Genomic DNA, 230,686 nt, shown 5'->3' with positions numbered 1-230,686 from the left:
TCTCAATCGCCTGAGTACCCTCCGCGCGGTGCTGGACGGGGAACTGACTGCCGAAAACCTACGCGCCGTTCGGGAAGCCTTCTGGATGTTGCTACCCACTCTGCCGCGTTCGGCCGGGAACCGGGAAAACGCCGGTCATAGCCTGCAGGATGCCTTTATTCAACAACTCAAAGCCCGGACGAATCGATGAGTTTCCAACCCTTATTCCCGATCTGGGTGATCATTATCGGCTTTGTGTTGATCCTCGCGCTATTATCCTGGCTGGAGATCCGTCGTCCGCTACGGTGGCGGAGTTTAAGACTCTCGGCTCTGGTACTCGCTCTGTTGGCACTAATGGGTATTTTGCTGCAACCCTCGCGGGAACAGATCCGCAGTGATGCCCCCGTACTTTTGCTGACTGCTGATTACGAGTCATCCGTGGTCGATAGCCTGCTTCTTGCCCATAGTGATTGGGAAATTTACCGAACTCCCGGTGCGGCTACCTATCTTCGTAGTAACAGCCTCGAAAAATTGGTTGGTTTATCGGACTTAAGCCATCGAATTGGTGCCCTGGCAGGCAACGGCTTGCCGGCCTATGCGTGGGAATATCTGCCCCAAAAGCAATTTCCCTTCTTCCCATCCGCACTCCAATCTGGGATGCAAAAGATCACTCAAAAGGTATACAGCGAAGGACAGGTAAATCAACTGGAGGGAAGTATTTACTTGATGGATGTCTCCCGGCAGTTATTGCTAAAAGATCCGGAAGGACCATTGGATTCCACTATAGTGGAACCTGATGGGCTCCAATCTTTTACCCTGAATTTCACACCCCAGGAAGCTGGTACCTGGGAATACCAACTGGTGCAAAAGGACACCAACGGGCAGCTGCTTAGCGAGCATATCCTGCCCATAAGGGTAGATCCGGAAAAACGGTTACGCGTATTGATCCTACAGGCTTTTCCTACTTTCGAAGTCCGTTATCTGAAAGATTTCCTGGCCGACCGGGGGCACGAGGTAGCCGTTCGTTCGCAGATCTCGCGCACTAACTTCCGCACCGAATTCGCCAATCTGCCCGATCGGAACCTAAATCGCCTCAGTACAGCGCTGCTGGATGACTTTGATCTACTGATCGCGGATGCAGCCGCTTTCGGCCAACTGGGCCGCAACGACCTGAACAACCTGTCTACAGCCGTTGAACAGGGGCTGGGTTTCCTGGGCATTGTCAATGGAGATGATGCTTCGTTTCGGCGCTGGTTAGGACTGATAAATGTTGGGGGGGAACCGGATTCTGTACGCCTGGGAAATAACCTGACCCTGGCCGCATATCCGGTCAACCGGCAGCAGGATCGGGAATGGTATGATCTGCAGCGCACTGCGAACGACCGCTCCGTGGCCGCTTATTTCTACCGGGGCCGGGGAAAGATTGGGTTTCAGACTACCCAGGAAAGTTACGCTCAATTGTTACGGGGCGATTCCCTGACTTATGCTTCACTGTGGATGCCGGTGCTGGAGGGTACTCTGCGGGAAACTTACAAGGATTATACCATAGAGCTGTTATCGGAATTTCCTAACTATACGGGCGAACCACTGGATTTCCGGATTACCGCCAACCAACCCCTGGAAACTGTGACCGTGGACGACCAGAAAATAGCGGTCCGGGAAGATCCATTCCTGGATAACGTTTGGTACGGACGGTTCTGGCCCAGATCTACCGGATGGCACCAGATTGCGGTAGGGGAGGAGTCATTGGATATTTACAGTTTTGCGGCAAATGCCTGGCCCGACTTGCGATTGGCCCAATTGCGGCGTCAATCCCTCATGCAGGTGCGAGCTGAAGGACTCCCTAAAGGAGAGGCGTTTCAGCAGACCCGTCTGGAACCGGTCTCCCGCCTGTGGTTCTACCTGCTTTTTCTCCTAAGTGCGGGATTTCTTTGGCTGGCGCCCAAATTATAGATCCGCCATTCGATCCGCAATTTCATTCCACCGCGCGCTAGCACATGCGCTGGGTGCTCCTTTTTTGCAAAAATCAAGTTTGCTCAAACGGTGATTGGTGTTTTCGATCACCATTTTCCCGTCGATCACTTTTTCGCGAAGTGACGTATAGGCCTCCTGGAAACGCCGGTCCGCACGGGCCCGCTCGTAGCAGGCGAGGGTATATACGTAGTAGAAGAGATTGTAACGGAGGAAAGGAAATTCCACCTGCATGAATAAACTGCCGATGCCGAAATGGCAGGGGCCAATGGGCCGTTTGATCTCCCAGTGACCCAGTAAAAAGTCGACTGCCGGATCCAGGCGATCTTGGTGGATTGAATCATCCGTGTGGCGGAAAGCGTCCAGTGCTTCCAGGGTAACTCCGGGATTCGAGCAGTCCGTTAATGGATCTTTGCCCATTTTTACGGTATTGCACCGCCAGCCTCCGTCGTCGTGTTGAATGTCGAATAGGTGCTGAAAAGTCACCGCTAATCTATCGTCGCGATGGTACCCCAGATAGCAGAGTACCCGCAGCATGGTGATGGTATGGCAGGGATAAATGGTGCCTTTGGGAGCGATGCGGAAGCGCCCGTCCGGTCGCCAGGCCTGGAAGATCCGCTCGGCAAGACCCTGCACGATGACGTCCTTTCGGGTGAATCCCAGTTCGTTCAGAAAGATCGCGACATCACGGGCCGAAAAGGGACTGCCTTTGCCGATCCGGTTATCTTCGGTCGTCCAAAAGTCGTCACCCAGATGGTTCCTCTGGGCTAGGATGTAGTCGATATCAGCCTGGTATTTATTCTGTGAGATCATGGCGTTCTGGTTGCCGGAATGGAGTGGTTCTTCGGTGGATTAAGATACAAAAAATCGCCGGTTTCACCCCCGGATTTGGCCGGGATACCCCCGCTCTCGTGCCCGCTAAACATCGGATATTTGTATAAATAATTCAAGTTGCGATACTTGAATTGTAGAGAGTAGATGGTAAAGCGTAGAGAGACTGCAACCGTTAAAATGAGCGATTTTGCTCCATTTTAACGATAGGTAATCCCTCTACCCGCTACTCTAGACCCTCTACCTAAGTTACATCGCAACTTAGATTAAATAAAAAATCAAAACGATGAGCAAATTAGCCACTTCCCAGAAGATCAAACCTTTTTTGTGGTTTGACGGACAGGCCGAAAAAGCAATGGAATTCTACACAGCTATCTTCCCGAATTCTCAGATCACTACCCTGAAACGCTGGGGAAAAGGATCGGATTTTCCCGCCGAATGGGTCATGAACGGCAGTATGATCCTGGATGGTCTGCAGATCCATGCGTTTGATGCCGGACCGCAGTTCAAGTTTACCGAAGCCATCTCCTTTTTCGTGAGCTGTGAGGATCAGGAAGAGGTCAATCACTACTGGAATGCACTAACTGCCGGTGGCAAGGAAGAACCCTGCGGATGGCTCAAGGACCAGTTTGGCCTTTCCTGGCAGATCGTACCCAAAATGTTAGGGGAAAGGCTCCAGAACGGAGACCCGGCCCGGGTAGGGAAAATGATGCAGGCGCTGATGCAGATGAAAAAGCTGGAAATTGCGGATTTGGAAGCAGCCTACGCGGGTTAGTAAAAGCCTGCCGGGAAACCGCCCGGCAAGGCTTGAATTGGGTTATGATCTTTTCGATTCCAGCGACGGACTCAGATCGCCCACCCGCAGCCAGCGATAACCGTAGGCGCCGAGTAGCAATTTATGGACGCCTTTTTTGCCGGCAACACTCTCTTTGATCTCCTGGAGATCAATGAGTTTATCTCCTTTTTTCTGGCCGATACCGATCTCGATCTCAAAGGGTTTATCGGCGAAATTATGAATGGTCAGCAGTTCCTGTCCGAGCCAGTTATAATGAATGGCGAGAATGTGCGGATTATCCACGTCGATGATCTCCCAGTCGCCGTTCCCGATCTCCGGACATTCTTTGCGGAGCCGGATCATGGCTGTCATCCAGTTAAGCAGGGAATCGGGTTCGCGGCGCTGCGCTTCCACATTTACCTTTTCGTAATTAAAAGGCCCCTTGTCGATGATGGGATGGATCAGTTCCTTGGCTTCCGCTCCGGAAAAACCGGCATTTTGATCGTCCGTCCACTGCATGGGCGTCCGCACGGCCTGCCGTTCTTTTAGTTTGAGATTATCCCCCATGCCGATCTCATCCCCGTAGCGCATGACCGGCGTGCCCGGTAGGGCGAACATCACGCTGTAGGCCAGCTCAATATGGGCCCGGTTGCCGAGCATTGGTGCCAGCCGGCGGCGGATGCCCCGGTCGTAAAGCTGCATGTTTTTGGTAGGGCCGAAGCGATCAAAGACCTTTTGCCGTTGTTTTTCGGTAAGGCGCCCGAGGTCCAGTTCATCGTGGTTACGCAGGAAGTGGGCCCACTGGGACGTGGGAAAGATGCCTTTGGTGGCCTCCAGTGATTTTTTCAAGGGTTTTACTTCTTCGGTAGCGAGCGCGTAGAACAGGTGCTGGTTGACGTAAAAGTTGAACATCAGATGAATGCCTTCGCCTTTTTCACCGAAGTATTTTTTGGAATCTTTGGGTTGTACATTGGCTTCGCCCAACAGGACGGCATCACCCTTGCGCCAGGTCAGAAAGCGACGCATTTCCTCCAGGTATTCAAAGCGGATCTTACGGCCCTTCTTTTTTCCCGGTTCCTGCGTCTCCAGGATAAAGGGGAGGGCATCCACCCGAAATCCGGCTACTCCCAAAGAGATCCAGTAATTCATGATGCGTTGGATCTCCTCCCGCACTTCCGGATTGCCGGTATTGAGGTCCGGCTGATGATCGTAGAAACGATGGAAATAATAAGCACCGGCTTTTTTGTCTTTGGTCCAGGTCTCTTCCTGAACACCCGGAAAAACCATGCCTTCATTCCAGTCCGAAGGTTTTTTCTTAGACCATACGTACCAGTCGTAATAGCGGGCATCTTCTCCCTGACGGGCATTTTGGAACCAGGGGTGCTGGTCACTGGTGTGGTTGACCACCAGATCAATGATCACTTTAATGCCCATGCCGTTGGCCAGGTGCATGAATTCGGCAAAGTCGCCACTGGAACCGTGCCGATGGTCCACGCCGTAATAATCCTTGATATCATAACCGTTGTCTTTGTTGGGAGTAGGCTGGAAAGGAGCCAGCCAGATCACGTCTACTCCGAGAGAGTGCAGGTATTCCAGTCGTCGGGTTAATCCTTTAAAATCTCCGACCCCGTTTTGGTCGGCATCCATAAACGTTTCCAGGTCCAGGCTGTAAATGATGGCATTTTTGTACCAGCGTTCTTCGATCATAATCAATTTGGGTTTATTAAAGGACAGGATTTTCGGGACAGATGTTCGGAATGCCGGAACGAACATATTTTCGGGTAGTCCCATTCTATAAGAAAAAAAATTCCCTCATGACCGCATTCGGCTATCAGATCTCCCACGAACAATTTCCCCCCAGTAAGCTCCTGGAATTCGCTAAAAAGGCCGAAGCGGCCGGCTTTGATGAACTGGCCTCCTCCGACCATTTATTTCCCTGGAGCAGCGATCAGGGCCACAGTGGTTTCGCCTGGAGCTGGATGGCCGCAGCGTTGGAAGCCACCAGTCTTTCCTGCGGCGTGGTGAATGCGCCGGTAGAGCGTTACCATCCGGTGATCATCGCTCAGGCCTGCGCCACTCTATCGGAAATGTACCCGGAGCGATTCTGGCCGACTTTCGGCAGCGGTGAATTCCTCAATGAACATATCACCGGCAACCACTGGCCGGAAAAAGCCGCCCGTAATGAGCAATTGGCCGAAGCAGTTTCGATTATCAAAAGGTGCTGGAAGGGGGAGCGCTTTACCCATCGGAGTAAATACTTTACCGCCGAAGAAGTACAGGTTTATTCCCTGCCCGAAAAATTGCCGCCGGCTATCGGTGCGGCCATCACCCCGGAAACGGCCGAATCTATCGGCGCCTGGGCGGATGGCATGTACACGGTCTGGCGTCCGCACAATGAATTGAAAGAAGTAATCGCAGCTTTCCGCCGGGGTGGCGGCGAAGGGAAACCGATCTTTCTGAAATGCGACTTAGCCTGTGCTCCCACGCACGAACAGGCAGTCGAAGAGGCCCATAAACAATGGCGAACGAATGTTGGCACGAGCGCCGTACACGGTGAATTGCGGACCCCCGAACAGTTTGAAGCGGCCTCCCAGTTTATCGGCCCGGAAGAAGTTGCCCAATCCCTCCGGATCTCTCAGGACCCCGAACAGCACGCCGAGTGGATCCGCCAGGATATGGAACTGGGCGTGGAGAAGATCGTTTTTCACAATGTGACGACCAGCCAGGAGTATTTTTTGGATTTTTATAGCAAGGAGGTGTTTCCTCGGGTGCGGTAGCTAGTGGTTCTGCCACTCGAGTGGCAGAACCACTAGCCTAGCTCAGCACCTCCCGCAACACCTTCCCCTCCCCATCCGGCGTCGTATAGAACGGCCGCTGCTCAATCTCATAGTTCGTTTCCGGGGCGATGCCTAAGGCATGGTAAACCGTCTGATGTATCTGATCGATCACCACCGGTTCCGTGATGGCCTTGTAGGGGCGTTCGTCGGCGGTGACTCCGTGGACGTATCCCTTTTTGATGCCGCCACCCCACATCAGCAGTGAACAGCCATCGGTAAAGTGGCGGTGCATACCGTAGTGCCTTGGATCTTCTACTTTGTCCGGTACCTCTACCTGATCTCTTACTTTTTGCCCTGGCCGACCTTCCACCAGCATATCCCGGCTGAATTCGCTGGCGAGGATGACGATGGTGCGGTCCAGCAGACCACGTTCATCCAGATCCCGGATGAGCTGGGCTACGGGGCGGTCGATCTGTTCCTTCATACCCACCAGGCGACTGTGGCCGTTCTCGTGGGTATCCCAACCCAGGAAGGGTTCATATTCCGTGGTCACACTAATGAAGCGGGCGCCGCGTTCGGTGAGGCGGCGGGCCAGCAGACAGCCCAGGCCAAAGCGACCGGTATTGTAGCGATCGTATACTTCCTGCGGTTCTTCGTGGAGATCGAAGGCCGCGGCGTCCGGTGATTTAAGAAGCCGGTAGGCGCGCTCCATGGATTGCATGAGCGATTCCTGCTGGTAGGAACTGCCGTAGGTTTCAAACGGGCTGTTCTTGACCAGTTCTTTATACAGTTTATTGCGGCTCTCAAAACGCCGAAGATCCATCCCTTTTGGCGGCTTCACGCTGTCCAGTCCGCGGGAGGGATCAGGGATGAAGAACGGACCGAATTCCGTGCCAAGAAAACCCGCGGAATGAAATGCCTTTAACTCTTCCCCTTCGCCCACCGTAAACCGCTGACCGATATCAATAAAAGGCGGGATCACCTCGTTCACGGGCCCCAGTTCTTTGGCGATCCAGGCACCGATATGGGGCGGCTGCACCGATTGGGGCGGCTCGTAGCAGGTATGCCAGTGGTACTGGTGCCGGGTATGCAAAATATGCCCCAGATCCGCCGCCCGGTAGGAGCGGATGATGGTTCCTTTGTCCATCACCTGGCCGATCTCACTGAGGCCTTCGGAAAAGGATAGGCCGTCCACAACCGTGGGGACGGATGGAAAGGTGCTGAATACCTGCTTGCTCTCCATGCCTTTTTCGAAGGGCGTATAGGTTTTGGGGTCAAAGGTTTCCGTATGGCACATGCCGCCGGCCATCCACAGCAGGATCACTGTGTCTGCAGTGGAGGGCAGGCTCGCCTCGCGATTGCAGGAAGATAGAAAGGGAACCGTAGGCAAACTGGCGGCCATGGCGGCCAATCCGGCCTGCTGCATTTTTTGCAGAAAATCGCGGCGGGTTAGTTCCTTCTGGGTCATATGCTTCTGATTGTCAATTTTAAAAAATGGATTTTTACCAGCCGATCAGATCAACTGGAATTCCGGCAGGAGGACCAACGTCCAGATAATATCCTGCAGGCCTTCTTCCGGGGGGCCGTCTTCCAGCTTTTTCAGCAGTAATTTTTGTTCCTTCCGGTTGGGAGCGCGCCCCAGGGCTGCCCGGTAGAGCTCGTCGAGCAGTTGCTCCGGCTGATCTCCGGATCGTTCCAGCCATTTGGAACTTCCCCGGGCAATATTCTCGTGAAAAAAGGCGCTGTTGGTCAGTAGTAGCGACTGCAGCAGCGTCGCTTCACCGCTGCGGGTGGTTGTGACGTTTTCCCGTACCGGTCGACCCAGCGTTTTCATAAAGTCATCCTGCATGACGAGTGAAGCCCGGGCGAAAGGAATGTCGATGGAATCCGGCTGGAAAGTGAAATCGAGCAGTGCACCCCAGTAGCTTCTTTCGAAAGATCCCGCCCGCCAGGCATTGGCCCAGTCGGAGTCATCATAAGTCCCGGTCGTCCAGTTATCGTGAAGTGTGTCCGCCGATCTCCACGAACGGTCCGAATGGATGTACTGGAAACTACTGTCCGCATATTGCAGTCGCAGGCTCATCAGCAAACCGGCCGGGTTGGGGATCACTCCGTCGTTCTCTCCGATCACGGCGATGGTATTCTCGGTTTCGAAACGATCGGCGGGGATCTCCAGCCGTTGTACTACCCGCCAGTCTTCCCCCGTGGTGATCTGGGTACCATTGAGGTAAAAGGTGAAAGCGTGGTCCGCTGTAATGAGCAATTCCGCCCGTTGCAGGGGCTGACCCCGATCCATGGAAAAGTTTTTGCGGAAATAGCGCTTGCCCGGTTTGGGCAGCACCCGCCGATCCAGTTCGATCTCCTCGTGCCAGATCCAGTCTGCATCCGAGTCTCTTCCTTCCGGATCGTAGGCCAATCCGTGGTATACCGGGGTCACGATCTGACTGAAGGCATCCACAAATTGCTCTGCGGTCAGTCGGCGAATGGCTGGTCCGTGAAAAACAAATTGATCCGAAGCCAGGTATTCCGGAGAAGGGTAGGGGACGGCCGGTAGCTGGTAGGCCCGGGAAGTCATGATCTGCGTCAGCAAATGGTGAAAATCGTAGCCATTCTCAATAAAATCAGAAGCCAGCCAGTCGAGCAGGTCCTGACTCCAGGGTAAATTGTCCATTTCATCCACGGGAGCGACGATGCCGCGCCCCAGCAGGCGATCCCAGAAGCGATTGACGATGGTGCGGTAAAGCCGTCCGTTCTCGGGTTGTACGATCACCCCGGCCAGTTCGCGCAGGCGACCTTTGAGGCTATCACTGACTACTTCGCCCAGTTGGGGGTAGAGAAAAGTGGTTTCCGCCATACGACCCGTCGGTTTGTCACAGCGGTAGATCTCCAGGGGCTGCTCGGCGAAGATGTTGGCAAAGCCGTAAGCCTGATCGAGGGTAAGATTATTGACGAAGCTATTGTGGCAGGAAGCACATTTCAGGTTCAGCCCCAACAGGGACTGGGCAATATTCTGGGCGGCCTGCAGTTCGGTGCGCTGACTGGCATTGACCTCGCCGCGCCACTGGATGCCCTTGATAAAACCTTCCGACTCGGGACCCGGATCGATGAGCTCGCGGGCCATCTGGTCGTAAGGTTTGCCGTTTTCCAGGGCATCGTACAGCCACTCGGTGATCTGCTTCCGGCCCCCGGTAATAAAACCCGTACCGGAGTAATCGTTGCGGAGCAGATCATTCCAAAAGCTCAGCCAGTGCTGGGCGTAGGCGGTCTTATCATGGAGCAGGGAACTGATCAGCTTAGCCCGTTTATCCGAGGCGCCATCCGCTGCAAAACTTTCGACGGCTTCGGCGGCGGGCAACAGCCCATTAATATCCAGATAAGCCCGGCGTATGAACTGCCGATCGTCGATCGGTTCGGGCCAGGAGAGTCCCTGTTCCGCAAAATATTCGTGTACAAATTTATCCACCGGATGGGAGATGTCGGCCGGCGTCTCCGGCAGGGCCGGTTTGCTTAGGGCCAGTTCAGCTTCCCGGAAGATCTTCAGTTCCTCGTCCGCCCAGTGTGCGCCCTGATCTATCCACAGCCGGATCAGATCGATTTCGGCCTGATCCAGACTTTTACCTTTGGGCGGCATCACATCATCGTGGGAACGGGGCAGTTCCAGCCGTCGGATGATATCGCTTTCATCGGCATTTCCCCGCACCAGGATCGCTCCGTTCTCACCACCGGCAAAAACACCCGCTTCGTGATCCAGGGCCAGTTCACCCTTCATTTTTTCCGTACTGTGGCATTTGTAGCAGTTGTGGGCAAAAATGGCGCGAACCTGCAGGTTGAGTTGATCGAGCTGATCCTGGGGAAAGGAATCCGATTGGGCGAAAGCCTGAAAAGATTCCAGCAGGGCCGTATTGTCCTCACCACCCCGGCTCCAGGGAAGTACTTCGGAAAGATAATCTTCCCCGTGCGTCAAGCTGGCCCCCAGATGCCCGGCAATACTCAGGCTAACACAACTGACCAGCAGACTGATGTATCCCGTCCGATCGGAAACGGCGGGCCGTCTCGCGTACAGAAAAGCGGTGAGTAGGGAAAGGCCGGCCGTGATGAAACCCGTAAGCTGATGCTGATCGACCAGGTTGCCACCGTAATCATCGGAACTCTGCAGCAACCAGCCAAAACCGGCCGAAAATACGGCCGTGAATGCGCCGATGTAGACCATGCCACTGTAATCCGCTTTCCGGCCCCGCATCCGGTTCCAGCTTTCGAGCAGGAAGGCCCCGACCAGTAAACCGATCGGAAAATGTACCATCAGCGGGTGCAGACGTCCCAGAAACTCAAGCGTCCAATGGGTGGAAAGTGGCAGCATGGATGTTGGTTTTAGTCGCCAGAGAAACCTGGCGCTTTTAATATAAAACGTTTTTTAGAAAGCGTACCCTTGCTGGGAGCTAGGAAAAAAAGACCATGTAGCCGGGTGGGAATTTAAGCGTTTTGCCCCTCCAGGGCCTGCAGCAGAAAATCCGGCGGCGGAATCGTCTTATTCGTATCCATATCCACAAAGCATAATTTGACGCTGCCGCCATTAACGAGTTTACCGGCTTCATTGAAGATCTCCATGTGAAAGGTAATGAATTGGGTCGGTAGATGGCGGAGGGTGGTCCGGATGGTGAGCAGGTCATCGTAGCGCGAAGGGCGTACGTAGCGGGTCTGCAGGGACATCACGGGCATCATCACCCGGTATTTTTCCTCCATTTCCTTATAGCTCAGACCCAGCGATCGCAGCATTTCCACCCGGCCGATCTCGTAGTAGGTAATATAGTGGCCGTGGTAGAGGTATCCCATCTGATCGGTTTCGTTGTAGCGGACGCGCTTCTGAAATTCGTGTGTATACATGTGGAAGATTTGTGATACTCGGTACGATCTGATCCGGGCCGGAAAACCTATCCGTTACGGAAGGAAAAAACAACCCGGACCGTTTGCGGACACATCCGGTTGGCCGTTTTCGGCAATCCGGGGCCATACAGCCCCGATCGCTTCCGCCGCGGATCGATATCTGAACCCGAAATACAGACGGTAAAAATCCGAAAATCGATCGTTTTATCCACACCGCTCAATAAATAAGTGTAAATCCTAGCAAGATTCCCTAGCCTTTTCTAGTTTTGGCCCCTGAAAGCGCCAGAGCGGTCAATTCCGTGGCTTTTTCCAACAACTAAAATCCGCTTATTTAGAACAGGTCTAAATAAGCGGATGCGGATTACTTTGTTAAAGTCTCGATTCGCTAGAACACAAAAGGTTTATATCTTTGTGGCGCTTTTTAAAAAGGCAATAAAACGTTATCGTAAAATCTTGTTTTTCCCCGGGTTTTAAATAACTGAAAGCAGTTTGGATCTATACCCATTATAATCGGGGGCATTACAAGGAATGAACACATAATCAATGAGAATCGGAACGATTAAAACCATCCTCTTAGCCGGAATGGTACTGTCGGCAAATGTGGCCTCTGCGCAAACTTCATCCGGAGGAAACAACTACTTTATCTATTCGATGGTCGCTATTGCGGTTTTTCTGTTCTTCTATCTCGTCGTTCAGGTCTCGGACAACCTGATGGCCATTGAGGCCAAACAGTCCGGAGCTGATAAAACGGGAGCCAATTTCTCTTTATTTCCCCGTATTCAGGAATTATTTGCACCGAGCCTGCCGGAGTACGCCAGCAACAAGAACGTACACCGCCTGAGCAAGGGGCACGATATTTTACTGCAGGGCGTTGCCGACAAGGTGATCGACGAAGGAGTACAGGCAACAACCTTTGCCGTACAGCCGGTCAACTACCGCGGTATTGCGCCCATTCCGAAGATGTTGGTGGAAGTAGGAGCAGAAGTACAGGCGGGAGATGCCCTGTTTTTTGATAAAAACGACCCGGATACGAAATACGTAGCTCCGGTGAGTGGTGAGGTGATCGCCATCAACCGCGGCGCCAAACGTTCCATTACGGAAGTAGTGATCCTGGCGGATAAAGATCAGACGTACCGTCAGGTCGATAAAGTGGACCCGGAAACGGCCAGCCGTGAGGAACTGGTGAGCTACCTGCGGGAAACCGGCCTGTGGCCGCTGATCAACCAGCGTCCGTTTGACGTGGTAGCCGATCCGAACGAAGTACCCCGGGATATTTTCATCTCTACCTTCGATACTGCACCTCTGGCTCCGGACCTGGAACTGGTGGTGGCCGGACGGGAAGCGAGTTTCCAGAAAGGTCTGGACGTACTGTCCAAACTGACTTCCGGTAAAGTACACCTCGGGCTGAACGCTAAAGGCGCGAATCCACCCGCTGCGGTTTTCTCCGATGCTTCCGGTGTGGAAAAACACTGGTTCCACGGTAAGCACCCGGCCGGTAACGTCGGTGTTCAGATCCACCACATCGCTCCGCTGGGTACGCAGGACAAAGTCTGGACCCTGGGCGTACAGGATGTGATCTCGATCGGCGAAATGTTCCTGGAAGGAAAGTACAACGTGGAGCGGATAGTGGCCCTGACGGGTTACGAACTGAACCAGCCCAAGTACGTGCGCACTTACCTCGGCGCCAAGATCAGTGACCTGATCAAGGATAACGTCAAGTCCGATAAAGTACGCCTGATCTCCGGCGATGTACTGTCCGGTGAGAAAAAGAACATTGATCAGTTCCTGAATGCTAAGGATGATCAACTGACGGTGATTGAAGAGGGCAACGATTACGAATTGTTCGGCTGGTTGCTCCCGATCGAGCCCCGTCCGAGTGTTTCCAATACTTTCCCCAACTTCCTGTATCCCGATTATGCTTTCAAGGCGGACACCAATACCCACGGTGAGAAGCGGGCGTTTGTGGTTACCGGTCAGTACGAAGCCGTACTGCCGATGGACATTTACCCGCAGCACCTGATGAAGGCGATCCTGACCAACGACTTCGAGCGTATGGAAGGCCTGGGTATCCACGAAGTGAGCGAAGAGGACATCGCACTGTGCGAATTTGTGTGTACCTCCAAGCAGCCGCTGCAGGACATTCTGCGCAAAGGGCAGAAGATGATGCTGGAGCAGGGATAATTCCCGGGAGAGCAGGAGTGGGGCGCGATCCCCGCTCAATATCAAAAATATTCAAGCAAAAGGTTTAATACCACCTAATATATTATGAAAAAGGCGCTACTGAATTTTTTCGAGCGAATAGAACCTAATAAGGAGAAATCTCCTTTATTGCATACTGCCTACGATGCCTTCTTCACCTTTGCGTTTGCGCCGAATACGGTGACCAAAGGAGGAGTTCACATTCGTGACGGTATGGACCTGAAGCGGACCATGATCCACGTGGTACTGGCTATGCAGCTTTGCTACCTGTTCGGTACGTACAATATTGGTGCGCAGCACTACGAGGCACTGGGCATGTACCCGGGCTTCTTTGAAGGTTTCCATCTGAAACTAGTTCACGGTCTGATCAAGATCCTGCCGATCTTTATCGTAGCCAACGTGGTGGGTCTGGGAATTGAATTCTACTATGCCGCCAAAAGAGGGCACGGCGTGGAGGAAGGCTTCCTGGTATCCGGGGCGCTGATCCCGCTGATCATGCCTCCCGATCTTCCGCTGTGGATGCTGGCTCTGTCTGTAGCCTTTGCGGTGATCATCGGTAAAGAGGCCTTCGGGGGAACGGGTATGAACATCTGGAACGTGGCTTTGTTGTCACGGGTGTTCATCTTCTTCGCTTATCCGACCTTTATTTCCGGTGACGAAGTATGGGTGTCCGATATTGTGAAAAACGCCGAGCTGGGTGCCGGTTACGTAAGTGATACCTACGGTTGGGCCCACGGTGTATTCGACTGGATCTTCCGCGGCTTCGGATGGAGCACATTCGGCGATGGGGGAATTCCGGTCGTCGACGGTTATACCGGGGCAACACCCCTGGCCCTGGCGGCGAAAGGCGGCTGGGAAGGTGTGACGGAAGTCTACACCGTCAGTGAGATGTGGTGGGGGAATATCCCCGGCTCCATCGGTGAAATGTCCAAACCGCTGATCATCTTCGGTGCGATCTTCCTGATCCTCACCAAAGTGGCCGACTGGCGCATCATGGTTTCCATGGTCCTGGGTGCTGCTGCAATGGGAATGATCATGAACGGTATGGTCGATCCGGCTCGCTTTACGGAAGATACGGCCGGTGTATTCAAGTTCATGGCAGTGCCCTGGTATTACCAGTTCTACATGGGTAGCTTCCTGTTTGCGATGGCCTTTATGGCTACGGATCCGGTGACGGCGGCCTCTACCAATACCGGTAAGTGGATCTACGGTGCCCTGATCGGAGCGATCGGCCTGATCGTGCGGGTCTGGAACCCGGCGTACCCCGAGGGCTGGATGTTGGCGATCCTGTTTATGAACACTTTTTCTGCTTTGATCGACAGCATGGTACTGCGCGGCAACATCAACCGCCGGATGAAGCGGGCCACGGCCGCTGCCTGATGCAAAATGTCCTGGTCTTAACAGAAAAATTGCATTAAAATAACATCCATTGATCCTTGTTTGCGTTTAGCTAATAACGATCAATAACTCAAAAATAGAATAACGTGAGTACCAGATATGTAATCACTTTTGTTACCATCATGACGGCGATCGTCGCCGTTCTGTTGACCGGTTTTCGCCAGGCTACCAAAGCCCAGGCGGAACTCAACGAGGATATCTTCAACAAGCGGGCCATCCTGTCGGCGGTAGAAGATTATCTGGGAGAGGGAGTTACCGTGGCGAGTTTGACCGATGATGCGGTGATGAACATCTTTCAAACGCAGGTTGAACAGGTGGTGGTAGACGCTTCCGGTCAGGTAGTAGACGGCATGATGGCCGACGATATCGATATGGCTAAGGAAAAGAAAAAGCCGGAACCACAACGTAAGTTCCCGCTTTACATCTACAGTGAGGGCGGTTCGAAATACTACATCCTCGCGGTGCGCGGAACGGGACTGTGGGATGCCATTTGGGGGAATATCGCCCTGAAGAGTGACCTGAATACCGTAGTCGGAGCTACTTTCGACCACGCCGGTGAAACGCCGGGTCTGGGGGCGGAGATCAAGGACAATCCGGCTTTCCCCGCCCAGTTCAAAGGCAAGGAGATCTACACCGATAACGGTCGTTATGTTTCCATTACCGTTCGCAAGGGCGGTGCCAGAGATCCCGAGCACGAAGTGGATGCGATCACCGGTGCTACCGTTACTTCCGACGGTGTCAGTGATATGCTTTACGATGGCATCAAGAATTACGAGCCTTATTTCGATAAGGTAAAACAATCGAGCCAACTGATTACCCAATAACAAGAAAAAATCATTACCATAATGGCTGAGACAGCAACAGTAAAAGAAGCCGGTAAGACTAAAGAACCTTTATTCGGCAAGAAGGAAAAGGCGCTGATCACCGATCCTTTAAATGACAATAACCCGATCACGGTACAGGTATTGGGGGTTTGTTCGGCGCTGGCGGTAACCTCTCTGGTCTATCCGTCCATCGTAATGGCGATCGCCGTGATCTTCGTAACCTCATTTTCGAGTCTTTTCACCTCTATGCTGAGAAATTATATTCCCAAGCAGGTGCGGATGATCGTCCAGTTGGTGATCATCGCTTCTCTGGTGACGCTGGTGGAATTGACCCTGAAATATCTGAACTATCCGATCTACAAGCAGTTATCTGTATATATCGGTCTGATCATTACCAACTGTATCGTAATGGGTCGCCTGGAGGCCTTCTCTATGGCCAACAAACCCTGGCGTTCCTTCCTGGACGGTATCGGTAACGGTCTGGGATACGGTGCCATTCTGATCATTGTCGGTCTGCTGCGGGAGATCTTCGGAAAGGGAAGCCTGTTCGCAGGTAGCGGCATCGCGATGAACATCATCGGCCCATCACCCGACTACTGGATCAATACCAACGAAAGTTTCCTGTTCGGCTGGTATACCAACAACAACCTGATGGTAATGTCCGCTGCGGCCATGTTCATCATCGGTGTGCTGATCTGGATCCAACGTAGCTGGAACAAAAAACTGGTAGACGTAAGCTAGAGGTTGAGTACCTCCAATGGTTTTTCGATCTTTCACTTATCAAAGTAAGCAAAATGGAATTTATCAACATATTTATAAAGTCTGCCTTCATCGAGAACATGGTTCTGGCCTACTTCCTGGGTATGTGTTCTTATCTGGCGGTATCCAAATCACTGAAAACGGCCTTCGGTCTTGGTCTGGCGGTTATTTTCGTACTGGGCTTCACGATGCCGATCAACTGGTTGATCCACGAATTTCTGTTGAGTGAGAACGGCCTGTTCGGTATGGACCTGACCTTCCTGAAGTTCATTCTGTTCATTGCGGTAATCGCCTCCATGGTACAGTTGGTGGAAATGGTGGTGGAAAAATTCTCTCCGGCACTCTACGCCGCGCTGGGTATTTTCCTTCCCCTGATCACGGTAAACTGCGCCATCCTTGGTGGTTCGCTGTTTATGATCACGCGGGAATACAACTTTTCGGAAACCATCGCTTTTGGTTTGGGTGGCGGATTCGGCTGGTTCCTGGCTATTGTGGCCATCGCCGCTATTCGCGAAAAGATCCAGTACTCCAACGTGCCGCCGGCACTGCGCGGACTGGGTATGGCCTTCATCCTGACCGGACTGATGGGCCTCGCTTTTATGAGCTTGATGGGTATTGATCCCGCACTGCTGGCCGGTGGTCAGTAAGCGGTAAGACGCTAAAGCAACGAAAAAAATATTCTTAAATTTTCGGTGCCGGTGCTAACGACCGGGCTCCGTAAAACAAGAATCCATGATAATATTATTTGCAGTAATTTGTTTCGTTTCGGTTATTCTCCTGCTGTCGCTGATGTTGATCTCAGCGAGAAAGCAACTGGTACCGCAGGGCGAAGTGAAAATCGTGATCAACGGAGACGAAGAAAATCCCTTAATGGTCAGCCCGGGCAGTTCCCTGCTTTCGGCACTGGGGGATAAGAATGTATTTCTGCCTTCTGCCTGTGGTGGCGGTGGTACCTGTGCCATGTGCGAATGCCACGTGGATGAAGGTGGCGGTGATGTGTTACCGACCGAGATGAACCACCTTACCCGGCGGGAAGTGGCGGACAACATGCGTCTGGCCTGTCAGGTAAAAGTTCGTCAGGACATGAAGATCCGCGTACCCGAGGAGATCTTTGGTATCAAGAAGTGGGAGTGCGAGGTGAAGTCCAACTACAACGTGGCGACCTTCATTAAGGAGTTTGTGGTGCAGTTGCCCGAAGGTGAAACGCTGGATTTTGAAAGTGGCGGTTACATCCAGATCGACGTACCGGAGATCGTATGTGACTTCAAAAATATCGATATCACGGCCCACCCACGGATGGGTAAAAAGCCGGATGAGTACAAACCGGAATGGGACCAGTACAAAATGTGGGACCTGTCCATGAAGAACGACGAGGAGCAATTCCGCGCCTACTCCATGGCCAACCACCCGGCGGAAGGTAACATCGTGATGTTGAATATCCGGATCGCTACGCCACCCTGGGATCGCAAAGCGAATACCTGGATGGATGTGAACCCGGGCGTATGTTCGTCTTACGTATTTACGCGTAACCCCGGTGATAAAGTTGTCGTTTCCGGTCCTTACGGTGAGTTCTTCATCAAGCCGACCAAAAAGGAAATGGTTTACATCGGTGGTGGTGCCGGTATGGCACCCCTGCGTTCTCACATCTTCCACCTGTTCCACACCCTGAAGACGAAAGACCGTAAAGTATCTTACTGGTACGGTGGTCGTTCGGTGCGGGAATTGTTCTACACGGAAGATTTCCGGGATATAGAGAAAGATTACGACAACTTCAATTACTACATCGCTCTGTCCAATGCGACGGAAGAAGATAACTGGAAAGTGAAGTCGGACATCAGCGATAAGAGTGGTGACGGTTTCACCGGCTTTATCCACCAGGTATTGTACGATGAGTACCTGAAAAATCATCCGGAGCCGGAAGAGATCGAGTACTACCTGTGCGGACCTCCGCTGATGTTGCAGGCTGCGCTGAAAATGCTCGATGAACTCGGTGTACCCGAAGAAAATATCGCATTTGACGACTTTGGTAGCTAGGCTAACCGAAGTGCAAAAGCTCAAAAAAATCCCCGATCGGAATCTTCCGGTCGGGGATTTTTTTTTATCCCCTTTTCAGATAAATTGATCGATAAAATACGTTAATAGTTCACTGGCAGCATTATTTAGCTGCCCTCAACAAAACCTATTGGATACATGAAAAAGTTATTCCCGTTATTTATTGCGCTACTGACCTTCAGTGCGCTTTCCGCTCAATCTGCAAAAGACATTGTTCAGAATTACCTGGAAACGATCGGAGGTGCGGACCAGTGGCAGAACATTAAGACCATGACCACCGAAGCCAGCATGAGTATGCAGGGTATGTCTTTCGATGCGATCATCTACGCTAAATATCCCGATAAACAGCGGGTGGAGGTGGACCTGAATGGCATGCAGCTGATCCAGGCCTACGATGGAACAACCGCCTGGTGGATTAACCCGATGATGGGTAGTGATAAGGCGCAAAAAATGCCCGAACCGATGGCCCAGTCCATGAGCAACCAGGAATTTGAAAGTCCGTTCATCAATTACGAAGAAAAGGGAAGCACCGTCGAATTGCTGGGTGAAAGTGAATTGGAAGGTACGGACGTCTACGAATTGAGATTGGGAAGATCGGACGGAAGGAGCGAGATCTATTATTTCGATAAAAAGACCAACCTGCCGATCAAGATGGCCACAAAATCTTCCGAAGGTCAAATGATCGAAACCCTTTTCAGCGATTACAAAGCTACCGACTCGGGCCTGGTATCTCCCCACAAGATGGAGGTGAAAGTGGGAGGCAGCACGCAGCAGGAGATCACTTTCCACAAGATCACCTTTGACAAAAGTCTGGAAGACGCATTTTTTGCTTTTCCCAACTGATCCTTTCGTAAAGCTTAAGGATTTCCTGAAAATAGGTATCTTCATCACTGTAAACATGAGCCACCCTGAATTTTTTCAGTACTCAAAAATGACCTAGTAGAGGTTAAACATTCGTAGAAAAATAGTCGAAATGCTGGTTTCGACCTCAGCGAGGTCGCACAGCATGGAGCATGTGGTAAATGTGCGACCTCGTTGAGGTCCGAAAAAGCTTATCCAGGCTAAATTCTACGAATATTCGACCTCTCTGAGGTCATACACCGCCTTTTATAAAATTCGGGGTGATTCATGTTATTCTTGAAACCAGGGGTACTCCTTTCCGGCCGGAAATGCAGTCGCCCCGTTTATACCTATTTTATGATGAGCAGAAACTTATGGTGTTTGCTCCTAATCGCGGGATTGCTGGCGTCCTGCGGGGAAGGACCGGACACGACAGAAACTAACGACGACGATCAAAACCTTCAGCCGGCAGCCACTGCAACGGATGCCACCTTCCCCGAGAAAATAGCCGCCGGTACCATCTACGAAGTTAATATCCGGCAGCATACCCCCGAAGGCACGATCAATGCTTTCGCCGAAGACCTTCCGCGCCTGCAGGAAATGGGGATCAAAATGCTCTGGATCATGCCGGTGCAGACCATCGGTACCAAAAATCGCAAGGGTTCCCTGGGAAGCTACTACTCCATCCGCGATTACCGGGAAGTAAATCCGGAATTTGGAAATCTGGACGATTTCAAATCACTGGTAGACAAAGCCCACGAACTGGGGATGTACGTCATTCTCGATTGGGTGCCCAACCACACCGCCTGGGATCATCCCTGGATCACCGAACACAAGGATTATTACGCACAGAACGAAGCCGGAGAGGTGATCTACGAAGCCGACTGGACGGATATTGCCCTGCTGGATCACACCAATCCGGCTACCCGTGCCGCCATGATCGACGACATGAAATACTGGGTGACCGAGGCTGATATCGACGGTTTCCGCTGCGATCACGCCGGACACGAGATCCCGCTGTATTTCTGGGAGGAAGCAACTTCGGTTATCGATCCACTCAAGGACCTGTTCTGGCTCGCCGAATGGGACGGGGCCCGCATGCACCTGGAGTTCGACGCTACCTACGCCTGGGAATTGCTGCACCTGACGGAAGATGTGGCCAAAGGCGAACACAATGCCGACGACTTGGACGAATGGATCCGCAAGGACCTCCAGGAGTACGGTCAGGCCCCGATCCGGCTGACGATGATCACCAATCACGACGAAAACTCCTGGGCGGGTACGCTCAACGAACGTTACGGTGAGAGCCAGAAAGCCTTTGCTACCTTCGTCTTTACGGCTTACGGCGTGCCGATGCTTTACAGCGGTCAGGAGGCCGGTCTGGACAAGCGTCTGAGATTCTTCGAAAAAGATACCATTGACTGGAGCGATCCCAACCAGCTACAGCCGTTCTACACCCAACTGGTACAATTCCGGCTGGATAACGAAGCCGTCTGGGGTGGTCTGTACGGCGGTATGCCGGTGCGGATCAACGATAATGCCAACGTGTATGCCTTCAAGCGCGAGAAGAACGGGAATACGGTGATCGGTATCCTGAACTTTTCGGCCACCAGCCAGTCAGCTGATCTGACGGACAGCAGCATTAACGGCACCTATACGGACTATTTTACCGGTGAGGAATATACTCTGGAGTCGGACGGTTCTCTCGAACTGGGCCCCTGGGAATATCTTTTATTTGCCCGGTAACCGCCGTGGAAAGTAACGGCTGGCCTTCGCTGTTTTCCGGACTTCCAGAGCGGAGGCCGTCCGGTTTATTTGACCTGTTTTTCCCTTCAACAAAAAACGACCAATGAGTAACGTATCAATAAGTTCCAAGAAGCCCCGGCTTTCCTTCCGGCAGATCTGGAATATGAGTTTTGGTTTTCTGGGGATCCAGTTCGGCTTTGCCCTGCAAAACGCCAATGTGAGCCGGATCTTTGAGACCCTGGGAGCCGATCAGGAAGCATTGCCGATCCTCTGGCTGGCGGCACCGGTAACAGGTCTGCTGGTGCAGCCCATCATCGGCTATTACAGCGACCGGACCTGGCACGCCAAGTGGGGGAGAAGGCGCCCGTTCTTCGCCATCGGCGCCATTCTCGCAACTATCGCCCTGTTCCTGATGCCCAATTCCACGGCCCTGTGGATGGCGGTACTGATGCTCTGGCTGATGGATGCGTCGATCAACATCACCATGGAACCCTTCCGGGCTTTCGTGGGGGATATGCTGCCCAACGAGCAGCGCACTTCCGGTTTTGCCATGCAGAGCTTTTTTATCGGCCTGGGAGCGGTCGTCGCATCGGCCCTGCCGTACATTTTTACCAACTGGTTCGGTATCAGCAACACTGCCGGTGAGGGCATGATCCCGGATTCGGTAAAATGGTCCTTCTACGCGGGAGGTTTCGCCTACATCACCGCCGTCATGTGGACGGTGTTCAACACGGAAGAATATCCGCCGGATGACCTGGCAAAACTGAAAGAAGAGAACGCCAAGCGGGGGATCTTCGAAGGGCTGAAGGAATCTTTCATGGGGATCTTCGAGATGCCCAAAACGATGGTCCAGCTGGCCTTCGTGCAGTTCTTTTCCTGGTTTGCGCTCTTTGCGATGTGGATCTATACCACTTCGGCGGTGACCAGCCATGTCTACCAGACCACCGATACGACCTCTGCCCTGTACAACGAGGGGGCGGACTGGGTCGGTATCTGTTTTGCCATCTACAACGGTGTGGCGGCCTTGGCGGCCTTTCTTTTGCCGGAACTGGCCAAAAAGACCAATCGCCGGGTGACCCACCTGGTGGCCTTGTGCCTCGGGGGCATCGGTCTGCTTTCGGTGTATTACATTTCCGATCCGAATTACCTGCTGGTATCGATGATCGGAGTGGGAATTGCCTGGGCGAGTATCCTGTCCGTTCCCTATGCCATCCTGTCGAGTACACTGCCGTCGGACCGCATGGGCTATTTTATGGGGGTATTCAATTTCTTTATTGTGATCCCCCAGATCGTGGCGGCCGGTATCCTCGGCTTTATTCTGAAGAGCTTTTTCGGTAACATCCCGATCTACGCCCTGATCATCGGCGGCGTGTCCATGATCCTGGCGGGGGTACTGACCTTATTCGTAAAAGACAACGAAGCGGAAGCGCAGGCGGTCTGAAATACCAGGTGAGTGTTGCCGGTGCACAGGAAGACCGGCATCACTCCCCACCAGGTCACTGAACATCGCCCGTAATAGTCGGTTACAAGTCAAAAGATCAGCTAACGATATATGGATTATGATACGATAATATTGCTGGCCACTTCGCTGGGGCTGGGTTTATTGGTGGGATTGCAGCGAGAGTATTCCGGACATCCCATTGCGGGGATCCGCACCTTTTCCCTGATCACACTTTTCGGGACCATACTGGGTCTGATCGCTCAGGCGAGCGAGAACTACTGGATCATTGGTGCGGGTGTGCTGGCGGTGGCGGCCATTATGTTAATGGGCAATTTCCTGAAATCCAAAACCGGAAATGTCGATATCGGGCAAACCACCGAAGTCGCCGGCTTACTCATGTTCGGCCTGGGAGCTTACCTGGTGGAGGGTAGCCTGGCCGTCGGCGTGATCATCGGCGGTATAACGGCAGTTCTGCTCCATTTGAAGGGCACCCTCGATGATTTCGTAAAAGGCCTGGAGAAGAAGGATATTAAAGCCATAATGCAGTTCGCTGCTATTTCTCTGGTGATCCTACCCGTGCTGCCCGACCGTGAGTACGGACCGTACGAAGTACTGAACCCCCAGGAGATCTGGTTGATGGTGGTACTGATCGTAGGACTGGGACTGGGCGGTTATTTTCTCTATAAAATGCTGGGAAAGGATGCCGGTACCATCACCAACGGTATCCTGGGCGGACTGATCTCCAGTACGGCAACGACTGTTACCTACTCCAATCGATCGAAAGATGTGCCGAGTATCAGTCGGCTGGCGGCCTTCATCCTCATCACTGCTTCTACGGTAGCGCTGATCCGGATCATCGTGGAAGTGGCCATCGTAAGCCCGGATAATCTGGGGCGGATCGCTCCGCCCTTACTGACCGTTCTGGGATTGATGATCGTACTGTGCGTGGCCATGTATTTCCTGAGTCGACGCAATGGCGATGATAATGAGGAAGTGGAAGAAATGCCGGAGCCGGACAATCCTGCCCAGCTGAAAACCGCTTTGATATTCGGTGCCCTGTACGCGCTGGTGTTGATCGGGGTAGCTGCGGCTAAAGATTATTTCGGCCAGGGCGGTTTACTGATCGTTTCCATTATCAGCGGTTTTACGGATGTGGACGCCATCACGCTTTCCCTGGCCAATACCCTGAATCGGGGCGGCATCGAAGTGGACAATGCGTGGAAATATATGCTGATCGCATCCTTTTCCAATCTGGCCTTTAAGGGAGGCATGGCCGCCGTGATCGGCTCCCGAAAACTGGCAAAATACGTACTGCCGGCCTTTGCGATCACTATCGTATTCGGCCTGCTGGTCATCTGGTGGTGGCCGACGGGCGGATAGACCTATATTCCAAATTGCACAGCAAGTTTGATTGAAAACATGATCTATCCTGAATTTTTTCAGGACTCAAAAATGATCTCGTAAAGGTTAAACATTCGTAGAAAAATAGTCGAAGTGCGGGTTTCGACCTCGGCGAGGTCGCACAATATGGAACAATGTGGTAAATATGCGACCTCCCTGAGGTAGGGTGTATAATATGGCACACTAATCATGCGGTATTTTTAAATTTCTCCGTACTTTTTTACGCCAAAAAAGTACCCAAAAGGCCGGGCAAAATTATCCCTCCCACGAAGCAGGCACCCACACCCACCATTTTGCCCGCTTCCCAACCCGCACCACGACATCTGATTGCACTAAGTCGAACGAAAAGTATTGATAAAAAATGCACGCAACTTTTACCCCGCAGATTGTACATCCTACCTGGTAGAGGTTAAACATTCGTAGAAAAATAGTCGAAATGCTGGTTTCGATCTCAGCGAGGTCGCACAGCATGGAGCAATGTGGTAAATGTGCGACCTCCCTGAGGTTGGGAAACGCTTATCCATGCTAAATGCTACGAATATCCGACCGCTCTGAGGTCATACACCGCCTTTTATAAAATTCGGGCTGATTCATGTTGGCGGCACATCCTGACGGATTTTTCTAATCCGTCAGGTCTAAAACGAGCAGTGCGTAAGTATAATTTATGCATTTTGAATAACCCTCCGGCAAATTGACACACCTCCCATATTACGGAAATAAACGTAATTTTGCATTCAGCAAAAAGAATATGTGATGTCCGTAGAAACACAAGGAGAACTATTGGGAATGCAGGCCGCCGGAGAAGCCGTTGCCGTAACCCTGCGCAAAATGCGGGAATACGCAAAAGCGGGAATGTCCACCAAAGAACTGGATGAGTACGGTTATGAGATCCTCCGGTCTTACGGTGCGAACCCCGCTCCGCAAAAAGATTACAATTTCCCGGGTTATACCTGTATCAGTGTGAATAATGAAGTTTGCCACGGCATTCCTTCCGAAAAAACCATACTGCAGGAAGGTGACCTCGTTAATATCGACGTTTCCGCCGAGCTGAACGGCTTCTACGGGGACAACGGCAGTTCTTTCATCCTCGGAGAAGACCGGCAGAACCTTCAGCCCCTGGTAGACGCTTCCCAGGAGATCCTCAATCTTGCTATCAGTAAGGTGCGCAGTCGCATGAAGATCGCCGATCTGGGCGGTTTCATCGAGCGGGAAGCCAAAAAGCGCGGCTTTAGGGTGGTCAAAAATATCTGTGGCCACGGGATCGGCCGGAAACTGCACGAAAACCCACGGGAGATCCCCTGTTACCGGGATCGGTTCAACCGGGAGCGTTTTCGGAAAAATACCGTCATCGCACTGGAAACCTTTATCTCTACCCGCGCCCGCTACGTATACGAAGCGGAAGACGGCTGGACGCTGAAAACGAATGACAACAGCTTTGTCGCTCAGCACGAACATACCCTCATTATAAAAGACGGAGAACCGGTGGTACTAACCAGTGCCAACGGTGTATGACCCAAATTTTAGCCTTCCCGGAACAACCTATCCGGGAAGGCTAAAGAGGAATGTTTGAATCAACAAAAGCAGACTGGAAGCAAAACATAAAGATCTAAAACAGCGTAGCTGAGGTATCCGGCAATCCAGTCCTTATTCTAAACCTCTACACTTTCACACCTTCATACTTTCGTACATTAGACTATTCAAACTTTCCCAGTACCTCACTGTCAATGATCTGTTCCAGGATCATCATCTGTTCGGCGTTTTTCTCGATAAAGTGCCAGTTATCCGTACCGGTATCCGCAATGGCGAAAAGGGTTTTATCCGCTTTTATCACGAAAGTTTTGTTGGGGCGATCTACAGTTACTTTATCCGCGCCGTAGGTGGTTTCAAAAGAGGTTTTCATAAAGTCAAGTGCCTGCTCGTTGAAGCTTTCGCCTTTCAGGATGATCTTTAACTGCATGGCGTAGTCCACCGCTGAAAAAGTTTCCCCTTCATAGTCTTCCTCCCCATAGATCTTCTTGATCTTCATATCGCTCATCTCGAAGGTCATTCCATCCGCTTCCATATTCTCGAAAATACCGAGCATTTGTTCGCGCGGCACCAGATCGAATAATTTGGGATAGGTCAGGTCCAGTACCTGGTTCCATTCCTTGTTCTGGGTAGCTTCGAAGAACTGGTCCAGTTTTTCGGTGATGCCGGCCTGGCGGGCGGCGGACTGAGCGGTGGTTACTAATGGCAGCAAGAAGAGCAGCATGGCGGATACGCCGATCGCGCGCAGATGGATGTGCATGATTGATTTCATTTTTATGGTTTTTTGCAGGGCAAACTTACGGCATTTATTTCAGGAATGGAGAAGGAGTGACTGCTTAGGAATAGGCTTTGATCGCCTCCGAAATATTCATGATGTGATCGCCGGTTTGTTCCAAGGAGGTAAAGAGGTTGTTGTAGATCAGGGAACTGTTCATGTTGTAGTTTGGATCTTCCTGACTTTCCTGGTTTTCTCTGCGCATCAGATCGCGCAGGGCATTGATCTTCTTTTCCGTGGCGATGGCCGGTTCCAGGTCGATCTGACTAAATTCCGGTACCGCAATATTTTTATTGAGAACATCGAAAGCATTGTCTACGAGCTGGAACATTTCCTTCAGTCGCTCGCGTTGTTGCTGGTTGAACCAGATCTTCTCCTCGATCTTGCGTTTGATGGTGCGGGACATCTGGTAAAAATTGTCCCCGATCTGTTCAAGATCACTGCAAATGCCGATAATACTGCGGATCTGTACCGAAGTGCGGGTGGAGATCTCTTCCGAAGAAAGTCGCTGTACGTAGTTGCCCAGTTCGAGTTCCACGCGGTCGTTGATCTCTTCGTATTTGGCGATGCGATCTAATAACTCCTCCTGTTCCTCCGCTTCGGTAGAAAACAGCAGCTCCCGGGTGAAAATGGACATCCGGCTGGTGATCACACTGTAACGGGCCAGTTCTTTCTGGGCTTCAATGATGGATAACTCCGGGGTCTTGAGCAAAGAATTGATGTAGGCGAGCCGGAAGTTCTCGTCGTGTACCCCTTTGGAGGGCACCGTTTTGATAGACAGTTTGATCAGCCAGGGCACAAAACCGATTAACAGCAAAGCATTGCTCAGGTTAAAGGTAGTGTGAAAGGCGGCCAGGGTGATCACATCGGCAGTTGATTGCGGCAGAATGGTCACAAAGTAATTGGTCACCACGTTCTCCAGAAAATCTACAAAGTAGGGGAGGAGAAACACCATCCAGGTGATCCCGAACAGATTGAACAGGGAATGGATCCGGGCGGAGCGTTTGGCGTGTACATTGCCCACCAGCGAAGCGATCTCCGCGGTTACGGTGGTACCCAGGTTTTCCCCGAGGATCATGGCGGCGGCAACATCCAGGGTGATCCAGCCCTTGGCGAGCATAACGATCGTCAGAGCCATGGCTGCACTCGAAGACTGAATGAGCCCGGCAATGATCGCACCGACGAACAGGAACAGGATGGTGGATAGGTAACCGTAGCTGGCGTAATTGGCCAGAAATTCCAACGCATCCGGATAATCGCTGAAATCGGGGAAAGACACTGATAAGAAATTGAGCCCCAGAAATAAAAGCGCAAAACCAATGAGAAATTCTCCCCAGTAGCCCCACCGGTATTTTTTGACGAAAAACAGGGGCAAACCGATCGCAATGAGCAGCAGGGAATAGTCCGCAAAGTTGAATTTACTCACATCCAGAGCGATCAACCAGCCGGTAATGGTCGTGCCGATATTGGCGCCCATCATAATCCCGGCGGATTCGGACAGGGAGATCAGTCCGGCGTTGACAAAACTAACGGTCATAACCGTCGTAGCCGAAGAAGACTGGATGATCCCCGTGATCAGGAACCCGGATAGCAGGCCGATGAAGCGATTACTGGTCATCCGGCGCATGATCACCCGCATCTGCGAGCCTGCAGCTTTCTGGATCCCTTCGCTCATCACCTTCATGCCGTAGATGAAGAGCGCCAGCGAACCCAGGATGTTAAAGATTGATACTGTGCCGGTTTCCATACAATTGCTTCAGCAAGGTTGTCCCTATCGTATTAACAGAGAAAGAAAGGCTGAAATTAATAAAAAAACCATTATCGCAGCGGAGCTGTTCCCTGGGCGGTATTCAAACTTGCAGAAACCATTACTCAGGGATATACCAGACGCGAAGCGGTTTGGTCCTGACGTGCTGGTCACCGTCAGGATTCCCAAACCTATTTTACGTCAATATAGGTGCAGCGCACCGTCCTGATCATGATCAGGTCGCTACGCTGTAGCTCTAGATATTTTCATCCCTTTGGTCTGAAAATAGTACGGTGCACCGCACCTATCTTGGCGATTTGGGATAGGCGTTTCCCCGGGCTTGCACCAAACTCGAAGATATAGACGCAAAGTGATTTGCTCCTGATGTGCCGGTAAGCATCAGGATTCCCAAACCCATTCTACGTCCATATAGGTGCAGCGCACCGTCATAGCTACAGACTAATACGTGACCGATGTTTTGAGGTGCAGCGCACCGTCCTGATGATGTCGCACGCTGTAGCTCTACGTATTTTCATCCCTTAGGTCTGAAAATAGTGCGGTGCGCCGCAACTGCCCGGGCAATTTGGGATAGGCGTTTCCCCACGCAAGGAATTTTCCTTTTGGAGGGACCGTTGCGGTCCTATCGTTCAACCAATTTTACTTTCACCATTTCCTTGGCGTTGGAATCGCCGCCGACATAGATCTCAAAGTCACCCGGTTCGGCCCGAAATTCCATTTTGGCATCGAAAAATTTGAAGGTCTCCGGTTCGAGTTCAAAACTGACGGTCTGACTTTCCCCCGCATCGAGCGCTACCTGCCGGAAGGCTTTCAGCTCGCGCAGCGGACGGGTGGTGCTGCCCACCAGGTCCCGGATATACAGTTGTACGGTTTCTTTGCCGGTCCGTTTGCCGGTATTGGCGAGTTGTACGCTGACCGTCAGCGATTCCCCGGCCCTGAATTCCGATTGATCCACCTTCAGATTCGAATAAGCGAAAGTCGTGTAGCTCAGGCCGTAGCCGAAGGGGTAGAGCGGCGTATTCGGTATATCCAGGTACTTACTGGTATACTTGTTGTTGGGATCCATCGGGCGGCCGGTATTTTTCGCGGCGTAAAAAATGGGGATCTGAGCTTCGTGCCGGGGGAAGGTGACCGGCAGTTTTCCGGAAGGATTATAGTCCCCGAACAGGACATCGGCAATGGCGGGGCCACCCCGGGTGCCGGCAAACCAGGTCTCCAGGATCGCGGGTGCATTTTCGGCAATCCAGGGTATGGCCAGCGGGCGGCCGTTCATAAGTACCACTACCACGGGTTTTCCGGTAGCGACAATGGCTTTGACCAAATCCGTTTGCACACCGGGCAGACCGATCATACCGCGGCTGGCGGCCTCACCGCTCATCCAGGAGCCTTCACCCACGGCCAGCACAACGGCATCGGCCTCCATGGCCGCCAGTTCTGCTGCTTTAAAGCCGCTGCGGTCTTCGCCTTCGATCTCCGCACCTTTTGCGTAAAGGATACGTACGCCTTCGCCGAGTTTTTCCTTAATGCCGCTAAGCAGACTGACTGCCTGATCGGCTTCTCCGGCTCCCCGCCAGGCGCCCAGCAGATCATCCTGGGAATCCGCCAGCGGGCCGATCACCGCGAGGGTACCCATATCTTTAGCCAGCGGCAGTACCTGGCCTTCGTTTTTCAGCAGTACGGTGGATTTACGGGCAATATCCTGCGCGTCGGCCAGTTGCCGTTCGGTCATGATGTTATTTTGCTCCCGGTCGGTATTACTGTAGCGATAGGGATCGTCGAACAGCCCGAGTTGAAACTTCACCCGCAGGATATCACCGACTGCCTCGCGGATGCGATCTTCGGATACATTTCCGTCCGCTACGAGTGCTTTCAGATGATCGTAGAAGGTAGCGCCCTGCATATCCATATCGACGCCGGCATTAACCGCCTGCATGGCGGCCTGCTGGTCATCGGCGGCGTAGCCGTGCGGCACCATCTCGTTGATGGACGTGTAATCCGTTACGACGAAACCGTCAAATCCCCATTCTTCCCGTAGTATCTCCCGCAACAGGTGGGCGTTGGCGGTGGCCGGTACGCCGTCCAGTTCGTTGAAGGAGGTCATAAAGGTGTAGACCCCGGCGTCTAATGCCGCTTTGAACGGCGGCAGATAAAGTTCCCGCAGGGTCCGCTCCGAGATATCCACCGTATGGTAATCGCGCCCGGCCTGGGCTGCACCGTAGGCGGCGAAGTGTTTGGCACAGGCGATCAGAGTATTGACGGCGGCAATATCATCCCCCTGAAATCCTTTGACCCGGGCCGCTGCGATTAATTCACCGAGGTAGGGATCCTCTCCGGCTCCTTCCATGATCCGGCCCCAGCGCGGGTCGCGGGCGATGTCCACCATCGGTGCGAAGGTCCAGTGGAGGCCGGCTGCCGTGGCTTCTTCGGCGGCAATGCGCGCGGCGCGCTCGATGGCCTCCAGGTCCCAACTGGCGGCTTCTCCCAGCGGTACGGGCGTGATGGTTTTATAGCCGTGGATCACATCGTAGCCGAAGATCAAAGGAATGCCCAGCCGGGTTTCTTCCACGGCCATGCGCTGCAATTCCCGGTTATATTCGGCGGTGTGCGCATTGAAGATAGCGCCTACTTTTCCGGCCTGGATATCGGCCTTATAGTTTTCCCGCAGGGTAGGTCCCGTTACCGCCCAGTCGCTGGTGAAGAGGTTCATCTGGCCGATCATTTCGTCCAGCGTCATTAGTGCCAGCACACTGTCTACCCGTTGATCAACGGTCTTTTGTTGGGCAATTGCGACCATCGGTAGGGCCAGCAGCCCGTAAAGGATCGCCATGCGGTTCATGTGCTTTTTCATACTTGAAAGGTTTTTATTGTTTGGTGCAAGGTTAAAAGCGTTGGCAATTTTGGGGGTCAGTAGGTGCCGCCGTACTTCCAGTCCGCTCCGGTGCGGGGCACGCCCACGCGTTTGAGCGGGATCTTCAGGCCTTCGGTGGATTCCAGCCAGTCGTACAGCGCATCGTTCATAGCTTTGATCTCCGACTGGTGTTCCGGGCTTCGGATCAGGTTGCGCGCTTCGTTGGGATCGTCCTGCAGATCGAAGAACTCATTGGTATCCCAGATACCGAGGTATTTGATGAATTTGTAGCGATCCGTCCGGACGGCGTAGGTCGTCGGCGTCTGCGGGAAGGGGCGCTCCCAGTAGTATTCGTAAAAGATCTGCTGCCGCCAGTCCGGGATATTTTCTCCCTGCAGGAAGGGAACGAAAGAGCGGCCGTTCATCTGTTCCGGCGTTTCGATACCGGCCAGGTCCAGTACCGTCGGACCGATATCAATATTCTGGATCATGCCTTCGTGGGTTTTCGGTTCGATCATGCCCGGCGCGTACACCAGCAGGGGCACCTTCATGGACTCCTCGTAGGCGTGGCGTTTATCGATCAGCCCGTGCTCCCCGAAGGAAAAACCGTTGTCGCCCATGTAGATCACCACGGTATTCTCCAGTTGGGAGGTTTCTTCCAGATAGTTCAGTACCTGACCGATGCTTTCGTCGATGCCCAGCACCGTCTCCAGATAGCGCCGGTAGAAATCGTTGAATTCGATCTGGCCGTTGTACATATAATCCACTCCGTGCCAGCTTCCCCGCTGGGCCTTTACCCAATTCGGTACGTTAGCGTAATCGTAGCCGACCTTTTGGGCCGCCTGGATCTCCTGCTGCGTCGGTTTCGGAGCGGTCACACTGGTATATTCCCAGGGATTGGTATCGGGCGGGTACATTGTCGGCGGGTAGGAGATGGGCTGATCCGCATAAGCGCCGCGGTGCCGGGGCGCGGGCAGGAATTCCGCGTGTACCGCCTTGTGGGACAGGTACAGAAAGAACGGCTGATCTTCTTCCAGGGACTTCATCCACTCCAGAGCGTAATCGGTCAGTACATCGCTCATATAGGAACTGTCGTTGTAAACGACCCGCTCCCCGTTCACATTGAGGTTCGGATCGTAGTAGGTGCCTTGCCCCTGAAAACTGACCCAGTGGTCAAAACCGGGGCGCGGATCATCGTTGTAATGACCCATATGCCATTTCCCGACAAAGGCGGTTTTGTAGCCGTTATCCTGAAGGTAGGACGGAAAGTAGATCAGTCCTTCTTTGGCCGGCGCCTGATTGTCGATCACCTCGTGTACGTGGGAAAACTGCCCGGTCAGGATAGAAGCCCGACTGGGGGAGCAAAGGGCGGTGGTCACAAAGGCATTGGGAAAATGGATGCCTTCTCTGGCCATGCGGTCCATATTCGGTGTACGCAGCCCGGGCACCTTTCCGGTAAATCCCATAAAGTCGTACCGGTGATCATCACTTAAGATAAAGATCACGTTCGGCTGATCGGCGGTAGCCGGGGAGGCGGGCGGTACCTCGCTTCGTTGGAGTGGTAAAAAGGCAAATAATGCCAATACGGGAATGAGAAAGGAAAACAATAGAACTTTTTTCATGGTGCTGTTAATTCGTTTTGTGGCAGCTTGGTCAAAAGCCGGAAAAAATAGCTCCGGGCGACTTCCGCATCATTAAAGTGGGAAACGCCGGGAGGGAAGAGCTGTCTGAAATAAATGGTGAAGCTCAAAACTGATTACTTCTACCTAAGATATCAAGTTTTTTCTACCCAAAACAGCTATGGTGTAATGCCGGTTATGAGAGGGTATTTGAGGTTGTAAGGTTATTTAATTTATTTTCAATTATTTATGTAAAGAATAATAAATAATAATTTAAAAATAAATGTTAAATGGCGTAGTAGTAATGAGGTGTTTTTGGAACGAGTTGCTATTCGGATTACGTAATTTAGTGTTGTCAAAAATAAAACTCCTGAAATAAAATTTGCATCAGATTATCCTTCGCAAGATTAAGGCCCCAAATTAAAAACGCAAGACCAGCCAATCACCAACCAGCATGTGAGAGGAGCGTGAAACTCCTCTTTGGATCGACTTTAGATGCCTGTTTAGCTTCTGCGGGAAGCTTTCGGGGTGTGGATCTATTGGTTAAAAGGAATTGAAAAAATGGGAAGAAACGCAACTTTACAAATGATCCGATTTTGCCCAAACCACCAATCCTTTCTCCATCCCATTCCGATGGCTTACCTCTTCTAAACCGGAATTTTTATACCGTTCAAAAGGTCAGTTACGGATCAGTTCCGGACCTGATCAATGCTCGAATACACTTTGTTATGAAACTATGAAGTTGACTAATGTTTTCTGCTGCCGGTGAAAAGCCTGCTTTTTGAGGTCAATTGAAGCCCAGTAAGGAAACTGTAGACAACTTCTAATTTAAATCCTATCACATCATGAGAATGAAAATTCTATTTACACTCACACTTTGTGTAATGTACACGCTTTCCTTTTCCCAGGGAAGAGAGATTACCGGAGTGGTTACCGATGCCGAAAGCAACGATCCGCTGATCGGGGTGACGGTACTGGTAGAAGATACGGGCACCGGTACGGTGACCGATTTCGACGGTAGATTTACCGTCACCGCTGAAACGGGAAACACCTTATTAATAAGTTACACAGGCTACTCCCCCGAAAGAGTAGTGGTAGGGACCGAAGATAACTACAACGTGCAGTTGAGCTTCGGCTCCGTTGCGCTGGAGGAAGTCGTAGTAGTCGGTTACGGTACCCAGCGTACCAAGGACCTGACTTCGTCCATTACCACTATCAAATCGGAAGACATCACCAAAACCCCCTCCAGCCAGGCCATGCAGGCCCTGCAGGGTAAGGTAGCCGGTATGCAGATCGTCAGCAGCGGTACGCCAGGTAGCGGTCCGACCGTCCGGATCCGCGGTATCGGATCTTTCCCCGGCAGCGGGGATGCAGCTCCGCTCTACGTGGTGGACGGTATGTTCTTCGATAACATCGACTTCCTGAACAACAACGATATTGCCAGTATCTCCGTACTGAAAGATGCCTCCGCGGCGGCCATTTACGGTGTGCGGGCGGCGAACGGCGTCGTTTTGGTAGAGACCAAATCCGGCTCCTACAACCAACCCGCGGAGATCGTTTACGACGGTTACTACGGTATCCAGGTGGCTCAGAACGTACTGAAGCTGGCCAATGCCGAGCAGTTCACGGATATGGCCCTGGAATCCGGTTCCGAAGCGGACATCAGTTTCATCCAGAACGCTATGCAGCGCTACGGCCGGAGCCGGATCAATCCGAATGTACCGGATGTAAATACGGACTGGTACGATCAGATCCTGCGGGAAGCGCCCATGCAGAACCACAGCTTATCCATCAGCGGTGGAGGCAGCAATGCTACTTACTCCATCGGCGGCAGTTACTTCTTACAGGACGGTATCCTGGATATGAAAAACGAATACGAGCGTTTTAACCTGCGTTCGAAGGTCGATTACAAAGCAACGGACTGGCTGACGATCGGCGGAAATATGCTGCTGAGCAATTCCACGCAGTACGCGCCCGCCCAGGATGCCTGGTTCCGCGCTTACTTCGCGGTGCCAATTATGCCGGTGTACGACGATATGAACGAGGATGCATTCCCGGTAAACCTGGCCAACGCGCAGGATCTTGGCTACCGGGGAGGTCAGAACCCGCTTTCTTCCACCCTGTTCAATAACAACCGTCTGAAAAGAAGGAACCTGGTGGCTAACTTTTACCTGCAGGTGGATCTGATCCCGGAAAAACTGACCTTCAAATCGAGCTATAATCACAACTACCTGTCCTACAACGCGCGGAATATCGACCTGCCGTACTTCATCGGCAACGGTTACCAGAATCCGAACTCTTCCATTTCCAGAACTTACGAGAACCGCTCCAACCAGATCTGGGACAACCTCCTGACCTTCACCGAGGATTTCAACCGCCACAATCTTCAGGTAATGGCCGGTACCTCTTACCGGGATGAAGCCTGGGATCAGCTCCGGGCGACCGGTCTGAATTTCCCCGTGGATCAGGAAGAGGCCTGGTATATCGATCAGGCGGAAACCATTCCCGTTGATAATGTAGGTGATAACGGTGCCCGCCAGTATGGTCTGTCTTACTTCGGCCGGGTAGCTTATAATTACGATCACAAATATTTGCTCTACGGTACCCTGCGGGCCGACGGTACTTCCAAGTACCAGGAAAAATGGGGCTATTTTCCAACGGTGGGGATCGGCTGGGTTGCTTCCCAGGAAGATTTCTTCAACGTGACGGGGATTGACTATCTGAAATTCCGCGCCAGCTGGGGAGAATTGGGTAACGACAACGTGCCGGCCAGTGACGGGGCGCGTACGACGGACATCATTACGACCGCCATCGACGATCAACTGGTGACCGGTACGACCTCGCTCAGCGTATTTTCCTACCTGTCCTGGGAAGTAGTGGAAGAACTGAACTTCGGTCTGACTTCCTACCTGTTTGACAATCGCCTGAGCCTGGATGCGGATTACTACATCCGTGATACCAAAAATGCGGTCATTCCGGTAGAGAACCCATCCATCGGCGGTACGGTACGGAAAAACGTTGGGGTAATCCGGAACTCCGGTTTCGAACTGGCCCTGAACTGGACGGACAATTTCTCCCAGGATTTCCGCTATTACATCGGCGGTAACATCTCTACGCTGAAAAACGAAGTGGTTGACCTCTTCGGACAGGCTTACGTTGACGGCGGAAGCGCCGAATTCAGACAACGTTCCATCGTGGGGCAGCCGCTGCTGGCTTTCTTCGGCCGCGAAGTAGTGGGCGTCTATCAGAACCAGGCCCAGATCGATGCCGATCCGGTAGCCGTGGCCAATAACCTGGAACCGGGTGACCTGATCTACCGGGACCAGAACGGAGACGGCGAGATCAACGACGACGACCGGGTGATCCTGGGATCTTACCTACCCAACCTGATGTTCGGCGGTAATTTCGGACTGGGTTTCAAAGGTTTTGACCTGTCGGTTAGCGTTTTCGGACAGTCCGGCAATAAGATCCTGAACCGGAAACGCGGTGAAGTCATCTTTACTTCGGATACCAATATGGATGCCGACCTGGCCATCAATCGCTGGCACGGGGAAGGGACGTCCAACAGCTACCCATCTTCCAAGGGGATTCGCAAGGGCTGGAACCAACGCCTGAGTACTTACTTCATCGAGGACGGTTCTTTCTTCCGCATTCAGAACGTACAGGTCGGTTATAACCTGAAAGGTGCTGACCTCGGAAGCGGCATGCCGGATATCCGGGTGTATTTCACCGCAGAACGCCCGCTTACTTTGTTTGACTACAACGGTTTCAACCCGGAAGTAGCCACCGGCATCGACCGGCAGACGTATCCGATCCCGGCCATTTATACAGCCGGCCTGAATGTACGCTTCTAAACGAGCGGGATAAAAAAGGGAGCGTACGGGAGCTGCGAAACGAAAGCTTTTTGATCTCCCCGTTCTCCGGACAGTACTTTATACTAAAAATTGATAGTCATGAATTTATATAAAACCTCTTTCAGATATTTATTTGCATTAATGGTCATCGGGTTCCTGGGGTCCTGCAGCGACCTGCTCAACGAGCCAGCCGAAAACCGTGCCTTCACGGACGAAACGGATTACACCCAGACCGAAAACATGATCCTGCCGCTCATCGGCGCTTACGGGGAATTCTACACCCGCGGCTGGGAAGGTATTCCGCTGATCTCCGTTCGGGGGGATGATGTGAATGCCGGTGGTCTGGGCGACCAGCAGGATTTTGCCGAGGCCGACAATTACAACTACAACAAAGATTACTGGATGTTCAACTCACTTTGGGAGGTGAATTTCCGGGATATCTTCCACATGGAATCAACGATCGAGCAGATCGAACTCTACGAACAACACGCACCAAACACCGCAACCGCCGAGCAATACAAAGCGGAAGCGCGTGTACTGCAGGCTTTCCTGCTGTTTCAAATGTCACGGGTATGGGGGGATATGTTTATTCCTCCATCTCCCGATCCTTCTGATCTGCTTGTGACCCCGATCTCTTCCAAAGCGGAAGTGATGACCTATATTTCCCAGCAAATGGATGCGGTAGCGGATGCTCTGCCGGCGGTCAACCCGAACAAACGCAGTGATATTCCCGGTGGCGTAACCAAATTCACCGCCCTGGCGATCAAAGCACTGGCCAACCTGGAACTGGAAAACTACCAGGCCGTTGCCGATGCGACCTCCCAGATAATCAATTCCGGAGAATTTGCGCTGGAACCGGATTTCTACGAGCTTTTCAAACTGAAAGGAAAACTGAACGATGAGATCCTGCTGGAACTGCAGTACTCTGATTTCGGCCAGCCTTCCGGTGATTCCAAAAACTACCTGATGGCGTTTTTCGGTCCGCAAAACTGGACTCCGAAAAGAGAAGGCGCTTCCGGTGGCTGGGGGTTCTTCGAGCCTAGCATGAAGTTCATCAAATTTATGCTGGATCGTGGAGAGAGAGTACGTCTGGAAACCAGCGTATTGTTTACCGATCGCGGTATTGCCGAGATCAAGTCGGATCCGGCTTATACGAATCTGCCCGACTGGATCTCCAACGTCACGCCGTCCGGTGACCGGATCAATGACTACGCCCGGGCGCTGTTTGCCAGTGGCAAGCACTACCTGCCTTCCGAGCAACTGACTACGGGACGGACTGCTTACGGCTCCAACAAAAATATGATCTGCATCCGCTACGCGGAGATCCTTTTGATGCACGCCGAAGCCCTTACCCGCGGCGCGACCAGCTCGGCTATGTCTGCCGACGAAGCGGTCAATCTCGTGCGGGCCCGTGCCGGTATGCCGGCGCTTTCCGGCGTAAGCAGCCAGGAAGTAATGGACGAGAAATTTGCCGAACTGGCCATGGAATGGGGCATCCGTTACTACGATATGGTACGTCTGGAAAATTACAGCGAGTTGAGCTACGGCGGCCGCACGTTCACCGCGGATAAGATCTTTTTGCCGTATCCGCAAAACCAGGTAGATCAGTTACCGGCCCTGCAATCGCGATAAGCGAAGGCATGCGGAGAGTAGGATAAAGTGACGACAGTCCCTTTTCTCCCACCTCCCGCACCTGCGCCATCGGAGAAAGTAGTAAGTACCACCACTTTAAAAATTAAAACAATGAAAAGTTATTTAATATATCTAAGCGCCCTGCTGATCGTCCTCTTTATGGGGTGTAACGAAGGTATTGATCCCATCACCCGGGTAGATCCGGGGCCGGATCAGTCGGCACCAATCATCAATATTCAGTACCCGACCGAAGGGACGGCCATCTCGGTTTACGAAACTGTAACGTCCATCAATATCAAGTTTGAAGTGACCGATGATATCGAGATCGCTACCGTCAAGGTGGATCTGGATGGCTCGGAACTAGCCAGTTACAGCTCCAGCGATTTTCCGGACTACCGCCGGTTTATCGAAGAGCTCACCTACGATAATCTGACCGACGGTCCCCACGTATTGATGATCACCGGTACCGACCTGGACGGTAAAACGACTACCTCGACGGTGAATTTCTCCAAAGAACCACCTTACGAAACCCGTTATGCCGGGGAAGTTTTCTATATGCCGTTCGACGATGATATGATCGATCTGGTCAGTGTGACCCGGCCTACGGTAGTGGGTAATCCCGGTTTTGCCGGAGAGAGTGTTGCCGGCTCCAATGCTTACGCCGGTGCGGAAAACGCCTACCTGACCTTCCCGACCGCCGGTTTGTTTGATAATGAATTCAGCGCCGTTTTCTGGATGAAGGTGAACGCCGTACCGGATCGTGCCGGTATCTTGGTGGCCGGTCCGGAAGATACCGCCAACCCGGATGCGCAGAATAATCGTACGAAAGGATTCCGCTTTTTCCGGGAGAATGCCGGGGGCATGCAGCGGTTCAAGCTCAATGTAGGCCGCGGCGAAGCCGACAGCTGGTTCGACGGCGGTGCGGCGGCGGATGTTGATCCGAACGCCGATGAATGGGTGCATTTCGCCTTTACCATTGGCCAGTCCGAAGCGGCGGTTTACATCAACGGTCAGCCCGTAAAACAAGGTCCGCTGGACGGCGGAATGAGCGTGGAAGGGATCGATGTATTGTCGATCATGTCGGGAGCGCCCCGTTTCACCGGTTGGAATCACTTGTCCGACCGGAGCTACATGGACGAACTGCGCTTGTTCAACCGGGCGCTGTCCCAGGGGGATATCCTCAGCATTATTGCCGATGAAGGCGGTGCGGTGGGTTACGTTCCCAAATACGACGGCGAAACCTTCTACATGCCGTTTGACGGCTCGAATAAAGACCTGATCAGTGGAAAATCGGCTACAATCATCGGTACGCCGACTTTCACCGAAGAGGCCAAGGAAGGAAGCGCTTACGAAGGCGCCGAAGAATCTTACCTGACCTTCCCCACGGCGGGATTACTCGGGGAAGAATTCAGTGCGGCCTTCTGGTACAAACCCAATGCCGATCCCACCCGTGCGGGTATCCTGGTGATCGGACCGCCGGATGCAGAAAATCCGGACGCTATGAACAAACGTACCAGCGGATTCCGCTTCTTCCGCGAAGGCGGCGAGACCAACCAGATCTTTAAACTGAATGTCGGCAGAGGGGACGGTGAAAGCTGGTTTGACGGCGGTGCGACGGCTACCGTAGATCCTACCGCTGTGGACTGGATCCACCTGGCCTTTACCATCTCCTCATCGGAAAGTGTCGTCTACATCAACGGTGAAGTCGTGAAGCAGGATGCCTTCACCGGAGTGGACTGGACCGACTGCGACATCCTGTCCATTATGTCGGGAGCGCCGCGTTTTGTGGGCTGGAACCACAAGGCCGACCTCAGCATCATGGATGAGCTGCGTTTGTTCAATAAGGCTTTGACCCAGGAAGAGGTAAAGACTATCATTGCGGACGAACAGTAATTATCTTTACCGATAGGTGGCAAAGCGGTCGCAGTGTTGCATTCGCTTTGCCGCCACGGTAATACTTCCATTGTGCATTAAAAACAGACATTTTGAGATTTTTCAAATGCGCCCTCTGGGCTATATTCACATTAGTGCTATCTGCCGGCTGTCAGGATAAAGGCGGGCAGGACGAGGACTTCTTTCTGGAATCCGCCTATGTCGGCAATGAGCTGATGATGACGGACGGTAGCGTGAATGAGATCCCGATAGACCGGCCGTTCGAACTGATCTTCTCGGCTCCCGTCGATGCGGGAACTGCGGAAACGGCCATCGCTTTACTGCGGGACAATTCGGCCCTGGAGTTACAATTCCAATATGCGAACGGGAACCGAAACGTTCGCATTACCCCCAAACAAAGACTGGACTACAACACCGCTTACACCCTGGCGATCTCCAATGAGTTGAAAAGCCAGGGTGGAGCGGGTTTCACCGCTCAGGACCTGCGATTCCGGACGCTTAACGGCACTTCGAGTCTGACGGGTTTCACCATTGATGGGAAGGCACAAAACGCCTTTACTTACCTGACGGGCATCAGCCTTCAACCCACGGTACAGCTTACGTTTTCACTGGCTGTCGACACCAGTTCCCTACGGAACAATGTCGATCTGACCGGTGGAACCGCAGGCACTCCGGAGATCAGTTTTTCCGCCGACCAGAAACAGGCGACGATCCGCTACCTTAGTCCATTGGAAGACTGGACCAGATACACTTTTCTGATCGGTGAGGGCCTGCAGGGGAAGAACGGCGAAATTATGGAAGCTTTCAGCCAGGAATTCTACACAGTCGTAGACGAAACCCCCAAATTTCCCATGATCTCGGATGAAGATCTCCTGACGCTCGTGCAGGAGCAGACCTTCCGGTATTTCTGGGATTTTGGGCATCCCGGGAGCGGCCTGGCCCGGGAGCGGAATACCAGCGGGGAAACGGTGACCTTCGGCGGCTCGGGTTTCGGCCTGATGGCGATGATCGTCGGGGTAGAGCGAGGTTTTATCACGTTGGATCAGGCACTGGAGCGCTGGCAACAGATCCTGAATTTTCTGGAGACGGCTGATCGTTTCCACGGTGCATTCCCCCACTGGATGGACGGCACCACCGGTAAAGTACGTCCCTTCAGCGAGCGGGATAATGGCGCGGATCTGGTAGAGACCGCCTTTTTTGTCCAGGGCCTACTGACGGTACGGCAGTACCTCCAGCAAAAAGCACCCATGCAAACCGCACTGATCGACCAGATCAATCGCTTCTGGCGCGAGGTGGAATGGGACTGGTTCGCCCGTGGAGAGCAGGAGGCCCTGTACTGGCACTGGTCACCGGATAACGAATGGGCCATTAACCTGCCGATACGCGGGCACAACGAAACCCAGATCGTTTACATCCTGGCGGCGGCTTCGCCCACGCATACGATCAGCAAGGAATTGTACGACAGCGGTTATGCGCGTTCGGGGCAGATGGTTAACGGTAACTCCTTCTACGGCATCGAACTGCCGTTGGGGATCAACTACGGAGGGCCGCTGTTCTTTGCGCACTACTCCTATCTGGGGCTCGACCCCCGGAATCTGCAGGATCAGTACGCCAATTACTGGACCCAGAATGTCAACCACAGCCGGATCAATCACGCCTACTGCGCGGATAATCCCAAAAACTACGTGGGTTATTCCGATAAATGCTGGGGCCTGACGGCGAGTGATAATCAAGAAGGCTATTCGGCCCATAGTCCGAACAACGATAAGGGAGTGATTACGCCGACCGCAGCGGTATCCTCTATTCCGTATACGCCGGAAGAAAGCATGGCGGCCATCCGGCATTTCTACTACACGCTGGGTGACCGGCTGTGGGGGCAGTATGGCTTCTATGACGCTTTTAATCCGACGGAGGACTGGGTAGCCGGTTCATTTCTGGCCATCGACCAGGGGCCGATGATCATTATGATCGAAAATTACCGGACCGGTTTGCTCTGGGACCTGTTCATGTCCAGCCCGGAAGTGAAAAATGGACTGACGAAACTCGGATTTACTTATTGAAACCAACTAAAGACGGGCCTGCCGGTAAATCCTTATTGGCGGGCCTTTATTTTTGATAATCCGCAACGCAAAGAAGACGGGGAAAATAAGCCGGGCCGGGAACGCTCGTCCGGCCGGATGTATTCGAAAGGAAATTTCACCGCTTAGGCGATTACCTTTCGGGCTGCCCCTCGTAGTCTTTACGCTGCCCTGCAGATCGACCGATCTGCTTTAAAAATAAATATCATGAGATTATCTTTTTTGCTGTTTGCCTGCTGCCTGCTGGTGTGGGCCTGTAAGACCTCGCCGGATGCCAAGCAGGAAGAGGGAGCTACCGGCACCGCTGAAACGGCCTGGTACGAAACGGCTTCCGACGAGGAATTGCTGGATTCGGTGCAGGCTCAGTCTTTTAGGTACTTCTGGGAATACGCGGAGCCCAATTCCGGTATGGCCCGGGAACGCTTTCATCCGGACGGGAATTACCCGCAAAATGATGCCCACATCGTGACTACCGGCGGTGCTGGTTTCGGAGTCATGGGGATCTTGGTGGGAATAAAACGCGAATTTATCACCCGCGAACAGGGGATCGATCGCCTGACCAAGATCGTTAACTTTCTGGAGACCGCCGATCGGTTCCACGGCGTCTGGCCCCACTGGCTGAACGGCGAAACGGGCGAAGTGAAACCTTTCAGTAAGAAGGACAATGGCGGCGATCTGGTCGAAAGCTCCTTCCTGATGCAGGGCCTGCTTTGCGTTCGTCAGTTCTGTGATCGCGGAAACGCGAAGGAAGCGGCTCTGGCCGAAAAGATCGATGTGCTCTGGGAAGATATGGAGTGGGACTGGTATACCAACGGCACCAATAACCTCTATTGGCACTGGTCTCCGGAGTATAATTTTGAAATGAACTTTGCGCTGCAGGGGTACAACGAAACCCTGATCACCCACGTGATGGCGGCCTCATCGCCAACCCATCCGACGGATCCGGCCGTATACCACGAGTGCTGGGCCAGAAACGGAGATATCAAAGCCGATGATGCTTATTTGGGTTACAAAAGAGTGCTGGATCACTATCCTAGCGGCGATTCTCCGGTAGGTCCTCTGTTCTGGGCGCATTATTCGCACCTGGGGCTCGATCCGCGCAATCTGGAAGATCAGTACGGCAACTACTGGGAGCTCAACCAGAACCACGCGCTGATCCACTACAAGCACTGCGTAGACAACCCCAATAATTTCAAGGGTTACGGTCCGGATTGCTGGGGGCTGACGTCCAGCTATTCGCCAAAAAACGGGGAGATCGGCTATGCTTCCCACCGGCCCGACGAAGACAATGGGGTGATCTCCCCGACGGCCGCGCTGAGTTCCATGCCTTATACGCCCGAACAGACGCTGGCCGCGATCCGAGGATTTTACCGGGATTACGGAGATATTCTGCTCGGTCCGGCCGGTTTTTACGATGCTTTCCGTCCGGATGACGGCTGGGTGGCCCCCCGCTATCTGGCGATTGACCAGGGACCCATTATCGGAATGATCGAGAATCATCGCTCCGGTATGCTGTGGGATCTGTTCATGTCCTGTCCGGAAGTGCAGGCGGGCCTGGATCGGTTGGGTTTTACAACCGGACCGGTGTCCAGTAATTAAAACATCGATTGGAAGTGATACTGTGGTGATCCAGGCCAGACTTAAACCGGATCACCACGGTATTTCCGATCAGTACTGCATCAGAAAATCCGCCAGATTCGTGTCCGTATCCAACTCCATTTTACGGCGCAGGCGGTAGCGTTTGTTCTCCACCCCGCGCAGGGAGATATTGAGTAGGGGAGCGATCTCTTTGGACGATAGATTCATTTTCAGGTAAGCCGCCAGGCGCAGATCTCCCGGCGTAAGATCCGGGTATTCGGATTTGAGTTTTTTGAAGAATACTTCGTGTACCTGGTTGAAATTCGTTTCGAAGATCTTCCAGTCTTCCTCGTCCGTAAGATGGCGGTCGATCAGACGGATCAGTTGTTTATTGCTTTTTGGGCTTTCCTTCCTTTGGCCGGTCGCCAGCGCTTCTTTCAGCTGGATCAGGATCTCATTTTTTCGGACGAGGTTGAAGGTCGAATTGGCCAGTTCCTGGCTTTTTCGCAGTACATCCTGCTGCAGGGTTTCGTTTCTGGCCTTGATCCGTTCTTCCTGTAATTGCTTTTCCTTTTTATCTTCCAATGCCTGCAGTTGCTTGCGCAATCGCACCTGGTGCCAGTTCCAGAGCAGGAAGGCGCCCAGCAGAGCGAGCAGGAAATAGACGGTTTTGGCAAAGGTTGTTTCGTACCAGTGGGGCAATACCCGGAAAGCCTGCTGGGTAATGCCGGTGCCCTGATCGGCCTGCAGTTCAAAGGTGTAATCGCCGGCCCGGAGCTTGGCAATTTCGATCAGCGCCAGTTGGGACCATTCCGACCACTCATCGTCGTAGTTCAGAATGCGGTACCGGTACTGGATCTGTTCGCCGTGGAAAGGCAGGGCAAAATAAAAGCGGATCTGCCGTTCCTGCGGGCTGAACTCCAACATTCGCTCCCCGTTCCGGTAAACGCTGCGGAAGGGAACGAGCTGCCGCTGTTGCGGCCGCAGTACTTCGATCCGGCTGATGATGGGCTCGGACAATTGGCGGGAACGAGCACCTACTACCGTTGTATCCAGCAGAGCAAAACCGTTGTCCATGCAAAAGAGATAGTTCGCCGAATCAATGGCAATGATCTCTTCAAAGTTAGGCACGAGTTTGATGGAAAATTCACTCAGCAGACTACTGTCCCGGTACCAGAGCAGCCGATCGGCCGTAGCAATGAACCATTCCCGCCCGTTGCCCGGCAACAGGCTGATCCGCTGCCGGGGCAGGCGCACGCCGTTGAAACGATCGAGGGGTTGTAGCGCTTCGGTCGCCGGATCCCAGCGAAACAGCGAAGTATCCGCCCGGATGATCAGTTGCTCATCGATCTCTACCAGATCAAGGCCGAAAGTAGTCGGCAAACCGTAGCTTTCATCAATGGTCTCGGTATAATTGATGGAATCCAGCGTTTCGTTGAGCCGTACCCGCCAGAGCCCCTGGGTACTGTGGAGCGCCCAGATGTAGCCTGACTCGTCGAAGTAGAATTTTTTGATGGGGAGTTGCAGCCCGTTGATCCGCCGCCGGAAAGCCCAGCCCCGCTCATCTTTGCCCAAAATGACCAAACCGGTATAGGTACTTTGCAGCAAAAGGTCGTCACGTCCGGGGAAAGCTTCAAAGTGCCAGCCGCCGCTGATGGGGGAGATCCGACGTGCCTGTCGGCCTTCGATCTGGAAGGTACCGTTGTTGTGCCCGCACAGCAACTGGCCGTCTTTTACAAACAGATCCCAGACCTGCAGTTGCGTGCCTTCCACGAGCTGAAACTCTTCATCGGCATCGAACCGGCGCACGTACAGACCGTGGTTGGTCCCCACGTAGAGCAGTCCCTCGTAGACCAGTGCGGTGTAAACCGTGCCCAGCTTGCCGGTCACGTCGGGATAAAAATTCAGCGCCTGACTGAGCATCACCAGGTCGATCCCTTTGTCGAGCGCCAGCCAGAGGTTGCCGTTGTGGTCTTCCCACAGCCCCAGCACGGTATTGTTCTGTAAACCGCTTTCCTTATTGATGTGGTAGATCAGCCGCCCCCGTTGATCCAGCACGTAGAGGCCGTTCAGGATGGTGCCGATGGCCAGATGACCGGACCGGAGCAATTCCATACGGTTGATCTGAAAATCCCTCAGTTCCTGATCCACTTCCGTCGGCCAGGAGTTGAATTCATTATCTTCGTCAAAGTAGAAAATGCCGGCCCTTTCCGTGCCGACCCAGAAGCCGCCTTCCGGTTTGGTGACCAGACCTTTAACCCGCAGAGACGAAAGTGAAGCCCCGGTAGAGAGGATCTGAAAGCCCTGCTCCGGCGTCCAGGTTCGCAGTTCATCCTGGATCAGCGGGAAGATCCAATGATCCCGGATCTTTTTAACGAACAGCAGCAGTCCCGGATCGTCGATCCGGTAGACTTGCTCGTAATCGTAGGCATATACTTCGGAAAAGGAATGAAAAAGGACCAGCTGACTGTCCACTACAATATTCCAGATCTCTTCGGATGCGGATTGGGGATGTTCCAGTTCTTCCTGCAGGGAATAGTATTGCAGAGAGCCGTTCTCGTCGGCTTCCCAGTACCCAAATTCGCCGTAGCCGCCGCTGAAGATCTTGCCCTTACCGTCCGAGGCCACCGAACGCAGGATCTGTTTGTCGGGTAGTGGATAGGTGCGCCAATACTGCCCGTCGTATTCCAGTAGACCGGCCGAATTGGCAAAATACATCAGGCCTTCCGGGGTCTGGGTGATGCCCCAGTTCTGGTTGTAGGCTTTGTATTCTTCTTTATCGTAGGAAATAACGCGGGGTACCTCCTGCGCAAACACCAGTTTGGCAGAAAAAAGAAGCATACAAATCGCAAGGCCGGTTAAGTCTCTGTACATCTTGGTTTCAATACGCCTGCCGGTGCAGGTTCAACTGCTTATTTTAGAACCATGCAAATTAGAGGTTAACGGTCCGGTCCCGTAGGGACAAAATATAGGTAGCCCGCCCAATAATTCGGTAGGTTCAGCGTGCCGTAGGTATGCAATATGGTTTTACCTACGGTACGCTCAGCCGGGAAATGATCATTTTGCTACCCAGATTTTGTGCCAAATGGCACATTTCCTCCAAGTTTAACCCCTGATTCACCTACATCATTTACGGAAGTGGTCAGTAGTAACCATCTTCATCGCCTGGGGGCTATAGTTTCAACACGCCGGAACCCAAATTTCCCTAAGTTCTTTTACAAAATTTAAAAAAAATCACAACTTCGGTGTAACCTTTTCCCAAAGTCCGGGTATTCCGGGCAAATTAACGCTTTAGCTCACTTATGCCAAGCTACTCATTTGGAAAAAAGAATAAGCAAGATCGTTCCCTGCGGCCGGTAAGCAATGCGCTGGAGGAGTGGAGCGACGAACAGTTGATGCAGGGGCTCAGTGGAGGACGCCTGGCCTGTGGGGCCGCTTTGTTCGAGCGCTACCACCGGCCCTTGATCAATTATTTCTACCGCCTGTGTAGCCGGGTGGACTGGAGCGAGGATCTCGGACAGATCACTTTCGAACGCATAATCCGGTACCGCCACACCTATCGGGTGGATCTGCCCTTCCGGGCCTGGATGTACCAGATCGCGCGCAGCCAGCTGGCCGATTATTACAAAAGACACGGACGGGAAATGACCGGAATTTACGGAGAAGATCACCGCTTTGGCCAGGAGGCTCCGGTAAGCCGGCAAATGGAATCCCGCGAGCAGGAAGATACGCTTCAGAAGGCCCTGGCCGCCCTGCCGTCCGAATATCGCGAAGTGCTGATCCTGACCCGCTACCAGGGTATGAAATATCAGGAAGCCGGACAGACGCTGGGGATCAGCGAAGGAGCGGTGAAAGTAAAAGTACACCGCGCGATCCAACAATTAAAAGTACTCTATTTCAAATTCGATCAGGAATGAAAGAGACGGAAAATAATAAGCTGGTCGCCTATGTATTAGGAGACCTGTCGGAAAAGGAACAGCAGGAAATGGACCGCCTGGTGCGGGAGTCGCCGGCTTTGCAACAGGAGGTAGCGGACCTCAAAATGGTCCTGGGCGAGATCGACCAGGAACCGGAGATCCAACCCTCCCGCTACAGTCGCGACCAGTTTTTCCAGTACCTGGAAATGGAAGCAAAAAATGATCACCGGGCGGTCAACGAAAAGAACCACCGCCTGAGCTGGTGGGCGGCCGCTGCGGTCGCTTTGGTAGTGATCGGTGTGGGATTCGGCGTGATGCTGCAAAACCACAGTCGCCAGGAAGCCCAGATCCAGCGCCTCAGTTCGGAGGTGGTCGAAACCCGCAAGCTGCTGCTGCTGGCTATGCTGGACGATGCCTCCGCCAGTGAGCGCATCCAGGCGATGAACGTATCGGCCCGGGATTACCAGCAGGACGATCGTATCGTCAGCGCTCTGGTCGATCGACTGGAGAAAGACGAAAACGAAAATGTGCGCATGAAAGCGGCCGAAGCCCTCGGCAATTTTCTGCCGCAGGAAGGGGTCACGGAGGCCATGATCCGGGCGCTGGAACTGGAAAGCAGTCCGGAAGTACAGATCATGCTCATCGAATCCCTGGTGAGTGGCGGTCGCAAAGAAGCGGTGCCCAGTTTGCAACGACTCCTGGACCGGGAGGACGTTCCCGAGGTGGTGCGCAATGTGGCTGCTTATGGCCTGGAAACCATGATTTGATGGGGTAACGTGGAAACGTGCGAACGTGTGAAGGTGTGAAGGTGGAAATGTTCGAACGTTCGAACGTTGGATTCCCAGACACTCAACGTTCCCACTTTCAAACGTTCTAACGTTCAAACTTTCAAACGTTCACACATTCAAACGTTTTAACATGAATCAAGTATAAATTCAACATAACAAATGAAAAGATCACCGATTGTTTTAGGATTTCTTTTGGCCTGTTTTGCCTTGCAGGCGCAAAATATCAACAAGGCTTTTAGCAGCTCCGGTACTATTACCATTATTTTGGATAATGCCGACTTGAAGGTGGAGGCCTATTCCGGTACGGAAGTTCAGATCGAATCTTCCGGGTACAGTGGTCCGCCGGAGCGGGCTAAAGGTCTGAAAGCACTTTCCGCCAGAGGTCAGGATAATACCGGGATCGGCCTGGAGATCATGACCAGCGGCGGCGCCATGACCATCAAAAAATCAACCGGCCAGTCTGTGGATTACCGCATCAAAGTACCGGTAAAAGCCAACCTCAAGATCGAGGAAGACGGCTGGGGCGGTAGCGGCGACTACTACATCAAGGGCAGTATGGGGGAAATTGAGATCAAAACGACCAATTCCGATATCGTACTGGAAGACATCAGCGGACCGGTAGTGGCTAAAACTACTTCCGGCGATATCACCGTCACCTTCGCCAATATGAACGGAGACAAGCCCACTTCTATCGTCAACACCAGCGGCTTTATCGATGTGACCATGCCGACATCCATCAAAGCGGATCTGAAACTGCGCTCCATTTCCGGCGAGATCTTCTCCGACCTGGACCTGGAATTCCCGGATACCGAATTCAAGAACCGTTATTCTTCCAATTTCGACGGTAAACTGAACGGGGGAGGTGCTGAGATCGATCTGCGCGCCATTAGCGGCAATATCTATCTCCGTAAGAAGTAAGTCCAGGGACGCAAAAAAGTCCCGGGATAACTTTCCAAATTCCCAAAGTAATCACCCAACTGTCAGAAGGATCACCCGGCAGTGACCAGCAGGGATCAACGCCTGCGCATCATCGCCGGGTTCATCATCCGTTTATCAAAAAACTCGACTGAAATATTATGAAACGTCTTATCCTAAGTGTTGTACTGCTCCTGAGTTGCTCAGCCATTTGTCTGGCCCAAATGACCAAGCAGGAGGAAGCTACTTTCCCCGTTCCGTCCGGTAAAAAGATCGAGGCTAACCTGAAGTTTGCCAAAAAGATCGACATCAAATCCTGGAATCGCCAGGAGATCGGACTGAAGAAAACCATTACCTACAGCAAGGAAGAACTCCTGTCCATTGATCAGCAATCCGCAAAAGAACAAGACGGGGTACTCGTCATCGAAACGGATTACGATATGAAGAAGGACGGAGAGCGGAAATACCAGTGCTGGAGCTGTGATAATGAGAACTGGAACGGCAACGAATGTGTCTGTTTTCAGATCAGTTACGAATTGATGCTCCCGGCCGGAATGAGCCTGGAACTGGAAACCATTTCCGGCGATATCAACCTGCTGGGCAGCTATAATGGCGGCGAACTCAATCTGGAAACGATCTCCGGTGGGATCGAGATCAAGAATTATAAAGGACAGATCCGCGCCAAATCCATCAGCGGTTTTGTCGATTTCACTTCTCCGGGTAATCAGGGATTTGATGCCGCTTTCAAATCCGTTACCGGCGAGATCTACACCGATTTTGACCTCAAACTTGATGAGGGCAGCACTGCCTGGTCCAAACGCCTGAACCGCAGCCTGAACGGTGGCGGTAAAAAAGTAGCTCTGGAAACCGTTAGCGGCGATATTTTCCTCCGGAAAAGTAACTAATGATGGTATAGCGATCGCCAAGATCAGCGAATTAGCCGTAAGCGGGAAAGTTATCCTGTTTACGGCTTTTTGCTTTAGTGCGCCTATCCGGAAAACTCCCCGACCGTTTTATTCCGGTAAAACCGGGCATTATCGTATTATTGACGGTGTATGATGGCACTGCGGGAACTTAGCGTACAGGACATTCCTCTGGGAATGGCATTCAAAAAGATGGCCGGCTGGAATCAACTGCCCGCCGACTGGGAAATCTTATTGTCACTGAGTCAAGGCGGCTCCTACCTGGCCACCTGGCAAGGCAAACCCGCCGGCACGGTCACCACCATTCAGTATCCCGGGCCCTTTAGCTGGATCGGTATGGTGCTGGTCGATCCGCAGTATCGCGGACTCGGTATCGGTACCGGCCTGCTACGGGCCGCAATTGACTACGCCCAATCCACCGGGCCGGTTCTCCTGGATGCTACGCCCAAAGGCCGGAAACTTTATCTCACGCTGGGCTTTAGTGATATTTGCCCTCTGGAACGACTGGAAGCCGACCGTTTGGCAATTCCTTCCAGGGCCAATGATCCACACATCATTCCCATCCGTCCGGACCTGCTTGCCGCCTGTATCGAATATGATCGACTCCATTTTGGAGCCCGGCGGGACGGCCTGTTGCGGGCCCTGTGGTCCAATGCCCCAGATTACGGCTGGGCCTGTCTGCAGGATGGAAAAGTAAAGGGCTATTGTCTGGGCCGACCCGGAAGCCGGTTTGACCAGATCGGACCGGTGGTCGCTGATGATACCGTCACGGCCCGGGCCCTGTTGCTGGCCGCGGCCCGGAATATTCCGGGAAAACCCGTGATTGTCGATATTATGAGTGAACAGATCCGGTGGCGATCCTGGCTGTTGGAGCTCGGTTTTACCGTTCAGCGTCCATTCACCCGGATGAGTTTGGGTGAATGGGCTGCTCAAAGGGATAGGTCCGGACAGTTTGCGATCGCCGGACCGGAGTTCGGGTGATTACCGGGTAGGGCTGTTCCGTTCTATAAAAGCGCGATGCGAATTTTTCAATTACCATGTCAAGCACCATAGCAATAGCAAGCAAAAGGCAGCTTTCTGCTCCGATTTCGACCTTTTCGCCTGATGTTGAGTTATTGAAATTGCTATAGCCATTGAAATTGCCATTTTTTATATTCAATAATTTGAGAACTGAACAGCCCTATGGTGATTACCGGGGGTATCGAAAATTATAAATGCTCGTCTATTACGCGGATAATTTTTCCGTCCGTTTCGTCCGTCAAAAGGTAAAGCTTACCAAAAGGGGAAACGATGGCCTTCCGGAGCCGCACCCGATCGTTGACAAAGAGTTCTTCCATGCGGGTTACGCTATGGTCCTGATCCAGCTCGATGCGCCAGAGGGAACCTTTACTTAGGCCGGGTAGAATGATGTTACCCGCCCACTGGCGGAAATCCCGACCCCGGTAGAAGGTCAGTCCGGTAGGTGCGATCGTCTGATCCCAGCTGTGCACCGGATCCGTGAATTCGAGGCCCGCCGGAACCCGTGGCTGATAATCCGCCGTCCGGAATTTTCCGCTGGTTCGGTAGGGCCAGCCGTAGTTGGCGCCGGCTTCCAGCATATTGAGTTCATCGCCCTGGATGGTGCCGTGATCACTGAACCAGATCCGGCCGGTAGTTTCGTCCAGCGTCATTCCCTGACTGGCCCGGATACCCAGGGCGTAGAGTCCGGGTACGGCCCTGGAGCCGAAATCGGGATTGTCCGCCGGGATACTTCCGTCCGGGTTGAGCCGGAAGATCTTACCCCGCCGGTCCGTTATATCCTGGGCCAGGGGCAGTTCCGGATTGTGGTATTCAAAGAAATTGCGTTCGCCGGTGGCGATGTACAATTTGCCGTCCGGCCCGAAGACCATACCGCCACCGAAGTGGAATAATCCGTGCGAATAGGGCCCGGCCAGCAGAATGGTCTCGACCTGCTCCAGGCGGTTCTCGGTGAGCCTACCTCGGATGACCTTCAGCGCCGCCGCATTTTCCTCATTCATACTGGCGTAGGAAAGGTAAATGTAGCCATTGTCGGCAAAGGCCGGATCCAGCAGTACCTGAAACCAGCCGGCATTGAAAACGTGCTCCTGACCGTGCGCCGGAGCCGGATAAGTGCCCGGCCGGTAGAGGGCCGTATCGATGGTGATCGCTCGGCCGACGTCCTTGGGTAGGCCGCTGATAGCCGTTTTTGCTCCGGAAGAGAGATCGATCCGCAGCAGGCTACCTTCCTTTTCGGCCAGCAGCACTTCGTTCTCATTCAGAAAGGCCATGCTCCAGGGTTTATTCAGGCCCGACATGATGGTCTCTTTGCGGGGAACTACCGTGGATTGCAGCGCCGATTTGGGGATCGGTTCGGCGGAAGTACTCTTGCCGGTGATCAGCCATTTCCCGTTGATCTTTTTGAGCAACAGCAGATCGTAAAAGCGTTTGTTCAGCACCGGTACGATCACTTCCAGTTTGGCGTAAGCCACACTCAGCACGATATCGATGGTAATGATCTTTCCCTCGCGATTGTTCTTGATGCCTTTCCGTCCGTTGTCGTACAGCGCCGCGTAGGCATCGGAGCTCATTTTCCAGACGGTATCCGGATCATTGTGCAGGAACATATAAGAGCCCGGATAGAAGGATCGACGGATCAGGTCCGGATCGTTATACACGGTACCGTCGATAAAATCATGCAGCACCTGTTCGATCTGCTCCCGGTCGGATTGGCCGTTCAGGGTCAAAACCAATAGTAAAAAAGAAATGGAAAAAATAATTCTGGACATCATCGGTTTAAATTTTGTAAGGCTGCAAAACTAGGGTGCCGCCAGGGACGATGCCGCATAATGGGTTGGTATTCAGGTGCAGTATTATAATTTTGGACTGGTTTGGAGAGGGGGTGACTTGGAGACTGGGTGACTTGGAGAGGGGGGGAGGGGGAGATTGGGGGAGGGGGTGAGAGGGAGATTGGGTGTGTCAGGAGGGGAGACGACCGACGGACTGTTGGTTTTTATATTCGGCTGGAGTAGAGCCGGTCATTTTTTTGAAGGTGGCGTAGAAGGAAGATTTGGAATTGAATCCCGCTTCGTAACCGATACCTTCCAGGGTAAACTGTGAATCGGACAGCATGAGTTTTTTGGCCTCTTCTATCCGTTTTTCGTTGACGTAGGCGGCAAAACCGTGGGCGTAGGTTTCATTGAGCACCTGGGATAAGAGGTGGGTGTGAATGCCGGTGACATTGGCCAGTTCCTTTAATTTCAGAGCCGGTTTTTTGTAGAGCTGGTGCTCCTGCATGGCCCGCTCCACCTGTTCGAAAAGTTCGGGGCCGGCTTCCAGGGCGGGTTGTTGTCCGGATCTTCTGCGGTTGGGTTGCCGGATCAGACGCCTGATCTCCGTGTAGAGGTAGGAATAGAGGAGCGAGGTAAAGATCAAACTTCCCCAGAGGTAAGTGGGGCCACTGACCCAGAACGCCAACTGATAGGTGATGGTGATGAAAACTATACCGATGGCAATGAACAGGGATTTTTTCTCTTCCTTTTCGAGTTGGCGGAAATTGTTGAAACTCTTCCGGAAAATGCCGCGCATTTTGACGAGTCCCAGAACGGTAAAGACCGTCCATACACTGTAAATAGTGCCCACTACCGTACCTCTCCAGAAGTCGGGAAACTGTTCATAGGGGTAAATTATGCCTACCGTTATAATACCCGTACCAATCAAGGCCGGCAGTATCAGGTCCCGGGAACGGATTGTCGGATCATTGGATGAGATCGCCTTGGTGTAAAGGTGGAATAAGGGGCCGATGAAAACACAGGCGGTCAGCCCGATCTGGAGCACCAGTTTACTGGCATCATCAATAATGTAGTAGTACATACTTTTTCCGATCCGCAGACAGATCATCAGAATGAGTAGTCCCAGAATGGTGTTTTTGGTTTTCCTTTCCCGGGAAAACAACAGGAAGCCGGACAACAGCAATCCGTTGATGACACCGATCCCGCCCAGTAAAAACAAAGTGGACTTCCACAATTCCATAGGAGTGCGTTCGAAATATTAGCTAAACTACCAGTTGCCCCAAAATTAAGGATACTCGCTAAATATGTCCACACCCGGCGGGTGATCTTAACATCCTGCAGTGGGTTAAGTCCAATGGTGCCGTTATTTTTCCCGCAGGAACTGCCGCACAAAATCATCGTCATTCAGTTCCGGATAGGCCCGGTACACCCGGTCGATCTCCTCCGCCTGGCCCGGTGAAAGGGTTTCTTCCGGATCCAGGCACCAGGTTCCCGCCAGGAGCCCCTGCCGACGGAGTACTTCGTGGATGCCCGCAATGCAGCCGGCAAAATTATTCTGGGCATCAAAAAAGGCCGCATTGGTATCGGTGACCTGGAGGGCTTCCGTCAGTAGCCCGGCCGGAATACCGTAGCCGGCAGTAGCTTTCAGCTCGTGGATCCGTTCGAGCAACTGCACGGCCCGCCGGGTCCAGACTGCCCAGTGTCCCAGCAGGCCGCCGACAATGTCTTTTCTGACCGTGCCGTCGGCAGTGGCGACTTCATAGGTACTCAGCAGGTCCGCTACAATGTTGTCGTCGTTGCCGGTATAGAGGGAGATCTCGTCCCGGCGGGACGATTGGCAGACCGCCTGGACCACATCCAGGGTCTGGTAGCGATTGAAGGGTGCGATCTTGATCGCTAATACACTGGGGATCTCGGCGAATTTCTCCCAAAAATCCCGGGACAGCAGTTTTCCTCCGACCGCCGGCTGCAGATAAAAACCGAATAGCGGCATGATCGCTCCCAGTTCCTGGGCACGTTCCAGCAGTTCCTCTTCCCGCCACAAGCCCAGCCCGTTGGAACTGACGAGCGCCAGGTCATAACCCAGATCTTTGGCGAGTTCGGCTTCCCGGACGGCCTGAGAAGTCGGACCGCTGACGCCCGCTACCTTGACCAGTGGCCGGTCCAGTTCGGCCCGGTTCACCTCTTCCATGGCCATGGCCAGTACTTTTTCAAATAGATTGATCTCCGGATTGCGGATCGCGAACTGCGTGGTGTGTACACCTACCGCCAGGCCTCCGGCCCCCGCTGCGAGGTAATAGCGGGTAAGCTGTCGCTGCCGGTCTTCGTCGAGACTGCGGTCGGCACATAGGGCCAGAGGATGGGCGGGGATAACGGTCCCTTTGGCCAGCAGTTGCCGGACAGCCGGTGCGAGGCTCGGGATATTTTTGGTGTTATTCATCAGTAAATGAAGAGTTTCAGTAATTTATCAGTCATTGGTGCAGGATTAGAAAGCGCCGTCCCTAGCCTGATAGTGGGTCGGTTTATTGATCTCTTTGCCGTCGTTTTTGATCCAGTTTACCGTCCATTCGATCATCTGGTGGATATCGACGGTCGGCGGCCCCAGCAATGTTTTCATCCTGCCCGCATTGCTGAGCAGAGCGGTGGATTGCGGTTCACCACTAAAACGGGGCGATTTATCCATCCGCGTAGCAAACTGTTCGGCCAGCCAGCGGACGCTGAGGGTTTCCGGTCCGGTTACATTCAGAATGCCGGGAGGGCAGCTCGTGTGGAGCAGCGCCCGAATGGCGTATTCGTTGGCATCACCCTGCCAGATCACATTCACGTGCCCCATGCTCAGATCAATAGGGGTTCCGTTCCAGACTTTTCGGGCAATATCGTTCAGCACGCCGTAGCGGAGGTCCAGTGCGTAATTGAGCCGGTAGAACAACATGGGCGTTTGGTACTTCTCGGAAAAATAATGGAAGATCCGTTCCCGACCCAGGCACGACTGGGCGTATTCACCCACCGGGGCCGCGGGGGTCGTTTCCGTAGCACCGGATCCCTGCACCGGGGTGAAAGGGTAGACGTTGCCGGTGGAAAAAACAACGATGCGGGAATCCCGGAAAGTTTCGGCAACGCGTCCGGGCAGGTAGGTGTTCATAGCCCAGGTATAGGCCTGATGACCGGTGGTGCCGAATTTCTGCCCGGCCATGAAAATGACGTTCCTGGTGCGCGGCAGCGTTTGTAAAAATGATTCGTCCAACAGATCACCGGCGATCGTTTCAATGCCGGACGCTTCGAGCGCCGCCCGTTTGGCCGCATCCGAAAATCGGGAAACGCCAATGACTTTATGCGGAGAGCCCGCCTGGTCCATCGCGCGGCGGGCCAGTCTGGCCAGGCTGGGGCCCATTTTCCCCCCGATACCCAGGATCAGGATATCGCCGTCTATTCGTTCTATATCGGCAGTGAGGCGGTCGGACGGAAAACTCAGGCTTGCTTCTAGTTCGGTTTCGGTTCTCATAACAGGATGCTTGTTAGGATATGGTATACGGCCAAAAAGAGGGTCACTACCAGGGCGATCAGCGGCAGTATATTGCCGGCGGTATCATTGATCAGATTACCCATAATGGACCGGTTGTTGGCGATCAAAAGAATAAAAACGGCAGCGATGGGGGCAAAAATAATGGTGAACGCCTGGGCGAAAATGATCAATTGTAAGGGGAAACCACCAAAGTAAATGGCAATTCCCCCTCCGATGACAATTACACTGACGATAAAGCCGCGTACTGTCCCTGACCGGAGGTCTTTTCCCTGGGAAAATGCATCCGCCAGCATAGCGCCGCCGATGGTGGCATTGCCGATCAGCGAGGAGAAAGAGGCCGCAAAAAAACCGGTCATAAAAGCGTAGGTAGCCGATTTGCCGAACAGCGGTTCCAGCGCCAGCCCCAGGTCGGAAGCGGTATTGACGCTTAGCCCCTGGCGGTGCAATACGGCGGCGGCGCAAATCAGGATCATGCTGCTCAGCAGGGCCAGAATGATGATGCCCTCCCGGCTTTCGCCAACGGCCGTTTTCAGATCCTCTCTTTGCCAACCTTTTTCGCTTACCAGATAGGCCTGATAAAAAGCCGCTGCCAGCGAAAAGCTGGAAGCAAAAAGCGCAATGGACAGCAGGGTGCTGCCGGCCGGCAGGGATGGAATAAGCCCGGAAAGCACCTGCAGGGGATCGGGCCGACTCAGGAGCAGCGTGATAAAAAAGGAAAGCAACATAAGCAGGACCATCGCGATCATGATCCGTTCCAGGATCTTGTAAAATGAACGAAAGAACAGCAAACCGATGGCGATTCCGCAAAAAAGCAGCACCCAGGGCGCCAGCGGCGTACCCGTGAGTTCGGAGAAGGCCACACCGGCACCGACGGAATTACCGGTCTGAAAAGAAGCGGTGATGATAAAGATGAACAGGCCGATCAGGATGGCGGCCCAGCGGCCGTACCGTTGCCGGATCGTTTCCAGGAGGGAGACTTCACTCGCCAGCCCGATCCGGGTAGTCAGCCGGGTATAGGCGATCATGAAGATGGCCGCCAGCAGGATCACCCAGAGGTGCTGATTGCCGAATCCGGCCCCCAACTTGGTGGTAATGGTGAGGCTCCCCGGACCGAAGATCAGGGCTGCGGTGATCAGGCCCGGCCCCAGTCGCCGCAGGCGGTTGCTTAAAGTGGTTCGCATGCTTTTAGTTGCTTTGGGGCATAAAATCTGATTTTGCCGCGGCAATCTTTAATAATTGACCGGAAATTTTCAAAACCGGTGGTCAAATGGCCAGAGCGGTTAATGGTCGGGGCCCGATTGATGCGTTATAGGGATAGAAAAAGTGGGATGATTTGGGAAAAATACCATGCGTTAATTGCCTAAAACCAAAATATTAAACATGAAAAAAGAAAATCCAGCTTCCAGGAGGAAATTCATTAAGCAATCCGCCGGTGCGGCCGTCGCCCTTTCCCTGCCCACTATCCTGCCGGCCCGGGTGTTCGGAGCCAATGACCGGATCAATGTCGCTGTACTCGGGGTAAATGGCCGGGGGAAAAGCCATATTGCCGGATTCGAGCAACTGGAGAATGTCGAGGTTACCTGCCTCTGCGATCCCGATGAAAATGTACTGGGGGAACGGGCCGCTGATTTTGCCGAAAAATACGGCCGCAAGGTCATGACGGAAAAAGACCTCCGCAAGGTGTACGAGAACCAGGATATCGATGCCGTCAGTATCGCCACCCCCAACCACTGGCATTCGCTGGCGGCTATCTGGGCCTGTCAGGCCGGAAAAGACGTCTACGTGGAGAAGCCGGGTTCCTACAATATCTTTGAAGGCCGGAAGATGGTGGAGGCCGCGCATAAATACAAGCGCATCGTACAGCACGGGGTCCAGTTACGCAGTTCGGTCGCCATCCGCGAAGCTATCCAGCATTTGCGCGACGGCCTGATCGGGCGGGTCTACATGGCCCGGGGCGTCGTCTACCGCTGGCGGGCCGACATCGGGAAAAAAGGCCCGGGAAAAGTACCGGCCGGACTGGATTACGATCTGTGGACGGGCCCCGCCGACATGATCCCCTTTTCGGAAGATCATGTACACTACAACTGGCACTGGCACTGGAATTATGGCTGCGGAGACATCGGCAACCAGGGCGTACACGAAACCGACCTCTGTATGTGGGGGCTGGATGTAGGCCTGCCGGAACAGATCACCTCTATGGGTGGAAAGTTTCTGTGGGATGATGCCAAGGAAACCCCGGAAGTGCTGACTTCCTCTTTCCTGTATCCCAAAGAGAAAAAGATCATTGAGTTTGAGGTGCGTCCCTGGATGACCAATCTGGAAGACGGCGTCGGGGTGGGCAACATCTTCTACGGTACCGAAGGCTACATGGTGATCAAGGGCTACGATACTTACGAAACTTATCTGGGCCGGGACCGGACACCGGGCCCTAAAAATAAAGCGGGTGGTGACCATTACGCCAACTTCATCGAGGCAGTTCGTGCGCAGGATCCCTCCATCCTGCATGCGCCCGTGGAAACCGCCCACCTCTCCTCCGGCCTGGCACACCTGGGCAATATTGCCTACCGGGTGGGCCGGGTCCTGAATTTCGATCCGGTTAAGGAGAAGTTCATCGGAGATAAAGAGGCTAATAAAATGCTGACGCGGAAATACCGTGCACCTTATATCGTGCCCAAGGAGGTATAATCAGTCAGTAGGTCGGGCCCCGTTGTGGACCGGTGGTCCGACCACTTTTTATAACTCTACCAATGTCGTAATACTACGCGGCGGCAGCCGTTGGGTATCCCCGCTTTTGAACTCACCGAGCAACTGCAGGTCTTTCACCGCTGAAGTACGGTAGCATTTGTATTTTGCCGATCTATGCCGCGTTGCCAGCTGTACCGGTATCTCCTCCTGGCTATAATTGATGGCTACCACCACCGTTTTTCCCGTTTCCGGATCCAGATAGGCAGAGACCATTGCCCGGTCGAGCGTGGCATCCACGGAGAGCTGATCGCTGCGATCCAGCCCGATCCGCACCATGCCGGGCCGGATAAAGCGGGCGTAGTTGCCCAGGGCCCAGAGCATTTTGGAGGGGTAGACCGCACCGTCGTTTTTATCATGATCGATGTAGACCAGTCCGTCCTTATAGTTATACGGGCTCACGGCCAGCCACCATTGCCAGGCAGCCGCTCCGGCAACCGTCAGATCGGCGTGAATGACGCGGGCCATGTAAAGCGCCGGTTCGATCCCCAGATCCCGACCGCCACCCTTGACTTCGGGATTGTTCTCCAGCAGGGTATATTCACTCATCCAGTATTCCAGCTCCGGAAATTCGCGAAGCTTTGCAGCCAAAGTCTGCCTTTGGTCGATCAGTTTATTCAGGTCCCAGGTAGAGAAATAACTGTGTCCGGCTACCTTCGGGGCGAGTTGTTGCAGATCACCTAGATAATTTTCCGAACCCTCCCGGAAAAAAACTTCGATCTGATCGCCGCGATCCGGTCGGTTATGCGTTCGGTAGAGGTAATCGATCTGGGCGGTTTCCGGAATTTCGATCCGGGTATTCAATGCTTTTGCCACCAATTGCTGATTCAGCATCCGGCTTACCGTGGCGATCTCTTCGTTCTTCCAGGGGCTGCCTTCCTGATTGGGTTCGTTCCAATCCCACTGAGGTTCGTTGAACGGACTGATGTAATCCAGTTGTATATTTTCCGTGGAATGCAATCCGGCGATCACATCGGTAAGAAATTGTACGTAGGCCGGATAATTTTCCGGGCTCAGATTGGCGGAATTGCCGCCGGTGGAATAGGCCTTCCCATTTTTGGTGAGGCTGACCGGCGGACTGTTCACGAAACCGGTAAAGGTCTTTACACCCCGTTCCCGCGCGGCCCGCAGGAACCAGCGCTGGCCCGGTTGGGCGGTCAGGTCCATCGTTCCGTCTGGCTGCAGGAAACCATCAGCGCGCCGCCATTCATCCCGTATATCACTTGCCTCTCCCTGAGCGGCACTGCCGCCGCCGATATTGAAGCGCCAGGCCGTCAGACCGATGCCGGCGGGAGAGCCATCCGGTTTTAGTGCCGTGGAGAACAGCAGGTCGGCAATTGCCTCCCGTTTGGCCAGGGGCCAGTTTTTGCCTACAAACTGGCAACTCCAGGCATCGGAGGCGCCAAAGTTATGGATGGTCTGATGCATCTTTTCGGGCTGTGGGCTGAGGACCAAAACGCCATCCGGAGCCCCCTGTACCTCCGGTTGCCGGGTCGTACATTGGAGCAGGATCAGGAAGGAAAACAAAAGCAGGGAGTAGGGAAAAGGGTGCCTTAAGGTCATAGTGTATACAAGTAAAGGATGATCAGAGCTCCAAAGATAAGCGAGTAGATGAGTTTATTATGTCGTGCCAGCCATTCCGGTAGAAAGATGTCAAAATTGTCCCTGGGCGAGTCGGAATATCGCCGTGCTACATTGGTCAGCGGACAGCTCCAGTGGTTGAGCACTAGTACTATACTTTCCAGCAGGATGCAGGCAATGCCCGTCCAGAACAGCCATCCGATACGATCGGTGAGGACCGCGTAGAACAGGTAGACCAAAACCAGGTTGAAAAATATCCAGATGAGGGTATGGGCGAATTTGACCCAGAAAAGTTTTTGCCGGGCGATCATGGCTGTACGTTTTGGTGGTACAATACTCCGGTTCTGCCCGGAGCGCTTTCTGCCGGCAAGTTGCGGCTGCGCTGCAAATATTCCAATGATCCCGGTCAGCTACCGGATGAAGGAAAAACATCAGTTCTACCCAACCCTTTTTCCCGAGCTTGCGGTCTACATAGGCAAAAGGAATTCCTAGAAAACTTTATTCAGGTAAAATGAAAATTCCAAGCTCTATGTCAAGAATTTTACTACTCTTTCTGGTTATTGGGGCCGCCACCGGTTTCAGCAGTTGTCTGGAAGACCAATGTTTGGCCACCCGCGAGTACAAGGTATACACTCCGGTCTACGCGAAGATGGATGAGTATCGCCAGGCGATCGCTCCCGAAGCTCCCCGCACCCTGGAAAATACCGGAGCCCTGTACGTTTACAACAACTACATTTTTATCAACGAGCAAAAAGAAGGTATCCACATCGTGGACAATACCGATCCCGAGAATCCGACACCAATCGCCTTTTTAAAGATCCCCGGGAATTTCAATATGGGTATCCGGAACAACCTGCTGTATGCGGATAACTTCGTGGATCTGGTGGTAATGGACATTTCCGATCCGCTGGATGTGAAATTTGCCGGCCGTACGGAAAATGTATTCGATTCCTATCAGTTTTACCAGGACCTGGGCTATCTGGTCTATTACGAAGAATCCGAAGAAACGGTTGAACTCAGCTGCAGTGATCTCAACTTCGGCAATGATTTCTTTTGGATGAACGACGGCAGGTTAGTGTTCGACGCTGCTTTTTCCAACAATGCCGAAGCGCTGTCTCCGAATGTCAGCTTCGACCAGGGGGGGAACAGCATTGGACAGGCCGGCTCACTGGCCCGCTTCAGCATCATCGACAAATACCTGTATTCCATTTCTGAATACGATCTGAGGATATTCGACCTGGAGGATCCGGTTGCAGCCGAGCTGGCTTCCACCGTGAATATCGGCTGGGGTATCGAAACCATCTTTCCCTACCAGGACAATCTCTTTATCGGTGCGGACCACGGCATGTATATCTACGACAATTCTGACCCCTTGAATCCCACCCAACTGTCTCTGTTTACCCACGCCCGTGCCTGCGATCCGGTGTACGTGCAGGGCAATACGGCTTATGTGACCCTGCGCGACGGTACCGAATGCGAAGGCTTCGATAACCAGCTGGACGTGGTGGACATTACCGATCTGAGCAACCCGAAATTGCTGGCCAGTCACCAGATGTCCAATCCCCACGGACTTTCCATCCGGGACGAAAACCTGTACCTCTGCGACGGGCGGTTCGGATTCAAAGTCTACGATGTGTCGGACTGGCGGTTGATCTCCAGCCGGCAACTGGCCCACGTGCCCGGGTTTTCGGCCTTTGATGTGATCACCGTAAATGGTAAAGATCTCGCCATCGTTATTGGAGAAGATGGATTGTACCAGTTCGATATTTCCGATCCGGCCGACCCGGTACGCTTAAGCGTTCTGTCTACCGGTAGTCGCTAATCCCGGAAAGCGGGATAGGGGCCACTCACGCTGTGGACCCTATCCCGATTCAGCCCTTTTCCACAACTCCAAAATCTGGAACAATGCCTAAACACACGCTCTTTTTTACCCTTTTAGTCAGTGCTTTATTCTTCCAGAGTTGTCAGAAAGACGGTGCGGAAATGGTCTCCAAGGAATACCGCCTGTACAAACCGGTGTACCTGGATATGGAAGATTATCGTCCTACATCCGGAATACTGGCGAGTAATCCCGAAATAGATCGCCCCGACCGGATGTTGACCTACGGCAATTACCTGTTCATCAGCGACCGGAGGGCCGGCATCCATATTGTTGACAATGCAGATCCGGTCAATCCGCAGCTGGTCAATTTTATCCAGATGCCGGGTATCGATGAATTGTGTATCCGGGAAAATTACCTGTATGTGGGGGATTTTGCCGATCTGGTGGTTTTTGATATTTCCAATCCGGCCAACCCTGAACTGCTCCAGCGTTCCCCGTATTTTTTCTCGGATCTTGAGGGACTGACCGCCCGTGGAGTACTGATCGATTTCGAACTGGAGGAGCGGAAAATTACGGTGAACGTGGATGACCCGAATTACCAGAACGATATTTTTTGGATAGAGTCCGAACAGGCCTATGCCGTGGAACAAAGTCTGCGGGAAGTGGGCGGTCGGTTTACGGCCCGCGACGGTTTGGAATTCCTGGATATCACGCCGAATCCGATCAGTTCCGATCGGGTGCGCAATCAGTACAAATTCAGTTTGTACGGTGACAATTTCTATCTGGTAAAGAACGAAAGGCTCCAGGTCTATAACTTTAATAATGGTCTGATCCCGGTGGCGAGCTATTCACTGGATGATTGTAGGGAAGTACGGTCGGTACGGGCTTTCGAAAATTATTTGCTGGTCTACGGAGAAAGAGGCTTATTTGTCATGGATACGCGGAACCCCGGAGTACCCCAACTGATCGAGCTTTTCGGCTCTTACAACCCCTGTCTGCCCTCGTTTTTTACGGGGAATTATGGTTATATTGGAGTGCGGACCGGTGCCTGTGGCCGCTACACTTCGAGTAAAGGGGTTTATGTACACGATTTTTCGGAAAAGGAACCGGTACTCTGGCAGGTCCTCAACGCGGAAAGCCCCTGGGATATCGAAGTGGTCAATGAGCAGACCCTGGTAGCGGACTGGACGAGTGGCCTGAAGGTCTTCTCAAAACCGGAAAGGCCCGAACCCATTGAACGCTCCGCGGAAAGTATTATTGATATCCGGGCTTTTTATATCGAGCATATACCGGGCAGTAATATAGCCGTGATCGGTGCCATTGACGGTATTTATCAATATGATTTCAGCAAACCGGGGGAGCCCGAGCTTTTAAGTGTCTTACCAGTGAAGTAGTACCACTGCTAACTGGTGAGGACCGATCGAATACAGTAAAATCGAAAATATTGAACAAAGAGGTATACATCGCCAAATTTCTGGTCTTTTTCTTCCTGCTCAGTCTGGGACCCGGCCTGTCCGCCCAAAAGCGGATACCGCCGCATTTGTTGCGGGACACGGTCTATCACAAAAGTGAGCTGATCTACTACGGGATCGTGATCAGGTACAAGCGGAATGAGAATGTGGTGCTGAAAGGGCCGCGGGGCCAGGCCGTTCGTTTCGAACTGAACCACGTCGATAGCATCGGCTGGTCCGAAAAATCGAAAAGTAAGTTTATTGATGAACTGGTGAAACTGGATTCCATTGAAACGGTGGATATCGTTTACCTGAAAGACGGTAGCATCCTGCGCGGGCAGATGCAGGAGTACCAGCGTGGGAATTTCCTTCGCTTTCAGATCGGTTCCAGTGAGATCCGGATCGATGACAGCGATATCCTGCGCATCGTGCAGGAGCCGAAAGACCCGGTGGTTACGCTCGTCATGAAGCGGGAACGAAAACCCAAAGTCTACGCCTTCCGGGAGAAAGGTTTCTACAGTGCAGTGGTATTTGCCCTGCTGCCCGGCGGGGGAGAATATCGCTCGGAAATGGGACTGAGCCTGCAGGCTGCCGTTGGTCATCAGTTCAACCGACATATCGGGCTCGGCGTCGGCGTATCCCTGGATGGCTACGCCAATACGGACGGCGGAGATACGTTCGTTCCGCTGTTTGTGGAAGGCAGGGGATATCTGTTCAAGAAGAAAAACACGCCCTATTGGAATGTCGGACTGGGTTACGGCTTCCCGTTTCGGACCGAATCTGCCAATCAGGATGTGCGCCGTTTCGAAGGTGGCTACATGTTCCATCCGGCCATCGGCTATCGGCTGGGAGCGGATAAGACCATCAATCTGGCCTTTGACCTGGGGTACAAATTTCAAAAAGCCATTACTGAGCGGGAATTCTTCTTCAGCGGGGAGATCATTACCCGCGATGTTTTGTACCGCAGACTTTGCATACGGGCAAGCGTTATTTTTTAAAAGCAGCATAGCTTTCGAGGAGCAAACAATAAATGGGAAAACCGGAGCAGTATACAGATGAAGAACTAGTACGCGGATGCGTGGAAAACGATCGCTTCTGCCAGGAAATGCTATTCCGCAAGTATTTCCCGAGCATGATGCGTATGTGTATGCGATATGCTAACGATCAGGATACTGCGATGGAGATCGTCAACATCGGTTTCCTCCGGGTTTTCAAGAAGTTACACACCTTCGCATTCGCGGGCTCACTGGAGGGATGGATCAGGAAACTGGTGTTCCACAGTTTATCGGATTACTACCGGAAAAACTCCAAGACCATTCACTTCCTGGATATTGAAGACCGTGATACCCCCCAACGCGCCAGAGCTCTGGATAATCTCTACTGGGATGATATCACCCGTTTGGTCGATCATCTTCCCGAAGCAACCCGAAGGGTATTCTGGCTGTACGCCGTAGAGGGCTACACGCATCCGGAAATTTCGGAAAAGATCGGTATCAGCGTTGGTACTTCTAAATGGCACCTGGCTATGGCCCGGCAAAAACTAAAAGAATTGATCAAAGACTACTACTACAACTCAAAGAATCATGCGGGATAATTGGAATATGGATGAGCTGAGTGATCAGGCATGGTCCAAAATGAGGGACATGCTGGATCGGGAAATGCCGGTAGACGGCAGCTCCAGAAAGCCGGTCGTATTTTGGTGGTTTTGGCTGGCCGCCGCCGTCCTGTTGATCGGCACCGTGGGTTTTATATTCCTGCGGCCTGTCGGCTCATCGGAAATAAATGCTTCGCTGGCGAATGGTCCGGCGGAAAAACAGGAACGGGTGGCCGATACCACCACGGATCGGGAGAGAACTTCCACGACATCTTCCACAGTTGGACAGGAAGAAGTGGCGAACGAACGTCCGGATAAGCAGTCCGAAGCCGGCCGTACAGTAGCGGCCGAAACCACCGGTAGCCGGACGCCGGCAGCTGCCTCTTCGAAAAAAGATGCGATCATCGAAGTAGAGACTACGGAGGAACGGAGAATTTCCGGCTCAGCGTTTCCCCTCGCCCAAAATACCCTACTGACCGAAGATGATCAGAACGAGGAGACCGGCGGCCCGCTGAAGAACGACCAACGTACCGTAGATAAAACTTCCAACAAAGAAAACAATAGCAATAAAGACCAAGCTGTTTCCGAAAGTCCGGCAGACGCCAATAATGCGGATCGCCCGCTACCGGAAGTTGAGGTATTTGTACTGGACCAACTGCCGGGAGAAGAGATCGCCGCCCTCGATCAGGAGCCGCTGCCATTGAGTCGGATCAATATCTATAATCCCAAAAAGCCGCTTTTTGTACCCTTTGAGATCAACGGCGGGGTACTGGCCGGCGTCAACGGAAATGCGATCGGGCTAATGACGGAACTGCGCACCGGACTGAAACTAAATGATGCCGGTAAATGGTCCGTGCAGAGCGGTATCGGTTTTCACGTGCAACGGGAACCTTTTCTGGTGAGTTTCCGTCCTTCGTCTCAGAAGGATCTCGCTAACGAGCAGGCCAGCCTGGACAGCCAGAATAATAGTGATCCAGTGGCACAGGACCCCGGATTCAACAGCGTTTCGGAAGCGGTAGAATCCAGTAAGGTCAAAGTGACCACCGCATATCTTGATGTGCCGATACTGCTGGACTGGCAATTTTCCCGAACCTGGGGTGTTGCGGCCGGAGTCCGGATGAGCTGGTTACAGAAAACCTCCTGGAAAGGTGTCAGTAACAATCCCAACGGCAGCTTTTTGGGCGCCGGACTGGACGTTACCGTCAGCAATTCAAGTCGACAGTATGTACTCTACCAGTATGGCAACGGCAATTACGCCGCACCGACGTCCCTGGTGCTGAATAAATTTTTCACTTCGGGAACGCTTGGGGTGACTTTCCGCCCGAACGCCAGATGGAATGTCCGGCTGCAGTATCAGCACAGTCTGACCAATCAACTGGATAACCCGGTCTACCAGAAAACGGACCGCAGCCTGTGGCTCAGTACCGGATTTCGATTTTAAAGCACCTTGCAAAGCTGCACCTGCGGGCTTATCTTTACGGTAATAAGGGAAGGTGAACGGCAGCAGAATGATCGGATGTCGTCCTTCCCGGGACTATATTCCAATTAACGTATGAAAGCTAAGCCGGCTCTGCTGATCCTGCTATCCGCTCTGGGTATCTTTTTTTCCTGTAACAAATCCACTCTGGAAGATCTCGATCTGGTGATGGGCTACGAGTACTTTCCGCTGGAAGTGGGCCAGTCCCGCCACTACGCGGTAGATTCCATCATCTTCGACCCCTCCGTTCAGGGCATTGTGCCGGACACTTCTTTCGGTTTTTTCCGGGAGGACGTAGTCGATACGCTCCGGGATAATACCGGTGCGCTGGTATTCCGCATTGAGCGATATTACCGCCAAAATTCCGCTGATCCCTGGCAGATCCATTCCGTTGTGAGCAGTAGTCGCGGTGAACGCGAAGCGGTCTATACCGAAAATAATCTGCGGTTCATAAAACTTCGATTCCCCCTACAAGACGGACTGGAATGGGACGGGACGGCTTATTTCCCGGACCGGATAGATATTGAACTGGCCGGCGAGAGTATCGACTTCTATAAAGGCTGGGATAATACCGTAGTGGAAAGACGGGCTGAATTCCAACTGAATGGACAATCCGTCCCGGATGTCTACGTGGTCCGGCTCGCCGATCTGGAAAATAATATTCAGTACCGCTCCGGTTACGAGGTATACGCTGCCGGTAAAGGACTCATCTACCAGGAGATCCAGGTAATGGACAGCCAGTGTGAATTTTGCTGCAACGGCGATCTGGGGTATTGCATTACCTTACCCTGGGTGGAAAAGGCCGAAAAAGGCCTGATCCTGAAAAAGCGCCTGCTGGATTAAAGCCCCCGGTGTGAAGGTGTTTAGGTTTTACTTTTCCAACTTCCTCTTATCTTTACCGCACAAGCAGCCAGCATGTCAATAGAACTCGTACCGATCGGCAAGACTAATAAGACGCACGGGGTGGATGGAACCCTGCGGATCACTATTGAAGACGCATTTCTCGACGATTTTGTCGATGCGGAAGTGGTTTTCCTGGAAGCCGGAGGACAACCTACACCATTTTTTGTGGAAGATCGTTGGGGCGGCGATCCGCTGTATCTTAAGCTAGAGGAAGTGGACAGCCGCGAGGATGCCCGTCCACTGACCAACAAGGTGCTTTCGCTCCGCCGGGAAGATATATCCGTCCCCGAAGAAGAACAGACTGCGGTTAAAGATAGCTCAGGTTTCGCCAAATGGATTGGTTACACCCTGAGTGACGAAGCGCTGGGCGATATCGGGAAGATCGAAGAGGTGATCGAATTACCCCAGCAATTCCTGGCCGGACTCACCTACAAAGAACAGGAGATCATGATCCCGCTCCACCCGGATCTGATCGTTAAAGTGGCTCATAAGGAAAAAAAAGTGATCATGAACCTACCGGAAGGTCTGCTGGAGTTGTGATTTAGATCATCGGTAGTATCAAGAATATTGCTTGTCTTTGGGGAGCCGCTGCCGGCATGCAAGATAACTACGGAAAAATACGCCTTAACCAATATCGCTGAAAATGAATACAGATCTCGAGATTGCCCGATCGGTGCAATTGCGGCCTATTCAGGAGGTCGCACAAAAACTCAACGTTCCCGCTGATGAACTGGAACTCTACGGCAAGTATAAAGCCAAACTCCCGCTACATCTCATTGAGGAATCCAGATGGAAAAAGAGTAAGTTGATCCTGGTATCCGCTATTTCTCCAACACCCGCCGGGGAGGGGAAAACGACCGTCTCTATCGGTTTATCCGAAGGGTTAAATCGCAACGGTCACCAGACCTGCGTGGTGCTGCGCGAACCTTCCCTGGGGCCGGTATTCGGCATTAAGGGCGGCGCTACCGGCGGGGGCTGGTCCCAGGTACTGCCGATGGAGGATATTAACCTACACTTTACCGGGGACTTTTCGGCCATTGAAAAAGCGCATAATCTGCTTGCGGCCCTGATCGACAACAACCTGCAAAGTAAAACCCGCTCGCTGGGTATCGATCCGCGTACGGTGCTCTGGAAGCGCGTACTGGACATGAACGACCGGGCTTTGCGCCAGGTCGTGATCGGCCTCGGCGGCACGGCCTCCGGTGTACCCCGGGAAACCGGTTTTGATATTACCGCCGCTTCGGAGATCATGGCGATTCTTTGTCTGGCCAAGGATCGGAAAGATCTGAAGGAAAGACTCGGCAATATCTTTGTGGGTTTCACTTTTGATAAGCAGCCGATCTACGCGCGAGACCTCAACGCTCAGGGCGCAATGGCGGCCCTGCTGAAGGACGCCATCCAGCCCAATCTGGTACAAACGATAGAGGGCAACCCGGCGATCATCCACGGCGGACCATTTGCCAATATCGCCCAGGGGACCAATTCGGTGATCGCCACGCGCATGGGGCTTTCTCTGGCGGATTACGTGGTGACGGAAGCCGGTTTCGGATTTGATCTGGGAGCAGAAAAATTCTTCGATATCAAGTGCCAAAGCGCCGGTTTGTCGCCAAGGGCCGTAGTTCTGGTGGCCACCATTCGGGCCCTGAAATACCACGGAGGCGTGGCGCTGAGTGATTTGAAGGAGAATAATCCCGAAGCCGTTCGCGCCGGACTGCCCAATCTGGAAAAACATCTGGAAAATATCGGCCTATTCGGTATTCCGGCCGTGGTGGCGATCAACCGCTTTGCCGGGGATAGTGACGAAGAAGTGGCCATCGTGCAGCAACGAGCTACCGAACTGGGCGTAGAAGCGGTGGTAGCGGACGGCTGGGCCGAAGGTGGCGGCGGTACCACCCAACTAGCGGAGGCAGTGGTTGAGGCCATCGACCGCTCGGAAGGGGATTTCCGTCCCCTGTACGACTGGGACCTGCCCGTGGAAGAAAAGATCGCCACGGTAGCGGCAAAGATCTACGGGGCCAAAGCTATTGACTATACGGCCAAAGCCAAAGCCGACCTGCGAAAGATTGCCGGACTGGGACTGGATAAACTGCCGGTCTGTATTGCCAAAACCCAGAAATCACTTTCCGATAACCCCAAATTGCTCGGTCGGCCCAAGGATTTTGTGGTCACCGTCCGGGAGATCGAGATCGCTGCCGGAGCGGGCTTCCTCATCCCGATCACCGGCAACATCATGCGCATGCCCGGCCTGCCCGCCGAACCGGCTGCCGAACATATCGACATTGATGCGGAGGGCAACATTACAGGGCTATTCTAGGAAATAGGGAGTCATGAGGAGCAGGGTAGCGGCTCCTCATGACGGATTTTTTATTCTTCTTCTCCCAGCAGAGCGATCCCGTAGGGGCTATCCAGCGTCACTTTATCCGAACGCACTACTACCGAAATACCGGAGTAATAATCCTTCAGTACTGTACCTTCCGGAAAGGTCTCAAAGAGCGGAACCTGTTTCGGGCCGGGCGGTAATTCCAGTGCAACCACCACTTTGTCCGTTCCTTTGGTGCCTTCCAGTGTACGGCTGAAAAAATACGGAGCCGCATTCAATTGCCGGTGGATGCCCGCACCGACTGCCGGGTGCTGCTGTCGGAACTGGCCGAGTTTCTGCCAGTGTTCCAGCACCGCCTGAGTAGTTGGATCCTGTACGTCTTCCCAATTCATAAAAGAACGCAGATTAGCGTCTCCTTCGGTGCCTTCGATCCGGAGCGGACGGGCCGTTTCGTCACCGTAGTAGATCTGTACCCCGCCCGGGCAGAGCAGGAGTTTGGTGCCGGCTTCGAGAGCTTTCTCGCGTGTTGCGTCAAAAGGGGAGCCGTCATCGTGGGAACTGACGTAGTTCAGAATACTCACATCCTGTAAAGGACCTCCGTTCAGGGCCGTGTTGTATTTGCTGAAGAGCGCTTCGTAATCCATGGAAGCGTCTGATTTAAACGCAAAATTGATGAGGCTTTCGAATCCGTTATCGAAGAAGTCCACTTCCCGGTCACCGTAGTTGTAAGCGCGATCGCCACCTACCCCAAAGCCGTAGACTTCACCGACCATGTAAAAGTCTTCCCGGTCGATCACCAGTTTCGGATTGGCTTTTTTCCATTCCCAGAAGGCTTCGCGGCATTCCTTTTTCAATTCTTCCCAGATGGAGGCCTCCGTGTGTTTGGCGGTATCGATCCGGAAACCGTCCAATCCGTATTTCCGGACCCAGTCCCGGAACCATTTGACCAGATAAAAGCGGGGTGCCCGCGGCAGGCCCGTGCGTTTGAAAAATTCATCCAAAGAGCGCATTTCTTCTTCCAGCCGGCCTTCCTGCGCCCATTTTTCTTTAAGGAATGCCGGTAGTTCGACCGCTTCGTCGCTGCCGGTACGTATATCCGGCAGATTGTCGACCAGCGTGCAACTTACCGTCGTGGTGTAGCCGGTATAGGTACAGGTCGGTTCCGTCCGGACCCAGGCATCGGGCCATTGCGAATCCTGCTCCGTTACGGGGCCGGTATGGTTCATCACTACGTCCATCAGGATGCGGATGCCGCGTTCGTGGGCCGCCTCTACCAACTCGGCAAAATCCGCTTCGGTGCCGAAATTCGGATCCAGCCGCGTCCAGTCCCGGGCCCAGTAACCGTGGTAACCGTAGGTTTTGCCCGTTCCTTCGTCGGTAAAGCCGTGGACCTGTTCCACGATGGGCGTCATCCAGATGGCGTCTACCCCGAGGGCTTCAAAGTAACCCTCCCGGATCTTTTGGGTGATGCCCTGCAGGTCGCCGCCCATAAAACTTCTCAGTTTGGCGCCGTCCTGTTTGCGGCCCAGTACCAGGTCGTTGTCGGTATTGCCGTTTTGGAAGCGGTCGGTGAGCAGGAAATAGACCGTTGCGTTTTTCCAAAAATCAGAAACGGGTTTTTTGACGTATTCTTCGTAGGGCACGTATCCGTCGGGGACCCGGTTGGTCATACAACTCCAGATGGGCAATAGGAGAATGGCCGATAGCAGGAGCTGGCGTACTGTTTTTTTCATAGCTAAGTTTCTGGTTATCTACTGTAAAGTTAGCAAATATTACGGCGCAGCGGATAGGAAAAAAATGTTCGGAAGCTTAACGGAAAAAGAAAGGACTGGGAAGCGGAATGGAAGGTATGGACCAGAAACGGAAAGTCAGCAGTCAGGGTTTTGCAACGACTGACTGCCGACTTTAAAAACCAAACTTCATGACTGATCAAATAAACATCAAGTGTGTATTCTCTCCGGCGGCTTTGTCGTAGAAGTCACCTACGGTCAGTACGCCGTCCAGATCTTCGATCAGGTCTTCGGTACCGAGGTGGAACATATCCATGGCTAATTTACAAGCCCAGAGTTTTACGCCGGATGCGGAAAGGATTTCCAGGAATTCTCCTACCGGAGGAATATCCAGTTTTTCCATTTCCTTTTTCATCATTTTGGTAGCCAGGGCTTCCATGCCGGGCAGACCGCCGACCATTGTCGGGATGTGCATGGCCGGGTTGCCGACGGTGGCTACGTGCAGGTGTTCCAGTTTTTCCTTCTGGATAGCTTCCAGACCGAAGAAGGTGAAGAAGATCTCCGCTTCAATGCCCTCCATACGGGCGCCGTTGGCGAGGATAAAACAGGCATATACATTATCGATAGTGGCTTTGGAAAGGATCAGCATGATCTTTCTCACGCGGCCGTTTTCTGCTGCTTTTCCCATGATTGTTGATTTTAGTGGTAGTTGTATGCTTGCGGTGGAACAGTCAGCCAAAAGCCGTTTGACCGGCTAATGGCTGTCTGACTTTCGATGTTAGATACAACTTACCGGTTTAGGAATCCCTGCGATCTTACTTGCTCTTTTCAGCGGTCCGTCCGGAAACAGCTGGTAGAATTCCTTGATGGAAACCACCCCGCTTTTGCCGATACTACGGATGCTCAGCGGAACTCCTTTTTCGTATTGTTCCTGGATGTAGAGGATCACTTTCCAGTGGTCTTCGCCCAGGGTAATGCCGTATTCAGCGGCTATTTCAGATGCGATTTCTTTACTCCATTGATTGAAATCTTCGAGGTATCCGTCTTCGGTTACCGCTACGTTGTTGCCTGCCAGTAACTTGTCCATTATTGTGAGTTTAATTGTTTGAAAAATCTTTTCCGGCTTCGCTCATTTGCGCTGAGACGAACGGAATGTGTTTACCTTTGATCAACATATTCCAGTAGATCCAGCGGAAGGCCAGTTTGCCCAGGTGGTTCATGTGGCTTTCCTTCAGGAGGCGTAAGGGACCGACACCCGGGAAGGGGAAGGTACCCGTTACGGGCTCGTGGGTATAGTTGAAGTCGATCAGCAGGGCTTTGCCGTTACCGGTTTCGATGAAACAGTTGGCGTGCCCGTCAAAATCTTCCTTCAGGGGTTCATCCTTGATATAGCGCATGACGTTTTCCGTCAGGATCTCGGATTCAAAGTGGGCTACAGAGCCCGCTTTGGAAGCCGGAATATTGGTCGCATCCCCGATGGCGAAGATGTTGTCCTTCACCAGGGTTTGCAGGGTTGCCTTGTTGGTCGGCACGAAGTTGAGGTCGTCTCCGATCCCGGAGCGTTCCATCACCGGGCTGCCCATATTGGTGGGTACCGTTACGAGCAGGTCGTAGTTGACTTCCTTGCCGCCGTAGTCCAGGATCTTTTTATTAGCGCCGTCCACGGATTCGATATTGAAATCGGGAACGATGCGGATGCCCTTTTCTTCGAGCAGGTAGTTCAGCGCTTCCGTGGCTTTAGGTTTGGTGAATGCACCGCCCAGGGGCGTCACGTAGGTGATATTCACTTTGTCGCGCATCTCCTTGTTGCGGAAGAAAGAGTCGGCCAGGAATGCGAATTCCAGTGGCGCTACCGGACATTTGATCGGCATCTCGGCGATGTGTACCACCAGTTCGCCGCCTTTCCATTCGCGCAGCTTGTCGCGCAGGTTCTTGGCGCCGGTATAGGTGTAAAAATCGAAGACATCCTGGTGCCAGTGCTCGCCCAGCATACCGTCGATCTCCTGCGGTGCGATGTCCGTACCGGTGGCGATGATCAGTACATCGTACGGAACTTTGGTGCCGTCGGTCAGCAGGACTTCGTTGGCTTCCACTTCGATCTTGTCGATCTCCTGCTGGATCAGTTCCACGCCGGAAGGAATGAACTGTTCGATCGGCTTTTTCACCTGCTTCGGTTTGTACAGATCAAAGGGCAGAAACAGAAACCCCGGCTGATAGTAGTGGATAGTATTCTTATCGATGATCTTAATATTCCACTCTGTATTTTTTAACCGCTTTTGCAGCAAATTGGCCATTGTTGTTCCGGCTGTGCCTGCACCGAGGATAATTAGATTTTTCATTGATCGAGTGTTTTTCGGATCATTTTGGCGATCCTTTATATGAACGTTTTGTCATGTATTGTAATTCAAAGGTAGGGGGAGTTAGCAGCACGTGTGGTGTTCTTTGATAGGGGGGATGATGATTTTTATCAACCCCGGAAAAGCAGTGAGAAGTGGGGGAAGAAAGTAGTTTTTTGGGCTTGAAGGATGGGAGGGATAATGGCAATTCTTATAGCAATTGCAATTTCAATGGCAATTGCAATTCGCCTGGATCAGGTGAAAAGGTCGATAGTAATAACCTAGGATATAGATCTCACAGTTGATCATCAGCATAAACTAATGCCCCAGCCTTATTTAAGCCAGTTCATCCAGCAACAATCCTGGAAGTCGGTAAGCATATGCAGCAGCAGCCCGACCGCAACGATGCGGAGTCGGGGGATTAGGAGCAGGATTGTGTAAACAGCGATGGCGGGGTAGGAGTGGAGCGGATGGAATCCGATGCTGCAGCGTTCCGGATCAAATAGCGGGGTAGCCAGCAGATGATCCATATCCACGAGCATGGTCGTTAACATGATCAGCCAGGCCCGCTTCCACTGCCTGCGGAAAAACAGCCACGCGACCAATCCGGGAAAAAGGAAATGGAGACTGTAATGCACTACAGTCTGAGTGAGCGACAGCAGAAATACCGCTGTCGATATACTGTAGATAGCTGCGGATAGGTTAAGAAAGCTCATGGTCATCAGTTTTCCTGGGTAGCGGTTGCTGCGCCGGAGTATCCAGAACGGGAATAAGTCCAATGGCATTGTGCCAATGAAGTATTTGTCGCAAACCATTAGCAGGACGATCCTCTAACAGGTGGATCAGTATCCGGAAGCAAACAGGACCAGCCCGTGATTCATCCTACCTCCGGCTAACGAACCACCAGGCAAACGGAATACCGGTGGCAATGAAGGCCAGATCGATCAGGGATTTTTCCCATTCGTAATATCCCCGGATGAATACGAGCAGGAGCAGGCCCACAAAATAGAAGATGGGAAGAATAGGGTAGAGGGGCACCTTGTATACCCCTTCACCGCCTACGCCCTGCTTTCTCAGTTTGAATAAAGCCAGGGTAGTAAACAGGTAAAAGATCAGCACCGCGAAGGTCATACCGGCTACGATGTTCTCAAAATTCTGGCGCACCAGCAGGATGACGATCGCCCAGACACAATGAGCAATGATGGCGCGGGACGGGGTACGAAAGGTCGGGTGCACATAATCGAACCAACGGAAAAAGAGTTTGTCCTTCGCCATGGCGTAGTATACCCGCGGGGCGGTCATCATGGTTCCGTTGATACTACCGGAAGCCGAGAACATGACGGAAATGGCAATGATCGCCGCTCCCACCGGACCGAAGAGCACCGTTGCCGTATCCGAGGCTACCCTTTTCGTTTCCCGGACGCCTTCCATGCCCAATACATAGTGGTAGAGGAAAATGGCCAGCAGATAGGTCAGGATGACCAGCGCGATCCCCCAGAATAAACTGAGGGGAATGGTCCGTTTGGGATCTTTCATTTCGCCCGCGGAGTAACCGACCCGGTCCCAGCCCAGATAGGAAAAAACGATCAGCATCATGGTAGCGCCGAAGGTAGCGAAGGGCCCGAGTTCGGAAGTGCTTGGCAGTTCTTCCGCCAGCAGATTTTCCTGGCCCTGTACCATGATCAGTCCGGCCACCACCAGTAAAAAAAGACCACCTACTTTGATGATGGTTGAAATATTCTGGTAGATACTCGCCTGTTTGATCCCCACGTAATTCAGGGTGCCGAGCAGGAGGATCACCAGGATGGCCAGCGCCGTATGGGTAAAGGGCGTGAGGTTGACAAAATGCTCAAAATAGTCGACGGTAATGATGGCCAGTCCGGCCGCCGGACTGGTACGAATGATGAAGAGTTGGGCCCAGCCGAAAATAAAACCTACATAGGGCCCAAAGGCCCGGGACAGATAGAGGTATTCTCCGCCGGTATTGGGCAGACGGGTGCCCAGTTCGGCGTAGATCAGGCCGCCCAGATACACGAAAACGCCAACGATAACCCAGAGCCACAGAATATCATTAAAGGATTCCTGGTAGCCGGCAATCACCTGCGGGGTAGAATAAATCCCGGCACCGATCGTAATGCCGATCAGGATGGTGATGCCTTCGAATAATCCCAGGCTGCGCTTCAGGCCGGGGGCGGAGTGGTTCTTTTCTGCCAAGATTTCTGCTTTTCCGCTGAAGGTAGGGAAAAAATATCAGGCATCTAAGCACCATCCCGCCGGCCTGGAGCAGTTCTATGATTTCTTTGAGGGTTTATCCGGTACCAGTACCGATACGGTCCGCTGCGGTTAGTCAACTAGAGCGCCACGTTTTCCGTGATCTCCAGGCCGTAGCCGATCAGGCCGACGCGACGGCGGGGGTGATTGGTCAGCAGTTTGATCTTGCTGAGGCCCAGTTCCCGGAGGATCTGGGCGCCGACGCCGTAATCGCGCTGATCCATGTCGAGTTTGCGGTAGGCTTTGGGCTCTACGCCGTTTTCCTGATCCGTGTGGATCTGTTTGAGGTGATGGAGTAGCTTGTCACTATTCTCACCGTGGCGCATGAAGAGGAGTACTCCTTTTTCATTTTCGGCGATCTTCTGCATCACTTTCTGCAACTGGTCGCCGACATCACCGAAAAGAATACCGAGCAAGGTAGCGGTTTCGGTTGTGGAGTGCACCCGGACCATAACCGGTTCGTCCGGTTTCCAGCTGCCTTTCTTAACGGCCAGGTGAATATCGCCGGTAGTGATCTGGCGGAAGGCAATGACCTCGAAGTTACCGTAGGGAGATTTCAGTTCCACGCTGCTTTCCTTGCGTACGATGCGCTCCGTAAGCATCCGGTAAGCGACCAGATCCTTGATGGTGATCACTTTCATATCAAATTTCTTGGCGATCTCCATAAGGTCCGGCAGCCGGGCCATGGTACCGTCCTCGTTGAGGATCTCAACCAGTACACCGGCGGGATAAAATCCGGCCATGCGGGCCAGGTCGATAGCCGCTTCTGTATGTCCGGTCCGGCGCAATACTCCGCCGGTCTTCGCCCGCAGGGGAGAAATATGCCCGGGGCGGGCCAGCTCGGTAGGCGTGGTATTGGGATCGGCCAGGGCTTTGATGGTCATCGCCCGGTCGTAGGTGGAGATACCCGTGGTACAACCGCGGCCGATCAGGTCGACGGTTACCGTGAAGGCCGTTTCGTGCAGGGCGGTATTGGAAGAGACCATCAGGCTCAGGCCCAGATCGTCGGCTCTTTGTTCTTCAATGGGGGCGCAGATCATTCCCCGGCCGTGGGTGATCATAAAATTGATGATCTCGGGTGTTACACACTCGGCGGCACAGATGAAATCACCTTCATTTTCGCGGTCTTCATCATCTACTACGATCACGACCTTTCCTGCTTTAATGTCGGCTACTGCTTCTTCAATGGTATTAAGAGGGTAGCTGTTGACGTTTTGGAGGTTCCCAGACATTATTATTTACACCTTTTATAAATCGAAAGAATCCGGTTAACAGTGCCAGATTCATCAAAAAGAAATATCGGATATTTCTGATAAATCGCCACTGGATCCCTCCCCGGCGCAGCAGGATGTCCAGTATTGGCAGGGCAAAGTAAAACACAATCACACAAAGAAACAACCAACTGTAGTAGTAGTTGTCAAATAGTAGCCATAGTGCTAAACTGGCCGCAAAAAAAAGAATTAAAAAGAAAGGCCCCAACCACCGCAGCACTTTATGTGATAAAAAAGCGAAACTAAGCGGTCGGAACGGGGGCCACCAGAGGTGGCGGAAGGTGACCAGATTCTGATAGTTACCCGTTGAGATCCGGGCCTTGCGGCGATATTCCTCGCGCCATTCGTGGGAAACGGCCTCCACGCAGACGGCCTCCAGATCGTTGATCGCCCGGCCGCCGCGTTCGAATACCCGCATGGCAATGTAAAAATCGTCGACCAGGAAATTGGACGGAACGGGACTGAAGTAATCCGAGCGTAGCGTATAGCAGCCGCCGAAAGGACCGATCATGGTGCCCCACAGTTTGCCTTCGTGATGTTTGAGCTGCACTTCGCCGGACAGGTACTGATCCTCAGAGCGGGAGATGCCCTCGGCCTGCAGGCCGACGTGCTGCATGTGCGCATCTACGATGGCGATCTCCGGATCCTGGAAGTGCCGGGCAAGGCTATACAGACAGTCTGGTTCCAGCATCACATTGGCATCCGTGATGAGCAGCAGATGATCTTTCGAAGCGGGCTCGAAGCGAATGGCCTCTTCGTAGAGCCGGTTGATGATGCCCGGCTTGCCGTTGCGCTCCGAAAAAGCATGGAAGCGGATCCTCGGATCGCGCTGTTGGTAGGTTTCGAGGATATCGTTGGTGCCGTCCGATGAATGATCCGAACCGATGAAGATCCGGATCTGATCTGCCGGATAGTTCAACCGCAGGAGGGTATCTATCTTACGGGCGATGACCTTTTCCTCATTGTAGACGGCCATCAGGACGGAGACGAAGGGCATGGTTTCGGGAGGCCCGGGGGGCGTCGACGGTTGTCTGTCGGCCAGCCAGCGGAGCAACTTGGGATAAAACCAGTAGGTATGGACCAGACAAATGCCGGAAAAGAATAGAAGAGACAGGAAGAATATTTCCATGCGGGAAAAGGGATAAGGCCTGAGTCATGAGGAATGCGGTACCGAATTCGTACCGATCATCCCTCATGACTCATTGCTTATACCCCGAAACTTTAGGTAGCGATGATCTGTTGCAGGGCCGCTTCGATCTGTTCGGCACCTCTTAAATTCAGGGCGGCAATATTGCCGTTGCGGTCAATCAGGAAGGTACGCGGGATACTGCGCACACCGTAGGCTGCCGCGGGAGCAGCGTCCCATTTCTGCAGGTCGCTCACGTGGTAGGGCCATTTCAGATTATCATCCTGAATGGCTTTTACCCAACGCTCTTTGGAGCGATCCAGCTGATCGGAGATGGAATTCTGATCGCCACCCAGGCGGGCGCGGGTACGTTCATCCAGCCCGTCCAGCGATACGCTGAATACGGTGAATCCCTGATCTTTGTATTTGTCGTAAACCTTTACCACATTCGGGTTTTCCCGGCGGCAGGGGCCACACCAGCTCGCCCAGAAGTCCAGCAGTACTACTTTGCCTTTCAGGTCGGAAAGGGCGTATTTCTTGCCGTAGGGATCTTCCAGGGTAATGTTCGGAGCGGGTTGTCCTACCTGAATGCGCTGATCGGCCATCTGAGAGGCAAACTGCCGCTCTACGGTGTTGATGTACTTAGCGTATTCCAGGGCCATTTCCGAATCCGGTTGGGCCGCCGTCAGTTTTTGCAGGGCCTGCTTCTGGATATTCAGGAAGCGGGGATCGTTGAGGGCCAGGTAAGCCACAAAAGCGCCCAAAGTGGGGTTGTCGGTCGTATTGATAAACGATTCGATATCTTTGGAGGTAACGTTGCGGCTCATCAGTCCCTGCATCATATTGATCAGGGTCTGGCTGTCTTCGGAGCCGGTCACTTCCACCTGGTAGGTGTCCAGGGTATTGAGCTCACCGTTGATCACCACGGTCTGTTCGGTACCGTCCATGGCCAGGTTCAGCCTTTTGGCGCCGATGCGGAGATTATAGATACCGGGTTCAATACCTTCCGGGAAGGAGATCTCGAAGTTTCCGTTTCCGTCCAGATCGGTCTTTCCGACAATATTCCGGGCTTTTCCGATCACTACGCGATCTACAAAAGCTTGCATATTGGCGGCGTTCTCGATCTTTCCTTTCACTACCGTTCCCTCGGTAACCGTCTCGCTGCACTGCCAGCCCAGGAAAGCTACGATCACCAACAGAAAAATATTGAATGTACTTTTCATGTTCATACAGGATTTATTTTAACGTATTGATTCTAGGCCTTCAAAGATAAGAAATTGAGCGCGAAATCCGATCTTCCGAATGCGCTAATTCGAGCGGAGCACTTCTGCATGTCGGGTTGGGGACGATACGGGAAGGGTAGAGGCTCAGGAAACCGAAGATCAGCGGATCAGGTGATTGATCCAGAAAAAGAGCACCAGGTAGATCCAGAGGCCGTCCAGAAAGTGCCAGTAAATGGTGAGGAGCCGCAACCGCAGCAGTTTGGCCGGATCCGAAAAGTAAACCAGTACGCTCACCGGCTCTTTCATATACTTATGGGCCCGCCAGAGAAAGGTACCCAGGAAGGGGATCCCGAAAATAACGTGGCCGAAGTGCAGGGCGGAAATGACGTACAGGTAACTGGCGGAGTTGCCGGAATTGATCAGGATATCCTGTTGGAACAGGGCCCGCCAGCCGAAGATCTGAGCGATCAGGAATAATATGGAAAGGATGATCGTGACGAGCAGCAACTGCTTGTAACGCGCCGTATTATCCTCCTTGTAGGCCTTTTTAGCCCGGATCATGGTATAACTGCTGCCGAGCAGGATCAGGGTATTGAAGATGAAAATATCCGGCAGCTTGATGGGCGGCAGATCACTCTGTACCCGCGAATAGATAAAGGCAACACTCAGAGACAGGAACAGGGTAGTCAGACCGAACAGCACCAGCGCCATCATGACATTGTAGGGATGGAACGCAAAAGATTCGTACTCGTTGTAATCATTGTGCTCTTCGATATCTGGTCCGTACTCACTCATGTTTTAAGGATTCGGTTTTCAGCATGAAAAAACTTAAGAAACGGTCTCTTGCCGGTCAACATTATAAGCACAAAACAAAAAAACCGCTGACCTGTTGCAGGCCAGCGGTTTTTTTTGGTTCTTATTTTGAATCGATCTTAACGAACTGAATCCACGATGGATTTGAACGTCTCCGGATTGTTCATGGCCAGATCAGCCAGTACTTTGCGGTTCAGATCAATCCCGCTGTTCGACAAAGCGTGCATGAAGCGGGAGTAGGACATTCCGTGCTGGCGTGCGCCGGCGTTGATACGGGCTATCCACAAAGACCGAAATGCTCTTTTCTTGTTTTTGCGGTCGCGGTAGGCATACTGAAGGCCTTTCTCAACGGCATTTTTGGCTACGGTGTAGACATTGCTACGAGCGCCAAAATAACCTCTGGCCGCTTTTAAGATCTTTTTGCGTCTTCTTCTGGACGCAACTGCGTTTACTGAACGAGGCATAAAACTACATTTTAGTGCAATACAGGGATCCGGCTTCGGACGCTTTTACCTGCATTCTCGTTAAAAATAGTGATTAATAAATGGTGCTAAGCTTACTTCTTGCAAAGCATACGTAATACCCGAGCTTCATCAGCAGGGCTTACAGTGGTTGCATCCCGCAGGCGCAATTTGGCTTTCTTGCTCTTATTGCGCATCATGTGCGAGGTCTTAGCCTGGAAGCGCTTAACCTTTCCTGATCCAGTTACCTTGAAACGTTTCTTGGCACTGGAATGCGTTTTCATCTTAGGCATAATTCCAATTTTTTTAAAAAGGACTGCAAAGATAGGGAAATAATTTGATTATTGGATGATGCGATGAAGCAATTATTCGATTAGGATACAGATTAATCAAATCATCGGATCATCAATCGATCAGCTTATGATTTCTTCGCTTTCTTCGGCGAGATAATGACGATCATCCGGCGTCCTTCCATTTTCGGCAGCGCTTCGGCAGCTCCTACATCTTCCAATTCTTTGAGAAAGCGCAGCAGCAAGAGTTCACCACGGTCTTTGAAAACAATGGTACGGCCACGAAAATGAACGTAGGCCTTCACTTTGGCACCGTCTTCGAGGAAGCCACGTGCGTGACGCAGTTTGAATTCGAAGTCGTGATCATCGGTATTGGGCCCGAAACGGATCTCTTTGACAACCGTCTTGGCAGCCTTGGCCTTGATCTCTTTCTCCTTCTTTTTCTTTTCGTAGAGGAATTTGTTGTAGTCAATAATGCGGACTACGGGAGGTTTGGCGGTGGCGGCGATCTCGACTACGTCGAGTCCCATTCTTTCCGCCCATTCTCTTACTCTCCGGGTAGGGTAGATGTCTGATTCTATGGTTTGACCAACGGTATCGCTGAGAGCTCCCAGGTTATCACCTACTAATCTTACTTCGGGAACCCGGATCTGTTCGTTGGTTCTGTATTGATCTTTTGGATCATTTTTTCTTTGAAAATTACGATTGTATCTCCTTGCCAAACGTGTTTTTTTTGATTAACAAATTAGTTTATATAAATATAATCCCTTTCCAGGGTCAAAAGTTCCATTTTACGCCAACTCCCTGTTTTTTAAAGGGTTTTAAGCGTGGCGATAAAACAGAAGTACACCCATCGAACCGACGGGTGTACTTATTTTTACAAATATATCAATTATTTCTTAACGTCGTCAGTTTTGACCTTCTTAGCCAGCTGGATCACTAAAGATTCTCCATCTTTGGCCAATTCAGCCTCCATTACCGAGCCTTCCTCTAGATTTTCGTTCAGAATGAACTCGGCCAGCGGGTCTTCCAGATATTTCTGGATGGCCCGGTGGAGCGGACGCGCACCGAACTGCGGATCGAAACCTTTCTCGGCTACGAACTTCTTCGCTTCTTCCGTCAGTACCAGTGAGTACCCCATTCCGTCCAGACGTTTGTGCAGGTCGGTGAGGGTAATATCGATGATGCGGAAGATCTCGTCCTGACCCAGGCTGTTGAAGATCACCACGTCGTCGATACGGTTAAGGAATTCCGGCGAGAAGGTCCGTTTCAGTGCATTCTGGATCACTCCTTTAGAGTGGTCCTCGGCTGCCTGCTGACGGGCCTGGGTGGCAAAACCGACACCTTGTCCGAAATCTTTCAGCTGGCGAACACCAATGTTGGAGGTCATGATGATCAAAGTATTCTTGAAGTCTACCTTGCGTCCCAGACCGTCGGTCAGCTGACCGTCATCCAGTACCTGCAGCAGGATGTTGTACACATCAGGGTGTGCCTTTTCGATCTCATCCAGCAGTACTACAGAGTAAGGCTTGCGGCGTACTTTTTCCGTCAACTGGCCACCTTCTTCGTAACCGACGTAGCCCGGAGGCGCACCGATCAGACGGCTCACGGAGAATTTCTCCATGTATTCACTCATATCGATCCGGATGAGCGCATCATCGGAGTCGAACAGATAGCGGGCCAGGGCTTTGGCCAGTTCCGTTTTACCCACCCCGGTAGGACCGAGGAAGATGAAGGAACCGATCGGCTTGGACGGGTCTTTCAGACCAACCCGGTTCCGCTGGATCGCTTTCGTGATCTTGGTGATGGCTTCATTCTGGCCGATAATGACCTTCTGAATATCTTTCTCCATACCGATGAGTTTCTTACTCTCACTCTGGGCCACCCGCTTCACGGGAATCCCGGTCATCATAGAAACTACTTCGGCGATGTTCTCTTCTTCTACGGGGTAGCGCTTGGTCTTCGCTTCCTCTTCCCATTGCACTTTGGCAAACTCCAGCTGGCGGCTCAGTTTGGATTCCTGATCGCGCAACTCGGCGGCCTGCTCGTATTGCTGGTTTTTGACGGACTGGTTCTTTTGCTCCTTGAGCTCTTCGATCCGTTTTTCCAGTTCTTCGATATGCTCCGGTACGTGAATGTTTTTCAGGTGCACGCGGGCACCTACCTCATCCAGTACATCGATGGCCTTGTCCGGCAGGAAGCGATCGGTAATATAACGGTCACTCAGCTTGACACAGGCATTGATGGCCTCGTCGGAGTAATTCACATTGTGGAACTCCTCGTATTTAGGCTTGATGTTGTTCAGGATGTGAATGGCCTCTTCGGCACTTGGCGGATCGACCATCACTTTCTGGAAGCGGCGATCGAGCGCACCGTCTTTTTCAATATGCTGGCGGTACTCATCCAGGGTGGAAGCACCGATACATTGCAGTTCTCCCCGGGCCAGAGCCGGTTTGAAGATGTTGGAAGCATCCAGTGATCCGGTAGCGCCACCGGCGCCGACGATCGTGTGGATCTCATCGATAAAGAGGATCACGTCGCGGGATTTCTCCAGCTCGTTCATGATCGCTTTCATCCGCTCTTCGAACTGACCGCGGTATTTGGTACCGGCAACCAGGGCAGCCAGGTCCAGCATAACGATCCGTTTGTTGAACAGGGTACGGGATACTTTCTTCTGTACGATCCGCAGGGCGAGGCCCTCCACGATCGCTGTTTTACCCACACCCGGTTCACCGATGAGGATCGGGTTGTTCTTTTTCCGGCGGCTCAGGATCTGAGATACGCGTTCGATCTCATTCTCCCGACCGATGATCGGATCCAGTTTGCTTTCCTCCGCCAGCTTGGTGATATCTCTACCGAAATTGTCCAGTACCGGGGTACGGGATTTGGTAGCACCTTTGCGCTGTTGGTAACGTCCGCCCTGTCCTTCTTCCTCGTCGTAGGGCTCGTCCTGATCGGGAGCCTGGGCGTAGGGTTCAGTGCTGGAGTTGGACGCAAAGTCCTGCTCCTGGCGCACGTATTCCAGTTCGGCTTTGTAGATGTCGTAATCCACGTCGAACTGGTTCAGTATTTTGGAAGCCGGGTTCTCTTTATGTTTCAGGATAGAAAGCATAACGTGTTCCGGGCTCACCTCTTCGTTTTTCAGCATTTTGGCTTCGAGAAAGGTCACCTTTAGTATCTTCTCCACCTGCTTGTTGAGGGGGAGGTCACCGATACTCAGCCCGGTGCTGCTGGGACTCTTCTGCTGGATGGATTCCTCCACGGTCTGCTTCAGCTCGGAAGCGTCCACATCCAGTGATTCTAAAACCTTCATTGCCAGACTGTCCCGGTCAATCAGAATACCAAGTAACAGGTGCTCCGTACCAATAAAATCGTGGCCCAGGCGCACGGCCTCGTCCCGACTTTTGGTAATGACCTTTTTAACTTTGGGCGAAAATCTTTTATTATCCATGTTCATTGTATTCAGCTTTGATCGGAATGGTTCCGCTAAACAATAATAGTACTAATTAATTAAGTATACAACACTTACCGACCTGAAGTTGCAAAAAAGTAAGTTAGCGGCTTTAGGGTATTTTCAGGAGAGAAAAATGTGGTATTGAACTTATTCCATTGAAAAAATTGTGCCAGGAAAATTTTTCTGCCAAAAAAGCACATTTTGGCAGAAATAAAATGGTGAGGCGCACCATTATGGCACAATAATTTTTTTTGGAAAACCTCTTTTGGCAGATATACCTAACTTCCTTCCTGTGTACGGGACCTATATAACACCATAATGGTGGGCAATGTTTAAATTTTTTAGCTTTGCAAGAATCGACCTTTTGATTAGGTAAGATTGAGTAGAATTGATACTTTTGCGTATTGCTTTTTAAAAGAAGGACTCTTTATGAAATATACGGTTGATCAGCACGATAACTACAGCATATTTACCCTGGATGAGGAAAACCTGAATTCTATCCTCGCTCCGGATCTCAAATCCAAGTTTGTGGTACTGTCCAACGAGGGCGTACAGAACCTGATCTTCAATCTGACGAACGTCAAGTTTGTCGATTCCTCCGGCCTCAGTGCCATTTTGACAGCCAACCGCCTGTGGAAGAGCCTTGGTTCTTTCGTTCTGACCGGTATTGACCATCCGAGCGTACAGAAACTGATCCAGATCTCCCGATTGAACACGGTACTGACGATCATCCCCACTCTGGAGGAATCCATCGAGTACGTTATGATGGAAGTACTGGAGCGCGAGCTGAAAAGTGAGGGCGATGACGAGGAATAGATCAAAATAGTGATGAGGAGCGGCGGTTTGCTGCTGCCGGGCTCAAACCGTTCACCCGCCAACAACTGCCGCAAAATCACTTTTTTGACCGTTTAATTTAAAAAACCTACCGTTTAATTCCATTTACCTACCGTTTTTTGATAATTACTTCACCTAAAGTTGGCCAAAAATTTGGTTAGTACAGCTTTAGATACTATTTTTATGGCCTCCATGAATATATACTGTTACTTCCCTGTGCTTATGCACTAGCAATTGCTGATTATCATTCCTTATGATTGTTTCTGAACTATACAAAAACGAAGCTACGGGCTGAGCCCGGGCTAATTTGCCAACGAGTATAAGATTAGCTTCGAAATGCGGAAATCCCGGATTGCGGTTTCCATGATCAATGCTTCGGTGTTGAAATGATTGAGGGAAAAATTACATCGATTTTTAATTGCTATTCTTTTGTTCCTCTTTACTGCCGCCGGAAAGTCCGCAGATCGATAAGATCCTGGTATTGACTTTTACGAGAAAACACACAACTACCCATTGTATTCAGAGCTTTTTGAGAAAACACAAAAACATTTTTACCATCGCTCGGAGTTTTGAGAGGCATTGAGCGAGAGGCACTTTCTACAGAATTCACATACTATGAGAAAAAGAGGAACAATCGCCCTTTTACTGGCTGTGCTATGTCTTGCCGGTAAAGCCCAGATCCCCGTGTCCGAACAGTTCCATCTGGACGTTCAGGAGCTGCGCGGTCATCTGGCAAACGCCCCCCTTCTTTCCGCTCTACCCACAGAGGTTAAGATTCTACTGCCAACGCCTAAAGGAACACAGATAGCATTCCAGGTTTGGGAGGATCCATTGTTGTCGGCCGGTCTGCAGGCCGAATACCCGGAGTACCGTACCTACGCGCTGCAAAGCGACGAAACGGCCTACACCGGGCGGATGATGGTCTCTCCCGCCGGTCTGGATGTGGTGATTATCTGTGGTGAACAAGTGTTGTTTATTGAATCGGTAGAACCGGCCACTGATCTGCACCGGATCTACTACTGGAAACTGGGCTCGGATTATCTGAGCTTTGAACTGTCGCCGCATTCCCTGACGGATCTTCCCGGACAGGCGCTTAAACTGGCAGTGCTGGCTGATGAGGCCTACGCCCGGTTTCATCAACAGGACCTGGCCCGGGCGGTTTTCTCCTCCGTGAACGGAGTGAACGCCTTTTTGCAGAAAGATCAGCAGATCAGTCTGCAATTACAATTTTTCGGCCAGGTGGACAGAATGCAAATTCTGACCTGTAGAACCGAAGGTTTCCGCGGTCGGGCCGGAGAGTCACTGAAACTCTTCGGAGACCTGATCGCCGAAGGCCGGTTGTCGTTAACCGATTTCGATCTGGGACATCTGTTGTCCGGACGCGGCTTTGGGAGTAATACCCTGCCCGCCGTTGCCGGATCAGATACCTATTATGACTGGAATGAAGACGGTGTTTTCGACGGGCCGGCGAAGGCGGGCGGCGGAACCGGAGCGGCCAGGCCGATCGGAGCGAACTGGTGGGGGAATCTCTGTAAAGGGGTCGCCCGACAGTTGAAATCCTCCAATCTTGCCCTGAGTTTGCAACGATCCGCCGAACTCCAGGCCGATAAGGCCGAGGAGCAGGTCACCGCCGATTTGGGGAATCTGGAACACTTCCCTATTTCTATGAAACATTATGCCGGTCCGGGGACAATGGGGGAAGATGATTTCCCCCATTTGTCCTGTCTGCCGTCCGATAATACCCTGTCGCTGCCCACCGATCTGCAGCCCATGTCCAAATTATTAAAAGATACCCAACCGGAATTTCAGACCAGCTTTACCAGCGGGGCGCTCTGGCCGATGTTCCTGACACAGTCGGAACCGGATTCGGATGCCTTCCGGGACTGGCTGATCTTCTGGCGATTCCGTTAGTACACTACGCGGCGATTGGCCGACGGACCGCAATGGGACGTCCGGCTACCGGCCGCGGGTAGATACAACCATTATCATTATCCCGAATGTATCCGTAATTCCACGAGCATTATGTGTTCATTTTGATCGGAAAACAATTTTCGTTGCCGGTTGCCGGGGAGGACCATCCTTACCGGGCAACCGGCAACTGCTTTTTGGCGGGCTTGCTTTCTCCTTCAAAAATGCCGGGCTTATGGGTTTCTCAAACGATAAAATGTGAAATGGCAAATTCAATTACAATAATCTAAGTTGTGATGTAAAATAGGTTGAGAGTATAGAGTAGCGGGTAGAGGGATTACCTATCGTTTAAATGGAGCAAAATCGCTCATTTTAACGCTTGCAGTCTCTCTACGCTCTACCATCTACGCTCGACAATTCAAGTATCGAAACTTGAATTACAATAACAATTTCAATGATCCAAAAGCATACGAAAAGGCAAATATTAAAGCAAAAGTTGCCCTGCCCCTACCTCTTTGATGATGGTTCATTTGGCGATAGAAAAAACGCTGCGGTAATTTTTTTGCACTGAACAGACCTACCCGCATATCCTCCGACCTTCGTAACTTTATCGCTCCAAAACAGGAGCCGTGTACACCGGACGTAAGATCATACATATCGATATGGACGCCTTCTACGCTTCCGTGGAGCAGCGCGATGATCCGCGCCTGCAGGGGCGGCCGGTGGCGGTGGGCGGCTCCGGCAACCGGGGGGTGGTGGCTTCGGCCAGTTACGAAGCCCGGCGTTACGGCGTCCGCTCGGCCATGCCGAGTCTCACGGCCCAACGGATGTGTCCGGATCTGATCTTCGTCAAATCCCGTTTCGACGTTTACCGGGAGGTATCGGGCCAGATCCGGGATATCTTTCACCGCTTTACCGATCTGGTAGAGCCGCTTTCACTGGATGAAGCCTATCTGGACGTCACCGACAACAAGATCGATATGCCCTCGGCAACGATCATCGCGGAGAAGATCCGTAGCCTAATCCTGGAAGAAACGGCCCTGACGGCCTCCGCAGGGGTGTCTTTCAACAAATTCCTCGCCAAGATCGCTTCGGATATCAATAAGCCCAACGGCATCAAGGTGATCACCCCGGGAGAGGCGCTCCCTTTTCTGGAAAAGCTGCCCATCGGTAAATTCCACGGGATCGGGAAAGTGACGGCCCGCAAAATGAACGATATGAGCATTTTCACCGGAGCGGATCTCAAAAAATGGACGGAGATCGATCTCGTCCGGCGCTTTGGTAAGGTGGGCCGGCATTACTTTCGCATCGTCCGGGCGGATGATTACCGGGAAGTCAATCCCAACCGCATCCGCAAGTCGATCGGCGCCGAAAGGACCTATAAGGAAGATCTGACGGAGATCACCGCCATGAAAGAGAAGCTGACCTACCTGGCGGGTGTGGTGCACGCCTATATGGCTAAGGCGGACAATTACGGTCGCACCGTCACCATCAAGATCAAATCTTCCGATTTTAAGATCATTACCCGTTCCCGATCCTTTCAGCAGGAGGTTCGCCAATTGGACGATCTGGTCCAGATCACCCACGACTTACTGGAAAACAATCAGGAGGAGATCGATCGGGTCCGCCTACTGGGCGTTTCCATTTCCAATCTGATGCGGGAACACGACGGCCTGGGGATCCAGCTGGAATTTGATTTTTAAGCTCCCTGCGGCCGAAATCTCATCCGTGAATGAACCAACTGCCACAAAATCATCTTTAAAGTAGGCTGAAATACGTGCTAAAGTGTTAAGGCGTGAATGTGCTAATGTTGGTATCCGACAAATTGAGGAGTTCCATTCAGTCGATATTTACCAACATCAACACCATAACACATCCCAACTCCAGCACAAAACATTCACACTTTCAAACATTCCAACATTAACACATTTCCACCTATGATCCTGATAATCTTTGACCTCGACGGTACGCTCGTATATTCCAACCGGATTGACAGTCGCTGTTTTGCGGAGACGTACGCTAATATTTACGGGCAGGAGTTTCCCTCCATCGACTGGCACGTTTATCCCCACGTAACGGATACGTCGATTTTTTCTACTGTAATCCGGGAGCAATTCGGGCGGGAGGTCGATCCGGCCGAAGTGGAAACTTTTCAGGAAGCATTCGTGCGCCTCCTGCGGCAGCGACGTCAGGAGCAGCCGGAAGAATTCTGTATGGTACCCGGTGCCCGCGACCTCGTCCATTACCTGCACGAACGCCATGATTACGCCGTAGGCATCGCTACGGGTGGCTGGCAACGCCCCGCCATCCTGAAACTGGATCACGTGGGTATCAACCGGCAGCCCATTTACCTGCGCGGTGCGGACGGACTCCACCGCCGGGAAGAGATCCTGGAAACGGTACGTACCCAGGCGATGGCGGCCCATCCGGCCATTCGCAAAGTCGTTTACGTGGGAGATGCTAAGTGGGACGTCACTACCACCCGGAACCTGAGTATGGATTTTATCGGCATCCGACGGGAGGGAGACCACGATCATTTATTCCGCGAAGGGGCTACCCAGGTGGTTAGCGATTATCTGGACGGACCCGGATTTCTGCGGGCCGTAGAACAGGCCAGTCCGCCGGTAATGGTTGTCCAGTAAGGCCCCGGAAAATTTTTTCATTTTTTTTTGAAACTAATATCTCGCTGAAAATGTTAGGCTTATGTTTTAAAGAAAATACGGAGGCGGTAAAAAAGCTGCAATAGGCTTGGTTTTTTAGATTTTCGCCTTATATTTGCACCGCCTTACGAAAAAGGCGTGGACGTAAAAATCCAAAAATTCTGTAGCTCAGTTGATAGCGCATCCCGATTTCATCGGGAGGGTCCTGGGGAAGTCCAGGACAGATCTGTCAGAAAAGCTACACAGCACATGATTCCGTAGCTCAGCTGGTAGAGCATCCCGATTTCATCGGGAGGGTCCTGGGAAGCCCAGGACAGATCTGTCAGAAAAGCTACACAGCACATGATTCCGTAGCTCAGCTGGTAGAGCACTTGACTTTTAATCAAGGGGTCCTGGGTTCGAACCCCAGCGGAATCACCCAAAAGCCTCGGCAAGCAATTGCCGGGGCTTTTTTATTCCGGTTAATTTTTGGCAAAGACCCTGCCTCCCAAAACGATCCTTTATCACCAATTCCCGCCGCTACGGAACGAAGGTTCACATGAAGTCCGCCGTAAAAGGGCTCGAACCTTCGTTAAAGTATTTACTGGTTAATATGCATTGGGAAGTTTGTACTTCATCAAGTTTTTGGTTGGATAATTTACATCACCGTTGATTGGAAATTTGATTTTAAAAATACCAATAATCCCTCCGAGTAAAGCCCCTAACTGGGTGCCTGCCCAGGCAGCTCCCCAGGCTTTTTCGGAACGCGTGGTACAAAATAGGTAGCAATTAGAATAATCTTCTTCTTCCCGGGAAAGTCCAATGACTCCCCCTACCATGAAGCCAGCTAAAGCTCCGAATAGCACTGTCCTTCCCAATTTTCCTTTTGCTCTAAATTTTATTTTTTGGATATTGCTTACAGGAATGCTTATCCTGGTATTATCTGATAGGCTGGAGATCAGGGTGAGGCTATCTCCCGCTTCAATCAGGTATCCATTTATTTTGGAGGATTGATCCATGGTATTGATCCAGGTCTTATAGTATTGCTTTTGCTTGGTCTGCAAAGCATTCTGACCGAGAAGAGATGGGCAGGATAAAAAGAAACTAAGCAGTATTGCCAGGGATATATGGGGTAGTTTTTTCATCATCCTATTTTGTTTGGCGTACTGTAAAATAGGAAAAAAACTACTAAAGGGAAAGCGCTCTCCCCACAAGCAGAGCGCCTTAAACCCACTATCGTCAGCCTTTAGCCTGAATGCATCTATCCCTTACTCCTTCACAAACCGTCCCACCGCCAATCCATCCGCCAGTCTGATGGTCAGCAGATATACTCCTTTTGCCAGTTTCGAGACATCGAGTGTTTCCGTTTCGGCAGCCGGGTAAAAGGTTTGGAGTAGGGAGCCGGAGACATCGTACAGTCTGATCTCCTGCATGTGTAGTTCTCCCGCCGTGATATTGAGCTGACGTGCGGTCGGATTGGGATATAGCTGCAGGTCGGCGTAGCGGACTTGTTCCCGTACGGGAGTGGTCAGATCCCGGAAAACCAGGATATCGTCGAATTCACCGTCCCCGAAATCGACAAGTCCTCCGGCCAGGAAGAGCAACTCCTCCTTTTCGACAAAGGTCATCCGGACCCGGGCCGGTTCCAGCGGTAGGCTGGACCAACTGTCATTCACGGCATCATAGAGGTAGATCAGGTCACCGTCCCGGTCATTGCCGCCAGCAAAAACGGCTAGATTTCCTACCTTTCCGCTGGTCAGCATCTTCAGGTCAAACTCAGCTTCCAGGGGTTGCACCGTAATTTCCCGCGTGTCCATATTGATCACTTCCGCTTCTTTGGAATTACCGCCGGCGAATATCACTTTATTATCGACGGCCAGACCGGTCATTTCGTTCTTTTTCCTGGACAGCTTGAGGGTTTCGATGGCGTAATCGCCGATATCAATGATCTCGACCATATCGACCGAACGATCGGCATTGACCGTGGAACTTTCTCCGCCGGCGATCACGATCTTATCGGCGTAGCGAACGGCCGTAAAACCAGCTTTTGCCTCTTTGAGCTCAAAGGATTCCCAGGCCTGACTGGATCGGGTATAGACGTCTACCTCATTGCTGAATTCGGTGAAAGAGGTCTTACCACCCATAAAGAAAACTTTATCACCGGTGTCGACAAGAACGGTGCTCCTTCGGATAAAGGGGGCATCCAGCGCCGTCCACTCCCTGCTGATCAGGTCGTACTGATAGATTTGGCTGGGTTGATTACTTGGAAATAAAAATAGCTGGTTACCTTCAAGAAAACCATTTTCCATCCTTAGGGAAGAACTACCCACATCGGGATATACATCTTTAGACCAGGTTCCGGTACGCCGGTCGAATATGATCATTTCGGTCAACAGCAAATTGACGCCACCCAGGTTGAAAAAGACGGCAAAATCATCATTTTGTACCACCGTGGCACTACTGAAGCCGTCGTTGTTGTACTCTTCGGAAGTGATGGAAAAATCGCTCGTTCGAAAATAGTCTACCGTTCGGCTGAAGGAGCCGCCGACAAATAAGATGGAGTCTCCGAATACGGCGGTTTCAATGCCACCCCGTGGTTCGGATAGATGCAGCGTATCAAATTGGGCGGATAAACTTAAGGTACCTAATAAAAGTAGGTACAGCGACAATGCTTTTTTCATCAGAAAGAATTTTTGGCGTTTAATGGATCAAAAATTGATCATAATTGTGCAGCAAGGATAATAAAATAAAGTGACTTAGCAATCGTCAGTGGGCGTTTTGGCGGTGCTGAAACCCAGCTCTCTGGTACCAATGTAATGTAGCTTCCTGTAAGTCTTGAATACACCTAGGGATTGATCTTTCTAACGTTACGATCTTGCAAGACATCAGAGGAAAAGCTTGACCGGGCCCTTAAATTACCCCAACAAAAGCTTGATCGCGGAAAACACTACTGTAATTGCAAACAGGGCTTTCACCCAGATATTGCCCTTTTTTATGGCTACATGGGCACCCAGCCAGCCGCCGGTGAGCATTCCTAAGAAGATGAGGAGGCCAATTTGATAATTAAGTAGATCGTTTATTCCAAAAATTATCAGTGCTACCAGGCTTGTAATTAAACTTGGCAGCATGGTGGTGGCACTAGCTTCCACGATCGTCAGACCAAAAAATGTCATCAGGATATAAAAGACCATAGTTGCGGCTCCGCCGCCAAAGAAGGCTCCGAATATCTGGGCAAGAAAGTAAAGGAAGTAACCAAATCCGCGCTTCAGGGTAGAGGTAGTTCGGTGAATGACGCCGGCTTCTTTATTCAAAAATATAAGCGGGAGTACCAGGATCAGTAAGATGGCAACCATACGCGACAACAGCTCTTTGTCGATGCTTAGCAGTATTTGTGCCCCGACGATGGCCGCTACAAAACCCATTATGGAAAAGGGGAGAAAATACTGCCAATGGATGTATTTGGTTTTCCAAAACTTAACAGCGGCACCGATTTTCAGGCCGGCACTGCCAAACTTGTGAGTAGCGATCGCTACCTGTGGAGGAAGACCTAAAAAAATGAGAAATGGAATGCTGATCAGGCCTCCACTTCCAACCATAGCCCCAATGAAACCCGCAAAAATACCTACGAAAAGGGCAGCAATTATTTTAGTGATTTCCATAGCAACAAAGCTGTTTACAGGTAGGAAACGTAAGCTGGATAGCAAATGGGACCGTTAGGTAAACAAACTGGAATTCCGGCGTATCGCAACTCGATAAATACCTTGCCGGGGATAAATAAATTTTCTGCTTCACCATGGCTTCCAGCTTATAATGCGTTCCTAAAGTTAGTATTTTAGCTCCTTGAAAGGAAAGAAATTTTTATGGAATAAAAACCTGCCTTATTAAGACTTCGGTATGGCAAACCGGACGGAATTGGTACTTATGAAACGAAGAAAGAAAATATACGGTATCATCGGTATTGCATTTTCTCTGATACTAATTTATATCCTGATCGAGAAGCCATTGTCCATTGTAGGCGAATACCCCATGCTGGCCGGTTTCCTGACGGTGATCGGCTTTGTGTTATCGGCCTACCATATCGTTCAGGGTTTTGTCCAGCAGCAAAAGTATTACAATTACCTGATGATCGCCGTCAGCTTGTTAAGGGGAATTGGAATTCTGGTGGGCGGGATTTTTACCGGCATCAGTTATCAGCATGCTAAATCGGATCACCTACAAAAATTTGGAGCAATAGTCACCGCTACCCTGACGAAAAAGAAAAATCCGTACCTGTACCTCAAAGGAGGTAAAGAAGAGGCATTCGAAATTCACTTCTCTTTTGAAACCCTCGACGGTAAAACGATTAATGGTTGGGAGGTAGTTTCCGAAAGCGAGTTCTACAATGTCGGCAATACAAAGACATTACCCCTGATCTACTCCCTGAAAAAGAACAGCGTGTGTAAATTGATTCTAGGTGAGCTGGAAAAAGAGATCTATAGCGCGAAGCTGAAAGCGGGGAGCAGCATAGTCGATTAACTGAGGCAGGGAGGAGCGACCGGTTAATTTCACCTGAACAAATATTCTTCAAAAATAGACACCATGACACTCTCCGGCCAACAACTGTTCAATATCGGTGTGATCTACTGGGGCATACTACTGCTGAGCCTATCCCTGGGCGTGCTTCGAATAAATCGGGTGTTGCTTTTTCACTTTTTACTCAGCAGCGCCCTGCTTTATGTGGGGATAATGCATTACCCGCTACAGTTACCCTGTCGGGGCAATGAAAACGGGGCTGGTTTCCTGTTTGGCCCTTTTGCGTTTGTGGTCAGCTATGCTATGATGCGGTGGTTATACAAACGGATCTATAATTTCGAACCGGATATAGAAGCGTACTCCGGGTACTCCAGCCGGGATAATCGGGGCTTGAATTTTCTCGACTATCTTACCGCTTTAATTCCCGCCGTACTGAGCTCAATCGTCAGCATCATCCTGGCAAACTGAGCTCCGAAGCGGATTTATTAGTTGGCCATAATTCCTGCAGGTATGTGTAAATTATTTACTTTTTTTCCAGGGTATTCTACTCTCCTTTGGTGCCTCTTGATCGCAGCCTGCAGCGGCCGGAGCGATCAGTATGGGCCGAGGGGTAACTCGGTGGTCGTTTCTACCCATCAGGATAGTTCCACAAACGGTAGCCTCGCTTACACCCCGGAAGCCGGTAAACCGTTGATGCAGGTATTGCGGAGGATTTACCGCGATCAGCGTGACCGGCTATGGTTCGTTGGTGATGATGTGTATTGCTACGACCGGGATACACTCCTTAATTATTCGGAGCAGCCGGTATTTCAGAAGACAGTAGTTCGGCAAATTGCGGAAGACCGGGACGGAAACCTTTGGTTCGGCACTTCGGAAGGTTTGGTGGTCTACCGGCCCGGGGAGGAAACTTTCACTCGGTTCACCGATAAGAACGGACCCTTCCACAATGATATCTGGAGTCTGGAGATCGACCGGGAAGGAAGCATCTGGGTAGGAACCCTGGAGGGTGCCAGTCGCTTCGATGGCAGGGAGTTTACGCCATTCGTACTACCGGATACGGCGCCGGATCGATCCCGGGGTGTCACCAGTGCCCGAATAGTACATGCGATTACGGAAGATCGTAGCGGAAAGATGTGGTTCGGCACCAATGGCGGGGCCTATATTTACGATGGTCAATCGCTGACGAATCTGTCCGAAAAGGATGGACTCTGTAACAATGTGGTGAATCATATTTTAGAGGACCGCTCCGGAAATATCTGGCTGGCTACGCACCACAATGGCGTCTGTTTTTGGGATGGAAAAACCTTTACCCGGGGAGAAGACCTTCGGGGTACAGAAGCCTGGAGTCTTTATGAAGACCGGTCCGGCAACATCTGGTTCCCGATTGAAAATGCCGGGGTCTACCGCTACGACGGGTCCGTGTTCACCAACTTTCACGAGAAGCAGGGGCTGATGATGAACGGGGTGCACACCATTGCCGAAGACCGGGCGGGACACCTCTGGCTCGGGGGCTTTGAGGGACTTTATCATTACGACGGTTCCTCTTTTGTGCAGGTTAATGGGGCAGGCCCCTGGCCGGACTGTACCGATTGATAATTATGACTTAGCAATATTGCAGGTTTTATTCCCGAAAATTATTGACCTGAAATCCGGATATCATAAAAGCAAATTCCTTCCATGCAGCCATCCTGTTGGTTGTTGTGTTCCGGGCTTGCAATCGGAGCGGAAATTTAAACGGTAAGTTTGCAGACTACCTGAAGTTTGACGGCAGCAATTTCGATGCCGCTATGCGGAAACTGGATGGAGTGGGGGAAATCCGGTACTTTGAAGTGATTAATACCGCCATTGTGGACCTGAGTTTCCTCGAGCCGGTCCGGGAAATTGGGGCACTGGTAATTCAATTGCTAAAGAACAACATCACGCTCAAAGAATTTCGACGAAAAACAAAATTATTTTTTCAAAAAAAAGTGACTTGTAGTGACCTGCAATGTCTAATCTTCATCATTGTACAACAGGACTGAAAAACCGGTAAACCTGGACAAATTATTGGGCCGTAATTTCCAGGTATCGGTCAGTAACTCCCGGTCGACAATGGCTCAAAAGGGGTAGACCCGATTTATTACCTAAAAACAAATTAATCTAATGAACAAGTATCAATGGGTGTTGCTAATTATGGTGATGTCCTTTTCTTCAGCGTGTGTAAGTACTAAAAAATACGAAAGCATGCAGGCACAACTGGAAAGCCGGATCAGTACTTCCGACGGCAATCTGGGTGCGTGCCGCGAAGAATTAAGCGCCTCTAAAAACTCTAATGACGAACTAAAACGCAATTTGCTCCAGGCTCAAAACAGCAACCTGCTACAGGAGCAGCAGATCCAGGGACTGAGAGAACAGATCGCCGACCTGAAATCCCAGCGCGATAAGCAGCTGACCCAGGTAGGTGACCTGACCGTACTCTCCAAATCCGCCAACGATAACATCAAAAATACGTTGGTTCAACTGGAGAACAAGGATAAATACATCCGTTTTCTGCAGGCGGCCCGTTCCAAGGCGGATTCCATCAACCTGGCCCTGGCGGTCAACCTGAAAGGTGTACTCCAGGACGGCATCGAGGACAAAGACGTTGAAGTGAAAGTGGACAAGACGGTCGTTTTCATCAACCTGTCCGATAAGATGCTCTACCAAAGCGGTAGCGCCAACCTGACTCCGAGAGCGAAAGAGGTGCTGGGTAAGATCGCCAAGATCATCGAAAGCCGCCCCGATCTGGAAGTGATGGTGGAAGGGTATACCGATAACGTGCCCATCAAAACGGCCGCCCTGGAAGACAACTGGGACCTGAGCGTGAAAAGGGCAACGGCGGTGGTCAGAGTACTCCAGAAAACGTACAATGTAAACCCGAACCGTCTGATCGCGGCGGGTCGCGGTGAATACAACGCACTGGCCAGCAACAACACCAGTGAAGGAAGAGCGATGAACCGCAGAACCCGGATCATTATCATGCCTAAACTGAACCAGTTCTACGACTTGCTGAATCCTACGGCTGCGCCTCAGTAAGCCGGGATCGCTAAGATCGCGGTTCTGCCACTCAAGTGGCAGAACCACGATCCTCTACCTCGTCAGGACCATTTTCTTCGATTCCTGCACTTTTCCGTCTAATATGAGCGAGTAGATATAATTTCCGGCCGGATACGTACCAGCTTTGATAGTGAGCTGCCCGTGGCCGGTTTCAGCGATGCGCACGGTGCCCAGCACCTTCCCATCCGGGGAGGTAACCTGGATCTGGGCGTCCTGGACATTCCCCGGAATGAAATACCTGATCAGGGTATTTTGGTGGAAGGGGTTGGGGAAGTTCTGGTCGAGACGGGCTTTTTGATCTAATGGAAGCACATAGCTGCCGGTAGCAGCCTCATCGGGCTGGAGGGCCAGCAGGCGTTCCATGATGGCTTTCAGTTCGTCAATTTGTTTTTGCTGTTCGGCATTTTCGGCTCTGATCTTATCTATCTCTTCCTCTTTAGCGATCAGCGCATCATCCATCTCCTGGAGCGATGCGATCAGAACCGGGATCAGACCGATATAATTCACGCTCTTGACCATCGTGCCGCCATCGATCTCTTCCTCCATTTGCCGGGTTTCCCGCACCAGATTCGGGAATACCGTTTCCAGGTCCTGAGCGATCAATCCGAACTGACGTTCTTTCGGAATATGCCTTCTCGAATCCTTATCCTTTTTGAAGTCATAGCTATAGGGTTTCAATTGCTTCAGGTCCGCCAGGGCATTGCCGAGGGGCTGGAATGCCGTTTTTAGCTTTTTGTCCGAATTAATCCACATGCCTCCGGAAGCAAAGGCGTCTCCGGTAACCTGGAGTTGAAAAGCCTCCGCGTGGCGATTAATGACAACGGTAGTGGAAGCGGCATCCCGGAAGCGAGCTATATTGGACATAAGGTCATTTGCCGGCTGGTCAGCGGTAAAATAGCCCATCAGGAAATTCGTGCCCGGGAAAGGGCCAACATACACCGCCGGATAATTTTCAAGGTCATCCAGATTGTCTGTATGTTCAATGTGAAGTCGGGCCTGCGGCTCGTAGGTATTAAAACCCGTAAAAAGTTTTTCGTTATCCATGACCATCACGGGGCGACTGAAAATGAAATCCAGATTGAAATCATACCGGCCAATGGAGAAAAAGTTCGGATCCAGACCGGCGTTCCCCAGGCCGACTTCCCAGGTGAATTCGATTGGTCCATTGGGTGGCGTCAACTCGTTTTTTTCGTAGATCAGGCGCCACTGGCTGCGGCCGCCGCCGTTGAGCATGGTGAATATATTGCCGCCGCCGGCCCGGTACGGACTCATATCAATCGCGGCGTTGCTGGAAAAACCGGGTCCCAAACGGACACCCTGTGCGCTTAAGCTGATCAATAGGATGAGACAAAGCAACGTAGTAAAGGTCTTTTTCATAATCTTTTGGGTTTTGGTTCTTGTAATTTAAGCAATTGGACTGATAGTGAGAAAATTAGATCAGTTTGCATCATAGAAAAGAAGCGACAGCCGATGGAACTTCGCGGACCAGGGTGTTACTCAATTATGAAGATGATAAGCCGATAGGGGATTGAGTCCGTGAGGGAGGGCCAATATCGGGTCCCGTTCCACGGTGGCGTATTTCAGTCGGAAAGTTTTGCCTCCAAGGCGGGATTGAGTTCCAGGATCTTACTGTTCTCCGGATTGCGTGCGGAGTATAACACCCGTAACGTATCGCCGACAGCGTATCGGTTTGCGGGATCTGCTTCGGAAAAGGTCCGGTATATCCGACCGTCCGCAGAGAAAGTACACACCAGCAGCCAGCCGGCACTACCCTTGGAATGGTCGCGCCAATGCTCCACCACCGTGCCCGGAGTGGTAATACCGTGCCGGAGGAGATCCCGTTCCGAGCGACTTTCCATGATCAAACCGAAAGCCGGACCCAGCAATAAGGGAGCACCCAGCGCGATAATGGCGGCAATATCGGTTCGTTGGCTGAGCCATTTAAGGGTCCGGTAAAGCAGGACCGGCAGGGCAATAAACACCAGCAACAGCGGGATCCAGCGCCATACCGGTGATTTGCTGTACAGCAGCGGCTCGCCGTAGACCAGAAAGCCGGCGAGCAATAGCAAAATGATGAGATCGGCTAATTGCTTAGCCTGTTTTCCCGAAACGGTCAGGAGGAGGATTATCATAATCGTTCTTCGAGGAAAAGTTGGAGTTCCTCTAGAGCCAAATTACGCCCAATAATCTCACCGCGGTCATTCAGTAAAAAATTTGTGGGAAAATCCCTGATCAAATAATCCGCGCTTTGCAATCCGTTAAAATCCCAGTATTGGGGCCAGGGAAGTTGGTGAGTACGGATGGCTTTTTTCCAGTTTGCTGCAAACCGTTCCTTATCTACGGTAATGCCGATGATCTCCAGCCCTTTGGGTTGGTAACGTTTGTAAAGCTGCCGTAATTCGGGGAACTGCTGGATGCAGAAACCGCAGCTGTTGAACCAAAAATCGATCAGTAGTAAACGCCCGCCTTCCATTTGATGGAGGGAAGTAGATACCCCGGCCGTATCCAGTAAGCCGAAATCCGGGAACCGGCGACCAATTTCCAGGGCTTTTACCCGATCGATCTTCCGTTGAATTTCCTGGCCGGTTACCGTATTTTTTAACTCGGGATCAAGAAAGAAAAATGCCTTTTCCGCGAAAACATAATTTTCCAGGCTGATGGAGGCGCTAATTTCGTCCAGACTGACAAAACTTTGGGGATGGGCTAACACATATTCCATCAGAAAGATCCCCTGTTGTGCTTCAAGGCGAACTTTGAGCCGGTTTAAGCTATCCATTACGGCCAGACCAAGAGATGCAAACTTGGCCTTATCCAGTTCCCGGATGATATTTCGTCTGATTAGGTCTAATGAATCATTCACCGGCTGGTAACCCGCAGCATACTCCCTGAAAGAAGTAGCATTGGACGTTATCGAGATAACTTCCTGAGCAGATTTGATGTGTACTTCCTGCTCTCCGGGATCAATATAAAACCATCCCGAATCGAAAAGGAAAGTTCCGTTTTCATCGAAAATACCCAGATTGGTGGTTTGCGGAAATTGAAGATGTCCGTTGAACTGGAATTTCCCCTGACGGATAGGAACGCCGTTCTCAAATACATAAAAGCTGGAATCCGATCGCGGTTGCCAGATCTGGACGGTACCGGATTCGATATCAGCCAGGCTTCCATTGAGGCGAAAGGTGGTATCCCGCGTTTGGGAAAATAGCGGGAGGTAGAGGGCTAAGGTGGTGGAAAGCAGTAGTAGAGCGCTTCGGTGCATGATCCTTTTAACCTAAAGAGTATCAGCGGGGTATTTTGGTTGGATGGTCATGCCTACAAGCAGGCACAAAAAAAACTGGAGCCTCATCCACCGGGGACGGGCTCCAGATTAAACGTAGTCAGTTGCCGGGCAACTGTACTCAACAATAGGTTCTTAGTTGGTCTGTAAGCGGTAAGCCGGGTCTGTATATTGAGCTCACCACAGCCCGGAGGCAGGCGGCTTACCGCATACGGAGGGGCACGATTTTTAATCCATCCGGATCAATCGGCCTCGTTTTTTGAAATCCGGGGTCTGCAGTTCGTAGACGTACATGCCGGCGGCCGGCCAGTTGGCGGCATCCAGTTCGATCTGGTGTTGTCCGGCGGTGTAGTCGCTTTCAATCCGGTGCAACAATTGCCCCTGGCTGGAAAAGATGCGTAGGCTTACGGTACCCGCGGTATTCAGGCGGAAACCGAGCGTAGTCATTTCCCGGAAGGGGTTCGGTGCGGTCTTAACCGATCCGGCGGCCAGTTCAAAACTGCTTGCCTGGGTTCCGGTATTGACGGCGGAAACAGTGGATTCAGTGGATTCTTTAGCGCGGAACAGGCTATAGCGGATCCGCACGCTCGCCTGATCGCAGTCGCCGTCGGCGTCGCAGATCTCGTAGGTCAGTACATCCTGGCCAACCAGGCCGAGTGCAGGAGTATACCGGATAGCGTCATCGCTCTGATCATCGGCATTGGCTCCGGTGTCGACCGTAGCGGTACCGTAGGCGGGAGCGGAAACGATCCGGATAGATCCGCTACCGGCACCGTTGGGACCAAAGTCGTCATTGGCCAGTACATCGATCGTGATGGTCTGAGCCGGACCGGCTACCGCCCGGTCGGACCGGGCCTCCGGCTTACCGTCTACCGTTTCTCCACCGCAGGAATAAGCGGCCGTGGCCGGATCGTTGCTGCTGTAGATATCCACGGATGGCGCATCGTCCACACTCATGGAGATCTGGTTGTTGAAGTTGGCATTCAGGTTGTTCAGGATAGCCTGCTGAATGGGGCTGTCGTTGATGAGTACGCTGACGCTTCCGCCCGTACAACCGGCCGGCAGTTGAAAACTGAACAGCGGAATAGGCTGCCCGGCAGCGGCCGCCGGACTGGGTGAATTTTGCAGTACCACATTGTAGACATCATTGCCTTCGAGATCAGCGGGATCGTAACCGACGCCTTCGTATACGTCCGGGCGCAGCGCAAAAGCTCTCCAGGTACCGGTATGGTCGGTAAAACTTCCGTTTTCGGGCAGATCGGGAATAGCGGGATCCGTCAGGGTTCCTTCCGGTAGAAGTAGCGTGAATACTGCCGTGGAGATGGTCACATTGCCGCTGCTAAAATCGGGAAAAGCAACAGCAGTGTAAGTATCTCCCTCTTTGACAATCCCGTAATCAACGTTCTGGGCAAAAAGAGACAGGGCGGTGAGGCATAGCAGACTGCAGGTGATTAGTAATGATCTTGTAATTCTCATTGTACATTGAGTGTTTGTTAAAATAAAAATTTGGGTTAATCGGGACCCTTGCCGCCAGTTGGTTTAAGGCTGCGGACAAAAGGATCCGGGGCCCGGTCGGTTTCGGACCGATCAGGCTTGGTATAGTTCCGTCGGAGCGGTGCCGGCAATAAGACCGGTCCACTTTCGATCGGAGGTTAAAAAAGCAATTGGTAAATGGTGATCAGGCTGATCCAGCTGCGGTTAAGCGCCGGTCGTCCCGATCGGGTTTCCGGGAAGTCCGCCGGTGATAGATCAGCGGGCCCGGAACGGTTAGGAATGTGTTCTTCATAGTAAATTTGTGTTTATTCTGTATAAAAAAGTGTTGGGTTAATACTGGGTAGGGTTTGGTCTTTTCCGCCGGCTCATAAAACCGGCTTTCCGATACAGATCGCCAGATCGCCAGATCGGTCCGGTTATTTTAGGCATAGTGATCTCCAATGCGATCTGGGAGTGAACCCGGATCATCGAAAACCATACCTGATCTTTACTGCATGCTGACTGTAATCAGCTGTAATGCAGTAGATTAAACCAAAATTGGAAATTGAGTAAGGAGTACCACAGAATGATCCCTAAACCATCACACTGACTGCTATCCCGACTTAGAGGTATAATAAGCTTGGGTTAGCATCCTTACAAAAGGATGAAACAGTACGCTGTTTTGGGGAACAGGAGAAAGAGTGGGTTTTTTATTATGTGGTATGTTTTGACTAAAAACAGGGAGCTGGCAAAGGAGGTATTTGTCCCGGTTTTTTACATGGCGGCATTGCAAAAATAGATCTTTAATAAAAATCTTCAACATTTTTTTGTTGAAAAATTTAAATTTTGTGACATCTTAAGTTGTAAATAAATGGAGGTTTAGATTTGTTTATCAGTTGGTTAACTGATTAATGTGTCACAAAAAGCTGTGCCTGGGTGACCCGAATTTGCAGCATTTTTTACGAAAAAAGGCCAGAATCGGCATTGCCAAATCTCCAGCTTACTGCAAAATACCGGGAATAGTAAGCCGGGATCGGTTCAATCCCTGGCCGCCGGCAGCATATTTCGGATCGCGGCGATCTTCCACTGCTTATGGTCCAGCACCAGGATGAAGGTACTCCACATCCGTCTGGCGGAACCATCCGGATTTTCGATCACGTAGCGCGCGTCGGCTACGGCGGAACCCCGGTTGAAAAATCGCACCTGCTCTATTGTTAACGTCCTGGTTCCGGGATTGTTCGTTGAGCTGCGCTGCATGCCCCGGATCGCGGTCCGGATCCCCCGTCGCCATTCGCCGGAGGATACCAGCTGGTCGATCTCGGGTATCAGGATCTGCTTTAGTAAAGCGGTATCTTTAGTTGCTCTGGCGAGTGAATACTGATCAATCAGCTTATGGATCGCTTGTTCGGCCTGCGGACCGGAGGCCATCTGTCGGGCGGAAGAGCAGCCGGCCAGTATGGCGATTACCGATAGGAAAAGTAGTGCGTTTTTTGTCATAGCAAGAAAGATAAACATTAAGTGCCAGTAAATAAATAATCTAAGTTGCGATGGAACTTAGGTAGAGATGCGAATCAGGAGTTAAAAGTCCCGGAGGGACGAGATATAGGTAGCCCGTCCAAAAATTTGGGAGGTTCAGCGTGCCGTAGGTACGCAATATGGTTTTACATGGCGTACCTACGGCACGCTAAGCCGGGAAATGTTCGTTTTGTTACCTACTTTTTGTGCCTAAAGGCACATTGATTCCAAGTTTAACCCTTGATTCGCATTAGAGGGTATAGAGTAGCGGGTAGAGGGATTACCAATCGTTAAAATGGAGCAAAATCGCTCATTTTAACGGCTGCAGTCTCTCTACGCTCAACCATCTACTCTCTACAATTCAAGTATCGCAACTTGAAATAAATAATACCATCAGGATGATCATTTTCTTATTTTTGCAGTTCATCTGGCTTTCAGACCACAGCAAGGCTTTAACCGGCCTAAAATATTGACTATGAAAAGCTTCTCTCTGATAATATGCTGCCTGTGGATATTCTCCGGAGGAACGGTACTCCAGGGGCAGGTCATTGATTACCGTACTTTCGTTCGCATAGAAAAGGGCAAACGCATTACGGAAAAGTCCTTTCAGATCCAGATCAATCATAAAGATCAGGAAGACCTGGCGAATATTGAAATACCCTACAGCGCAGATCAGGAATTGGACCTGCTGGAAGCTTATATCGTGGATCGCTCCGGACAAACGGTGAGAAAGCTGAAAAAGAAGGAAGTCACCGTTCGCAGCAATATTTCGCAGAGTTCCTTCCACGAAGATGATTACGTACAAACCTTTCAACTCCATTGGCACGAATTTCCCTACCAGATCCGGTACAGTTACCGCCTTACCGAACAGAAATTTATCTACGTAGCCAGGTGGCATCCGGTATTGTACACAACCGTACCGACCCTCAGTGCATCTTTAAGTGTAGAAGTCCCCGCTGATTATCCGCTAGCGATAGACTATTCTCCCGCATTGGATTATACGACGGAAAAACAGGGAGACGTGGTCCTGCACCGCTGGCAGGCAAAGGTAGTGGAAGTGCCGAAGTCCGAAACGCTGGCTCCGCCTTTTTCCGAGATCATCCCGCTGGCGACGGTGGTCCCCCAACGGTTCGATTATGCAATAGAAGGATCGATGGGATCCTGGGCGGAATATGGCGACTGGCACGAGCGTCTCAATGCTTCCCTGGATGAATTGCCGGCTGCGGAAGGCAGGGTCGTAGACAAACTACTGGCGGGTATTACGGACCAGCGGGAGCGGATTCAAAAGTTGTACCACCACCTTCAGGATCATACCCGGTACATTAACGTCGCTATTGACGTTGGGGGGTTGAAGCCATATCCGGCGGCCTATGTGGCAAAAAATAAATACGGCGATTGCAAGGCACTGACCATCTATATGAAGGCCCTGCTGAAATGGGCGGGTATTCCTTCCCACTACGTGGTCATTCACGCCGGCAGCAATCCGGTACGGGTGAAGGCCGGATTGCCCAGTCAGCAATTCAATCACGTTATTCTCGGAGTACCCCTGGAAGGCGATACCATCTGGCTGGAGAATACCGCCGGTTACCTGCCTTACAATTACCTCGGAACGTTTACCCAAAACCGACTGGCCCTCTGGGTGGATGGCATGAACAGTCGACTGGTGAGAACACCGACCATGGAGCTGTCGGAGGTTCTGGAACATTCGACTTACCGTTTTCAATTGCAGGAGTCGGGGCAGGGTCGGGTAGAGGTCAGTCAACGGCTGCGCGGAAAAACTTTTGAAAGTCTTTTATTCGGTCGACGCGAATTGACCGATCAGCAGTTGCAGGACCGGATCGAAGCGGGGATCCCCTGGTCAACGGTGAAGCTGAGCAATTGGGAGATCATCCAGCCGCACCGCGATCAGACGGACTTGGAACTGAAACTGGAACTCGAGGCCAGGGATCAGTTTCGCAGGATTGGCCGCCTGGTGGTGCTGCAGCCACCAGAAATCGACCTGCCGGATCTGGAATCGCCGTCCGTCCGTAAGCAAAGCGTACGTATACCTTATCCGGTCAACCAGCAGGATGAAATGTTCTACGAATTGCCTTTTCTGGCAAAATACCGGGTGGAACTGCCCGATCCAATTGCCATAGAAACGCCATTCGGGCTGTATTCGGAACATTACCAACTGAAAGATACCGGTATGGTGTTGAACCGTACCTTCCAATTATACCGGGGCGATTATCCCCTGGAAACCTATCCCGAGCTCTATAATTTTATCCAGGCCATTCGAAACGCCCGGAAGCAGGCCGCTGTGGTTTTGACGGCGGTTTCCGACGATTAATAGCCTGATGTAAAGTTGGTTGGAGTGCTGAGGTGTCGAACACCGTCAGAATTCAGATCACTTCGTATCGGGTAAAGTGTAGATTTAAATGCGACTCTTTGAATAAAAAAAATGGTCATTCCATGAAAAATTTTGTTTTTGTTTTCTGCTTTTTGCTCAGCCTGACGCTGCGGGCACAGGATCCGCTTATGGAATTCGGTTCCATGTCACAGGATCAGATCAATATGATTAGTTACGACAAAGCCCCGGACGCACCGGCTGTCGTATTATTTGATCTGGGCGAATCCTATTTTTATGACTTCGACGGAGGTTATAATATTCGTTTTACCCGTACGCGGCGGGTGAAAATATTCGATCAATCGGCGACGGATCTGGCCGAAGTCCGTATTCCCTTTTACGCCGATGGGTACGGAAAAACCGAGCGGGTGGCCAGCATTGAAGCTTTCACCTATAACTTTGAGAATGGGCGTCCGATCAAAAAAGCGGTAGCCCCGACTTCCATATTTGAAGAACAGATCAATGAGCGGTGGCGGGTGAAGAAATTCGTCTTTCCCGATGTGAAAAAGGGTTCGGTTATTGAATACCGCTACGTCCTGGAAACCCCTTTCCATTTTAACCTGCCGGACTGGACCTTCCAGGATAAGATCCCTACACTCTACAGCCAGTACCAGGTGAGTATGATCCCCTTTTACGATTACGCTTACATCGCCCAGGGGATCACCGAATTTGACGTCAAACATTCGGAAGAGGGGAAATTCGAACGTCGCTGGGGGAATGTCACCGAAGCAATGGGCCAGAGCTACGGGAGAGGGGTGAAATTCAAGGATCTGATCCACACCTATGCGATCAAGGATATACCCGCTTTCAAGGACGAATCCTACATCACCTCTCCGAATGATTACCTGATGAAGATCGATTTCCAGCTATCCCGGTTTTACAGGCCCCAGGGTGGCTCGACGGACATTATTACGACCTGGGAAAACCTGAACGAGTCTTTGCTCAAAAATGATCATTTCGGCGATTTCCTGAAGCAAAGCCGTAAACTGACGGGCAAATTGCTGGAAAAGGAATTGGATGTGAGTAGTCTTTCTGAAGCAGAAAAGGCGGAAAAGATCATCCAGTACGTGAAGGACAATTTCAGCTGGAACCAGACTTACGGTAAGTATACTTCCAAATCGGCGAAAGATCTTTGGTCCCAAAAATCCGGTAGTGCCGCCGAACTCAATTTGTTACTGGTCGCTTTTCTGCAGGAAGCCGGCCTGAAAGCGGAACCACTGCTCATCAGTACCCGGGATCACGGCAAGATCCACACGGAATATCCATTCGAACATTTCTTTAATTACGTGATCGCTTTCGTAGAGGCGGGGCAGCCTTTTCTGGCAGATGCAACCAGCACGGCTCTGCCCTTCAATCGCATTCCACCCCGTTGCATGAATGAACTTGGTCTGGTCGTACAGGAAGGCAAGCCCGTCTGGTTGCAGTTAAACAGCGAGATCACGGCTTTGGAAAACAAACAGATCCAGTTTAAACTCGATCCGGACACCCGAACGGCAACTACCACCGTTTCCATTCAGGCTACGGAGTACGAGGGATACCTCTACCGGACGCGATTTCGTGACGACGAGGAATCTCTGAAAACGTACTTCAAGGGTAAAGGCCTCCATACGGTTGAGATGGTCCGTACATCCAAATACGAAGAACCGGATAAACCCTACATCATCGGTATCAAAGGGACCAGTGAAATAGAACAGATCGGCTCAAACCTCATTTTATCCCCGTTCTTGGACTTTCCCATGCAGGAGAACTTGCTGCGTCAGGAAGAACGAACCTACCCGGTGGATTTCATTTATCCGAAGATGGATCAATTCCGGATCATCCTGGAAATCCCGGAGGGGTATGAACTCACCGACGCACCGAAAGCATTCCAGGAAAGTAATGAGTTGGTGGAAGTCAATATCACGCCCCAGCAAACGGCAACGAGTTTGACGATCAACGCGCACTACCACATCAAAAAATCGGTGTACAGTCCGCAAGAATATCAGAAGATCAAAGGATATCTGGATCTGATCATTAAGCAATTCAATCAGCAGGTCGTTTTGCAAAAAAGCTGATAAAGACTATGCGACCCGGTGATGGGAGGAGCGGAGACTTGGTGACGGGGAGTGGGGGAGACTCGGTGACGGGAAGCGCTGGAGATCTGGATCATGAATGAACCATAAGGACTATCTAACGATCACTAACTTATGAGAACTCCGATGAATCGCGGTTTCTAACGTAAGAATATAAGTGCCGGAAGGATAGACACTGGTATCCAGATCAAATTGCCAGCTTCCCGCCGGACGGTAGATCCGCCTGATTAGATAAGAAGGTTGGGCATTTTGAACGGATCGTATCGATACACTAACCTCCTGAGCTTCTCTAAGCTCAATGGAAAGCCGGGCACTTTGGGCCGTGGGATTGGGATAAATGTTTATTCCGGGAGCTTGCAGTTCCGGGTTGAAACTTGCGGTGATGGATCCCGAACCGCAGGAAATATATTGACTATTATTCAGACAGGTAAAAGCTATTCCCGTTGGCGTATCTAACCCATCGACGATGGTTGTAAATGGATCACCGAAAATGGTTCCGCGCCTGACTTCATCGATGGAGTAGTCCGTCCAGTAGAGGTAATCCGTGCCGGGTTCGAGGAGCAGGGCAAATGGATGGTGATCAGATGGAAATTGATACAAGGTATCGTAAGCAGTGCCATCGAAAGAAATGGAATAAATCCCGTTGCGGGCCGAAAAAATGAGTTGTTGGTGGAGCGAGTCGACTACCATCCGGTCGATCGGATCCTCGTGTTCATAGATCAGATCCTGGGTCTGGGTGTTTAGGTCGACAGAAAATATTTTGTGTGTTTTGAAATTCGGGCTTCCACCCGGGCCTTCCGTCCAGATCAATTCGTGGGTTTTCGGTAAAATGGCAAAGGAGTAGGGACGTCTGTCGGTTTGTAATAAGGTATCGATTTGCTCTTTTTGAATATCGTAGGCAAGAATGTAATTGTCGGTAGAATAACTAAAGATGATGCGGTCCTTGAAGGTATCAAGATAGAAATCGTCAGAATTTCCCTTGTATTGAAGCAAGGGTTCCCGCCCACCTGTACTGAGATCTATTGATTCAATTTCCCAGGGATTTTCTCCTTCAATCTTGTGTGTACGGTAGATCTTATTGCGTTTTTCATCCAAAACCATAAAGGAATAAATACTGATACTATCCATTACAATAGTATCCAGGCGTATTCCATTAAGATCATAAGCAACTATCTTAGGAAGTCTGAAATCAGCTACCAGTAATTGCTTGTTATTGACTTGTGCCGGTAATACCGTGCTCTGAAAGGCAATAGCAAATAGCAAGAGCACCATCGGGAGGGATAGGAATTTAATCATAAGGGCGCGCTAATTTACTTTTCGTTATCTGGATGACTAAGCTTATTTTCACCGGTAAAGGTAGCGGAAGCGTTTTATAATCGGTGAAGCCGAAGACCATTTGGTCGTGAACTTACCATTGTGAAAACGCCAAAGGTGCCGCAGTAATGGTAGCCTTTAATCTAGCCGTCCTAAATATAATCCGGGCTCCAACGCCCGCATATCCGATTTGCTGACCATATTTAATATCAATGAAAAGAAGAAAATTTCTCAATACCAGTGCAACAGCCGTTACCGCCGCCGCTGGATTTACCATCGTTCCGTCGAGCATTCTGGGCAAAGCCTTTGGACACGTTCCACCCAGTGATAAAGTCAATCTGGCCTGTTGTGGCATTGGCCACCGGGGCGGAGCGATCACCCGTTCGCTGAACGATACCGGCCACGCTAACTTGGTCGCCTTTTGTGATGTGGATATGGGCGGGGAACATACCCAGGAAAATCTGAAAAAATTCCCAAAGGTGGCCCGCTTCCACGATTTCCGGGAAATGTTTGATAAAATGGGCGATGATATCGATGCGGTCAGTGTCGGTACGCCGGACTTTTCCCACTTCCCGATCACCATGCTGGCTATGTCCCAGGGGAAACACGTTTACGTGGAAAAACCTATGGCCCGTACTTTCCAGGAAGTGGAATTGATGATGGATTGCGCGGACCGGCACCACGTAGTGACCCAGATGGGTAACCAGGGCCACTCCGAAGCAAACTACTTCCAGTTTAAGACCTGGGTGGACGCCGGCATCATCAAGGATGTGACGGCCATGACCGCCCACATGAACAGTCGCCGTCGCTGGCACGACTGGGATCCGAATATGAGCAGCTGGCCCAAAGCGCAGCCGATTCCTGAAACAATGGATTGGGATACCTGGCTGATGACGGCTTGTCACCACGATTATAATGAGGATTACCACCACGGACAGTGGCGCTGCTGGTACGATTTCGGTATGGGAGCCCTGGGCGACTGGGGCGCACACATCATGGATACGGCCCACGAATTCCTTGATCTTGGCCTGCCGTATGAAATTAATCCGACGAGACTGGACGGACATAATCCGTTTTTCTTCCCGATGTCTTCGACCATCATCTTCAAATTCCCCGAACGCGGCGATATGCCGGCGATGGATATTACCTGGCAGGATGGATTGGACAATATTCCGGCAGTACCGGACGGTTACGGCGTTTCCGAGATCGACCCGAATATTCCGCCGCCAAGTGACGGAAAACTGCAACCGGCAAAACTGAATCCGGGTAAGATCATCTACAGCAAGGAACTGACCTTCAAGGGTGGTTCTCACGGTAGTACGCTGAGTATCATTCCGGAAGAAAAAGCCAAGGATATGGCGAGCAGCCTGCCGGAAGTACCCGAAAGTACATCCAACCACTTCGCCAACTTCCTGCTGGCCTGTAAAGGGGAAGAAAAGACCCGTTCTCCGTTCTCCGTAGGCGGTCCGCTGAGCCAGGTATTCACCTTAGGTGTACTGGCGCAGCGCCTGAATGCCAAACTGGAATTTGACCGGGAAACCAAACAGATCACCAATAATCCGTTGGCGAATATGTTGCTGACCGGTGCACCACCACGAAAAGGGTGGGAAGAATTCTACAATATGTAAACCATTACCTGTACGCAGGTATCAGCATACCCGTTGCCGGCAAACAGCCGGCAACGGGTTTATTATTTGAGCTTCTTGAAATCCAGTTCGGAAAAGTCGACATCCAGCAGGTTGCCCTGCCCGAGTTTAAATCCGGTAACCCGCTGTCTCACGTCAAAATTAAAAGTCAGGAAGCCGTTCGGCACCCGGATGTCGTCCCAGTCGACCCGAAAAGTGTCGTAATTCCAGTGGATCAGCCTGGCGCTAAAGATCGGGCTATGGGAAAAAGAGAGTTCCAGTTCCTGCTCGTTGCGTACCTGGATGGATACTTCCCCGTACATCTCATCCGTGTAGGTGCCGGCATAACTGGCCAGGGCCACAGATGGCTGGGTATCCTTGATGCGGAATTGTTCAAACCGTTCCTGCATCCCTTGCAGTTGCTGGAGATAATTACTTCGGCGCATTTTGATGTCTTCGTAATCTATCACTATTGCCGGCTCGTTCAGCAGTTCCGAAAGGATTTTGTACGTCAGCATTGAGGTGGCCGGTTCCTTTTCCGTATTGCTCAGAATGATCAGCCCGAAATCCAGGTCTTCCACCATCACCAGATTGGCCGCCATGCCGTCGATCCCTCCGCTGTGCTCGATGATCTTATGCCCATTTCGGGGCGTCAGCCACCAGCCGAATCCGTAGGAGGTGAACTCATTGTGCAGCGGACCCGACAGCGGGAAAATGATCTGAGGCGTAAACAATTCCTCAAGCACATCGGCCGGGAGCAGCGTATCGGTCCCGTGCATGCCGTCATTCAGCAACAGCTGCATGTAGGTCAACATTTCTTTAGCCGAAGCGTAGATAAATCCTCCGGCCGCCAGATTGTCTCCTCTTTCCTGTTGAACTGCTTCTTTCTGTCCTGCCTCGTTCCGCACGTGCGGTTGCGCCAGATTGACACTGGCTTCCCGCATTTCGGAGATCGAAGTCGTATTGGTCATCTTCAGGGGAACGAGGATCCGGGTTTTCAGGAATGCGTCCCAGCTCATGCCACTTACCGCGGCAACAATCTCGCCGGCCACGACAAACATCACATTCTGGTAAGCCGGTTTATAGCGGAAGGGTGTCTCCGGTTTCAGATGTTTCAACCTTTTGATTATTTCCGTTCGGTCCAGGTCGGAGTGATACCACAGGCTGCCACCGCTGACCGATTTGAGCCCACTGCGGTGCGTCAGCAGGTCGCGAATGGTAAAATTTTCGGTGACATAAGGTTCGTACAACTCAAAGTAAGGGAGGTAATCCCGTACACGGTCGTCCCAGTCTACTTTTCCTTCACTGACCAGCAGCGCCACCGTGAGGGCCGTAAATGATTTGGAGATGGATCCGATGCCGAACAAGGTGTGCTCATCAACACTGGATGAGGTGCCGATCTCCCGCACACCGTATCCCTTCAAAAAGCGGGTCTCGCCGTTTTGGATGATACCGACGGAGAGGCCGGGAACCTCGAAGTCACTGATCAATTGCTCGATATAAAGCTCGAGTGAATCGTAATTGATGGTTTGAGCCGAAAGGAAAGTGCATCCTAAAAGGCCGGCGGCAGTGAGTAGGAGTTGTAGTTTATTCATAATAGGGATTTAGGTAAATGACCTGACAAAAATACAATTTTACGGGCATCAGAAGAGGAGGTGACCGGGTAGGGCGGTCGGGGTACCGATGACAAAAGATATATCCGGAATCTGACCTGTCCTTTACTGCCGCGTGGCCACGCCGGTGCAGGTAAGGGATATCCTGAAAGCCGGTAACGCCGCAATATATTTGAAAGTGATCTGGTTACCGGCCAGCATTCCGTTTCCAAAGATCACCAAACCATCCTGGTCAAAGCTGTAGGTCAGTTCATTGCCATTCACTTTGCCGATCATCGTCACTCCGAAATCTCCCAGATTTTCAATGATCACTTCCGAGACATCGGTTGAGCTACCCGGACTGATGATCATATTCCAGGTATACCTGGTTTCGACCCCATTTTCGACACAGACCTCATCTCCCGCGTAAGCTCCGGTAAACTGATCCCGCTCGTAGGTGCAGTTCCCGTCATCGATACTGGCGTCCGGATCGTAGTTGGTGGCCATCACATCGGTACAGCCCTTATACTGACAGCTTCCATCATCTACATTTGCCTGCGGGTTGTAGTTTTCCGAAGCGGGGTCGGTGCAACCGGCATAAACACAGCTGCCGTCATCCATAGTAGCATCGGGATTAAAGCTGAGGGATTGGGGATCGGTACAACCGCCGACGTCTTTTTCACAGGCCAGGATCGTGAGGCTGAAAAGGGCCAGCAAACCGAGCGTAAAGGTTTTCAATGTCTTCATACCTTTGTGGTTTAATGATAAAAACATGGATAGGAAAAAACCTTACAGGACTGTTGAATGATCAAGGTATAGGGAATGCAAAAGGACTGCCTGAATGTAGCTTACATTGGGAAGATCGGGCTGGACAATTTTGCCAAATTACTGGATTAATCTTGCATCATTAAAATCTTCGAACCGGAGCATTGATAAAGACAGGAAAAGCAAGGCTGCCAGGGGGTGAAGAGTAGGGGAATTCTTAAAGATCGACTTTAGCAAATTTAACGATAGGATTCTGTGCCCGTGCAAAGCTGTAAGCTAATTTTAAAACCTACTATCGTAAACCGGATACCTTGAAATTGCTCTTTGAATGCGCCATTCCACTTGATAGAGGAATCCCATTGTATCTCCAGGGCGATGCCCTTCCCCGATCGGATCTCCATCATGCAGTTACAAATATTACAGGGCGATGCCCTTCTCCATGTCAGCTGCGTAAATATTTGTAGATCAGTAAGGGGGAGATACACCGAAGGGCGCAGCCCTGTCCATGTATTAATCTGGAATGTCCGTTTTCCTATTCTATTTACCGGACCCAACGTAAAATGCTATAGTCGAGCTAAAATGGGGATACAAGGTACGGGCAGCCGGACTTGCTACTATACCGGCCAACAATCGGTGGGCTCTGGTATTTGTAGCAAGTCCGACTTACACTTCTATTTCACGAGAAAGAGGGAGTCCAGCATCTGGTCGTCATCAAAGCGACCCGCCGGCTTATCGGTCATGTGGTTGTAAGTAGCGGCGATAAAGACCGTTTTGGAGGCCGAAACTACGGTGTGCAACAGGAGTGCCGCCAGGACCGCCGAAACGATGGCCAGTATGGGGTGAACAAAGAAAAGGGCAATGGCCGCAATGACGATGAAGAAATATCCCAACAGGTAAAATACGCCGAAAGAGAAATTGGCGCCGATGGATTCGCCCCATTTTTCCTTCATCATGGCTCCCGAACGTTTCAGCGCATCGATGGGGCCGAGATCTTCGTAAGCCAGGATCGGTACCACGAAGAAAGTGGCAATGGACCACACCATACCGATGATGCCGATCACGATCTGTCCCAGCCAACCGAGCCGGTCTTCCAGAAATTTAAGGATCACGCCGACGGTAGCGGCCAGTATAGCCCAGGAACCAATGGAAACGATCCGCGATCCACTGTAATTTAATCCCTCCTTGATGGTGGCTTCCTGTCCCGCGAATATCAAGCGGGCGCAATGCACCAGTGCCACGTTGAAAAAGACGATGATGAAATAACTGACGAGGTAAAAGGCAAACAGAATGGCGTAGAGCAGGATCTCATTGGTCTCTTCCAGGCGGTTGAAGAAAGCTTCAAAATCCCGTCCGAAGATGGCAAAAGCACCACCGAAGAAACTGAGACAAACGGCTACCAGGGCGATTCCCGAGAGGGCGGGAAAGACCAGCAGTTTTTTATTTTCCCAAATAGTTTTGAGACTGGTCATCCCAAGCGCCCAGCCATTGCTCATACGATCAAAAAAGGACATAGGTAAGTAGGTTTGAATGGTTAAAAATCTTACCTAAAGTAGGAGCAGCCGGCTGAAATAGAAACAATATTCGATCAACGGTACGTTTTCTGCGAAAAGCGACTCTCGTCTAGCGGTCAATTTTATTATCCAGCGTGGTTAGGAGCTGATCGATCGCTTTTTCCAGATCATCGTAGCCTTGCTGGGCGGAGCGTTGTTTGGCGGCGATCAGGCCTGATCGGTGCAGGCGGCGAAAGTCGCCGTAGGGGAAACCGTAGCGTCCTTTGGTCTCCTTGTTTTCGTCGGTGTGAATGCCCAGATACCAGCCGCCGTATTCCGTCCAGTCGTGGTCTTCCAGGAAATCGTTTTCCGATTCCGGACTGGGTTGGGCTTCGCTCCAGTCACTGTCCTTTACATACTGGTTGCTCTTGATAAGTTCCCGGGCTTTTTGCACGGCTTCCTGGTTCGTTTTCATGGTCTTTTCTCTGGAACGGGTGCGATGGATCACGAGTTCACCGAAGTTCGGTGAGTCAACGATCAATGCTTATTCTCCGGCTTCCTTCAGCAATTCGAGGATCTCCACTTCGAAGACGAGTGGCGTATTGGGCGGTACCAGCAGGCCGCCCTTGGCGTTCGGCAGACCCTCTTCTCCGTAGGCGAGGGGAGAAGTGACAAACAACTGGATCGTACCGCCGGGAGCGACGTTTTGCAATCCGTAGTTCCAGCCTTCGATCATATTACCGATGTAAAACTCCAGTGGTTTTTCCCGTACACGGGTATCATCGAATACTTTGCCGTCCAGGAAGTAACCTTTGTAGTGGACCCGGATGTAATCTCCCCACTCCAGCAGTTCACCTTCACCGGCTTCCAACACGCGGTAAAATACGCCCCGAGGGGTGCGCTCCAGCGGGATGAGTTCATTGATGGCGTAATTGATGATGGCATTTTGGTCCGTATCGCCCTGTCCCTGCGGTTCGTCAACGAGATAGGGAGAAAGCTGAAGGAATATCTGATCTTCTGATTGCTCCTCGGCGACTGGCTGCTCCGGGCTATTCGTGGCGGAAGTACTTTCTGCCTGTTCACTGCCGCCGCAGGCCGTGAGCAGCAGGGTAAAACCGGCGTAGAAAAGAAAATTTTTCATAAAGCTTGCTTTCCGGCTAAGGTAGCTATCCTCAACCGGCAAAACCTAAGGGAATTAGGGCAAAATTGATCAGCGGCCTGAAAAAGGAAGCTGAAATGGAGTGCCGATTCTTTTTAGGGAGATACACGGGCTGCAATTTCTCCGGCGGAAACTTATATTTGCGAAAGACTACGCTGTTCAAAACGAAAGCTATCAAAACATTAAACAAGTATGAATCCTTTCTTTAGAATCCTTTTCATTTTTCTGTCGGGCCTATCTTTCCATGCTCTGGATGCACAGGAATGGACAAGGGTAGCGCCGGGGATCTGGAAAGCTTCCGTCGGAGCCATTCCGGATATCTCTCTGTTGCGCGCAGCCGGAGCGGAACCCAATCTGGAAGCGCTGGAACAACTGCCGGAAGTTGAATTCCCACTTCCCACCGACCGCATTAGTCTGGAAGTGATCGACGGCCAGGTCCATCTGCGCTTTCCCCTGGAGCGTGAAGAGGAACTCTACGGACTGGGTTTGCAATTTAAAACTCACAACCAGCGGGGCCGTATTATGGAGTTGCACGTCGATCATTACGGCGGAGCGGACAACGGACGTACGCACGCTCCGGTGCCCTTCTACGTGTCTACTGCGGGTTACGGGGTATTGGTCGATGCGGCCCGTTATCTGACAGTTTACGCCGGAACGGCCATCCGGGTGGAGGCTGACGACCCGCCTTTGCTGCAAGATCGCAATACCGACAAACAATGGGCCGCCCAGCCGTATTCGGATGCCGTAGAAATACTCGTTCCGGCCGCCGGTACGGAAGTTTACATATTCGGAGGTCCGAGCATGCTGAAGGCCGTGCAACGCTACAATCTGTTTAATGGCGGTGGATGCCTGCCGCCAAAATGGGGACTGGGGTTCACCCAACGGGTACCGACGCTTTATTCCGATTCGGATATTTTGCAGGAAGTGGCCGACTTTGCGGACCACGATTTCCCGCTGGATTTCATCGGGGTGGAGCCGGGCTGGCATTCCATGGCCTATCCCTGCACCTTTGAATGGGACGAGGGGCGCTTCCCCGATCCGAAAGGCTTTCTGGAAAAATTGCGGGAACGCGGCGTCCGGGCTAATCTCTGGCTCAATCCCTACCTTTCGCCCCGGGGCAGTATGTATCCGGAGATTAAACCCCTGTCCGGTTCCCATACGGTCTGGAATGGCCTGGTGCCGGATTTTACCTTGGAAAAAGCCCGGCAACTATACAAAGATCATTTTACGGAACATCACATTGACCTGGGCGTCAGCGGCTACAAGATTGACGAAGTGGATGGCTACGACCGCTGGGTCTGGCCGGATGTGGCGACCTTCCCTTCCGGTACCAGCGCCGAGGAAATGCGGCAGATCTACGGGCTGATGGTCCAACGGATGACCGCCGATTGGTTTCGGGAAAAGAACCGGCGAACCTACGGACTGGTCCGGGCCTCTAATGCCGGAGCCAGTAGTTTCCCCTACGTGGTGTACAACGATTACTACAGTCATAAGGACTTTATTACCGCGCTGATCAACAGCAGTTTTATCGGGGTGCTCTGGACGCCGGAAGTACGGGCCTCTAAAACTTCGGAAGAATGGCTCCGGCGCATGCAGTCGGTCTGCTTTTCCCCGATGGCCATGCTCAACGCCTGGGCGGACGGTACCAAACCCTGGACGTTCCCCGAGGTAGAGGATGAGGTGCGGGCCGTAGCGCAGTTGCGCATGCGTTTACTGCCGTATCTCTATACTGCTTTTGCCCGCTACCGTTCGGAGGGGATCCCACCCTTCCGCGCTATGCAACTTTGGGAAAATAGCGACTTCCGGTCGGAGCAGCGGGGCGGCAACCTCAGCAGTGACCGAAACCCCTACGGGGAATATGCTTCCAAGGAGATCCGCTATCAGTATTTGATGGGAGATGCCATGCTGGTGGCCCCGATGTTCGAAGGGGAGGAAAGCCGATCGGTGGTATTGCCTCCGGGTAAATGGTACGATTTCTATACCGGAGCTTACGTTGGTGCGGGGGAAGTGATCACGGTGACGCCGGGGCTGGACCAGATCCCATTGTTTGTCAGGGACGGCGGGATCGTCCCCATGATTGCCAGCCGGAACCAGATGCCGGGGCCGGACGAGATCTTGCCCTTGGAAATCCGGCATTATGGCCAGTCGCCCGGAAGTTCCCGACTCTACGACGATGATGGTACGACCTTTGACTACGAGCGGGGTGCCTTCTCCTGGGCTGATCTCCGGGTAAAACGGCAAGGGAATCAACTGCGCGGAAGCATGCGGATCGACAATCCGGAATTTTTTCACTACCGGGAAGCCGTCAACTGGGTATTTATGACCCGGCCCTAAACCCGTAGAGCTGTGTGGAAACCTGGCATATGGTTTTTTAAATAGCAATGTCAATGGCAATTTCAATAACAAGTAAACGGCGATTGTTCGGTCAGTATATCATTTACCTTTTCGCCTGATTTTGCGGAATTGAAATTGCTATTGCCATTGGATGTGCCATTTTCCAAACCGCTTCGGTCAGTACAAAAGACCCTGTTGCCCTAAACCCGGGAAATCTACTATGCAAGCATTAACCGAAAATTTCAAATCAATGAATATCATCCAATTGGGAAAACTATATCTGCTACTTCCACTGTGTCTGGTCTTGGGATCGGGCGCTGCCCAAACGACTACGGACTGGTTACTGGACGGCTCCGCCTATAAAGCGAAAATGGAAACTAATTCTTCCCAAAACCCCAGTCGCATCATACTAACGAACGGTCTGATCAAACGTACTTTTCTGATCCGGCCCAATGCGGCTACCGTCGGCTTTGAAAATCTGGTAACCGGGGAGAACATCCTCCGCGGGGTCAAACCCGAAGCGGATATCACCCTCAACGGCGTGAAATACGACATTGGTGGTTTGAAAGGCCAGCCTAATTATGCCTTTCTGCGCACGGAAGATATTGCCGGATTGACGAATGATCCGGCCGCGATGCGCTATATCGGTTACGCTACCGGTCCGATCAAGGCCCCTTTTGAGTGGAAACAGGTACGGCATCATGCGCCCAATCCGAACTGGCCGCCCAAGGGGACTTATCTGCGGCTGGATTTTCAGATGCCGGCTGCAGATGCCGTGAAAAGCTCGGGGCAGTCTCTGCCCAGCGATTTTGGACGGGCGGCGTTGCTGCAAAGCGATATGACGCAGGTCGAACCGGACTGGACACTGGTCCATTCGGATACCCACGAGCGGAGTTCCTTCCAGAACGAAGGGAAGATCGGAGAGATCTACACCCCGGCCGGCACCAGCGTTTTTCTGGAACGGGCCTGGCCAGCGGGCGGTGCGGTACTCGAAACGACCATCGATGTGGGTACGGATGATAGTAAGGAATGGGGCCCGGGACTGAGTCTGGTGTGGCCCAATAAAACGATTAAGTTTTACCTCCGGCCCGGCGGCAATACCTACGATGACGGCGTGCCGATGTTTGGCCTGTGGGATGGTGAAAAAGAACAGCGGGCTGCCGGAGGCCGGCAGGAACTGGATATGAGCCGGCCCTGGGTACTTCGCCTGAGACTGGGAAAAGCATTTATTTACTGTGAGGCCAAACCGCTCGGCGGTACCTGGCGCGTGATCGAAAAGATCCCATTCGATGGAAAAGCGCCTACTGCCTTCCGCATCGGGAAAACGGATGCGCAGGGTAAGCGAGCGGACCGGACGGAATCCCCGGGTGAACTGGTGCGATTGCGGGTAATGGATTTTGCCGTCTACGCAGCGATGCAAATGGGGAAGGACGGGCCGTCCGAAGTACCTGATGTCCGGGTTTCACTGCACTACGAACTGTACGACGGGATACCGGTAATGAGCAAATGGATGACGGTAGAGAACCGCGGCAACCAGCCGGTGACGATCAACGATTTCACCAGTGACATCCTCGCCGCGGTGGAGTACGGCTCCAAAGTGGAGACCCGCGAATACAATGTGGCCAAGCCGAATATTCACGTGGAAACGGATTACGCCTTCGCCAGTTTCAATGTGGATGATGCCAACCACCATGTGGTCCACTGGGAAACGGATCCCGACTATTCCACGCAGGTGAACTACCTGCGGCTGACGCCCTGCCTGCTGAAGGTGTCTCCCGAAATAGGCCCGGAACAGGTATTGGAAGCGGGGGATCAGTTTATCAGTTTCCGTTCGTTCATGTTGCCCTACGATAGTTACGATCGGGAACGTCAAGGTCTGTCTCTGCGGAAAATGTACCGGACTCTGGCTCCCTGGACGACAGAAAATCCGTTGATGATGCACGCGCGCTTCGCCGACTGGGAGCAGGTGAAACGGGCCATCGACCAGAGTGCCGAAGTCGGCTTCGAAATGGTGATCCTGACCTTCGGTAGCGGTTTCAACATCGAAGATGACAGTGAGGAGTATATCGCCAAGATGAAACAATACGCCGAGTACGCCAAAAGTAAAGGCGTCGAGATCGGTGGTTATTCTCTGCTGGCCTCCCGCCGGATCGGCGACGGGCAGGATGTAGTGATGCCTCCCGGGGAACGGCCGACTTTCGGTAATTCTCCCTGCATCGGCAGCGAATGGGGACAGACGTATTTCAAAAAACTCTACAACTTTTACGAAAAAACCGGTTTCGCCCTGCTGGAACACGACGGCTCCTACCCGGGGGATGTGTGTACTTCCGAGGACCACCCCGGTCACCGGGGATACGGAGATTCCCGCTGGAATCAGTACCAGGTCATCGCCGATTTTTACAAATGGTGCCGGGCCAATGGTATTTACCTGAACGTTCCCGATTACTACTACATGACCGGCTCCAATAAATGTGGGATGGGATACCGCGAGGTCAACTGGAGCCTGCCGCGGGCCCAGCAGGTATTGCATACCCGCCAGAATATTTACGACGGCGCCTGGACCAAGACCCCGTCGATGGGCTGGATGTTCGTGCCGCTGACGGAATACCACGGTGGGGGAGAGGCGGCCACCATCGAACCGCTGAACGAACACCTGGATCACTATCAGAAAATGATGGTCAGTAACCTGGGCGGTGGGGTACAGGCCTGTTACCGGGGACCCCGTTTGTTTGATACCGAAGAGACCAAAGCCATGGTCAAAGCCTCGGTAGACTGGTTTAAAAAACACCGGGAAGTTCTGGAAGGGGACATCCTCCACCTGCGCCGGGCGGACGGACGTGATATCGACTACTGGCTGAACGTGAATCCGGGCGGCGAGGAAAAGGGACTCTTCATGGTCTTCAACCCGCTGGACCGGCCCGTGACCCGCACGGTGGAAATACCGCTATATTATACCGGACTGACCGATGAAGCCTCGGTTTCAAAAGAAGACGGGGCCGCCAAAACGTATACCCTTAGCCGGGATTATAAGATCCGGTTGGAGGTGGAAGTGCCGGCGAATGGGTATAGCTGGTACGTGATCAAATAATTTGGTCTGGGGATTGCCGGCGGATGCATTTATGGACTTTTCTACCTTTGGACCACTGCCGGTCCGGGTTATGGAGGTGAATAGCTATTTTTGTGCAACATCAGCTATTCTGGCATGTGAGAATTAAAAGCGCGTAAAATTCGATCTGATGAAAAAATGGACCTTTATGCTAGCCCTGTTGGTTGGCTGGAACTGTAAACCGAAGCCGATTGACCTGCCCGTGGAGCCGGACGCAGTCCCCACGTTCAGCGTCAATTACCGGGTATATGACATCTACCGGGCGTTGAACGATTGGCGGGGTTGGGCCTTTCTTACCGATGAGGCCGGTACGGTCCGGGAGGCACAGGAACTGGTCGCCGGGAAGAACCACCGGTTGGAACTCTACGAAACGCTGAGCGGATCGCTTGATTTTACCAAAATTGAGCTCTCTGCAAATAGCAGTCAGACCGATGCCCAGACCGTTACGCTGGAGACGATCACTCGGGTCAGTAGCGGGGCTCAGTTGAGCATTCCCCGTTTTAAGACCAGGGTTCGGCCATCGGCGGGCATCACGATCCACCATGTGCCGGATGATCTCGAAATTGTCGAGATCCCCCGGTATTCCGGGACTTTCAGCCAGGAGCATGATGCTGAGTCGGATATTCTGCAGATCAACTTTTCTTCCGGCTTTATCCTCGAAAACAACTTGCTGATCAAACTGAAACGCGCATCGGAATCCTTTTCCCGGGGGGCATTCCTGCAATTGATCGGGGATGGCCAACCGGTGATCCTGGATTATTCCGACCTTGATCTCACCTTCATTCAGAAAGAGATCAGCTTACCCTACGCCGATACCTGGGAACCCAGTATAGTCGGCGTGTGGGATGATTTATTGGAACAGCGCGTACTGATCGCCGGCCGGCAGCCGGACGGATCGACAGAAACGTTGGAAAGCATTCTTGTTGAAATACCCGAATCCAGTCCGGTGAGTTTTTACCGCCTCGATCTGCAGGCAGTTCGGGAGCCAGCCCGTACGGATGCCATGGCTTTTTATCAGTCCTATACTCAGCTGCCGGATCAGATCGAATTCGAACCATTGGAACTCGCCGGGCAGGCAAATGGAAATACCGTTATGCTCACTCAGACGGAGCAGCTGGACGTTATCCGCCTCGAATTTTACGCAAAGATCGATGTCCACCGGGTCTACTGGACCGTCTATCTCGATCCCGCCTCTACGGATCAGTACACCCTGCCGGATCTGCCACCGGCCGTGCTGGAACAATACCCATTTTTACAGGATCTGGAGTTTGCCGATCCGGTGCAGGTATCGGGATTGAAATACCTTAAGGACGGTGGTTATCAGACGCAGGTCTACAATTATCTCAATTGGGGGGATGACGCTTACTGGGAGTGGGAACTGGGCTTACTGGAAAGTTCCCGGGTACTGGACTAGAGAGGGACCTGAAAGACCTACCGGGTTTCCCCAACCCGGTAGGCCTGTAGTCCTGGAAACTATTGCTTGTGTAGCATTAAGGTTTTTTCCTGCTGCTGTCCGCTTATTTTCAGATAATAGATCCCCTTTTCCAGCTGCTCTCCCACGCCGGTCATCTGACTACTGAAAGGTGGCCGGTGATCCTCCAACATCCGTCCGAGAACGTCGTATATCCGAATGCGTTGCACCAGTTGGGGCTGGGAAAGCTGCAATTGCGTATGCGTCACAAAAGGATTGGGAAAGGCGCTGACCCCAAAGTCTGTTTGCCCGGTTTCGGGTAAGGCCGGATCTTCTCCCCGCACCAGATTACTACTTAGGTGCGCCTCGAAGTGCGACCAGTTCTTATTCCCTTTGAAGCTGATATAGTATTGGCCATTGATCCGGGGCGGCATTTGGTTGGACCAGGTATTGGTGTAGTCCACGCCGTTGATGAGTAACTTGATGGTATTCCAGGAATTGACCTTGAAAATATCATCGGAAGTTACCCAACAATAATTACCCGACCCTGTATGGGAAAACGGTACGGAAATAGGAATGGCATTGGAACAGGGCGGTGGCGAGGTGGTCGTCTCCGAAAAATTGGCCTGCACCGACAGATCACCATTGAGGGTGACCACCAGCGGGTTGCCCGAACCGGAGACGTCACCGCTCCAATCATCGAACTGGTAGTTCGTAGCGGGAGTAGCCGTAATGGTGACCTGCGTACCGGCATCGTAAATGCCCCCGGCCGGACTGAGGCTGACCGTGCCCTGGCCCTGTACCGAAGTGGTGATGGTATACTGGCTTGGTCCGCTACTGGTACGGTTTAGTACCAGGTGGTATACGCTCAAGGCAGGTAGGGTGGTGGTCAGGGTTCCGCTGCTGAGCGAAATATCACTGGCACTACCCGCACTGAGACTGGTGGATTGACTATTCAGCATGCGAAGGTCTTTGAAGGCGTGCACATAGCCGTTGTCATTCAGGGACAGTTGAACGGTCAGGCTGCTGTTGATCTGTTTATTCACCAGGATCAGGTGAAGGTCATCATCATCACTATCTACGGCGGCCCAGACGGAGCCATTGTCCGCCTGATCAAAAGTACTGCCGACGGATAGATCCCCGTAAGAGGCATCGGAGCCGTCATAATTACGGAACAACTGGTAGGCCGTAGAGGTGTAAGTATTGGTACTACCGGGAGCCAGATCCCAACGATTGGTGATCTCCACACCCTGATCGGCCACAACTCCCAGAAAATCAGCGATACCGATGCCGTGGGAAATATCCGTATCGTGTCCGTAATCGAATTCACCGATCATGATCTTTACACCGGGAAAGTAGGTGTCAATGGAGTTTTGCACCCGCACCAGGGTTTGCATTGCCTGGCCGCCCAGTTTCGCGTTGGTCAGCCAGCTCGGCTCGATGTAGGCCGGATCCCAGAGGGAACGGGGAAAATCCATGCGGGCCGAGCGGATATGATCCTGCGTAGAGCTGGACGTTCTCACAACCGTGCCGTTACCGTCGAAATTACCGTTGGAGTCGATCTTATGTTGCGGGTAGTTGTGAAAGGAGAGGATATCGATGAGCGGATAGCCTGCATTGTCGGAAGCCGTTTTCAGCTCATCCAGGAAGTAGGAGATAAACCAGTCGTAGCCGTTGCCGACGGTACCCCAGTCGGGCGCATTTCCGAAATCGAAAATATTGATCCCCGCAAATTCCCCGGCCACGATCTTGATATTCGGGTCTACCGATTTCACTGCAATGGCCGCATCGATCACTTTTTGGACGTAATCGGCCGCATTTGGAGGAGCGGAGACCAGCAGATCGTGGGTGGTTTCCCAGAGCGCCGGTTCATTGTCGAGTGCAATGTATTTCACTCCGTTCGCCGTGGTCGCATCCCCGAAGGTCTGCACCAGATAGTGAATGGATTCATCCAGGTAAACGACGGCATCATTGCCATCCGGTGGCAGCGAAAATGCGGTGGGTTTTTCGTAGACCAGATCGTGCCAGCGGGAGGAAGGAGGGGAGGTCAGGTTGGAACCATCCTTATCCGCCGCTACCCAACCGAGGATAGGAACGGTGATCAGGGAGGTAATGCCCGCATTGAGGTTGTCCTGGTGAAAAACGCGGTAGGCTTCTCCGGGTACATCCTTATCGGCCGAGGGGACGCCGATCAGGTTTGGAATGCGGTTGTCATTGGGATAGGTCTGGTTGTCGTGCCCGGAATTGGAGGCACCGTTCTCCCAGTTGAAAACGCTCATTCGGTTGCCGCCCAGTCGACGGATGGTCCAGTTCTCGACCCCGGCCGGGGATTCGTGATCCTGGTTAAAACCGTAGATCAACGGACTGATCGGATGGGTATCTCCGAAGTCCAGAGCGGCATTGATGGTGGTTTGGGCTGCCAGGTGGAATAGACCGGACAGCAGGAGGAAAAAGGTTAAGGAGTTCTTCATTGTTTTTGAATTTTCTTGTGGTATAAAGCTAACTCCCCGGTTCCTCTCACCGGTCTGCTGATCGTTCAAAAAGGTTCACTCAGTGTTCAAAAGTGATTGATAATCAATGGTTGAACGATAAGTGAACCCTATTGAACGATGAGAGGACCCCATCGAAAGTAAGATTGAGAAACTTTGTTGGCAAGAGGAAAACGCCGTGCATCGGCATCCTTCAGAAATCAACAAAATTATAGGCTAATGAGGAATTCTATCTTAATCTTACTACTCCTAATGGGAATGACCGCTGCGGCCCAACGGACGGTAAGCGGTACCGTTACCGACGCGGAAGGTACACCGCTTATCGGAGTGAACGTGCAGCTCAAGGACAGCGCTCAGGGAACGATCACCGATATTGACGGTGACTATACCCTGCAGGTGCCCGCTGAGAACGCCGTCCTGCTTTTCTCCTACATCGGGTACCAAAAACAGGAAATAGCGGTTGGTCGCCGGACGACCATCGATCTGCAACTGGCTGAGAACGCTTCCGTACTGGATGAAGTGGTGGTGATCGGCTACGGCGAAGTACGGAAACGGGATCTGACCGGTGCCGTATCCACGGTAAAAGTAGAAGACAACGTCTCCCGCCAATCCAATACCATCGATCAGTTGCTGCAGGGCCGGGCGGCCGGCGTACAGGTCACGCAGAACGGCGGTGCTCCCGGTTCCGGGGTAAGCGTACGCATCCGCGGTACGAACAGCTTGCGCGGCAACAATGAACCGCTTTACGTCGTGGACGGGGTGATCATTTCATCCGCCGGCGAAGATGTGGCACCGGCCGGCGGGGTCGGCAATTCCGGTCAGGAAACCCAAAACGGTTTGAACGGGATCAACCCGCGGGATATTGAAAGCATTGAGATCCTGAAAGATGCGTCGGCAACGGCCATTTACGGCTCCCGGGGGGCGAACGGCGTGGTGCTGATCACGACCAAGAAGGGAGTGAGCGGAAAAGCGAAGCTCAATGGTTTTGTGACCACCGGCGCCCGGTCCATTACCAAAACCTACGATGTACTCGACGGCCTCGGCTACGCACAGTATCAGAATGAATCCGCTCTCAATAACGGGAACAATATTTCCTACGTCATCGAAGGGGACCAGGTTTATCAGGTCAATAATGAGGACGGGCAGCGCACCGTATCGACCGTTCCCGCCCAGTTGTTCAACTGGCAGGATGAGCTGTACCGCACCGGATTGAGCACCAATGTCGGTGGCTCCGTTTCCGGCGGCAGCGACCGCGGCAGCTATTACCTGTCCGTAGGTTACAATGACCAGAACGGGGTAGTGGATAATTCCCGCTTTCAGAGCGGTGACCTCCGGTTCAATCTCGACCAGGATCTGACGAATAAACTAAAAGTGGAAGCCCGGTTCAGCGGCTTTTACGCCCAATCCGACTTTGCGGAAGCCGGTGACCTGGTGGGTGGCAATCAGAGCTTCATCCGCAATGTACTTTCTTACAACCCCATTATCGGCGACGGAATAGAGGATATCGGAGAAGAACTGGATGAGACCAATCCTTATTCTTACGTGAATGATTTCACCGATCAGTCCGAAGAGAGTCGTTTCCTCGGATCGTTGGCCCTGACGCTGGAACTACCCGTCAAAGGTCTCAAATATCAGATCAAGGCCGGAGGGAACATTCGCAACAAAGATCGCCGGCGCTTTTACGGCCTGAGCACCTTCCAGGGCGGCAGCGCCAATGGGGCACTCCAGTTCTCCGAATTGAAAGCCATTTCGTATCAGATCAATAATTTTCTCCGCTACAACCGCACGCTCGGAAAAGGAAAACACCGGATCAACGCTACCCTTGGGGTAACCTACGATGTACGGGACCTGGAACGAAGCATCTATTCTGTAGAGGATCTGGTGACGACGCAGCTCAGAACCCAGCAACCGTTTTTAGGGCAGGTGATCACCACCCCGCTGGCGCTGCAGGCGGCAGACCAGGAACTTTTCTCCATCCTCGGCCGGGTGACTTACACCCTGCTGGACCGCTACGTGCTGACGGCAAGTTTTCGCCGGGACGGGGTGTCTAAATTTGCCGAAGACAATCGCTATGGGACCTTTCCTTCCTTCGCCCTGGCCTGGCGGCTGATCGACGAGCCGTTTATCCGCGGTCTGAATCTGTTTGATGATCTGAAGCTGCGGGCCGGCTGGGGGCAGATCGGCAACCACGGGATCGGTCCCTACGGAACCCTGTCCAACTACGGGATTAACGCCAACGTACTGTACGGTACGCCTACCAATGGGGTCAGCGTGCCCGTGGTGCTCAACAATATTGCCAATCCGGACCTGACCTGGGAAACTACTGAGCAACTTAATCTCGGCCTCGACTTCGGCTTTTACAATAACCGGCTGAGCGGTTCCGTCGACTGGTACGATAAAACGACCAAGGACCTCCTGCAGAATGTACCCATTCCCACTTCTTCGGGTTTTTCCAACTTGCTGATCAACCGCGGTACGATCTCCAACAAAGGGGTAGAACTGGCCCTAAATGTAGTGGCGGTGGACCAAGAGGACCTGAAACTGGATTTTGGCGGAAATATCGCTTTCAATAAAACGCGGATCGAATCCCTGGGGATCCCTCTGGATACGATCCTGCTGGATGGTCGTTACCAGGCCCGCTCTTACTACAATGGGGAGAACATCAGTCGCGGCAATATCTTTAAATCGCCCGCTAACATTTTCATCGAAGGGGAGGAAACCAGCCTGTTCTACGGCTTTGCGACGGCCGGGGTCTACCAGGTCGATGATCCGGATATGATCGCGGGCGCTGTTCCCGGTGATGTGAAGATCATTGATCAGAACGGCGACGGGGTGATCGATGAAAAAGACCGGACGGTAATCGGCAATCCCAACCCGGATTTTGTCTACGGTTTCAACTTCTCCCTGAATTTCAAAAGATTCTCCATGAGTGCGCTGTTCAACGGAGTATACGGCAACGATATCGCGAACGGGAACCTGCTGCGCATGGGTGTTGCCGAAGGCGTAAATAACAATATCCTGGCCGCTGCTTACCACAATGCCTGGCGCCCGGATCAGCCCTCCAACTCTTTTCCCCGCATCGGTTATACGGAGAACGGTGCCATCGCCATTCCGGACTGGATCATCGAAGATGGCAGTTATCTGAGACTGGGAAACCTTACCCTGGGGTATGATCTGCCTGTGGAGGGTGTTTTCAGTCGGGTCAATCTCTACGTTTCGGCACAAAACCTCTTTACCTGGACCAATTACAGCGGCTATGACCCGGAGGTGACCAACTTCCTGTATTCCGGGCTGATCAATGGTGTAGACTGGAACGGCGCTCCCAATGCCCGGACGTTTTTGGCGGGGGTGAATGTTAATTTTTAGGTGGATGGTTGATGGTCGACGGTTGATGGTTGATGGTTGACGGTCGACGGTTGACGGTGGAGGGTTGACGGTCGATGGTTGAGAGCAATTCGATTAAATCACTCTGTGCGGTTGTATTCGCCGCCGGTTTCAATATAAGATGATGAAAAATTTAAAGCTTATACTATTTCTAATATTCGGCATTTCCTATGGTTCCTGTAATCTGGATGAGAACCCGCCTTTCCTGGATGATTCCCTGTACAGCTCGGTGCAAAGCGCCCATGCGGCCCTGGACGGGATCTACCAAAGCCTTACTGCTTACGATGCCCAGGAACGACGGTATTTTGTGATCAACGGTTTTTCGGGACTATTTCTCACCCGCAGGAACGGGGGGAACAACCGGAACAATGTGAATAATGCCAATTTGTTTTCCTTAAAACCAACCCTGGATGGCGATTCCGAGGCGCTATGGGGTGGGTTTTATCAGGCGGCCGCCCGGGCCAATTCGGCCATCGCCAATATCACGGTTTACGACGATGCGCGGACTTCGAGCGAAATGGAATTCAACGATATCGCCGGACACGCCTATTTCGTGCGGGCCTGGTCCTATTTCTCGCTGGTTAGATTGTGGGGCGATATCCCATTGTGGCTGGAACTGCCTTCCTCTAATAATACGGACAAGGCCAAATCGCCGGCTGGGGAGATTTACGCTCAGATCATCCGGGACGCCCAACTGGCGGCCGAGCTGATGAACGGCGCCAGTGGAACCGGTTATCCTTTACCTTTTGCCGCCAATATGCTGCTGGCCAAAGTCTATATGACCCTCGCTACCGCTCCGGCGGAACTGCGGGACGCAACGCTGTCCGATCGGGATTACTGGGAATTGGCCTACGAGGAAGCGATCAAAGGTTACGGTCAGTATACCCTGCACGATGATTACGCGGAATTATTTACGGTAAACGGAGAAAATACCTCGGAGTCCGTTTTTGAATTGCAGATCAGTCAGGAAGCCGCTAATTCTCAGATGGGCCGAAACTTTACGCCGCCCCAGTACAAAGCGGCCAGACATTTCGGCTGGTTACTGGTAAGTGCGGATATCTACCAGGAACACGCTGACACTTATCCGGGGGATCCCCGGCTGGATGCTACCTACATTAGCGAGTACGACCGGGTGACCAATGGTTCTATTCTGAAAGTTTATCCCGCCAACCCAAATCGGAATTCGTTTGGTAATGCGCATCCCTACCTGTTCAAATTTGCGGAAAAGGATCGCACCCATACCAACCAGTACAACAGTCAGAACCTGATCGTCTACCGTTACGCCGAATTGCTGTTGATGCTGGCGGAGATCTCCAACGAACTGCAGAACGGCGAAGCTTTGGGATATGTATCGGAAGTACTGGCCCGGGTTGGGCTGGAACCGCACGCCGGCTATAAGGGCGATCAGGAATCCTTCCGGAATGCCATTATGAAGGAATACCGTTTTGAACTGATCGGAGAGGGAGAGGATGCCCACCACAACCGCCGGAGAGGGTACGATTACTTCCTGGAACATACTATTCTGGAGCACAACAATAACCCGATGTACGATGAGTCCGTGGATCTGGAACTGAACACGAATGAGGCGGAGGTCATGTTGTTGCCCATTCCGCTGATCGAGATCAATACGAATAATTTGATTGATGGATAGGTTTTGGGACGAGGGGAGTTGGAGAGGGGGTGATTGGGTGAGGGGGAGAAGGGGTGACTGGGGCTGTAGTATGATCCCTGGAAGTCTCTACACGCCATATTTGACCATTATAAAACAAAAATGAAATGAGATCTTCAATTATATATCTGCCGCTTTTTTGCGGTTTACTGCTACTGCTGGGGTGCGGGAAAGAGCGCTTCGAGACCGATTACGAAGCCTACCAGCCGGGCGTGATTTCCAGTAACGACGGCGCTGTAGCCTACCAGAACCTGGAAACCTTTCCGGTGTTGGAAACCATTGCGAGCACGGAACCTACATTTGAGTACGCCTCGAGCTATAAATTCCTGATCGATACCATTAAAGCCCCGGCCTCGGCTACCGGATTAAATCAGTTCGCTATCGATCCGAAGACCGGAGTGATCAGCTACAATAATGCAGCCGGAGGACTGGCACCGGGCGATTACATTGCCTCTGTCGTGGTCCAATATCCGAAGGGTATCGCCCAGTACGATGATATTTTTACGCTTAACGTAAAAGCGGTGCCGCTCGATATTGCGATTGATCAGGAGAGTGTGGAGGCCGGCAGTCTGGAACAGGGCGTGATCGCTACGGTAAGCTATGTGGATAATTCCGGCGGGGAGATCACGGAAGTTACTTACGAACTGATCAATGCTCCGGATATCTATACTATTGATGCCAACACGGGAGCGATCAGCAAAACCGGAGCGGCCGCAGAAGGCGCCCAGCCGCTGTCGGTTGCGGTAACGACTAATCTGGGGGTAGTTAAAGCTTTGAACTTGCTTACAGTGAATGTAGGCCCGGCCCCGACGCTGAGCTATTTCCAACAGGACGGCCTCACGCCTTTAACCAAAGTGACCCTTTCCCCCTGGACGGCTTATACGACCGCAACGCCCCAGCTGCGGGGTATGAACGCCGTGGAATGGGAACTCATCCTGCCGGAAGCGCTTACTCCATTTGCGGATTACTTATCTATAACCGAGGGTGCGATCAGCGTTGCCGCCGATGCCAATTTGCCGGAAGGCGATCACCTGATCGGAGCGATCGCTACCAATGCCGGTGGTGTTGGCAGGGAGTTTCCGGAGCTGCTTACCCTGAGTGTAGTATTCCAGTGGACGCCCTATTTCGACGACCAGCTCAATAGCGAAGAGAATGATGTTCTGCCCGAAGAAGCTTTCCCCGGCGTCTGGGCCGGCTATGACCTCAGCGGTGAGGCGGCTTCCGGCGGCTGGAAGAAAATTGCCAATGTCGGCGGCGGTAATTTTTCGGGTATGCGCCGGTTCAATCCCGGTACATTGGATGCATGCCTGGTGAGGACGGTTGATATTACCGGAGTCAAAGCGTTGCGCTTTTCTTTCGCGGAGCTCATCGGTTACGGTGGCGCCTTTACCAATCGCTACGCCCGCGAGTTGTACTACGGAGACGATGTATCCAGTCTGGAAGCTAGTGCTTTTGTGGAGGCCGAGTGGCAAACCCTTCTGGCCCCGGATGGGCCCTGGCAGGGCATCAACTGGAACCAGGGGAACGGGCCGGTTAATGAATACGAGCATATTCCGGTCGATCTGTCCACAATTTCCGGCAATACACTCTATCTCAACTGGCGCTTATTTTCTAAGGATGTAGCCGCCGGCAATCAGAATGGTCAGTTGATCATTGACGCCGTTTCGGCGGAGATCGCGGACGTTTTTGGGGCGATAGAAGAGTGATCTTTCCCGAGAGGAGTTTGGAGCGCTGTGGCACTGCGCGTTGCTCCAAACTCCGTAAGACTTTTTCCAAATTTACATGGACTACGGCCGGTTTCCCCGGCTCCGGTCAGGGGCAGCTTATGCATTGGATCCTGCCTCCTCTTTTATCATTCAGGTTACTCAACCGGGCTGTAATCCATACCCGGTATAGCCTGGGAGAAAATCAACTTTAAACATGAAGAAGCGCATCATAAATGCTTGTTTTTACCTATTTATTTTGTTGGTTCTGAGCAGCTGTGGTTCCCGCCTGCCGGGTTCTGAAGCTGCTCGCCCCAACATTTTGTTCATCATGTCGGATGACCACGCGGCGCACGCCATCAGTGCCTACGGGGGCATTTACGATGAATACGCACCAACGCCGAATATCGATCGGCTGGCCCGGGAGGGCGTGCTATTTCGCAATGTATTTTGTACCAATGCCATATGCGGACCCAGCCGGGCCGCGGTACTGACCGGAAAGTACAGTCACGTCAACGGCTACTACAAAAACGAGGGCGGCGGACAGTTCAATGCCGAACAATGGACGTTCCCGCAGGCTCTCCAGGACAACGGCTACCAGACGGCGCTGGTGGGCAAGTGGCACCTGGGTACGGAGCCGCGCGGCTTTGATTATTTCAAATACCACAACAATCCCGGACAGCAGGGTTTTTACTGGGATCCGGTGTACAACGAAAACGGAAAGGAAGTTACCGAAGAAGGCTACGCCACTAATCTGACCACCGATTTTGCCCTGGAATGGCTGACCAGCCAGCGCGATCAGGATCAGCCCTTTGCGATGCTGCTGCAGTACAAGGCACCCCACCGGAACTGGGAACCGGACCGCAAATACGAGGACCTCTGGGAAGAAACGGAAATGCCTTATCCCTCTACCTTCGATGACGATTATGCAGGCCGGGAAAAAACGGCCGGTGATACCGATATGACCATGGATTTTTTCAACCGGAAAGACATGAAACTTACCCCTCCGGAAGAATTGGCGGGCCGCGAACTTCGCCGCTGGAATACCTATGGGAACAAGCGGGGTCAAAATGTGAAGCCGGATTCCACGATGAGTGATGCGGAAGCCCGCCGTTGGAAATACCAGACCTATATTAAGGATTACCTGGCCTGTGTAAAGTCTGTAGATGACAATATCGGCCGGGTCCTGCAGTATCTGGATGAAAATGGTCTGGCGGAAAATACCATCGTGGTGTATACCTCCGACCAGGGTTTTTATCTGGGCGAGCACGGCTGGTTCGACAAGCGGTTTATCTACGAGGAATCATTGCGTATGCCCTTTTTGGTGCGGTATCCAGCTAAAGTAAAAGCGGGGCAGGAAAATACCGACATCATAACCAATGTCGATTTTGCGCCGACACTATTGGAGGCGGCCGGCATTACGCCGCCCGCAGCGGTGCAGGGGCGTAGCTTTCTGGCCAACCTCTCGGGAAAAACGCCCCAGGACTGGCCGCAGGCCATGTATTACCACTACTACGAATACCCGTTCTGGCACCATGTGCAGCCCCATTACGGCATTAGGAACGATCGGTATAAACTGGCTCATTTCTATTACGACATTGATGTCTGGGAATTCTACGATCTGGAAAAGGACCCACAGGAGCTGAATAATGCTATCGATGATCCGGCTAATGCGGCGATCATAGAAGATATGAAAACGGAATTACGGGCGATGATGGCACACTACGGCAACGACCGATCACTCGAGGAATTGCGCGAGATCACGACGAAGGATTTCGGGCACGTCACTCCGGCAAAAGTGGAAGGATCAGACCGATAAAAATCAATCGAAATACACAATAAAAGAGCATGCTAACAAACAACTTTTGGTCTACAAAGATCTGGTTACTGCTACCGGTTTTCTTGTGGACGTTCCCGGCATTAGCCCAGGAAAAACTAAATATCGTGCTTTTCCTGGTGGATGATCTGGGCTATTACGATCTGTCTTTTACCGGTTCGGAATTGTACGAAACGCACAATATCGATGCCCTGGCCGCGGCGGGCGTATGGTTTAGTAATGCCTACGTGGCGCATCCCCGCTGTGTGCCTTCCCGCTACGCTTTACAAACCGGGAAGTTCCCGGCCCGGAGCCGGATCCCCGGCGACAAAGGCCAGATAGGACCCACGGAGCAGACCTTGGGATTGGCCTTCCAACAAGCTGATTACACGACCTTTTTTGCCGGCAAATGGCACTTGGGTAAAAAGGAAGCATACTGGCCACAGCATCAGGGATACGATATCAATGTGGGAGGCTGTGCGGCCGGTGCTCCGATTTCCTATTTCTATCCCTACAATCGGGCTAAACCGGGAGATAAAAGCAATCACCGGGAGATCGTGGACCTGGAGGACGGAACAGCAGGAGCCTACCTTACCGATCATTTAACGGATAAGGCCATTGCATTTATCCGGGATCATAAGGACGGGCCGTTTTTTGCGACCCTCGCCCATTACGCGGTGCACACCCCCTTTCAGGCCAAGCCGGAGCTGGTCCGGAAATACCGTCAAAAACTGCGGGCAATGAAGCTGGAAGGACCGGAATATCTACCCAAAGACGGGGCCACTAAAATGCTACAGGATAATGCGGTTTATGCCGCCATGATCGAAAGTATGGACAAAAGCCTGGGCCGCCTGGTTCGGGTGCTGAAAGAGGAAGGGCTCTACGACAATACGGTGATCATCTTTACGTCTGATCACGGCGGACTGTCCAACCGGGGAGCCAGCAGCCAGCGGCAACTGGCCACAGCCAATCTCCCCCTGCGGGCCGGGAAGGGGCACGTTTACGAAGGGGGGATCAAGGTCCCATTTATCCTCCGGATGCCGGGCACGGATAAAGCCGGATCGGTATGCACGGCTCTGACGATCAATACCGATATTTTCCCCACGCTGCTCGATATTGCCGGCATCCCCCTGCGACCGGATGACCATCTGGACGGCCGGAGTATGCTGCCGCTGCTGCGCGGGGAACAAGTGGAATCCAGAACTTTTTACTGGCATTCTCCGCGAGGACGGCCGGGTTCCACCGGAGATCGTAATTGCAGTGCGATCCGCACGGGAAATCTGAAACTCATCGATTTTTACGAGGAGCAACGGCTGGAACTGTACGATCTGGAAGCGGATCCTTACGAAGCGAATAACCTGGTCAATAGTCAGGCTAAACTCGCCGAAGAATTACACAAAAAATTAAATCAATGGAAAAAAACTATACACGCCATTCAGTGACTTGCACACTGCATTTGGTTCGACCGTTCCTATGCTTAATGGTTGTTTGGGTTTTGGCAGGCTGCGGCATGTCTAAAAAGGCAGCCGATGCAGCGCAGGAAATACAACCTAAAAACTCCATTCGCACGCTGGTAGCGCAAAAGTTTCCGGCGGGGAATGCCTTTATCGGCGCGGCTACGCATTATGATCTCTTCGGAACGGAAACGATCGAGCTACTGGATCGCGAGTTCGGTTACGTAACGCCGGCAAATGACTTCAAACAAACGCGGATCCATCCCCGGCCGGGAGAATGGAACTGGAAGGCTTCCGATGCCTGGGTGGAACACGCCCGCCGGCACGGACAGGTTCTTCGGTTGCACGCACCTATCAGTCCGCAGTGTTCCAAATGGGTGAAAAATGACGCACGTATGGCGGACGAACTGGCGTTGATGCTGGATGAATACCTGACGGCCCTGTGCCTGAAATATAACGGTGTGGCCAATATCAAGTGGCTGGATGTGGTCAATGAAACGATCGACAAAAAGAACGGAGACTGGTTCGGCCCCAAACCGGGAACGGATAGCTGGGAAAACCCCTGGCCGCAAATGGGCTATGATGAAAACCACGAACTACGACCACCGATCTACATCAAAAAAGCCTTTGAGATCGCCAACCGGCACGCAACTTCCATGCAACTGATCATTAATCAGCACGGTGCGCTGGAACCGTTCGTCTGGGAAAAGATGAAAGCTCTGGTCGCTTATCTGCGGGAATCCGGTTTGCGGGTAGATGGGCTGGGCTGGCAGGCGCATATCGATGTCGGCTGGGAACAGATCCCCGGTAACCTGGAACGCCTGCAGGAACTCATTCGCTGGTGCCACCGCAATGAGCTGGAATTCCATATCACGGAATTCAATGTCTGGCTGAAGGGAAAGAAAGCGGGCGATCGCAGTGCGCAGGCGGAAACCTTTACCGCCATCGGCAAAGTGCTGCTCGACGGTGCCGCTACCGGAACCGTGGGGCTCAACTACTGGCAGATCCGCGGTTCCGAAACCCCGCACCCGGATTGGGACGGCTGCATTTTCGACGAGCAGCTTCGGCCCAAACCCGCTTACGATCGACTGACCGATCTGCTGCAACAGTATTAAACTCACATCACCCCATCAAAAGATTACAACGTTATGAAATATACCAATTGTCAGCGACTCCTGCTGCCGCTGCTCCTTATCCTGTCCCTGAGCACGCTCTCGGCTCAGCCCCGAAACATCCTGTTCATCGCCGTGGATGATCTAAAACCCCTGCTGGGCGCCTACGGCTGTGATTACATGCATACGCCCAATATGGACCGGCTGGCCCGCATGGGGGCAAGTTTCCTCAATGCGCAGGTCCAGCAGGCCGTTTGCGGTCCGTCCCGCGCCAGTATCATGACCGGTGCCTACCCGGACCGGACCCGGGTATGGGACCTCCATACCGATTTTCGCAAATCGGCTCCGGAACTGATCTCCATGCCGGAATACCTGATCAGTCAGGGTTACACCTCGACCGGGATCGGTAAAATCTACCATAAAGGTTCCTCTTCGCCGGGGCACGACGGTAAGAGCTGGAGTATTCCCCACGTAATTCCCGATAATTACGAAAGTCCTGACGGCCGTCCGGCCCTCAATACCTATCAGGACAAAAAAGTGAAAAAACAGATCCGACAGCTCACGGCCGAGGCTAAAGTGGCGGGCATCAAAGGCAACGGGAAGATCCGTAGTCATGTGCTGGAACGCATCAAACCCAGTACCGAAGCAACGGATGTACCGGATAATGCCTATCAGGATGGACTCTACACGGAAGAAGCCATTCGTCGTTTGCAGAGCCTACAGGCTGCCGGAGATCCTTTTTTCCTGGCGGTGGGCTTTCAGCGGCCGCACCTGCCTTTCGTGGCACCAAAGAAGTACTGGGATCTTTACGACCGGGAAGACATTGAGCTGGCTGCTTTTCGCCAACTGGCCGAAGGAACACCGAAAATAGCCTACCACTCTTTCGGAGAACTCCGTTCTTACACGGATATCGATAACGATCTGGGGGTAGGGGATGAGTTGCCGGTGGCAAAACAAAAAGAACTGATCCACGGCTATATGGCCTGCGTATCCTATATCGATGCTCAGGTGGGCAAACTGCTGGATGCTTTGGAAGCGCTCTCCATGCTGGATAATACCCTGATCGTGCTTTGGGGCGATCATGGCTTTCATCTGGGCGATCATACCCTGTGGTGTAAGCATTCCAATTTTGAACAGGCCACGCGGATCCCGTTGCTTTTCGCCGGTCCGGGCGTAGCGGCCGGTACGGTGGTCCGGGCTCCAATTGAACTGGTAGATGTTTTTCCAACCTTATTTGATCTCGCCGGCGTGGATCTGCCCGCTCGGGTTGATGGAAAATCTTTGGCCCCACTGATGGATTCCGATCCCGGAACTACGGTAGAAAAAGACTATGCGATCAGCCAATACCATCGCGGGAAAAAGGTGATGGGCTATTCCCTGCGCACCGAACGCTACCGGCTGACGCAATGGTACGACAACAGTTACCGGAGTTTTAAACCCCTCGGTAATTCAAAACTGGTCGGGGTGGAGCTGTACGATTATGAGACAGATCCGAATGAACGTCGCAACCTGGCCGATCTAGCGAACTACCGGGAAATCAAAAAAGAGCTAGAGCAAAAACTGGCAACGCATCTGCAACAACAATACCAAACCCTCAGCGGGAAAGGGCATTAGGCCATCCGGATTATAGGATCGATGAATGAAAACGTAGATGGCCCGGTTGCGGCGAACTGCATTAGAGCGCAGCGTACAACTGGGCCATCAGCCCCAGCCCCATTTGGGATGTAACCCGGTAATCACTCCTTTGGAGCGCTTCTCCGACTTTGTTGCTTTGGGCCACGCCCTGTAACAAACCATCCGGAGTGAGCTGATCCAGCAAGGTAGTATAGGTCTTGCGGCAGAAGGGCAAATATTCCTGACCGATCCAGCCGTTATGGACGGCCGTGGCCAGCGCCGCCGCAATTCCCGCCGAGCCGGAATTATCCGGAGCGATATCGGCTTCGTGGATGAAGCAAGGCCACAAACCATTTTTCAGCTGATGCGGGATCACCATTTTCGCTACCCGGGCAACTTCCTCGGCCGCTTCGGAAACATCCAGCTGATCATGCAATGCCGCCATCGTACGGACCATGCCCAGCAGGTACCAGGTAACTCCCCGGGCCCAGTTCCGGTATTTGCGGGAGTCGTCTTTAGGATAATACCGCAGGTAAATATCGCCGTCTTGTACCAGCATGGTTTTGCGCAGCAGGATCTGGGCGTAGGCTTTTTCCATCATTGCTTTATCGCCTCGTTGTTTTCCGATCACCGCCATCGGGTAGGCGATGGTATAGGAACCCTCCGCGGTGACGGAATAGTGGTCGGTAACGGTGCCGTCCGGCTGGGTACGTTCCTCCCAAAATTTCAATACTTCCGTAAAAACCGGATGGTCCGGTTCCAGGCGAGCCAGTGTGGAGAAAGGCTGCGTGGATTCGATGGTGCCGATCTTATTATCCAGAGGCCGGCTGCGTGGGTCTTCGTGAATAAAATTGTCTTGCCGGTCGAAGAAGCGGGCAAAATGGCCCTTTATCGCTCTGCGTGCCTTTCGGTGCTTTTTCCGTTTGTACATCTGGTATAATCCGTCCAGCACGCAGCCTTCCATCCAGCCAAAGGGTTGGATTGAGTTGAGGGAGCACATCTGCCGGATGAATGCCTCTTCCCGGTCGATCTCATCCTTCGGATACGCCAATAATTGGGGTAAGAAGGTGTTATCCCGATCCCGGTACCCCGGGGTTGCCGCGAAAAACCACATGGGGTTTTCTCCTCGCTCCAGACTAAGTTCAATTCCATGCTGATTAATGGCCGGAAGGAAAAGGGGCGCGATTTCCAGGTCAAAAACTTGAAACACGGCGGCATAGCGAATGTCAAAATGACCGAGTTCTTCCTGCGTCCCGGCAATACGGGCCCGAACCACCTTTTCTTCCCGGACATCGATGGCTACGGAACATCTGAGTAAAAGACCATCGCCCGCTTGCAGGTTTACCGGTAGGGTCGGTCTGAGTAATGCCGGACGTTCGCCAGCTACCGAAAAGCCTTGCCAGCCGAAGGGGAGCCGCTTTTCTTCCGGTAGCTCCGGATCAATGCGGGTGGAGAGGAAATGGCGACTCAGCCTGGATTTCCAGAGGGTCGATTCCCGGCTAAATATCTTAGCTGGCTGCAGCAGAGAGCCTGTAGTCAAAAGCACGAGGGACTTAAAAGTGGTGCGTCGGTTCATATTGATATTTAAATCGATAAAAAAATAGCCGACTACCTCTGGTGATGGCCGCGGCCGGCTGGAACGCTGTCCGAAACAAGACGAACTTAAACCTGTTCCAACTGAAAGATCCGGGCCGATTGTTTCTGACTGATGCTTTGGGGCGTAAGCCGCAGGAGCTGATTCCGGAGCGTAATGGCCAGTGGATGTTGCCAGTGCGCTATTTTTCCTAACCGCCAGCTGGTATTGACCACCTGGTGGGCTTTGGGCATGCGCAGGCGCTGAAATTCGGCAAACGCGCGGTTCAGCTCGTATTTGGCCAGACACGCCGACAGGATGTATGCGTCCTCGATCGACTGGCAGGCACCTTGTCCCATATTGGGAGTAGTGGCGTGGGCCGCATCTCCGAGCAGACATACATTTTCCCGGTGCCAGGTTTTGATCGGTGCCAGATCGGAAATGACCGCCGTATGAATATTTTCGAGTGGAGTAGACCGGATTAGCTCCCGGATAACGGGATGATAGTCCCGGTAGTATTCGTTGATCTCCCCGAGCGGGTACTCCCCGGGATCGTGGAGGAACGATTTGAGGGCATACCAGTAGGCCTGATTGGGAGCGATCTGCACAAAACCGACCCGGTCTCCTATGCCCCAGGCTTCGTTTAATTCATGGCGGTATGGTTTGGGAAGGGTGAAATCCGTCACGCCGCGCCAGCAGACTTGCTTAGCATTGCGGATCGTATTTTCGTTGAAGAGGGATTGCCGTAAGACCGAATTCAGTCCGTCAGCGCCTAATAATTGGGATGATCTCAATTGGGCTCCATGTTTGAAATGCAGGACATACGCCGATTGATCTTTGTCGACCCGAATTAGTTCGTGGCCCAGGTGAACGGTATTTTTAGGAAGCCGTTCGGCCAGGATCTGTTGTAAAGCGCCGCGGTGGATAGCGATGTTTCGCACCTGGTATTTCTTTTCAAAATGAGCCAGATCTACCTCGGATATGGGTTTCAGTTGGGGATCGGTAATCTTCATGGCCGAGATCGGATTTCCAGCAGCTTCCAGTTCTTTTCGCAAACCCAGTTTTTCATAGACCTGCATGGCGTTATTGGCCAGGATGATACCCGCACCAACGGGTTGGATCGCCTTGGCCTGTTCGTATAGATTGCTGGTGATCCCTTTTTGTTGCAGGGCGATGGCCGTAGTTAGTCCGCCGATCCCCGCTCCGATAATATCCATGTTTGATTTATTGTTTTTTGGAGTGAAAAGCAATGTTTTATAAAGCAGGCTGACGCCTGGTGGCAATGATCATGCTATTGGGCTAAATTATAAACAAAAGCCCTGAAAGCGGCGAGATCGTGGTAGAAATTCGGATAAAAGCTTGACTGAAAATAAGCCCTCGGAGTGCCATGCAAAAAAAAGGGGAAGCGCATTGATAGGTGCGCCTCCCCGAACTGGATTAAACTGGTTTTAAACTCAAAATTTAGTCGCTTTCCAGGTTTGAAGGTGGCCGTTGGAACGGAGTCGGATCAGATAGGTGCCAGGAGGTAGATCGCGGAGGTTGCCGTCCCGGCCATCCCAGGAAATGCGGTGGGTGCCCGCAGAAAGACCAGCCCGAAGCATTTCCCGAACCAATTGGCCGCGCAGATCAAAAATCTGGAGGATGACCGGTTCCGGCTTCACCAGTTCAAAAGTTATCGATAGCTGATCCCGGAACGGATTGGGGAAAATCTTTGGAGGACTGACGCCTGGAGTAGTAAAATCGGCACTGTTTCCTATAGTTGAAACCATAGTCTGACCCTGTTCTCCATCGTAGATACGGATCTGGCCGCCACCAATCTCCTGGGAATCGTAGTCCGTATCGGCTGCGCCCATTTTATTATCGTAAATCACACCTCCGCCGGCTGCCTCCCAGATCCTGATCCGGAATTTATCCGGTCCCGAGCTACCCTGCAGGTCGCCGTCGATAGCCGTCACTATAAAGCGGTAATCACCGCTTTCATTCACCCGGCCGGATCCTTTGAATTTTACTTTCTCTCCGGCTACGGTCATCCATTCGTAGTCGGTACTGGCGAATTGAAAATTTCCGGCCTGGAACTGAAAACTGGTATGGCCGGACGGTACCGTGCTTCCTCTTTGGTATTTGGCGACAAACCCAAAATTGGCCCTGCCCGTCAGCGCAGGTGCTGCGGCCAGCGCACCGGCCGGAGAGTCGATCCAGCCGCCACCGGTAACGAAGCCGGCGCTGGGATCGTAGACGACCAGGTAATGACCGGCTACCAGCGTGCTTGTATTACCGCTTGCATCCGATACCGTGAGCGAAACGCTATACACCCCGGGATTGGCGTAAGTGTGCCCGCCGGAAATGGTCCCGTCATTGATGCTGCCAGGGGTGCTCGCTCCGTCACCCCAGTACCAGAGTGCCTCTACGGAACAGTCATCGGTAAACTGCGCGCTTGCTGCAATGGCGGTCCCCAGCACAACGGGGTCGACGGGAATTCCTTCCATTACGCTGATACCGGGCGCCTCGGTATCAACTACGGTAAGATCGAAGGTACAGGAAGCGGTATTGCCGTTGATATCCGTTGCGGTAAGCGTGATCGCATGGATGCCGATCGGCAGTGCCGTACCCGCTTCCGGTTCCTGGCTAATGGAGGCGACTCCCGCATTATCACTGACCACGGCCAAGCCCGTATAATCCGGTAAAACGGATGCGCAGTCAGCACCAACCGGCAAAGCGGTATTTTCCGGACATTGCTGAAAAACCGGTGGTTCCCGGTCGGATAATTTTACCAGAGAAACGTCGTCGATCCGGTAATGGCCACCATCATCATTGGCTACGAACTGAAAATGAAAGGTACAATTGCTGCAGTCGGTGGTCGCGGCAAACGTGTAGGTATAAGTGTCCCATTCGCCTCCGGTTTGCAGAACAAAATCATCGGAATCAATAAATTCGGCGCCATTGATGATCATCCGGGCTTTCAGCGAATTGCCGTACTGGATGGTGCGGGCCTGAAAGCACAATTCGTATTCGCCAGGGCCCTGATAATTCAGGTTAGGATTGCGGATGCAGTTGCCCCGGGTATCCGCGAGGAAACGGAGATATTTGGTGTCCGAGCCATCCTCGCAGGCACAGCCCCCATCCGCACCGTCGGAAAGGGCGGCTTTGCTTCCGCCGCCACAGACCAGGTTCCAACCGGATACGTTGGTATCAAAGCAGGGATTGGTGATCAGGTTCTGTACCGTTGGCGGCTCGGGGTCCTCATCGATCTGCAGGGCATCGAGAATAGACGGGTTCCAGCTGCCGGGTTCGCGAAAGTAAAAACCTTTAGCGGCGGTGCCCGGTTCCCAGGCGGCCCAGGCAAAACCGAGGCTGGTAGCGTAGTTGACCAGCGTATGGTAATAATCGGCCCGGTTGTCGGGATCTACCGTGTCATCCGCTCCAAATTCTCCCAGATATACGGGAATGTTTTGCGCATCCGCCCAGGCTTTTACCTGCTGGAAATGATTCAGCATGGTACTTTTTTCCGCCGCTGTCCCCCAGTTGTTGATCTGCCCGCTGGTAAAGTTAAAGGGCACATAGTAATGAAAATAAGCGATGAGATAATCATCGGCCGGCAGGGTCATCTGCAGGGGAGCCTGCCAGGAGTTCTTTCCTCCCCCGGTGAGGAGCACGATCCGGGTGGGGTTATCCGCACGGATAATGTTCAGGATCCGGTGGTTGAGGTCATCGACCTGCCCGGCGGAAAGTTTGAAGTAAGGTTCGTTGATCACCTCGAAAAGAAGATTCTCGGATTTACCCTGGAAATGGGTGGCCACCTGCGTCCAGATGGCCTCGAAGCGACTAATGTTATCCGGCGTAAAGTCATCGAGTAACCAGTGCTCATGGTGCGCGTTGAGAACGACGACCAGATCGCGGCTCAGCGCCCAGTCGACAACTTCCTCTACCCGGGACAACCAGGCTGGATCAACCGTATAGGGAGCCGTGGTACCGGTATGTCGGTCCCAACGCACGGGAATGCGAACGGAGGTGAAACCCTGCGCAACGTAATCGTCAAAATAAAACTCCTGGGCGGGAGCCTGCCACCAGCCTTCCTGTCCGGCCTCCAGGGTATTGCCGAGGTTGAGCCCCTTCCACATCTTTTCCACCATTTGGGATGGGGTGATCTGCGCCTCTGTTACCGGGCTAAGTACAAATGATAGCGCTATAATAAGTATCCATTGTAGACTTCTGTATGACATCTTGAAACCATTTAAAGGTGTGTAGAAAATTGTTGAAGATGTCGGTAAAATTAGGGTGGAGTAGGAGGGAGAAAGGTTCACGGAGGGTTCAGATGGGTTTGTTTATCGTTCAGTTTTTGGACATAAGTGGGGATTTGGAGACTTGGTGACCTGGTGACCTGGTGACCTGGAGAATGAGAGACTTGGAGACTGGGTGAGTGGGTGAGTGGGTAGCGCTCTGGCCATGCCTGGGTGTCTGCCGTTTCGGTTCCTGCCTTGCGTATTTGGCGGCAATAGCTGCGTTTTCAACCCAGTGGTAGGTTTTCAAACAGTCTTTCAGTTAGACTTTAATATTTTAAGTTGGATCCAGCAAATAGAATAGGAAAACGGGCATTCCAGATCAATACATGACCAGGGCTACGCCCTTCAAAGGAAAACCCGTCACTGATCAACAAATATTTTCGCAGCTACGCCGCTGACGTCGATAAGGGCATGGCTCAGAAATTTTTCTTTAGGTGGTCCAATTACCGATAAAAGTCACCCAGTCTCCAAATCTTCCCCTCACCCAGTCTCCCCCTCACCAAGTCACCCCCTCACCCCCCCACCTCACTCGGCTTCACCCCAAAATGCTTCCGAAAACTGGTGCTGAAATACTTCGGACTGGAGAAACCCGTCTTATAAGCCGCTTCGGCCACGGTGAGTTGCTCCCGTTCCAGTAATTCTTTGGCCTTTTTCAGGCGGATGATCCGGATGAAGTTTTGGATATTCTGACCGGTCAGGGCTTTCAGTTTGCGGAAAAGTACCGGTCGACTCAGGGCGATCTCCTGGCAGAGTAGATCGACGGTAAACGCCTCGTTCTCCAGGTGCTGGTGGATCAGGCCGGTAAGCTGTTCGATGAAGGCATGTTCGCGGGCATTGGGGAAGTCCTGCGGTTGGGGCTCTTCCAGGGAAAGGAATTTCTCGCGCAGCCGGATCCGCAGCGCAATGAGGTTTTTGACATAGGCTTCGAGCACCTTCAGCTCAAAGGGTTTTTCAAGGTACACATCGGCGCCACTTTCTACCCCCTGGATATTGTAATCGGTGCCCTGAAGGGCGGTCAGGAGGATGACCGGAATATGGGAGGTCTCAAAATTGCTTTTGATCTGCTTACAGAGCGACATCCCGTCGATTTCCGGCATCATCACGTCGGAAATGATCAGATCCGGAGCTTTTTCGCGGGCCAACCGAAGCCCTTTGGCCCCCTCTTCGGCTTCCAGGATGCGGTAATGACGGCCGAGATTGCTGGTGAGATAACTCCTGATCTCGGGGTGATCTTCCACCACCAGAATAGTCGGAGCGTCCCCATCTTCTTGGATCACCGGACTGGCTTTGGGTTCGGGAATGATCGCCGGAGCCGGTACGGATACGGCCGGAGCTTCCGTCAGGATCTGATGATCTTCCAAATGCCTGCGGCCCAGCGGGAGCCAGATCCGGATGGTCGTTCCTGCGTTTTCCTCGCTGCTCAGTTCGATCCTGCCCTTGTGCAGTTTCACGAGTTGGTAGACCAGCATCAGGCCCACGCCACTGCCGGGGATCTGGTAATTAACGGCATTGGTCGCACGGGTATAGCGTTTGAACAGCAGGCTCTGTTGGTCCTTCGGAATGCCGATACCGTTGTCGGACAGTGTGATGGAACAAGTATCCTTTTCCTGACTTACCTTCAGACCGATGCGGCCGTGGTCCGGTGTGTATTTCAGGGCATTCGACAGGAGGTTGTAGATGATCTTATCCAGTTTGTCCGTATCGTAGTAGAGGCAGAGTTGATCCGTATCGCTATGGAAGGTAAGTTGAATGGATTTCTCCCGGGCCCAGGGCTGAAAGAGTTCCGTTTTTTCCCGCAGGTAGGCTACGATATCTTTTTCCCGAACCTGGAATTCCATTTTTCCTAGACCCGCTTTTTGAAAATCCAGCAACTGGGTCATCAGCTGATGCAGGCGGGTCGCATTTTTGTCGATCAGGTCGATCTGGGGCTGGAGCGCTTCCGGCAGACCGGGATCTTGTTGCATATCCCGGATCGGACCTTTGATCAGGGTCAGCGGAGTACGCAGATCGTGGGCAATATTGACGAAAAACCGGATCTTTTCTTCGGAGTGACGCTCCTTGATCCGGATGCGGAAGTAATTGATCAGCAGGGCGGTAATGCTGCCGCCGATCAGGGCGTAAAGCACAAAGGCCCAGCCACTCAGCCAGAAAGGCGTGGCGATGGTAATGGCGATACTGCGGGCTTCACTCCACTGTTGCCCGTCCGGTGAAACTTTCACCTGAAACGTATAATCGCCGGAGTTGAGGTTGGTATAAACAGCGGATGGATCACTGGTCGGTGGAGACCAGTCCGCTTCGAAACCGTCCAGCCGCCAGGTGTATTTATTCTTGGCGGGGTTTTGAAAATCGATGGCGGTGAATTCAAAAGAGAAGGCATTCTGATTGTGCCGCAGTTCGATCCGGGAAGTTTCGTTGATCTGCTGATCGAGTGGAGAACCCTCCGAATTGGGTACGACGCTACGGTTAAATAACTTGAAATCGGTAAACACCAGCGTAGGCGTATTCGAAACCATCTGCTGGAGAATATCCGGATGAAAGCGGGTAATGCCGTTTTGGCCACCGAACAGGAAAAACCCATCCCGGGTGTTGGCAAAAGCCTGACGATTGAATTCAAAATTGCCGATACCATCGCTCATCCCAAAGTTGATGAAATTTCCCTTAGCGGGGTCCAGGCAGGAAAGGCCGTGGGAGGTGCTCAGCCAGAGCCGGTGAAAGTCATCTTCCAGAATTCCTACCACCGAATTGGAAGGTAATCCGTCGGCTACGACATATTGCTTAACGGTACTTCCGTCGGGCGAAAGAGCGATCAATCCGCTTCCTTCCGTACCCAGCCAGAGGGTACTGTCCCGGGTTTGCTGCATGGAGATGATATCCACCCGTTGCGGAATCCCGGGAAGGTGGACCTGCCGTATGTCTCCGCTTGCTTTCTCCAGACGGAACAGACCGTTGACGGTGCCGAAATAGAGAAGGCCGTTTTTTACTTCAAAAATGTCGTACACGCTGGGCACCTCGTAATATTGGTACGCATCCGTAGCAGGAGTATAGCTCGTCAGCGCCCCGCGGATGCCGCCAAACCAGAACACACCCTCCCGGTCTTCATAAATGGTGTAAACAAAATCGGTACCGATCGTTTGCGGATCATCCGACCGGTGCCGGAAGGTAGTCGTCCGGCCGGTCTGCGGGTCGATCCGGCTGACCCCTCCGCCGTAGGTACCCGCCCAGATGTATCCCTGTCGGTCTTCGTGCAGGCTCAAAACATTATTATTGCCCAATAGGTTGGGGTTTCCCGGATCGTTGAAGTACCGGGTCCATTGATCCAGGCCGGGCTGGTAGCGGGAAATCCCTTTTTCCGTACCGACCCACAGATCGCCCTGGCTGTCTTCGAGAATGGCCCGGGTAAAATTATTGCCCAGACTGTTGGGACGGTACGATTGGTGCTGGATCAGGTCAAATTCCGGTCGCTGCGGATCGTAAATATTGATGCCGCCTCCGTAAGTACTGATCCAGTAGCGGGCTTCGCGGTCGCGAAAAATGTGGTAGATGCCGTTGTCGTTCAGGGACTTCTTCTGGTTGGGGTCCTGAATGAACCGCTCTCGCATACGCAGGTCTTCTCCGAGGGACAAAAGGCCGCTTCCGTCAATTCCCACCACCACCTCACCGTTCGGCCAGAAGTTGATCGACCGGACGGCACCGTTGGGCCATTGCGGGTTTAAGTCAGATAGGGATTGAATGGAACGGGATGCGGAATCTATCACCCAAACGGCCCGGTTATCCGTCCCGATCCAGATGCGCTGTTGCTGATCTTCAAAAAAGCACAGGGCCAATAGGGAAGGAGAGACCCTATCGCTCGTTCGGGGAAACAGTTCGGGTAGCGATTCCCATTTATTTTGGGCGCGCTGGTAGCGGTAAACCTGATCTTTGCTACCTACCCACATATCTCCCCGGCTATCCTGAAACAGGGACCGTATTCCCGACAGTTCATCCGGAACGATGATGGTCCCGGCCGCGTCCGGCCGATCCGGATCGATTACGGCCAATCCCTGGGCGGTGCCGATCCACAAATAACCTTCCCGGTCCATCCAGATGGCGTTGATCTTATTTCGCGGTAAATTTGATTTATCCGCCAAAGCGGTAAAGGTATCATTGGCACGATCGTAGCGGAAAATGCCTTCGGAAGATCCGGCCCAGAGCTGATCCTGATGATCCCAAAACAGGGCGTAGGCCGCGTTCAGACTCTCACTTTCACTCGGGAGATCGTAGTGCCGCAGGGAGGTACCGTCGTAACGGTCAATGCCTTTGCGGGTAGCGATCCAGATCAGTCCGTATTGATCCTGCAGGCTCTGGTAAACGACATTAGAGCTCAGTTCCTGTTCAACGGTCAGGTACTGGAATTCGATAGCATGCAGCCCGATGGTCGTAACAAGAGCCGTAAGCAGGAGAATAGTACGTGTGAATTGGACCCGCATCCATTTTAAATTTGGCCAAACGTGCAATCCACAAATTTAGATATTATTTTTCAGTGCGGTTTCTTTTCGGCAAACGGATGTGGGAAAATGGCGTTGGTCTACGGCCCGAGCGGCAGAATTGAATAAGCATTGAACTTTCGATAGCTTAAATGCCGGAGCAACAATTGTAAAGGAGAGAATTTGCGGCAAAATTTGTAGCTTCAGGGAGCAAAACAAAACACCATGCGAATCAACCTAATCTTCGGCGTATGCATCACTAGCTTATGCTTTTTTAGCTGCGGTGAACCGGAACCGTCTTCTTTTGTGGCTACCCTGGGCGAGGATACCCTCGTCATCGAACAATTTACCATGCTCCCGGACCGGGTAGATGCGGAAGTACTCATCCGGACGCCCGAGACCCGTTATCTGAAGCAAACGCTGGAAATGGATGGCGACGGCAATTTCACCGCCTACCATTCTGCGACCTTTGATCCGGCGCAAATGGACGGGGCAGCGCTGGAGGAACAAACCGTCAGCGTGGACGGCGACAGCCTGGTCGTTACCCGGATCCGGGGTGATGAAGAACAAAGCAACAAATTCGCCTACGATCCGGCTATTTTGCCCTGGATCGATATGGTCCACTGGCCGTACGAAGTGGCTACCCGCCATATGACCAAAGCCGGACAATCTTCGAGTGACCAGCTGATGATGGCCGGTCGAAACCCGGCCGTATTCGAGATCCGGACCATCGAAGGGGATTCGATCTCCATCAAACACCCCTACCGCGGTACCATGTACGCCCGCATCGATGAACACGGAGCCATCCAGTACTACGATGCCACCGCTACCACCCGGAAGCTGATCGTTCGGCGTTCCGGACCGGTGGATATGAATGCACTGGCGGCACGTTTTGCCGATAAACCCATCGGTTCGCTTTCCGGTGAGGGGGAAAGTGAGGGTACTGTACACGGCGCCAACATTAAACTTACGTTCGGACAGCCGGCCAAAAGAGGGCGGGAACTGTTCGGTGGTATTGTACCCTGGAACGAGCGCTGGCGGACCGGAGCAAACCGCGCCTCCCATTTCAGTACGGATAAAGACCTTAAATTCGGGGAACTCGATGTGCCGGCGGGCTCCTATACGCTCTTCAGTATCCCGACACCGGAGGGCGGTACCCTGATCATCAATAAACAAACCGGACAGAACGGCAATTCCTACGACGAAAGCCGGGATCTGGGTCGGGTGCCGATGTCGATCACCGGCAACGACGAATCGGTCGAGTTATTCACGATAGATGCCGTCGAGCGGGGAGAGCAGGGCATATTGCAACTAAAATGGGGAGAAGCGATCTTTGAGATCCCCTTCACCGTCGTGGCGGAATAGCGTCCTCTACTGGTACGATCCCCGGATGGTGAACACCATCCGGGGATCGTGTTATTACATCCGATCCCGAATCATGGAAAATCCCTGGCCGGCAACGATCAAACTGCCTGTCTCCCAGGGCTTTTGCCCATTTAAGAGGCTGAAAAAGTCGTTAATTTTCTCCATTCGGATCAGTAAGTTGTGTAAAAATTAACAAAAAAAAAGGCCGGCTGCCGCTGAGGTGGCGGATTTGCTCATGGTCCGGTTTCAGGAAGCGAACGGGGTTAAAAAAATTCCGCCGTATAATCCATTCTATCTGTAGGTTTGCAGCGATTTTCTCCTGAAAATCAAGGATGTAATTGAACTATTATTTAATCCAAAGCAAGTTGTTGGTCACTTGGCGAACGGTCCTTCCCGAAGAAGGTGCCGCCGGGTGCACACGAGCAGTTTGCGCTAACCTCCACCAGAATGAAAAATGCGTTTTTTCTCCTTGTAGCAGTAGTTGTATTTACCCTGGGAAGCTGTTCCCCCAAGATCTACGTTAGTCCGGAAGGCAAATCGCTGGCCGGAAGTCACCACACCATCGCCATTGCGCCGCCAACCGTGTCCATCGCCGCCCGGAAAAAAGTGGATGCCGAAGCGCTGAAGGAACAGCAGAAGACCGAATCGGTCAATTTTCAGAAAGAGATGTACAGCTGGTTGTTGAAACGGAAAATGCAGAACCGGATCACGGTAGATATTCAGGATATTGCCACCACTACGACCCTGCTGCAACGCGCCGGCTACTACGATGACCAGCCGATGACGCCCGCCGAGATCTGCAAGGCACTCGGAGTGGATGGCCTGATCACGTCCAACTATGCTTTATCCAAGCCCATGTCGGACGGTGGTGCAATTGCCCTCGGCATTGTTTTCGGAGCATGGGGACCTACCAATCAGACGGTGGTCAACGTAGAGATCCACGATAACGGGAAGGAGCAAATGATCTGGAGTTACAATCACCAGGCTGCCGGCAGTATCGGTAGTTCTCCCGGCCAGTTGGTGGATGTGCTGATGCGGAATGCCAGCAAAAAGATGCCCTATACCATCAATTAGGAAGGACTAATCCCTGTGAAAAAGACTAAGCGTTCATTCCGGTTGGCGGCACCGCATTGCTACCGCCAACCGGAATGACGATACCTACATCAGGCGCTTTCTGAATATTTTTTTTGGTCTGGTCTTCCCGTGTTTCGGTAGCGTAATACAATGCAATCCGCCACCGTCATAATTGAGGTCGACCGGATTGACGGAAAAGACTTCCCGGGTGGGAAAAGCCGCTTTGAAAACGGCCATGGCCTGTTCGTCCTTCTCCCGTACATAGTCCGGATCTCCTTCCTGGTAATACGCCGGGATGATGACCAGCCTATTCGTAATAATAAAGTTCAGATAACTGGTTACCGGCGTATAAATGATATCGACGGAATCCAGCTGAGCCGTGGCGAAGAGTACGGGAGCCTGGGGAACCCGGAGGATCTTAAAGGCTTGTCCGTCCTGGTCCTTTGCCTGGGAAAGTACCTGATAATTTTCCTCCAGCCGGTCCCGGATCAGGTAGTAAAAAGAATCCCGACTGAGATCGCTGGAATCCACTTCCGCCAGTAAAATGGTGTTGGCATCGGCGAATCGACAGAATTCATCCACATGTCCGGATACGCCGTAGCCGTATACGTTTTCGTAGATCGGCCCGTGCCCGAAAAAATCGTCCTGGGGAATGCCGCGTCGCAGCCAGATCACATTTTCCTGATTGAATTTTTCCCGGTATTCCGCTTCTATTTCCGCTTTGTTCAGTCCGGGATTGATCTCCTTTTCGTAAGACTCTACGAGGATCACCGTTCCCTGGCCGTTGATCTCCCGGCCACCGCCGGCTCCGAAAATATCACTTTTAAAAAACGGCATTTTCCCCTTTTGGGAATATTGCGTATTGAAATTATCGTAATCCTTCATGGCCAGGTGGGGGTACTGAAAGCCCACCACTACGGTATTGCCCGCTTCATCCTGGAGGAAAGAAGGACCGTAGTCGCGGATCCAGATGTTGTCTTTTTCCAGATTGTAAGGCTCAAAGGTAATGTTGCTCAGGTTGGCCCGGGCCTGGAGCAGTTCCATTTCAATGATCTTGGGACTGTGGTTCTTTTCGTTGTAGAATACGGTAACGTGGTCCTTGCGGGCGATAGTGGTGATGACCGGGATGAGCACATTCCGGTGCTTTTTATTCCAGCAAAGCAGCGTGGACTCCTGTTCTTCAAAATCAGCAAAAGGCTGGTAGCCGGGATTGAATTCCGGTAACTCATTACAGGCACTAAAGAACAGGAAAAGTACCGGGATCAACCTAAGGAAATACCCGGGTAAAAGGTGGTGTAAAGTTTGGTTTTTCATCGCGCGATCTTAATTTCATTTTAAGACAATGCGCGCGATATCTTTTTTCCCAACGGAGGGAATAAATTTGTCGGCTATCCGCTATTTCGGATTTAGTTCGATGATCCCAAATTTGGCGTAGGGGCCTCCCAGTTCCTCGGCCCGGGTATGGTCTACCTGGGTGATCATGATGAGGAACAGCCGGTCGGCGACTTCGAATATCTTACCACCCCGCAGATAGATCGAGCTGGCGGTCAGCACTTTCCGGTCTTTTCGGCCGATGAGACCGAAGCGGGTCAGGTTTTGGGTATATTCGCCGGTACGGATCACAAACGGCAATTCCGGAGCGATATCCACCTCCTGCACCGGTTTCACCAGATCACTTGTAAAAAGAATACTGCTGTTATCGGAAAAGGAACTGAATAATTTGTTCTTGGATAATTCGCCCTGGCTGATACCGCCGAGCAGGAGACTGTCCTGTCCGTTGTGGGTTTTGATCGAAAAGGCAAAAGCGGAACCGGTATTTTCCGCTCGCTCCAGAATAAGCTGGCGATTGCCAAAGTCGGGCATGCCCGCGGGAATGGAGCTCACCACACTGTCGTTCAGAACGAAATCTACCTTGACCGGTTCGCCCGAATTTTTGTCCATCGCGAACCACTCATTGGGGATGATCGAGAGCCGGGCGGCATGGACCGATACCGGTGTACTGATCCACTGTTTTTCGAGACTTTGGTTCAGAAACCAGGTAATGGCCAGAAAGGCGGCCGCTGTGCCCGCCAGTTTGGCCGGCCCGATCCGCATGCCCGATTCGGACAAACCTCCCAAAAAGCGGTAAATAGCGGCGGAAAAACCAATGGCGATAAACACCGACACGAGCACCGGAGAGGGTTTAATGGCTCCGCTGACGTTGCCGCCGATGTAGAGGAACAGGCCGATGGCAATACCCAGTGAAATGATCCATACAATGATTTTGTCTTCGGGACTTAAGCTCATTTTAGACTGCGTTTCTTGCGTATCTTCTGGTAATGAATGTGAAATTTCCACAAAATAAAAATTTCTGATCTTAATGAATGAGATATCCCGGCCGGGACGCTTTTCATTCTTGTTACGCATTCCGGTAGGAGCAGGTTACACCCACCCCAATGGCAGGGCTGTTCAGTTCTATAAAAACGCAATACGAATTTTTCAATCACCATGTCAAGCACAATAGCAATAGCAAGCAAAAGGCAGCTTTCTGCTCCGATTTTGACCTTTTCGCCTAATTTTGAGTTATTGAAATTGAAATTGAAATTGCCATTGAAATTGCCATTTTTTATATTCAATAATTTGAGAACGGAACAGCCCTACCCACCCCAATGGGATGAAGAATAAAAGATGATAATAAAAAGTTGATTTTATCAAATAAAAATTACAATTTGTGTAATGTTGGGTGCCACATGAATTCCTGCCATTGCGGTCCGATTGTTTGTTAATGATCCGGTTCGGAGAAACCGGAGGTATCGAATAGCCGGTGGAACCATTGATCCCCCGGCACCAGCGAAGATTATCGTGCTGATCGGCCGTTGAACCAGACCAAGTTGATTTTATCCAATAACCAAAACTCCTGAATATGAGAATCACACCGACTTTTTCAACGCTTTTTGCTTTGATGATCACGGCCAATTTTGCGCTGGCCCAAACCGATAACTCCACCCTAATCGTAGACTGGGAACGGGCAAAAGCCTATACGCTGGAATATATGGAAGCCATGCCGGAAGAAAGCTATTCCCTGCAACCGACTCCGGAAATGCGCAGCTTTGCCCAGCAGATGCTTCACCTGACGGACGGCAATTACGGTTTCGCTGCCAATGCGCTCGGCGTGGAGAGTCCTTCCGGTTTCGGCGATAACGAAAAAGTAGAAGACCAGTCGAAAGCCAATGTGATCAAACTGGTAACCGACGGCTACGATTTCATCATCAATGCGATCAAGGATTCCGATCCGGCAAAAATGGGCGAAAAGGTGACGCTATTCGGCCGTTTTGAAATGTCCAGAAAGATGGCGCTGGCCAAAGGGTTCGAACACCAGACCCACCACCGGGGCCAGACTACCGTTTATCTGCGGCTGGCGGGCGTGACCCCACCGCAGGAAAAACTCTTCTGATCACTATTTACCGTTCGCAGGAAACAGACACAAGCCATGGCCTTTAGGATATCTTTGCGTCTGTTTCCCACCGTACTTTTACGCTAAACCCGAAACCCTGACTTCCGGCCGACACAGCAGTAATTCCCGATTTATACTGTCGTAAAATTGGTTTGGGAAAATCCCGAACCATTTCGCTTCAGGTATAAACGGGAATGTAAAGCCTTAATCTTATCTTGCGGGCTTTGCGGAACGCTGAAATGATACACTGTTTGCATGGATCGTAAATCACATGCTTCCCTGCTCCGGGGAGTGAGAAAAGTACATCGGGCTACCGGCATTGCACTCTTCGTCCTTTTTTTGATAATTGCCTTTAGCGGTCTTTTCCTGGGTTGGAAAAAGAACAGCAACGGCTATATTCTACCCAAGACACAAAAGGGTATTTCTACCGACCTGGCGAACTGGATGCCGATGGATAGCTTGCGGGCTATTGCCCAGCGCAGCCTCCTGGCGGCGGATGTCGGCCTGGATCCGGAACTGGATCGCATTGACGCCCGCCCGTCCAAAGGGATAGTGAAATTTACCTTTACCGCGCATTACTGGGAGGTGCAGCTGGATGCAACGAATGGCGATCTGCTGAGTGTGGCGCTGCGCCGGTCGGACTTCCTGGAAGCCTTGCACGACGGGAGCATCCTGGATCGAAGTCTGAAAGTGGACGGCGGTTATATCAAACTTTTCTATACCTCCGTGATGGCACTTGCCCTCATCACCTTTTCCCTTACCGGTTTCTGGTTGTGGTACGGTCCGCGGGTGATGCGGCGATCTAAATAATAGTGAAGCCAGCTTCGGAATTGTCCGATCCCGGCAGCCGGACGGTAGGTGTTACCGTCCGGCTGCCGGGTTTTGATCAGATCTTTTCTACCCGGAGTGTGCCTTTGGCTTTGCCCGGAGTGAAGGTGATACTCAGGGTGCCGGCGTGGAGCTGGCGGTGGGGGATTTCCCGTTCGTTCCACAGTACCCGGTACTGCTGATCGGGATCCAGACAGACCACTAAAGAGAGTGGACTATCGCTTTTTTCCAGCAATTGCAGTTCCGCTTCCAGTCCGCTTTTATCTGCAGCCCATTCCTGCCGCTCAATCCAAATGTTGTAACCGGTAGTCAGATTGCCCGGTCGAAAATAGGCGCTGAACCAGGACAATACTGGACTGGAAAGCCCGGAAAACTGGTGCCAGCCGGCCCCAGTACCCGTTTCGATGATGAAATGTTCAAAACAATTGTAAGTCTTTTCCGTCTCCCGTTTCCAGACCTCCAGAGCCGTGTGGGCGATCCGCCAGGCAAAATCCGCTTCGCCCAGGTCCAGCATAGTCTTCCAGTAAAACCACTGGTGGGGCATCCAAACCGTTCCGTTCCAGTAGCCTTCTTTGGAGTAGTAAGGGGCGCTCTGATCAACGGCCGATAGTCCTACATCCGACCAGATCTTTCCTTTGGTTTTCAGATGTTCCAGAATGGCGGCCTGCTGTTCATCCGTGCAGATACCCGAGAATAGGGGATAGGCGCCGCCCAGCCCCATATTGTAATTGATCTTGTCTTCGTATTTCAGAATACCCAGCGGTTGACCGTTTTCGTCGTGTTGGACGTAGCCGAAGTAATTCGTCTCCGGATCCCAGGCGTACTCCTGCAAAGCATCAGATAGCATTTTGATTTCCTCATCCAAAATTTTCACATCAGCTTTTTTCCCTAAATGAAGCGCAGCCTGTTTAAGGATCTTGGCGATCCGGATGCTGTGGGCCGTGGTGACCACGGGAGTCACGGTACGGTTAAGTTGCTGGTAGCGGACGTGTTTTTGCGGAGGGTAGTCATCCCAGCCGCCGGAATTGTAAAAGTAATCCCACGGACGCAGCAGGTTCGACTTCATGTTTCGGGTGGAGGAACTGCCGTATTTGCCCAGCATAAATTCGTAGTAGCGCTTCAGCTTGGGGTAGAATTCGGCGGCGACGGCATCGGACTGGGTCTTGTTCCATAATTCCTGAAACAGGTAGTGTTGCACCGGCACCGTGGATCCGTGGTGGATGAAGGTAGATTGCTCGTCCGTCTCGTTCAGGTAAGCATTGAGGTTTTCGATCCCCCGCTGGATATCCAGTTGACTCAGACCAATACCGATGAATCCGGCATCCCAGGTGTAGAGGCAATCCCACCAGCGCCCGGGGGCATGGTGCCGGATATACTGGCGCTGGGTGTAGACCGGATAGACGACATTGCAGATCACGTTGGCGGCCATGCGGTCCTGACTGAAAAGATAGCGTTCGCCCGCGGGTACCGCCTGGTAGTCAACGAGGTGTTCGCGGGCTGCCTGGTAAACGGCTTCTTTATCAATTGCGCCGGCCTTCGCCAGTCGCTCGCTGACGGCTTCCCGGCTTCCCGTGCAAACCAATCCGTTGATGGTGCGGGTTTCATGGGGTTGCAGGGCGATCGGCCGCAGAAAGACATTGGTAAAATGGCCCTTGGTACCGTCAAAAAATTCGGTGGCAACGTGCTCGTTCACCATGCGTTTGAACTCATCGCCCAGGTCCTTAAAGTTCCATTGCCGGATTTGGTAATCGGCATAGTCCCAGTAGAGCCCGTAGTAAGCATCGATATTTTTGTATTTTAGGATGAGGGAGTTCGCTACGGGGCCTTCCAGTATCTCCGGTACGGGATCCCATTCGACGGCCTCGATCTCCAATTGATCCGCCCGGGAACTTTCCAGAATAGCAAATCCGTCCAGAGTAACCCCGGAGCCGCCCTGAGCCGTCAGGGAAAGCGGAGCGGTGCCGGCCGAAAGTTTGCCCAGTTCGATGCGCTTAAGGGCAAAGTCGCCCTTCCCCTCTAATTGGATGCTTTCTCGGCTTAGGCCGTCGAGCTGGAAGGAGGTCGTTTCGTTTTCGGGGAGCTGGTAGCGCACGATCAGTACGGCATCCGCCAGGTTTTCCGTCACCGGTATACTGTACGCCACCCGGTCCCCGGCCCGCGCCCCGAAGTTATTAGCCAGCCCGTTGCCGTTGACCAGACCGTGGTCGCGGATCTCGCCGAGCATTTTACCGTCGGTCACCAGATTATCCTTTGGGCTACTTTTGGTAAAGTGAATATTTTGATAATCAACTGCGTCTACCCACAGCCCCCCGGCGGGCAGTTTCACCCGGGCCAGTTCGATCGGTGTATGGGGCTGATATTCCCGAATGGAAGGAAAATGGATCGATCCCATCAGATGGAGTACGATACTCTGGGGGGCATCGGTATTGTTCACGGCATCGATCCGCACCAGCCGCGACTGATCGTCGATCTCGGTGTAGGCGACATCGGTGTAGACCCGGTCCTTCCATTCGAGCTCGTGCCGGAAGGAAAAATATTCCAGATTGGGAGAAGCTTCCCAGGGATGGAATCCGGATTCGTAAAAAACATTGGGCACGGTCACTTTCCGGCGGTAAAAACCGGGGAAAACACTCAGGTCGAAGCGGATACCCTGCTCGTGATCCGAGATGTGGGAGACCCCGATGTACTTTTTGGTATACGGCCCCCAGTCGGGCAGGCGGAGATCGTGACTGTACCGCAGGGACTCCAGATAGTCCGCATCTATCTTTGCCTGGTTGAAAGCTGGAATGGCCATACCACAAATTAGGAGTGGAAGTAGGACGGATAAAATAGTTCTTTGCATTTTGTAGTCTATATTTGACGCAAGTCGCTAATTAGTGGACAGAATGAGAATGACAAGACTTGGAGACAAGGAGACCAGGAGACAAGGAGACAAGGAGACAAGGAGACAAGGAGACTTGGAGACGAGGAGATGGGGTGAAGCTCCCGCTATCTCCCCATCACCCCCTCTCCCCATCACCCCCTCTCCAAGTCCCAAGTCCCGACTCTGTTATTTTGCAAAAAATGTCCATAAGAGCGATATTTACCACTTGACGTAAAAAAACGAAGACCAACATGACAAAGACAACATGCACTTCCCTGGCCTACGCCCTTATGCTGTCCCTGCTCTGCCTCGCACAGCCACTGAGCGCTCAGATCGGGGTGGGGGCCAAAGCTCCCAAAGACGCCGAAGTCCTTTTTAACGGGAAAAAGAAAATGCTCCACCGGAAATGGACCTACTGGGACGGCCCGCGCCTGGCTGCATCGCTACCCATCAAATGGGAAATGGTGAAGGACCCCGTTGGAAAAGGCAAGGTAATGAACAGCAATGATCCGGCGGCGGCCGGCGGCAAATACGGCGCTGCCGATGTGGTGACCAAAAAGAAATTCCGGGATTTCCGCCTGCACGTGGAGTTCCTCATTGAAAATGAAGGAGGAAACAGCGGAGTCTACCTGCAGAACCGCTACGAGATCCAGGTGCTGGACGGCGATTCTACCAGTCACGGACTAGCCGCGGTGATCAATGAAACGGAATCGCCCTATTACGCTTACAACGGACTGGGCAAATGGAACGCCTACGATATTGTCTTCCGGGCGGCCCGTTTTGAGAACGGCAAACTCACCGAAAAGCCCCTGGTAACCGTTTACTTCAACGGACAGAAGGTACACGTCAATCAATCCATCAATCAGGTATGGGGCGGCCCGAACTCCGGATTAGACGGAGGGAACGACGGGGGCAAAGGCATCACCGACAGGCCGGGTGGCCTCAAATTACAGGCCGAAGGCCATAATGTCCTCTACCGGAATATCTGGATCAAAGAACTGGACCTGCAGCAGGCAAATACGGATTTTTAGGAAAACATCCGGAATATTTTTCCGGAATGCGAAGGGCCGCTAAGTGGTTTAACTAAACTGCATAGCGGCCCTTCGTGTGTTGTTACCCAACTGGGCTGCTCTATTCCACCACTTTCAGCCAGCCGCCGTCTACGTAGTAGGAAGATCCTACGCAATAGCTGGCCCGCGGGGAGCACATAAAGACAAAAAAGTCAGCCAGTTCTTCCGGACTTGCAAAACGGCCGATCGGTGTATTCTCCCGGGCGATATTATCGAGGTATTCCCGGGCGGTGATGCCCTGCTCTTTGGACAGGGCTTCCGCTGATTTCCGCCAGTCCTTGGTCAGAATGAGCCCCGGATTAATGGTATTTACCCGGATATTCATGGGGATACACTCGTTGGCCAGACATTTGGAGAACATGGAAAGCGCCGCTTTGGTCGTATTGTAAATCGGCTCGTAGCCGAGCGGTTGTTTGGCGCAAATGGAGGAGTTGTTGAGGATGACCCCACCGCCCCGTTCCGCCATGTACGGCATCAGGCTCCGGGAAAGCCGTACGGCGGCCATGACGTGCAGATCCCAATAATACTGCCATTGCTCGTCCTCGGCGGTGGCGATCTTTTCGTTGCTGCCGGTACCGGCGTTGTTGATCAGGATGTCCGCTCCGCCGAAGGTGTCTTCGATCTGAGCGACAAAGGCTGTGATCTGCTGGGGGACGGTCACATCCACCGCCTTGGTGATCACCTGCACCGGATAGGTGGCCGTGATCTCCACTGCTGCCAGTTTCAGTTGTTCCGGATTGCGGGCGCAGAGGGCCAGGTGTACGCCTTCTTTGGCCAGCCCTTTGGCTACGGCCAGTCCGATCCCGTTGCTGCCGCCGGTAATGACGGCTACTTTATCTTTTAGTTCTAGTTCCATGATCTTCGTTTTGCTTTAAAAAAGGAACTGGAAGAAAGTAAGAAAAAATGGCTATTCAAAAGAATGGATGGAGAAGGTGGGGGGAATAATTTGCCCGCCCGGGGGGACTTGAGTAAAATTAACCCTGACGGATTGGATAAAGCCGTTAGGTTGACGGGCGTGCTCCAATCATGGTGTTTGCAAGAAAGGTGGAAAGGTGCGTATACAATGAATGGAGTAGGTCAGTTTCAGTAAGGAATACTATTTACTATGCTTTCTTGTTTTGGAAATAATCACATTGATCCCGTACAATGCACACGCTACAATTGGGCTGCTGCCAGTGGCAAACCCGTTGGCCGTGTCGCATAAAACCCTGATGATCATCGTAAACCTGTTGCCCGGTCCAGTCGTCCGGAAGGTAGGATGCCAGGAGGCGGGCGCCTTTATCCAGCGAACATTTTGGCGGAATGATCCCAATCCGCTGAGCTACCCGCAGGTGATGCGTATCAACGACCAGTGCCGGCATATGCAGTCGACTGAAATTGAGAATGGCCGCACTGGTCTTGGCCCCGATCCCGGGGATCTTTTCGAGCCAGGCGCGGGCTTCCGGGACACTCATATCTGCCAAAAAATCGAGAGAGAGTTCACAGTTTTCCTGCAGGTAAAGAAGCGCCTGCTGGATGCGCGGAGCCTTCACTTCGGGAAAAGTAACCATCTGGATGGTGGCTTGTACCTCTTCGGTAGGAGCGGTGATCACGTTTTCCCATTCCGGATAGCGGCCCACAAGCGCGTGGTACGCATCCCGGGATACGGCATTTTTGGTGCGGTGGGAGAGGAGTGCGGATACCATCTGGCTGACAGGGTCCTTATCACTAAAAAAGCGGAAAGGCGCACCGTAAGCTTCCTGTAGGATATAGCTGACGGCAAGCGCTCGTTTCCGCTGGTCCGTTGCGGTCGCAATGGATGGAATTTTTGTCTTGCTCATAGGAGAGAGTCTCTGTGCGTTTTGTTAATGCGTTTCCGCGGCGGCCTGGGTGTATTTAGGAGCCTGGTCTTTGGTACAGATCGGCGCCTGGTCTTCGTTGAACAAAGTAGCCTTGATCACCTGGCCGATATGTAGTGTATGATCACCGGTATTGGTGCTTTTTTCGAGTTTGCAGATCAGATAGCCCAGGGTGTCTTCCAGGATCAGGGCGTGGTCCTGCTTTTCGAAAGGCACCCCGTTGATGCGGCCGTCCTCAATTTTGGAATCTCCGGAAAACCGCTCGATCCAGCCTTTCTGATCCGGTCCCAATAAATGGACCGTAAAATGCTGACTGTAGTCAATGGTTTCGTTCAGATCGGATTTTTGGCCAATAGCCACCCCGATCATGGGAGGTTCAAAAGAGAGCTGGGTAAGCCAGTTGACGGTACCCGCGGCGATGTAGTCCTTTTCCCGGGTTTTTAATTCATCGCCCGGTTTAAGGGCAGTAACTATATAGTGTCCGTAGGTGAATTTCTGGATGACCTGATCAATCGCGTGCATGGTATGAGTTTTGATTTTTTGTAGTTGGGGTCACCTTTTAAACTCATATAAGCTGCTGATGTTCATTGTTTTTTGGATCAAAAGGAAATATATCCGTTGGAGCGGGGGATCCCGGTCGCGGAATTTTCATGTATAGCTTTTGTGTAGGATCAACCGGAAGTTTACCCGGTTCAGTTGGTGATCATCTCCCGGCCGGTATCCATTTCCCGTTCCCAGGCAGCCAGTTTTTCGCTGAGGTCCCGGACGGTTTCGGGATGATCGGGAGCGAGGTCGGTCGTTTCGTTTGGATCCTCCTGCAGATTGAAAAGCATACTGCCATTATCCTGATCGACGAGTAATTTCCATTCGCCGTCACGGATCACCTTTTGCTTGCGGTAGCGCCAGAATAAGGGACGCTGGGGTAAAGGCTCGTTTTCCAGCAATAATGCGGACAGGTCCTGCCCGTCTAGTTCCAGGTCCTCGGGTAGGGGCGTGCCGGACAGCGACAGGAAGGTCGGCATCCAGTCAAAGCTCATCACCGCCTGCTCCACTGTCCTGTTGGCGATCCGACCGGGCCACCAGACGATGCCGGGCACCCGGATCCCGCCCTCAAACAGGTTGGTTTTCCAACCCCGCAGCGAACCGTTATGGCCGTAGTCGCGTTCGGCACCGTTATCGGAAATGAAAACGACTACCGTATTTTTATCCAGCTGGAGTTGTTGCAGGCGGTCGATAATCTTTCCGATGCCTTCGTCCATCACTTCGACCATTTCGCGGTAGGTCGCATCTTTGTCTTCTACCGGCCCGTAGTACGAGAATTCTTCTCCCGGAAAGCGATAACCTAGGTCATTTCTGCCCTGATAAGGGGCGTGGGGTGCTTCGTGCGGAATATAGAGGAAGAAAGGTTGGTCCTTATTTTTTTCAATGAAATCCAGGGCGTGCCGGGTGATAAGGTCCGTCACGTAACCCTCTTCCACCAGACTGTCCTGATCGTGCCACCAGTCGTAAATTCCGGCATTGTCGTAATGCGAATGAAAATCAATATTTCCGCTCACATAGCCGTAAAACTCGTCGAAACCCTGCTCGGTCGGAAAGAAGGACGGCTGGTAGCCGAGGTGCCATTTACCCATGATCCCCGTAGCGTATCCACGTTCGCCTAACAGTTCGGCGACGGTGATCTCCGCCGGTGACATACCCACTTCTCGTGTAGGCCCTTTGACGTAAATCACCCCTTCCATGCCGCTCCGTTGCTGGTAGCGTCCGGTGAGCAGGGCCGCACGGGTGGGGGTGCAAACCGTGCTGTTGGCGTAAAAATTGGTGAAGCGAATACCCCCGGCCGCCATGCGGTCCAGGTTGGGCGTTTGGATCTCTTCGTTGCCGAAGCACCCGATGCCGGCGTGCCCCAGATCATCGGCCATGATGAGGATGATGTTGGGCGGTGCCGTGTTGTCGCTCGGGTGGTCCTGATCTTGGCAGGCCGTGAGCAGCGTGGTAATCAGGAGGAGGCAGGTAGATAAATGCTGTTTAGACATGGTTAGAATTTCGGACTTGGGGAATTGCGAAAGTTGGGCTAAGGAGCGATCTACTCCGGCAAAGTGCGGATCTCAATATCCTTATACCAGGCCTCGGCGGCCGGCCCGCCGTGGATCTGTACGCAGATGGATCCCGTGCGGGCGATGTCGGCCTCGGTCTCTTCGTATTCCAGTACCAGTTGATCGTTGAGCCAGAATTTGATTTCCGGTCCCCGGCAATAGATCCGGTAGTCATTCCAGCCTTCGGCATCCAGCGCCGCCTCTACAGCCGCCGGGGAGGCTTCGATCAGAAAGCGTTTCCGGCGGGATTCGTCGTAAAGGGAACCCCACACCGGGCGATCGGGCAGAAAACCGACATCGGCCTGATAACCGATCACCTCGTGATCATTCGGGATGCGGCGACTGCGGAACTGGATCCCCGCATTGTTTTCCCGCGAAGTGAATTTTACCTTCATCCGCAATTCAAAATCCTCGTATTCCCGTTCGGTGCAGAGGAACTGATTCATCGGGATGTTGCGCTCCGCACTTCCGGCTACAATGGCGCCGTCCTCGATGCGAAAGAAGTCCTTAGCGCCTTCCCATCCCTGCCAGCTTGTTCCGTCGAATAGGGGCGTAAAAGCAGATTGGTCTTCCTGCCCGCAGGCCAGGGCGAAGAGCAAAAAGAGGAGGGCATAGTGGGGGTATTTCATACCGGATCGTTTTATATCGTGTTGTATAATGTTGGCCCGTGTCGGCCGCAATTGGTGCAGACTGCGTTTGGATAGGCAACAAATCACCAATTTTACTGATCTTTGCCTTCATCTCTTATTCCCGTAAAAGCGAGGCCGTATGAAAGTATATTTTTTTCCCCTGTTCCTGATCGTTTTTCTGCTGTTAGGCTGTGAAGAAGAAAAAAAGATCAGTTCGATCGATCCCGTAAACTGGCAGAAGCGAAGTATCAGTCTGCCGGCATCGGATAGTCTTACCCGGGGAAGTTCCTATCTTTCGGTCTACTCCGAGATCTATAGTGTGACGGAAGAACGCACCCACAACCTGACCGTTACGGTCAGTATCCGCAATGTTAGTTCTACCGATTCGGTCTTTATCCTCCGTTCGGATTATTACGATACGCACGGCGAACTGATCCGCACCTATTTTGATCACCCGGTATTTGTGGCGCCGCTGGAAACGATCGAGATCGTGATCGACGAAGGGGATGAGGTCGGTGGAACGGGCGGTAACTTCATCTTCGAGTGGGCAACCAAACCGGACATACACGAACCCTTTTTCGAGGCGGTCATGATCTCCACCTCGGGGCAGCAGGGGATCTCTTTCACTACCCGCGGGATCCGCCGGTAGCGCTAAACGTTTGAAAATTTCAACACCACCGGCGGGCAACTGTCCGGAAAAAGCGGCTAATCATACAACTATGGATACACCAGATCTGAAACGAGTCGGCATCCAACTCTTCTCTATTCCCAAATTGCTGGAACAAGATTTTCGTAAGAGCATTGAAATGCTGAGCCGGATGGGCTACGACGAGGTAGAACTTTTCGGGCCGTTCCCCTTCAGTTCGGAATCGGCGAAAAGTTCCTGGACCGCCCTGGCCCCTATGCTGGGCTTCAGCGGCAGCGGATACTTCGGTCACACTCCGGCCGAGGTGAAGGCCATCCTGACGGATAACGGCATTACGGTGCCCTCCATTCATACGGATCTGGATACGCTGGAAAATCATATGGAGGCGCTGGGAGCGGCCGGTGGGGAGATCGGTTTTACCTACGTCGGTCTGCCGGCCATACCCGAAGACCGGAGAACCAGTCCGGATGACTACAAAAGGATGGCCGATACCTTCAATGAGATCGGGGCTGCGGCCAAACGGGCGGGCCTGAAACTGGCCTACCACAACCACGGTTACGGCTTGCAGGAAGTCGACGGGCAGATCCCGCTACGGATCATCCTGGACGGCACGGATCCGGAACTGGTCTTCTTCGAACTGGATATTTACTGGACCACGGCCGGTGGGGCGGATCCGGTGGCTTATCTGAACGATTATCCGGGCCGCTACCACCTGATGCACCTGAAGGATATGAAGGAACTCAAACACTATTCCGGGGATGGGAACGATTCCGGCCAGTGGATTGAGTTGTTTCCCTACATGACTTCCGCCGGGAAAGGCATCCTGGACCTGAATAATATCATCGCTGCCGCCCGGCAAAACGGGGTTCGGCACTTCTTTGTAGAACAGGACCTGGTACAAGATCCGGAAGTAGCACTGCAGGACAGCCTGAATTTTTTGAAAGGACGGTAGGTTGGAAAAATCGTTGCGTTATTGTTGCCCGAACATGGTCTGGTAGGCTTTGGGCGATACTTTTTTCTTGCGTTTGAACATGCGATTGAAATAGGAGCGGCTTTCAAAGCCACACTCCATATACACTTCTTTCACTTTCTTGCGCGGATCCTGTAGCAGGCTGGCGGCCAGTTTGATCCGCTCGTTGTTGATGAACTCCACGGGGGAAACGCCCAGCTCATTTTTGAAGACCCGGTGGAAATTGGATTCGCTCATACAGGCTTTCTGACTGAGGTCCTCCACACTGATGGTCTTATTCAGATTTTGGCGGATGTATTCGATCACGTAGGCCAGACGGTTGCTACTGCTCAGCTGCAGTGATTTTTCGTTGTAGATCTTGCGGGAGTCCGCCTGCAGGATACGAACGATCAACTCGCGGAGCGTAAAATCCACGAACAGGTCTTTGGATGGATGATTTTCGGAAAACAGGAACAACAGCCGCTGAATGATCTGGTAGATCCCCGGATCGTTGGTGAAATGGAAGTTGTAATCCATGAAGCACCACTCGCGCTCGTCTGCTTTGGGCAGGGTCTCATTCATGATCATGATCACCTCCCGGACTTTCTCCTCGGAGATAGCCATGGCCAGACAACGGGTTGGGTTGTCCATCTCCGCTTCGGGAAAATCAATACACATCAATTCGTTGGAAGGTAGAATGAGCGATTCGCCGGGAAGGAAGTTGAAGGGCTGGTGTTCGCGCAGGTGCATCACCTTTTTTCCCTGGAACATACTGGCTAGTACCGGTTGGTCAAACTGGAGCAAAACCTGCTCGGCCTGCTGGTGGGTTTCGAAGACATGCATCGCCGCATTTCGGACGGTGTAGGTCGTCTGATTCTCGACCAGTGTTTGCAACTTCCTGCCTTTCAGTATGTTCTTGGGTAGCTCCATTTTGGAACAAATTTTTGCTTACAATAACAAATGCCAAATAAAGATCAGTTTATTTGGCAGTATATCAAATTAAACTCCTGCAAATATCAGATTAACGGAGGTTTTGCAAGTATTGTTCACCTTTTTGGCAGAATCCTTCAATTAGGTCTGGATTTTGATGTCTAATTTAGCAAATAATTGTCCCCCTCAGTCCAACATGATTGTAATTGATGTCTAGTTAATAGAATTGTAGAAGCCCATCTGAAACTAAGATGGGCTTTTTTGTCTCCCATCCCAGCGGTTTAAACCACCCATCTCATTGCACAGAACCTGCTCTGGAAACATCCGTTGAATTCCCCGGGGCCAACCTTCCTGAGGCATTATAAAATTATCCTTTTTAAGTAGAAATCATTTTCCGGATCGAAGAGGTATGGTAGCAATTCCATGCCCGCCGGAAAATAAATAAAGAACTGCCTTCGGCCGGGCCGGTAGGAAACTGTAAAGGTGAACACATCGGCCGGAAAATCCCGGGAAGAAAGGATTGAAGGAAGTGCGATGGCTGTTTACTCACCAGAACTGGCCATCCAATAAAGAGCCCGAGGAATTCCGGCCACTTGCCCCTACATTTATACCAACATCCAGAAAGATGGAGTTTCAGCAAGATTTGACAGATCGAAACAGTGGTCGACACCGACTAATTGATCAACGTGAAGAAGGATGGTCTGTTATCATTGGTGGAAATGATACTCCATAATCACCTAGAAGCGGCATAAACAAACTAATTGCATAACTAGCACAGGATCTGCGGCAAAAGGCCGCAGGTCTTATTTTTCAAAAGCTACCCTAATTTTAGCATCATGAACCTGGCGATTTCTGAACACCGACCCGCTCCTGACCTAAAACCCTTTGTGCATTCTTTCTGGTTCGGGCAGTTTGACCTGGACGAAACCCCGAATATCCGAAGTTCGGTGGCGCCCAACGGTTGTATCGAACTGATCGTACACCTTTCGAACCAGCACGATACACTGAGCCTGGATGACGGAGCTTGGGATACTTCCGCCGATCTCGCGCTGGCCGGTCGGTATACCCAGTCCTGCGAAGTGCAGGTTTCCAACCTGGTTGACGTTTTCGGTATTCGATTGTATCCGGACGGTATTCGCAATATCTTCGGGGTACTGCCCTCGGAATTTCTGTCCTCCTTTACAAACGGTATTACCGTGCTGGGCCGGAGCCTGAAGGATTTCTGCAGCCGGATCCGGGATCTGGAAGAGCGACCGGCACAGTTGCTGCTGGCCGAGGAATACCTGCGGCGTCAAATGGAATTCAACGAACAGTCTTGTGATTACACCTATCAGTCGATGAAGCAGATCCGGAAACTGGCGGGCATGAACGACTACCAGCAGGTATCTTCGACGATGCCGATCGGCAACCATCGGTTGCAACGGGAGTTCAGGCACCCGTACGGGGTCACGGTTAGTGAATACATCCGGCCGTCCCGGAGAAATGCCTTACAGAAATACGTGCAGACGGGCACGCAGGCTATGTCCCCATTGACTTATGATCTGGAATTTTCCGATCCATCCCATTTTATGCGGGAGTTCAAGGACTACCTGGAAATCATGCCGGGTAGGTTCAGCAAGCAACGGGATCAGTATGTCGCAAATCCCGTATTGGATAATTAATCTGAGTTACTATGCAACCTTAGGTAGAAGGTATAGAGTAGCGGGTAAAGGTATTACCTATCGTTAAAATGGAGCAAAATCGCTCATTTTAACGGTTGCAGTCTCTCTACGCTCTACCATCTTCTCTCTACAATTCAAGTATCTCAACATGAATTAACTAGGCGGATTTACCGTTTCGTACGATTATGACCCCATGAATAATTTAAAGCTGTTTGCGTATCAATAAAATGAGGGTACGGTACCGGGGAGGGACAATAAATGGATTTTTAAACACTAGCGAAAACATGTTCCCGGATACTGTACCCTCCGTTTTGGCATTTATGCAAAATAACCCCAAAAAGCCGCATAGCCATCGTTGTCGATTTCTGGTTTCTGCCGGGCCGTAGTTCTAAGCTGCCCGGCCCTCACAGGAGAGATTGCTTACCCCGAAGGAAGTTGATAAGGAATGGGTAACAGGAAATTAGGGGTAGCTTGGTTGCCGGATAAACCTCACAACAACGTGGCTACTTCCGGCAGCCAGCTTTTTATTTCCATCAGTAGCTTTTTAAAGGCCGGTAATCGTTCTCCGTCATTCTGGTATTGCTCCAGGTATTCACGGACGCTATCCAATAGGGCTTTGCGGGAGATCAGGCCCTCTTTGTACTCGGCTCCCAGAATGTAGAGCGGAATATCCGGCAGGTAGGCCGCATTGGACCGGTAGGCTTTGTCCAGTTCCGGTAATTTGTATTTCTGGGCCGTGCGCAACAGCGCTTCAAACTGGCCCCGGCGCACCAGGGCTTCCAGGTAGACGGAGAAGAACAAATGCCAGCGATACTGGATGACCTCCCGCGCGTAGGCCTTCAGAAAAGAGGCGCCGTATCCTTCGGCGTTTTTGTACAATCCGTTTTTATTCAGTGCTTCCATGTAGAAGGCCACGTAGCCGACCCGGTTGTGGAAGTTCTTGGTCTTTTTGGCTTCGGGAGAGGCCTGCTGGATCAGTTGCAGGGCTTCCTGATAGCGTTGCAGCCGCAACAGCACCGCACAGAGGTTATTGACGTAGAACAGATAATCGTGATTCTTGGACCGGATAGACAGGTAACCGAAATAAACGGCGCGGTCGTATTCCCGGAAATTCGAATGTAGCATCAGTCGGTTGCTGTAGTAGTTCAGCAGCAGACGCTTGGAGTAATAGATGCCGCGGGAGAATTGCCGGTCCAGGTGGTCGAATTTTTCCCGCAGCAGATCGTACTTCCGGTAGTTATGGCTGATGAACACCAAGCGAACCAACGCCAGGTAGCGGTTGAGGCCGTCCACCCGCTCGTCGTAGAACACTTCGGAGAGCCAGTCCGTCCACTGACTGGATTCCGCCTGCTTGCCCGAATATTGCCCCACGATATCGAGCGTGACCTCGTGCAGTTTTTCGTTAACCCCTTTATTGTGCCGGTAATCTTCACGGTAGGTGTTCAGGAACTCGTCCACCAGTTGGTGGTCGGCGTACCGCAGGCGGATCAGCAGAAAATGGCGGTACTGTTCGATCAGTTCGTAGAACTTGGTGAAGAAAAATGCCGGATGCTGGTAGGAGCGTATGGCCCGCAGCAGTTCCTTTTCTTCTGCCGTCTGAATGGTATCCGTGGCGATCTGCTGTTCCATTTCGAGCATCCAGTTAAACTGCTCGTCCACATCCACGGTCTTCAGTCGTTCCCGGATCCAGTTTTTAAGGTGGTTGTATTTGCGTTTATCGATCCCGGTATCGTAGGGCGTGAATTGCTCAATGTGGTGGGCGTTGTAATCGACCAATCGCAGGATCTCCAGCCGCTTCTCGTCCTGAAACTGCTGGGTCGCCAGCAGGTACTCCGTCTCGTGGGGGAGCAGGGTATTGGCGAACTGCGTAAATTTTTGCAATTGGTTTCTCATGACAGCTTACCACTTGGGACGTTTTCGTTTATTGGAGCAGTCGGATAGACGGACCAAACCGGAAGTATAGGGTACCTGCACCTAAGCCAGAATACACGCCGGGTCCTCAACAAATTTACGGGAAACTTTGCGGCTTCGGCGGCTACCGCTTCTGAGCTGGCCGTTGACGGTTCGGAAATACGGTTTATCACGATCAGAGCACCAGCCCTCCGTCTACATTCAGTACCGTACCGGTGATGAAAGAAGCTTCGTCCGATGCCAGAAAGAGGTAGGCATTGGCGATATCGTCGGTGTTGCCCATACGACCGAGTGGGGTTTTATCTTTTAGTTGGGTCAGGAATTCCGCAGGAATCGTTTCAACCATTTCGGTCTGGATAAAACCGGGAGCCACGGCATTGACGGTTATGCCTTTCCGGCCAAATTCCCGGGCCCACACCTTGGTCATACCGATCACTCCGGCTTTGGTGGCTACGTAATTGGTCTGGCCAAAATTACCATTGTGAGCCACTACGGAAGCAGCATTAAGGATCCGGCCGGACTGTTGCTCCGCCATGTAGGGCGAAACAGCCTTGGTGCAATTGAAAACCCCCGTCAGGTTGACGTCGATGACCTGTTGCCACTGCTGTTCGGACATCTTTTTCATTGAGGCGTCCCGCGTGATCCCGGCATTATTCACCAGGATATCGATCTTCCCAAAATCGCTGACTACCTGGGCGGCCGCTTCCGTGGCGGCACTGAGATCGGAGGTGTTGACTTTATAAAAACGAAGCTCTCCTCCCTGGTGCTTCAGTTCGGTCGTTGCGGCCTGTCCGGCCGTTTCATCGATGTCCCAGATGGCTACGGCCGCTCCTTCCGCCAGGAATTTTTGCGCGGTGGTCTTGCCAATTCCCCGGGCTCCGCCGGTGATGATCGCTACTTTGCCGGATAGTCTTTTCATGCTATATTTTTAGTTGGTTAGTGGAGGGTGAAATTAGGGTATGGCGCGCTCTTCCGAAGCCGATGCCGGTATTTTATTACCTTGACTGGGGTTTTAAATGATTTCGTTGAAAGATTTATCTATTTGATTTTCAGTTGGTTGTTGTAATGATGAGTGCGGGTTGACCCACCGGTCAAATATAAATAGTAAATGCCTAAAGTAATGTGGCATTCCGGATAATTTTGTGCGCAACAAAATTATGGTTATGAAAACCTCCTTTATCTTCCTGATCATTCTGACCGGCTTTACGAGCCTGTTCGCCCAACCAGAAAAGAAACCATCCATGCAAGACTGGCAATATCCTTACGATGTGCATTACGCCGTGCTTTCCGATAGTATTGAGGTCGCTTATGTCGACGAAGGAAAAGGCGACCGCACCTTATTATTCATCCATGGACTGGGCAGTTATCTGCGGGCCTGGGATCAGAATATTGCAAAGCTCAAAAAACGCTACCGTTGCATTGCTCTGGATCTGCCCGGTTACGGTAAATCTTCCAAAGGGGCTTACGCTTATGACATGAGTTTCTTTGCGCATACCGTGCGGCAGTTCATCGATGCACTTGGATTGGAGAATGTAGTACTCGTCGGTCACTCCATGGGCGGGCAGATCGCCCTGCATACCGTACTGCAAGATCCGGAAGGCATCGACCGGCTGGTACTGCTGGCTCCGGCCGGATTCGAGACTTTTACCGCTGAGGAAAGCGCGTGGATGAAAAATGTGTACAACGCTGCTTTGATCAAGGCTACTCCTGCCGAGCAGATCGTCAAAAACTTCGAGATCAATTTCTTCGAAATGCCCGATAATGCCCGCTTTATGATCGATGACCGGATGTACATGCGCGAAACCGTGGAATACGATCGCTACTGCGAGATGGTTCCCCGGTGTGTAAAGGGGATGCTTAACGAACCCGTCTTCGACCGACTTTCCGGGATCGATCTGCCCACGCTGATCATTTACGGGCAGGAAGACCGGTTGATTCCCAACCCTTTTCTTCACGCCGGACTGAATACGGAAACCGTGGCCCGCTCCGGACACGACGCTATGCCGAACAGTACTTTGCTGCTGCTACCCGAAGCGGGACATTTTGTCCAGTGGGAACAGGCGAAAGCGGTTAATAAAGCTTTGCGGAAATTTCTGAAATAAGTCTGCACATCCGGCTCGTTGATGGAGTATCCTTGTTCCAGACACGGACCGGCTCACTAATCAAATTCATCTTTGGGTTTCAATTGCGGTATCTCTTTGCAGGAAGTGATACGCCGGGGGATTTATGGATGAAAATAATTGTAATGCGGGTATTATTTTTGCCGGCCGGCGCTGCTTTTGCTACGCATATTGGATGATGGTTCATAAGTGGGAAACTACCCCTGATGGTCGTAATTCAGCAAGATTTGCGAACCGATGACCCCATTTTTGCGATAAAAGTCCACCCATTTATATTTTTCTTTTCAAGTAGCTGTATTTCAGTTGGTTGTGATTGATTTTTCAACTGGCCGCCCCAAAAGTCAACTCCTTCAATTTTATTTTCATCCCCACATTTTCCTGTTCTAGCAATTACCTTCGTTATACCAAATTATTTTTCTAAACCTATTGATTTTGCAGTACAGAATTAGGTGAGTGGTGTAAAATCATTGAGATAATTTTTAACGAGCAATAAATTGCCTAACCTATGAAAAGTATATTTACCCTTCTGATCCTTGCTGTAGGCAGCCTGACGGCACTGGGTCAATCCGCAAAAGTTACCGGTAAAATTACCGATACCGACGGTCAGGCACTTTTGGGTGCCAACGTCATGGTTAAGGGTACCGCCAACGGAGCTGTAAGTGATATGGACGGGGCTTACGAGATGATGATCGGCGCCGGTACCTATACCTTCATTGCCAGTTACACCGGATACAGTCCGTCCGAAAATACCGTGCGGGTGGAAGACGGCGCTACCGTAACCCTCAATTTCAACCTCACTCCGGGCAACGACCTGGACGTCGTCGTAGTTTCCAGTTCCAAAAAGCCGGAAAAGCTCACCGAAAGCCCCGCCACTATCGAGACGATATTTGCCCGCGAGATCGAAGAATACGCCGGAAACCCCGGTGAACTGCTGGCCCGCCAGAAAGGGATCGATTATTTCCGGGCCGGTATCGCCACGCCCGCCTTCAACATCCGTGGCTTCAATTCCAACTTTAATTCCAAAAACCTGCAGGTTACCGACGGGCGTTTTTCCACCCTGGTGGCAACGGGCCTGCCCTTTGGCCCGCTGGCGACGGTGATCAAGGAAGATATCGAACGGGTGGAGGTGATCCTGGGCCCGAACGCTACCCTGTATGGCCCCAACGCCCACAACGGTCTGATGAACACCATCACCAAAGATCCGCGTACTTCGGCGGGTACCACCATTGCACTTAACCCGGGGGTCAACGGAGACGGTAATGCCTACTATTCCGCCCGGATCCGCCACGCGCAGGTACTGAGCGACAAATTTGCTTTCAAGGTAATGGGTGAATACACCAAGGCCACCGAATTCGAGTTTGCGGATTCAGTATACATCGATCGGGTGGGAGCGGTAGATACGCTTGGCAATCGCGTACCGGACGGAACCAAAGAAGGTTACGAAGAACTGGAACTGGATCCCGGAGTGGATTTTCTCCGCGCCGGTCTCGGATTGTACTATTCACCCAGCAAAGACCTGGATGTGATCTTCAATACCGGTTACAGCAACAGTAACTATCTGTCTCCGACCAATGTCGGTCGTAACCAGATCAAAGACTGGATGATCAATTACTACCAACTGCGGCTGTCCGGAAAGCACTGGTTTGCCCAGGCTTACTACACCATCAGTAAAACCGACAGTACCTACGCCATCGATCAGCGGACAAAGAATTACTACGCCATGCTGGATGCCGGTCTGCCCGACGCCCAGGCCAGAGGCAGCGCCTCTTACGGAAACGGAGCTTTGTTCCAGGATGATTCCCGGCGCCTGAACGCGGAGGCCCAGTACAACAATTCCTTCGGCTCTCTCGATCTCATCGGCGGGGTGCAGTATCAGTTGGATAAGGCGAACAGTCTCGGTTCTTACCTGCTGGACAACGGGCAGTCTATCGATATCAGCCAGCTGGGCGCTTACGCGCACCTGACCTACAACTTCGGCAGTGGCTGGCGGTTGCTGGCGGCAGCCCGGGCGGATAATCACGAAATTTACGATTTCAACTTCGTACCCAAGTTCGGTATCCTGAAGGTGGGTGATCGCGGTACCTGGCGCCTGACCTACGGCAAAGGGATTGCAGCTCCTACCATTCTCAATATGTTCGGCGATCTGTTTGCCGGTCTCATTCTGGGGAATGCGGAAGGTTTCACCCTGACCGACGGCTCCAAAGTGGAAAAACAAAAAGTGGAAAAGATCCAGACCATCGAACTCGGCTACCGCGGACAACTGGTACCGAATAAATTCTTCCTGGATGCCAACGCTTACTACAATATTTCGAAGGATTTCCTGAGCCCGGTCACCGTGGTCGGAGTAGCAACCCACCGGGGCGATACGCCCATCGACCAGGTGCAGTCGGGCTACGCTTTTTACAACGGCCTGGTCGCCACTTACGTGAACTTCGGTGAAGTGAATACCTACGGTTTTGACCTGGGCGGTACCTACTACTTCTCTTCCGAGTTCAGTGCTAATTTCAATTATTCATTCTTCGACTACTCGGTAGATGAGGATAATCCCGAAAACGATTTTGACAAAAATGGCACCGTTAACTTCCTCGATATTCTGGTGAATGCACCGACTCATAAGGCCGGCGCGGGACTGAATTACAGTGGCAGCCAGTGGTTCGGCAGCGTTTTTGGTCGCTGGGTTGATTCGTACGACTATTTCTCCAGTTTCCAGATCGCTTCCCGAACGCACCCGGGACTGACCTACCGCGGCGTACCGATCGTAGAGAACGCCCGCAGCGGTGATTCCTATAACTACGGTCCGCTCGGCGGTTTCCTGACGGTAGATCTGAGTCTGGGATATCGCTTCAACGAGATCTTTACCCTTTCCGCCGCTGCGACGAACCTGTTCAATCAGGAACTGCGCGAATTTACCGCCTCCGCCCCAACGCGCGGTTTGTATACGGTGGAATTGAAGGTGAATCTGCCGGCTATCGGTAAGAAGTAAACCATTAGTGAGATGATGTGGGTGGCCGGGGAATGGTTGCGATCGATTTGTTGACGATTCCCCGGTTGCAATGTGCGAATGTGGAAATGTTTGAAGGTGGAAATGTGGAAATGTTGGAACGTGGAAATGTTGGAAGGTTGGATGGATGAGGTGGGATTGGTAGCTCTTTATTGTTATATTTTTCCACTTTGATATCGCCGGGGGCTGGAGCATTCTGATCTATTCCTAAAGGATCCGGAAATGTGCCATCCACCGATACCATCGCAAAAAGCTAAGAAAGTATGATACTCGCCTGGACGCTCTTTTCCGTTTACCTGGCCGGTACAGCCTGGCTGGGGTGGCTGGGGCACAAGAAGACCGACGATTTTGGAAGTTTTGCTATCGGTAAGGGCGATCTCTCGCCGGTGCAGGTCGGGGTGACCCTGGCGGCGGCTACGGCCTCGGCGGCCACCTTCATTATCAACCCGGGTTTTGTGTATGTGGACGGACTGGCTGCCTTTATGCATCTGGGCCTAAGCGTGTATCTGGGGTTTGTGAGTATGCTGATCCTGTTGTCCTTCCGGTTTCGGAAAATGGGGGAGGAGATGAAGGCCCTGACGATCCCGGACTGGATTGGCAAGCGTTACGGGTCGAAACGATTTTCCCTCTACTTTGCCCTGATCAATCTGCTCAGTTTTGCTTTTATCGTGCTGCTGGTTGGTGGGATCTCGATCGTTATGCAGAAACTACTGGGCGTAAGCAATGTGACGGCACTGCTCATCACCCTGATCTTCGTGACCTCCTACGTGCTTTTCGGGGGAACCTACGCCCACGTTTTTACCAATATGTTCCAGGGATTCCTGATGATCTTCGTAACCCTCATCGTGTTGGCCTCGGGGCTTTCGCTGATGTGGGAATCCGGTGATTTCTGGACGCAACTGACGGCGCAGAATGCGAATTTGTTGTCCTGGATAAATCCGGACAGCAAGCTGTTCAATGATGTATTTTCCACCTACGTCGCCGGTTTCTGTATCGGCGCTGCGCTGGTGTGCCAGCCCCATATCCTGACTAAGGCGCTGTATGTGAAAACCGACCGGGATGTACGGCGATACATCCTGGTGTTCAGTGTGGTCTTCTTTCTATTCACACTGCTGTTGCTGGCGGGTTTCTGGGCGCACACTTCGGTTCCGCCGGAGCAGTTGGTGGATCCGGCAACGGGTGCTTTCCGGCAGGATCTGGTGATGACGGCCTATTTGCAGCATGCATTTCCCGACTGGCTGTTCACCATCATCAGTGTGGTCTTACTCGCCGCGGCGATGTCTACACTGGACGGCCTGTTGGTAGGGATCTCGACCATAACGGCCAACGACCTGGTACTGAACCTGATCGACAAGACGGGAGCCGGGAAATTATCCGAAAGCCGGAAAATGGAGATCGCTTTTCGGGCCAGTCATATCGTATTGATCGTCATTGCCGTGCTGGTCTTTCTGGTCACCCTGAATCCGCCGAAACTGCTGGGCATTTTCGGCCAGGTCGGGGTCTACGGACTGGTACTGGCCGCCGTGCCGCCCCTGCTGGCGGGTGTGCTTTTTCAAAAAACAAATATCCGTTTGGTCTGGAGTATGTCGGTGGTGGCCCTGGTGGTCCATTTCGGTCTGTACTTCTGGCGGCAGGATCTGTTTCCGGACAGTCGTCTGGCGTTTGGCAATCCCGGACTGACCGCCGCTTTCGGGCTGATGTTCAGCGTGATCCCCACCTTACTGATCCAGGCATTTAGTACTACTCCCGGCGTTTCGGGGCAGCCGGTAAACGGCGGAGGATAGCCAAGCCATGTCGCAGTATGGATCGGATAGAGATAGGTGATAACTAATCAAAAAATAAAAGAACTTTAATGCAAAATGCAACGATTGTAGCCTGTGGGGCTTACGCGCCGGAGCGGGTTATTCCGAATAGTTACTTTAATGAAGTACTGGGGGAGGATGTAGATACCTGGTTGCGGGAGAATGTGCACATTTACGAGCGCCGCTGGTGTGCGCCGGACGAAAGCACCGCGGATCTGGCCGAGAAGGCCGCCCGGCAAACCCTGGAAAGGGCCGGTGTCGAAGCGGAAGCCTTGGACCTGATCATCATTTCTACCGACACGCCGGAATATGTATCGCCTTCTACCGCATCGGTCGTTCAGCACCGCCTGGGGGCCACCAAAGCCGGTACTTTTGATATCAATACGGCCTGCGCCGGATTCGTGACGGCTCTGGATATCGGTTCCAAGTACATCCGGGCCGATGAGCGCTACCAGAATGTGTTGGTGATCGGTGCTTACGCCATGAGCAAATATCTGAATAAGGAAGATAAAAAAACGGTGACGCTCTTTGCGGACGGAGCCGGCGCGGTATTACTACAGGCCACCCAGACGGAAGGACGCGGCTTCCTGGCCAGCGAACTGATCACCAAGGGTGAATACCACGACTGGATGGGCATCTACGGTGGCGCGGCCCGGCAGCCCGTGGATCAGGCCGTACTCGAACACCACGATCACCAGTTGAAATTCGTACGGAAGTTTCCTAAAGAGCTCAATCCGGAAACCTGGACCCAGATGGCCCAAAATCTCAGCTGCCGCATCTCCGTGAAACCCACAGAGGTAAATCGCTTTTTTATCACTCAGATCAACATCAATGCGATCTGGGAAACCCTGGACCGGCTGGGCGTAGCCCGCGACAAGGGGCATACGGTGATGCATCAGTACGGCTACACCGGATCGGCCTGTATCCCCATGGCTTTTAACGACGCCTGGGAGAAAGAACTGATCCGGGAAGGCGATCTGGTCTATTTTATCGGTTCGGGTGGAGGTCTGGCGTTTGCCAGTACGGCATTTGTGTTGTAATTTTTCGACCCTATGGAGATCCGACAAACAGACTGGGCGGCCAAATGGGGCCGATACAGCCCGGATAAGATCGCTTTTAAAGATCACGATACCGGCCGCTGCCTTACGTACCGGCAACTGAACGGCCTGGGCAACCGACTGGCGGGATACCTGCACCGTACCTACGGGATCGGGAAAGGAGACCGGATTGCCATTCTCGCGGAGAACTGCCTGGAATACCTGGTATTGTTCGCGGTGGCGCAGAAAACGGGTTGTATCCTGGTGCCGCTGAATTACCGGCTCACCGGGGCGGAGATTGACTATCTGCTGAAAAATGCAACTCCCTGTCTGGTAATGGGTGAAAACAAATTTCTGCCGACCCTGGAGGCCGCTCCGGCTTACCAGCGCATCGCCCACCACTGGACGATGGAGGAACTGGCGGCCTACTGTGATCCCTCTTCCCTGACGGATCAGAACCAGCATTTCTCTCCGGTTGTTCTGGACGAAGACGATCCCATTTTTATCCTCTATACTTCGGGTACGACCGGTTTCCCCAAGGGAGCGCTGTATACGCACAAGATGTTGTTTTGGAACAGCATCAATACCGCCATGTCGCTCATCATCAATTCGGAAAGCCGTACCGTCAACTGCATGCCGCCCTTTCACACGGGCGGTTGGAATGTACTGACCACGCCTTTTCTGCACCACGGCGGGTATACCTGCCTGATCCGCAAATTTGATCCGGCTACAGTACTGCAACTGCTGGAACGGGAGCGGACCACCATCTTCATGGGCGTGCCCACGATGCTGAAAATGATGGCGGACCTGCCGGAGTTCGAGACAGCCGACTTTTCCAATCTGCACTATATCATCGTAGGTGGGGAATCAATGCCTATTCCACTGATCGAGCGCTGGCACCAAAAGGGCGTTCCCATTCGGCAGGGCTACGGGATGACGGAAGTGGGACCCAACCTAAGCTCGCTCCACCAGGATGATGCCATCCGAAAAAAGGGCTCCATCGGGCGTCCTAACTTTTACGTGGATATCCGGGTAGCCGACGATGCGGGCGAAGCCGTTTCGCCCGGTATTTCCGGCGAGTTATTACTGCGTGGACCTATGGTCACGCCGGGATACTGGCAGAATCCCGAAGCCACCGACAAAGCGATGAAAGACGGCTGGTTTTGTACCGGCGATCGAGTCAGCCAGGACGAGGAGGGCTATCTGTACGTGGTGGACCGCATTAAAAATATGTACATCTCCGGGGGCGAGAATGTCTACCCCGCGGAGGTGGAAAGGGTACTGTTGTCCCATCCGGCCGTGGCCGAAGCGGCTGTAGTGGGGGTGCCGGACGAGCAGTGGGGCGAATCCGGCAAAGCCTACATCGTTCGGCGGATCGAAGCAGAATTTTCCGAAGGGCAGTTGCTGAAGCATTGCCAAAGTAATCTGGCCAAATTCAAAGTGCCGAAGCTGTTGGTATTGGTTGATAGCCTGCCCAAAAACGATACGGGAAAGATCGACCGGCAGGCGTTGAAAAATTGGAATTGATCATACCCTGATTGACCTGTTCCCGGATTCTCTAATGGCAGGAAGGACCGGTAAGGGGTTTAGTCATTACTTGTTATATTTGTTTGCAAGACCTTGACTCCTGTAAACACCTCCGATATGACTGAGCATTCGAGTAATAACCGAAGATCTTTCCTGAAAAAAACCTCCGGACTGTTAGCCGCGCTGGGCATTGGCCTGGACGCCACAGCCCGTCCGGTGGCTCCGGACCGCACCCCTGATTCCAAGGCGGCAATACCACCCTACAAAGTGATCGACAACCCCCTGGTCCTGTTTGACAATTTCCACGTGGGCAACCGACGCGGCTATTCCTGGAAAGCCAAATTCGCAGCGGCCCGCAACGCCGGTTTCGACGGATACGAACTGGTGACGGTTGCTCCCGGTTCCGATCAGTGGAAAGAAGCGATGGACCTGATGCCCGCCGCCAATTTCCGGGTGTGGGGAATGCACTGGACTACCCGCGCCGTGGTGGACAGCAATTTCCCGGATATCGACCGGGACATCGAACAGATCGAAGAACTGGTGGAGGCCTGTGCCGCCACGCCGATCGAATATATAACCCTTTCACTCAGCGGCAATGGGGAACTCCGGGGGCCAAACATTCACGAAAGCGGCTCGGCCAAAGCGGAGGATCGCCACTGGGAGCGGGCCTACAAGATCATCGGCGCCTTTGACCGGGCCTGCGCCCGGCACCAGATCCGGGGTTCCCTGTATCCGCACACCCACTGGATCTGTGATACGCCGCAATCGCAGGCAAAGATCCTGGAAGGGGCCAATGCCACCACGATAGGGCCGGCTTTTTGCTCCCACCACTGGTACGCTAACCGCAATTCCGTCGAACTGGACGAAGCGCTGGACCTGCCGATGATGGAAAAATTAAACTACGTGGTCCTCACCAACGGGCGTTTCAACGGCGATAATTTTCCGGCGGTACGGTTTGACTTAGGGGAGATCGATATGGCCTGGATGCTGGCCAAGATCTATGAATTCGGTTACTCCGGGCCCATTTCTACCCAGGGCTGGGGAATCGGCGGCGATCCCTACCTGAACTGCAAGGCTTTTGTAGACGGAATAACCGCCCTGAAGCGGCGGTTTAAGACCCAACCGGAACTGTGGCCCCTGCGGGAATAGTCCTGGATAGATCCGGAATCCCAGCCAGGCTACCGGTTTACCCCCACAAAACGCACATTGGCCACAAAATTCTTCAAAGCTCCGGGATCGGTTTTACCTTTGGGCCATAAAAGCCGAAACTTTGAAAGACAAATGGTGGAAATACGGACTGCATGTGCTGGGCTGGATACTTTTTCTGACCCTGCCTTATCTGCTCTCCTTTAAAAAGGCCGTGCAGTTTGATGAGCTATGGACCAATCCCCGGGATATGAAAAACCTGATCTCCTGGATCCTTCTGATCGGGTTTTCCTATTTCAATCATTTGTGGCTGGTCCCGCAGCTGTACCTCAACCGGAGATACATTTTATTTACGGCCTTCGTATTATTGAGTTTTGCCGCCATTATCTGGTTGCCGGAAATAATTGACCTGCTGCCTTCCCAGCCGATGCTTTCGGATCTGACACCGCCGGCGGGTGTGCCGGGAGTTGCTCCCGGAGCGGTGCCCCCGAAACCCGACTTTGCGATGGAAATCAGCCATTTTGTGCTGCTGTTCATTCTCAGCGTATTGATCTCAATTGCTTACTACACACAGATGCGGCTCCAGATGACCGAAAAACAACGACTGGAGACCGAACTGGCGCATCTGAAAGCCCAGATCCAGCCGCATTTCCTGTTCAATACCCTCAATAGTATTTACGCACTGGCGATCCGGCAGGACGAAAAAACGGCGGATACGGTCGTCCAGCTGGCCGAGTTCCTGCGGTATGTGATCCGCGACGCACAGGGGAACCGGATCGCTTTGGAAAAAGAACTGGCCTATCTCCGTAATTACGTGGATCTGCAACAATCCCGCCTGCGCGATAGTGTGATCGTTTATTTTGAAGTGGCCGGATCGCCGGTCGGTATGGAGATCGTCCCGCTCATCCTGTTTAGTTTTGTAGAGAATGCTTTTAAGCACGGGGTCAGCCCGGACGAAGAATCGCTGATCCGTATCCGCATCGATATTTTACTAAATGGCGTTAAATTACATGTCTTTAACAAGAAAGTAACCGTAGTTTCCCCGGAGGCCAATTCCGGAATAGGCGTGGAAAATGCGCGGAAAAGGTTATCCTTGTTGTATCCCCAGGCGCACGAACTGAAAGTGACGGATACGCCAACTGATTACACCGTAGATCTTTTCATCAGCACGGAAAAATGAAACTAACTGCAATTGCCCTGGATGACGAAATGCCCGCTCTGGAAGTGATCGACGCTTTTGCCGGTCGGCTGGAGGAGCTGGATTTGCAGCAAACTTTTACCAAAGTCGGTGCCGCCCGCCGGTTTCTGGAAGAAAACCCGATAGACCTGGTGTTCCTGGATATCCAGATGCCGGCGATGTCGGGGATCGAATTTTCCAGGATCATCCCCGCGGAAGTGATCGTCATTTTTACCACTTCCTACACCGAATATGCCGTGGAGAGTTACAGCCTGAATGCCGTGGATTACTTGCTGAAGCCGTTTACTTTCCAGCGTTTTCAGCAGGCATTAGGTAAAGCAAAGGAGCTGTACCAGGCGCGCCTGCCGGTAGTGGATCCGTTGCCGCCCCTGCTGCTGAAGGCCAATTACGGACTGGTCAAGGTCTGGCCCCACGATATCCTTTTGATCGAAGGGCTGGATAATTACCTGAAGATCCACCTGCAGGATCAGGATATGCTGGTCGTTCGGATGACGCTTAAGGAAATGGCCGGGATGCTGCCGGAAGATCAATTCCCGCGGGTCCACCGTTCCTACATCGTTTCGCTGGAGAAGGTGGAATTTGTGCGCAATAAAGTCATTCAGATCCACGGTCGCGAGATCCCACTCGGGGGAAAGTACGAAAGCCACTTTTTTGAATTGTTCGGTAATGCTTGAATAAGGTGCGAATGTGCTTAGGTTTTAAAGTACTAATGTGCGCTCCGCCTGCTGGGGATCAACTCCTTGTTATCCGATAATCTTCGTTGAATACAGCCTCCTATCCACTAATAACTGCTGCAGTTTTAGCCAATTCTTCGGCTATACAATCTGCCAATTTCCCAAAGTCTAACCTCCAAAAGAGCTTCTTTTCAAATTTCACCACAACATTTCCCGTATTCACCACAAAGCCCGGCATGGCCCGGGTTTCCGCTATAACTTGCCCCCATATTCAAACCACAAAAATCAAATGAAGATGCAGCGGAAAGAATTTTTGAGAAGGGGACTGGCGGGTATCGGCACGATCGTAGCGCTCCCCACCGTAGTTAGTTCCTGTACGAAAGAAGAAGGTGCGGTGCCGAATACGGACACCGGTACGGGCGACGGCAGTTGTGACCTGTCACCCAGCGAAACCAAGGGGCCCTTCCCGATTAAAACCCCGGCCGATCTGGTGCGGGCCAACATCATCGCCGACCGGGACGGGATCGCCCTACTGGTCACCCTTACCGTCCAGGATCAAAATGATGACTGCGCCACTATGGCCGGCGTCTACGTCGATATCTGGCACTGTGATAGTGACGGGAATTATTCCGAATACGGCGGCACTGGGATGCAGTCCACCAATTACACCAACCAGCATTTCCTGCGCGGCCGGCAAATGACCGATGCCAACGGGCAGGTCTCTTTTATCAGTATTTATCCGGGTTGGTACCGCGGCCGGGCACCGCATATTCACGTGGAGGTACTGGACGCCAATCTGAGTTCCTTACTGGTTACCCAGATCGCATTTCCCGAGGACGTTTCGCAGACCGTTTACGCTACCGAGGATTACAACGGCATTTACGATACTTCCAACGCCAGTGATAATGTATTTGCCGATAGCCTGGACGGTAATATGGGGCAGATCAGCGGCAATACCTCCGATGGATATACCCTGACCCACACGATCGTTGTCAACGGTTGATTATTCGTATATATTCCTGAGTTTTTTCGTAAAAAAAGGAGATCAGCGACTTGGTTTGCTGATCTCCTGCTTGTTTAAAGTTTCTGATTGATCGTAGCTTATGTTATTCGCCGTAGAGGATTAACTCCGCCAGGAAGGCGTAGAATTTAGGGCCTTCGGTGGCGATGTATTGTACGTATCGGGCTTCGGGTACAAATTTGAAAATGTAGGATTGCCCGGTGTCGATGTTGGGATCGAAATCAAACTCTCCCTGGTCGACCCATTCGGTGTTGTCAACACTGGTGAGGATCCGGAATTTGGTTTGCCCTTTATTATTCCCCTGTCGTCGGAAGCACTCGACGGAACCCAGTTTGTGCACACCCCCCAGGTCAATGGTGAAGGAGTGCGGGAATTCGGGTTGAGCCGCATCCCACTGGGAATGCCAGAAGGTTTCCAGGATGCCGTCGATAGCCGCTTCGGCTTTCCCCTGATAACCGTAGGAACTCCACTGGGCTTCGGCGTTCTCCTCACTGGAAAAATCGGAAATGGACCAGGCCGTCCGGTCGAGCTGCGTATCCGGCAGATACTGACCTTCCAGATCCAGTTCGGCGAGGAAGGCAAAGAAATTCGGCCCGCTTAGCGCAATGTATTTGATGTAGCGGGCAGCCGGCAGGTTCAGCGGATAGGTCTGACTGTTGATCTGATTATCGTAATCAAAAGTACCCTGATCTTCGAAGTTCTCACCGTCCAGACTGGTCAGGATCTGGAAAGAAGTCTGTCCCCGGCCGTCCCCCTGACGCCGATAGGTCGTGATCTGGTTCAGTACCGCCACTTTTTTCATATCTATGGTGATATAGTGCGGATAGGGCGGATTGCCTCCGTTCCACTGCGAATGCCAGAAGGTATTGAGGTCACCGTCGATGGCGGCGCTGGCCAATCCGTTGGGCGCGCCTTCTGCGGGTTCTTCCGTGGAAAAGTCAACGATCTCCCAGTCCGTTTTATCGAGCATCTGCCCTTCAAAGATGATCAGGTCCGGCAATACTTCCTGGGCGTCTACCGTGAAGGTGTCAATGGCGCCCGGTTCCGGAATGTAGTGGGATGTATAGGTCAGCGTACTGAAGGGTTTCCAGCCCCGGATCACGGTTTGGTCGTCTCCGGCGGGAACCCATTTGGTGATGATGTTATCATCTCCGTCGGGATAGCTCAGTTGCACGCCGGTCAGACCTTCGGACGGCAGCCCCCAGTCGATGACGAGGGAGTCGATCGTCCCGCCGCCGTTCATGCCACTGAGTACGCGGGAGTTGAGCGAAGCCTGGTAGCGATCGGCGTAGGCCGAGCCCGTTACCTGTTCCTTGATCGAACGGTTGCCTTCTTCATCAATGGTGTAGATGTCGAAGATGTAGGATTTTTCCTCCAGGTTATCCAGCAGGATGGAGAGGGTATCCACCGGGAGTTGCGGCATGATGTCCAGGCTCTGCGAGGAAGCGCCTTCGGCCCATTCCACGACCAGCTTGCGTACGGTCGGTGCGTTGTAGAGTACGTACTCCAGCATCAACCGGTTGCGGCCGGCGTAGGATTTGGGGTCGAAGGGCTTCGGTGCGTATACGATCTCACCGTCCTCCAGGAATTCAGCGTGGACATCTTCCATTTTTTCGCATCCCCAGATGAGGCCCAGCAGGGCGATCAACAGGAATGGTTTTATATTGAAATTATACATTGTTCTTCAATTTTAAACGTAAACTATTGTACCTGGCCGTAGAAGGTCACCTCCGCGAAGTGAATGAAGCCGGTATTTCCCCAGGTTTCGTTGACCACAAAGCGGACGTAACGAACGGGAGGATCATCCAGGGAGAACCCGTATTCATCGCCGGTTTCGAAATGCAACTGATCTTCGTCGGCCGTACCGCCGTCCAGGGTCGGGCGGGTAGCTACACAGTCGCACAATTTGGTCCAACCGCTGAAGTCGGGAGATTCCGGATCTTCGTTCGTTCCCCAGATCTCCATCAGGCGCGGATTGCCGTGCCGGTAGAAGAAGGTTTGGCGCTGCAGGACGTTTACCCGGCTCAGTCGGGCCGTTACGCCCAGGTCCAGCGACCACTGCTGCGGCCAGCCGCTACCGGCCCAGGTGTGGTTGAAAGTATTCGGGTTGTTGTCGTAGGCGTACTCGTAGAGCCCTTCCCACGCATCCATATCGCTATCTCCTTCAAGGATGATCTTATTGAATTTGTCTTTATCCAGCTCCTGCTCAAACAAGGGAGTCAGCGTAGCTTTCTTGACCTCCGAGAAATTATCCCAGCGATCCCGGACGACGATCCCGAATTCCCGTTCTTCCGGATCAAAACCCCGGAGGGTATACGACCCGGTAGTGACGCCCGAGTAAACGGTTTCTACGGGACTGAATTCACCGTCCTCATCTTCCGCGTAGACGATGAAGGAAAGTGGCGCGTTGTTGCTGTTTTTCCAGCGAAAGAGCACCCCCCCGAATTCGGGGATCATTTCGATGGACTCCTCTACCAGAAATACATCCGGTGTGGTCGGGTTGATCTTTACCGTTACCGGTTCGGAGATATTCTCTCCGCCGTCTACCGCGTAGATCTTCACTTCGTGTTCTTCGGTATCTCCGAATCCTTCCACGAGCAGGGTATCGGCAAATTTGGAAGTACGTACTTCCTGGAAAAGTCCGTTGGACAGGCTGTATTCCGCTTTGACGTACAAGAGATCGTTGTCGGACGGCGGGGTAAAACGGAGTACGGCACTACCGGGACCATTCTCAATGATCACGTTGGAAACCGGTCCGGGAGGCATCGAATCGTCAAAAAGCGGTCCCTTTACATCTTCCTTGCAGCCCCCCAGCAGGAAGACCAGCAGGCATACGCCAAAAAGTGGATTTATATATTTTAGGTTTTTCATATTCTAAACTGTTCAGGTGTGAAGGATTTACCAACCCGGGTTCTGTACCAGATTGGGATTGGCGATGATCTCGTTCGTACTGATCGGCCAGAGGTAATCCTTGAAGGAAAAGGATGGCACGAACAAGGTGGTCACGTTGTAAAAAGCCAGACCCGGACCGGAAATATTCCACCCGCGAATGGGGCGATTCATATAATCGGCTGCCAGTTTCCAGCGACGAAGATCCCAGAAGCGCTGGCCTTCAAAAGCCAGTTCGATCAATCGCTCGTGTCGGATGATATCCCGCATTCCCGCTTTGGTAGTGGGTTTGTCCGGTGTTTTGGAGTAGTTGGTCCAACTTTCCATCACCCCGTCGAGGCCGGCCCGGTCGCGGATCCGGTCTACGTAGTCGAAAACTTCGTCGGACGGTGCATCCTGGGTCTCATTGAGCGCCTCAGCGTACAGCAGGTAGAGATCACCCAAGCGAATAATGGGGAAAGGGAAATTGTAGTTGGTTTTGATCGTCGTCTGGCTGATGGCGTTTTTCGGACTAATCAGCTTTTTTACAAAATAGCCGGTCGCGGAAAATTCCGCCTGGTTCCGTTTGGTGGCCAGTTCGCCGGCCCTAACCTTGACGTAGTAGTAGTTGGGATCCAGAATGTAAGCTCCCCGGTCAAAGGCGATATTGGCGTAGAAGCGGGCTTCCCGGTCAAAGTGCAGCCTGGCCGTTTTTTCGCCGGACTGAATGAAAGAACTATCCGCCGCTGTGGCCGTACGTAGCTGGAAGCGGTTGTCGTAGTCGTAGTTCACATCCTCATCGATCGGCACTCCGTTATTGGAGTAGAACAATTCCGCCATCCGCATGGTGGCCGCGTAGAACTGGCTCACGGGATTGGATGCGGTTACGGGGATCAGCAGGGGCATGAGCATCCGCTGGTAGTTTTCCGAAAAAACGAAATGGGTGGCGCCCCAGATCACTTCGGGGTTTTCCCGTTCGGTAGCGACCGAGCGGGCGATAAGTTCGTTGATCTCCGCTTCGGGAAATTCCGTTTTGGATTCGTAATCGTCCACCAGGCGGTGGCCGGCCATTTCGGCTACCTCGATGGCTTCTTTGGCCGCGTCGGCCGCCAGTTGCCATTTATTGGCATCGTAGGTCGGATTGAAAAGCGGTACGCCCCGGTTATCTACAATACTGGCGAAATCCGTATTGCCGTTAAACAGCGGACTGGCAGCGGTAGACAGCACCCGGGCCTTAATGGCCAGTGCGATCGGTTGGGTGATCCGGCCGAGCTCAATGGCTTCAGACATGACCCGCAACGGCAGGTCGACCACTGCCTCATCGATCAGTTCTACGATGTAATTAACCACATCGTCCACCGGATCGCGGTAGACTTTTACATCTTCCGTATTCACGTAGATCGGCAGATTCTCCCGGATGATAGGGATCGGTCCGTAGGATTTGAATAGCCAGAAGTGGTAATAGGCTTTCAGGAATTTCACCTCGGCTTTCCAGCGGGTCCGTTCCTGATCGGTGATGTCGTATACCTGATCAATTTTTTCCAGAAAGATGTTGCAGTCCCGGATACCGACAAACATATTTTTACCACGTCCCGAACCATCCCAAAAACTCAGGTAGGGATTATTGCTGTTCTGAAAACCGCGGGCGATCAGCTGACCTTCCACGTTCTCGCGTTCTTCGTTGAACCAGACTTCATCACCGGCGAGCAGGCCAGGATTTACCCAGGGATCACCGTGGTTCGGCTGGTAGGAATAGCAGGTCGCCAGGAAGCCTTCGGCGGACTGCCGGTCGGCAAAGGCGTCGTCAATGGTTGCTACATCATCCGGCACTACATCCAGATAACCGCAGCCACAGAAAAAGAAGAGCACCAGCACTAAAAGCTGGCCTGGTTTATAGTTTGACATTGAATGGTCATTTTAAGAACTTGTTTAAAATTCGTTTTTGATGGCGAAAATGTTCAGATAAAGGTTCTCACGAAGCCATTTTTGAATCTCATAGCAGCGCTATGGGGTGAAAAAATGGGGAAGTGAGGTTCCTTAGGTGGACATTTGCAGCCCAAAGGATGAAATTTAAACATGTTCTAAATTAGAAAGAGATCTGTGCGCCGAAATTCATTACCCGCTGTACGGGGTAACCCAGGCCGTTGCCGCCCATCTCCGGATCCCACAGTTTGAAAACACTCCACTGCATCAGGTTCGTACCGCTCATGTATACCCGCGCGTTGCGTACCCCCCATCTGGAGAGGGTGCCGGCCGGCAGCGTAAAGCCGATCTCCGCCGACTTCAGGCGCAGGAAGGCGCCATTTTGCATAAACCAGGTGCTGGTAGTCGTGTTGTTGGGCACTTCGTTGGTAGACAAACGTGGCCAGATCGCGTAGATGTTGCGGTTGGCTTCGGACCAGTGACTGTTGGCGTATACCTGCAGCATCGCGTTGTTGGTCAGGTAGTTACCGAAGGGGTCATTATCAAAGTGGTAATTGATGAAAGGCGCCGTTGCCCGGGTATCGATCCAGAAGGAAGATCGGGCCGATCCCTGGAAGAACAGCGAAATGTCAAAGGCTTTGTACCCTCCGGAAAGACCGAAACCGTAGATGATCTCCGGGGTGGTGGGATAACCGATAGGGACCCGGTCCAACTGGTTGATCTTATCGTCACCGTTGATATCCCGGTACTTAATATCACCACCCTGTACAATACCACCGATCTCCTGGGTAGGAGAGTTGGCCACCTCATTATCGTCTACGAACAGGCGTTCGGCAATATAGCCCCACCATTGGGTGATCGGCTGACCTACACCACTTAACCAGGGCGTTTCGCTGTAATCCGGTTCTTCGCGTTTTTCAAATACCCCGCGGGCGTAGGTAAAGTTACCCCGGCCGATGAGCCACAGGTCGGTGCCCAGCGTATACTCGTAATCGATGGAAATATCGACGCCCCGGCTGGAAGCTTCCCCGACGTTGGCCTTGGTCGCTGATTGCAGGCCAAAGGTGGCGAAGGATACGCGATCCATCAGGATGTTGGAGCGGTATTCGGTGAAATAATCGGCCTGGATCTCGATGTTGTTCCACAGCCCCAGCTCGATACCGAAGTTGGTTTTTCGCGCCGTTTCCCAGGTGATCTGATCGTTCGCGTAGCGGGAAATGCCCACCCCGTTCACGATGTAATCGCCATTGGCACCCCAACGGTAGGCCGTACCGCCGTTGTTGAGGTTGACGTTGGACAGGTAAAAGAAGCGATCATTGGCGGAACCGATGGCATCGTTACCCACCAGACCGTAGGTGAATTTCAATTTCAGCTTGTTGATCGTCTTGGCCAGATTTCCCCAGAAGGGTTCGTTGGAGATGTACCAGCCCAGACCCGCCGAGGGGAAGAAACCGAAACGTTCGTCGGCGGAGAAGCGTTCGGAACCGTTGTAACCAAAGTTGAATTCGGCAAAGTAGCGGGAATCATAGGCGTAAGTGAATCGTCCGGAAATACCCAGGTTACGCTGGGGCAGTGAGGCCTGCAGCGTGTTTTCATTACCCTGCAGATACTGCCGGATGATACCTACTAACAGTCCGCTGACACCGTGGCGTTCGCCGAAGGTATTGTTGTATTCCATGGCCGCTTCGCCGTAGAAAGTAGAAGCTACAGTCTTGTTGCCGGATTCGAAATCCAGAGAGCGTTCGCCCTGTTCCGGATTCAGTACTTCCAGCTGGTAGGCACCGGAGCGGTCGTCAAAAGCGGAAACGCTGTAGAAGAACGGTCGGTAAGAGCGTACTACATCGAAATAAGCGTTCCGGGTGGTGTTACCCAGCACGCGGAAGAACAGGCCGGGCGTAACGAAATCCAGTTGTTGTTTCAGTTCGAACTGGGCCAGCATCAGGGAAGTACTGTATTCCTTGTAGCCCCGAACCAGCTCAGCGTAGGGGTTGATGTAGTTGGCGGCACCGGCATTACCAAACAGGATATGGCGGGTGCGCTCGTGGGCCGGATCCGGATCGTAATAGGCCGGAAATAAGACCGGATTGGAGCGAAGAATGGCCTGGTACATGGCCGCACCACCGTGGATCGGGCCCCGGTAATCGTCGAAGGTCCCGTGCACGCGGACTACCGCCTCGGTGGTAGGCGACAGGTTGATGTTTACATTGGAACGCACCAGGGATTTACCCAGGTTGATGTTCGAGTTGAAATCACTGCGTTTATCTACGTTCAGGTTACCGTTATCCCGGGAATATCCGGCAGCCAGGTAGTAGCGGGCTACCTTACCCCCGCCCGAAATATTGAGGTTAACGTGTTGGTTGATCGTGCGGTCGCGGAACAGAGCCGTTTTCCAGTCCGTCTGCGGGAAAGCGTTCGGATCCATACCGTTAATGGTATTTTCGATCTTTTGCGGGGAGTAGGGGAGGAAGCCCAGCCGGTCCCGCGTACGAACGGCTTCGTTGTGCAATTGCATGTAGGTGATCGGGTCGGCCAGTTCGATCTGCTGCGTTGGTTCGGAGATGGCGTTTTCCACCCGGACATTGATCTGGGCCTTACCTTCCTTACCTTCTTTGGTCGTGACCAGGATCACCCCGTTGGCACCCCGGGCACCGTAAAGGGCGGTAGCCGTGGCGTCTTTCATAATGGAGAAGCTGGCGATATCGTCGGGATGCAGGCGCGAAAGATCCTGCGTGGAAAGTTCGATCCCGTCGATCAGGATCAGCGGATCCCGCTTGTAGCCGAAAGTGGTCACCCCGCGGATGAAGAACTGGGCGTTGTCCTGCCCCGGTTCCCCACTTCGCTGGTAGGAAATGATCCCGGACATCCGACCGGCCAGTGCGGTGGTCAGGTTACTGGACGGTACCCTCAACTCGGAAGGTCGGACCGTGGTCACCGACGCGATCACGCTTTCCTTTTTCTGTTTTCCGTAGGCGACAACGGTTACACTTTCCAGTAGCTCGGCTTGTTCGAGCATGGTGATGTTGAGTTCGGATTCATTACCGACTTCAATCACCTGGTTTTCCATACCTACGTAGGAAAGGATCAATCGGTCTCCGGATTCTGCATCGCAGATAAAACGACCATTGAGATCCGTGATCACCCCGCCCTTATTGTTGCCGTCGGGATCTTCGATCTGAACGGTAACTCCAGGGAGCGGCTCTCCACTATCATCCGTGACCGTTCCGGTAATCTCTCTAAATAGTTTGCTTAAGTTGGAAACAGGCTCGCTATCCGGTGGCGCTGCAAAAGCAGGGACACAGAAGGGCCAGGCGAATAACCCGAATACAAGGGCTATACGCACAAATGGTGTTAAGTGCATAGATGGATACTTTAGGTTGAATTACTACTTGAAAGGATAAGGCTAAGCATAGCGATCACCCTACCTGAAAGCTTACCAGGCGGACATCACAATAGTCGTTTAGCTGTAGTTAAATCGCAAATTTGAAGAATAGGTATCTAATCTGGTTCTGCAGTTGAGCTGAAAGATTGTTAGAAGCTGTTTCGGTTATTTTCTATCGCAAATTGAGAGGATTATGCGGCAAATATATAAAAATTATATAAGGTGTATAAAAAGTTGATATAAATTTTTCCCCGGGAATCAAAAACCATATTTTATATGGTAAAGATTGCCGGGGATCGATTATGGCATTTGGTCTTACAGATAGCGGCTGGTTTCCAGACGGTCCAATTCCAGCATTTTACCCTGCGCCCGCGTCTCCGTCTCCGGCAGGATCTCACAATTATCCCACAACCCGGTAGATAACGTCAGCGCATAGGCTTCCGGCAGTCCGGCATTGCGCATGAATTGTTGGGCGAGCAAAAAATTATATTCCACTGGGAGGAAGCGATACGCAATCGATGTCGAAAATTCCTCCAGCAGCATACACCACACCCGCGGCGTCCCGTCATTGGCGGGCATGCCGATCACACCGGCATTCAGCCAGTAATAGCCGTTGGCCGTATCGGCAAAGGGGAGTCCGCAGTGGCCGGCCAGTACCACTTCGGATTTGCATTCTTCGAAGATCTCCATTTTTTCGTTCCAGGGCGTAGAGGCAAAAACATAGCCGGCTACTTCCCGGTAACTGCCGTGCAGTACCCGCACCTTTTTCCCCGCGAAAGTAAACTGCAGCTGATCCGGCAGTTGCTGCATCCAGTCGATGGAAGCGGGGGAGAGGTGAGTCTTGGCGTAGGGATACCAGTCTTGCGAAAAGCTGTCACAGCGGGAACCGGTGCGAAAATCACAGCCGCAATGATCCGCACCGGACGCCAGTTGCAATTCCACATTACCGGCAATACAATGGATGCCCCAATCCCTGACTTTTTGGACTACGGCCTCCGGCTGGGCGCAGTAGCCGACCACATCGCCGGTGCAGATGATGCGTTCCGCCGGGATATTCATACCGGCAGCCAGTTCCTGCAATGCTTCCAAAGCCTGGAGGTTGCTATACACACCACCGAAGACTAGGAGCGGCCCGTTCAAATTTCCGATATCTTTTGTATTCATGATTTTTGCATTAGCCATTTTGGAATAAAGAAGAGAAGCACGCAGAGCAGCACACCCCACACGTTCAGCCACAACAGATCGGCGTATTTACCCTCCGACAGGATGATCTCCGACGGATACCAGCCCAGCACGAGCAGGATGCCGACGGCCAGACCGGCCAGGACGCTCAGGTAAAAACTAAGCCGCGGAGCCGGGACGCGCCAAAAGAGAAAAATGGGCGTGAGCCCGATCACCATCGTACCGCTAACGGTGGTGGCGGAAAGGATCTCCGGGTTAAGGAAAACGGGGATGGTACCGAGCACCGCCAGTACGACCATGAAGAGGCGTCCCATTCGGACGGAACGACCGATCCCCAGATCGATGGCAAACAGTTTGGCAAAGGAGGCAAAACTACTGTCAAGAGTAGAAGCGGCCGAGGTGACCATAATATAATTCATCAACAACATCATGATCACGCCGAGGGAGCGGGCCACCTGCACCGCTGCGTCCCCCTCCATGCCGGCCTGACGGGCGTAGATCCCGATAAAACTGAACAGCAGAATGAACAGCCCCCCGAAGCCGGCGGCCAGCATAAAGCTGCGCAGTGTGGTCCGTTCGTCACTGATGAAGGCACGATCGGTCATCACCGGATCGTGAAAGGGATAACTCAGCGACTGCAGCAAAGCGGCGAAGAGCAAATTGAGCCCCAGGCCCATTTCCCACTGCCCGGATTCCCAAACCGTGCGTGCCGTCAACTGATCGCTTCCGCTCAGGTTCACCAGTAGCGCGATGAGTAAAAGGCCGAACAGGACCATCTGGATCACATCCGTAAAAATGCTGCTGCTGAGGCCGCCCTTCAAAGAATAAGCCACCGTCAGCAGGGTAAAGACCACAATGGCCCAATAGTAGGAAGCCGATCCCACCGCTCCGAAATAGGTACCGATCACCATCGTATTGGACCAGATCTCATTGAACAGCCGGATGCCGATCAGCAGCGAGAACAGAATGATCGCACCCCGGCCGTAACGGGTGTTCAGAAACTGGTGGATACTGGCAAAACCGGCCCGTCGCAACCGCACCAGGATCACTCCGGCCACGGCAAACGACAGATAATAGGCCGCATAGGCCAACCCGCCCACCAGTCCGAAACTCTGCCCCAGGTTAGCGGCATTGGTGATGGATTTGGCAAAGATCCAGGAAATGATCAGACTGCCCGTCAGCACCAGTGTATTGGGACTTTTCCCCCGGTGCCGGGCCTGAAAGAAATCACGGGTGGACCGGGCCAGTGGCGACAGCAGAAAAAAGATCAGACTGGAGCCGATCACCAGGATCCATTGCCATAAGATCACATTGTCCATTTGCAAAATATTCGATCATTAAGTTGCTGCTCCGAATGGAACCCGACTGCGATGATTTCCATCGGCCGGGTCCCATTCACAGCTTAATCGCTTCCTTTAGGTAAAACCAATGATGGTGGAAGATTGTTACTGCTCCCACCAGCCCTTGCTGTTGTAATCATCACCACCGATCCGGTCTACGGCGATCTGGTAGTTGATCCCGTTCACGGCCTGTTCGCTTTCCGGGTAGGTATAGCGCACGGGGTAAAGCCCCTGATTGAGGTTATCCGGAGAGATCTCCACCGTGGGAATACCCGTGCGGCGGATATCCAGCCAGGCTTCGTAGCCGTTCAGGAACAGGGCGATCCACTTTTGGGTCAGGATCTTTTCCAGATCATCGTTTCCGTCCAGCGCAACGGCCGCTTGGGCGAGATAGGTATCCGCATCGGTAATTCCGTAGTATTCCAGGGAAGACCGGATGCCCGCCTCGTAGTGCTCGTTCGCCGATCCGCTGATCAGTCCCCGGGCGGCCGCTTCCGCCAGGACGAAATGGACTTCACTGGCTTTCAGGAATAAGGCATCCACCCCGTTTGGCTCATCCCGCAGGATACGACCGAGCAGAGAAATATTATTGAAATTGTACTGATTCTGACTCTCCCGGCTCAGCCCGTTGGGCAGTCCGTGGAAATCCGGATCACCGGCGGCCACCGAAGCCGCGGTGGGCTTGAAATAAACGGCTTCGCGGGGATCATCCAGCCGGTCGAAAATAGCTTCAATGGTGCTGCTCATGCGTACGTCCGTGTAGCGACCTTCCCGTTCGGTAAAAATGAACCACTGATTCGGCGCGGCGGACAAGTAGGAGATCAAGGCATTATCCGCATTGCTGTCGATATAAGCTCCCGCGTCAACTATAGCCTGCATGGCATTCGATACCTCCGTCTGGCTGCTGATCCGCAGGAGATAACGCAAGCGCAGGGAATTGGCGAATTTGACCCACTGGTCCAGATCACCGCCGTACATTATATCTCCCTCCACCCGATCTGAAGTGCGGCTCAGCAGATCGGCGGCTCGTTCCAGCAGATCGAGAATACCGTCCGGTGCGGTGTAGATCATTTCCTGAGTATCGAATGCCGGAGTGAAGTTTCCGTCGGATATGCCCCGGATGGCATCAAAATAGGGCACATCCGCCCAAAGATCGGTCAGCAGGGCCGCCAGGTTGGCCCGCATGACCATGGCGATCCCCCGGTAGGCTTCGTTGGACTGGTCCAGTTCCACCATGGTATTCAGATCATTGAGCAGGCGGTAGGTCGAATTCCAGAGCGGCGTATTGCTGCCGAGATTGTAGCGGTCGACGGCCAGAAACTCGATATTGGCGGTATGCTGGGCCAGTAAATTCCCGGCGTGCCAGCCCTGGAAGGAATTGTTGTTGGCCGCCTGGTACAATACATTGGAAAGCAGGAATTGCGGCGCCACCCGTTCGGGGGCATTGGTGTTGATATTCAATTCTTCCAGCTTCGTACAGGCGCCCAAAAACAGCAGGCCAAGCAGGAATATATGTTTTAACTTAGACATAATAATTTCGTTTTGTGGGTTAGATGGGGTTAAAATTTCAGACCCAGATTAAATCCGAAACTACGCGTTCCGGGATAGGCCATATCCTCCACGCCGTAGGCAAAATTCCGTCCCTGCATGGCGCTCAGTTCGGGATCGAAATGCGGATTTTCGGTGAAGATCAGCAGGTTATTTCCCACCAGTCCCACACGGATTTCTTCCACACCCCAGCTGCGGGTCAGGCTTTTCGGCAGGGTATACTGAATACCCACCTGGCGCAATTTCAGATAGGAAGCGTCGTAGAGGGCGCTTTCTTCGTTGGCGCGGTTGTAAAATTGATTGTAATATTCCGCGGCGGATACCGTAGTGGTATTGGGGACGTATTCCTGACTCTCCTCCGTGCCCTGATTGACCACGCCTTCGCCTACGATACCGGTTTCCCGGCCAGCCAGGGTGTGTTCCAGTACGCCGGAGGTACTACCGATAGCCAGCATTCGCGAAACGATCACGCCGCCCTGTCGCCAGTCGAGCAAAACATTGAGGGAGAAGTTTTTGTAACTGAAACGGTTACCCATACCCACGATAAAGTCGGGATTGTAATTGCCCAGATAACGCAGTTCGGTATCGCGGATCGGCAGGCCGTTCGCGCCGTAAATGATCTGCCCGTCCTCCGTTTTGCGGAAGCCGGTTCCGTACATGTCACCAATCCGGCCACCGTCGGGGTCGGCGATGTAGAACACGGAGTTTTCCGTGCTGGCGTATAGCCGGGTGTAGCCCGTCACGTAGCGGTCAATACCTTCCGGGAGGGCATCCACATAGCTGTTGCCCCGGGAGAAATTGACGAAGGTCTCCCAGCTGAAACTGGGCGTCCGCACCGGCACCAGGTTCAGCACTACTTCTAGTCCCTGGGAGCGGATCTTCCCGCCGTTCACGATCCGGTCGGTATACCCGCTGGCCGCAGATGCCGGCAGGGCGATGATCTGATCGCTGGCCACATTGCGATACCAGCTCAGATCCACGCCCACGCGATCGTTGAAGAACCAAAGTTCCAGCCCACCCTCGAGGGCATTGATCCGCTCGGGCCGCAGGCGGGCATTGAGCAGGGTAGCGGAGTTGGTCAGGAGGGGGAAGGCTCCGTAATTCTGATTGAAGACCAGCGTATTATTAAGTTGTAAGGGATCGGTGTCATTACCGACACTGGCCAGACTCAGCCGGGCTTTGGCGTAAGTGAGCCAGTTGGGAAGCGCCAGGAATTCCGAAAGTACCAGACTGGTAGAGGCCGAATAGTAGGCAAAAGAATTATTATCGGCGGGTAGGGTACTCGACCAGTCGTTGCGCAGGGTCAGATCCAGAAAAAAGCGATTGCGGTAATTCAGCGTGCCCATGCCGTATACGCTGTTGATCCGTTTTTGGGCATTTTCCTGAAAGACGACCAGGGGCACCTTACTGTTCCCGAAGTTGTAGATATTCGGCACCGAGAGTTGATTGGCAATCGTACTTTTGAATCCGGTCGTTTGCCGGAACTGGTAGCCGCCGATGCCGAGACTAAAATTCCAGTCACTGCCGATCTGGTCCCGGTAGGAGAGCAGCAGATCGTGATTGCTTTCCTGGTATCTCACCTCTTCTTCCTTGTAGGCGCCGTTGGGAAAACGCTGGGTGCTGAAGGCTCTCCGGGCCTGCCGCAGATCGTCGTAGGAATCGATACCGCTGCGGAACCGCAGGTTTAGTTTATCACTCAGGGCGTACTGCAGACTGATGTTGCCGAGGATCCGGTCTTTGGAAAAGCCGTTGGTATTCTCGTAGACGGAAAAATACGGATTGTCCAGCCACTGGTAATTGTACCCAAACTGCCGGAATCCCTGCTGGCCGGCCTGCCAGTAGTTGGGGGTGTTTTCCAGGTTGACCTGCCGTCCCATCCAGCTAAAGAGGTAGAACAGGTTCTCGCTGCCGTAGCCCAGCGCCGGCCGGTGGGTACTGGAAGAATTGATAAAGTTACCGAAGGCCCGGACGCTCAGCCGTTCGCTCAGCTGGTAGGAGCCGCTCAGGGAAAGGCCGTTGCGCTTCAGATCGGTATTCGGGATAATGCCCTCGTTGTCCAACCGGCTGTAGGAAACCCGAAAAGAGCCGTAGGGATTAGCGCCGCTCAGCGCGATGTTCTGGATGGAGGTCAGTCCCGTCTCGAAGAAGTTTTTGACGTTGTCCGGATGCGCGACAAACGGGGTCGCGGTGATCGGATTGCCGTCCCGCGCCAAAATATCGGCGGCTCTCACCGGCTGTCCGTTGATATCGGTGGAAGGACTATCGTACTGCGGGATGAGTTGACCGTTCAGTTCCGGACCGAAACTGACCAGACCACCATCGCCGATACCGCCGCCGAAGCCGTCTTCGTAAGCAAAGACGCCACCGGAACCCTGCCCGTAGACGTTTTGATACTGCGGGTAGGTGGATATTTGATCCACGGTTACCTGGCTATTGATACTCACACCGATCCCCTGGCCTTGGCTGCCGTCTTTAGTCTCGATCACCACCACACCGCCGGCCGCCCGGTTGCCGTAAAGTGCGGCCGCTCCGGGACCTTTCAGCACCGTGATGGACTCAATATCATCCGCACTGATCTCGGCGAAGCCGTTTCCGTAATCCACTTCCTGGAAGCCGGCTTCGGAGCCCTCCACCGGATTGGCCAGCAGTTCATTACTTACCGGGATCCCGTCGATCACAAACAACGGTTGATTACTGCCGGAAAGGGAGGTCTCGCCCCGGATCACCACCCGGGTGGAAGAGCCGATCCCCGATCCGCCGTGGGTGACCTGTACTCCGGCCACCCGCCCGGCCAGGGCATCGGCGGTGTTGGTCTGTCGGACGGTGGTAAGTTCTTCATTATCGAGTTTTTGTACCGCGTAGCCCAGGTCGCGTTTATCGCGTTTCAGGCCGAGCGCCGTGACCACGACTTCCGACAGGTCCGTCGTGGAACCATCCAGACTGATGTTGATCTGGGTGCGTCCGTCCACCGGTTCGGTGCGCGTGGCGTAGCCCACGTAGGAAAAGATCAGCGCCTCAGGAACCGCCTGGAGGGTAAGTTCGTAGCGACCTTCCGAATCAGTAGTGGTACCAAAGCTGGAACCCTGACTGCTAACATTGACAAAGGGCAGGGCCTCACCGCTGAGCTTGTCCGTAACGAGCCCGCTGAAGGTTACCTGACCCCAGCCGGCCAGCCGACTCAGCAGGCAGATCAGGAAAATTAGGAGTGTATATTTATTCATTAGACTAGGAGATTGTTTACCGTATCGTAAGCGGTAGCCCGATGGCAAGCAGGACGGTGCCGGGAGAAATGCCGCAGGCTTGTGCGTGCATATGGCATACCGCATGCAGGGACCAATGGACAACCGCCGGTGACGGATAATTGGTAGTACCCGGATCTTTGCCGTAGCGAAAGCCGGGAAAAGGTGTTAGAAAAAGAAGATCAGTGAAACTGGATATTGGACTATCCGACGGGATAGACGGGCGGGCCGCGGAGGCCACAGGCATTGGGAAATGCAAATTGAGGGAACCAGACCGGGCAGGAGACCGAAATTCTGGCGTACTGTAGGAGCTGACGTAGCTTTTTAAGCAGATCGCAGTTGGCATGCCCCCCCTGAACAACTCTTTTCAGATCCCGGGCATCATCCACATCGATCAGCATACTGCCGGCGGCCAGTTCGATCTGCAACTGGTCGGCGTATTGCCGGATGCTATCGAAGTCCTGCCCGCTCTGCCAGGGAATATTGGCGAGGGTTTGCCGGAGAAAATGTTGGCGGGAAATACCCAGGAAGTAGATACCTCCGCTGTGATCGGCTCCCGTTACGATCTTACCCCGCTGCAGTTGCTGCTGCGCATCCAGGAGGATCTGCGGTGTAAGGGCCGGGCAATCCGAACCGATGGTAATGACCTGATCGTATCCCTTGTCGAAAACATCCGCGATGGCATTAGTAAAACGCTGGCCGAAAGTACGCCCACGTTGCTGGCCTCCGCTTACCGTGAAAACCGGCAGACGGGTGCGTTTGGCCATACGCCGGGTACGCCGGATGAGCAGTTGCGCGATCTTAAGGTTTTGCGCAGCCGACAAGTGACGCCCGAACTGTTTGACGTGTGCCTCCTCCCGGGCGGTCCGGGAAAAGATGAGAATGGCGGTATGTTGCGACAGCTTCTGCAAAATGTTGGACTAGGAGATTTCGCCACCGCAACTGGAGCCGGCACCGGCGGTGCAGCCGTAGCAGTGTTGATTGAGGACAATGGATCGCTCCTGGAGCGCCTTCAGGTCAAAATCGTTGATGTGCTGACTAGCCGGAGCCGCTACCTTGAGGTCCAGCATCTGGTTGAAATCGCAATCGTAGATATACCCGTCCCAGCTGACGCTGATGGTATTCCGGCACATTAAGCCTTCGACCGTTCCGGGATTGAACGCTTCGATGAGGGTTTGCATGTAGTCCCGGTAATTATCGGATTCCAGGAGGTAATCCAGGAAACGACTGATCGGGAGATTGGTGATCGCGTACAGTTGGTTGAAGCTGATGTCATATTTGCGCTTCAACTGGCGTTTGAATTCGGCTTCCAGCGTGGCCTGTCCGGCCGGCAGAAAGGCGCCGCTCGGGTTGTAGACCAGATCGAGTAGCAGACCGGTGTCCGGCATGCCGTAGCCCGCCTCGTTGAGCTTTTTCAGGGCTGCGATCGAATCTTCGAAAACTCCGTCGCCGCGTTGACTGTCGGTACGGCTTTTACTGAAATACGGCAGACTGGAAACGACGTGTACCTGGTTTTTACGGAAAAATTCCGGTAGATCGTGGTACTTCTTGTTGGCCATGATAATGGTCAGATTACAGCGATCCATGACCTTTTTACCCAATTTGGTGCATTCCTCCACGAACCAGCGGAAGTGCTCGTTCATTTCCGGCGCTCCACCTGTGATGTCTACGGTATGAATGCTCGGTACGGAGCCGATAATTTCCAGACAGCGTTCCAGATCCCTGCGGGACATTTGCTCGTCCTTGCGATCCGGCCCGGCGTCTACGTGGCAGTGTGCGCAGGTCTGGTTGCACAGTTTTCCGATATTGATCTGGAAGATCTCCGGATCTACCGGTTGCAGGGGGCGGTACCCCAATTCTTTAACCTGCTCCGAGAATTTCGGGAATTCGGCGTCGATCATCTCTTTCCCGTTCAGTACCTGAAGCTGGAAAAAAGTGTCCGAAAGCTGATCGCCCTTGGCCCGGAGTGATTTTGTTTTTTGTTTAATACCCACTTTTTGATGATTTAGTGATTGGATGATCTGGTAATTTGGTCCTTAGCCCGACTTCTGGAGCCGAGGCGGTTCGAAACCGGGTCACATGCTCACCTTTTTCACGTGGTTCATCATCTGTACGCCGAACACCAGGGAAGAGCCGCTGCGGATGGCTGCAGCCACATGCACGGCTTCCATCATTTGTTCCTCGTCCGCTCCTTTGGTCAGGCAGGCGCTGCTGTAGGCATCAATACAGTATGGACACTGTACGGTATGGGCTACCGCCAGGGCGATAAGGGCTTTTTCCCGTTCGGTCAGGGCGCCTTCCTGAAAAACGCTGTTGTAGTAATCGAAAAACTTTTTACCCATTTCTTCCTGCCACTCGGTGATCTGTCCGAACTTTTTGAGATCACCCGGCTGGAAATAAGCATCTTGACTCATAAGTGATGGTTTTAAAAAAATGAATAGAATGGCCGCCAAAGTAGTCAAAAATGCCCGATCCTTATTAAGAATAATTATTAATCGAACCCTTGACGACAGTTAGGGGCATCGTCTTAACGTTCCGGTAAGAAATTAGTTTTGGAATATATACGAGAACCGCAGTGGTGTTGGATGATCTGCAGAAGAATTTGTTTGTAAGTTGCTGATTTACAGTTGTTAAATCAACGTATTGAGCTGCCTGGCAACCGGGATGGTCGCTGGCAGGGGGTAGGCAAATTAAGGCGTTGCCCAAGGATTGGAAGCGTTTCGGCCGGTGGATGGAAAGACCGACAGGGAGGAATGGCCGCAATGCGCAATATTCCTCCCGGCCAGTATCCGGTTCGCTCTATTCTTCCCAGACGTAGATCCGTTGCTTTTGGTAATTGATGGAAAATTTCATCCGGCTCAGAAAGGAGTAGCCGAGTAGTCCGTTGAGCACGATCCCTTCGTCGGAATGCAGTTCGGGCATGTCCGTTGCCAGGAATTTCAGTTCCTGCACATCCAGTCCTTTTACCTGCACTAATCTGGCCTCAACGGCCTTTACGCGGTTGACGGTCTGATCCAGACCCTGCACTTCTTCATCCGGCAGTGCCGTGATCTCGTCGGCCTCGAGGGCTTCGAGTACTCCACGATCCACCAGATTGGCGCAGGCGCCGGTATCCAGACCGAAACGGAATTTCTTCTTGCCGATCTTTACGGTGATGACGGGCAGATGGTCAAGCAACTGGAAGGGAATACTGTGCAGCGGCTTGCTGTTGCGGTGCAGATCGTTTTTCCCGGCGGGATAGCGCAGCACGAACTGGTCTTCGTAATTGAAGAACAATTCGTAATCCTTCAGTGCATTGAAGCCGATCATCCCTTTTAGCGGACGCTGGAAGGCGTTCTCCAAATGACTGATATCCAGGACTAAAGCGTCGAGTTTGCGTTCTTCCACGCCCGCCCAGTCAAAATCCTGGATAATGGTCTCTCCGACCTGAATCTCCTGTTTAAAGCTGGCGGCAAGCCGGGAAGGTACCTTCGGCTCGTCGTTGATCACCATCAGCGGGGCACCGGTGTCCAGGATGAAGTGCCCCGGTTGCTGCTCGATGCTGGCCTGCATAACGATCATGCCCCGAACCAGTTCGAAGGGAATGAGGTGTTCGCTTTTTTTGGGCAGTACGTGGTAGCTTTCGGCCACGGCGGCCGTGCGCAGGTAGGCGATCGAACTTTGGGCATACGTCGAGCTGCCGTTCAGAAGCACTAAGGCGACAAGGAAGAGGCCGGCAGCCAGACTGCGGCCCAGATTAGTTATGCTATAAGTTGTTTTGGTTGTATTGGTAGTCCATTTCATAATCCACACATTTCCGGTTCTACAATCAAATTCAGACCACCAGCTCCGGTTTCTGAGGAGCCGATTGGTTTTATGGGAGGTGGTTGGGCTTTTGTGTATATGTGCTGAGGTTGGTAATCGTTACTTTAATTAACGATAAATTTACAAATAAAAAACATAAGGTTAACTTTAAGTTTAAAATTAGTTTACATTAAATTAACATAAGGTTCTCGTTTAGATAAATTTAATGGGTAAGGAATTGATAGTTAGTTGCTTGTAAAAAGGCAGGAAAAAGGTCTGATTTATTGGTTCGAAATCCCTGTTGTATGTCTATCTTTGTGTCCCGTAACATTGGAAAGGCAAAATATTACCATGACGAAATACATCTTTGTTACGGGCGGCGTAACTTCATCCCTGGGAAAAGGGATCATTTCAGCATCTTTGGCCAAACTACTTCAGGCCAGAGGTTTTTCAGTAACCATTCAAAAATTCGATCCATATATCAATGTGGATCCCGGTACGCTCAACCCTTATGAGCACGGAGAATGCTATGTGACGGATGACGGGGCAGAGACCGATCTGGACCTGGGTCACTACGAGCGTTTTCTGAATATTTCCACTTCACAGGCGAATAATGTCACCACGGGACGTATCTACCAGACGGTGATCAATAAGGAACGCGCCGGCGATTATCTCGGAAAAACGGTGCAGGTGGTTCCCCACATTACCGACGAGATCAAGTACCGCGTTCAGTTGCTGGGCACTTCCAACGATTACGATATTGTGATCACGGAACTGGGCGGTACGGTCGGCGATATTGAGTCCCTACCGTATCTGGAATCTCTGCGGCAATTGCGCTGGGAACTCGGTTCGGACAACTGTCTGGTGATCCACCTGACCCTGATCCCCTATCTGCGGGCCGCTAAGGAACTGAAAACCAAACCGACGCAGCACTCCGTTAAGGAACTGCTGAACACGGGGATCCAGCCGGATATTCTGGTCTGTCGTACGGAGCATCCGATCGGCATGGACATCCGTCGGAAACTGGCGCTGTTCTGCAACGTGGACGTAGGTTCCGTGATCGAGGCGATGGATGCGGAGACGATCTACGATGTACCGCTCCTGATGCTCAAGGAAAAACTGGACACCACGGTGATCACCAAATTGCGGTTGAAGGACCGCAAGGAGCCCAATCTCAAGATCTGGAAGAACTTCCTGGGTAAACTGAAGAACCCTACGCGCGAGATCCGGATCGGACTGGTTGGTAAATACAACGAACTCCAGGATGCCTACAAATCTATCTACGAAGCCTTCGTACACGCCGGCGCGGTCAACGAATGTAAAGTGATCGTCGAACCGGTGCACTCCGAGCAACTGGAAGGCACCGACGAAGCGCTGGCCAAGCGACTTTCTGAAATGGACGGTATTCTGGTCGCTCCCGGTTTCGGGGAGCGGGGCATCGAAGGAAAGATCCGGGCCGTAAAATACGTGCGGGAGAATAACATCCCGTTCTTCGGGATCTGCCTCGGTATGCAGTGTGCAGTAGTAGAATACGCCCGGCATGTACTGGGTATCGAAAATGCAGCTTCTTCGGAAGTGGAGCCGGATACCGAGCACGCCATCATCGATCTGATGGAGGAACAGAAAGCGGTAACCAAAAAGGGCGGCACCATGCGTCTGGGAGCGTACAAGTGCGAACTCAAACGCAAATCCAGAGCCCACCAGATCTACGGTACACTGAAAATTGAAGAGCGGCACCGACACCGCTACGAATTCAATAACAAGTACCTGGCGGATATGGAAAAGGCCGGTCTGATCGCTTCCGGTATCAATCCGGAATCCGGGCTGGTGGAGATCGTGGAGATGAAAGACCATCCGTACTTTGTGGGCGTACAGTTCCATCCCGAGTTAAAAAGTAGGGTAGAGGCGCCCCATCCGCTCTTTGTGGCCTTCGTGGCCGCCTGCTCAGCGCATAAGTATGACTCAAATCACAAAAAGGAAGAAAAATAGCGGTTCTTTTGCTGCTATTTCCTCGTCAAAAGCAGGATGGTTAGCCATCCTGTTTTTGGCCATGCTTACCTGGCTGGGTCAGGATCATATCTTTTTTTGGGATACCGTTCAGTTTGCAGGGAGACATGGGCAGTGGTTTTACCATAACAACTTCGCCTCGTGCTTACTACCCGAGTCTTTGGACAGTGGGCATCCGCCGGTATTTGGCTGGTACCTCGCCCTGGTCTGGCAACTGTTCGGTAAAAGCCTGGCGGTCAGTCACTGGGCGATGTTTCCCTTTCTGGTCGGCATTGTTTGGCAACTCGTCCGACTGAGCCACTGCTGGCTTCGGCATATTTCCGCTTACTGGCTGCTTTTCATCCTGTTACTGGATCCGGTACTGCTCGGTCAGAGCGTCCTGGTAAGCCCGGACCTGGTGCTGACTTTTTTCTTTCTGCTGGCCCTGAACAGTATCTGGTACGGGCAAAGAGGATGGCTTGCTGTCGCGGCTCTGGGCCTGGCCGCCGTCAGTATGCGGGGAATGATGGTAGTGGCCGAACTGGTTCTCTACCAGTGTATTGTAGGCTGGCCGAGCCTGCGCCGATTCCGGTGGTGGGATTGGTGGCTTATCGCCCGGCCCTATCTTCCGGCAGCTTTATTCAGTGCCCTGTTCCTCTGGATCCATTACCGTCAGACGGGCTGGATCGCTTACCATCCGGATTCACCCTGGGCGCCCAGTTTTGACCGGTTGGGCCCCGCCGGTGTACTCCGTAATCTGGCGATCCTGGGATGGCGCTGGCTGGATTACGGCCGCTTACTGCTCTGGCTGCCGGCGTTTTATCTCCTGTATCGCCAACGGAAAACGATCGGTAAGTTGTTGGGCAGGCCGGTGGCAGGGGAAGCGGAACGTAAAATGCCGCAGCCAGTTGTGCTATTGTGCTGTCTGGGAATTATGCTGAGTATCAGTTTTTTAATGTACCGCGGTTTACAGGCCCACCGTTATTTGTTGCCGGTTTTTCTGACGTTCAGTTTCTGCGTGATCATTGGTCTGGATCGTCTGCCGAATGTCCGGTTGCGCCGGTTTTTCCTCGGGTTAATGCTGTTGGCCATGCTGACGGGGAATGCCTGGATCTATCCCCAGCGCATCGCTCAGGGGTGGGATGCTACCCTGGCGCACTGGCCCTACTATTCGCTGCGGGAACAAATGCTGGACTATCTGGATGCAGCGGATATCGCTCTGGAAGCAGTGGGCACGGCCTTCCCGGAGATCGGCCCGCTGAGCGATCGCGATCTTTCCGGCCGGAATTCGGGCTTTAGAGAAAAAGATCTTCAGGCTGACCGCTACATTCTTTACAGCAATGTAATGAACGATTTTTCCGATGAGGAGATCGATGGGCTACAACGCGACTGGGAAGCGGTGGCGCATTTTCAAAAATTGGGCGTTTTTATCACCCTCTACGCACGGCCCGACCGGAAGCTGTAGGGGTATCTAAGCCGATTCAGGCGACTAACTTTGCCGGCCCTGATTTTGATTATTCCCGATATTTCGTGTAATTAGGGGCCAATTCAACAATTTATAGCCAAATGCGAAAACTCAGCATGGAGGAACTGGGCCGGGCGGATATAGACGCCTTTAAAGCACAGCCCAAGACCCCACTGGTGCTCATACTGGATAATGTACGTTCGGCGCTGAACGTGGGCTCGGCATTCCGGACGGCCGATGCCTTTGCTTTGCAAAAGGTCTTCCTGTGCGGGATCACCGCCAGGCCTCCTCACCGAGAGATCCTCAAAACGGCCCTGGGCGCTACGGAATCCATGGAATGGGAATACGCGGAAGATACAGCAGCGGCCGTGCGTCGTTTGCGGGAAGACGGATACCGGGTGCTGGCCATCGAACAGGTAGAAGGCAGTACCTCGCTGGCGGAATTTCGGTGGACCGATCAGGTCCCCGTGGCGCTGGTCTTCGGCAACGAAGTGCAGGGCGTGGATGAAGCTACGCTGGCGGAGGTGGACGGTGCGCTGGAAGTCCCCCAATTCGGCACCAAACATTCGCTGAATATTTCGGTTTGTGTAGGGGTAGTCGTGTGGGAGTTGTTTCGGCAGTGGAAATATGGTAAAGACTTTCTAAATTTAGAAACTTAGAAAGTCTAAATGCTTGCAAGTCCGGCAGTTCGCATCATTTGAAATCCAACGAACCATAAACGAAAATACATGAAATACTGGCTGGTAAAATCCGAACCTTTTGAATACAGCTACGATGATCTCGTCCGCGACGGGAAGGCCATGTGGGAGGGCGTACGCAACTATGCGGCTCGTAACCACCTGCGGGAAATGAGGGTAGGGGATCTGGTCCTGTATTATCACAGTCGCAAAGGACTGGCCGTTGTCGGTATCGCCAAAGTGGTCCGGGAAGCCTATCCCGATCCCACCGCCGAAAAGGGCGACTGGTCCGTGGTGGATCTGGTACCGGTAAAGGCTTTTAACCAGCCCGTTTCGCTCAAGGCTATCAAGGCCACGCCTGCTTTGTCGGAGATCCCGCTGGTGCGTATCGGACGCCTGTCCGTGATGCCGATCCCCAAGAAAGCTTTTGATCTGATCCTGCGGATGGGGGAGACGGAGGTGTGAAATGTGTTAAAGTGTTGAGGTGTGAAAGTGTTAAGGTTGGGTGTTTGGAACCTGACCAGGTAGTTGATAGGCTTTCTTTGCTTTGGACACCTTTTTCTACATAAAGTAATGATTCCGTAAGTATGGCTAACTGGTTTCTTCGGCTATTAATGGTTTGATTATCAATTGATTTTCGGTGACCAAAATAAAAATATACAGTAACTACAACACTTCTTCAAATTCAGCTTACCCATTCAGCGATAGTTACCTGATCACTAACGTTTCCACTTTTCCACCTTCCAACTTTTCCACATTTTAACCTTCCAACGTTTCCACTTTTTAACGTGTACCACTTGACTAGTACACTATTTTGCTTTATGTTTGCAGTGTATTAGTTGAATAGTACACTAAAACATAGCTGATGATCAATATTGAAAAGCTAAGATTTGGGTACCGAAAACGCGCGCTCTTGTTTGAGGACCTCGATCTCCACCTGGCCCCGGGCACCATTTATGGTTTGCTGGGAAAAAACGGTGCCGGTAAATCATCCCTGTTAAACATCATTCAGGGTTTATTATTTCCGGATAGTGGTCAGGTAAACGTGCTCTCTTTTCAGCCAAAGGATCGTGAACCGGCTTTTTTGCAGGATTGCTTTATGATCTCCGAGTCGATGTTCCTGCCCAACCTGACCGTCTGGGATTTTGCTAAAACCTACGCTCCCTTTTATCCGAATTTCGATTGGGAGCAATACGGGCAGTTGGTCGCTGAATTCGATCTGGATGCAGATGCCCGGCTCAACCGTATTTCCCTGGGGCAAAAGAAGAAGGCATTACTGGCCTTTGGGCTGGCGACCAACGCCCGGGTGCTGCTTCTGGACGAGCCAACCAATGGGCTGGACATTCCTTCTAAAAAGCTGTTCCGATCTACTTTGGCCCGCCACATCCGGGAGGATCGAATCTTTATCCTCTCTACCCATCAGGTGCGTGACCTGCAGAGCCTCATTGATACCCTGATCGTGCTTGAAGATGGCCGGATCATTTTTCAGGAAAATCTGGTGGATATCATGGAGCGATTGCACTTTGGTATCAGTTACCGCGAACCGGAAGACCCCGGCGTCCTGTACTACGAGCGGGTGCCCGGCGGCTATTACACCATCCGGCGGGCCGGATTTGAAGACTCCCTGGAAGCGGATGTGGAGATCCTGTTCAATGCCATCATCAACGCTCCGCAATCTTTTCGCGAACTTTTTAATACCCAACTGTATGTACGATAAGCACCTGAATTTCCAGCGAATGGGGCATTTGCTGGTGTCTGATCTGAAAAATACCTGGTTGCGCAATCTGCTGCTCATTAGTGGGCTGCTCGTATTGGGCGTACTGGTCTTTACGGTATTGGTAGAGGACAGCAGCATGACCCGACAAGATGTAACCTACCTGGCCGATCAGTGGAGGAGCTCGGCAAAATTCCACATCAGCTTTTTTCCGGCCTACCTGATGGTCGGCGGACTGATCTTTACCAGTTTGGTATTCTGGGAGTTGCGTGGCTCCGCTTCCCGGCAGTTCTTTCTGGCCTTACCGGCTACTAATCTGGAAAAATGGATGAGCAAATGGGTGCTTTCCGCTTTGCTCTTTCCGCTGATCCTGACTGTGGTTTACCAATTGTTTGCGCAGTATACTTACCAGCGGTTTTTGGGTATGGGTTTTGAAATGGTCCACCTGCCGTTGAGTGATCCCTGGATCTGGCAATGGTTTTTCATGTATGTGCTGGTGCAATCCATATTCTTCCTGGGAGCGGTCTGGGTTCCCCGGTTTTCACTGATCAGAACCGCGCTTATGGTGGCCGGAGTACTGGGCCTTTGTATCCTGATCTATCAATTCGGACTGTACACCCTGATGCCGGCCCTTTCGGAGGAAGTCCGGGATCTGGCGGCAACGGCTACTACTTCGGGTTTTCAATTGTGCATTGAGCCCGAATTTCAATCTTACCTGAGCAGTCAATATCCCTTCCGTTTTAAAATGATCTTTGGGCTGTTCCTGTTCCCGATGGCCATGTTGATCAGTTATCTGAAATTAAAGGAGAAACAACTCTGATATGGAGTTTAAAACACAAAAACCGATCTATCGACAGATCGCCGATTATTTGTTGGAGAACGTGCTTTCGGGTGAACTCCAGGCCGGTGACCGCATTCCGTCGGTTCGGGATATGGCCGCAGAAGTGGAGGTTAATCCTAACACGGTGGTGCGGACTTACAGTTTTCTGAGCGATCTGGATATCATTTACAACCAGCGCGGTATTGGATACTTTATCGCCGAAGATGCGCGTACCAGGGCCTATAATTTCCAAAAGGAAGTATTTATCGAGGAAGAACTTCCTGCACTTTTTAAAAACATGGACCTGTTGCGAATCGACTTCGAAGAACTGGAAGCGCTCCACCAAAAATTATATCCGTATGAAAAACAGTAATAAACTACTCTTACTATCGCTAATGGCCATAGTAATCGGTATGTTCTCCTATTCCTTTTATCTGCGGCCACATCTGGCATTGGTGAAAAAGGAAATACCGGGCAATAATCCGTTATCCCCGGATGGATTTAATCTGGATTATGGAATGCTGCCGGATACTTTCCACGCTGATTTTCATTACCTCTGGACCAATTTCCCGGAAGTAATCCTCGATTCCAGGGAAGACACCCGGGTGCTAAAGTATTTAAGTCAGGCGGGCTGGCATGGATACTCCTTCGGAAAGGTTGATTTCATTGTTGAGCGCGACACCCTATTTATCCGACACAACAACGCATTGATGATGCCTGCTCCGTCCGACGATACTACGAGCGTACTGGTTGTTGTTCACGTACCTGCCAAAAAACTACGTGGCGTAGAAATTGTGGGAAAAGGCCGGGTGGGCAATGCTTCCATCCGAAATGACCATCGCGTATTTCCTTTTCATCCGGATCAGCCGGAAACCTGGCAAAATTTTCCGGTGCCGATCGTGAATAATATTGATCTGCTTTTCCGAAATGGAGGTGCTGCTGACCTCTATCTTAAAAATAGTTACCTCGATGTAGATATTGTGGGTGCTGCTTTTCAGAATCACTTCACCGAAATTGCCCTGCGCGGCAACTGTTCCGAGCTGCGGATCGATCACCGAAATGCCCACCTTAAATTCGATGCTTATCAGCTACGGGCGGATACCGTTACCGTCAACTCCGATGATCGCATGGATGGAGCTGATGCCAACTTCCGGGTAAACGCTAACAATTACCTGGAAGCGGAGCTCAACGGGTGGGCCAATGTACTTTTCCAGGGTGCGCCCCGGATTAAGAAATCGGAGCGCTATGGCGGCCGGGTGATCAATGCCAATCGCTATTGGTGATCGCCAAAAACTAAAGAATTATGAAGACCAGCAATAAATTTATACTCATCACCTTGGCACTGCTCGGGCTCGCCACCCTGAGTTATTCGGCCTATCTGGTACCCCATCTGGAGGCGAAAGCCCCCGAAAATGGGCAACTGAACAGGGAGCTGTCTCTGTCTGATCATGAAGCCATTCCCAGAATTATGGACTCGATTTCGGGAACTTATCACCATATCTGGACCAACTTTTCGCCTCTTTACCTGGATACGGAAAGCGACGGACAGGCGATATCCCGATGCCTCAATCCGGTGGTTGCCAATCATATACAGATGGAGATCACTAACGACACCCTATTCGTAAGATATGAGCATCCCGACGGTATACCGGGAAACACGGTGTTCAATATGCAGGATTACGTATTGGCCTCCGCACAACACCTGCAGGGGGTCACAGTCAGCGGTTACGGCGATGTGCTCAATATTTCCCCTTTTGACAAAGGACGTCGGTTCGAAGATGTCCCCGGGAACGATCCGCATATTTTAACTCAGATCGGAGAGAAGCCGCCACTGCAAGCCGCGCAGTTTCAATTGCATCTCGAAAATGGGGGAATGGCCCAGCTCCACCTTGAAACGGATGTCTTGGAGGTGTCGGCCGATGAAAATAATTTCCAGAATAACTCCTCCCGGGCTTATATAAGTGGGCGCTGCCGATCTTTGGTGATCAACCATCGCGATACCTATTTCCACGGGGATACTTACCGGCTTGCTGCCGATAGTGTACGGGTATACACCCGAAGCGGGTTCAATCAACCGGACGGACTGATAAAGGTCAGGGCCGAAACATTTTTACATGCGGATATGGACGGCTGGACGGATGTACTTTATCAGGGAAACCCGGTAACCAAGAAACGGGAGAGAGGACCGGGACGACTGGTCAAGGCCGGCCGTATTCAGTAGAGTCGGTATCTTTTCGAAGGTAGGCGATCACCGCTATACGCCCCTGCTAGGGGACCGTATCATCATTAACTTTACACACTAATTCAATGAGAATAATAATAGTTTATGTACTGATCTTCTGGATCAGCCTGGAATTCGTATGCGCTCAGGAAAATGGGTTTACCAGGGATCCCGCCCGGGCCGAATTCATCCTGGAGGACCTCCACCGGTTTTGGACCGCTTTTGATGCTATGGAGATCAGGGATGAAAATCCGTTCGAGACCTATATCAACTCCGGAACCACGGGCCTGCAGGACTTCGTTCCTAATCGTATCGTAAGTGCAGAAAACCTGTTGGAAAAAGTGCGTCAGCGTAAAGCCGATTATCTTAAAATGCGCCACTTTACCTTTGCCCCGGAAACCATGCTGCCTTACTACCAGAAGCTGAAGGAGTGGTACCCATATGTCCAATTCCCTCCTGTATATTTCGTTATCGGTAGCTTCAATTCCGGAGGGACCGCTTCCGATCGTGGGCTGATCATCGGTGTTGAACGCCTGGAGGATGCCGCAAATTTACCCTTCCTGCTTATTCACGAGAGTATTCATTTTCAGCAGAATCGCCTGGACCGGCAGTATACCCTGCTCGAACAGGCCATTGTTGAAGGAAGCGCAGACTTTTTGGCCGAACTGATAACGGGCACCTTGGCCAACCCGACTTTATATCGTTACTGCGAAGAGCACCAGGATAGGCTCCTGCGGGAATTTGTGCAGGAAATGGACCGCTTTGATTACTCGGGCTGGTTGTACAATAGCGGGAGTGAGGACCGCCCGAAGGACATCGGCTATTGGGTTGGGTACAAAATCGCGGCCTCAATTTATGCCAAAAATACGGATAAGCAACTGGCGATCAATCGAATACTGAACAATACGGATTACCTCACCTTAATGAAGGAAAGCGAGCTGTTTAATGAATTCCTTACTCCCAGAGTGGCAAATGTCGCTCCTTTTCCTAACGATTGCGGGGAAGTAGATGCTTCACTGACCGAGCTCACCTTACACTTTGAACAACCCATGCATGGCAGTTCCTTTTCCCCTTTGCGGGAAGATCAGATCGCCTTTCCTTTGGTAGATATCATTGGATATTCCGAAGATATGAAGTCGTTCCGCCTGAAGATCAAACTCGAACCGGATAAAAGGTACGGTTTTAAGGTTACGGGGAAGGGATTTAAGAACGAGCTCGGATATCCACTGGAGGATTATGAAGTGCGGTTTTCCACCCGTTGACCGGATGGGGCATTCCCAAAACAAACATCCCGAATTTCAGCACTGCCGAAATTCGGGATGAATGGTTATGTATTACCTAAGCTAAAGCTTAAGGTAGTAGATCTGTTTACTTCGTTACCTGAGCGGCTTTGGAAAAGCTGCCCTTCTTGTCGGAGCTCTTCTTTTCTTTCGCTTCCAGCTCACCGGTAAGGTCCGCCATGATCGGCGTAGCGATAAAAATGGAAGAGTAAGTACCCACCAGGATACCGATCAGAATAGCAAAGGCAAAACCTTTGATACTGCTACCACCGAATACGAACAGTACTGCTACCATGAACAGGGTAGTCAGCGAGGTGATAACCGTCCGGCTCACCGTGCTGTTGATCGCGGCGTTGATCGTAGCCATTTTGGATTGCTTCGCGTAGTTATTCAGGTATTCCCGGATACGGTCAAATACGATCACCGTATCGTTGATGGAGTAACCGATCACCGTCAGAATAGCCGCGATGAATGCCTGGTCGATCTCCATAGAGAATGGGAAAATACCGTGGAACATGGCGAAGATACCCATGGTGATCAAGGTATCGTGGAACAGGGCCGCAACGGCACCCAAACTGTACTGCCACTTGCTGAATCGCAGGAAGATGTACAGGAAGATCAGCAACAGTGCGAAGATACCGGCGTAGAAAGCACTACGTTTGATATCATCCGCAATGGTCGGACCTACTTTGGTGGATGCGGTAACGTGCGTACCGGTTCCGTCCGGGTTCTTGAAGTTGTCCAGTACCAGATTATCGCTGGTGATGGAATTGACACCGGCATAGAGTTGCTCCATGACGCGGTCGGCCGGAGAAGCATCTTCTCCTTCTACCTCTTCTTCACCGATCAGATAATCCGTGATTACGTTGTAAGTATTATAGGTATCAACTGCTTTCACAGTTGGTGTCTGTCCGTCAAATACCGGAGTCAGTGCGTCGCGCAGTTCGTCGGAAGATACTTCCTGGCCTTCGGCGAAGGTCACGTTGTAAGAGTATCCACCTTTGAAGTCTACACCCAGATCGAAGCCACGGGTCATCATGGCGATCAGACCCAGTACGATCACCGTACCACTGATCATGTAGGCGATCCGGCGCTTGCTCATCCAGTCCACTTTCATATTGGCGAAAGCGTTCTCGGTAGCTTTGGTCCAGAAGGAGATCGTACGACCGCTCTTCGTCCAGCTATCGATCATCAGGCGACCTACCAGAACTGCAGTAAACAGCGACGAAAGCACACCAATGATCAGAACCACTGCGAAACCTTTGATCGGTCCGAGGCCGAAGTAGGCCAGTACCATCGCGGTAAGAATGGTCGTCACGTTGGCGTCAATGATCGCCGAATAAGAGTTCTTGAAACCGTCTCCGATCGCCATCATCATGGATTTGCCTTCCCGCAGTTCTTCCCGGATCCGTTCGAAGATGATCACGTTGGCGTCCACCGCCATACCGATCGTCAGGATCACACCGGCTACACCCGGCAGGGTCAGTACCGTACCGATAGAGGCCAGGGCACCGAATACGAAGAACAGGTTCAGCAACAGCGCGATGATCGCTACGACACCACCACCACCGTAATAGAAGATCATGAAAGCCAGCAGCAGGGCAATACCTACCAGCAGGGCCGTGATACTTTTATTGATGTTATCCTGACCGAGGGACGGACCAACCAGGGATTCCTGGATGATCTGCGTTTTGGCCGGTAGGCGTCCTACCTGCAGGATATTGGCGAGGTCATTAGCTTCCTGAATGGAGAAATCACCGGTGATCTGTGAGTCACCCGTCGTGATCGGGTTGATTACCCGCGGTGCGGATACCACCTGATCGTCCAGTACGATGGCGATCTCCCGGTTCTGATCCTGAGCGGCCTGAGTGGTCAGGTCACCCCAGATACGGGCACCGGTATTATCCATTTTCAGGGATACCGCTACCTGGTTGGTTTGCGGATCCGGTTGGGCGGAAGCCGTAGTAACGTGCTCACCGGTCAGCGGTGCTTCGCCGGTCCGGCTTACTTTGATACCGTACAGTTCGTAGAGATCGCTTTCCTGACCTTCCAGTTTGATCGGGTCTTTGGACCACAGGAATCTCATGTCGGTCGGGAACAGCGCCGCAATATCTTCGCGGCCCAGGTATTCATTGATCTGACGCATCTTGTTGCGTTCAGCAGTTGCCAGTACCGCACGGCCGTACTGGCCGGAAGTATTAGGCGTCAGCAGGCCGAACAGCGGTCCCTGGTTGAACGGATTGCTCACCGGAGTAGAGTCAATTCTTTCTACCTCTGCGGTTGCGTTACCCAGGCTGTCCGTTACGTAGATCGTATCGTACTGCATTTGGGAGATCAGTTCCACATCCTCGGTTTCAGCCAGTTTGGTGTTGGCGTCTACCAGCGCCTGCATGGGCGCAGCATCGTCAATTCCGTATACGTTCCAGAACGCCAGTTCTGCCGTTGCCGACAGGAAGCTACGGGCGCGTTCCGGGTTATCAATACCCGGCAGTTCTACCAGGATCAGGTCACGTTCGTTATCCAGTGATACGTTGGGCTGAGCTACCCCCAGCCGGTCAATACGTTCTTTAAGCAGGTTGAAAGTGAGGTCCACCGTCTCGTCGGCCTTCTGGCGCAGGATGGCGATCACTTCCGAATCGGTTGTATTGTAATTGATCTCGTCCCGCAGTGCTTCGTTGCGCTGGAAGATCGGCGCCAGCTTCTTGTCTGTACCGGCAGCGGCGTCCCGCCAGGCATCGGCGAAAAGGGTTACGAAATCAGATTCAGTACTTTTTTGTGCCTGTGCGGCATTTTCTAACGCTTCTTCTAATGTTGGATCTTTTGAACTAGAGGCGAGGGATCGAATAAACTCCCTTAAATCTACTTGTAGGACGACACTCATTCCTCCTTTAAGGTCGAGGCCTAGTGCCAATTGCTGTGATTTGAGCTCCTGATAGGTGTAGCTCTTCAATAACGGGATCTTAAAGATTTCTTCGGAAGACATCGAGTCGAGGTACTCCGAATACTGTGTCTTGTAAGCGGCCCGTCGTTCCGATTCATCCTGAATGGTATTGGTCGCTGACATTGCGTACGCATCCGCTGCCTTCTCCACCTTTCGGGTAGGAAGTATAAACAGATACTGGACTAATGTTACCAGTGCCATTACCACAAGGAAGAATTTTACAACTCCTTTACCTTGCATAACACAAAAGATTAATTAAATAAATTAGAAAAAAAGCGTTAAAAAATAAATCACGTCTTTCCAATATGGATATCCATTGATACCCTCTTGGAAAAACTTCGCAAATATACGTCTTTTGCCATATTAATAGCATTTGCGACCCCTTTTTTGAAAAAATGCAAATTTTGTTTATTTTAAGAGGGATACTGCGCTTTCCTAACCTTTTAAGTCTCAAAATGAAAACCAGATTCAGCGCTCTAAACGCTCCGATCACTTTACTGATCTGCGGCGTGCTTACTTTCCTCTCCTGTAAACGCGAAGCGGCGGACACGCCGGTCAACGAACCCGAACGCATTACTACCGTCTATCTCAACTTCCACGACAGTGAAGTTCCCGCCACCAATGTAAATGGTGAATACTTCGACCCGGACGGTCCGGGAGCGGTGCCCGCCACCGTGGATACCATCCGACTTGAAGTTGAAAAAGCTTATCGTCTGCTGGTATTGTTTTACGATGACCTGGCCTCGGAAGGGGACGTCAGCATCAACCGGCAGGTCCGTTATGAAGATAAAGAACACCAGATCTGCTTCGCTACGAGCGGCATCGTACCCGCACCCCTGATCCAGGATTTTGATGATAATGGGAACCCGGTCGGTCGTGAAAGCTTCTTTAATCCGACCGAGGTCGGTACCGGAACGCTCCAAATCACCCTGCGACACCAACCGGATAAGGAGGCCGCCGACCCCTGTGGTAGCGGGATCGTAGACGTGGAGACGTTGGAATTTCCGATCATTGTGGAATAGCTTCCTTCGATACCGGAAATTCCACCGGTCATGATCCTGAGGATACCGGCCTTTAACGCTTATTTCTTACAATAGGCCAGAAAGTCCTCCGCGGAGCGGGCGTTCAGACATTGCGCCGCCGTCAGGCCGCCTTTCCGGGCCGATAGTACGCCGTAATGAATGTCGTGGATCCCTTCCCGGGAGTGGGCGTCCGGATTGATACTGATCGGTACGCCCTTTTCCAGCGCGTAGGGGATCCAGGTCCAGTCCAGGTCGAGACGGTAGGGGTTGGCATTGAGTTCAATGGCCACACCGTTGGCGGCACAGGCGTCAATGACGGCCTTGTGGTCAATCGGGTAACCTTTGCGGGACAGCAGCAAACGACCGGTCGGGTGGCCCAGGATGGAAGTATACGGGTTTTCGATCGCCGTGAGCAGCCGCTGGGTGGCTTTGTCCTCATCCATCCGCAGATTGGTGTGGACCGAAGCAATGATCACATCGAATTGCTGCAGGATCTCCTCCGGATAATCCAGGGAGCCGTCGTTCAGAATATCACTTTCAATGCCTTTAAAGATGCGGAAAGGGGCCATTTCCTGGTTCAGCGCATCGATCTCCGCCATCTGGGCCAGTACCCGCTCGGGCTGAAGGCCGTTGGCGTAAAAGGCCGCTTTCGAGTGGTCGGTAATGGCGATGTAGTCATAGCCCTGATCGCGGGCGTATTCAACCATCTCCCTTAAGGTATGCAAACCGTCACTCCACTTGGTGTGGCTGTGTACCACGCCTTTGATATCCTGTTCTTCCACCAGCACGGGCAGCTCGTTCGTTTTGGCCAGTTCCAGCGCCCAGCCCTGTTCCCGCAATTCCGGCTGGATGTAGGGAATTCCGGCCCGTTCGAAAACCGCCGTTTCTTCCGCCAAGCCCTTAAAATCCAGACCGGGAAAAGCTTCAACAAAAGCCTGCAGAAAATCGTCGGATGCCGTGTAACGGAATAATTTGGAGCCGAATGCTGCCGGGGCGCAGGTGAAGATGCGCACGGGAATGCCCGCTGCGGTAGTTGCCGTGTAATGTCCGGCGTCCTGCCGGATGGCTTCCAGCCCGGCACTTTTCAGCCCCTCCGTCAGATCGGTTTCGGTCCCGATCAGGATATTGATGGCGTCCAGTACATTGGCGTGACGACGGGTGGCTCCGCAGGTTTCCAACCGGGTATCCGGGAAGGCTGCTTGCAGGTCGGTGATCAGTTCCCGTCCCGCCGCTTCGAGGGCCGCGAAGTGGAACTGGTGTTTGGTGCGCTGGTAGTATTCGAGTTGTTCTTTGAGTTGATCCTGGGTTTTTTTACCGAATCCCTTGAGTTCGATCAGGCGATTTTCGTTGACGGCGTACAGCAGTTCCCCGATGGTCTCCGCCCCCAGTTCTTTCCAGATCACCCGGATCTTTTTGGGGCCGAAACCTTTGATGTGGAGCATTTCTTCGACGCCTTCCGGAGTTTGCTCCCGGTATTTTTCCAGCGTGGCCATTTTGCCGTTATCCAGCAGTTCACGGATCTTTCCGCTGATGGCTTTTCCCACTCCTTTGAGACTTTCGATCTCCTCGTCGCTCATTTCGCTGAGCGGCCGGTCCAGCTTTCTCAGGTTGATGTAGGCATTCTGGTAAGAGCGGATCTTGTAGGGATTCTCGCCGTGCAGCTCCATAATGTTGCCCAGGAGCTGGAATGTTTTGGCAATTTCTTTATTGGTCATGCGGTGTTGAAATCATTTTGGACGCCAAAATTACAGTTTCTATCTTTAAGGAATTAATTTTGCGAGACTTCTTCCCAAAAACAAAGTATATCCCATGAGAATAACGACACTTCTGGCACTGCTGCTACTGAGCGCCATCGGGCTGCGGGCCCAGATCCCAACCGGAGGAACACCTCCTTCACTTACATCCGAGAAACAAAATTTATTTCCCGATCTACAGGACCAGCGAAGATCGCTGCCGGATCTGGACCTGCAAAAGGTACTGGACGAGGACGCTCAGGGGCCGGGCATCCGCTTTGCTGCCCCCCTGGCGGTAGATTTCAGGCCGGATAATGCCGGTACCTGGACCGATCTGCCCAACGGCGACCGGGTCTGGCGGCTCTACGTACGGAGCCGCGCGGCCAAAGCCCTGATCGCCTTCTACCGGGACCTTTCCCTGCCGGCCGGCGCGGAACTGTACATGTATGCACCCGACGGGCAACAGGTGCTGGGGCCGTACACTGCGGCGGACATCACCGCTGAAGGCCGACTGATGACCGGGCTGCTCTACGGCGATGAGGCCGTGATCGAATACCTGGAACCGGCCGCCGTGCGCGGGCAGGGGTATTTCCGGATCGACCGGATCGACCACGCCTACAAGCCGGTGGCCCGTTCGGAGCAGACCGCCGGCCGCGATTTTGGTTTCGGGGCATCACTGGATTGTCATATCGGGGCGGATTGTGAACTGGCTGATCCTGTTGCCGACCTGAAAGGCAGTAGTTGCCGGATCATCGTGGTGGTGGAGGAAGGTTCCGGCTATTGTACCGGGAACCTGATCAACAATACGGCTGAGGATGGCACACCTTATATCTATACCGGCTTCCACTGCATGGACGGTTACACGCCGATCTTTGGTCTGTGGCGATTCGATTTCCAGTACCGGGTAGCCGGATGCGCTCCGGCGGTGAACGAGCCGCTGTATTATTCGCTGACGGGTAGTACCTTCCGGGCCGGACGACGGGAAAACGATTTCCTGTTGCTGGAACTGGATCAGGAGGTACCTTCCAACTTTTCGCCCCATTATCTGGGCTGGAACCGGCAGGCACCACCGCCGGATACCAGCTATATGTTCCACCATCCCCGGGGCGATGTGCAGAAAATTTCCCGCTCCACGATCCAGGGATCTATTTTCGGAGGGCCGATATTTTGGAACAATGATGTCACCACCCCGCGGGATCATCACTACGATGTCGATTTCACGGAGGGCAATTACGAAGTGGGCTCTTCCGGTGCGGCTCTGCTCAATAAAAAGGGACAAATGGTGGGCCACCTCAACGGAGGGAATCCGGATCTGGAAGGCTGCGAATTCAGCCAGGCCTGGTTCGGTCGGCTCGGTCTGGCCTGGACCGGCGGTGGCACGCCCGATACCCGGCTGATGGACTGGCTGGACCCGCTCGGGACCGATGCGATGGAGTTGGGCGGACTGGCCGACTCCCAACCGCAGGTAGTCACCGGTACGATACTGACCTATTTCGAAAAGACGCCGGTCGGTGGGGTAGAGGTGACCCTGGACCTGGACGGCAACAGTCTGAAAGTGACCTCGGCTGCAGACGGTACCTTTATCTTTAACAATGTCGGAGCGGCTAATACTTACACCCTAAGTTTCAGTAAAAATACTACCGCGAGCAACGGCGTGAGCGGAGCGGATATCATCGCCATCCAGCGGCATATTCTCAGTCTGACCGACCTCACGGGCCCCTATCGCCTGCTGGCGGCGGATGTCAATCTTTCGGGTAGTATCAGCGCTTTGGATATTATCGCTATGCGACGGGTCATCCTGGCGATCGAAACGGAATTTGGTCCGGGTATCCGGTCCTGGACTTTCCTGCCCGACGATTTCAGCTTTTCCGATCCGGAAGACCCCTGGAATCCGGCGCCACCGGTGAGTATCAGTTCCGGCAATATAGCCGATCTGCAGGATGTACAGGTACTGGCCATTAAGCTCGGCGATGTGAATGACAGTGTAGATGGAAATAAATAAGGCGACAATGTCCTGATGCTGCGATGCGGTGATTATATTAGCATCACAGCATCAGAACTTCCTTATATGAGCCGTAAAAACTCCCGTCGCAAATTCCTGAAAACCTCCGCCTCCGCCCTTGCGGTACTACCGGCTGCCGGTTTTCCGTATCCCAATTTCCCTAACCCAGAAAAAAGCACCGTGAACCCAATCGCTGATCCTACCCAGAGTTTGATCGGGCAGTATGGCCCCTGGGCCGCAAATTTGCCCGCTGATCCACCCGCTTTATCCTACCGACGTCCGGATAGCAAAGGCCTGAAATCCTGGAGAAAAAAGGGACTGAAAACCGTACATACCTACCTGGGCGCACCGGATATCGGTGCCCAGCCGCAGGTTACGGTAAAGCGGAAATATACTTACGACGGACTGGATATTGAGGAACTGAGCTGGCAACTGCCGTACGGCCGGCCTACTGAAGCTATCCTCTTGAAACCGGCCGGGGCTACCGGGCCGCTACCCGGCGTACTCGGACTGCACGATCACGGCGGCAATAAGTATTTTGCCAAACGCAAGATTACGAAAACGGGCAATGATCAGCATCCGATGATGAGTGAACACCAAACCCATTATTACGAAGGAAAAGCCTGGGCGAATGAACTGGCCAAACGCGGTTACGTGGTGTTGGTACCGGATAATTTCACCTTTGGCAGTCGCCGGGTCCTTTATCAGGATGTCGCCGGTTTCAGTTGGGGGCCCTGGCGTACCGACGATCTAAGCGACGAGAACCCGGAAAAGCAGGAAAACATCGATGTCTACAACGAATGGGCCGGTCACCACGAACACATTATGGCCAAATCGCTCTTCTGCGGCGGGACCACCTGGCCGGGGGTATTCCTCCGGGAGGATCAGCGCGCCCTGGATGTCCTCTGCGCCCGCCCGGAAGTGGATGAAGAACGCGTTGGCTGCGGCGGCCTGTCCGGCGGAGGACTGCGAACGGCCTACCTGGCGGGTCTGGATGATCGTATTCAATGCGCCGTCTGCGTGGGCTTTATGACGACCTGGCGCGATCTGCTGCTCTACAAATCTTTTACCCATACCTGGATGGCCTACATTCCCATCCTGCCCAATTATCTGGACTTTCCGGAAGTGCTCGGTCTGCGCACGCCACTTCCCACCATGACCCTGAACAACAATCAGGATCAGCTATTTACCCTCGAGGAAATGCAGCGCGCCGACGGCATGCTGCGCGAGGTATTCGCCAAAGCGAAAGCAGCGGATCGCTATCGGGGTAATTTTTACGAAGGCGAGCACAAATTTGATCTGGCCATGCAGGCGGATGCTTTTGACTGGTGGGATCAGTGGTTAAATGCATAACAAGATGATTGGATGAGCTGTTAAATCACCAATTCATTAACTCATGCCCCACCGCTCCCGGCAAATCGCCAGTAACTGATCTTTACGGGCCCGGGCCACGGGGATCTTTTCATTATCGGTGGTGATCAGGGTGCCGCCATCCCTTTTGCTGTACTTTCGGATGCAATCCAGGTTGACCAGGTGGGACTGATGGACCCGGTAAAACTGATTGCCCTCCAATAGATCCGTAAATTCCTTTAAGGTTCGGGAAACCAGTAAGGTGGTACCGTCCTTGAAATAAAAGTGGGTGTAATTGCGGTCTCCCCGGCAGCGGATAATGGAATTGACCGGTACGAAGGCGATATGGTCCGACTGAGGAAGCGCTATCTTCTGGTCCTGCTTTTGCAGATTGTGCAACAGCACGGCCAGTCGTTCGTTCTCTTTGGTATTTTCCCGTTTGACCAGTACCCGACCTACCGCTTTTTTCAACTCCAATACATTGATGGGCTTCAATAGATAATCTACGGCCGCAAATTTTATGGCGCGCAGGGCATACTGATCGTAGGCCGTGACAAAAATGATATCGAACCTGATTTCGGGCAGGCTCTCCAGCAGATCAAATCCACTGCCGAGGGGCATGGCAATGTCCAGAAAAACCAGCTCAGGGGAAGTATTCCGGATCAGATCCAGTGCGGTGAGCGCTGAATCCGCTTCCCCAATAACTTCTACCTCCGGGCAATAACTGGCGAGGGCCAGTCGCAGATTCTCCCGATTATTCGCTTCGTCTTCTACAATTATTGCTTTGACCATGGGCTTTAATGTTCTATCGGAATGATCAGGTCTATCCGGGTGCCTGACTTGGGTGGGGAAAGGGTGGAACGATCCTGTAGCCGGAGGCCCGGAGCGCCCTTATCGGAAAGAAGCGCCAGACGTTGCCGGACCAGTTCAATTCCCCGGCTTTCCCTATCGCCGGATCGGTGTGGTCGGTTCGCTTTCGCCTGATGGATCCCAATCCCGTTATCGATCACTGTGCAGGCCAAACCATTTGGATGAACCTGCAGATCCACCGCAAGGAGGCGATCGCCCTTTTGGGGTAAAAGGCCGTGAATGATCGCATTTTCAAGGAGTGGCTGCAGGATCATACCGGGAATATACGTATTGTGGGGATCGATTTCCGGGTCTATTGAGAATTCATAATCAAATGGATGTCTCAGGGCCTCAAGGCTACAATACTGCTCCAAAGTGGCTATCTCTTCGGAAAGCGGAATATATTCTTCGGCGGTATGGCGGAGGATGCGGCGCATAAGACCGGCGAACTGACTTAGATAGAGATCAGCTTTCTCCTGTCGGTTGGTACGGATAAGATTTTGAATGGTACTCATGGCATTAAACAGAAAATGCGGATTCATTTGCGCCCGGATCCCTTTCAATTCAAACTCCAGTAATTGGCGCTGGCGCAGATCCCGGAGCTCCTGCACGCGCCGTCGCCATAGATAGACCAGCGTAACCAGCAAAAGAGCGAGGGCGATGATACCCAACCGTTTCCAGAAGGCCAGCCATTGCTCGGGCCCCCATGCGGCCGATACAACCAGGGGTTGTATTCTGGCCCAGGTACTGCGCATCTTGGTCGGCGTACCCAGGTCGTAATTATTGGCAATTACCTTACCGGTCTCATCCAGTAGGTTATAATGATTGCTGGTATTGTCTACGCGATAGTTTTCCCGCAAGCCCTGCATTTCTTGAGCGGGCACATGAATGAATAATCCTTCACGGTTTTGTACGGCATTTTGGAAATCTTCCTGTTGAGGTGCCAACAGCAGGTGAACTACAGCGGGAAGTTCAGTCTGTTCCTTTTTTAAATAGGCGATGTCGCTCAAGGCGGCCTCCAGATTTTGACTCCAACCGATATGCAACAACACTTTGCGACCTTTAAAGTCTTTCAGGCTTACTTTAATCCCTTCTTTGTCGGTAAAACTCCAGTCGGGAGCCATTTTGTTGAGCGGAAGCAGTCGGATCGGATGGGCCATAGCATCTCCTTCCGCTCCCGGGCGGGTAAAGGCCGAAAGTTCACTGCGCCATTTTGGATCATTACACCGTTCGATCAATTCATCCAACAGCGGCAGGAGATCCTCCGATATTCCCGTTTCATTGGAATAATTTCGAAAAAGCATCATGGCGCTGTGCCGAACCAGAGTTTCCGGGGGAAGCACCAGTTTGGCAAAACTGTTGTAATGATCAAATGACCACCGGAGATCCAATCCGAGGTCTTTAAGACGGGTCATTTGAAAATGAAGATATTCTTCAACGAAAAAATCGAATGTTTTACCGGGTGGAAGGCGATAGAGTAGGGGCCTGCGCTGCGCTGCCTGCTGGGCAAATTCGGCCTCCAGGGGTTCTTTCCCGGCAACATGAAACCGATAGGCGGCCTCCCAGATAATATTGGCGTAATTAAAGCGGATCGATCGATCCATGTAGGATTGAAAACCCGGAGAAAGCTGATGCGTTCTAAGTTGAAGAAATTCCAATTCCCGGATTTCCTTTTGCAGCATCCTGGTCAGAAAAGAGCCTTGTTGTTCCTGCAAAAGCTGGTGATCATAGGAACGGAATAAGGAATCCCCCCGCATCTCATGGTAAAAATCCAGTAAGAATTGTTGGTGGGCAACACTGCTTCCCGTGAATTCCATTTGCTGGTAAAAGGCGTTTCCGTCCGTGCTAAAGTCCAAATGATCACCGGGCTCCAGATAAAAGCGCATGGTCTGGTAGCCGTGGGAAATATTCACGGTCCGGGCCTGATCCATTGGAATGGAGATCTTAAAATGACCGTTTTGATCCAGCACAACCACTGAATCCTGCCAGAAGTTCAGCCAGTCACCTTCCTTATGGTATTTCAGCCGTACCTCGGTAGTGACCTGATTCCGGATGCTGCCTTCCAGTACGGTGGTCTTGGGGGGATGGTCAACCTGGAAAAAATCACAAAGCCATTGCCGTCCGTTCTTTTTCGTAAGCAGGGGGAAATAGAATTCTTCCTCCGGCAGGTCGCTGGCTAAAAGGGTGCTGATGAAATGGGACCAATGCCCGGCCTGTAGTGCTTCGGGTAATGCCAGGGATTGCAGTTCGGAATGCAAATCCTGATTGCCTGAGACCTCCTGATCCAGCTTGAGTTGTACGTCCTTCTGAAGCTCCGCAAAAGAATCCGCATTTCCGTCTGCCGCAAAAGTTATTCCGGTCCACTGATCAAAAACAATGGAGTAAGCAGCGGGATATTTCTCCTGAAAACGGGTGTCGGTGATCAGGGGTTCGTCCGCACCTTCCTCTGCGTCCGGAAATTTGATGAAACTGACGGATTCAATCGTGCCCTTTATCCGGTCATCATTTCCAAGGTAAAACTGCAATCCGATCCGCACTTCCCAATCTTCCCGCTGGAACTGGTCCGGAAATACAGGATAATCGGTCGCTTTCTCCCGGGTGGTCTTTTGCTGAACCCACTCCAGGTTTAAACGTTTACCTCCGTTGATATACTCCGCTATGCTTTGGGCCCGGGTCGCCAGGCTTATCAAACATAGGATCAGGGAAAGAAATAGGCTTTGCCTCATGGATTGATTGCGATGATAGTCTTATGAAAGACGTTTTAAGTTGCCTAAGCGGGCGGCAAAAGGTGTCTTTCGCTGCCACTTTGCACTGCCAAAGTTACAGCTTCAGAAGTTCCTGAACATTTTCTACAATGGAATCATCATATCCCGTATAAATGTGCCGGATGATGCCTTCCTTGTCGATCAGTACGTATTGAGGGATCGCAAACACCTTGAAATACTCCCGGATAGATTCATTCCCGACGAGTTGGGGAAAATTATAACCTTTTTTATCCAGTAACAGCTGAGCACTGTCCTGACTGTCCTTATCCATCAATATCGCTATTACTTCCAGCCCTTCCGTGCGGTATTGATCGTGCAGAGCCTGCACCTCAGGCATGGATTGCCGGCAGGGGCCACACCAGACTTCCCAGAAATCCAGCAGGATCACTTTTCCTTTTTTGGCCTGCAGGGAAACCGATTTGCCGGTAAAATCACGGAATTCTATATCCTTTACCGTTGTAGACAGCAGATCCTGATGCAGATTTTTCCGATCTTCCTGCACTTCCGGTTCGAAGTTTTCCAGGAAAGTTTTATCCAGTTTTTCCAGATGCTGCTCTTTGTTGATCTCAACATTGCTGATAAACCGGGTAATAACCTGTTTTTTCCCCAGGGAAACCTGGCTGCTCACTACTTTCACCGGTAGATAAGTCCGCTGATCCAGCTGGATCACCTTTTTTCTTTCCGCAACGCCGTATTCGGTAAGGTCGGGAAAATGGTAGGTGAGCACGTAAAGCTCATTTTCAGTCGAAAGCACGGGTTGAACCGTATCCTGATAAGCCATCATTTCGGGAACGACCAATTGAGCGGCCGCGGCACCCATCATATGCGGGCCCGGTCGGGATTCCAGTTCGTACGTTTTGGGTTCGAATTTTAATTCAAACATCCGGGAGCCGTCGTACAGCGCGCCCCGTTCGATCTCCCCCTTGGAGGCCATGAAATGAAATCCCAGGACCGGATCGTTTTCCTCCCGGATCAACACGACCTGTCCGGGGTAATCCCAAACGTGGCCGCTTACGAAGGTGTCCAGTTGCCGGACGTCATAGGCGAGTGATTGGATCTTCTCCAGACTGTTTTGGTATTGTTCAACCACTTCTTCCGCACTTTGTGCCGTCAGGACAAAAGGAGCTGCGGTTAATAATAGCAGGCAAGCTAATTTCAGTATTTTCATAATAAAGGATCATTTTAATTCCTCACAATACTAGGGAGCTAAAATTCCTTTATCAAGGCACACTGAACAATTGGTGAACCTGGCTTAACAAGCGGTCGTAATGAATTATCCCGCTCAGGCTGGCTATTCGGACCTTATCGCCTCGATCGGGTTGATCACCGCCACCTTTATCGCATAGAAACCAACGACCAGCAAGGCGATCACCAAAGTGCCGATGCCGGCCAGCAGAAATATTCCGGCGCTCAATTCGGTATGGTATTCAAATTTGCTCAGCCAGTCCTGCATAAAAATAAAAGCCAAAGGTGTTGCCACCACAACGGCCAGCAAGATCAACAGCAGGAAATCTTTTGAAAGAAGCACCACCAGTTGGCCGATGGAAGCGCCCATTACCTTCCGGATACTGATCTCTTTCAGCCGCTGCTGACCGGTATAAACGGCCAGACCGATCAGTCCCAGGCAGGCGATCAGGAGCGCGAAGCCGGTGAAATAGTAGGATAACTGCCCGATCGTTTGCTCACTGCGGTAGGCGTTCATATAGCTTTCGTCCATAAAGCGGTATTCCAATGGATATTCCGGGTTAAGGCGTTTCTGAATGGTCTCCAGACCGGCAATGGCCGCATCCGCCTGTCCGGGTTCGGTCCGGATGTGCAGCAATCCGGTGCGGCGGGGGTGCAGCCAGATGATGGTGGGTTCAATTTCGGAATACAGAGACGTGGTATGAAAATCCTTGACTACGCCCACGATCTTTCCGCTGGATCCCCAAAAGCTCAATTGCTGATCTACGGGCTGGTCCAGGCCCATGGCGCGAACGGCAGTTTCATTGACCAGGTAGTTGAAGGTATCGGTAGACAGTTGGGCGTCAAAATCTCGTCCTTCCGCCAGTTCCATTTTCATCACCTCCAGAAAATCGAAATTGACGCTAATGATGCGAAAGGATATTTGTTCGGAAGGGGCTTTGCCGGGCCATTCCACCGAGTGGGTATTGGATCCGATGGATAAAGGATTGGAACTGGTAGTAGTTACGGCTGCGATGCCCGGCATTCGCTGCAATTCTTCTTTGACGGTATTATACTGCTGGTAAAGTTCGCCTTCCAGGTCCGTGTACAGTACGTTTTCCCGGTCCAGCCCCAGGTTTTTGGACTGGATATACTGGATTTGCCGCTGAATGGTCAGGGCACCGGCGATCAGCAGGATGGATATGGCAAATTGAAAGACCACCAGCCCCTGTCGCAACCGGGAGGTGCCGGCCGTCTGACGGAAAACGCCTTTTAAGACCGTAACCGCATTGAAAGACGATAAATAAAAGGCCGGATAAGTACTGGCCAACAGAGTGGTCAGCAGCCCGATGCTGCCGAAGATCAGCAAAGTGTTGAAGCTAAAATCGCTGATGGCCATCGTTTTGTCGGTCAGTTGATTGAAAGCCGGTAAAGCGATCAGTACCAGGCCAACCGCCAGCACAAATGCAATGGTCATCAAAAAGAGGGATTCGCTCATAAACTGGCTGATCAGTAAGCGTCGTTCGGCCCCGATGGCCTTCCGCACCCCGATCTCTTTGGCTCTTTGCACCGAACGGGCGGTGGCCAGATTCATGAAATTGATACTGGCGATCAGGATCAGAAAGAAGGCGACGATTCCGAAGATCCGGACGTATTCGATCCGGCCGCCGGCCTGCATCCCGTCCTTGAAGATGTTGTACAGATGATGATCGGCGTAAGATTGCAGAAAGAGGTCACTGCGAAAATCCTCAATGTGTTCGTTCTGCATGTCACGCATTCGCTCGCTTACGACTGTGGCATCGGTGCCGGGCCGCAAACGGGTATAGATCCGAAACCCACTATTGTTCCAGTTGGTGATCCAATTATTGCGTCGTTCAAAGACCTCAAAGGGGATCAGATAGTCAAACTGTATGGACGATTGATCGGGGATCTCCTCAAATACCCCGCTTACGGTCAGGGGCGGTACGTCGGTCAGATCGTGTTCGATCACCTGACCGATCGCTCCGTTGGTTTCCCGCCAGTCACTACCGAAATATTTCTCCGCCAGGTCAGCGGAGATCACAATGGAACCGGGATCCTCTAGGGCATCGGAGGCTTTCCCCTGGATCATTTTCCAGGAAAACAGCTGCAGAAAACCAGGTGTGGCAAAGAGACCGCTTTCCCGGTAGGAAAGTTCACCGATCCGGGTGATCAGTTCCTGCGGCGGGGTCGTTACGGCCACGCCTTCTACCTCCGGGTATTTCGACTGTAGCTCACCGGCAATATTCCAGGTTACGGTTTCCGAGGTTTGGATCTCGTTACCGGAATGGACGTGCCTTTTGACCTGATACAACTGCTCCAGATCGTCGTGGAAACGATCGTAATTCATTTCATCCTTTATCCAGAGGGTAATGAGCATGGCCACGGCCATTCCGAGGGCCAGTCCCCCGATATTGATGAGGGAATAGCCTTTGTTTTTCAGGAGTAATCTCCAGCTCAGGCGAAAATTGTGACGGATCATAAACAGCGGGTTGATGAGAGAAAATAGGTTGCGTCGAATGGCAAAAGGCCGCAGGTAATTGAGCACCTGAAAGTAATAGTTCAGCCGGGCCTTGAAGGCCGAACCTTTTTCCAGGTTTAAAAAGAATTTTTCCTCCAGGTCGCCTTCTACCTCTTCAACCAGATCGTTGCGGAGGAACCAGCGCAGGAATTTCCGGGCGATCCCGGGCGGTTGTTGTTCGGATGATGACATAGGCTGAGGGCTTAAAAGTCCAGGTTCAGATTGCCGGTAGAAAGGGGTGGGTACTGCTGCCAGAGTGAGATCCGGAAATCCCGGGCTTCGCGCAGGGTCTGCTCTCCACTGGCGGAGATGGTGTAAATGCGTTTGCGCCGTCCACCCCGGGTGGCATTGCCTTCCTTCATTTCTGATTTCAGGAATCCCTTATCGCCCAAACGGCTCAGTGCGGAATGCACGGCACCGATCGAAACCGAACGGCCGGTTTGCGATTCAAACTCTTCGGCAATTTTAAAAGCGTAGGCATCTTCTCCGAGAATTCCGACCAGTAAAAGAATAACTTCCTCGAATTCTCCCAGACGTGTTTCTTTCATTTTGTTTCTAAATTGTAGAACAAATGTAGGGTAAAATTTCCCTGGATGCAATTTTTTATTCTACAATTTAGAAAGAAATAGGTCGGAATTTCGGAATGGAGGCCATTTCAGAGGCCAGTCACCAGAATGAAAATGGATAGGGGAGGAAAGATTTCGGGAGGGGGAACGGGAGCGAGATGGTAGGGCGTAATAATCTAGCTACCAGGTTTTTATCTGATGATCTGTGGCGTCAATCATACTACTGGACCTTTACCGAAAAGCCTGGATTGCTAAGCTCCGAAGGAGATTGGTAAGCCTTAAGTATTGATCCGGAAAGGCTTAGCAA

General features: G+C 52.3%; 165 protein-coding genes and 1 tRNA gene (1 of these 166 cut by a window edge). 86 read left to right on the top strand and 80 right to left on the bottom strand.

The window, feature by feature from the left end:
- Positions 1-190 carry the 3' portion of a hypothetical protein gene (locus CRP01_RS10120; RefSeq protein ID WP_099149905.1) on the top strand. Its footprint begins 2,063 nt before the window's first position, so only the last 190 of its 2,253 coding nucleotides appear in the window; its start codon lies off the left edge, out of view; its stop codon occupies positions 188-190.
- On the top strand, positions 187-1,932 hold the full coding sequence (locus CRP01_RS10115) for a hypothetical protein (RefSeq protein ID WP_099149904.1): 1,746 nt from the start codon (positions 187-189) through the stop codon (positions 1,930-1,932). The genes CRP01_RS10120 and CRP01_RS10115 overlap by 4 nt, the downstream gene beginning before the upstream one ends.
- Here the strand turns inward: CRP01_RS10115 and CRP01_RS10110 are convergent.
- Positions 1,927-2,763, bottom strand: a complete 837-nt coding sequence (locus tag CRP01_RS10110; protein WP_099149903.1) for a prenyltransferase — start codon at positions 2,761-2,763, stop codon at positions 1,927-1,929. The genes CRP01_RS10115 and CRP01_RS10110 overlap by 6 nt on opposite strands.
- Before the next feature lie 304 nt (positions 2,764-3,067).
- Here CRP01_RS10110 and CRP01_RS10105 point away from each other — a divergent pair, with 304 nt between their 5' ends.
- Positions 3,068-3,556 carry a VOC family protein gene (locus tag CRP01_RS10105; RefSeq protein ID WP_099149902.1) on the top strand — a complete coding sequence of 163 codons (489 nt, stop codon included), beginning with the start codon at positions 3,068-3,070 and terminating at the stop codon, positions 3,554-3,556.
- A gap of 42 nt (positions 3,557-3,598) precedes the next feature.
- Here CRP01_RS10105 and CRP01_RS10100 read toward each other — a convergent pair whose 3' ends face one another.
- On the bottom strand, positions 3,599-5,263 hold the full coding sequence (locus CRP01_RS10100; protein ID WP_099150108.1) for an alpha-amylase family protein: 1,665 nt from the start codon (positions 5,261-5,263) through the stop codon (positions 3,599-3,601).
- A gap of 107 nt (positions 5,264-5,370) precedes the next feature.
- Between CRP01_RS10100 and CRP01_RS10095 the strand changes: the two genes are divergently transcribed.
- On the top strand, positions 5,371-6,333 hold the full coding sequence (locus CRP01_RS10095) for a TIGR03885 family FMN-dependent LLM class oxidoreductase (protein WP_099149901.1): 963 nt from the start codon (positions 5,371-5,373) through the stop codon (positions 6,331-6,333).
- 37 nt (positions 6,334-6,370) lie between these two features.
- Here the strand turns inward: CRP01_RS10095 and CRP01_RS10090 are convergent, their stop codons facing one another.
- The 3 genes from CRP01_RS10090 to CRP01_RS10080 all read right to left on the bottom strand — a co-directional run bounded on the left by CRP01_RS10090 (position 6,371) and on the right by CRP01_RS10080 (position 11,214).
- A complete protein-coding gene (locus CRP01_RS10090; RefSeq protein ID WP_099149900.1) occupies positions 6,371-7,801 on the bottom strand; it encodes a DUF1501 domain-containing protein in 1,431 nt (476 codons plus the stop codon).
- A gap of 45 nt (positions 7,802-7,846) precedes the next feature.
- A complete protein-coding gene (locus CRP01_RS10085; protein WP_099149899.1) occupies positions 7,847-10,690 on the bottom strand; it encodes a DUF1549 domain-containing protein in 2,844 nt (947 codons plus the stop codon).
- A 113-nt stretch (positions 10,691-10,803) separates the two neighbouring features.
- Positions 10,804-11,214 carry an acyl-CoA thioesterase gene (locus tag CRP01_RS10080; protein WP_099149898.1) on the bottom strand — a complete coding sequence of 137 codons (411 nt, stop codon included), beginning with the start codon at positions 11,212-11,214 and terminating at the stop codon, positions 10,804-10,806.
- Positions 11,215-11,757: 543 nt separating this feature from the next.
- Between CRP01_RS10080 and CRP01_RS10070 the strand changes: the two genes are divergently transcribed.
- The 11 genes from CRP01_RS10070 to map all read left to right on the top strand — a co-directional run bounded on the left by CRP01_RS10070 (position 11,758) and on the right by map (position 25,386).
- Entirely contained in the window at positions 11,758-13,395 is a 1,638-nt protein-coding gene (locus CRP01_RS10070; protein ID WP_170110305.1) for a Na(+)-translocating NADH-quinone reductase subunit A, read from the top strand.
- Positions 13,396-13,479: 84 nt separating this feature from the next.
- Positions 13,480-14,793, top strand: coding sequence for an NADH:ubiquinone reductase (Na(+)-transporting) subunit B (locus tag CRP01_RS10065; protein WP_099149895.1), 1,314 nt, complete (start codon positions 13,480-13,482; stop codon positions 14,791-14,793).
- A gap of 104 nt (positions 14,794-14,897) precedes the next feature.
- The gene (gene nqrC / locus CRP01_RS10060; RefSeq protein WP_099149894.1) at positions 14,898-15,635 is read left to right on the top strand and encodes an NADH:ubiquinone reductase (Na(+)-transporting) subunit C; all 738 of its coding nucleotides are present in this window, start codon (positions 14,898-14,900) and stop codon (positions 15,633-15,635) included.
- Positions 15,636-15,656: 21 nt separating this feature from the next.
- Positions 15,657-16,376 carry an NADH:ubiquinone reductase (Na(+)-transporting) subunit D gene (locus CRP01_RS10055; RefSeq protein ID WP_185154555.1) on the top strand — a complete coding sequence of 240 codons (720 nt, stop codon included), beginning with the start codon at positions 15,657-15,659 and terminating at the stop codon, positions 16,374-16,376.
- A 53-nt stretch (positions 16,377-16,429) separates the two neighbouring features.
- Positions 16,430-17,041 (top strand): NADH:ubiquinone reductase (Na(+)-transporting) subunit E, encoded by a 612-nt coding sequence (gene nqrE / locus CRP01_RS10050; protein WP_099149892.1) that lies wholly within the window; start codon positions 16,430-16,432, stop codon positions 17,039-17,041.
- An 85-nt stretch (positions 17,042-17,126) separates the two neighbouring features.
- Positions 17,127-18,428 (top strand): NADH:ubiquinone reductase (Na(+)-transporting) subunit F, encoded by a 1,302-nt coding sequence (gene nqrF / locus CRP01_RS10045; RefSeq protein ID WP_099149891.1) that lies wholly within the window; start codon positions 17,127-17,129, stop codon positions 18,426-18,428.
- A gap of 156 nt (positions 18,429-18,584) precedes the next feature.
- Complete coding sequence (locus CRP01_RS10040) at positions 18,585-19,289, top strand: LolA family protein (protein WP_099149890.1); 705 nt, start codon at positions 18,585-18,587, stop codon at positions 19,287-19,289.
- A 378-nt stretch (positions 19,290-19,667) separates the two neighbouring features.
- The gene (locus CRP01_RS10035) at positions 19,668-21,032 is read left to right on the top strand and encodes an alpha-amylase family glycosyl hydrolase (RefSeq protein WP_222845689.1); all 1,365 of its coding nucleotides are present in this window, start codon (positions 19,668-19,670) and stop codon (positions 21,030-21,032) included.
- Between the two features lie 103 nt (positions 21,033-21,135).
- Positions 21,136-22,473 carry an MFS transporter gene (locus CRP01_RS10030; protein WP_170110304.1) on the top strand — a complete coding sequence of 446 codons (1,338 nt, stop codon included), beginning with the start codon at positions 21,136-21,138 and terminating at the stop codon, positions 22,471-22,473.
- Positions 22,474-22,584: 111 nt separating this feature from the next.
- Positions 22,585-23,853 (top strand): MgtC/SapB family protein, encoded by a 1,269-nt coding sequence (locus CRP01_RS10025; RefSeq protein WP_099149889.1) that lies wholly within the window; start codon positions 22,585-22,587, stop codon positions 23,851-23,853.
- A gap of 774 nt (positions 23,854-24,627) precedes the next feature.
- Positions 24,628-25,386 (top strand): type I methionyl aminopeptidase, encoded by a 759-nt coding sequence (map, locus tag CRP01_RS10020; protein WP_099149888.1) that lies wholly within the window; start codon positions 24,628-24,630, stop codon positions 25,384-25,386.
- A 181-nt stretch (positions 25,387-25,567) separates the two neighbouring features.
- Here the strand turns inward: map and CRP01_RS10015 are convergent, their stop codons facing one another.
- From CRP01_RS10015 to CRP01_RS10000, 4 genes are all read right to left on the bottom strand, one after another.
- The gene (locus tag CRP01_RS10015) at positions 25,568-26,173 is read right to left on the bottom strand and encodes a hypothetical protein (RefSeq protein ID WP_099149887.1); all 606 of its coding nucleotides are present in this window, start codon (positions 26,171-26,173) and stop codon (positions 25,568-25,570) included.
- A gap of 64 nt (positions 26,174-26,237) precedes the next feature.
- Entirely contained in the window at positions 26,238-27,923 is a 1,686-nt protein-coding gene (locus CRP01_RS10010) for a Na/Pi cotransporter family protein (protein WP_099149886.1), read from the bottom strand.
- Positions 27,924-28,563: 640 nt separating this feature from the next.
- On the bottom strand, positions 28,564-30,789 hold the full coding sequence (locus tag CRP01_RS10005) for a glycoside hydrolase family 3 N-terminal domain-containing protein (RefSeq protein ID WP_233752662.1): 2,226 nt from the start codon (positions 30,787-30,789) through the stop codon (positions 28,564-28,566).
- Between the two features lie 56 nt (positions 30,790-30,845).
- Positions 30,846-32,411 (bottom strand): sulfatase family protein, encoded by a 1,566-nt coding sequence (locus CRP01_RS10000; protein ID WP_099149885.1) that lies wholly within the window; start codon positions 32,409-32,411, stop codon positions 30,846-30,848.
- Between the two features lie 842 nt (positions 32,412-33,253).
- Here CRP01_RS10000 and CRP01_RS09995 point away from each other — a divergent pair.
- The 5 genes from CRP01_RS09995 (at position 33,254) to CRP01_RS09975 (ending at position 43,464) form a co-directional block, all read left to right on the top strand.
- Positions 33,254-36,262: a SusC/RagA family TonB-linked outer membrane protein gene (locus CRP01_RS09995; RefSeq protein WP_222845688.1), complete on the top strand. Its 3,009-nt coding sequence runs from the start codon at positions 33,254-33,256 to the stop codon at positions 36,260-36,262.
- A gap of 99 nt (positions 36,263-36,361) precedes the next feature.
- Complete coding sequence (locus CRP01_RS09990) at positions 36,362-37,894, top strand: RagB/SusD family nutrient uptake outer membrane protein (protein ID WP_099149883.1); 1,533 nt, start codon at positions 36,362-36,364, stop codon at positions 37,892-37,894.
- Positions 37,895-38,005: 111 nt separating this feature from the next.
- Positions 38,006-39,787 carry a LamG-like jellyroll fold domain-containing protein gene (locus tag CRP01_RS09985; RefSeq protein ID WP_099149882.1) on the top strand — a complete coding sequence of 594 codons (1,782 nt, stop codon included), beginning with the start codon at positions 38,006-38,008 and terminating at the stop codon, positions 39,785-39,787.
- Between the two features lie 92 nt (positions 39,788-39,879).
- Positions 39,880-41,847 (top strand): glucoamylase family protein, encoded by a 1,968-nt coding sequence (locus tag CRP01_RS09980; RefSeq protein ID WP_222845687.1) that lies wholly within the window; start codon positions 39,880-39,882, stop codon positions 41,845-41,847.
- 225 nt (positions 41,848-42,072) lie between these two features.
- Entirely contained in the window at positions 42,073-43,464 is a 1,392-nt protein-coding gene (locus tag CRP01_RS09975; protein WP_099149881.1) for a glucoamylase family protein, read from the top strand.
- 69 nt (positions 43,465-43,533) lie between these two features.
- Here CRP01_RS09975 and CRP01_RS09970 read toward each other — a convergent pair whose 3' ends face one another.
- The gene (locus tag CRP01_RS09970) at positions 43,534-46,284 is read right to left on the bottom strand and encodes a triple tyrosine motif-containing protein (protein ID WP_170110303.1); all 2,751 of its coding nucleotides are present in this window, start codon (positions 46,282-46,284) and stop codon (positions 43,534-43,536) included.
- Positions 46,285-46,745: 461 nt separating this feature from the next.
- On the opposite strand from CRP01_RS09970, the gene CRP01_RS09965 reads away from it, so the two are divergent.
- The 5 genes from CRP01_RS09965 to CRP01_RS09945 all read left to right on the top strand — a co-directional run bounded on the left by CRP01_RS09965 (position 46,746) and on the right by CRP01_RS09945 (position 50,967).
- Positions 46,746-47,360: an RNA polymerase sigma factor gene (locus CRP01_RS09965; RefSeq protein WP_099149879.1), complete on the top strand. Its 615-nt coding sequence runs from the start codon at positions 46,746-46,748 to the stop codon at positions 47,358-47,360.
- Positions 47,357-48,127, top strand: a complete 771-nt coding sequence (locus tag CRP01_RS09960; protein WP_099149878.1) for a HEAT repeat domain-containing protein — start codon at positions 47,357-47,359, stop codon at positions 48,125-48,127. The genes CRP01_RS09965 and CRP01_RS09960 overlap by 4 nt, the downstream gene beginning before the upstream one ends.
- Before the next feature lie 180 nt (positions 48,128-48,307).
- Positions 48,308-49,066: a DUF4097 family beta strand repeat-containing protein gene (locus tag CRP01_RS09955; RefSeq protein ID WP_099149877.1), complete on the top strand. Its 759-nt coding sequence runs from the start codon at positions 48,308-48,310 to the stop codon at positions 49,064-49,066.
- A gap of 158 nt (positions 49,067-49,224) precedes the next feature.
- Positions 49,225-49,968 (top strand): DUF4097 family beta strand repeat-containing protein, encoded by a 744-nt coding sequence (locus CRP01_RS09950; protein ID WP_099149876.1) that lies wholly within the window; start codon positions 49,225-49,227, stop codon positions 49,966-49,968.
- Positions 49,969-50,118: 150 nt separating this feature from the next.
- The gene (locus tag CRP01_RS09945) at positions 50,119-50,967 is read left to right on the top strand and encodes a GNAT family N-acetyltransferase (RefSeq protein WP_099149875.1); all 849 of its coding nucleotides are present in this window, start codon (positions 50,119-50,121) and stop codon (positions 50,965-50,967) included.
- 227 nt (positions 50,968-51,194) lie between these two features.
- On the opposite strand, the gene CRP01_RS09940 is transcribed toward CRP01_RS09945, so the two are convergent.
- From CRP01_RS09940 to CRP01_RS09920, 5 genes are all read right to left on the bottom strand, one after another.
- Positions 51,195-52,775 (bottom strand): PQQ-dependent sugar dehydrogenase, encoded by a 1,581-nt coding sequence (locus CRP01_RS09940; protein ID WP_099149874.1) that lies wholly within the window; start codon positions 52,773-52,775, stop codon positions 51,195-51,197.
- Between the two features lie 187 nt (positions 52,776-52,962).
- Positions 52,963-54,015, bottom strand: a complete 1,053-nt coding sequence (locus CRP01_RS09935; RefSeq protein ID WP_099149873.1) for a helix-turn-helix domain-containing protein — start codon at positions 54,013-54,015, stop codon at positions 52,963-52,965.
- A gap of 123 nt (positions 54,016-54,138) precedes the next feature.
- On the bottom strand, positions 54,139-55,215 hold the full coding sequence (locus CRP01_RS09930; RefSeq protein WP_099149872.1) for a dihydrodipicolinate synthase family protein: 1,077 nt from the start codon (positions 55,213-55,215) through the stop codon (positions 54,139-54,141).
- A 45-nt stretch (positions 55,216-55,260) separates the two neighbouring features.
- On the bottom strand, positions 55,261-56,277 hold the full coding sequence (locus tag CRP01_RS09925) for an NAD-dependent epimerase/dehydratase family protein (protein ID WP_099149871.1): 1,017 nt from the start codon (positions 56,275-56,277) through the stop codon (positions 55,261-55,263).
- Complete coding sequence (locus CRP01_RS09920) at positions 56,274-57,479, bottom strand: Nramp family divalent metal transporter (protein ID WP_099149870.1); 1,206 nt, start codon at positions 57,477-57,479, stop codon at positions 56,274-56,276. Before CRP01_RS09920 ends, CRP01_RS09925 begins: the two co-directional genes overlap by 4 nt.
- 199 nt (positions 57,480-57,678) lie before the next feature.
- On the opposite strand from CRP01_RS09920, the gene CRP01_RS09915 reads away from it, so the two are divergent.
- Positions 57,679-58,983: a Gfo/Idh/MocA family protein gene (locus CRP01_RS09915; RefSeq protein ID WP_099149869.1), complete on the top strand. Its 1,305-nt coding sequence runs from the start codon at positions 57,679-57,681 to the stop codon at positions 58,981-58,983.
- A 48-nt stretch (positions 58,984-59,031) separates the two neighbouring features.
- Here the strand turns inward: CRP01_RS09915 and CRP01_RS09910 are convergent, their stop codons facing one another.
- Positions 59,032-60,603: a glycoside hydrolase gene (locus CRP01_RS09910; RefSeq protein WP_099149868.1), complete on the bottom strand. Its 1,572-nt coding sequence runs from the start codon at positions 60,601-60,603 to the stop codon at positions 59,032-59,034.
- On the bottom strand, positions 60,600-60,932 hold the full coding sequence (locus CRP01_RS09905; protein WP_099149867.1) for a hypothetical protein: 333 nt from the start codon (positions 60,930-60,932) through the stop codon (positions 60,600-60,602). The genes CRP01_RS09910 and CRP01_RS09905 overlap by 4 nt, the downstream gene beginning before the upstream one ends.
- 218 nt (positions 60,933-61,150) lie before the next feature.
- On the opposite strand from CRP01_RS09905, the gene CRP01_RS09900 reads away from it, so the two are divergent.
- From CRP01_RS09900 to CRP01_RS09865, 8 genes are all read left to right on the top strand, one after another.
- Positions 61,151-62,443 (top strand): LVIVD repeat-containing protein, encoded by a 1,293-nt coding sequence (locus CRP01_RS09900; RefSeq protein WP_222845686.1) that lies wholly within the window; start codon positions 61,151-61,153, stop codon positions 62,441-62,443.
- Between the two features lie 83 nt (positions 62,444-62,526).
- Positions 62,527-63,837 carry an LVIVD repeat-containing protein gene (locus CRP01_RS09895; protein ID WP_099149866.1) on the top strand — a complete coding sequence of 437 codons (1,311 nt, stop codon included), beginning with the start codon at positions 62,527-62,529 and terminating at the stop codon, positions 63,835-63,837.
- A gap of 50 nt (positions 63,838-63,887) precedes the next feature.
- On the top strand, positions 63,888-64,892 hold the full coding sequence (locus CRP01_RS09890) for a hypothetical protein (RefSeq protein ID WP_099149865.1): 1,005 nt from the start codon (positions 63,888-63,890) through the stop codon (positions 64,890-64,892).
- A gap of 32 nt (positions 64,893-64,924) precedes the next feature.
- Positions 64,925-65,488 (top strand): RNA polymerase sigma factor, encoded by a 564-nt coding sequence (locus CRP01_RS09885; RefSeq protein WP_099149864.1) that lies wholly within the window; start codon positions 64,925-64,927, stop codon positions 65,486-65,488.
- Entirely contained in the window at positions 65,478-66,929 is a 1,452-nt protein-coding gene (locus CRP01_RS09880; RefSeq protein ID WP_099149863.1) for an outer membrane beta-barrel protein, read from the top strand. Before CRP01_RS09885 ends, CRP01_RS09880 begins: the two co-directional genes overlap by 11 nt.
- Before the next feature lie 111 nt (positions 66,930-67,040).
- The gene (locus CRP01_RS09875) at positions 67,041-67,808 is read left to right on the top strand and encodes a hypothetical protein (protein WP_099149862.1); all 768 of its coding nucleotides are present in this window, start codon (positions 67,041-67,043) and stop codon (positions 67,806-67,808) included.
- Positions 67,809-67,880: 72 nt separating this feature from the next.
- The gene (locus CRP01_RS09870; RefSeq protein ID WP_099149861.1) at positions 67,881-68,408 is read left to right on the top strand and encodes a ribosome maturation factor RimM; all 528 of its coding nucleotides are present in this window, start codon (positions 67,881-67,883) and stop codon (positions 68,406-68,408) included.
- Positions 68,409-68,511: 103 nt separating this feature from the next.
- Positions 68,512-70,182 (top strand): formate--tetrahydrofolate ligase, encoded by a 1,671-nt coding sequence (locus tag CRP01_RS09865; RefSeq protein WP_099149860.1) that lies wholly within the window; start codon positions 68,512-68,514, stop codon positions 70,180-70,182.
- A 50-nt stretch (positions 70,183-70,232) separates the two neighbouring features.
- Here the strand turns inward: CRP01_RS09865 and CRP01_RS09860 are convergent, their stop codons facing one another.
- The 14 genes from CRP01_RS09860 to CRP01_RS09795 form a co-directional block, all read right to left on the bottom strand.
- Positions 70,233-71,921 carry an alpha-amylase family glycosyl hydrolase gene (locus tag CRP01_RS09860; protein WP_099149859.1) on the bottom strand — a complete coding sequence of 563 codons (1,689 nt, stop codon included), beginning with the start codon at positions 71,919-71,921 and terminating at the stop codon, positions 70,233-70,235.
- A 196-nt stretch (positions 71,922-72,117) separates the two neighbouring features.
- Positions 72,118-72,606 carry a DsrE/DsrF/DrsH-like family protein gene (locus tag CRP01_RS09855; protein WP_099149858.1) on the bottom strand — a complete coding sequence of 163 codons (489 nt, stop codon included), beginning with the start codon at positions 72,604-72,606 and terminating at the stop codon, positions 72,118-72,120.
- A 90-nt stretch (positions 72,607-72,696) separates the two neighbouring features.
- Positions 72,697-73,005: a TusE/DsrC/DsvC family sulfur relay protein gene (locus CRP01_RS09850; protein ID WP_099149857.1), complete on the bottom strand. Its 309-nt coding sequence runs from the start codon at positions 73,003-73,005 to the stop codon at positions 72,697-72,699.
- A 10-nt stretch (positions 73,006-73,015) separates the two neighbouring features.
- Positions 73,016-74,257: a type III sulfide quinone reductase, selenoprotein subtype gene (gene sqr / locus CRP01_RS09845; RefSeq protein ID WP_099149856.1), complete on the bottom strand. Its 1,242-nt coding sequence runs from the start codon at positions 74,255-74,257 to the stop codon at positions 73,016-73,018.
- 329 nt (positions 74,258-74,586) lie between these two features.
- Positions 74,587-74,970: a DUF6122 family protein gene (locus tag CRP01_RS09840; RefSeq protein ID WP_233752661.1), complete on the bottom strand. Its 384-nt coding sequence runs from the start codon at positions 74,968-74,970 to the stop codon at positions 74,587-74,589.
- Between the two features lie 166 nt (positions 74,971-75,136).
- Positions 75,137-76,468: an APC family permease gene (locus CRP01_RS09835; protein WP_170110302.1), complete on the bottom strand. Its 1,332-nt coding sequence runs from the start codon at positions 76,466-76,468 to the stop codon at positions 75,137-75,139.
- A gap of 137 nt (positions 76,469-76,605) precedes the next feature.
- A complete protein-coding gene (gene ribB / locus CRP01_RS09830; protein WP_099149854.1) occupies positions 76,606-77,757 on the bottom strand; it encodes a 3,4-dihydroxy-2-butanone-4-phosphate synthase in 1,152 nt (383 codons plus the stop codon).
- Positions 77,717-78,925 carry a glycosyltransferase gene (locus CRP01_RS09825; protein WP_099149853.1) on the bottom strand — a complete coding sequence of 403 codons (1,209 nt, stop codon included), beginning with the start codon at positions 78,923-78,925 and terminating at the stop codon, positions 77,717-77,719. Before CRP01_RS09825 ends, ribB begins: the two co-directional genes overlap by 41 nt.
- 92 nt (positions 78,926-79,017) lie before the next feature.
- On the bottom strand, positions 79,018-80,145 hold the full coding sequence (locus CRP01_RS09820) for a peroxiredoxin family protein (RefSeq protein WP_170110301.1): 1,128 nt from the start codon (positions 80,143-80,145) through the stop codon (positions 79,018-79,020).
- A gap of 159 nt (positions 80,146-80,304) precedes the next feature.
- Entirely contained in the window at positions 80,305-80,940 is a 636-nt protein-coding gene (locus CRP01_RS09815; protein WP_099149851.1) for a cytochrome c oxidase subunit 3, read from the bottom strand.
- A gap of 137 nt (positions 80,941-81,077) precedes the next feature.
- Positions 81,078-81,422, bottom strand: coding sequence for a 50S ribosomal protein L20 (gene rplT, locus CRP01_RS09810; protein ID WP_099149850.1), 345 nt, complete (start codon positions 81,420-81,422; stop codon positions 81,078-81,080).
- 92 nt (positions 81,423-81,514) lie between these two features.
- Positions 81,515-81,712, bottom strand: coding sequence for a 50S ribosomal protein L35 (gene rpmI, locus CRP01_RS09805; RefSeq protein WP_099149849.1), 198 nt, complete (start codon positions 81,710-81,712; stop codon positions 81,515-81,517).
- 125 nt (positions 81,713-81,837) lie between these two features.
- Positions 81,838-82,431, bottom strand: a complete 594-nt coding sequence (infC, locus tag CRP01_RS09800) for a translation initiation factor IF-3 (RefSeq protein ID WP_099149848.1) — start codon at positions 82,429-82,431, stop codon at positions 81,838-81,840.
- 170 nt (positions 82,432-82,601) lie between these two features.
- A complete protein-coding gene (locus CRP01_RS09795; protein WP_099150101.1) occupies positions 82,602-85,160 on the bottom strand; it encodes an ATP-dependent Clp protease ATP-binding subunit in 2,559 nt (852 codons plus the stop codon).
- Between the two features lie 432 nt (positions 85,161-85,592).
- Between CRP01_RS09795 and CRP01_RS09790 the strand changes: the two genes are divergently transcribed.
- The 5 genes from CRP01_RS09790 to CRP01_RS09765 all read left to right on the top strand — a co-directional run bounded on the left by CRP01_RS09790 (position 85,593) and on the right by CRP01_RS09765 (position 90,982).
- Complete coding sequence (locus CRP01_RS09790) at positions 85,593-85,979, top strand: STAS domain-containing protein (protein WP_099149847.1); 387 nt, start codon at positions 85,593-85,595, stop codon at positions 85,977-85,979.
- 633 nt (positions 85,980-86,612) lie between these two features.
- Entirely contained in the window at positions 86,613-87,908 is a 1,296-nt protein-coding gene (locus CRP01_RS09785; RefSeq protein ID WP_143473344.1) for a hypothetical protein, read from the top strand.
- Between the two features lie 626 nt (positions 87,909-88,534).
- Entirely contained in the window at positions 88,535-89,608 is a 1,074-nt protein-coding gene (gene dinB, locus CRP01_RS09780) for a DNA polymerase IV (protein WP_233752660.1), read from the top strand.
- A gap of 234 nt (positions 89,609-89,842) precedes the next feature.
- Positions 89,843-90,547 carry an HAD family hydrolase gene (locus CRP01_RS09775; protein ID WP_099149845.1) on the top strand — a complete coding sequence of 235 codons (705 nt, stop codon included), beginning with the start codon at positions 89,843-89,845 and terminating at the stop codon, positions 90,545-90,547.
- 362 nt (positions 90,548-90,909) lie between these two features.
- Positions 90,910-90,982 (top strand) — tRNA-Lys (locus CRP01_RS09765).
- Positions 90,983-91,152: 170 nt separating this feature from the next.
- Here CRP01_RS09765 and CRP01_RS09760 read toward each other — a convergent pair.
- The 3 genes from CRP01_RS09760 to CRP01_RS09750 all read right to left on the bottom strand — a co-directional run bounded on the left by CRP01_RS09760 (position 91,153) and on the right by CRP01_RS09750 (position 94,203).
- Positions 91,153-91,692 carry a hypothetical protein gene (locus CRP01_RS09760; RefSeq protein WP_099149844.1) on the bottom strand — a complete coding sequence of 180 codons (540 nt, stop codon included), beginning with the start codon at positions 91,690-91,692 and terminating at the stop codon, positions 91,153-91,155.
- 120 nt (positions 91,693-91,812) lie between these two features.
- Positions 91,813-93,225 carry a T9SS C-terminal target domain-containing protein gene (locus tag CRP01_RS09755; protein WP_099149843.1) on the bottom strand — a complete coding sequence of 471 codons (1,413 nt, stop codon included), beginning with the start codon at positions 93,223-93,225 and terminating at the stop codon, positions 91,813-91,815.
- Positions 93,226-93,459: 234 nt separating this feature from the next.
- Positions 93,460-94,203, bottom strand: a complete 744-nt coding sequence (locus CRP01_RS09750) for a sulfite exporter TauE/SafE family protein (RefSeq protein WP_099149842.1) — start codon at positions 94,201-94,203, stop codon at positions 93,460-93,462.
- A gap of 262 nt (positions 94,204-94,465) precedes the next feature.
- Here CRP01_RS09750 and CRP01_RS09745 point away from each other — a divergent pair, with 262 nt between their 5' ends.
- From CRP01_RS09745 to CRP01_RS09725, 4 genes are all read left to right on the top strand, one after another.
- Positions 94,466-95,059 (top strand): hypothetical protein, encoded by a 594-nt coding sequence (locus CRP01_RS09745; RefSeq protein ID WP_143473343.1) that lies wholly within the window; start codon positions 94,466-94,468, stop codon positions 95,057-95,059.
- Between the two features lie 63 nt (positions 95,060-95,122).
- Positions 95,123-95,524: a hypothetical protein gene (locus CRP01_RS09740; protein ID WP_099149840.1), complete on the top strand. Its 402-nt coding sequence runs from the start codon at positions 95,123-95,125 to the stop codon at positions 95,522-95,524.
- 42 nt (positions 95,525-95,566) lie between these two features.
- Positions 95,567-96,649 (top strand): ligand-binding sensor domain-containing protein, encoded by a 1,083-nt coding sequence (locus tag CRP01_RS09735; protein WP_099149839.1) that lies wholly within the window; start codon positions 95,567-95,569, stop codon positions 96,647-96,649.
- 549 nt (positions 96,650-97,198) lie between these two features.
- Complete coding sequence (locus CRP01_RS09725; RefSeq protein WP_099149837.1) at positions 97,199-98,110, top strand: OmpA/MotB family protein; 912 nt, start codon at positions 97,199-97,201, stop codon at positions 98,108-98,110.
- A 54-nt stretch (positions 98,111-98,164) separates the two neighbouring features.
- Here the strand turns inward: CRP01_RS09725 and CRP01_RS09720 are convergent, their stop codons facing one another.
- The 5 genes from CRP01_RS09720 to CRP01_RS09700 form a co-directional block, all read right to left on the bottom strand.
- The gene (locus CRP01_RS09720) at positions 98,165-99,508 is read right to left on the bottom strand and encodes a tail fiber domain-containing protein (RefSeq protein WP_099149836.1); all 1,344 of its coding nucleotides are present in this window, start codon (positions 99,506-99,508) and stop codon (positions 98,165-98,167) included.
- 203 nt (positions 99,509-99,711) lie between these two features.
- On the bottom strand, positions 99,712-100,263 hold the full coding sequence (locus CRP01_RS09715; RefSeq protein ID WP_099149835.1) for a DUF3592 domain-containing protein: 552 nt from the start codon (positions 100,261-100,263) through the stop codon (positions 99,712-99,714).
- Positions 100,260-101,390 (bottom strand): TlpA disulfide reductase family protein, encoded by a 1,131-nt coding sequence (locus tag CRP01_RS09710; RefSeq protein ID WP_099149834.1) that lies wholly within the window; start codon positions 101,388-101,390, stop codon positions 100,260-100,262. The genes CRP01_RS09715 and CRP01_RS09710 overlap by 4 nt, the downstream gene beginning before the upstream one ends.
- Positions 101,391-101,636: 246 nt before the next feature.
- Positions 101,637-102,884: an Ig-like domain-containing protein gene (locus tag CRP01_RS09705; RefSeq protein ID WP_099149833.1), complete on the bottom strand. Its 1,248-nt coding sequence runs from the start codon at positions 102,882-102,884 to the stop codon at positions 101,637-101,639.
- A 1,035-nt stretch (positions 102,885-103,919) separates the two neighbouring features.
- Positions 103,920-104,378 carry a YybH family protein gene (locus CRP01_RS09700; RefSeq protein ID WP_222845685.1) on the bottom strand — a complete coding sequence of 153 codons (459 nt, stop codon included), beginning with the start codon at positions 104,376-104,378 and terminating at the stop codon, positions 103,920-103,922.
- Positions 104,379-104,871: 493 nt separating this feature from the next.
- On the opposite strand from CRP01_RS09700, the gene CRP01_RS09695 reads away from it, so the two are divergent.
- The gene (locus CRP01_RS09695) at positions 104,872-106,725 is read left to right on the top strand and encodes a DUF3857 domain-containing transglutaminase family protein (RefSeq protein WP_099149831.1); all 1,854 of its coding nucleotides are present in this window, start codon (positions 104,872-104,874) and stop codon (positions 106,723-106,725) included.
- A 122-nt stretch (positions 106,726-106,847) separates the two neighbouring features.
- The gene (locus tag CRP01_RS09690) at positions 106,848-108,836 is read left to right on the top strand and encodes a DUF3857 domain-containing protein (RefSeq protein WP_143473342.1); all 1,989 of its coding nucleotides are present in this window, start codon (positions 106,848-106,850) and stop codon (positions 108,834-108,836) included.
- 111 nt (positions 108,837-108,947) lie between these two features.
- Here the strand turns inward: CRP01_RS09690 and CRP01_RS09685 are convergent, their stop codons facing one another.
- Positions 108,948-110,150, bottom strand: a complete 1,203-nt coding sequence (locus CRP01_RS09685) for a T9SS type A sorting domain-containing protein (RefSeq protein WP_099149829.1) — start codon at positions 110,148-110,150, stop codon at positions 108,948-108,950.
- Positions 110,151-110,380: 230 nt separating this feature from the next.
- Here CRP01_RS09685 and CRP01_RS09680 point away from each other — a divergent pair, with 230 nt between their 5' ends.
- Positions 110,381-111,796, top strand: a complete 1,416-nt coding sequence (locus tag CRP01_RS09680) for a Gfo/Idh/MocA family oxidoreductase (protein ID WP_099149828.1) — start codon at positions 110,381-110,383, stop codon at positions 111,794-111,796.
- Between the two features lie 62 nt (positions 111,797-111,858).
- Here CRP01_RS09680 and CRP01_RS09675 read toward each other — a convergent pair whose 3' ends face one another.
- The 5 genes from CRP01_RS09675 to CRP01_RS09655 form a co-directional block, all read right to left on the bottom strand.
- Positions 111,859-113,388: a serine hydrolase gene (locus CRP01_RS09675; RefSeq protein WP_099149827.1), complete on the bottom strand. Its 1,530-nt coding sequence runs from the start codon at positions 113,386-113,388 to the stop codon at positions 111,859-111,861.
- A 123-nt stretch (positions 113,389-113,511) separates the two neighbouring features.
- Positions 113,512-114,132 carry a hypothetical protein gene (locus CRP01_RS09670; protein ID WP_099149826.1) on the bottom strand — a complete coding sequence of 207 codons (621 nt, stop codon included), beginning with the start codon at positions 114,130-114,132 and terminating at the stop codon, positions 113,512-113,514.
- A gap of 689 nt (positions 114,133-114,821) precedes the next feature.
- On the bottom strand, positions 114,822-115,661 hold the full coding sequence (locus CRP01_RS09665) for a DUF6159 family protein (RefSeq protein WP_099149825.1): 840 nt from the start codon (positions 115,659-115,661) through the stop codon (positions 114,822-114,824).
- Positions 115,662-115,770: 109 nt separating this feature from the next.
- The gene (locus CRP01_RS09660; RefSeq protein WP_099149824.1) at positions 115,771-116,115 is read right to left on the bottom strand and encodes a hypothetical protein; all 345 of its coding nucleotides are present in this window, start codon (positions 116,113-116,115) and stop codon (positions 115,771-115,773) included.
- Positions 116,116-116,184: 69 nt separating this feature from the next.
- Positions 116,185-116,781 (bottom strand): FKBP-type peptidyl-prolyl cis-trans isomerase, encoded by a 597-nt coding sequence (locus CRP01_RS09655; protein WP_099149823.1) that lies wholly within the window; start codon positions 116,779-116,781, stop codon positions 116,185-116,187.
- 210 nt (positions 116,782-116,991) lie between these two features.
- On the opposite strand from CRP01_RS09655, the gene CRP01_RS09650 reads away from it, so the two are divergent.
- From CRP01_RS09650 to CRP01_RS09640, 3 genes are all read left to right on the top strand, one after another.
- Positions 116,992-119,133, top strand: coding sequence for a TIM-barrel domain-containing protein (locus CRP01_RS09650; RefSeq protein ID WP_099149822.1), 2,142 nt, complete (start codon positions 116,992-116,994; stop codon positions 119,131-119,133).
- 250 nt (positions 119,134-119,383) lie between these two features.
- Positions 119,384-122,221 carry a hypothetical protein gene (locus CRP01_RS09645; protein ID WP_099149821.1) on the top strand — a complete coding sequence of 946 codons (2,838 nt, stop codon included), beginning with the start codon at positions 119,384-119,386 and terminating at the stop codon, positions 122,219-122,221.
- 148 nt (positions 122,222-122,369) lie between these two features.
- The gene (locus CRP01_RS09640; protein ID WP_099149820.1) at positions 122,370-123,653 is read left to right on the top strand and encodes a hypothetical protein; all 1,284 of its coding nucleotides are present in this window, start codon (positions 122,370-122,372) and stop codon (positions 123,651-123,653) included.
- 59 nt (positions 123,654-123,712) lie between these two features.
- Here the strand turns inward: CRP01_RS09640 and CRP01_RS09635 are convergent, their stop codons facing one another.
- Positions 123,713-126,121: a glycoside hydrolase family 44 protein gene (locus tag CRP01_RS09635; protein ID WP_099149819.1), complete on the bottom strand. Its 2,409-nt coding sequence runs from the start codon at positions 126,119-126,121 to the stop codon at positions 123,713-123,715.
- A gap of 237 nt (positions 126,122-126,358) precedes the next feature.
- Here CRP01_RS09635 and CRP01_RS09630 point away from each other — a divergent pair, with 237 nt between their 5' ends.
- From CRP01_RS09630 to CRP01_RS09600, 7 genes are all read left to right on the top strand, one after another.
- On the top strand, positions 126,359-129,505 hold the full coding sequence (locus CRP01_RS09630; RefSeq protein ID WP_099149818.1) for a SusC/RagA family TonB-linked outer membrane protein: 3,147 nt from the start codon (positions 126,359-126,361) through the stop codon (positions 129,503-129,505).
- Positions 129,506-129,644: 139 nt separating this feature from the next.
- On the top strand, positions 129,645-131,174 hold the full coding sequence (locus CRP01_RS09625; protein WP_099149817.1) for a RagB/SusD family nutrient uptake outer membrane protein: 1,530 nt from the start codon (positions 129,645-129,647) through the stop codon (positions 131,172-131,174).
- Between the two features lie 125 nt (positions 131,175-131,299).
- Positions 131,300-132,898, top strand: a complete 1,599-nt coding sequence (locus tag CRP01_RS09620; protein ID WP_099149816.1) for a hypothetical protein — start codon at positions 131,300-131,302, stop codon at positions 132,896-132,898.
- Positions 132,899-133,112: 214 nt separating this feature from the next.
- Positions 133,113-134,714: a sulfatase family protein gene (locus tag CRP01_RS09615; RefSeq protein ID WP_099149815.1), complete on the top strand. Its 1,602-nt coding sequence runs from the start codon at positions 133,113-133,115 to the stop codon at positions 134,712-134,714.
- Positions 134,715-134,743: 29 nt separating this feature from the next.
- Positions 134,744-136,153: a sulfatase gene (locus tag CRP01_RS09610; protein ID WP_099149814.1), complete on the top strand. Its 1,410-nt coding sequence runs from the start codon at positions 134,744-134,746 to the stop codon at positions 136,151-136,153.
- Positions 136,154-136,221: 68 nt separating this feature from the next.
- On the top strand, positions 136,222-137,280 hold the full coding sequence (locus CRP01_RS09605; RefSeq protein WP_170110300.1) for an endo-1,4-beta-xylanase: 1,059 nt from the start codon (positions 136,222-136,224) through the stop codon (positions 137,278-137,280).
- A gap of 33 nt (positions 137,281-137,313) precedes the next feature.
- On the top strand, positions 137,314-138,891 hold the full coding sequence (locus CRP01_RS09600) for a sulfatase (protein ID WP_099149812.1): 1,578 nt from the start codon (positions 137,314-137,316) through the stop codon (positions 138,889-138,891).
- Between the two features lie 61 nt (positions 138,892-138,952).
- Here the strand turns inward: CRP01_RS09600 and CRP01_RS09595 are convergent, their stop codons facing one another.
- From CRP01_RS09595 to CRP01_RS09580, 4 genes are all read right to left on the bottom strand, one after another.
- Positions 138,953-140,467 (bottom strand): glycoside hydrolase family 88 protein, encoded by a 1,515-nt coding sequence (locus CRP01_RS09595; protein ID WP_099149811.1) that lies wholly within the window; start codon positions 140,465-140,467, stop codon positions 138,953-138,955.
- A gap of 86 nt (positions 140,468-140,553) precedes the next feature.
- Complete coding sequence (locus tag CRP01_RS09590) at positions 140,554-141,681, bottom strand: FAD-dependent monooxygenase (RefSeq protein WP_099149810.1); 1,128 nt, start codon at positions 141,679-141,681, stop codon at positions 140,554-140,556.
- A 237-nt stretch (positions 141,682-141,918) separates the two neighbouring features.
- Positions 141,919-144,684 (bottom strand): cellulase family glycosylhydrolase, encoded by a 2,766-nt coding sequence (locus CRP01_RS09585; RefSeq protein ID WP_099149809.1) that lies wholly within the window; start codon positions 144,682-144,684, stop codon positions 141,919-141,921.
- Between the two features lie 572 nt (positions 144,685-145,256).
- A complete protein-coding gene (locus CRP01_RS09580) occupies positions 145,257-149,210 on the bottom strand; it encodes a hybrid sensor histidine kinase/response regulator transcription factor (protein ID WP_099149808.1) in 3,954 nt (1,317 codons plus the stop codon).
- Between the two features lie 222 nt (positions 149,211-149,432).
- Between CRP01_RS09580 and CRP01_RS09575 the strand changes: the two genes are divergently transcribed.
- Positions 149,433-150,572 (top strand): DUF2911 domain-containing protein, encoded by a 1,140-nt coding sequence (locus tag CRP01_RS09575; RefSeq protein ID WP_099149807.1) that lies wholly within the window; start codon positions 149,433-149,435, stop codon positions 150,570-150,572.
- A 447-nt stretch (positions 150,573-151,019) separates the two neighbouring features.
- On the top strand, positions 151,020-151,646 hold the full coding sequence (locus CRP01_RS09570; RefSeq protein ID WP_099149806.1) for a hypothetical protein: 627 nt from the start codon (positions 151,020-151,022) through the stop codon (positions 151,644-151,646).
- Positions 151,647-151,730: 84 nt separating this feature from the next.
- Here the strand turns inward: CRP01_RS09570 and CRP01_RS09565 are convergent, their stop codons facing one another.
- Together CRP01_RS09565 and CRP01_RS09560 are read right to left on the bottom strand one after the other, a co-directional pair.
- On the bottom strand, positions 151,731-152,960 hold the full coding sequence (locus tag CRP01_RS09565) for an agmatine deiminase family protein (RefSeq protein WP_099149805.1): 1,230 nt from the start codon (positions 152,958-152,960) through the stop codon (positions 151,731-151,733).
- An 81-nt stretch (positions 152,961-153,041) separates the two neighbouring features.
- The gene (locus CRP01_RS09560) at positions 153,042-153,932 is read right to left on the bottom strand and encodes a hypothetical protein (RefSeq protein WP_099149804.1); all 891 of its coding nucleotides are present in this window, start codon (positions 153,930-153,932) and stop codon (positions 153,042-153,044) included.
- A gap of 616 nt (positions 153,933-154,548) precedes the next feature.
- On the opposite strand from CRP01_RS09560, the gene CRP01_RS09550 reads away from it, so the two are divergent.
- Both CRP01_RS09550 and CRP01_RS09545 read left to right on the top strand, forming a co-directional pair.
- Positions 154,549-155,079, top strand: a complete 531-nt coding sequence (locus CRP01_RS09550; RefSeq protein WP_099149802.1) for a DinB family protein — start codon at positions 154,549-154,551, stop codon at positions 155,077-155,079.
- Positions 155,080-155,334: 255 nt separating this feature from the next.
- Entirely contained in the window at positions 155,335-155,889 is a 555-nt protein-coding gene (locus CRP01_RS09545) for a PepSY-associated TM helix domain-containing protein (protein WP_099149801.1), read from the top strand.
- Between the two features lie 76 nt (positions 155,890-155,965).
- Here the strand turns inward: CRP01_RS09545 and CRP01_RS09540 are convergent, their stop codons facing one another.
- On the bottom strand, positions 155,966-158,701 hold the full coding sequence (locus CRP01_RS09540) for an MGH1-like glycoside hydrolase domain-containing protein (protein WP_099149800.1): 2,736 nt from the start codon (positions 158,699-158,701) through the stop codon (positions 155,966-155,968).
- A gap of 359 nt (positions 158,702-159,060) precedes the next feature.
- On the opposite strand from CRP01_RS09540, the gene CRP01_RS09530 reads away from it, so the two are divergent.
- Positions 159,061-159,801: a 3-keto-disaccharide hydrolase gene (locus tag CRP01_RS09530; RefSeq protein ID WP_394337759.1), complete on the top strand. Its 741-nt coding sequence runs from the start codon at positions 159,061-159,063 to the stop codon at positions 159,799-159,801.
- A 100-nt stretch (positions 159,802-159,901) separates the two neighbouring features.
- On the opposite strand, the gene CRP01_RS09525 is transcribed toward CRP01_RS09530, so the two are convergent.
- From CRP01_RS09525 to CRP01_RS09505, 5 genes are all read right to left on the bottom strand, one after another.
- A complete protein-coding gene (locus CRP01_RS09525) occupies positions 159,902-160,696 on the bottom strand; it encodes an SDR family NAD(P)-dependent oxidoreductase (RefSeq protein ID WP_099149797.1) in 795 nt (264 codons plus the stop codon).
- Between the two features lie 247 nt (positions 160,697-160,943).
- Positions 160,944-161,660 (bottom strand): endonuclease III domain-containing protein, encoded by a 717-nt coding sequence (locus CRP01_RS09520; RefSeq protein ID WP_099149796.1) that lies wholly within the window; start codon positions 161,658-161,660, stop codon positions 160,944-160,946.
- A gap of 24 nt (positions 161,661-161,684) precedes the next feature.
- On the bottom strand, positions 161,685-162,200 hold the full coding sequence (locus CRP01_RS09515) for a flavin reductase family protein (protein WP_099149795.1): 516 nt from the start codon (positions 162,198-162,200) through the stop codon (positions 161,685-161,687).
- A gap of 170 nt (positions 162,201-162,370) precedes the next feature.
- Entirely contained in the window at positions 162,371-163,711 is a 1,341-nt protein-coding gene (locus CRP01_RS09510; RefSeq protein ID WP_099149794.1) for a sulfatase-like hydrolase/transferase, read from the bottom strand.
- A 50-nt stretch (positions 163,712-163,761) separates the two neighbouring features.
- Positions 163,762-164,400 (bottom strand): 3-keto-disaccharide hydrolase, encoded by a 639-nt coding sequence (locus CRP01_RS09505; protein ID WP_099149793.1) that lies wholly within the window; start codon positions 164,398-164,400, stop codon positions 163,762-163,764.
- Between the two features lie 139 nt (positions 164,401-164,539).
- On the opposite strand from CRP01_RS09505, the gene CRP01_RS09500 reads away from it, so the two are divergent.
- Both CRP01_RS09500 and CRP01_RS09495 read left to right on the top strand, forming a co-directional pair.
- Positions 164,540-165,049 carry a DUF3124 domain-containing protein gene (locus tag CRP01_RS09500; RefSeq protein ID WP_099149792.1) on the top strand — a complete coding sequence of 170 codons (510 nt, stop codon included), beginning with the start codon at positions 164,540-164,542 and terminating at the stop codon, positions 165,047-165,049.
- Between the two features lie 70 nt (positions 165,050-165,119).
- Positions 165,120-165,998 (top strand): sugar phosphate isomerase/epimerase family protein, encoded by an 879-nt coding sequence (locus CRP01_RS09495; RefSeq protein ID WP_099149791.1) that lies wholly within the window; start codon positions 165,120-165,122, stop codon positions 165,996-165,998.
- A gap of 18 nt (positions 165,999-166,016) precedes the next feature.
- On the opposite strand, the gene CRP01_RS09490 is transcribed toward CRP01_RS09495, so the two are convergent.
- Positions 166,017-166,925, bottom strand: a complete 909-nt coding sequence (locus CRP01_RS09490) for an AraC family transcriptional regulator (protein ID WP_099149790.1) — start codon at positions 166,923-166,925, stop codon at positions 166,017-166,019.
- An 836-nt stretch (positions 166,926-167,761) separates the two neighbouring features.
- On the opposite strand from CRP01_RS09490, the gene CRP01_RS09485 reads away from it, so the two are divergent.
- Positions 167,762-168,586 (top strand): DUF6597 domain-containing transcriptional factor, encoded by an 825-nt coding sequence (locus CRP01_RS09485; RefSeq protein WP_099149789.1) that lies wholly within the window; start codon positions 167,762-167,764, stop codon positions 168,584-168,586.
- 489 nt (positions 168,587-169,075) lie between these two features.
- On the opposite strand, the gene CRP01_RS09480 is transcribed toward CRP01_RS09485, so the two are convergent.
- Both CRP01_RS09480 and fabG read right to left on the bottom strand, forming a co-directional pair.
- The gene (locus CRP01_RS09480) at positions 169,076-170,479 is read right to left on the bottom strand and encodes a hypothetical protein (RefSeq protein WP_099149788.1); all 1,404 of its coding nucleotides are present in this window, start codon (positions 170,477-170,479) and stop codon (positions 169,076-169,078) included.
- 193 nt (positions 170,480-170,672) lie between these two features.
- The gene (gene fabG / locus CRP01_RS09475; protein WP_099149787.1) at positions 170,673-171,416 is read right to left on the bottom strand and encodes a 3-oxoacyl-ACP reductase FabG; all 744 of its coding nucleotides are present in this window, start codon (positions 171,414-171,416) and stop codon (positions 170,673-170,675) included.
- Positions 171,417-171,660: 244 nt separating this feature from the next.
- Here fabG and CRP01_RS09470 point away from each other — a divergent pair, with 244 nt between their 5' ends.
- The 9 genes from CRP01_RS09470 to CRP01_RS09430 all read left to right on the top strand — a co-directional run bounded on the left by CRP01_RS09470 (position 171,661) and on the right by CRP01_RS09430 (position 184,005).
- Positions 171,661-172,599, top strand: coding sequence for an alpha/beta fold hydrolase (locus CRP01_RS09470; RefSeq protein ID WP_233752659.1), 939 nt, complete (start codon positions 171,661-171,663; stop codon positions 172,597-172,599).
- A gap of 523 nt (positions 172,600-173,122) precedes the next feature.
- Positions 173,123-175,600: a TonB-dependent receptor gene (locus CRP01_RS09465; protein ID WP_099149786.1), complete on the top strand. Its 2,478-nt coding sequence runs from the start codon at positions 173,123-173,125 to the stop codon at positions 175,598-175,600.
- Between the two features lie 281 nt (positions 175,601-175,881).
- Positions 175,882-177,402 carry a sodium:solute symporter family transporter gene (locus tag CRP01_RS09460; RefSeq protein ID WP_099149785.1) on the top strand — a complete coding sequence of 507 codons (1,521 nt, stop codon included), beginning with the start codon at positions 175,882-175,884 and terminating at the stop codon, positions 177,400-177,402.
- 68 nt (positions 177,403-177,470) lie between these two features.
- Positions 177,471-178,460 carry a 3-oxoacyl-ACP synthase III family protein gene (locus tag CRP01_RS09455; protein WP_099149784.1) on the top strand — a complete coding sequence of 330 codons (990 nt, stop codon included), beginning with the start codon at positions 177,471-177,473 and terminating at the stop codon, positions 178,458-178,460.
- A 12-nt stretch (positions 178,461-178,472) separates the two neighbouring features.
- The gene (locus CRP01_RS09450) at positions 178,473-179,984 is read left to right on the top strand and encodes an acyl-CoA synthetase (protein ID WP_170110299.1); all 1,512 of its coding nucleotides are present in this window, start codon (positions 178,473-178,475) and stop codon (positions 179,982-179,984) included.
- A gap of 117 nt (positions 179,985-180,101) precedes the next feature.
- Entirely contained in the window at positions 180,102-181,133 is a 1,032-nt protein-coding gene (locus CRP01_RS09445) for a sugar phosphate isomerase/epimerase family protein (RefSeq protein WP_099149783.1), read from the top strand.
- Between the two features lie 121 nt (positions 181,134-181,254).
- Positions 181,255-182,310, top strand: coding sequence for a sensor histidine kinase (locus CRP01_RS09440; protein ID WP_099149782.1), 1,056 nt, complete (start codon positions 181,255-181,257; stop codon positions 182,308-182,310).
- The gene (locus tag CRP01_RS09435; protein ID WP_099149781.1) at positions 182,307-183,002 is read left to right on the top strand and encodes a LytR/AlgR family response regulator transcription factor; all 696 of its coding nucleotides are present in this window, start codon (positions 182,307-182,309) and stop codon (positions 183,000-183,002) included. Before CRP01_RS09440 ends, CRP01_RS09435 begins: the two co-directional genes overlap by 4 nt.
- Before the next feature lie 295 nt (positions 183,003-183,297).
- The gene (locus CRP01_RS09430) at positions 183,298-184,005 is read left to right on the top strand and encodes a dioxygenase family protein (RefSeq protein WP_099150097.1); all 708 of its coding nucleotides are present in this window, start codon (positions 183,298-183,300) and stop codon (positions 184,003-184,005) included.
- A 103-nt stretch (positions 184,006-184,108) separates the two neighbouring features.
- Here the strand turns inward: CRP01_RS09430 and CRP01_RS09425 are convergent, their stop codons facing one another.
- The 12 genes from CRP01_RS09425 to CRP01_RS09370 form a co-directional block, all read right to left on the bottom strand.
- A complete protein-coding gene (locus CRP01_RS09425) occupies positions 184,109-185,701 on the bottom strand; it encodes a DUF4998 domain-containing protein (protein WP_099149780.1) in 1,593 nt (530 codons plus the stop codon).
- Positions 185,702-185,724: 23 nt separating this feature from the next.
- A complete protein-coding gene (locus tag CRP01_RS09420) occupies positions 185,725-186,894 on the bottom strand; it encodes a DUF4959 domain-containing protein (RefSeq protein ID WP_099149779.1) in 1,170 nt (389 codons plus the stop codon).
- 27 nt (positions 186,895-186,921) lie between these two features.
- The gene (locus tag CRP01_RS09415) at positions 186,922-188,796 is read right to left on the bottom strand and encodes a RagB/SusD family nutrient uptake outer membrane protein (RefSeq protein WP_099149778.1); all 1,875 of its coding nucleotides are present in this window, start codon (positions 188,794-188,796) and stop codon (positions 186,922-186,924) included.
- A 181-nt stretch (positions 188,797-188,977) separates the two neighbouring features.
- Positions 188,978-192,172, bottom strand: a complete 3,195-nt coding sequence (locus CRP01_RS09410; protein WP_099149777.1) for a SusC/RagA family TonB-linked outer membrane protein — start codon at positions 192,170-192,172, stop codon at positions 188,978-188,980.
- A 336-nt stretch (positions 192,173-192,508) separates the two neighbouring features.
- On the bottom strand, positions 192,509-193,357 hold the full coding sequence (locus CRP01_RS09405) for a metallophosphoesterase family protein (RefSeq protein WP_099149776.1): 849 nt from the start codon (positions 193,355-193,357) through the stop codon (positions 192,509-192,511).
- Positions 193,354-194,694: an SLC5/6 family protein gene (locus tag CRP01_RS09400; protein ID WP_099149775.1), complete on the bottom strand. Its 1,341-nt coding sequence runs from the start codon at positions 194,692-194,694 to the stop codon at positions 193,354-193,356. Before CRP01_RS09400 ends, CRP01_RS09405 begins: the two co-directional genes overlap by 4 nt.
- A gap of 126 nt (positions 194,695-194,820) precedes the next feature.
- Positions 194,821-196,245, bottom strand: a complete 1,425-nt coding sequence (locus CRP01_RS09395; protein ID WP_099149774.1) for a SusD/RagB family nutrient-binding outer membrane lipoprotein — start codon at positions 196,243-196,245, stop codon at positions 194,821-194,823.
- A gap of 29 nt (positions 196,246-196,274) precedes the next feature.
- On the bottom strand, positions 196,275-199,484 hold the full coding sequence (locus CRP01_RS09390) for a SusC/RagA family TonB-linked outer membrane protein (protein WP_099149773.1): 3,210 nt from the start codon (positions 199,482-199,484) through the stop codon (positions 196,275-196,277).
- A 221-nt stretch (positions 199,485-199,705) separates the two neighbouring features.
- Entirely contained in the window at positions 199,706-200,413 is a 708-nt protein-coding gene (locus tag CRP01_RS09385) for a TIGR04282 family arsenosugar biosynthesis glycosyltransferase (protein ID WP_099149772.1), read from the bottom strand.
- 9 nt (positions 200,414-200,422) lie between these two features.
- Entirely contained in the window at positions 200,423-201,496 is a 1,074-nt protein-coding gene (arsS, locus tag CRP01_RS09380) for an arsenosugar biosynthesis radical SAM (seleno)protein ArsS (protein WP_099149771.1), read from the bottom strand.
- Positions 201,497-201,577: 81 nt separating this feature from the next.
- Positions 201,578-201,916: an arsenosugar biosynthesis-associated peroxidase-like protein gene (locus CRP01_RS09375; RefSeq protein ID WP_099149770.1), complete on the bottom strand. Its 339-nt coding sequence runs from the start codon at positions 201,914-201,916 to the stop codon at positions 201,578-201,580.
- Between the two features lie 385 nt (positions 201,917-202,301).
- The gene (locus CRP01_RS09370) at positions 202,302-203,285 is read right to left on the bottom strand and encodes an aspartyl protease family protein (RefSeq protein WP_099149769.1); all 984 of its coding nucleotides are present in this window, start codon (positions 203,283-203,285) and stop codon (positions 202,302-202,304) included.
- 351 nt (positions 203,286-203,636) lie between these two features.
- Between CRP01_RS09370 and CRP01_RS09365 the strand changes: the two genes are divergently transcribed.
- The 10 genes from CRP01_RS09365 to CRP01_RS09320 all read left to right on the top strand — a co-directional run bounded on the left by CRP01_RS09365 (position 203,637) and on the right by CRP01_RS09320 (position 213,430).
- Positions 203,637-205,274, top strand: coding sequence for a CTP synthase (locus CRP01_RS09365; RefSeq protein ID WP_099149768.1), 1,638 nt, complete (start codon positions 203,637-203,639; stop codon positions 205,272-205,274).
- Positions 205,275-205,335: 61 nt separating this feature from the next.
- Positions 205,336-206,736 carry a hypothetical protein gene (locus tag CRP01_RS09360; protein WP_099149767.1) on the top strand — a complete coding sequence of 467 codons (1,401 nt, stop codon included), beginning with the start codon at positions 205,336-205,338 and terminating at the stop codon, positions 206,734-206,736.
- A 101-nt stretch (positions 206,737-206,837) separates the two neighbouring features.
- Positions 206,838-207,395 carry an RNA methyltransferase gene (locus tag CRP01_RS09355; protein ID WP_099149766.1) on the top strand — a complete coding sequence of 186 codons (558 nt, stop codon included), beginning with the start codon at positions 206,838-206,840 and terminating at the stop codon, positions 207,393-207,395.
- A 69-nt stretch (positions 207,396-207,464) separates the two neighbouring features.
- Positions 207,465-207,878: an EVE domain-containing protein gene (locus tag CRP01_RS09350; RefSeq protein ID WP_099149765.1), complete on the top strand. Its 414-nt coding sequence runs from the start codon at positions 207,465-207,467 to the stop codon at positions 207,876-207,878.
- Between the two features lie 400 nt (positions 207,879-208,278).
- Positions 208,279-209,130 carry an ABC transporter ATP-binding protein gene (locus CRP01_RS09345; RefSeq protein ID WP_222845683.1) on the top strand — a complete coding sequence of 284 codons (852 nt, stop codon included), beginning with the start codon at positions 208,279-208,281 and terminating at the stop codon, positions 209,128-209,130.
- The gene (locus CRP01_RS09340) at positions 209,120-209,947 is read left to right on the top strand and encodes a hypothetical protein (RefSeq protein ID WP_099149764.1); all 828 of its coding nucleotides are present in this window, start codon (positions 209,120-209,122) and stop codon (positions 209,945-209,947) included. The genes CRP01_RS09345 and CRP01_RS09340 overlap by 11 nt, the downstream gene beginning before the upstream one ends.
- A gap of 1 nt (position 209,948) precedes the next feature.
- A complete protein-coding gene (locus CRP01_RS09335) occupies positions 209,949-210,320 on the top strand; it encodes a GntR family transcriptional regulator (protein WP_099149763.1) in 372 nt (123 codons plus the stop codon).
- The gene (locus tag CRP01_RS09330; protein WP_143473340.1) at positions 210,307-211,230 is read left to right on the top strand and encodes a GIN domain-containing protein; all 924 of its coding nucleotides are present in this window, start codon (positions 210,307-210,309) and stop codon (positions 211,228-211,230) included. Before CRP01_RS09335 ends, CRP01_RS09330 begins: the two co-directional genes overlap by 14 nt.
- 20 nt (positions 211,231-211,250) lie before the next feature.
- The gene (locus CRP01_RS09325) at positions 211,251-212,168 is read left to right on the top strand and encodes a hypothetical protein (RefSeq protein ID WP_099149761.1); all 918 of its coding nucleotides are present in this window, start codon (positions 211,251-211,253) and stop codon (positions 212,166-212,168) included.
- A gap of 86 nt (positions 212,169-212,254) precedes the next feature.
- The gene (locus tag CRP01_RS09320) at positions 212,255-213,430 is read left to right on the top strand and encodes a DUF2268 domain-containing putative Zn-dependent protease (RefSeq protein ID WP_099149760.1); all 1,176 of its coding nucleotides are present in this window, start codon (positions 212,255-212,257) and stop codon (positions 213,428-213,430) included.
- Positions 213,431-213,536: 106 nt separating this feature from the next.
- Here the strand turns inward: CRP01_RS09320 and secDF are convergent, their stop codons facing one another.
- The gene (secDF, locus tag CRP01_RS09315) at positions 213,537-216,590 is read right to left on the bottom strand and encodes a protein translocase subunit SecDF (RefSeq protein WP_233752658.1); all 3,054 of its coding nucleotides are present in this window, start codon (positions 216,588-216,590) and stop codon (positions 213,537-213,539) included.
- A 254-nt stretch (positions 216,591-216,844) separates the two neighbouring features.
- Here secDF and CRP01_RS09310 point away from each other — a divergent pair, with 254 nt between their 5' ends.
- Positions 216,845-217,411 carry a hypothetical protein gene (locus CRP01_RS09310; RefSeq protein WP_099149758.1) on the top strand — a complete coding sequence of 189 codons (567 nt, stop codon included), beginning with the start codon at positions 216,845-216,847 and terminating at the stop codon, positions 217,409-217,411.
- A 59-nt stretch (positions 217,412-217,470) separates the two neighbouring features.
- Here CRP01_RS09310 and CRP01_RS09305 read toward each other — a convergent pair whose 3' ends face one another.
- Positions 217,471-219,126: a DNA polymerase/3'-5' exonuclease PolX gene (locus CRP01_RS09305; RefSeq protein ID WP_099149757.1), complete on the bottom strand. Its 1,656-nt coding sequence runs from the start codon at positions 219,124-219,126 to the stop codon at positions 217,471-217,473.
- A 94-nt stretch (positions 219,127-219,220) separates the two neighbouring features.
- Between CRP01_RS09305 and CRP01_RS09300 the strand changes: the two genes are divergently transcribed.
- Both CRP01_RS09300 and CRP01_RS09295 read left to right on the top strand, forming a co-directional pair.
- Positions 219,221-221,146, top strand: coding sequence for a hypothetical protein (locus CRP01_RS09300; RefSeq protein WP_099149756.1), 1,926 nt, complete (start codon positions 219,221-219,223; stop codon positions 221,144-221,146).
- 66 nt (positions 221,147-221,212) lie between these two features.
- Positions 221,213-222,499, top strand: a complete 1,287-nt coding sequence (locus CRP01_RS09295) for a dienelactone hydrolase family protein (protein ID WP_185154554.1) — start codon at positions 221,213-221,215, stop codon at positions 222,497-222,499.
- Positions 222,500-222,535: 36 nt separating this feature from the next.
- On the opposite strand, the gene CRP01_RS09290 is transcribed toward CRP01_RS09295, so the two are convergent.
- From CRP01_RS09290 to CRP01_RS09270, 5 genes are all read right to left on the bottom strand, one after another.
- Positions 222,536-223,288, bottom strand: a complete 753-nt coding sequence (locus CRP01_RS09290) for a LytR/AlgR family response regulator transcription factor (RefSeq protein WP_099149755.1) — start codon at positions 223,286-223,288, stop codon at positions 222,536-222,538.
- Positions 223,289-223,293: 5 nt separating this feature from the next.
- Positions 223,294-226,071 carry a histidine kinase gene (locus CRP01_RS09285; RefSeq protein WP_099149754.1) on the bottom strand — a complete coding sequence of 926 codons (2,778 nt, stop codon included), beginning with the start codon at positions 226,069-226,071 and terminating at the stop codon, positions 223,294-223,296.
- 94 nt (positions 226,072-226,165) lie between these two features.
- A complete protein-coding gene (locus tag CRP01_RS09280; RefSeq protein WP_099149753.1) occupies positions 226,166-227,278 on the bottom strand; it encodes a TlpA disulfide reductase family protein in 1,113 nt (370 codons plus the stop codon).
- 123 nt (positions 227,279-227,401) lie between these two features.
- On the bottom strand, positions 227,402-230,005 hold the full coding sequence (locus CRP01_RS09275) for an ABC transporter permease (RefSeq protein ID WP_099149752.1): 2,604 nt from the start codon (positions 230,003-230,005) through the stop codon (positions 227,402-227,404).
- Positions 230,006-230,016: 11 nt separating this feature from the next.
- Positions 230,017-230,361 carry a PadR family transcriptional regulator gene (locus tag CRP01_RS09270; protein WP_099149751.1) on the bottom strand — a complete coding sequence of 115 codons (345 nt, stop codon included), beginning with the start codon at positions 230,359-230,361 and terminating at the stop codon, positions 230,017-230,019.
- Positions 230,362-230,686 lie beyond the last annotated feature (325 nt).

This window comes from Flavilitoribacter nigricans DSM 23189 = NBRC 102662, from assembly GCF_002646595.1.
GTDB classification, from domain to species: domain Bacteria; phylum Bacteroidota; class Bacteroidia; order Chitinophagales; family Saprospiraceae; genus Flavilitoribacter; species Flavilitoribacter nigricans.
The sequence above is the reverse complement of the archived record's forward strand: the minus strand, read 5'-3'. Positions and strand labels throughout refer to the sequence as shown.

Bases quoted from the DNA above. Each gene is read 5' to 3' on its own strand.
- CRP01_RS10115 (WP_099149904.1), top strand. From the start codon at position 187: ATGAGTTTCCAACCCTTATTCCCGATCTGGGTGATCATTATCGGCTTT.
- CRP01_RS10110 (WP_099149903.1), bottom strand. From the start codon at position 2,763: ATGATCTCACAGAATAAATACCAGGCTGATATCGACTACATCCTAGCC.
- CRP01_RS10105 (WP_099149902.1), top strand. From the start codon at position 3,068: ATGAGCAAATTAGCCACTTCCCAGAAGATCAAACCTTTTTTGTGGTTT.
- CRP01_RS10100 (WP_099150108.1), bottom strand. From the start codon at position 5,263: ATGATCGAAGAACGCTGGTACAAAAATGCCATCATTTACAGCCTGGAC.
- CRP01_RS10095 (WP_099149901.1), top strand. From the start codon at position 5,371: ATGACCGCATTCGGCTATCAGATCTCCCACGAACAATTTCCCCCCAGT.
- CRP01_RS10090 (WP_099149900.1), bottom strand. From the start codon at position 7,801: ATGACCCAGAAGGAACTAACCCGCCGCGATTTTCTGCAAAAAATGCAG.
- CRP01_RS10085 (WP_099149899.1), bottom strand. From the start codon at position 10,690: ATGCTGCCACTTTCCACCCATTGGACGCTTGAGTTTCTGGGACGTCTG.
- CRP01_RS10080 (WP_099149898.1), bottom strand. From the start codon at position 11,214: ATGTATACACACGAATTTCAGAAGCGCGTCCGCTACAACGAAACCGAT.
- CRP01_RS10070 (WP_170110305.1), top strand. From the start codon at position 11,758: ATGAGAATCGGAACGATTAAAACCATCCTCTTAGCCGGAATGGTACTG.
- CRP01_RS10065 (WP_099149895.1), top strand. From the start codon at position 13,480: ATGAAAAAGGCGCTACTGAATTTTTTCGAGCGAATAGAACCTAATAAG.
- CRP01_RS10055 (WP_185154555.1), top strand. From the start codon at position 15,657: ATGGCTGAGACAGCAACAGTAAAAGAAGCCGGTAAGACTAAAGAACCT.
- nqrE (WP_099149892.1), top strand. From the start codon at position 16,430: ATGGAATTTATCAACATATTTATAAAGTCTGCCTTCATCGAGAACATG.
- nqrF (WP_099149891.1), top strand. From the start codon at position 17,127: ATGATAATATTATTTGCAGTAATTTGTTTCGTTTCGGTTATTCTCCTG.
- CRP01_RS10040 (WP_099149890.1), top strand. From the start codon at position 18,585: ATGAAAAAGTTATTCCCGTTATTTATTGCGCTACTGACCTTCAGTGCG.
- CRP01_RS10030 (WP_170110304.1), top strand. From the start codon at position 21,136: ATGAGTAACGTATCAATAAGTTCCAAGAAGCCCCGGCTTTCCTTCCGG.
- CRP01_RS10025 (WP_099149889.1), top strand. From the start codon at position 22,585: ATGGATTATGATACGATAATATTGCTGGCCACTTCGCTGGGGCTGGGT.
- map (WP_099149888.1), top strand. From the start codon at position 24,628: ATGTCCGTAGAAACACAAGGAGAACTATTGGGAATGCAGGCCGCCGGA.
- CRP01_RS10015 (WP_099149887.1), bottom strand. From the start codon at position 26,173: ATGAAATCAATCATGCACATCCATCTGCGCGCGATCGGCGTATCCGCC.
- CRP01_RS10010 (WP_099149886.1), bottom strand. From the start codon at position 27,923: ATGGAAACCGGCACAGTATCAATCTTTAACATCCTGGGTTCGCTGGCG.
- CRP01_RS10005 (WP_233752662.1), bottom strand. From the start codon at position 30,789: ATGAAAAAGCACATGAACCGCATGGCGATCCTTTACGGGCTGCTGGCC.
- CRP01_RS10000 (WP_099149885.1), bottom strand. From the start codon at position 32,411: ATGAAAAAAGTTCTATTGTTTTCCTTTCTCATTCCCGTATTGGCATTA.
- CRP01_RS09995 (WP_222845688.1), top strand. From the start codon at position 33,254: ATGAGAATGAAAATTCTATTTACACTCACACTTTGTGTAATGTACACG.
- CRP01_RS09990 (WP_099149883.1), top strand. From the start codon at position 36,362: ATGAATTTATATAAAACCTCTTTCAGATATTTATTTGCATTAATGGTC.
- CRP01_RS09985 (WP_099149882.1), top strand. From the start codon at position 38,006: ATGAAAAGTTATTTAATATATCTAAGCGCCCTGCTGATCGTCCTCTTT.
- CRP01_RS09975 (WP_099149881.1), top strand. From the start codon at position 42,073: ATGAGATTATCTTTTTTGCTGTTTGCCTGCTGCCTGCTGGTGTGGGCC.
- CRP01_RS09970 (WP_170110303.1), bottom strand. From the start codon at position 46,284: ATGCTTCTTTTTTCTGCCAAACTGGTGTTTGCGCAGGAGGTACCCCGC.
- CRP01_RS09965 (WP_099149879.1), top strand. From the start codon at position 46,746: ATGCCAAGCTACTCATTTGGAAAAAAGAATAAGCAAGATCGTTCCCTG.
- CRP01_RS09960 (WP_099149878.1), top strand. From the start codon at position 47,357: ATGAAAGAGACGGAAAATAATAAGCTGGTCGCCTATGTATTAGGAGAC.
- CRP01_RS09955 (WP_099149877.1), top strand. From the start codon at position 48,308: ATGAAAAGATCACCGATTGTTTTAGGATTTCTTTTGGCCTGTTTTGCC.
- CRP01_RS09950 (WP_099149876.1), top strand. From the start codon at position 49,225: ATGAAACGTCTTATCCTAAGTGTTGTACTGCTCCTGAGTTGCTCAGCC.
- CRP01_RS09945 (WP_099149875.1), top strand. From the start codon at position 50,119: ATGATGGCACTGCGGGAACTTAGCGTACAGGACATTCCTCTGGGAATG.
- CRP01_RS09940 (WP_099149874.1), bottom strand. From the start codon at position 52,775: ATGATGTCCAGAATTATTTTTTCCATTTCTTTTTTACTATTGGTTTTG.
- CRP01_RS09935 (WP_099149873.1), bottom strand. From the start codon at position 54,015: ATGGAATTGTGGAAGTCCACTTTGTTTTTACTGGGCGGGATCGGTGTC.
- CRP01_RS09930 (WP_099149872.1), bottom strand. From the start codon at position 55,215: ATGAATAACACCAAAAATATCCCGAGCCTCGCACCGGCTGTCCGGCAA.
- CRP01_RS09925 (WP_099149871.1), bottom strand. From the start codon at position 56,277: ATGAGAACCGAAACCGAACTAGAAGCAAGCCTGAGTTTTCCGTCCGAC.
- CRP01_RS09920 (WP_099149870.1), bottom strand. From the start codon at position 57,479: ATGCGAACCACTTTAAGCAACCGCCTGCGGCGACTGGGGCCGGGCCTG.
- CRP01_RS09915 (WP_099149869.1), top strand. From the start codon at position 57,679: ATGAAAAAAGAAAATCCAGCTTCCAGGAGGAAATTCATTAAGCAATCC.
- CRP01_RS09910 (WP_099149868.1), bottom strand. From the start codon at position 60,603: ATGACCTTAAGGCACCCTTTTCCCTACTCCCTGCTTTTGTTTTCCTTC.
- CRP01_RS09905 (WP_099149867.1), bottom strand. From the start codon at position 60,932: ATGATCGCCCGGCAAAAACTTTTCTGGGTCAAATTCGCCCATACCCTC.
- CRP01_RS09900 (WP_222845686.1), top strand. From the start codon at position 61,151: ATGTCAAGAATTTTACTACTCTTTCTGGTTATTGGGGCCGCCACCGGT.
- CRP01_RS09895 (WP_099149866.1), top strand. From the start codon at position 62,527: ATGCCTAAACACACGCTCTTTTTTACCCTTTTAGTCAGTGCTTTATTC.
- CRP01_RS09885 (WP_099149864.1), top strand. From the start codon at position 64,925: ATGGGAAAACCGGAGCAGTATACAGATGAAGAACTAGTACGCGGATGC.
- CRP01_RS09880 (WP_099149863.1), top strand. From the start codon at position 65,478: ATGCGGGATAATTGGAATATGGATGAGCTGAGTGATCAGGCATGGTCC.
- CRP01_RS09875 (WP_099149862.1), top strand. From the start codon at position 67,041: ATGAAAGCTAAGCCGGCTCTGCTGATCCTGCTATCCGCTCTGGGTATC.
- CRP01_RS09870 (WP_099149861.1), top strand. From the start codon at position 67,881: ATGTCAATAGAACTCGTACCGATCGGCAAGACTAATAAGACGCACGGG.
- CRP01_RS09865 (WP_099149860.1), top strand. From the start codon at position 68,512: ATGAATACAGATCTCGAGATTGCCCGATCGGTGCAATTGCGGCCTATT.
- CRP01_RS09860 (WP_099149859.1), bottom strand. From the start codon at position 71,921: ATGAAAAAAACAGTACGCCAGCTCCTGCTATCGGCCATTCTCCTATTG.
- CRP01_RS09855 (WP_099149858.1), bottom strand. From the start codon at position 72,606: ATGGGAAAAGCAGCAGAAAACGGCCGCGTGAGAAAGATCATGCTGATC.
- CRP01_RS09850 (WP_099149857.1), bottom strand. From the start codon at position 73,005: ATGGACAAGTTACTGGCAGGCAACAACGTAGCGGTAACCGAAGACGGA.
- sqr (WP_099149856.1), bottom strand. From the start codon at position 74,257: ATGAAAAATCTAATTATCCTCGGTGCAGGCACAGCCGGAACAACAATG.
- CRP01_RS09840 (WP_233752661.1), bottom strand. From the start codon at position 74,970: ATGAGCTTTCTTAACCTATCCGCAGCTATCTACAGTATATCGACAGCG.
- ribB (WP_099149854.1), bottom strand. From the start codon at position 77,757: ATGTCTGGGAACCTCCAAAACGTCAACAGCTACCCTCTTAATACCATT.
- CRP01_RS09825 (WP_099149853.1), bottom strand. From the start codon at position 78,925: ATGGAAATATTCTTCCTGTCTCTTCTATTCTTTTCCGGCATTTGTCTG.
- CRP01_RS09820 (WP_170110301.1), bottom strand. From the start codon at position 80,145: ATGAAAAGTACATTCAATATTTTTCTGTTGGTGATCGTAGCTTTCCTG.
- CRP01_RS09815 (WP_099149851.1), bottom strand. From the start codon at position 80,940: ATGAGTGAGTACGGACCAGATATCGAAGAGCACAATGATTACAACGAG.
- rplT (WP_099149850.1), bottom strand. From the start codon at position 81,422: ATGCCTCGTTCAGTAAACGCAGTTGCGTCCAGAAGAAGACGCAAAAAG.
- rpmI (WP_099149849.1), bottom strand. From the start codon at position 81,712: ATGCCTAAGATGAAAACGCATTCCAGTGCCAAGAAACGTTTCAAGGTA.
- CRP01_RS09795 (WP_099150101.1), bottom strand. From the start codon at position 85,160: ATGGATAATAAAAGATTTTCGCCCAAAGTTAAAAAGGTCATTACCAAA.
- CRP01_RS09790 (WP_099149847.1), top strand. From the start codon at position 85,593: ATGAAATATACGGTTGATCAGCACGATAACTACAGCATATTTACCCTG.
- CRP01_RS09785 (WP_143473344.1), top strand. From the start codon at position 86,613: ATGAGAAAAAGAGGAACAATCGCCCTTTTACTGGCTGTGCTATGTCTT.
- CRP01_RS09775 (WP_099149845.1), top strand. From the start codon at position 89,843: ATGATCCTGATAATCTTTGACCTCGACGGTACGCTCGTATATTCCAAC.
- CRP01_RS09760 (WP_099149844.1), bottom strand. From the start codon at position 91,692: ATGATGAAAAAACTACCCCATATATCCCTGGCAATACTGCTTAGTTTC.
- CRP01_RS09755 (WP_099149843.1), bottom strand. From the start codon at position 93,225: ATGAAAAAAGCATTGTCGCTGTACCTACTTTTATTAGGTACCTTAAGT.
- CRP01_RS09750 (WP_099149842.1), bottom strand. From the start codon at position 94,203: ATGGAAATCACTAAAATAATTGCTGCCCTTTTCGTAGGTATTTTTGCG.
- CRP01_RS09745 (WP_143473343.1), top strand. From the start codon at position 94,466: ATGAAACGAAGAAAGAAAATATACGGTATCATCGGTATTGCATTTTCT.
- CRP01_RS09740 (WP_099149840.1), top strand. From the start codon at position 95,123: ATGACACTCTCCGGCCAACAACTGTTCAATATCGGTGTGATCTACTGG.
- CRP01_RS09735 (WP_099149839.1), top strand. From the start codon at position 95,567: ATGTGTAAATTATTTACTTTTTTTCCAGGGTATTCTACTCTCCTTTGG.
- CRP01_RS09725 (WP_099149837.1), top strand. From the start codon at position 97,199: ATGAACAAGTATCAATGGGTGTTGCTAATTATGGTGATGTCCTTTTCT.
- CRP01_RS09720 (WP_099149836.1), bottom strand. From the start codon at position 99,508: ATGAAAAAGACCTTTACTACGTTGCTTTGTCTCATCCTATTGATCAGC.
- CRP01_RS09715 (WP_099149835.1), bottom strand. From the start codon at position 100,263: ATGATAATCCTCCTCCTGACCGTTTCGGGAAAACAGGCTAAGCAATTA.
- CRP01_RS09710 (WP_099149834.1), bottom strand. From the start codon at position 101,390: ATGCACCGAAGCGCTCTACTACTGCTTTCCACCACCTTAGCCCTCTAC.
- CRP01_RS09705 (WP_099149833.1), bottom strand. From the start codon at position 102,884: ATGAGAATTACAAGATCATTACTAATCACCTGCAGTCTGCTATGCCTC.
- CRP01_RS09700 (WP_222845685.1), bottom strand. From the start codon at position 104,378: ATGACAAAAAACGCACTACTTTTCCTATCGGTAATCGCCATACTGGCC.
- CRP01_RS09695 (WP_099149831.1), top strand. From the start codon at position 104,872: ATGAAAAGCTTCTCTCTGATAATATGCTGCCTGTGGATATTCTCCGGA.
- CRP01_RS09690 (WP_143473342.1), top strand. From the start codon at position 106,848: ATGAAAAATTTTGTTTTTGTTTTCTGCTTTTTGCTCAGCCTGACGCTG.
- CRP01_RS09685 (WP_099149829.1), bottom strand. From the start codon at position 110,150: ATGATTAAATTCCTATCCCTCCCGATGGTGCTCTTGCTATTTGCTATT.
- CRP01_RS09680 (WP_099149828.1), top strand. From the start codon at position 110,381: ATGAAAAGAAGAAAATTTCTCAATACCAGTGCAACAGCCGTTACCGCC.
- CRP01_RS09675 (WP_099149827.1), bottom strand. From the start codon at position 113,388: ATGAATAAACTACAACTCCTACTCACTGCCGCCGGCCTTTTAGGATGC.
- CRP01_RS09670 (WP_099149826.1), bottom strand. From the start codon at position 114,132: ATGAAGACATTGAAAACCTTTACGCTCGGTTTGCTGGCCCTTTTCAGC.
- CRP01_RS09665 (WP_099149825.1), bottom strand. From the start codon at position 115,661: ATGTCCTTTTTTGATCGTATGAGCAATGGCTGGGCGCTTGGGATGACC.
- CRP01_RS09660 (WP_099149824.1), bottom strand. From the start codon at position 116,115: ATGAAAACGAACCAGGAAGCCGTGCAAAAAGCCCGGGAACTTATCAAG.
- CRP01_RS09655 (WP_099149823.1), bottom strand. From the start codon at position 116,781: ATGAAAAATTTTCTTTTCTACGCCGGTTTTACCCTGCTGCTCACGGCC.
- CRP01_RS09650 (WP_099149822.1), top strand. From the start codon at position 116,992: ATGAATCCTTTCTTTAGAATCCTTTTCATTTTTCTGTCGGGCCTATCT.
- CRP01_RS09645 (WP_099149821.1), top strand. From the start codon at position 119,384: ATGAATATCATCCAATTGGGAAAACTATATCTGCTACTTCCACTGTGT.
- CRP01_RS09640 (WP_099149820.1), top strand. From the start codon at position 122,370: ATGAAAAAATGGACCTTTATGCTAGCCCTGTTGGTTGGCTGGAACTGT.
- CRP01_RS09635 (WP_099149819.1), bottom strand. From the start codon at position 126,121: ATGAAGAACTCCTTAACCTTTTTCCTCCTGCTGTCCGGTCTATTCCAC.
- CRP01_RS09630 (WP_099149818.1), top strand. From the start codon at position 126,359: ATGAGGAATTCTATCTTAATCTTACTACTCCTAATGGGAATGACCGCT.
- CRP01_RS09625 (WP_099149817.1), top strand. From the start codon at position 129,645: ATGATGAAAAATTTAAAGCTTATACTATTTCTAATATTCGGCATTTCC.
- CRP01_RS09620 (WP_099149816.1), top strand. From the start codon at position 131,300: ATGAGATCTTCAATTATATATCTGCCGCTTTTTTGCGGTTTACTGCTA.
- CRP01_RS09615 (WP_099149815.1), top strand. From the start codon at position 133,113: ATGAAGAAGCGCATCATAAATGCTTGTTTTTACCTATTTATTTTGTTG.
- CRP01_RS09610 (WP_099149814.1), top strand. From the start codon at position 134,744: ATGCTAACAAACAACTTTTGGTCTACAAAGATCTGGTTACTGCTACCG.
- CRP01_RS09605 (WP_170110300.1), top strand. From the start codon at position 136,222: ATGTCTAAAAAGGCAGCCGATGCAGCGCAGGAAATACAACCTAAAAAC.
- CRP01_RS09600 (WP_099149812.1), top strand. From the start codon at position 137,314: ATGAAATATACCAATTGTCAGCGACTCCTGCTGCCGCTGCTCCTTATC.
- CRP01_RS09595 (WP_099149811.1), bottom strand. From the start codon at position 140,467: ATGAACCGACGCACCACTTTTAAGTCCCTCGTGCTTTTGACTACAGGC.
- CRP01_RS09590 (WP_099149810.1), bottom strand. From the start codon at position 141,681: ATGGATATTATCGGAGCGGGGATCGGCGGACTAACTACGGCCATCGCC.
- CRP01_RS09585 (WP_099149809.1), bottom strand. From the start codon at position 144,684: ATGTCATACAGAAGTCTACAATGGATACTTATTATAGCGCTATCATTT.
- CRP01_RS09580 (WP_099149808.1), bottom strand. From the start codon at position 149,210: ATGCGGGTCCAATTCACACGTACTATTCTCCTGCTTACGGCTCTTGTT.
- CRP01_RS09575 (WP_099149807.1), top strand. From the start codon at position 149,433: ATGCGAATCAACCTAATCTTCGGCGTATGCATCACTAGCTTATGCTTT.
- CRP01_RS09570 (WP_099149806.1), top strand. From the start codon at position 151,020: ATGAAAAATGCGTTTTTTCTCCTTGTAGCAGTAGTTGTATTTACCCTG.
- CRP01_RS09565 (WP_099149805.1), bottom strand. From the start codon at position 152,960: ATGAAAAACCAAACTTTACACCACCTTTTACCCGGGTATTTCCTTAGG.
- CRP01_RS09560 (WP_099149804.1), bottom strand. From the start codon at position 153,932: ATGAGCTTAAGTCCCGAAGACAAAATCATTGTATGGATCATTTCACTG.
- CRP01_RS09550 (WP_099149802.1), top strand. From the start codon at position 154,549: ATGAGAATCACACCGACTTTTTCAACGCTTTTTGCTTTGATGATCACG.
- CRP01_RS09545 (WP_099149801.1), top strand. From the start codon at position 155,335: ATGGATCGTAAATCACATGCTTCCCTGCTCCGGGGAGTGAGAAAAGTA.
- CRP01_RS09540 (WP_099149800.1), bottom strand. From the start codon at position 158,701: ATGGCCATTCCAGCTTTCAACCAGGCAAAGATAGATGCGGACTATCTG.
- CRP01_RS09530 (WP_394337759.1), top strand. From the start codon at position 159,061: ATGCTGTCCCTGCTCTGCCTCGCACAGCCACTGAGCGCTCAGATCGGG.
- CRP01_RS09525 (WP_099149797.1), bottom strand. From the start codon at position 160,696: ATGGAACTAGAACTAAAAGATAAAGTAGCCGTCATTACCGGCGGCAGC.
- CRP01_RS09520 (WP_099149796.1), bottom strand. From the start codon at position 161,660: ATGAGCAAGACAAAAATTCCATCCATTGCGACCGCAACGGACCAGCGG.
- CRP01_RS09515 (WP_099149795.1), bottom strand. From the start codon at position 162,200: ATGCACGCGATTGATCAGGTCATCCAGAAATTCACCTACGGACACTAT.
- CRP01_RS09510 (WP_099149794.1), bottom strand. From the start codon at position 163,711: ATGTCTAAACAGCATTTATCTACCTGCCTCCTCCTGATTACCACGCTG.
- CRP01_RS09505 (WP_099149793.1), bottom strand. From the start codon at position 164,400: ATGAAATACCCCCACTATGCCCTCCTCTTTTTGCTCTTCGCCCTGGCC.
- CRP01_RS09500 (WP_099149792.1), top strand. From the start codon at position 164,540: ATGAAAGTATATTTTTTTCCCCTGTTCCTGATCGTTTTTCTGCTGTTA.
- CRP01_RS09495 (WP_099149791.1), top strand. From the start codon at position 165,120: ATGGATACACCAGATCTGAAACGAGTCGGCATCCAACTCTTCTCTATT.
- CRP01_RS09490 (WP_099149790.1), bottom strand. From the start codon at position 166,925: ATGGAGCTACCCAAGAACATACTGAAAGGCAGGAAGTTGCAAACACTG.
- CRP01_RS09485 (WP_099149789.1), top strand. From the start codon at position 167,762: ATGAACCTGGCGATTTCTGAACACCGACCCGCTCCTGACCTAAAACCC.
- CRP01_RS09480 (WP_099149788.1), bottom strand. From the start codon at position 170,479: ATGAGAAACCAATTGCAAAAATTTACGCAGTTCGCCAATACCCTGCTC.
- fabG (WP_099149787.1), bottom strand. From the start codon at position 171,416: ATGAAAAGACTATCCGGCAAAGTAGCGATCATCACCGGCGGAGCCCGG.
- CRP01_RS09470 (WP_233752659.1), top strand. From the start codon at position 171,661: ATGAAAACCTCCTTTATCTTCCTGATCATTCTGACCGGCTTTACGAGC.
- CRP01_RS09465 (WP_099149786.1), top strand. From the start codon at position 173,123: ATGAAAAGTATATTTACCCTTCTGATCCTTGCTGTAGGCAGCCTGACG.
- CRP01_RS09460 (WP_099149785.1), top strand. From the start codon at position 175,882: ATGATACTCGCCTGGACGCTCTTTTCCGTTTACCTGGCCGGTACAGCC.
- CRP01_RS09455 (WP_099149784.1), top strand. From the start codon at position 177,471: ATGCAAAATGCAACGATTGTAGCCTGTGGGGCTTACGCGCCGGAGCGG.
- CRP01_RS09450 (WP_170110299.1), top strand. From the start codon at position 178,473: ATGGAGATCCGACAAACAGACTGGGCGGCCAAATGGGGCCGATACAGC.
- CRP01_RS09445 (WP_099149783.1), top strand. From the start codon at position 180,102: ATGACTGAGCATTCGAGTAATAACCGAAGATCTTTCCTGAAAAAAACC.
- CRP01_RS09435 (WP_099149781.1), top strand. From the start codon at position 182,307: ATGAAACTAACTGCAATTGCCCTGGATGACGAAATGCCCGCTCTGGAA.
- CRP01_RS09430 (WP_099150097.1), top strand. From the start codon at position 183,298: ATGCAGCGGAAAGAATTTTTGAGAAGGGGACTGGCGGGTATCGGCACG.
- CRP01_RS09425 (WP_099149780.1), bottom strand. From the start codon at position 185,701: ATGTATAATTTCAATATAAAACCATTCCTGTTGATCGCCCTGCTGGGC.
- CRP01_RS09420 (WP_099149779.1), bottom strand. From the start codon at position 186,894: ATGAAAAACCTAAAATATATAAATCCACTTTTTGGCGTATGCCTGCTG.
- CRP01_RS09415 (WP_099149778.1), bottom strand. From the start codon at position 188,796: ATGTCAAACTATAAACCAGGCCAGCTTTTAGTGCTGGTGCTCTTCTTT.
- CRP01_RS09410 (WP_099149777.1), bottom strand. From the start codon at position 192,172: ATGCACTTAACACCATTTGTGCGTATAGCCCTTGTATTCGGGTTATTC.
- CRP01_RS09405 (WP_099149776.1), bottom strand. From the start codon at position 193,357: ATGAATACAAAAGATATCGGAAATTTGAACGGGCCGCTCCTAGTCTTC.
- CRP01_RS09400 (WP_099149775.1), bottom strand. From the start codon at position 194,694: ATGGACAATGTGATCTTATGGCAATGGATCCTGGTGATCGGCTCCAGT.
- CRP01_RS09395 (WP_099149774.1), bottom strand. From the start codon at position 196,245: ATGTCTAAGTTAAAACATATATTCCTGCTTGGCCTGCTGTTTTTGGGC.
- CRP01_RS09390 (WP_099149773.1), bottom strand. From the start codon at position 199,484: ATGAATAAATATACACTCCTAATTTTCCTGATCTGCCTGCTGAGTCGG.
- CRP01_RS09375 (WP_099149770.1), bottom strand. From the start codon at position 201,916: ATGAGTCAAGATGCTTATTTCCAGCCGGGTGATCTCAAAAAGTTCGGA.
- CRP01_RS09370 (WP_099149769.1), bottom strand. From the start codon at position 203,285: ATGAAATGGACTACCAATACAACCAAAACAACTTATAGCATAACTAAT.
- CRP01_RS09365 (WP_099149768.1), top strand. From the start codon at position 203,637: ATGACGAAATACATCTTTGTTACGGGCGGCGTAACTTCATCCCTGGGA.
- CRP01_RS09360 (WP_099149767.1), top strand. From the start codon at position 205,336: ATGCTTACCTGGCTGGGTCAGGATCATATCTTTTTTTGGGATACCGTT.
- CRP01_RS09355 (WP_099149766.1), top strand. From the start codon at position 206,838: ATGCGAAAACTCAGCATGGAGGAACTGGGCCGGGCGGATATAGACGCC.
- CRP01_RS09350 (WP_099149765.1), top strand. From the start codon at position 207,465: ATGAAATACTGGCTGGTAAAATCCGAACCTTTTGAATACAGCTACGAT.
- CRP01_RS09345 (WP_222845683.1), top strand. From the start codon at position 208,279: ATGATCAATATTGAAAAGCTAAGATTTGGGTACCGAAAACGCGCGCTC.
- CRP01_RS09340 (WP_099149764.1), top strand. From the start codon at position 209,120: ATGTACGATAAGCACCTGAATTTCCAGCGAATGGGGCATTTGCTGGTG.
- CRP01_RS09335 (WP_099149763.1), top strand. From the start codon at position 209,949: ATGGAGTTTAAAACACAAAAACCGATCTATCGACAGATCGCCGATTAT.
- CRP01_RS09330 (WP_143473340.1), top strand. From the start codon at position 210,307: ATGAAAAACAGTAATAAACTACTCTTACTATCGCTAATGGCCATAGTA.
- CRP01_RS09325 (WP_099149761.1), top strand. From the start codon at position 211,251: ATGAAGACCAGCAATAAATTTATACTCATCACCTTGGCACTGCTCGGG.
- CRP01_RS09320 (WP_099149760.1), top strand. From the start codon at position 212,255: ATGAGAATAATAATAGTTTATGTACTGATCTTCTGGATCAGCCTGGAA.
- secDF (WP_233752658.1), bottom strand. From the start codon at position 216,590: ATGGCACTGGTAACATTAGTCCAGTATCTGTTTATACTTCCTACCCGA.
- CRP01_RS09310 (WP_099149758.1), top strand. From the start codon at position 216,845: ATGAAAACCAGATTCAGCGCTCTAAACGCTCCGATCACTTTACTGATC.
- CRP01_RS09305 (WP_099149757.1), bottom strand. From the start codon at position 219,126: ATGACCAATAAAGAAATTGCCAAAACATTCCAGCTCCTGGGCAACATT.
- CRP01_RS09300 (WP_099149756.1), top strand. From the start codon at position 219,221: ATGAGAATAACGACACTTCTGGCACTGCTGCTACTGAGCGCCATCGGG.
- CRP01_RS09295 (WP_185154554.1), top strand. From the start codon at position 221,213: ATGAGCCGTAAAAACTCCCGTCGCAAATTCCTGAAAACCTCCGCCTCC.
- CRP01_RS09290 (WP_099149755.1), bottom strand. From the start codon at position 223,288: ATGGTCAAAGCAATAATTGTAGAAGACGAAGCGAATAATCGGGAGAAT.
- CRP01_RS09285 (WP_099149754.1), bottom strand. From the start codon at position 226,071: ATGAGGCAAAGCCTATTTCTTTCCCTGATCCTATGTTTGATAAGCCTG.
- CRP01_RS09280 (WP_099149753.1), bottom strand. From the start codon at position 227,278: ATGAAAATACTGAAATTAGCTTGCCTGCTATTATTAACCGCAGCTCCT.
- CRP01_RS09275 (WP_099149752.1), bottom strand. From the start codon at position 230,005: ATGTCATCATCCGAACAACAACCGCCCGGGATCGCCCGGAAATTCCTG.
- CRP01_RS09270 (WP_099149751.1), bottom strand. From the start codon at position 230,361: ATGAAAGAAACACGTCTGGGAGAATTCGAGGAAGTTATTCTTTTACTG.